General features: G+C 62.6%; 196 protein-coding genes, 7 tRNA genes, 3 rRNA genes, 2 pseudogenes and 1 riboswitch (2 of these 209 cut by a window edge). Of the genes and pseudogenes, 100 read left to right on the top strand and 108 right to left on the bottom strand.

All coding sequences use genetic code 11. The annotated features are described in order from the left end of the window. From purB to LOY54_RS09600, 20 genes are all read left to right on the top strand, one after another. Window positions 1-200, top strand: the 3' end of a protein-coding gene (gene purB, locus LOY54_RS09695) for an adenylosuccinate lyase (protein ID WP_010226761.1). Its footprint begins 1,171 nt before the window's first position; 200 of the gene's 1,371 nt are visible here — the last part of the coding sequence; the start codon falls outside the window, past its left edge; the stop codon is at window positions 198-200. A gap of 82 nt (window positions 201-282) precedes the next feature. Continuing rightward, the gene (locus LOY54_RS09690) at window positions 283-1,449 is read left to right on the top strand and encodes a cupin domain-containing protein (RefSeq protein WP_123567418.1); all 1,167 of its coding nucleotides are present in this window, start codon (window positions 283-285) and stop codon (window positions 1,447-1,449) included. Further along, window positions 1,442-1,876 carry a GNAT family N-acetyltransferase gene (locus LOY54_RS09685; RefSeq protein ID WP_038996039.1) on the top strand — a complete coding sequence of 145 codons (435 nt, stop codon included), beginning with the start codon at window positions 1,442-1,444 and terminating at the stop codon, window positions 1,874-1,876. The genes LOY54_RS09690 and LOY54_RS09685 overlap by 8 nt, the downstream gene beginning before the upstream one ends. A 115-nt stretch (window positions 1,877-1,991) precedes the next feature. Then, complete coding sequence (locus LOY54_RS09680; RefSeq protein ID WP_258610248.1) at window positions 1,992-2,726, top strand: secretin N-terminal domain-containing protein; 735 nt, start codon at window positions 1,992-1,994, stop codon at window positions 2,724-2,726. A 488-nt stretch (window positions 2,727-3,214) separates the two neighbouring features. After that, a complete protein-coding gene (gene aceA, locus LOY54_RS09675) occupies window positions 3,215-4,540 on the top strand; it encodes an isocitrate lyase (RefSeq protein WP_038996041.1) in 1,326 nt (441 codons plus the stop codon). Between the two features lie 184 nt (window positions 4,541-4,724). Beyond that, complete coding sequence (locus LOY54_RS09670) at window positions 4,725-5,387, top strand: lysoplasmalogenase (RefSeq protein ID WP_258610247.1); 663 nt, start codon at window positions 4,725-4,727, stop codon at window positions 5,385-5,387. Between the two features lie 358 nt (window positions 5,388-5,745). Then, window positions 5,746-6,159, top strand: a complete 414-nt coding sequence (locus LOY54_RS09665; RefSeq protein WP_010220397.1) for an NADH-quinone oxidoreductase subunit A — start codon at window positions 5,746-5,748, stop codon at window positions 6,157-6,159. Window positions 6,160-6,169: 10 nt separating this feature from the next. Next, entirely contained in the window at window positions 6,170-6,847 is a 678-nt protein-coding gene (locus LOY54_RS09660) for an NADH-quinone oxidoreductase subunit B (RefSeq protein WP_010220398.1), read from the top strand. A gap of 78 nt (window positions 6,848-6,925) precedes the next feature. After that, window positions 6,926-8,707, top strand: a complete 1,782-nt coding sequence (gene nuoC / locus LOY54_RS09655) for an NADH-quinone oxidoreductase subunit C/D (RefSeq protein WP_258610246.1) — start codon at window positions 6,926-6,928, stop codon at window positions 8,705-8,707. Between the two features lie 2 nt (window positions 8,708-8,709). Continuing rightward, entirely contained in the window at window positions 8,710-9,207 is a 498-nt protein-coding gene (gene nuoE / locus LOY54_RS09650) for an NADH-quinone oxidoreductase subunit NuoE (RefSeq protein WP_012313767.1), read from the top strand. After that, the gene (gene nuoF / locus LOY54_RS09645; RefSeq protein WP_258610245.1) at window positions 9,204-10,577 is read left to right on the top strand and encodes an NADH-quinone oxidoreductase subunit NuoF; all 1,374 of its coding nucleotides are present in this window, start codon (window positions 9,204-9,206) and stop codon (window positions 10,575-10,577) included. The genes nuoE and nuoF overlap by 4 nt, the downstream gene beginning before the upstream one ends. Before the next feature lie 134 nt (window positions 10,578-10,711). After that, complete coding sequence (gene nuoG, locus LOY54_RS09640) at window positions 10,712-13,426, top strand: NADH-quinone oxidoreductase subunit NuoG (RefSeq protein WP_258610244.1); 2,715 nt, start codon at window positions 10,712-10,714, stop codon at window positions 13,424-13,426. Beyond that, window positions 13,423-14,430 (top strand): NADH-quinone oxidoreductase subunit NuoH, encoded by a 1,008-nt coding sequence (gene nuoH, locus LOY54_RS09635; protein ID WP_038996049.1) that lies wholly within the window; start codon window positions 13,423-13,425, stop codon window positions 14,428-14,430. The genes nuoG and nuoH overlap by 4 nt, the downstream gene beginning before the upstream one ends. A gap of 11 nt (window positions 14,431-14,441) precedes the next feature. Then, window positions 14,442-14,990 carry an NADH-quinone oxidoreductase subunit NuoI gene (nuoI, locus tag LOY54_RS09630; RefSeq protein WP_009400993.1) on the top strand — a complete coding sequence of 183 codons (549 nt, stop codon included), beginning with the start codon at window positions 14,442-14,444 and terminating at the stop codon, window positions 14,988-14,990. Window positions 14,991-14,999: 9 nt separating this feature from the next. Next, window positions 15,000-15,500 carry an NADH-quinone oxidoreductase subunit J gene (gene nuoJ, locus LOY54_RS09625; RefSeq protein ID WP_038996050.1) on the top strand — a complete coding sequence of 167 codons (501 nt, stop codon included), beginning with the start codon at window positions 15,000-15,002 and terminating at the stop codon, window positions 15,498-15,500. Window positions 15,501-15,504: 4 nt separating this feature from the next. Further along, window positions 15,505-15,813, top strand: coding sequence for an NADH-quinone oxidoreductase subunit NuoK (gene nuoK / locus LOY54_RS09620; protein ID WP_028944232.1), 309 nt, complete (start codon window positions 15,505-15,507; stop codon window positions 15,811-15,813). After that, on the top strand, window positions 15,810-17,663 hold the full coding sequence (gene nuoL / locus LOY54_RS09615) for an NADH-quinone oxidoreductase subunit L (protein ID WP_038996051.1): 1,854 nt from the start codon (window positions 15,810-15,812) through the stop codon (window positions 17,661-17,663). Before nuoK ends, nuoL begins: the two co-directional genes overlap by 4 nt. 39 nt (window positions 17,664-17,702) lie before the next feature. Further along, a complete protein-coding gene (nuoM, locus tag LOY54_RS09610; protein ID WP_258610243.1) occupies window positions 17,703-19,235 on the top strand; it encodes an NADH-quinone oxidoreductase subunit M in 1,533 nt (510 codons plus the stop codon). 7 nt (window positions 19,236-19,242) lie between these two features. Next, on the top strand, window positions 19,243-20,712 hold the full coding sequence (gene nuoN, locus LOY54_RS09605; protein WP_045201388.1) for an NADH-quinone oxidoreductase subunit NuoN: 1,470 nt from the start codon (window positions 19,243-19,245) through the stop codon (window positions 20,710-20,712). 191 nt (window positions 20,713-20,903) lie between these two features. Continuing rightward, window positions 20,904-22,958 carry a TonB-dependent receptor domain-containing protein gene (locus LOY54_RS09600; protein WP_258610242.1) on the top strand — a complete coding sequence of 685 codons (2,055 nt, stop codon included), beginning with the start codon at window positions 20,904-20,906 and terminating at the stop codon, window positions 22,956-22,958. Here the strand turns inward: LOY54_RS09600 and LOY54_RS09595 are convergent. After that, window positions 22,955-24,019, bottom strand: a complete 1,065-nt coding sequence (locus tag LOY54_RS09595) for an AI-2E family transporter (protein WP_258610241.1) — start codon at window positions 24,017-24,019, stop codon at window positions 22,955-22,957. The genes LOY54_RS09600 and LOY54_RS09595 overlap by 4 nt on opposite strands. Before the next feature lie 122 nt (window positions 24,020-24,141). On the opposite strand from LOY54_RS09595, the gene yegQ reads away from it, so the two are divergent. Further along, on the top strand, window positions 24,142-25,461 hold the full coding sequence (gene yegQ, locus LOY54_RS09590; protein WP_258610240.1) for a tRNA 5-hydroxyuridine modification protein YegQ: 1,320 nt from the start codon (window positions 24,142-24,144) through the stop codon (window positions 25,459-25,461). A gap of 1 nt (window position 25,462) precedes the next feature. Here the strand turns inward: yegQ and LOY54_RS09585 are convergent, their stop codons facing one another. Beyond that, window positions 25,463-27,754, bottom strand: coding sequence for an acylase (locus LOY54_RS09585; RefSeq protein WP_258610239.1), 2,292 nt, complete (start codon window positions 27,752-27,754; stop codon window positions 25,463-25,465). 243 nt (window positions 27,755-27,997) lie between these two features. Here LOY54_RS09585 and LOY54_RS09580 point away from each other — a divergent pair, with 243 nt between their 5' ends. After that, window positions 27,998-28,384, top strand: a complete 387-nt coding sequence (locus LOY54_RS09580; RefSeq protein ID WP_258610238.1) for a fe2+ zn2+ uptake regulation protein — start codon at window positions 27,998-28,000, stop codon at window positions 28,382-28,384. A gap of 37 nt (window positions 28,385-28,421) precedes the next feature. On the opposite strand, the gene LOY54_RS09575 is transcribed toward LOY54_RS09580, so the two are convergent. Then, window positions 28,422-28,610, bottom strand: a complete 189-nt coding sequence (locus LOY54_RS09575; RefSeq protein WP_093384931.1) for a hypothetical protein — start codon at window positions 28,608-28,610, stop codon at window positions 28,422-28,424. A gap of 158 nt (window positions 28,611-28,768) precedes the next feature. Between LOY54_RS09575 and LOY54_RS09570 the strand changes: the two genes are divergently transcribed. From LOY54_RS09570 to LOY54_RS09555, 4 genes are all read left to right on the top strand, one after another. Further along, window positions 28,769-29,230 carry a hypothetical protein gene (locus LOY54_RS09570; RefSeq protein WP_230090834.1) on the top strand — a complete coding sequence of 154 codons (462 nt, stop codon included), beginning with the start codon at window positions 28,769-28,771 and terminating at the stop codon, window positions 29,228-29,230. Between the two features lie 299 nt (window positions 29,231-29,529). Then, window positions 29,530-29,910 carry a Mor transcription activator family protein gene (locus LOY54_RS09565; RefSeq protein ID WP_258610237.1) on the top strand — a complete coding sequence of 127 codons (381 nt, stop codon included), beginning with the start codon at window positions 29,530-29,532 and terminating at the stop codon, window positions 29,908-29,910. 81 nt (window positions 29,911-29,991) lie between these two features. After that, window positions 29,992-30,645, top strand: coding sequence for a DUF2589 domain-containing protein (locus LOY54_RS09560; protein WP_258610236.1), 654 nt, complete (start codon window positions 29,992-29,994; stop codon window positions 30,643-30,645). Window positions 30,646-30,749: 104 nt separating this feature from the next. Further along, on the top strand, window positions 30,750-31,283 hold the full coding sequence (locus LOY54_RS09555) for a DUF2589 domain-containing protein (protein WP_258610706.1): 534 nt from the start codon (window positions 30,750-30,752) through the stop codon (window positions 31,281-31,283). 12 nt (window positions 31,284-31,295) lie between these two features. On the opposite strand, the gene LOY54_RS09550 is transcribed toward LOY54_RS09555, so the two are convergent. The 3 genes from LOY54_RS09550 to LOY54_RS09540 all read right to left on the bottom strand — a co-directional run bounded on the left by LOY54_RS09550 (window position 31,296) and on the right by LOY54_RS09540 (window position 37,426). Then, window positions 31,296-34,970 carry a translocation/assembly module TamB domain-containing protein gene (locus LOY54_RS09550; RefSeq protein WP_258610235.1) on the bottom strand — a complete coding sequence of 1,225 codons (3,675 nt, stop codon included), beginning with the start codon at window positions 34,968-34,970 and terminating at the stop codon, window positions 31,296-31,298. Then, the gene (locus LOY54_RS09545) at window positions 34,967-36,709 is read right to left on the bottom strand and encodes an autotransporter assembly complex family protein (RefSeq protein WP_045201379.1); all 1,743 of its coding nucleotides are present in this window, start codon (window positions 36,707-36,709) and stop codon (window positions 34,967-34,969) included. The genes LOY54_RS09550 and LOY54_RS09545 overlap by 4 nt, the downstream gene beginning before the upstream one ends. Window positions 36,710-36,775: 66 nt before the next feature. Then, window positions 36,776-37,426: an N-acetyltransferase gene (locus LOY54_RS09540; RefSeq protein ID WP_258610234.1), complete on the bottom strand. Its 651-nt coding sequence runs from the start codon at window positions 37,424-37,426 to the stop codon at window positions 36,776-36,778. Between the two features lie 162 nt (window positions 37,427-37,588). On the opposite strand from LOY54_RS09540, the gene xthA reads away from it, so the two are divergent. The 3 genes from xthA (at window position 37,589) to LOY54_RS09525 (ending at window position 41,074) form a co-directional block, all read left to right on the top strand. Continuing rightward, complete coding sequence (xthA, locus tag LOY54_RS09535) at window positions 37,589-38,401, top strand: exodeoxyribonuclease III (protein ID WP_123567403.1); 813 nt, start codon at window positions 37,589-37,591, stop codon at window positions 38,399-38,401. Window positions 38,402-38,569: 168 nt separating this feature from the next. Then, window positions 38,570-39,886, top strand: coding sequence for a substrate-binding domain-containing protein (locus LOY54_RS09530; protein WP_093384943.1), 1,317 nt, complete (start codon window positions 38,570-38,572; stop codon window positions 39,884-39,886). Window positions 39,887-40,051: 165 nt separating this feature from the next. Continuing rightward, entirely contained in the window at window positions 40,052-41,074 is a 1,023-nt protein-coding gene (locus LOY54_RS09525; protein ID WP_045201375.1) for a TerC family protein, read from the top strand. Here the strand turns inward: LOY54_RS09525 and LOY54_RS09520 are convergent. After that, window positions 41,068-42,297 carry an acyl-CoA dehydrogenase gene (locus LOY54_RS09520; protein ID WP_258610233.1) on the bottom strand — a complete coding sequence of 410 codons (1,230 nt, stop codon included), beginning with the start codon at window positions 42,295-42,297 and terminating at the stop codon, window positions 41,068-41,070. The two genes, LOY54_RS09525 and LOY54_RS09520, sit on opposite strands and share 7 nt — an antisense overlap. Window positions 42,298-42,435: 138 nt before the next feature. On the opposite strand from LOY54_RS09520, the gene LOY54_RS09515 reads away from it, so the two are divergent. The 3 genes from LOY54_RS09515 (at window position 42,436) to LOY54_RS09505 (ending at window position 44,780) form a co-directional block, all read left to right on the top strand. Next, a complete protein-coding gene (locus tag LOY54_RS09515) occupies window positions 42,436-43,365 on the top strand; it encodes a LysR family transcriptional regulator (protein ID WP_045201373.1) in 930 nt (309 codons plus the stop codon). Between the two features lie 94 nt (window positions 43,366-43,459). Next, complete coding sequence (locus tag LOY54_RS09510) at window positions 43,460-43,861, top strand: MerR family DNA-binding transcriptional regulator (protein ID WP_010226535.1); 402 nt, start codon at window positions 43,460-43,462, stop codon at window positions 43,859-43,861. Between the two features lie 19 nt (window positions 43,862-43,880). Further along, complete coding sequence (locus LOY54_RS09505) at window positions 43,881-44,780, top strand: hydroxymethylglutaryl-CoA lyase (protein WP_258610232.1); 900 nt, start codon at window positions 43,881-43,883, stop codon at window positions 44,778-44,780. 537 nt (window positions 44,781-45,317) lie between these two features. On the opposite strand, the gene LOY54_RS09500 is transcribed toward LOY54_RS09505, so the two are convergent. After that, window positions 45,318-45,842 (bottom strand): MgtC/SapB family protein, encoded by a 525-nt coding sequence (locus tag LOY54_RS09500; RefSeq protein WP_045201371.1) that lies wholly within the window; start codon window positions 45,840-45,842, stop codon window positions 45,318-45,320. A 142-nt stretch (window positions 45,843-45,984) separates the two neighbouring features. Between LOY54_RS09500 and LOY54_RS09495 the strand changes: the two genes are divergently transcribed. From LOY54_RS09495 to LOY54_RS09475, 5 genes are all read left to right on the top strand, one after another. Beyond that, window positions 45,985-46,224 (top strand): DUF3203 family protein, encoded by a 240-nt coding sequence (locus LOY54_RS09495; RefSeq protein ID WP_045201370.1) that lies wholly within the window; start codon window positions 45,985-45,987, stop codon window positions 46,222-46,224. Between the two features lie 121 nt (window positions 46,225-46,345). After that, window positions 46,346-47,758 (top strand): cytochrome c oxidase accessory protein CcoG, encoded by a 1,413-nt coding sequence (gene ccoG / locus LOY54_RS09490; RefSeq protein ID WP_045201369.1) that lies wholly within the window; start codon window positions 46,346-46,348, stop codon window positions 47,756-47,758. Window positions 47,759-47,799: 41 nt separating this feature from the next. Further along, window positions 47,800-49,209: a GntR family transcriptional regulator MpaR gene (gene mapR, locus LOY54_RS09485; RefSeq protein ID WP_258610705.1), complete on the top strand. Its 1,410-nt coding sequence runs from the start codon at window positions 47,800-47,802 to the stop codon at window positions 49,207-49,209. Window positions 49,210-49,275: 66 nt separating this feature from the next. Beyond that, window positions 49,276-51,216 carry a PoNe immunity protein domain-containing protein gene (locus LOY54_RS09480; protein WP_258610231.1) on the top strand — a complete coding sequence of 647 codons (1,941 nt, stop codon included), beginning with the start codon at window positions 49,276-49,278 and terminating at the stop codon, window positions 51,214-51,216. 82 nt (window positions 51,217-51,298) lie between these two features. Beyond that, complete coding sequence (locus LOY54_RS09475; protein WP_258610230.1) at window positions 51,299-53,392, top strand: PAS domain-containing sensor histidine kinase; 2,094 nt, start codon at window positions 51,299-51,301, stop codon at window positions 53,390-53,392. Here LOY54_RS09475 and LOY54_RS09470 read toward each other — a convergent pair whose 3' ends face one another. Both LOY54_RS09470 and LOY54_RS09465 read right to left on the bottom strand, forming a co-directional pair. Then, the gene (locus LOY54_RS09470) at window positions 53,393-54,139 is read right to left on the bottom strand and encodes an SDR family oxidoreductase (RefSeq protein ID WP_258610229.1); all 747 of its coding nucleotides are present in this window, start codon (window positions 54,137-54,139) and stop codon (window positions 53,393-53,395) included. A 71-nt stretch (window positions 54,140-54,210) separates the two neighbouring features. Next, window positions 54,211-55,386, bottom strand: coding sequence for a sterol desaturase family protein (locus LOY54_RS09465; protein ID WP_256326750.1), 1,176 nt, complete (start codon window positions 55,384-55,386; stop codon window positions 54,211-54,213). Window positions 55,387-55,542: 156 nt separating this feature from the next. Here LOY54_RS09465 and LOY54_RS09460 point away from each other — a divergent pair, with 156 nt between their 5' ends. From LOY54_RS09460 to LOY54_RS09445, 4 genes are read left to right on the top strand one after another with little or no spacing between them, the layout of a single operon-like run. Continuing rightward, window positions 55,543-57,252, top strand: a complete 1,710-nt coding sequence (locus LOY54_RS09460; protein ID WP_258610228.1) for a copper resistance system multicopper oxidase — start codon at window positions 55,543-55,545, stop codon at window positions 57,250-57,252. Continuing rightward, entirely contained in the window at window positions 57,245-58,111 is an 867-nt protein-coding gene (locus LOY54_RS09455) for a copper resistance protein B (protein WP_258610227.1), read from the top strand. Before LOY54_RS09460 ends, LOY54_RS09455 begins: the two co-directional genes overlap by 8 nt. 14 nt (window positions 58,112-58,125) lie before the next feature. Then, on the top strand, window positions 58,126-58,554 hold the full coding sequence (locus tag LOY54_RS09450) for a DUF411 domain-containing protein (protein WP_258610226.1): 429 nt from the start codon (window positions 58,126-58,128) through the stop codon (window positions 58,552-58,554). Between the two features lie 10 nt (window positions 58,555-58,564). Continuing rightward, entirely contained in the window at window positions 58,565-58,999 is a 435-nt protein-coding gene (locus LOY54_RS09445) for a YqaA family protein (RefSeq protein ID WP_258610225.1), read from the top strand. Here the strand turns inward: LOY54_RS09445 and LOY54_RS09440 are convergent. From LOY54_RS09440 to LOY54_RS09415, 6 genes are all read right to left on the bottom strand, one after another. Then, window positions 58,996-59,580 carry a DinB family protein gene (locus LOY54_RS09440; protein ID WP_213601912.1) on the bottom strand — a complete coding sequence of 195 codons (585 nt, stop codon included), beginning with the start codon at window positions 59,578-59,580 and terminating at the stop codon, window positions 58,996-58,998. The genes LOY54_RS09445 and LOY54_RS09440 overlap by 4 nt on opposite strands. A gap of 10 nt (window positions 59,581-59,590) precedes the next feature. Beyond that, window positions 59,591-60,709, bottom strand: a complete 1,119-nt coding sequence (gene zapE / locus LOY54_RS09435) for a cell division protein ZapE (protein WP_258610224.1) — start codon at window positions 60,707-60,709, stop codon at window positions 59,591-59,593. A gap of 183 nt (window positions 60,710-60,892) precedes the next feature. Continuing rightward, the gene (locus LOY54_RS09430; protein ID WP_045201359.1) at window positions 60,893-62,041 is read right to left on the bottom strand and encodes a PQQ-dependent sugar dehydrogenase; all 1,149 of its coding nucleotides are present in this window, start codon (window positions 62,039-62,041) and stop codon (window positions 60,893-60,895) included. 30 nt (window positions 62,042-62,071) lie between these two features. Further along, on the bottom strand, window positions 62,072-62,359 hold the full coding sequence (locus LOY54_RS09425) for a hypothetical protein (RefSeq protein WP_408980584.1): 288 nt from the start codon (window positions 62,357-62,359) through the stop codon (window positions 62,072-62,074). A gap of 152 nt (window positions 62,360-62,511) precedes the next feature. Continuing rightward, window positions 62,512-63,471, bottom strand: coding sequence for an agmatinase (gene speB / locus LOY54_RS09420; protein WP_195883489.1), 960 nt, complete (start codon window positions 63,469-63,471; stop codon window positions 62,512-62,514). Window positions 63,472-63,492: 21 nt separating this feature from the next. Next, window positions 63,493-64,578, bottom strand: a complete 1,086-nt coding sequence (locus LOY54_RS09415; protein ID WP_258610222.1) for a polyamine ABC transporter substrate-binding protein — start codon at window positions 64,576-64,578, stop codon at window positions 63,493-63,495. Between the two features lie 100 nt (window positions 64,579-64,678). Between LOY54_RS09415 and LOY54_RS09410 the strand changes: the two genes are divergently transcribed. After that, window positions 64,679-65,569, top strand: coding sequence for a LysR family transcriptional regulator (locus LOY54_RS09410; protein WP_258610221.1), 891 nt, complete (start codon window positions 64,679-64,681; stop codon window positions 65,567-65,569). 1 nt (window position 65,570) lies between these two features. On the opposite strand, the gene LOY54_RS09405 is transcribed toward LOY54_RS09410, so the two are convergent. From LOY54_RS09405 to LOY54_RS09395, 3 genes and pseudogenes are all read right to left on the bottom strand, one after another. Further along, a complete protein-coding gene (locus tag LOY54_RS09405; RefSeq protein ID WP_258610220.1) occupies window positions 65,571-68,006 on the bottom strand; it encodes a TonB-dependent receptor in 2,436 nt (811 codons plus the stop codon). A 119-nt stretch (window positions 68,007-68,125) separates the two neighbouring features. Beyond that, a complete protein-coding gene (locus LOY54_RS09400; RefSeq protein ID WP_258610219.1) occupies window positions 68,126-69,004 on the bottom strand; it encodes a FecR domain-containing protein in 879 nt (292 codons plus the stop codon). Window positions 69,005-69,011: 7 nt separating this feature from the next. Further along, window positions 69,012-69,515, bottom strand: a pseudogene (locus LOY54_RS09395) (RNA polymerase sigma factor); the annotation flags it as partial. 133 nt (window positions 69,516-69,648) lie between these two features. Here LOY54_RS09395 and LOY54_RS09390 point away from each other — a divergent pair. Further along, window positions 69,649-70,125 (top strand): LEA type 2 family protein, encoded by a 477-nt coding sequence (locus LOY54_RS09390; protein WP_258610218.1) that lies wholly within the window; start codon window positions 69,649-69,651, stop codon window positions 70,123-70,125. A 20-nt stretch (window positions 70,126-70,145) separates the two neighbouring features. Here the strand turns inward: LOY54_RS09390 and LOY54_RS09385 are convergent, their stop codons facing one another. Further along, a complete protein-coding gene (locus LOY54_RS09385) occupies window positions 70,146-70,400 on the bottom strand; it encodes a hypothetical protein (RefSeq protein WP_045201352.1) in 255 nt (84 codons plus the stop codon). A gap of 131 nt (window positions 70,401-70,531) precedes the next feature. On the opposite strand from LOY54_RS09385, the gene LOY54_RS09380 reads away from it, so the two are divergent. Next, on the top strand, window positions 70,532-70,852 hold the full coding sequence (locus tag LOY54_RS09380) for a YqjD family protein (RefSeq protein WP_045201351.1): 321 nt from the start codon (window positions 70,532-70,534) through the stop codon (window positions 70,850-70,852). 54 nt (window positions 70,853-70,906) lie between these two features. Here LOY54_RS09380 and LOY54_RS09375 read toward each other — a convergent pair whose 3' ends face one another. Further along, on the bottom strand, window positions 70,907-71,521 hold the full coding sequence (locus LOY54_RS09375) for a response regulator transcription factor (protein WP_258610217.1): 615 nt from the start codon (window positions 71,519-71,521) through the stop codon (window positions 70,907-70,909). 1 nt (window position 71,522) lies between these two features. After that, the gene (locus LOY54_RS09370; protein ID WP_309475664.1) at window positions 71,523-73,322 is read right to left on the bottom strand and encodes a PAS domain S-box protein; all 1,800 of its coding nucleotides are present in this window, start codon (window positions 73,320-73,322) and stop codon (window positions 71,523-71,525) included. Window positions 73,323-73,515: 193 nt separating this feature from the next. Between LOY54_RS09370 and LOY54_RS09365 the strand changes: the two genes are divergently transcribed. The 3 genes from LOY54_RS09365 to LOY54_RS09355 all read left to right on the top strand — a co-directional run bounded on the left by LOY54_RS09365 (window position 73,516) and on the right by LOY54_RS09355 (window position 78,128). Next, a complete protein-coding gene (locus LOY54_RS09365) occupies window positions 73,516-75,138 on the top strand; it encodes an acyl-CoA synthetase (protein WP_045201348.1) in 1,623 nt (540 codons plus the stop codon). Window positions 75,139-75,162: 24 nt separating this feature from the next. Further along, on the top strand, window positions 75,163-76,932 hold the full coding sequence (locus LOY54_RS09360) for an acyl-CoA dehydrogenase C-terminal domain-containing protein (RefSeq protein WP_258610216.1): 1,770 nt from the start codon (window positions 75,163-75,165) through the stop codon (window positions 76,930-76,932). A 191-nt stretch (window positions 76,933-77,123) separates the two neighbouring features. After that, window positions 77,124-78,128, top strand: coding sequence for a FecR family protein (locus LOY54_RS09355; RefSeq protein ID WP_258610215.1), 1,005 nt, complete (start codon window positions 77,124-77,126; stop codon window positions 78,126-78,128). 26 nt (window positions 78,129-78,154) lie between these two features. Here LOY54_RS09355 and LOY54_RS09350 read toward each other — a convergent pair whose 3' ends face one another. Further along, a complete protein-coding gene (locus tag LOY54_RS09350; protein ID WP_258610214.1) occupies window positions 78,155-79,474 on the bottom strand; it encodes a Na+/H+ antiporter family protein in 1,320 nt (439 codons plus the stop codon). Window positions 79,475-79,743: 269 nt separating this feature from the next. On the opposite strand from LOY54_RS09350, the pseudogene LOY54_RS27605 reads away from it, so the two are divergent. The 4 genes and pseudogenes from LOY54_RS27605 to LOY54_RS09335 form a co-directional block, all read left to right on the top strand. Further along, window positions 79,744-81,033 (top strand): annotated as a pseudogene (locus LOY54_RS27605) (HAMP domain-containing protein); the annotation flags it as partial. Between the two features lie 102 nt (window positions 81,034-81,135). Next, window positions 81,136-81,891, top strand: coding sequence for a methyl-accepting chemotaxis protein (locus tag LOY54_RS27600; RefSeq protein WP_371128684.1), 756 nt, complete (start codon window positions 81,136-81,138; stop codon window positions 81,889-81,891). 104 nt (window positions 81,892-81,995) lie between these two features. Continuing rightward, complete coding sequence (locus LOY54_RS09340; protein WP_258610212.1) at window positions 81,996-82,982, top strand: ABC transporter substrate-binding protein; 987 nt, start codon at window positions 81,996-81,998, stop codon at window positions 82,980-82,982. Next, a complete protein-coding gene (locus LOY54_RS09335) occupies window positions 82,979-83,830 on the top strand; it encodes a proline/glycine betaine ABC transporter permease (protein ID WP_045201342.1) in 852 nt (283 codons plus the stop codon). The genes LOY54_RS09340 and LOY54_RS09335 overlap by 4 nt, the downstream gene beginning before the upstream one ends. A 5-nt stretch (window positions 83,831-83,835) precedes the next feature. Here the strand turns inward: LOY54_RS09335 and LOY54_RS09330 are convergent, their stop codons facing one another. The 4 genes from LOY54_RS09330 to LOY54_RS09315 are packed head-to-tail and all read right to left on the bottom strand — an operon-like array spanning window position 83,836 to window position 86,442. Next, window positions 83,836-85,155, bottom strand: coding sequence for a sensor histidine kinase (locus tag LOY54_RS09330; RefSeq protein WP_258610211.1), 1,320 nt, complete (start codon window positions 85,153-85,155; stop codon window positions 83,836-83,838). Then, a complete protein-coding gene (locus LOY54_RS09325; RefSeq protein ID WP_045201340.1) occupies window positions 85,152-85,820 on the bottom strand; it encodes a response regulator transcription factor in 669 nt (222 codons plus the stop codon). The genes LOY54_RS09330 and LOY54_RS09325 overlap by 4 nt, the downstream gene beginning before the upstream one ends. Continuing rightward, window positions 85,820-86,122, bottom strand: a complete 303-nt coding sequence (locus LOY54_RS09320) for a PepSY domain-containing protein (RefSeq protein WP_408980569.1) — start codon at window positions 86,120-86,122, stop codon at window positions 85,820-85,822. The genes LOY54_RS09325 and LOY54_RS09320 overlap by 1 nt, the downstream gene beginning before the upstream one ends. Window positions 86,123-86,133: 11 nt before the next feature. Further along, complete coding sequence (locus LOY54_RS09315; protein ID WP_045201338.1) at window positions 86,134-86,442, bottom strand: PepSY domain-containing protein; 309 nt, start codon at window positions 86,440-86,442, stop codon at window positions 86,134-86,136. A 159-nt stretch (window positions 86,443-86,601) separates the two neighbouring features. On the opposite strand from LOY54_RS09315, the gene LOY54_RS09310 reads away from it, so the two are divergent. Further along, window positions 86,602-87,684: a patatin-like phospholipase family protein gene (locus tag LOY54_RS09310; protein WP_258610209.1), complete on the top strand. Its 1,083-nt coding sequence runs from the start codon at window positions 86,602-86,604 to the stop codon at window positions 87,682-87,684. Window positions 87,685-87,733: 49 nt separating this feature from the next. Continuing rightward, the gene (gene queD / locus LOY54_RS09305; RefSeq protein ID WP_010226613.1) at window positions 87,734-88,090 is read left to right on the top strand and encodes a 6-carboxytetrahydropterin synthase QueD; all 357 of its coding nucleotides are present in this window, start codon (window positions 87,734-87,736) and stop codon (window positions 88,088-88,090) included. Between the two features lie 122 nt (window positions 88,091-88,212). Here the strand turns inward: queD and rrf are convergent. The 5 genes from rrf to LOY54_RS09280 form a co-directional block, all read right to left on the bottom strand. Then, window positions 88,213-88,328 (bottom strand): 5S ribosomal RNA (gene rrf, locus LOY54_RS09300). A 135-nt stretch (window positions 88,329-88,463) separates the two neighbouring features. Further along, window positions 88,464-91,353, bottom strand: a 23S ribosomal RNA gene (locus LOY54_RS09295). 221 nt (window positions 91,354-91,574) lie between these two features. Then, a tRNA-Ala gene (locus tag LOY54_RS09290) sits at window positions 91,575-91,650 on the bottom strand. A gap of 10 nt (window positions 91,651-91,660) precedes the next feature. Further along, window positions 91,661-91,737 (bottom strand) — tRNA-Ile (locus tag LOY54_RS09285). An 85-nt stretch (window positions 91,738-91,822) separates the two neighbouring features. After that, window positions 91,823-93,359, bottom strand: a 16S ribosomal RNA gene (locus LOY54_RS09280). The 16S, 23S and 5S rRNA genes sit together here with 2 tRNA genes alongside, the layout of an rRNA operon. A gap of 597 nt (window positions 93,360-93,956) precedes the next feature. Here LOY54_RS09280 and rhtA point away from each other — a divergent pair. Together rhtA and LOY54_RS09270 are read left to right on the top strand one after the other, a co-directional pair. Next, entirely contained in the window at window positions 93,957-94,844 is an 888-nt protein-coding gene (gene rhtA / locus LOY54_RS09275) for a threonine/homoserine exporter RhtA (protein WP_045202035.1), read from the top strand. 184 nt (window positions 94,845-95,028) lie between these two features. Further along, a complete protein-coding gene (locus LOY54_RS09270) occupies window positions 95,029-95,310 on the top strand; it encodes a hypothetical protein (RefSeq protein ID WP_045202036.1) in 282 nt (93 codons plus the stop codon). A gap of 59 nt (window positions 95,311-95,369) precedes the next feature. On the opposite strand, the gene LOY54_RS09265 is transcribed toward LOY54_RS09270, so the two are convergent. Both LOY54_RS09265 and LOY54_RS09260 read right to left on the bottom strand, forming a co-directional pair. After that, window positions 95,370-97,181 (bottom strand): aminopeptidase P family protein, encoded by a 1,812-nt coding sequence (locus LOY54_RS09265; protein WP_258610208.1) that lies wholly within the window; start codon window positions 97,179-97,181, stop codon window positions 95,370-95,372. A 56-nt stretch (window positions 97,182-97,237) separates the two neighbouring features. Further along, window positions 97,238-98,398, bottom strand: a complete 1,161-nt coding sequence (locus LOY54_RS09260; RefSeq protein ID WP_258610207.1) for a cysteine desulfurase family protein — start codon at window positions 98,396-98,398, stop codon at window positions 97,238-97,240. 219 nt (window positions 98,399-98,617) lie between these two features. On the opposite strand from LOY54_RS09260, the gene LOY54_RS09255 reads away from it, so the two are divergent. Together LOY54_RS09255 and LOY54_RS09250 are read left to right on the top strand one after the other, a co-directional pair. Then, the gene (locus LOY54_RS09255; RefSeq protein WP_258610206.1) at window positions 98,618-99,727 is read left to right on the top strand and encodes a DUF3182 family protein; all 1,110 of its coding nucleotides are present in this window, start codon (window positions 98,618-98,620) and stop codon (window positions 99,725-99,727) included. Beyond that, a complete protein-coding gene (locus LOY54_RS09250; protein ID WP_045202044.1) occupies window positions 99,714-100,484 on the top strand; it encodes a S9 family peptidase in 771 nt (256 codons plus the stop codon). Before LOY54_RS09255 ends, LOY54_RS09250 begins: the two co-directional genes overlap by 14 nt. On the opposite strand, the gene LOY54_RS09245 is transcribed toward LOY54_RS09250, so the two are convergent. Then, window positions 100,467-100,844: an antibiotic biosynthesis monooxygenase gene (locus tag LOY54_RS09245; protein ID WP_093385094.1), complete on the bottom strand. Its 378-nt coding sequence runs from the start codon at window positions 100,842-100,844 to the stop codon at window positions 100,467-100,469. The two genes, LOY54_RS09250 and LOY54_RS09245, sit on opposite strands and share 18 nt — an antisense overlap. 88 nt (window positions 100,845-100,932) lie before the next feature. Between LOY54_RS09245 and soxR the strand changes: the two genes are divergently transcribed. Beyond that, complete coding sequence (gene soxR, locus LOY54_RS09240) at window positions 100,933-101,397, top strand: redox-sensitive transcriptional activator SoxR (protein ID WP_093385099.1); 465 nt, start codon at window positions 100,933-100,935, stop codon at window positions 101,395-101,397. On the opposite strand, the gene LOY54_RS09235 is transcribed toward soxR, so the two are convergent. Together LOY54_RS09235 and LOY54_RS09230 are read right to left on the bottom strand one after the other, a co-directional pair. Continuing rightward, window positions 101,394-102,818 (bottom strand): FAD/NAD(P)-binding protein, encoded by a 1,425-nt coding sequence (locus LOY54_RS09235; RefSeq protein WP_258610205.1) that lies wholly within the window; start codon window positions 102,816-102,818, stop codon window positions 101,394-101,396. The two genes, soxR and LOY54_RS09235, sit on opposite strands and share 4 nt — an antisense overlap. A gap of 78 nt (window positions 102,819-102,896) precedes the next feature. Beyond that, window positions 102,897-103,877, bottom strand: a complete 981-nt coding sequence (locus LOY54_RS09230) for a GlxA family transcriptional regulator (protein ID WP_258610204.1) — start codon at window positions 103,875-103,877, stop codon at window positions 102,897-102,899. A gap of 107 nt (window positions 103,878-103,984) precedes the next feature. Between LOY54_RS09230 and LOY54_RS09225 the strand changes: the two genes are divergently transcribed. Beyond that, the gene (locus LOY54_RS09225; RefSeq protein WP_258610203.1) at window positions 103,985-104,542 is read left to right on the top strand and encodes a cysteine hydrolase family protein; all 558 of its coding nucleotides are present in this window, start codon (window positions 103,985-103,987) and stop codon (window positions 104,540-104,542) included. A 21-nt stretch (window positions 104,543-104,563) separates the two neighbouring features. Here LOY54_RS09225 and LOY54_RS09220 read toward each other — a convergent pair whose 3' ends face one another. Next, window positions 104,564-105,127, bottom strand: a complete 564-nt coding sequence (locus tag LOY54_RS09220; protein WP_093385117.1) for a helix-turn-helix domain-containing protein — start codon at window positions 105,125-105,127, stop codon at window positions 104,564-104,566. Window positions 105,128-105,211: 84 nt separating this feature from the next. On the opposite strand from LOY54_RS09220, the gene LOY54_RS09215 reads away from it, so the two are divergent. From LOY54_RS09215 to LOY54_RS09185, 7 genes are all read left to right on the top strand, one after another. Then, complete coding sequence (locus tag LOY54_RS09215) at window positions 105,212-106,159, top strand: DMT family transporter (protein ID WP_045202057.1); 948 nt, start codon at window positions 105,212-105,214, stop codon at window positions 106,157-106,159. A gap of 149 nt (window positions 106,160-106,308) precedes the next feature. Beyond that, window positions 106,309-109,224, top strand: a complete 2,916-nt coding sequence (locus tag LOY54_RS09210; RefSeq protein ID WP_213601946.1) for a monovalent cation/H+ antiporter subunit A — start codon at window positions 106,309-106,311, stop codon at window positions 109,222-109,224. After that, window positions 109,224-109,568 (top strand): Na+/H+ antiporter subunit C, encoded by a 345-nt coding sequence (locus LOY54_RS09205; protein WP_010224297.1) that lies wholly within the window; start codon window positions 109,224-109,226, stop codon window positions 109,566-109,568. The genes LOY54_RS09210 and LOY54_RS09205 overlap by 1 nt, the downstream gene beginning before the upstream one ends. Then, complete coding sequence (locus LOY54_RS09200) at window positions 109,565-111,250, top strand: monovalent cation/H+ antiporter subunit D (protein WP_258610202.1); 1,686 nt, start codon at window positions 109,565-109,567, stop codon at window positions 111,248-111,250. Before LOY54_RS09205 ends, LOY54_RS09200 begins: the two co-directional genes overlap by 4 nt. Next, window positions 111,247-111,735, top strand: coding sequence for a Na+/H+ antiporter subunit E (locus tag LOY54_RS09195; RefSeq protein WP_045202063.1), 489 nt, complete (start codon window positions 111,247-111,249; stop codon window positions 111,733-111,735). Before LOY54_RS09200 ends, LOY54_RS09195 begins: the two co-directional genes overlap by 4 nt. Further along, window positions 111,732-112,010, top strand: coding sequence for a K+/H+ antiporter subunit F (locus tag LOY54_RS09190; protein WP_038996132.1), 279 nt, complete (start codon window positions 111,732-111,734; stop codon window positions 112,008-112,010). Before LOY54_RS09195 ends, LOY54_RS09190 begins: the two co-directional genes overlap by 4 nt. Continuing rightward, entirely contained in the window at window positions 112,007-112,372 is a 366-nt protein-coding gene (locus LOY54_RS09185) for a Na+/H+ antiporter subunit G (protein WP_045202065.1), read from the top strand. The genes LOY54_RS09190 and LOY54_RS09185 overlap by 4 nt, the downstream gene beginning before the upstream one ends. 2 nt (window positions 112,373-112,374) lie before the next feature. Here LOY54_RS09185 and LOY54_RS09180 read toward each other — a convergent pair whose 3' ends face one another. Both LOY54_RS09180 and LOY54_RS09175 read right to left on the bottom strand, forming a co-directional pair. Further along, the gene (locus tag LOY54_RS09180; RefSeq protein ID WP_045202068.1) at window positions 112,375-112,581 is read right to left on the bottom strand and encodes a hypothetical protein; all 207 of its coding nucleotides are present in this window, start codon (window positions 112,579-112,581) and stop codon (window positions 112,375-112,377) included. Further along, window positions 112,578-113,048: a hypothetical protein gene (locus tag LOY54_RS09175; RefSeq protein ID WP_045202070.1), complete on the bottom strand. Its 471-nt coding sequence runs from the start codon at window positions 113,046-113,048 to the stop codon at window positions 112,578-112,580. Before LOY54_RS09175 ends, LOY54_RS09180 begins: the two co-directional genes overlap by 4 nt. Window positions 113,049-113,367: 319 nt before the next feature. Here LOY54_RS09175 and LOY54_RS09170 point away from each other — a divergent pair, with 319 nt between their 5' ends. After that, entirely contained in the window at window positions 113,368-113,577 is a 210-nt protein-coding gene (locus tag LOY54_RS09170; protein WP_045202071.1) for a hypothetical protein, read from the top strand. 12 nt (window positions 113,578-113,589) lie between these two features. Here the strand turns inward: LOY54_RS09170 and LOY54_RS09165 are convergent, their stop codons facing one another. The 7 genes from LOY54_RS09165 to LOY54_RS09135 form a co-directional block, all read right to left on the bottom strand. Continuing rightward, on the bottom strand, window positions 113,590-113,805 hold the full coding sequence (locus tag LOY54_RS09165; RefSeq protein ID WP_045202073.1) for a hypothetical protein: 216 nt from the start codon (window positions 113,803-113,805) through the stop codon (window positions 113,590-113,592). Between the two features lie 114 nt (window positions 113,806-113,919). Continuing rightward, on the bottom strand, window positions 113,920-115,140 hold the full coding sequence (locus LOY54_RS09160; RefSeq protein ID WP_408980582.1) for a methyl-accepting chemotaxis protein: 1,221 nt from the start codon (window positions 115,138-115,140) through the stop codon (window positions 113,920-113,922). 543 nt (window positions 115,141-115,683) lie between these two features. Continuing rightward, complete coding sequence (locus tag LOY54_RS09155) at window positions 115,684-116,088, bottom strand: TraR/DksA C4-type zinc finger protein (RefSeq protein WP_045202077.1); 405 nt, start codon at window positions 116,086-116,088, stop codon at window positions 115,684-115,686. A gap of 283 nt (window positions 116,089-116,371) precedes the next feature. Then, window positions 116,372-118,039: a hybrid sensor histidine kinase/response regulator gene (locus LOY54_RS09150; RefSeq protein ID WP_258610201.1), complete on the bottom strand. Its 1,668-nt coding sequence runs from the start codon at window positions 118,037-118,039 to the stop codon at window positions 116,372-116,374. Beyond that, the gene (gene ercA, locus LOY54_RS09145; protein ID WP_045202081.1) at window positions 118,023-119,186 is read right to left on the bottom strand and encodes an alcohol dehydrogenase-like regulatory protein ErcA; all 1,164 of its coding nucleotides are present in this window, start codon (window positions 119,184-119,186) and stop codon (window positions 118,023-118,025) included. Before ercA ends, LOY54_RS09150 begins: the two co-directional genes overlap by 17 nt. 124 nt (window positions 119,187-119,310) lie before the next feature. Next, window positions 119,311-119,382: a pyrroloquinoline quinone precursor peptide PqqA gene (gene pqqA, locus LOY54_RS09140; protein WP_009394664.1), complete on the bottom strand. Its 72-nt coding sequence runs from the start codon at window positions 119,380-119,382 to the stop codon at window positions 119,311-119,313. A 110-nt stretch (window positions 119,383-119,492) separates the two neighbouring features. Then, window positions 119,493-121,013, bottom strand: coding sequence for an aldehyde dehydrogenase family protein (locus LOY54_RS09135; RefSeq protein ID WP_258610200.1), 1,521 nt, complete (start codon window positions 121,011-121,013; stop codon window positions 119,493-119,495). 202 nt (window positions 121,014-121,215) lie between these two features. Between LOY54_RS09135 and LOY54_RS09130 the strand changes: the two genes are divergently transcribed. Then, window positions 121,216-125,727, top strand: coding sequence for a hypothetical protein (locus LOY54_RS09130; RefSeq protein WP_258610199.1), 4,512 nt, complete (start codon window positions 121,216-121,218; stop codon window positions 125,725-125,727). Between the two features lie 41 nt (window positions 125,728-125,768). Here LOY54_RS09130 and LOY54_RS09125 read toward each other — a convergent pair whose 3' ends face one another. The 8 genes from LOY54_RS09125 to LOY54_RS09090 all read right to left on the bottom strand — a co-directional run bounded on the left by LOY54_RS09125 (window position 125,769) and on the right by LOY54_RS09090 (window position 137,866). Further along, window positions 125,769-126,542 carry an enoyl-CoA hydratase gene (locus LOY54_RS09125; protein WP_010224326.1) on the bottom strand — a complete coding sequence of 258 codons (774 nt, stop codon included), beginning with the start codon at window positions 126,540-126,542 and terminating at the stop codon, window positions 125,769-125,771. A 14-nt stretch (window positions 126,543-126,556) separates the two neighbouring features. Then, window positions 126,557-127,684: an acyl-CoA dehydrogenase gene (locus LOY54_RS09120; RefSeq protein ID WP_045202085.1), complete on the bottom strand. Its 1,128-nt coding sequence runs from the start codon at window positions 127,682-127,684 to the stop codon at window positions 126,557-126,559. Between the two features lie 8 nt (window positions 127,685-127,692). Next, the gene (locus LOY54_RS09115; RefSeq protein ID WP_093385163.1) at window positions 127,693-128,886 is read right to left on the bottom strand and encodes an acetyl-CoA C-acyltransferase; all 1,194 of its coding nucleotides are present in this window, start codon (window positions 128,884-128,886) and stop codon (window positions 127,693-127,695) included. 18 nt (window positions 128,887-128,904) lie between these two features. After that, the gene (locus tag LOY54_RS09110; RefSeq protein ID WP_258610198.1) at window positions 128,905-129,672 is read right to left on the bottom strand and encodes an SDR family NAD(P)-dependent oxidoreductase; all 768 of its coding nucleotides are present in this window, start codon (window positions 129,670-129,672) and stop codon (window positions 128,905-128,907) included. 12 nt (window positions 129,673-129,684) lie between these two features. Further along, window positions 129,685-131,337: an AMP-binding protein gene (locus LOY54_RS09105; protein ID WP_258610197.1), complete on the bottom strand. Its 1,653-nt coding sequence runs from the start codon at window positions 131,335-131,337 to the stop codon at window positions 129,685-129,687. Between the two features lie 133 nt (window positions 131,338-131,470). Continuing rightward, on the bottom strand, window positions 131,471-135,847 hold the full coding sequence (locus LOY54_RS09100) for an NEL-type E3 ubiquitin ligase domain-containing protein (RefSeq protein ID WP_258610196.1): 4,377 nt from the start codon (window positions 135,845-135,847) through the stop codon (window positions 131,471-131,473). Window positions 135,848-135,891: 44 nt separating this feature from the next. Then, complete coding sequence (locus tag LOY54_RS09095; protein WP_213601957.1) at window positions 135,892-136,929, bottom strand: AraC family transcriptional regulator; 1,038 nt, start codon at window positions 136,927-136,929, stop codon at window positions 135,892-135,894. 73 nt (window positions 136,930-137,002) lie between these two features. Next, window positions 137,003-137,866 carry a LysR substrate-binding domain-containing protein gene (locus LOY54_RS09090; RefSeq protein ID WP_258610195.1) on the bottom strand — a complete coding sequence of 288 codons (864 nt, stop codon included), beginning with the start codon at window positions 137,864-137,866 and terminating at the stop codon, window positions 137,003-137,005. A 112-nt stretch (window positions 137,867-137,978) separates the two neighbouring features. On the opposite strand from LOY54_RS09090, the gene LOY54_RS09085 reads away from it, so the two are divergent. The 3 genes from LOY54_RS09085 (at window position 137,979) to LOY54_RS09075 (ending at window position 146,069) form a co-directional block, all read left to right on the top strand. Then, window positions 137,979-139,085, top strand: coding sequence for a 2-aminoethylphosphonate--pyruvate transaminase (locus tag LOY54_RS09085; RefSeq protein ID WP_258610194.1), 1,107 nt, complete (start codon window positions 137,979-137,981; stop codon window positions 139,083-139,085). Window positions 139,086-139,140: 55 nt separating this feature from the next. Continuing rightward, window positions 139,141-139,968, top strand: a complete 828-nt coding sequence (gene phnX, locus LOY54_RS09080) for a phosphonoacetaldehyde hydrolase (RefSeq protein ID WP_258610193.1) — start codon at window positions 139,141-139,143, stop codon at window positions 139,966-139,968. 236 nt (window positions 139,969-140,204) lie between these two features. Then, a complete protein-coding gene (locus LOY54_RS09075) occupies window positions 140,205-146,069 on the top strand; it encodes an NEL-type E3 ubiquitin ligase domain-containing protein (protein WP_258610192.1) in 5,865 nt (1,954 codons plus the stop codon). 55 nt (window positions 146,070-146,124) lie between these two features. Here the strand turns inward: LOY54_RS09075 and LOY54_RS09070 are convergent, their stop codons facing one another. After that, window positions 146,125-146,679 carry an NADPH-dependent FMN reductase gene (locus LOY54_RS09070; protein ID WP_093385206.1) on the bottom strand — a complete coding sequence of 185 codons (555 nt, stop codon included), beginning with the start codon at window positions 146,677-146,679 and terminating at the stop codon, window positions 146,125-146,127. A gap of 150 nt (window positions 146,680-146,829) precedes the next feature. On the opposite strand from LOY54_RS09070, the gene LOY54_RS09065 reads away from it, so the two are divergent. Beyond that, window positions 146,830-147,048 (top strand): hypothetical protein, encoded by a 219-nt coding sequence (locus LOY54_RS09065; RefSeq protein ID WP_258610191.1) that lies wholly within the window; start codon window positions 146,830-146,832, stop codon window positions 147,046-147,048. A gap of 6 nt (window positions 147,049-147,054) precedes the next feature. On the opposite strand, the gene LOY54_RS09060 is transcribed toward LOY54_RS09065, so the two are convergent. The 4 genes from LOY54_RS09060 to LOY54_RS09045 form a co-directional block, all read right to left on the bottom strand. Continuing rightward, window positions 147,055-149,310: an Orn/Lys/Arg decarboxylase N-terminal domain-containing protein gene (locus tag LOY54_RS09060; RefSeq protein ID WP_258610190.1), complete on the bottom strand. Its 2,256-nt coding sequence runs from the start codon at window positions 149,308-149,310 to the stop codon at window positions 147,055-147,057. A 78-nt stretch (window positions 149,311-149,388) separates the two neighbouring features. Continuing rightward, window positions 149,389-150,186 carry a DNA polymerase III subunit epsilon gene (dnaQ, locus tag LOY54_RS09055; RefSeq protein ID WP_082075525.1) on the bottom strand — a complete coding sequence of 266 codons (798 nt, stop codon included), beginning with the start codon at window positions 150,184-150,186 and terminating at the stop codon, window positions 149,389-149,391. Window positions 150,187-150,223: 37 nt separating this feature from the next. Continuing rightward, window positions 150,224-150,670, bottom strand: coding sequence for a ribonuclease HI (gene rnhA / locus LOY54_RS09050; RefSeq protein WP_045202106.1), 447 nt, complete (start codon window positions 150,668-150,670; stop codon window positions 150,224-150,226). Window positions 150,671-150,720: 50 nt separating this feature from the next. Beyond that, complete coding sequence (locus LOY54_RS09045; RefSeq protein WP_045202108.1) at window positions 150,721-151,479, bottom strand: class I SAM-dependent methyltransferase; 759 nt, start codon at window positions 151,477-151,479, stop codon at window positions 150,721-150,723. A 79-nt stretch (window positions 151,480-151,558) separates the two neighbouring features. On the opposite strand from LOY54_RS09045, the gene gloB reads away from it, so the two are divergent. From gloB to LOY54_RS09010, 7 genes are all read left to right on the top strand, one after another. Further along, window positions 151,559-152,338: a hydroxyacylglutathione hydrolase gene (gloB, locus tag LOY54_RS09040; RefSeq protein ID WP_258610189.1), complete on the top strand. Its 780-nt coding sequence runs from the start codon at window positions 151,559-151,561 to the stop codon at window positions 152,336-152,338. 99 nt (window positions 152,339-152,437) lie between these two features. After that, complete coding sequence (locus LOY54_RS09035) at window positions 152,438-153,862, top strand: LysM peptidoglycan-binding domain-containing protein (RefSeq protein WP_195883455.1); 1,425 nt, start codon at window positions 152,438-152,440, stop codon at window positions 153,860-153,862. A 126-nt stretch (window positions 153,863-153,988) separates the two neighbouring features. Beyond that, a complete protein-coding gene (locus tag LOY54_RS09030; protein ID WP_195885971.1) occupies window positions 153,989-155,818 on the top strand; it encodes an extracellular solute-binding protein in 1,830 nt (609 codons plus the stop codon). Then, window positions 155,815-157,668: an extracellular solute-binding protein gene (locus LOY54_RS09025; protein WP_258610188.1), complete on the top strand. Its 1,854-nt coding sequence runs from the start codon at window positions 155,815-155,817 to the stop codon at window positions 157,666-157,668. Before LOY54_RS09030 ends, LOY54_RS09025 begins: the two co-directional genes overlap by 4 nt. Before the next feature lies 1 nt (window position 157,669). Next, window positions 157,670-158,743 (top strand): microcin C ABC transporter permease YejB, encoded by a 1,074-nt coding sequence (locus tag LOY54_RS09020; RefSeq protein WP_045202116.1) that lies wholly within the window; start codon window positions 157,670-157,672, stop codon window positions 158,741-158,743. Window position 158,744: 1 nt separating this feature from the next. Next, entirely contained in the window at window positions 158,745-159,764 is a 1,020-nt protein-coding gene (locus LOY54_RS09015) for an ABC transporter permease (RefSeq protein ID WP_045202118.1), read from the top strand. 1 nt (window position 159,765) lies between these two features. Next, complete coding sequence (locus tag LOY54_RS09010) at window positions 159,766-161,376, top strand: ABC transporter ATP-binding protein (protein WP_258610187.1); 1,611 nt, start codon at window positions 159,766-159,768, stop codon at window positions 161,374-161,376. A 125-nt stretch (window positions 161,377-161,501) separates the two neighbouring features. Here the strand turns inward: LOY54_RS09010 and LOY54_RS09005 are convergent, their stop codons facing one another. From LOY54_RS09005 to LOY54_RS08975, 7 genes are all read right to left on the bottom strand, one after another. Further along, window positions 161,502-163,373 (bottom strand): SurA N-terminal domain-containing protein, encoded by a 1,872-nt coding sequence (locus LOY54_RS09005; protein WP_045202122.1) that lies wholly within the window; start codon window positions 163,371-163,373, stop codon window positions 161,502-161,504. Between the two features lie 198 nt (window positions 163,374-163,571). Beyond that, window positions 163,572-163,844 (bottom strand): HU family DNA-binding protein, encoded by a 273-nt coding sequence (locus LOY54_RS09000; protein ID WP_045202124.1) that lies wholly within the window; start codon window positions 163,842-163,844, stop codon window positions 163,572-163,574. Between the two features lie 148 nt (window positions 163,845-163,992). Next, complete coding sequence (lon, locus tag LOY54_RS08995; protein ID WP_045202125.1) at window positions 163,993-166,389, bottom strand: endopeptidase La; 2,397 nt, start codon at window positions 166,387-166,389, stop codon at window positions 163,993-163,995. Window positions 166,390-166,540: 151 nt separating this feature from the next. Next, window positions 166,541-167,824, bottom strand: coding sequence for an ATP-dependent Clp protease ATP-binding subunit ClpX (gene clpX / locus LOY54_RS08990; protein ID WP_010224368.1), 1,284 nt, complete (start codon window positions 167,822-167,824; stop codon window positions 166,541-166,543). A gap of 108 nt (window positions 167,825-167,932) precedes the next feature. Continuing rightward, complete coding sequence (gene clpP, locus LOY54_RS08985; protein ID WP_010224369.1) at window positions 167,933-168,574, bottom strand: ATP-dependent Clp endopeptidase proteolytic subunit ClpP; 642 nt, start codon at window positions 168,572-168,574, stop codon at window positions 167,933-167,935. A gap of 91 nt (window positions 168,575-168,665) precedes the next feature. Next, window positions 168,666-169,979, bottom strand: a complete 1,314-nt coding sequence (gene tig / locus LOY54_RS08980; RefSeq protein WP_045202127.1) for a trigger factor — start codon at window positions 169,977-169,979, stop codon at window positions 168,666-168,668. Between the two features lie 271 nt (window positions 169,980-170,250). After that, window positions 170,251-170,550: a DUF6388 family protein gene (locus LOY54_RS08975; protein ID WP_258610186.1), complete on the bottom strand. Its 300-nt coding sequence runs from the start codon at window positions 170,548-170,550 to the stop codon at window positions 170,251-170,253. A gap of 263 nt (window positions 170,551-170,813) precedes the next feature. Here LOY54_RS08975 and LOY54_RS08970 point away from each other — a divergent pair, with 263 nt between their 5' ends. The 3 genes from LOY54_RS08970 (at window position 170,814) to LOY54_RS08960 (ending at window position 172,771) form a co-directional block, all read left to right on the top strand. Continuing rightward, window positions 170,814-171,227 carry a hypothetical protein gene (locus LOY54_RS08970; protein WP_052676584.1) on the top strand — a complete coding sequence of 138 codons (414 nt, stop codon included), beginning with the start codon at window positions 170,814-170,816 and terminating at the stop codon, window positions 171,225-171,227. A gap of 72 nt (window positions 171,228-171,299) precedes the next feature. Next, window positions 171,300-171,815, top strand: coding sequence for a sigma-70 family RNA polymerase sigma factor (locus LOY54_RS08965; protein WP_258610185.1), 516 nt, complete (start codon window positions 171,300-171,302; stop codon window positions 171,813-171,815). After that, on the top strand, window positions 171,812-172,771 hold the full coding sequence (locus LOY54_RS08960) for a FecR domain-containing protein (RefSeq protein ID WP_258610184.1): 960 nt from the start codon (window positions 171,812-171,814) through the stop codon (window positions 172,769-172,771). Before LOY54_RS08965 ends, LOY54_RS08960 begins: the two co-directional genes overlap by 4 nt. Window positions 172,772-172,778: 7 nt before the next feature. Here the strand turns inward: LOY54_RS08960 and LOY54_RS08955 are convergent, their stop codons facing one another. The 11 genes from LOY54_RS08955 to LOY54_RS08905 form a co-directional block, all read right to left on the bottom strand. Next, a complete protein-coding gene (locus LOY54_RS08955; RefSeq protein WP_258610183.1) occupies window positions 172,779-173,546 on the bottom strand; it encodes an ATP-binding cassette domain-containing protein in 768 nt (255 codons plus the stop codon). 1 nt (window position 173,547) lies between these two features. Further along, on the bottom strand, window positions 173,548-174,558 hold the full coding sequence (locus tag LOY54_RS08950) for an iron ABC transporter permease (protein WP_258610182.1): 1,011 nt from the start codon (window positions 174,556-174,558) through the stop codon (window positions 173,548-173,550). Further along, window positions 174,555-175,385 carry a hemin ABC transporter substrate-binding protein gene (locus LOY54_RS08945; protein ID WP_093385269.1) on the bottom strand — a complete coding sequence of 277 codons (831 nt, stop codon included), beginning with the start codon at window positions 175,383-175,385 and terminating at the stop codon, window positions 174,555-174,557. The genes LOY54_RS08950 and LOY54_RS08945 overlap by 4 nt, the downstream gene beginning before the upstream one ends. Further along, complete coding sequence (locus LOY54_RS08940; RefSeq protein WP_258610181.1) at window positions 175,382-176,302, bottom strand: ChuX/HutX family heme-like substrate-binding protein; 921 nt, start codon at window positions 176,300-176,302, stop codon at window positions 175,382-175,384. The genes LOY54_RS08945 and LOY54_RS08940 overlap by 4 nt, the downstream gene beginning before the upstream one ends. A gap of 2 nt (window positions 176,303-176,304) precedes the next feature. Then, a complete protein-coding gene (locus LOY54_RS08935) occupies window positions 176,305-177,246 on the bottom strand; it encodes a ChaN family lipoprotein (protein WP_258610180.1) in 942 nt (313 codons plus the stop codon). An 11-nt stretch (window positions 177,247-177,257) separates the two neighbouring features. Continuing rightward, window positions 177,258-179,669 carry a TonB-dependent receptor gene (locus LOY54_RS08930; RefSeq protein WP_258610179.1) on the bottom strand — a complete coding sequence of 804 codons (2,412 nt, stop codon included), beginning with the start codon at window positions 179,667-179,669 and terminating at the stop codon, window positions 177,258-177,260. Between the two features lie 210 nt (window positions 179,670-179,879). Continuing rightward, window positions 179,880-179,964 (bottom strand) — tRNA-Leu (locus tag LOY54_RS08925). A 53-nt stretch (window positions 179,965-180,017) separates the two neighbouring features. Continuing rightward, window positions 180,018-180,093 (bottom strand) — tRNA-His (locus LOY54_RS08920). A gap of 83 nt (window positions 180,094-180,176) precedes the next feature. Then, window positions 180,177-180,261: transfer RNA gene (locus LOY54_RS08915), tRNA-Leu, on the bottom strand. Between the two features lie 53 nt (window positions 180,262-180,314). After that, window positions 180,315-180,390, bottom strand: a tRNA-His gene (locus LOY54_RS08910). 41 nt (window positions 180,391-180,431) lie between these two features. Beyond that, window positions 180,432-180,508, bottom strand: a tRNA-Arg gene (locus tag LOY54_RS08905). A 285-nt stretch (window positions 180,509-180,793) separates the two neighbouring features. Here LOY54_RS08905 and folD point away from each other — a divergent pair. Further along, the gene (folD, locus tag LOY54_RS08900) at window positions 180,794-181,648 is read left to right on the top strand and encodes a bifunctional methylenetetrahydrofolate dehydrogenase/methenyltetrahydrofolate cyclohydrolase FolD (RefSeq protein ID WP_258610178.1); all 855 of its coding nucleotides are present in this window, start codon (window positions 180,794-180,796) and stop codon (window positions 181,646-181,648) included. Between the two features lie 61 nt (window positions 181,649-181,709). On the opposite strand, the gene LOY54_RS08895 is transcribed toward folD, so the two are convergent. Genes LOY54_RS08895 through LOY54_RS08870 form a run of 6 tightly spaced genes read right to left on the bottom strand, consistent with a single transcriptional unit; the run spans window position 181,710 to window position 187,644 of the window. Then, complete coding sequence (locus tag LOY54_RS08895; RefSeq protein WP_045202144.1) at window positions 181,710-183,449, bottom strand: ABC transporter substrate-binding protein; 1,740 nt, start codon at window positions 183,447-183,449, stop codon at window positions 181,710-181,712. Between the two features lie 50 nt (window positions 183,450-183,499). Beyond that, a complete protein-coding gene (locus LOY54_RS08890; protein ID WP_045202145.1) occupies window positions 183,500-183,772 on the bottom strand; it encodes a DUF2160 domain-containing protein in 273 nt (90 codons plus the stop codon). A gap of 10 nt (window positions 183,773-183,782) precedes the next feature. Beyond that, window positions 183,783-184,583 (bottom strand): carbohydrate ABC transporter permease, encoded by an 801-nt coding sequence (locus LOY54_RS08885; protein ID WP_045202146.1) that lies wholly within the window; start codon window positions 184,581-184,583, stop codon window positions 183,783-183,785. Window positions 184,584-184,592: 9 nt separating this feature from the next. Further along, window positions 184,593-185,456 (bottom strand): carbohydrate ABC transporter permease, encoded by an 864-nt coding sequence (locus LOY54_RS08880; protein ID WP_045202147.1) that lies wholly within the window; start codon window positions 185,454-185,456, stop codon window positions 184,593-184,595. After that, window positions 185,453-186,550: an ABC transporter ATP-binding protein gene (locus LOY54_RS08875; RefSeq protein WP_093385287.1), complete on the bottom strand. Its 1,098-nt coding sequence runs from the start codon at window positions 186,548-186,550 to the stop codon at window positions 185,453-185,455. The genes LOY54_RS08880 and LOY54_RS08875 overlap by 4 nt, the downstream gene beginning before the upstream one ends. Then, window positions 186,550-187,644, bottom strand: a complete 1,095-nt coding sequence (locus tag LOY54_RS08870) for an ABC transporter ATP-binding protein (RefSeq protein ID WP_213601983.1) — start codon at window positions 187,642-187,644, stop codon at window positions 186,550-186,552. Before LOY54_RS08870 ends, LOY54_RS08875 begins: the two co-directional genes overlap by 1 nt. Before the next feature lie 244 nt (window positions 187,645-187,888). On the opposite strand from LOY54_RS08870, the gene LOY54_RS08865 reads away from it, so the two are divergent. From LOY54_RS08865 to LOY54_RS08820, 10 genes are all read left to right on the top strand, one after another. Beyond that, window positions 187,889-189,697 (top strand): sigma-54-dependent Fis family transcriptional regulator, encoded by a 1,809-nt coding sequence (locus LOY54_RS08865; protein ID WP_258610177.1) that lies wholly within the window; start codon window positions 187,889-187,891, stop codon window positions 189,695-189,697. Window positions 189,698-189,702: 5 nt separating this feature from the next. Further along, window positions 189,703-189,907: riboswitch (cobalamin riboswitch) on the top strand. A gap of 105 nt (window positions 189,908-190,012) precedes the next feature. Continuing rightward, the gene (locus LOY54_RS08860; RefSeq protein ID WP_045202155.1) at window positions 190,013-190,399 is read left to right on the top strand and encodes a ferredoxin; all 387 of its coding nucleotides are present in this window, start codon (window positions 190,013-190,015) and stop codon (window positions 190,397-190,399) included. Further along, the gene (locus tag LOY54_RS08855; protein WP_258610176.1) at window positions 190,396-191,328 is read left to right on the top strand and encodes an ABC transporter substrate-binding protein; all 933 of its coding nucleotides are present in this window, start codon (window positions 190,396-190,398) and stop codon (window positions 191,326-191,328) included. Before LOY54_RS08860 ends, LOY54_RS08855 begins: the two co-directional genes overlap by 4 nt. Window positions 191,329-191,461: 133 nt before the next feature. Beyond that, window positions 191,462-192,379, top strand: a complete 918-nt coding sequence (gene ctlX, locus LOY54_RS08850; protein ID WP_093387627.1) for a citrulline utilization hydrolase CtlX — start codon at window positions 191,462-191,464, stop codon at window positions 192,377-192,379. A 20-nt stretch (window positions 192,380-192,399) separates the two neighbouring features. Next, entirely contained in the window at window positions 192,400-193,446 is a 1,047-nt protein-coding gene (locus tag LOY54_RS08845) for an ornithine cyclodeaminase (RefSeq protein ID WP_258610175.1), read from the top strand. Window positions 193,447-193,694: 248 nt separating this feature from the next. Next, window positions 193,695-194,474 (top strand): ABC transporter substrate-binding protein, encoded by a 780-nt coding sequence (locus LOY54_RS08840; protein WP_045202161.1) that lies wholly within the window; start codon window positions 193,695-193,697, stop codon window positions 194,472-194,474. A gap of 75 nt (window positions 194,475-194,549) precedes the next feature. After that, window positions 194,550-195,275 carry an ABC transporter permease gene (locus tag LOY54_RS08835; protein ID WP_038996184.1) on the top strand — a complete coding sequence of 242 codons (726 nt, stop codon included), beginning with the start codon at window positions 194,550-194,552 and terminating at the stop codon, window positions 195,273-195,275. Further along, window positions 195,272-195,985 carry an ABC transporter permease gene (locus LOY54_RS08830; protein ID WP_045202163.1) on the top strand — a complete coding sequence of 238 codons (714 nt, stop codon included), beginning with the start codon at window positions 195,272-195,274 and terminating at the stop codon, window positions 195,983-195,985. The genes LOY54_RS08835 and LOY54_RS08830 overlap by 4 nt, the downstream gene beginning before the upstream one ends. 3 nt (window positions 195,986-195,988) lie before the next feature. After that, window positions 195,989-196,840 (top strand): ABC transporter ATP-binding protein, encoded by an 852-nt coding sequence (locus LOY54_RS08825; protein WP_258610174.1) that lies wholly within the window; start codon window positions 195,989-195,991, stop codon window positions 196,838-196,840. Window positions 196,841-196,852: 12 nt separating this feature from the next. After that, window positions 196,853-197,347: an Lrp/AsnC family transcriptional regulator gene (locus LOY54_RS08820; RefSeq protein ID WP_010224632.1), complete on the top strand. Its 495-nt coding sequence runs from the start codon at window positions 196,853-196,855 to the stop codon at window positions 197,345-197,347. A gap of 9 nt (window positions 197,348-197,356) precedes the next feature. Here LOY54_RS08820 and LOY54_RS08815 read toward each other — a convergent pair whose 3' ends face one another. The 8 genes from LOY54_RS08815 to LOY54_RS08780 form a co-directional block, all read right to left on the bottom strand. Next, on the bottom strand, window positions 197,357-198,409 hold the full coding sequence (locus LOY54_RS08815) for an AI-2E family transporter (protein ID WP_045202231.1): 1,053 nt from the start codon (window positions 198,407-198,409) through the stop codon (window positions 197,357-197,359). Window positions 198,410-198,421: 12 nt separating this feature from the next. After that, entirely contained in the window at window positions 198,422-199,189 is a 768-nt protein-coding gene (locus LOY54_RS08810) for a DUF4892 domain-containing protein (protein WP_258610704.1), read from the bottom strand. Window positions 199,190-199,334: 145 nt separating this feature from the next. Continuing rightward, window positions 199,335-200,189: an alpha/beta hydrolase gene (locus tag LOY54_RS08805; RefSeq protein ID WP_258610173.1), complete on the bottom strand. Its 855-nt coding sequence runs from the start codon at window positions 200,187-200,189 to the stop codon at window positions 199,335-199,337. Next, window positions 200,186-200,980, bottom strand: a complete 795-nt coding sequence (locus LOY54_RS08800; protein ID WP_258610172.1) for an alpha/beta fold hydrolase — start codon at window positions 200,978-200,980, stop codon at window positions 200,186-200,188. The genes LOY54_RS08805 and LOY54_RS08800 overlap by 4 nt, the downstream gene beginning before the upstream one ends. 92 nt (window positions 200,981-201,072) lie before the next feature. Next, window positions 201,073-201,420, bottom strand: coding sequence for a hypothetical protein (locus LOY54_RS08795; protein WP_045202171.1), 348 nt, complete (start codon window positions 201,418-201,420; stop codon window positions 201,073-201,075). Between the two features lie 100 nt (window positions 201,421-201,520). After that, a complete protein-coding gene (sixA, locus tag LOY54_RS08790; protein ID WP_045202173.1) occupies window positions 201,521-201,976 on the bottom strand; it encodes a phosphohistidine phosphatase SixA in 456 nt (151 codons plus the stop codon). Beyond that, complete coding sequence (locus tag LOY54_RS08785) at window positions 201,973-202,320, bottom strand: DUF4389 domain-containing protein (protein WP_045202175.1); 348 nt, start codon at window positions 202,318-202,320, stop codon at window positions 201,973-201,975. Before LOY54_RS08785 ends, sixA begins: the two co-directional genes overlap by 4 nt. A 13-nt stretch (window positions 202,321-202,333) precedes the next feature. Next, on the bottom strand, window positions 202,334-203,359 hold the full coding sequence (locus LOY54_RS08780) for an NAD(P)H-dependent glycerol-3-phosphate dehydrogenase (protein WP_258610171.1): 1,026 nt from the start codon (window positions 203,357-203,359) through the stop codon (window positions 202,334-202,336). 171 nt (window positions 203,360-203,530) lie between these two features. Between LOY54_RS08780 and LOY54_RS08775 the strand changes: the two genes are divergently transcribed. From LOY54_RS08775 to fabB, 5 genes are all read left to right on the top strand, one after another. After that, entirely contained in the window at window positions 203,531-205,642 is a 2,112-nt protein-coding gene (locus LOY54_RS08775; RefSeq protein WP_258610170.1) for a TonB-dependent siderophore receptor, read from the top strand. Beyond that, window positions 205,642-206,535 (top strand): ABC transporter substrate-binding protein, encoded by an 894-nt coding sequence (locus LOY54_RS08770; RefSeq protein WP_258610169.1) that lies wholly within the window; start codon window positions 205,642-205,644, stop codon window positions 206,533-206,535. Before LOY54_RS08775 ends, LOY54_RS08770 begins: the two co-directional genes overlap by 1 nt. After that, window positions 206,532-208,460 carry an ATP-binding protein gene (locus LOY54_RS08765; protein WP_258610168.1) on the top strand — a complete coding sequence of 643 codons (1,929 nt, stop codon included), beginning with the start codon at window positions 206,532-206,534 and terminating at the stop codon, window positions 208,458-208,460. Before LOY54_RS08770 ends, LOY54_RS08765 begins: the two co-directional genes overlap by 4 nt. Before the next feature lie 205 nt (window positions 208,461-208,665). After that, window positions 208,666-209,181, top strand: coding sequence for a 3-hydroxyacyl-[acyl-carrier-protein] dehydratase FabA (gene fabA, locus LOY54_RS08760; RefSeq protein ID WP_045202185.1), 516 nt, complete (start codon window positions 208,666-208,668; stop codon window positions 209,179-209,181). An 11-nt stretch (window positions 209,182-209,192) separates the two neighbouring features. Further along, window positions 209,193-210,413: a beta-ketoacyl-ACP synthase I gene (gene fabB / locus LOY54_RS08755; protein WP_045202187.1), complete on the top strand. Its 1,221-nt coding sequence runs from the start codon at window positions 209,193-209,195 to the stop codon at window positions 210,411-210,413. A 57-nt stretch (window positions 210,414-210,470) separates the two neighbouring features. Here the strand turns inward: fabB and LOY54_RS08750 are convergent, their stop codons facing one another. The 3 genes from LOY54_RS08750 to LOY54_RS08740 form a co-directional block, all read right to left on the bottom strand. Further along, window positions 210,471-212,096, bottom strand: coding sequence for a methyl-accepting chemotaxis protein (locus tag LOY54_RS08750; protein WP_045202189.1), 1,626 nt, complete (start codon window positions 212,094-212,096; stop codon window positions 210,471-210,473). A 139-nt stretch (window positions 212,097-212,235) separates the two neighbouring features. Then, complete coding sequence (locus tag LOY54_RS08745) at window positions 212,236-212,700, bottom strand: DUF3859 domain-containing protein (protein ID WP_123568234.1); 465 nt, start codon at window positions 212,698-212,700, stop codon at window positions 212,236-212,238. Between the two features lie 66 nt (window positions 212,701-212,766). Next, complete coding sequence (locus LOY54_RS08740; RefSeq protein WP_258610167.1) at window positions 212,767-213,774, bottom strand: amidohydrolase family protein; 1,008 nt, start codon at window positions 213,772-213,774, stop codon at window positions 212,767-212,769. Window positions 213,775-213,878: 104 nt separating this feature from the next. Here LOY54_RS08740 and LOY54_RS08735 point away from each other — a divergent pair, with 104 nt between their 5' ends. Beyond that, window positions 213,879-214,739 carry a pirin family protein gene (locus LOY54_RS08735; protein ID WP_258610166.1) on the top strand — a complete coding sequence of 287 codons (861 nt, stop codon included), beginning with the start codon at window positions 213,879-213,881 and terminating at the stop codon, window positions 214,737-214,739. Between the two features lie 84 nt (window positions 214,740-214,823). Here LOY54_RS08735 and LOY54_RS08730 read toward each other — a convergent pair whose 3' ends face one another. From LOY54_RS08730 to LOY54_RS08715, 4 genes are all read right to left on the bottom strand, one after another. Beyond that, window positions 214,824-215,549 (bottom strand): dienelactone hydrolase family protein, encoded by a 726-nt coding sequence (locus tag LOY54_RS08730; RefSeq protein ID WP_258610165.1) that lies wholly within the window; start codon window positions 215,547-215,549, stop codon window positions 214,824-214,826. Between the two features lie 56 nt (window positions 215,550-215,605). Continuing rightward, entirely contained in the window at window positions 215,606-217,510 is a 1,905-nt protein-coding gene (gene htpG / locus LOY54_RS08725) for a molecular chaperone HtpG (RefSeq protein ID WP_123568226.1), read from the bottom strand. A gap of 94 nt (window positions 217,511-217,604) precedes the next feature. Next, complete coding sequence (locus LOY54_RS08720) at window positions 217,605-218,066, bottom strand: PaaI family thioesterase (protein ID WP_258610164.1); 462 nt, start codon at window positions 218,064-218,066, stop codon at window positions 217,605-217,607. Further along, window positions 218,063-218,539 carry a PaaI family thioesterase gene (locus LOY54_RS08715; protein WP_045202204.1) on the bottom strand — a complete coding sequence of 159 codons (477 nt, stop codon included), beginning with the start codon at window positions 218,537-218,539 and terminating at the stop codon, window positions 218,063-218,065. Before LOY54_RS08715 ends, LOY54_RS08720 begins: the two co-directional genes overlap by 4 nt. Before the next feature lie 152 nt (window positions 218,540-218,691). Here LOY54_RS08715 and LOY54_RS08710 point away from each other — a divergent pair, with 152 nt between their 5' ends. Next, on the top strand, window positions 218,692-218,967 hold the full coding sequence (locus tag LOY54_RS08710; protein WP_045202206.1) for a hypothetical protein: 276 nt from the start codon (window positions 218,692-218,694) through the stop codon (window positions 218,965-218,967). 86 nt (window positions 218,968-219,053) lie between these two features. Here the strand turns inward: LOY54_RS08710 and LOY54_RS08705 are convergent, their stop codons facing one another. The 9 genes from LOY54_RS08705 to sdhA form a co-directional block, all read right to left on the bottom strand. Beyond that, window positions 219,054-219,794 (bottom strand): DUF599 domain-containing protein, encoded by a 741-nt coding sequence (locus LOY54_RS08705; protein WP_045202208.1) that lies wholly within the window; start codon window positions 219,792-219,794, stop codon window positions 219,054-219,056. A 189-nt stretch (window positions 219,795-219,983) separates the two neighbouring features. Then, window positions 219,984-221,297 (bottom strand): branched-chain amino acid transport system II carrier protein, encoded by a 1,314-nt coding sequence (gene brnQ / locus LOY54_RS08700; RefSeq protein WP_045202210.1) that lies wholly within the window; start codon window positions 221,295-221,297, stop codon window positions 219,984-219,986. A 354-nt stretch (window positions 221,298-221,651) separates the two neighbouring features. Further along, window positions 221,652-222,536, bottom strand: a complete 885-nt coding sequence (gene sucD / locus LOY54_RS08695; RefSeq protein ID WP_045200545.1) for a succinate--CoA ligase subunit alpha — start codon at window positions 222,534-222,536, stop codon at window positions 221,652-221,654. Next, window positions 222,536-223,702 carry an ADP-forming succinate--CoA ligase subunit beta gene (gene sucC / locus LOY54_RS08690; protein ID WP_010224674.1) on the bottom strand — a complete coding sequence of 389 codons (1,167 nt, stop codon included), beginning with the start codon at window positions 223,700-223,702 and terminating at the stop codon, window positions 222,536-222,538. The genes sucD and sucC overlap by 1 nt, the downstream gene beginning before the upstream one ends. A gap of 175 nt (window positions 223,703-223,877) precedes the next feature. After that, on the bottom strand, window positions 223,878-225,314 hold the full coding sequence (gene lpdA, locus LOY54_RS08685) for a dihydrolipoyl dehydrogenase (protein ID WP_038996215.1): 1,437 nt from the start codon (window positions 225,312-225,314) through the stop codon (window positions 223,878-223,880). Window positions 225,315-225,419: 105 nt separating this feature from the next. Next, window positions 225,420-226,640: a 2-oxoglutarate dehydrogenase complex dihydrolipoyllysine-residue succinyltransferase gene (gene odhB / locus LOY54_RS08680; RefSeq protein ID WP_045200542.1), complete on the bottom strand. Its 1,221-nt coding sequence runs from the start codon at window positions 226,638-226,640 to the stop codon at window positions 225,420-225,422. Window positions 226,641-226,682: 42 nt separating this feature from the next. Beyond that, entirely contained in the window at window positions 226,683-229,514 is a 2,832-nt protein-coding gene (locus LOY54_RS08675) for a 2-oxoglutarate dehydrogenase E1 component (protein ID WP_045200540.1), read from the bottom strand. A 246-nt stretch (window positions 229,515-229,760) separates the two neighbouring features. Next, window positions 229,761-230,465, bottom strand: coding sequence for a succinate dehydrogenase iron-sulfur subunit (locus LOY54_RS08670; protein ID WP_010224678.1), 705 nt, complete (start codon window positions 230,463-230,465; stop codon window positions 229,761-229,763). An 11-nt stretch (window positions 230,466-230,476) separates the two neighbouring features. Beyond that, window positions 230,477-230,686: the 3' portion of a succinate dehydrogenase flavoprotein subunit gene (sdhA, locus tag LOY54_RS08665; RefSeq protein ID WP_045200538.1), read on the bottom strand. Its footprint extends 1,563 nt past the window's final position; only the last 210 of its 1,773 coding nucleotides appear in the window; its start codon lies beyond the right edge, outside the window — the gene reads right to left on this strand; the stop codon is at window positions 230,477-230,479.

Raw genomic sequence — 230,686 nt, 5'->3', positions numbered from 1 at the left:
AGACCGTCATGCGCCGCTACAACATCGAGAACCCCTACGAGAAGCTCAAGGAGCTGACCCGTGGCAAAGGCATCAGCCCCGAAGCGCTGCTGACCTTCATCGATGGCCTGGACATGCCTGCAGAGGCTCGCAGCGAGCTGAAGAAGCTGACGCCAGCCTCCTACATCGGTAATGCCGCGGCTCAAGCCAAACGCGTCTGATCTGCGCCCTGCGCGTAAACGCCCGGCTCAGCCGGGCGTTTTTATTACCGAAAGAAAATTACTTTTTTTCAATAGGTTACACATGAATCCTGATACTCCTCTGCAGCTTCTGGGCGGCCTCACTGCCCGCGAATTCATGCGCGACTACTGGCAGAAGAAACCCCTGCTGGTGCGCCAGGCCTTCCCGGACTTCGAAAGCCCGATCGATGCCGACGAACTGGCCGGCCTGGCCCTGGAAGAAGAAGTCGAATCGCGCCTGGTCATCGAACATGGCGAGCGCCCTTGGGAGCTGCGCCGCGGCCCGTTCGAAGAAGACGCCTTCAGCACCCTGCCCGAGCGCGACTGGACCCTGCTGGTGCAAGCGGTCGATCAGTTCGTGCCGGAAGTCGGCGAGCTGCTCGAGCACTTTCGCTTCCTGCCAAGCTGGCGCATCGACGATGTGATGATCAGCTACGCCGCGCCCGGCGGCAGCGTCGGCCCGCACTTCGACAACTACGACGTGTTCCTGCTGCAAGGCCAGGGCAAGCGCAACTGGAAGATCGGCCAGATGTGCGACAGCGACAGCCCGCTGCTGGAGCACGCCGACCTGCGCATCCTGGCTGAATTCGAGCAGAGCGAGGAGTGGACCCTGGAGCCCGGCGACATGCTCTACCTGCCGCCGCGCCTGGCCCACTACGGCATTGCCGAAGATGACTGCCTGACCTACTCGGTGGGCTTCCGCGCCCCGGGCGCCGCTGAAGTGCTGACCCACTTCACCGACTTCCTCAGCCAGTTCCTGCCTGACGAAGAGCGCTACACCGACGCCGATGCCGAGCCGGTCAGCGACCCGCACCAGATCCAGCACGATGCCCTCGACCGCCTGAAGAAGCTGCTCACCGAACACATGGGTGACGAGCGCCTGCTGCTGACCTGGTTCGGCCAGTTCATGACCGAGCCGCGTTATCCGGAGCTGGTCAGCGGCGAGCCGCTGGACGAAGCCGACCTGATCGAGAGCCTGGCCGAAGGCGCGATCCTGATCCGCAACCCGAGCGCGCGCCTGGCCTGGTCGGAAGTCGATGACAACCTGCTGCTGTTCGCCAGCGGCCAGAGCCGCCTGCTGCCGGGCGAGCTGCGCGAGCTGCTGAAGCTGATCTGCGCCGCCGACGCGTTGCACATTGAAAACCTTGAGCAGTGGCTTGAAAACGATCAAGGCATTACCTTGATCTGCGAACTGGTCAAACAAGGAAGCCTGGGGTTCGCCAATGAATAAGATTCGCGTCCGTCTCGCCGACTGGCAAAAAGACAACGCTGACATCCGCCGTATTCGTGAAGCCGTGTTCATCGCCGAACAGAACGTGCCGCCGGAGCTGGAGTGGGATGCCGACGACAACACCGCCGTGCATTTCCTCGCCATGGAAGGTGACTACGCCATCGGCACCGCGCGCCTGCTGCCTGACGGCCAGATCGGCCGGGTTTCGGTGCTCAAGGACTGGCGCGGGCTGAAGGTCGGTGACGCGCTGATGCAGGCGGTCATCGTCGAAGCACAGAACCGCGACCTCAAGCAGCAGATGCTCAGCGCCCAGGTGCATGCCACACCGTTCTACGAGCGCCTTGGCTTCAAGGTGGTCAGTGAAGAGTTCCTCGAGGCGGGCATTCCGCACGTGGACATGGTTCGCGAGTCGCGCGAACTGGCCTAAAAGCATCGCGGGTCAAGCCCGCTCCCACAGTGGGAGCGGGCTTGACCCGCGATGAGGGCGGCAAAACCCCTACAAATTTGCCATCATGTCCGTTCCACCCGCGGAGATCATGGACATGCCGCTACGCCCCCTTCTCGCCTCCCTACTTCTGTCGTTCAGCCTGAGTGCGCTGGCCGCCACCGAAGTCCTGCCGCTGAGTCACCGCACCAGCGCTGAAATCCTCCCCACCGCGCAAGCCTTCATCGGCAAGGACGGCAGCGTCAGCGCCTTTGAAAACAAACTGATCGTCAACGCCGAACCCGAACGCATCGACGACCTGCGCACCCTGCTGCAGCAACTGGACACCGCGCCGCGCAGGCTCTTGATCAGTGTCGACAACAACGACAGCAACTTCCAGGACAACCGCGGCAATGCCCGGGTCATCCGCTACGGCACCGCCAACCGCGAAGGCGGCCTGCAACAGGTGCAAGCCAGCGAAGGCAGCCCGGCGCTGATCCAGGTCGGCCAGAGCATCCCGATCACCAGCACCAGTACCGATGGCTACGGCCGGGTGCAGAGCGACACCGAATACCGCAACGTCACCCAGGGCTTCTACGTCACCGCCAGCGTTACTGGCGACACCGTGCACCTGAACATCAGTACCAACAATGACCGGATGAGCCAGGAACGTCCTGATGTAGTGAAGGTGCAAAGTACCGACACAAAAGTCAGCGGCAAGCTCGGTGAGTGGATCACCTTGGCCGGGGTCAACCAGCAGAGTCAGTCCGAACGCCGTGCTTCAGCGCTCAGTTACAGCACCCAGCGCGGTGAAAACATGACATTGCGGGTAAAAGTCGACGCTTTGGACTGAACCCAGACAAATCAAGGCCTCGACCAAAGGCCTCGAAACTGACTGAGGAGTCGCATTAGACGAAAGATGTAGTGGTGATAAAAAACCACTACAAAACATTTGACGACCCCGAACCGCCGAGGCATGATGGCCCCGCTCCCGCTAATCAGAGGCCCTGGCAAGGGCTTTCGAGCCGCGCTCTAACCTACCCACCTGAGCCGACTCGTGTCTGTACCGCCCACAAGGCAGTTTGACGAGATTGCGACTGGAACGAAGTTGTCCCGAGGGACGGAAGCGCATCAAAAGGTACCCGGCAGCACTGTTCACTGCAGTTCGGCAACCACGAGCCACCCTGCAGCGAAAACCTCGCCCACCTGCTCACTTCCCCCTTCGAGCCCCATCGTTCGACCGTCGCATATTTCGCCCATACTGACCTTTGCCAGGCTTCTGATCTGCGCAGTAGAGAGCGAGAATTTTTACCCAAGACCGATGCGACGAGGTTTATTTCCATGGCACTGACACGCGAACAGCAAATTGCAGCCCTCGAAAAAGACTGGGCCGAGAACCCGCGCTGGAAAGGCGTGACCCGTACCTACACCGCCGCTGATGTCGTTCGTCTGCGTGGCTCGATCCAGCCTGAGCACACCCTGGCCCGTCTGGGTGCTGAGAAGCTGTGGAAGCTGGTCACCCAGGGCGCACACCCGTCCTTCCGTCCAGAAAAAGATTTCGTCAACTGCATGGGCGCCCTGACCGGCGGCCAGGCTGTACAACAGGTCAAAGCCGGTATCCAGGCCATCTACCTGTCCGGCTGGCAAGTGGCTGCCGACAACAACTCGGCCGAATCCATGTACCCGGACCAGTCGCTGTACCCGGTGGACTCGGTGCCAACCGTGGTCAAGCGCATCAACAACTCGTTCCGTCGCGCTGACCAGATCCAGTGGAAAGCCGGCAAGAACCCGGGCGACGAAGGCTACATCGACTACTTCGCGCCGATCGTGGCTGACGCCGAAGCCGGTTTCGGCGGCGTACTGAACGCCTACGAGCTGATGAAGAACATGATCGAAGCAGGCGCCGCCGGCGTGCACTTCGAAGACCAGCTGGCCTCGGTGAAAAAATGCGGCCACATGGGCGGCAAGGTACTGGTTCCTACCCAGGAAGCCGTACAGAAGCTGAGCGCTGCCCGTCTGGCGGCCGACGTTGCCGGCGTACCGACCATCATCCTGGCCCGTACCGACGCCAACGCCGCTGACCTCTTGACCAGCGACTGCGACCCGTATGACCAGCCATTCGTGGTTGGCGAGCGCACCCAGGAAGGCTTCTACAAGGTTCGCGCCGGCCTCGATCAAGCCATCGCCCGCGGCCTGGCCTACGCGCCATACGCCGACCTGATCTGGTGTGAAACCGCCAAGCCGGACCTGGACGAAGCCCGCCGCTTCGCCGAAGCGATCAAGAAGGAATACCCGGACCAGATCCTGTCGTACAACTGCTCGCCTTCCTTCAACTGGAAGAAGAACCTGGACGACGCCACCATCGCCAAGTTCCAGCGCGAACTGTCGGCCATGGGCTACAAGCACCAGTTCATCACCCTGGCCGGTATCCACAACATGTGGCACGGCATGTTCAACCTGGCGCACGACTACGCCCGCAACGACATGACCGCCTACGTCAAGCTGCAAGAGCAAGAGTTCGCTGACGCCTCGAAAGGCTACACCTTCGTCGCCCACCAGCAGGAAGTCGGCACCGGCTACTTCGACGACATGACCACCGTGATCCAGGGTGGCAAGTCTTCGGTAACCGCACTGACCGGTTCGACTGAAGAAGAGCAGTTCCACTGATCGCTGATCGGTTGCTGACATTCGGGTAACACGCAAGACCCGGGGCCTGTGATGGGGCCCCGGGTTTTGTTTTTTGTGGGAGCGGGCTTGCCCCGCGATAGCGATGTTGCTGATTGACCGCTATCGCGGGTCAAGCCCGCTCCTACAGGCTATGCTAGGTGCACAACAACACCAAGGATCGGCCATGTCCCGCCCTGTCACCCTGCTCTGCCTGGCCCTGCTGGGCGCAGCCTTCTATATATATGCACTGGCCAGCGCCAATGCACTGCTGGGGCTGGCGGTCAAGCCGATCCCGGTGCTGGCGCTGATCTACTGGCTTAGCACCGCAGAGCCAACCCCCTACCGGCGCTGGATCATCATTGGCCTGGGCTTTTCCTTGCTCGGCGACATCCTCCTGGCCGTACCGGGCGACCTGTTTGTGTTTGGCCTAGCGGCCTTTCTCTGCGCGCACCTGGCCTACCTGCGCGGCTACCTGGGTGAGAACCGCCAGCTGGCGCCCGCGGCCCTGCTCGGCTCGGCGATTGTCGGCGCGCTACTGCTGGGGCTGCTGATCAGCTCCGGCCTGGGTGAACTGCTGATTCCGGTCACCGTGTACGCCCTGGCCATCAGCGCCATGCTCTGGCGCGCCCTGGCCTGTGGCGGCCTGGCAGCGCTGGGCGCGGTGTCCTTCGTGTTTTCCGACAGTCTGATCGGCATCGACCGCTTCGTCAGCCCGTTCGGCGCCGCCCAGTACCTGATCATCATTGCCTACTGGCTGGGGCAATGGGCGATTGCCGCCTCGGCCTACACCAGGCAATCGGCAAAAGCCTTGACCCAGAGCGCGGCAAGGCAAGAAAAAACAGGTTAAAACACAGGGTGTGGAAACTTGCGGGTGACGACCATGTTGCACAACTTTGTAGTTGACTCGAACAGTAGGACTAATCGCACTGCTTCAAATGATATTAATTATCATTACGAAGTTGCTGGTTCATTACGTTTTGCAAGAAACATAATTAACAGAACCCGGGGCAATGCCCGGCCTGAGTGGCCTGCAGCCTGTTACGAAAGATTTTTGTTCTTAATCTTACGAATAAATTTGCTGCAGAAATTTTACTTGCACCGGGTTTACCCATAAAATCAGCGCGATAGATTCCGCTGCGACATATCGTCACTGCTCTACTTCTTTTCAAGCCGCAGAGACTGGTCTCTGTATAAGGATTTTCAGCATGCCCGATTCGACAGGACTCATCGCCCACAACTGGGGCTTTGCCATTTTCCTTTTGGGTGTCGTAGGCCTTTGTGCCTTCATGCTCGGTCTGTCCGCCCTGCTCGGCAGCAAGGCCTGGGGCCGCAGCAAGAACGAACCCTTCGAGTCCGGCATGCTGCCCACTGGCGGCGCCCGCTTGCGCCTGTCAGCCAAATTCTATCTGGTCGCGATGCTGTTCGTGATCTTCGATATCGAAGCCCTCTTTCTCTTTGCATGGTCTGTGTCCGTCCGCGAAAGCGGCTGGACCGGATTCGTCGAAGCACTCGTTTTCATAGCAATTCTGTTGGCAGGTCTTGTCTACCTATGGCGCGTCGGGGCACTTGATTGGGCTCCCGAAGGTCGTCGCAAGCGGCAAGCGAAGCTGAAACAATGAGGCTTTGGCAATGCAATACAATCTCACCAGAATCGACCCGGATGCTCCCAACGAGCAATATCCAATCGGAGAGCGGGAAACCGTCTCCGATTCGCTGCTAGAGGACCAGGTCCACAAGAACATCTTCATGGGCAAACTTGAAGATGTGCTCAGTGGCGCGGTCAACTGGGGGCGTAAGAACTCCCTGTGGCCGTACAACTTCGGCCTCTCCTGCTGCTACGTGGAAATGACCACGGCCTTCACGGCGCCCCACGACATCGCCCGCTTCGGCGCCGAAGTCATCCGGGCATCGCCGCGTCAGGCCGACTTCATGGTCATCGCCGGCACCTGCTTCATCAAGATGGCGCCGATCATCCAGCGCCTGTACGAGCAGATGCTCGAACCCAAGTGGGTCATCTCCATGGGTTCGTGCGCCAACTCCGGTGGCATGTACGACATTTACTCGGTCGTTCAGGGGGTCGACAAGTTCCTCCCCGTGGATGTCTACGTGCCTGGCTGCCCGCCTCGCCCTGAAGCCTTCCTGCAAGGCCTGATGCTGTTGCAGGAGTCGATTGGCCAGGAGCGTCGTCCTCTTTCCTGGGTTGTCGGTGATCAAGGCATTTACCGTGCCGAGATGCCGTCGCAGAAAGAGCAACGCCGTGAACAGCGCATCCAGGTCACCAACCTGCGCAGCCCCGACGAAGTCTGATCCAGCGACCTGTTGCCTGCGCATGCGCGACAGGCAGCCTGGCTTCATTCTCTACGTTGACCGAAAGCGACCGAGACCATGACAGCGGACACCGCTATTTATATCCCGCCTTACAAGGCTGACGACCAGGATGTGGTCGTCGAACTGAACAACAAATTCGGCCCCGAAGCGTTCGTCGCCCAGGAAACCCGCACCGGCATGCCGGTGCTTTGGGTTACCCGCGAAAAACTCAAGGAAGTGCTGAGTTTCCTGCGCCACGTCGCCAAGCCGTACAGCATGCTCTACGACCTGCACGGCGTCGACGAGCGCCTGCGCACCCAGCGCCGCGGCCTGCCGGGCGCCGACTTCAGTGTGTTCTACCACCTGCTGTCGGTTGAGCGGAACAGCGACGTGATGATCAAGGTGGCCTTGCGCGAAGGCGACCTGAACCTGCCCACCGTCACCGGTATCTGGCCCAACGCCAACTGGTACGAGCGTGAAGTCTGGGACATGTTCGGCATCGACTTTGCCGGACACCCGCACCTGACCCGGATCATGATGCCGCCGACCTGGGAAGGTCACCCGCTGCGCAAGGACTACCCTGCGCGCGCCACCGAGTTCGATCCGTACAGCCTGACCCTGGCCAAGCAGCAGCTTGAGGAAGAAGCCGCGCGCTTCAACCCTGAGGCCTGGGGCATGAAGCGTTCCGGCGCCAACGAGGACTACATGTTCCTCAACCTCGGCCCGAACCACCCTTCGGCCCACGGTGCCTTCCGTATCGTCCTGCAGCTGGACGGCGAAGAGATCGTCGACTGCGTCCCGGACATCGGCTACCACCACCGTGGCGCCGAAAAGATGGCCGAGCGCCAGTCCTGGCACAGCTTCATCCCCTACACCGACCGTATCGACTACCTCGGCGGGGTGATGAACAACCTGCCGTACGTGCTGGCGGTAGAGAAGCTGGCCGGCATCCAGGTGCCGCAGAAGGTCGACGTGATCCGCATCATGCTCGCCGAGTTCTTCCGCATCACCAGCCACCTGCTGTTCCTGGGTACCTACATCCAGGACGTCGGCGCCATGACCCCGGTGTTCTTCACCTTCACCGACCGTCAGCGCGCCTACACCGTGATCGAAGCCATCACCGGCTTCCGTCTGCACCCGGCCTGGTACCGCATCGGCGGCGTTGCCCACGACCTGCCGCGCGGCTGGGAAAAATTGGTGAAAGACTTCGTCGACTGGCTGCCCAAGCGCCTCGACGAATACACCAAGGCCGCCCTGCAGAACAGCATCCTCAAGGGCCGGACCATCGGCGTTGCCCAGTACAACACCAAAGAGGCCCTGGAATGGGGCGTCACCGGTGCCGGCCTGCGTTCCACCGGTCTGGACTTCGACCTGCGCAAGGCCCGCCCTTACTCCGGCTATGAGAACTTCGAGTTCGAAGTGCCGCTGGCCCACAACGGCGATGCCTACGATCGCTGCATGGTCCGTGTCGAGGAGATGCGCCAGAGTATCCGCATCATCGACCAGTGCCTGCGCAACATGCCGGAAGGCCCGTACAAGGCGGATCACCCGCTGACCACGCCGCCGCCGAAAGAGCGCACCCTGCAGCACATCGAAACCCTGATCACTCACTTCCTGCAGGTTTCGTGGGGCCCGGTGATGCCGGCCAACGAGTCCTTCCAGATGATCGAGGCGACCAAGGGCATCAACAGTTACTACCTGACGAGCGACGGCGGCACCATGAGCTACCGCACCCGGATCCGTACCCCGAGCTACCCGCACCTGCAGCAGATCCCTTCGGTGATCCGCGGCAGCATGGTCGCGGACCTCATTGCGTACCTGGGCAGTATCGACTTCGTTATGGCTGACGTGGACCGCTAAGCATGAACAGCACGCTTATCCAAACCGACCGTTTCGCCCTGAGCGAAACCGAGCGCTCGGCCATCGAGCACGAGATGCATCACTACGAGGACCCGCGCGCGGCGTCCATCGAAGCCCTGAAGATCGTCCAGAAGGAACGCGGCTGGGTGCCGGACGGCGCCATCTACGCCATCGGCGAAGTGCTCGGCATTCCTGCCAGCGACGTCGAAGGCGTGGCCACTTTCTATAGCCAGATCTTCCGTCAACCGGTTGGCCGGCACATCATCCGCGTCTGCGACAGCATGGTCTGCTACATCGGCGGCCACGAGTCGGTGGTCAGCCAGATCCAGAGCGAGCTGGGCATTGGCCTCGGCCAGACCACTGCGGACGGGCGTTTCACCCTGCTGCCGGTATGCTGCCTGGGTAACTGCGACAAGGCCCCGGCGCTGATGATCGACGACGACACCTTTGGCGACGTGCAGCCTGCTGGCGTCTCCAAACTGCTGGAGGGTTACGTATGACCATCACTTCCTTCGGCCCGGCCAACCGCATTGCGCGTTCGGCTGAAACCCATCCGCTGACCTGGCGCCTGCGTGACGACGGCGAGCCGCTGTGGCTCGACGAGTACCAGGCCAAGGACGGCTACGCCGCCGCCCGCAAGGCCCTGGCGCAAATGTCCCAGGACGATATCGTCCAGACCGTAAAAGATTCCGGCCTCAAGGGCCGTGGCGGTGCGGGCTTCCCCACCGGCGTCAAATGGGGCCTGATGCCCAAAGACGAATCCATGAACATCCGCTACCTGCTGTGCAACGCGGACGAAATGGAGCCAAACACCTGGAAAGACCGCATGCTGATGGAGCAACAGCCCCATCTGCTGATCGAAGGCATGCTGATCAGCGCCCGCGCGCTGAAGGCCTACCGCGGCTACATCTTCCTGCGTGGCGAATACACCACCGCAGCGCGCAACCTCACCCGTGCGGTCGAGGAAGCCAAGGCTGCCGGCCTGTTGGGCAAGAACATCCTCGGCAGCGGCTTCGACTTCGAGCTGTTCGTCCACACCGGTGCCGGGCGCTACATCTGCGGTGAAGAAACCGCTCTGATCAACTCCCTCGAAGGCCGCCGCGCCAACCCGCGCTCCAAGCCGCCCTTCCCTGCCGCCGTTGGCGTGTGGGGCAAGCCGACCTGTGTGAACAACGTCGAGACCCTGTGCAACGTGCCGGCCATCGTCGGCAACGGCATCGACTGGTACAAGTCGCTGGCCCGTGAAGGCAGCGAAGACCACGGCACCAAGCTGATGGGCTTCTCCGGCAAGGTCAAGAACCCGGGCCTGTGGGAGCTGCCGTTCGGCGTCCCGGCCCGCGAGCTGTTCGAAGACTACGCCGGCGGCATGCGCGATGGCTTCAAGCTCAAGTGCTGGCAGCCAGGCGGCGCCGGTACCGGTTTCCTGCTGCCCGAGCACCTGGACGCGCAAATGTACGCCGGTGGTATCGCCAAGGTCGGCACCCGCATGGGTACTGGCCTGGCCATGGCCGTGGACGACAGCGTCAACATGGTCTCGCTGCTGCGCAACATGGAAGAGTTCTTCGCCCGTGAATCCTGTGGCTTCTGCACCCCGTGCCGCGACGGCCTGCCGTGGAGCGTCAAGCTCCTGCGCGCCCTCGAGAAAGGCCAGGGCCAGCAGGGCGACATCGAGACCCTGCTGGGTCTGGTTGGTTTCCTTGGGCCGGGCAAGACCTTCTGTGCCCACGCACCAGGCGCCGTTGAGCCGCTGGGTAGCGCGATCAAGTACTTCCGCCCTGAGTTCGAGGCTGGCATTGCCGCCCAGGCACCGGCTGCTGCCGTTGCCGGCCTGCGCCCGGACCTGGCGAAGCCGATCGTCGTCGGCGCATAACGAATAACAATGCGGGCGGTCCGTGCCGCCCGCTTGCCTGCCCAGCTCGCCCGGGGACACCTGTCGCGGGCTGCAGGCACACAGATTTCCATTAGCCACGCCCGCAGACGCGGGCCAACGAAGAACTTTGAACCATGGCCACTATCCACGTAGACGGCAAAGAGCTCGAAGTCAACGGCGCAGACAACCTGTTACAGGCGTGTCTGTCGCTCGGCCTCGACATCCCCTATTTCTGCTGGCACCCGGCGCTCGGTAGCGTCGGTGCCTGCCGCCAGTGTGCGGTCAAGCAGTACACCGACGAGAACGACACCCGTGGTCGCATCGTCATGTCCTGCATGACCCCTGCCACCGATGGCAGCTGGATTTCCATCGAAGACGAAGAAGCCAAGGTATTCCGTGCCAGCGTCGTCGAATGGCTGATGACCAACCACCCGCACGACTGCCCGGTCTGTGAGGAAGGCGGTCACTGCCACCTGCAAGACATGACGGTAATGACCGGCCACAACGAGCGCCGCTACCGTTTCACCAAGCGTACCCACCAGAACCAGGAGCTCGGCCCGTTCATCGCCCACGAGATGAACCGCTGCATCGCCTGCTACCGTTGCGTGCGTTACTACAAGGACTACGCCGGCGGTACCGACCTGGGCGTATTCGGTGCCCACGACAACGTCTACTTCGGTCGCGTTGAAGATGGCACCCTCGAGAGCGAGTTCTCCGGCAACCTCACCGAGGTCTGCCCGACCGGTGTGTTCACCGACAAGACCCACTCCGAGCGCTACAACCGCAAATGGGACATGCAGTTCGCCCCGAGCATCTGCCATGGCTGCTCCAGCGGTTGCAACATCAGCCCGGGTGAGCGCTACGGCGAACTGCGCCGGATCGAAAACCGCTTCAACGGTTCGGTCAACCAGTACTTCCTCTGCGACCGTGGCCGTTTCGGCTATGGCTACGTCAACCGTGAAGACCGTCCACGTCAGCCACTGCTGGCCGACGGCACCAAGCTGAGCCTGGATGCCGCCCTGGACAAGGCCGCGGACATGCTGCGCGGGCGCAATATCGTCGGTATCGGTTCGCCGCGTGCCAGCCTTGAAAGCAACTACGGCCTGCGTGAGCTGGTCGGCGCCGAGCACTTCTACTCGGGTATGGAAGCCGCTGAGCTGGCCCGCGTACGCCTGGCCCTGCAAGTGCTCAACGACAGCCCGCTGCCAGTGCCGACCCTGCGCGACATGGAAGACCATGACGCGGTGTTCGTCCTCGGCGAAGACCTGACCCAGACCGCTGCCCGCGTGGCCCTGGCCCTGCGCCAGTCGGTCAAGGGCAAGGCCGAAGCCATGGCCGATGCCATGCGCGTTCAGCCGTGGCTCGATGCCGCGGTGAAGAACATCGGCCAGCACGCCATGTACCCGCTGTTTATCGCAAGCCTGGCCGAAACCAAGCTTGATGACGTCGCCGAAGAGTGCGTACACGCAGCGCCGGACGACCTCGCCCGCATCGGTTTCGCCGTGGCTCACGCCATCGACCCGAGCGCGCCAGCCGTTGACGGCCTGGACGCCGAAGCCCTGGCCCTGGCCAAGCGCATCGCCGACGCCCTGGTGGCCGCCAACCGTCCGCTGGTGGTTGCCGGTACCTCGCTGGCCTCCAACGCCCTGATCGAAGCCGCGGCCAACATCGCCAAGGCCCTCAAGCTGCGCGAGAAGAACGGCTCGCTGAGCCTGGTGGTGCCCGAGGCCAACAGCCTGGGCCTGGCCATGCTCGGTGGCGAGTCGATCGATGCCGCGCTGGATGCGGTGATCGAAGGCAAGGCCGACGCCATTGTCGTGCTCGAAAACGACCTGTACAGCCGCGTTGCCGCGGCCAAGGTCAACGCTGCCCTGGCCGCTGCCAAGGTGGTCATCGTTGCCGATCACCAGAAGACCGCCACCACCGACCGCGCCCACCTGGTGCTGCCGGCGGCGACCTTCGCCGAAGGCGACGGCACCCTGGTCAGCCAGGAAGGCCGCGCCCAGCGCTTCTTCCAGGTGTTCGACCCAACCTACCTGGACAGCAGCATCCTGGTTCACGAAGGCTGGCGCTGGATGCACGCCCTGCGTGCCACCCTGCTCAACAAGCCGGTCGACTGGACCCAGCTGGACCACGTCACCAGCGCCTGCGCCGCGGTCGCGCCGCAACTGTCCGGCATCGTCAACGCCGCACCGTCCGCGTCGTTCCGCATCAAGGGCATGAAGCTTGCGCGTGAGCCGCTGCGCTACTCCGGCCGTACCGCCATGCGCGCCAACATCAGCGTGCACGAGCCGCGTACCCCGCAAGACAAGGACACCGCGTTCGCCTTCTCCATGGAAGGTTACTCGGGTTCGGCCGAACCGCGCTCGCAAGTGCCGTTCGCCTGGTCGCCGGGCTGGAACTCGCCGCAAGCCTGGAACAAGTTCCAGGACGAGGTCGGTGGTCACCTGCGCGCAGGCGACCCGGGCACCCGCCTGATCGAAACCCAGGGCGACAAGCTGAACTGGTTCGCCAGCGTTCCGGCAGCTTTCGCTCCGGCCCGTGGCACCTGGCAAGCGGTGCCGTTCTACCACCTGTTCGGCAGCGAAGAGAACTCCTCGCGCGCAGCCCCGGTGCAAGAGCGCATCCCAGAAGCCTACGTGTCCCTGGCCAAGTCCGAAGCCGACCGCCTGGGTGTCAACGACGGCGCCCTGCTCAGCCTCAACGTCGCCGGCGTTGCCCTGCGTCTGCCGCTGCGCATCAATGAAGAACTGGGCGCAGGCCTGGTTGCCCTGCCGAAAGGCCTGGCCGGCATTCCGCCAGCCATCTTCGGTGCATCCGTCGAAGGCCTGCAGGAGGCAGCACAATGACCTGGTTCACCCCTGAAGTGATCGATGTGATCATCACCGTCATCAAGGCCATCGTGGTCTTGCTGGCCGTGGTGGTCTGCGGTGCGCTGCTCAGCTTCGTCGAGCGGCGCCTGCTGGGCTGGTGGCAGGACCGCTACGGTCCGAACCGCGTCGGCCCGTTCGGCATGTTCCAGATCGCTGCCGACATGCTCAAGATGTTCTTCAAGGAAGACTGGAACCCGCCCTTCGTCGACAAGGTGATCTTCACCCTGGCGCCGGTGGTGGCCATGAGCGCCTTGCTGATTGCCTTCGCGATCATCCCGATCACCCCGACCTGGGGTGTTGCGGACCTGAACATCGGCCTGCTGTTCTTCTTCGCCATGGCCGGCCTTTCGGTCTACGCGGTACTGTTCGCCGGCTGGTCGTCGAACAACAAGTACGCCCTGCTCGGCAGCCTGCGGGCCTCGGCCCAGACCGTGTCGTACGAAGTGTTCATGGGCCTGGCGCTGATGGGCATCGTTGCCCAGGTCGGCTCGTTCAACATGCGCGATATCGTTGACTACCAGGCCCAGAACCTGTGGTTCATCATTCCGCAGTTCTTCGGCTTCTGCACCTTCTTCATCGCTGGCGTCGCCGTGACTCACCGTCACCCGTTCGACCAGCCGGAAGCGGAACAGGAACTGGCCGACGGTTACCACATTGAATATGCCGGCATGAAATGGGGCATGTTCTTCGTCGGTGAGTACATCGGCATCATCCTGATCTCGGCGCTGCTGGTAACCCTGTTCTTCGGCGGCTGGCACGGCCCGTTCGGCATCCTGCCGCAACTGTCGTTCGTCTGGTTCGCCCTGAAGACCGCGTTCTTCATCATGCTGTTCATCCTGCTGCGCGCCTCTATTCCGCGCCCGCGCTATGACCAGGTGATGGACTTCAGCTGGAAGTTCTGCCTGCCGCTGACCCTGATCAATTTGCTGGTGACCGCTGCGCTCGTGTTGCTCAACACGCCAGCTGTTGCGGCCCAGTGAGGATTTGACCCATGTTCAAATATATTGGCGACATCGTTAAGGGCACTGGCACCCAGCTGCGCAGCCTGGTGATGGTGTTCTCTCACGGTTTTCGCAAACGTGACACCCTGCAGTACCCCGAAGAGCCGGTCTACCTGCCGCCACGCTACCGTGGCCGCATCGTCCTGACCCGCGACCCGGATGGCGAAGAGCGCTGTGTAGCGTGCAACCTGTGTGCCGTGGCTTGCCCGGTCGGTTGCATCTCGCTGCAGAAAGCCGAAACAGAAGACGGTCGTTGGTACCCGGAGTTCTTCCGCATCAACTTCTCCCGTTGCATTTTCTGCGGCCTCTGCGAGGAAGCCTGCCCGACCACCGCGATCCAGCTCACCCCGGATTTCGAGATGGCCGAGTTCAAACGTCAGGACCTGGTGTACGAGAAAGAAGATCTGCTGATCTCCGGCCCCGGCAAGAACCCTGACTACAACTTCTACCGTGTTGCAGGTATGGCTGTTGCCGGCAAGCCGAAAGGCGCCGCGCAGAACGAAGCCGAGCCGATCAACGTGAAGAGCTTGCTCCCTTAAGGAAGAAAGATGGAATTCGCTTTCTATTTCGCATCCGGTGTCGCTGTGGTGTCCACCCTTCGGGTGATCACCAACACCAACCCCGTGCACGCCCTGCTCTACCTGATCATTTCGCTGATCTCCGTGGCGATGACCTTCTTCGCCCTCGGCGCTCCGTTCGCCGGTGTCCTGGAAGTGATCGCCTACGCTGGCGCCATCATGGTGCTGTTCGTCTTCGTGGTGATGATGCTCAACCTCGGGCCGGCTTCGGTCGCCCAGGAACGCGGCTGGCTCAAGCCGGGCATCTGGCTCGGCCCGGTGGTGCTTGGCGCACTGCTGCTGGTCGAACTGCTGTACGTGCTGTTCGCCAGCGAAAGCGGCGCCGGCATCGGCCACACCACGGTTGACGCCAAGGCCGTCGGCATCAGCCTGTTCGGCCCTTACCTGCTGGTGGTGGAACTGGCCTCGATGCTGCTGCTCGCCGCAGCGGTGACGGCTTTCCACCTCGGCCGCAATGAGGCGAAGGAGTAATCACATGCCAGCAATTCCTCTCGAACATGGCCTGGCCGTCGCCGGCATCCTGTTCTGCCTCGGCCTTGTCGGCCTGATGGTGCGCCGCAATATTCTTTTCGTGTTGATGAGCCTGGAAATCATGATGAACGCCTCGGCACTGGCTTTCATCGTCGCCGGCAGCCGCTGGGCGCAACCGGATGGACAGATCATGTTCATCCTGGTGATCAGCCTGGCAGCGGCCGAGGCCAGTATCGGCTTGGCGATCCTGTTGCAGCTGTATCGCCGCTTCCACACTCTCGATATCGATGCTGCCAGTGAGATGCGCGGATGAACCTTCTCTTTCTGACGTTCGTATTCCCCCTGATCGGCTTCCTGCTGCTGTCGTTCTCGCGCGGCCGCTGGTCCGAGAACCTGTCGGCGCTGGTTGGCGTCGGTTCGGTGGGCCTCTCGGCCATCGTCGCCGCCTACGTGATCTGGCAGTTCAATGTCGCCCCGCCTGCAGGCGGCGCGTACAGCCAGCTGCTCTGGCAGTGGATGTCGGTGGACGGCTTTGCGCCGAACTTCACCCTGTACCTGGACGGCCTGTCGGTGACCATGCTTGGCGTGGTGGTCGGCGTCGGCTTCCTGATCCACCTGTTCGCCTCCTGGTACATGCGCGGTGAAGCCGGTTACTCGCGCTTCTTCGCCTACACCAACCTGTTCATTGCCAGCATGCTGTTCCTGATCCTGGGCGACAACCTGCTGTTCATCTACTTCGGTTGGGAAGGCGTGGGCCTGTGTTCGTACCTGTTGATCGGTTTCTACTACAGCAACCGCAACAACGGTAACGCCGCACTCAAAGCCTTCATCGTCACCCGAATCGGCGACGTGTTCATGGCCATCGGCCTGTTCATCCTGTTCCAGCAACTGGGCACCCTGAACGTTCAGGAGCTGCTGGTGCTGGCCCCGCAGAAATTCCAGGCGGGTGATTTCTGGATGGTCCTGGCAACCCTGATGCTGCTCGGTGGCGCGGTCGGTAAATCGGCCCAGCTGCCGCTGCAGACCTGGCTTGCCGACGCGATGGCCGGCCCTACCCCGGTTTCGGCACTGATCCACGCGGCAACCATGGTGACCGCGGGCGTTTACCTGATTGCCCGTACCCACGGCCTGTTCGCCCTGGCCCCTGACGTGCTGCACCTGGTCGGTGTGGTCGGCGGCGTGACCCTGGTGCTGGCCGGCTTTGCCGCCCTGGTGCAGACCGACATCAAGCGCATCCTCGCCTACTCGACCATGAGCCAGATCGGCTACATGTTCCTGGCCCTGGGCGTTGGTGCCTGGGAAGGCGCGATCTTCCACCTGATGACCCACGCCTTCTTCAAGGCCCTGCTGTTCCTTGCTTCCGGTGCGGTGATCGTTGCCTGCCACCACGAGCAGAACATCTTCAAGATGGGCGGCCTGTGGAAGAAACTGCCACTGGCCTACGCCAGCTTCATCGTCGGTGGTGCCGCCCTGGCTGCCCTGCCGCTGCTGACCGCCGGCTTCTACTCGAAAGACGAGATCCTCTGGGAAGCCTTCGCCAGCGGCAACAACGGTCTGCTGTACGCCGGCCTGGTCGGTGCCTTCATGACCTCGCTGTACACCTTCCGCCTGATCTTCATCGCCTTCCACGGCGAAGCCAAGACCGAAGCTCACGCCGGCCACGGGATTTCCCACTGGCTGCCGCTGGGCGTGCTGATCGTGCTGTCGACCTTCGTCGGTGCCTGGATTCATCCACCGCTGGCGGGCGTGCTGCCGCAGAGCGTCGGCCATGCCGGCGGCGAAGCCAAGCACAGCCTGGAAATCGCCTCGGGCGCCATCGCCATCGCCGGTATCCTGCTGGCGGCGATGCTGTTCCTGGGCAAGCGTCGCCTGGTTACCGCGATTGCCAACAGCGGCATCGGTCGTGTGCTGTCGGCCTGGTGGTTCGCCGCCTGGGGCTTCGACTGGATCTACGACAAGCTGTTCGTCAAACCTTACCTGCTGATCAGCCACATCCTGCGCAAGGATCCGGTTGACCGCAGCATTGGCCTGATTCCGCGTATGGCGAAGGGCGGTCATGCCGCCATGAGCAAAACCGAAACCGGTCAGCTGCGCTGGTACACCGCTTCGATCGCCGTAGGTGCCGTGCTTGTGCTCGGTGCCGTTGTTATGGCTGCGGTCTGATATGAACCTTGCGACTTTGCGAAAGGAATTGAGCCCGTCATGATTTTGCCTTGGCTGATCCTGATCCCCTTCATCGGCGGCCTGCTGTGCTGGCTGGGTGAGCGCTTCGGCGCCACCCTGCCGCGCTGGATTGCGCTGCTGACCATGTCCCTGCTGCTTGGTATCGGCCTCTGGCTGTGGGCCAACGGGGACTACACCCTGGCCCCTGCACCGGGCGCCGCGCCCGAGTGGGCGTTCGAATTCAAAGTGCTGTGGATCGAACGCTTCGGCATCAGCCTGCACCTGGCCCTCGATGGCCTGTCGCTGCTGATGATCCTGCTCACCGGCCTGCTCGGTGTGCTCTCGGTACTGTGCTCGTGGAAAGAGATCACTCGCCACGTCGGCTTCTTCCACCTCAACCTGATGTGGATCCTGGGCGGCGTGGTCGGTGTGTTCCTGGCCCTGGACCTGTTCCTGTTCTTCTTCTTCTGGGAAATGATGCTGGTGCCGATGTATTTCCTCATCGCGCTCTGGGGTCACAGCTCCTCGGATGGCAAGAAGACCCGGATCTACGCCGCCACCAAGTTCTTCATCTTCACCCAGGCCAGCGGCCTGATCATGCTGGTGGCGATCCTTGGTCTGGTACTGGTCAACTACAGCAACACCGGTGTGATCACCTTCGATTACACCCAGTTGCTCAAGGCCGACCTGCCGGCGGGCACCGAGTACCTGCTGATGCTCGGCTTCTTCATCGCCTTCGCGGTCAAGCTGCCGGTTGTGCCGTTCCACTCCTGGCTGCCTGACGCTCACGCCCAGGCACCGACCGCAGGTTCCGTCGACCTCGCCGGTATCTTGCTGAAGACTGCGGCCTACGGCCTGCTGCGTTTCGCCCTGCCGCTGTTCCCGAACGCTTCGGCCGAGTTTGCGCCGATTGCCATGACCCTGGGTCTGATCGGGATTTTCTATGGTGCCTTCCTGGCTTTCGCCCAGACCGACATCAAGCGCCTGATCGCCTTCTCCAGCGTTTCGCACATGGGCTTCGTGCTGATCGGTATCTACTCCGGCAGCCAGCAGGCCCTGCAAGGCGCGGTGATCCAGATGCTGGCTCACGGCCTGTCGGCAGCGGCACTGTTTATTCTCAGTGGCCAGTTGTACGAGCGCCTGCATACCCGTGACATGCGTCAGATGGGTGGCCTGTGGCACCGCATCGCCTACCTGCCGGCCATCAGCCTGTTCTTCGCCGCCGCCTCCCTGGGCCTGCCAGGCACCGGTAACTTCGTTGGCGAATTCCTGATCCTGATCGGCAGCTTCGTCGCTTCGCCGTGGGTCACCGTGATCGCCACTTCCGGCCTGGTGTTCGGTTCGGTCTACTCGCTGATCATGATTCACCGCGCCTACTTCGGCCCGGCCAAATCCGATGAAGTCCTGGCTGGCATGGACACCCGCGAAATGATCATGGTGCTGGGCCTGGCTGGCCTGCTGATCCTGCTGGGCGTCTACCCGCAGCCGTTCCTGGACACTTCTGCCGCCACCATGAGTGGTGTACAGCAGTGGCTGGGTTCCGCTTTCACTCAACTCGCTTCGGCCCGGTAAGAGCGCTATGGACCTGACGATTCAACACTTTATCGCGCTTGCGCCGCTGCTGATCACCACCATCACCACGGTCGTGGTGATGCTGGCGATCGCCTGGCGGCGCAACCACTCGCAAACCTTCCTGCTGTCGACCGTGGGCCTGAACCTGGCCCTGCTGTCGATCATCCCGGCGCTGAAGGTTGCGCCCCTGGCAGTCACCCCGCTGCTGACCATCGACAACTTCGCCTGCCTGTACATGGCGCTGATCCTGGTTGCCACCCTGGCTTGCGTCACCCTCGCCCACGCCTACCTGGGTGATGGCGGCAAAGGCTACCCGGGCAACCGCGAAGAGCTGTACCTGCTGATCCTGATGTCCGCCCTCGGCGGTCTGGTACTGGTCAGCGCGCAGCACCTGGCTGGCCTGTTCATCGGCCTTGAGCTGCTCTCGGTACCGGTCTATGGCCTGGTCGCCTATGCCTTCTTCAACAAGCGTTCGCTGGAAGCCGGCATCAAGTACATGGTGCTCTCGGCTGCTGGTTCTGCCTTCCTGCTGTTCGGCATGGCGCTGTTGTATGCCGACGCTGGCAGCCTGAGCTTCGACGGCATTGGCAAGGCCCTGGCGGCCACCAGCATGCCAAGCATGATCGCCCAGCTGGGCCTGGGCATGATGCTGGTCGGCCTGGCGTTCAAACTGTCGCTGGTGCCGTTCCACCTGTGGACCCCGGACGTCTACGAAGGTGCTCCGGCACCGGTCGCCGCCTTCCTGGCCACCGCCAGCAAGGTCGCGGTGTTCGCCGTCGTCGTACGCCTGTTCATGATCTCCCCTGCGGCCAGCAGCGGCGTATTGACCACCGTGCTGTCGGTGATCGCCGTGGCCTCGATCCTGATCGGTAACCTGCTGGCGCTGACCCAGAGCAACCTCAAGCGCCTGCTCGGTTACTCCTCGATCGCCCACTTCGGTTACCTGCTGATCGCCCTGGTGGCGAGCAAGGGCCTGGCGGTCGAAGCCATCGGCGTGTACCTGGTCACCTACGTGATCACCAGCCTCGGTGCCTTCGGCGTCATCACCCTGATGTCCTCGCCATACAACGGCCGTGACGCCGACGCCCTGTACGAGTACCGCGGCCTGTTCTGGCGCCGTCCGTACCTGACCGCGGTGCTGACCGTGATGATGCTGTCGCTGGCCGGTATCCCGCTGACCGCAGGCTTCATCGGCAAGTTCTACATCATCGCGACCGGCGTCGAGTCGCAGCTGTGGTGGCTGGTCGGTGCCCTGGTGATCGGTAGCGCCATCGGCGTGTTCTACTACCTGCGCGTGATGGTCACCCTGTACCTGATCGAGCCAAACCTGCGTCGCCACGACGCCCCGCTGAACTGGGAACAGCGCACCGGCGGCGTCATGCTGCTGGCTATCGCCATCCTCGCCTTCGTCCTGGGCGTATACCCGCAGCCGTTGCTGGACATGGTCCAGCATGCAGGCCTGCAACTGATCGGTTGATCGATCAGGCACTGACAAACACCCCGCTTCGGCGGGGTGTTTTGTTTTCAGGCCGAAACCCTCATCGCGGGGCAAGTCGGGTCGCCGCACCGCCGCTCCCACTGGATGGGCTGCCCTGTAGATATCAGTGACTGTGCTTCGTCTGATAGTTGCGACGTCAGATACCCGCTCTCAGTCCTGGAACCCCATCGATGCACCCCACCCTACCCCGCTCCTCCCTCGCCTTGCTGATCTCCTGTGCCGCGTCGGTGCAGGCCAGCGATAGCATCGAACTCGGCCAGGTGCTGATCCAGGAACAGGAGCAGAGCGAGCTGCAAGATGCTCGCGAACGCCTGCAGCAGGTGCCCGGCGCCAGCAACCTGATCGACATGCAACGGGTGGAGCAAGGCCGGGTCGCCAGCAACCAGGATGTGCTCGCCTACCAGCCCGGGGTGTTCGCCCAGTCGGCTGGCAACGACGGCATCAAGCTGTCGATCCGGGGTTCGGGTATCAACCGCGCCCCCGGCGCTCACGGCTCGGGTGTGTACACGATGTTCGACGGCCTGCCGCTGACCGGCCCGGGTGGCACGCCCTATGAACTGTTCGAACCACTGTGGCTGAGCCGCGCCGAAGTGCTGCGCGGTGCCAACGGCTTCGACCGCGGCGCGTTGGCGCTGGGCGGCGCTATCGACTACATCACCCACACCGGCCGCGACGCCGCACCGCTGCAACTGCGCTACGAGCTCGGCAGTCGCGGCTATGCCAAACGCCAGATCAGCTCCGGCCAGGTCCTGGGCGACCTGGACTACTACGTGGCGCTGACCGACTCGGAATACGACGGCTACCAGCGGCACAGCAGCGGCAGCAGCAAGGGCATCGCCGCCAATGTCGGCTACCGCTTCAATCCGAACCTGGAGACCCGCTTCTACCTGCGTTATCGAGAGACCGAGAATGACCTGGCCGGGCGCTTGACCCAGGAGCAGATCAAGCATGATCCGCGCGGGGCCAACCCGGCCTACCTGAGCCGCGACAACAGCCGTCCGCAGCCGGGCAGCACCTGGCTGGGCAACAAGACCACCTTCTATCTCGATGACGATTCGCAGCTCGAAGCAGGCCTGGTCTATCACGATTATCCGATGGACCTGCGCGAAGGTCCGATGCGCCTGAAGGTCGCCTACACCGACGTCAGCGGCACCCTGAATTATCAGCGCCGCCACACCCTGTTCGGCCACGAAAGTAAAACCACCGTCGGCTGGCGTACCACCAAGCACTTGCCCAACAGCGGTGCTTCGCAATACTCGCGGGCCAATGGCGTATTCGGGGCAAAAACCCGGGACTTCACCTACCAGGGCTCGGACACTGTCCTGCATGTCGGCAACGAACTGGAACTGATCCCCGACCTGTGGCTGACCAGTGGCCTGGCGGCGATCTATACCCGCCGCGAGAGCGCGGTGACCTACCCCGACAATGGCGGCAAGGTCAGCCAGAGCGATTGGGACTACGCCCCGCGCCTGGGCCTGCGCTACGACATCACCCCGCAGTTGCAGGTCTATGGCAACCTCAGCCGTTCGGTGGAGCCGCCGCACCCGTGGTCGCTGATCTGGAGCTCGACCAGCAACACGCAACCGATTGAAATGCACAACCAGACCGCCACTACCCTGGAACTGGGTGCACGCGGCGAGTCGGCCATCGGCCGCTGGGACCTGGCCTGGTACTACTCGGACGTACGCCATGAGCTGCTGGCGGTGGAGATCGTGCCAGGCCAGCCTGCCAAGGAGTTCAACGCCAGCCCGACCGTGCACCAGGGCATCGAGGCCGGCCTTGACAGCCTGCTGTGGGAGCGCGCCGGGGTCGGCAAGCTGAGCCTGCGCCAGGCCTACACCTTCAGCGACTTCCACTACCGCGACGACGACAGCTTCGGCGACAACCGCCTGCCGGGCATCCCCATGCACTACTACCAGGCCGAACTGCGCTTCGACCTGCCCAGCGGCCTGTATGCAGGGGTCAACACGCAGATGGCCTCCAAGGTCCAGGTCGACTACGCCAACAGCTACCCGACCGACGCCTATGCCATTCTCGGCGCCACCCTGGGCTACAACTCGCCGAAACAGGACTGGCAAGCCTGGCTCGACCTGCGCAACCTGACCAACAAACGCTATGCCGCCACCGTCACCCCCGGCTACAACGACAACGGTACCGACATTGCCCGCTCGACCCCGGGCGAAGGCTTCGGGGTCTATACCGGGGTGTCCTACAGCTTCCGTTAACTGGGCAATTGCACCTGCGGTTTGGTCGAGACGAAGATCGCCCAGCTGGACATGAACAGCGCGGCGATCAGCGGGCCGATGACAAAACCGTTGAGGCCGAATACCGCCAGGCCGCCCAGAGTGGAAACCAGGATCAGGTAATCGGGCATCTTGGTGTCCTTGCCCACCAGGATCGGGCGCAGCACGTTGTCCACCAGGCCGATGACGAACACACCGAATGCGGCCAGCACCGTGCCTTGCCAGAAGGCGCCGGTGGCGACGAAGTACACCGCCACCGGCGCCCAGACGATCCCTGCGCCCACTGCCGGCAACAGTGACAAAAAAGCCATCAGCACGCCCCAGACCAAGGCGCTGGGGATGTCGAGAATCCAGAAGATGATCCCGCCCAGGGCGCCCTGGGTCACCGCCACCAGCAGGTTGCCCTTGACCGTGGCGCGTACCACGCGGTTGAACTTCAGTTGCAGACGGCGCTTTTGCTGTTCGGCCAGCGGCACCGCGGTGCGGATCTTGCGCACCAGCTCGGCGCCGTCACGCAGGAAGAAATACAGCAGGTAAAGCATGATGCCGAAGCTCACCAGAAAATCGAAAGTCCCCTGGCCGAAGCTGAAAGCCTGAGTGGCGAAGAACTGGCTGCCTTGCATGGCGCCCTTGGTGATTTTATCGCGCAGGCCGGCCAGGTCGCCCATGCCCATGCGCTCGAGGAAGTTCTGCACAAAGGCCGGGAGGATGTTCTTGAAGCGCTCGATGTAGCCGGCCAGGTCCAGCTCGCCGCTTTCGATGTTCTTGTACAGCGCCGCGCCCTCCTGCACCAGCAGGGTACTGATGATGATCACCGGTAAAATTGCAATCACCAGGCAGATGAACAAGGTCAGCCCGGCCGCCAGGTTGCGCCGCCAGCCCAGGCGCGCCAGCAGGCGGCGCTGCAGCGGGGCAAAGACGATACCGAGGATCACCGCCCAGAACACCGCGCCATAGAACGGCAGGAGAATCCAGATGAAGGCGATGGTTACCAACACCAGCAGTGCCAGTAACGCCTTGTGTTGCATGACGGTTTCGTTCATGTGCGCTCCTTGTGCGTTCTATTCATTAGTGCGCCGGGCATTGCCAAAAGTGCCGTTGATGCAGATCAATAAACACTAGCTGCAGCCGGCGTAGCATCCGCGCCTTTTGCCGCGACCCGATCATGACCCTTCTCGCCAAACCCGAACTGCTCGCCCCCGCCGGCTCACTGAAGAACATGCGCTATGCCTTCGCCTACGGCGCCGATGCCGTGTATGCCGGGCAGCCGCGCTACAGCCTGCGTGTGCGCAACAACGAATTCGACCACGCCAACCTTGCCTTGGGCATCAAGGAAGCCCAGGCCCAGGGCAAGCGCTTCTACGTGGTGGTCAACATTGCCCCGCACAACGCCAAGCTCAAGACCTTCCTCAAGGACCTGGCGCCAGTGATCGAAATGGCCCCGGATGCACTGATCATGTCCGACCCGGGGCTGATCATGCTGGTGCGCCAGCACTTCCCGCAGATGCCGATTCACCTCTCGGTGCAGGCCAACACGGTGAACTGGGCCAGCGTCGAGTTCTGGCGCAGCCAGGGTCTGACCCGGGTAATCCTGTCGCGCGAGCTGTCACTGGAAGAGATCGAGGAGATTCGCCAGCAGGTGCCGCAGATGGAACTGGAAGTGTTCGTCCACGGCGCGCTGTGCATGGCCTACTCCGGTCGCTGCCTGCTGTCGGGTTATCTGAACCGCCGCGATGCCAACCAGGGCAGTTGCACCAACGCCTGCCGCTGGCAATACACAGCCACCGCGGCCAGCGAGAATGTCACCGGTGAAATCGTTCGCGAAGTGCAGCCGACCCTGGGCCTCGGCGCGCCGACCGAGCAGGTGTTCGTGCTGCAGGAAAGCAACCGCCCGGGCGAAGACATGCCGGCGTTCGAAGACGAGCACGGCACCTACATCATGAACGCCAAGGACCTGCGCGCGGTGCAACATGTCGAGCGGCTGACGCGCATGGGCGTGCATTCGCTTAAGATCGAGGGCCGGACCAAGTCGCACTTCTACTGCGCACGCACCGCCCAGGTGTATCGCCAGGCCATCGATGACGCGGCAGCCGGGCGTGAGTTCGATCGCAACCTGATGCTCAACCTCGAATCACTGGCCCAGCGCGGCTATACCGAGGGCTTCCTGCGCCGGCACGTGCATGACGAATATCAGAACTACCAGCGCGGCAACTCAGTGTCCGAACGCCAGCAGTTTGTCGGCGAACTGAGCGGCGAGCGGGTCAATGGCCTGGCTGAAGTGCGGGTGAAGAACCGTTTTGCTGTGGGTGATCACCTGGAACTGATGACACCCAAGGGCAACTACCACTTCGACTTGCATCAGTTGCGCAAACGCCAGGGTGACGAAATCGAGGTAGCACCGGGGGATGGACACACAGTGTATTTACCGATCCCCGAGCAGGTAGACCTGGCCTTCGGTTTGCTGCTCAGGGATCTGGTTGACTGAATCAAGGCGCGGACGTGGCCACCGTCGCGCTTTCAACCTCGCGAATCACTTGCAAGCGGTACTGCGGATCGGCCTTGATCTGCGCCTCGGTGAACGGAATCACCTGCCACTGCTTGGCCGAGAACGCGCGGGTCTGGTCACTGGCATGGGCCGAACCCGCTTCGCTGGACTCGGAGAACGCCAGCATCCCCAGCGCATGCGGGCCCTGGTCATCGAAGGTCACCAGCTGCAGGTAGCTGGTACCGCTGACTACCAGGCGCTTGTCGGCGGCGACCGGTACGCTCTGGATTGCGTTGTACACGCCAAGGCTTGCCGGCCCACCGTGGATCGGCGTGCCGTCGGCAGCCTGCTGGATCTGGCCCCAGCGCGCGTCCTCGGCGAAACCGGCCTTGCTTACCTGCGCAACTGAAGCCAGCGCTGCCTCACGTAAGGCGCTGGCCACCTCGGCGCGACCAACGGCCAGCCCGCGCGGCGTGTGCTGCGGGTCGGCAGCGTCGAAACCAACACGCCAGATGTCCTTGCGCCCCTGCAAGGCCTGCAAGATATTCTGGAAATGCACCAGGCCAAGGCCACTGTCGAGGTTGGCGCGCAGGTCCCAGGCCTTGAGGCTGGTACACAGCGCGCCGAGCTTGGCATCTGCCGCTTGCGCGGCGCACCAGTTGAGCAGGTCGGGCATGACCAGCTCGGCGACATACACCTGGTTGTCCATGACCATCTGCTGCAGATCGGCCGGGCTGATCTTGCCCTTCTCGCTCAGGCTCGCCAGGCGCTGCAGGGCAAAGCGGCTGCGCGGGCCCAAGGGTTGGTCTTCGCGACTGACCAGCGGCGAATAGCCCTGCAACGGTGTGGCCGGGTTGACCATCCACGCCGAGTCGTTGGAATGCTGGACGAAGTCCTTGCGGCTCAGGCTCGGCAGCAGTTGCGCGGGGAAGATGCCTGCCTGGGCGGCCCGCGGGTCGACCTTCCAGTTGCAGGCACTGCGCGAACCGTCGAGCACGATCATCTCCTGTCCGGCGGCCGGGTCGCTGCAGCTGGCCAGCAGGTCGGCGTCGACATAGGGCACTACCGACTGATTCAAGTACAGCGCCTGACCCTTGGCGTCCACCGCCAGGGTATTGACCCAGGGAATGCCCTGCAGGCGCTGCACCGAAGCTTGCAGGCTTTTCAGGCTGTCGGCGCGGTTCATCGCATCCCACTGCGCCAGCACCCGGGTGTTTTCGAGGTTGGCATCACGCAGGCTGAAGGCGTACTGCTTGTTCCAGTCCAGGCGCCCCGGCCATTGCACGATCGGGCCGAATACCGAGCTGTAGACCTCACGGGTCACCGGCTTGAGCTGGCCGTCCGCGCCCTTGACCGTCACGTTCAGGCGCTGCTGGGTCAAGGCCTGCGACTTGCCGTCGAGCAGGTAGCGGGTCGGGTCCTTGGGGTCGAGCTCCAGCCGGTACAGGGTAAAGTGCTTGGAGGTGTCGACCGTGTGGGTCCAGGCCAGGTGCTGGTTGAAGCCGATGTTGATCAGCGGCAAGCCCGGCAGGGCCGCGCCCATGGCATCCAGTTTGCCCGGCAGGGTCAGCTGCATCTGATAAAAGCGCATGCCGCCGGCCCAGGGAAAGTGCGGGTTGCCCAGGAGCATGCCGCGACCGTTGAACGAGCGCTCGGCACCGATGGCCACGGCATTGCTGCCGCGCTCGACAGCAAACTGCTCCTGGCGCAACTGGGCGATGCGCAGGTCGGGGCGCAACTGGGCGACGACATTCGGCGGTGTGGCCCCGGCCAGTGCTTCGGCGAACTGGCCGACACCGCCTTCGACCAGCAAGCGGCGAGTCAGCTTGACCAGGTCGAGGGTGGTGATCGGCCGTAGCCATTCGGCCTGCAGGCACTGCACGCCCTGCCCCTGGGCCTTGAACTCGGCCAGCGCGCGGTTGTAGCCCTTGGCATAGCCTTCGAGCCGTGCACGCATGGCCGGCGGTTGTGCCTGCCAGAAGCCGAACACCGCCGTTGGCGTATTCAGCCAATTGAAGAACAGGTCGCTGGGCAGGTTTTCGCGCTGCTCGAAGGTGCGCTGTTCTGGCCCGAAGTAACGCGAACGCTCGCCATTGACGGTGACCACCTCGTTGGCCAGCAGGCACAGGTTGTCTTGTGCATAGGCATAGCCGATACCGTACCCCAAGCCCTGCTCGTCCCTGGCCAGGATGTGCGGCACGCCGTAACTGCTGCGGCGGATTTCAGCGCTGGCATCACCCGGCGCCACGCGCGCCTGGACGGACAGGCTCAGGCCGGCAAGCAGCCCGGCCATACAAAGGGTCGCTAAGGGAAAGGGCTTGATCACGCGCACTCCAGCTCAATCAGGGGAAAGGTCGTCCTGACTGAACGAAATACGCCAAATAAATTTACCGGTTTGCACCGCTCAATACGTCTTTAGAGGGTGAGGCTGAAGATTTTTTTCATCAGGTACTGCAGTTTTGCCGCGCTCATTCGTCTTATAGGTGTAGGCAAACACTTTTGCTTACCTGGACAGGCCAAGAAATGGAGCATTCACATGTACAACCAGCCACAGCCAGCGATAACCGCTGGCCCTGGACGCACAAAGAGCCAACCGGTGACTGCAAGAACCGAAGCCGGCGAGCACGAGCGCCCTGGCAATGAACACATCCGCGAGCTGCTCAAGGCCTTTGGCCTGCGTACCAGCCTGATCCGCCTGAAGGTCATCGATGCCCTGCACATGGCCGATCGCGATGGCCGCAGTATCGGCGTGCGCGGGGTCCACAGCCAGCTCGAACAGCTGGATATTCCGCTGTCGTTCCTCAGCGTTCGCGAAGTGCTCAAGCGTTTGTGCGCCGAAGGCGTGATCAGCCTGGGCAACGACAAGTGCTACAGCCTCAACCCCCAGGCCCGCGCGGTACTGGAGCAAGCCACCTGCCGTTGAGCGACCGGCCGGCGCGCAGCCGGCCGCGCTTACCGCCTCAGGGCTTGACCTTGCGGCGCATGATGCCGTTGACCACCACCACAACCACCGCCACGGCAATGGCGATGTACTGGAACACTTGCTCGCTGATGGTGCCCTGCTTTTGCAGGTAGGACAGTCCGAGCATGATCCCCAGCACCAGCAGGGAGATCAGGATGGAGTATTTCAGGCGTTGACCTTGAGTCATGGGTAGTTCCTTGCGACATCGGCGAAAAGCCCCGAAGCGGGCCGAGCGCATGATACAACGTCACCCACAGACAGCGGACTATTTCCCGCTTCTGCCCGCCCCGCAGCATTGCCAACATGGCTTCCCGGACGACTGCCCAGACCAACGCAAGGATTACCATGTCGATGCGAACCCTGCTGCTCAGCCTGGCGCTGCTCGGCCCCCTCAATGCCCATGCCCTGCCCACCGAATCCCAACCTCAGGCTTTGCTGCTGGAGCTGGCTGCACAATTGGCGCACAGCGCCGGCAGTAGCCAGTGGCAACAACTCTGGCAACGCAGCCGACAGGCCGGGCATCTGCACAGCAACCCGCACACCGAGCATTTCGATGTGCCCCAGGCACAAATTCCGGCACTGGTAGCCAGCACCCTGGCCAGCGCCGATCAGGCACGACCGTTGAAGCAGACGCAGGTGCGCTATCGCCGCGACTTTCACCCCAGGGTCATCGGCAAGGCTGGCACGCAGGCGTTGACCGCCCTGTGCGTGTGGGTCGACTGGCGCAGTTTCCCCGAACAGGGCGTCAGCCATCCAACCCCCTATCTGGGCCAGGTCAGCCTGTTGCTGGCGCGCCCTTGCGAGTAAGCATGGGTGGCTCAACCTGGGAAGGTCACCATCGCCCTGGCAACCGGTAATCAAGGCGTTGCGCTTACGTCACAATTCATTTCCCACCCATCGGCATGGTTCGTCCTACAGAAAGCGTACATAAAGCCCTCCCTTGCCGCCCTACTTGCTGCCTAGCCCGCCTTCCGCCCAGTAGCCGAGAATCCAGCTCAAGCCACGACAGACAGATGCGATTTGTCGCATTGACGCTGCCTGCAATGGCCCTAGCTGCCTGGCACGGATCATCAAGGTGCCGAACTATCGCCTACAAGGAAGTCACCATGGAACTGAGCGACCTGAACCGTATCGATATCGAACAACTGCCCCACTCGCTGCAGATGCTGATCGAATGCCTGGGCATCGAGAATGCCTACAACCTGACCTGCGCCTTTGGCGGGCGCCCCAAGTACATTCCCAAGCACCGCGAACGCACCGCACTGGCGGAAATTCTCCCGGCGCCGGCGCTGGATGCGCTGATCAAGCGCTTCGCCGGCATGGCCCTGGAGATCCCCAAGGTTGACCATTTTCTGCGCCAGCTGCGCAACCAGCAAATCCAGCAGGAAAGCGCCGACGGTCTGTCACGCAGCATGCTCGCCAACAAGTACGGATTGAGCCTGCGCCAGATCGGCAATATCCGTCGCCAGGAATCCTGCCCGCGCTAAGCGTCATCGACTTGAGCCGATAACTCCGGCATTCAAGGCAACCCCGCACAATGATGTGCAGTCAAGACAAGGAAATCTCTGATGGCAACAATCGACAATGGCCTGATCGGCTCGGTAATGAACGCCTTGCCACTGGACCGGATGATCTCGGGACCTCTGCAGGCGATGATCCAGGCACAGATTTCGGCAAGCAAGTCGTACGCCGACTTTCTTATGGGCGTGTGCATCCAGAATGGCAAAGCCGTCGCCATTCAATTCGACTACGACGAAACCGTCACCGATGAACAAGGGGTGTACAAGGGAACTGTCACGAAGAAGATGCAGATCCCGCTGCTGGCAGCGGTCACTCACCCCAACATCGTCATCGAAGAAGGCAACATCGAATTCGAACTGACCATCAGCCAGCAAGCCGAAAGCACCGAAGAGAGCGGCAAAGAGGCAAGTTTCGGCGCGTCGCTGGGCTGGGGCAAATTCAGGCTCAATGTCAAAGGCCAGGTCAGCCACAAATCCACTCAAACTCGCAAAACCGATACCCGTGCACGTTACGCCTTCAACACCAAGGTACGCCGCCAGGACCCACCCGAGGCGTTGATGCGGGTCATCGACTTTCTCACCGACGCTGCGACCAAGCCTGTGGTCATGGCCGATGCCACCGCGAAAAACCTCGATGCGATGCCGGTTTCGGCACTGCCGATGCCTGACGAACAGGAAAGCCGCAAAGAAACAGCCATCTGATCGTGCAGCATAAATAAAAACCCAGGCCTCTCATGCTCGAGAGGCCTGCTGACGAGCACAAGGAGTGGGAACGATTGGACCAAACCTCGGCAGTGAACGCCCCCATTACCGCCAGCGACCTCTGTGATATTACCCGCGGCCTGCAGGAAGCCGCTGCGGCCACCAACCACCTGATTGCCCAGCAGTACATCAAGCTGTTCGACCAGTTTTTCGACTACGACGCCGAGGCGCTGGGCGCGCCGATGAAAGCCAAGATGGTCGAAGTGGCAATGGATGACCAGCACACCATGCAGATCCCGCTGATCGCGCTGGTGTCGCCGCGCGGGCTGGCACTGGAGCGCATGCAGGTCGACCTGTCGGTACGGATTCAAAACACCGAGACCACCGATGCCAGTGAAAACCTGCAGCGCGAACGCTTCTATGTGACGGTCGGCAGCCAGGGCAAACGCAACGGCGATGCCGCACGCGACCCCGATGAAGTACAGATCCGCATGCAGTTCCAGGCCTGTGAGCCACCGGAAGCGTTGAACCGGCTGATCGAGGAGTACACCAGCCTGATCACTCCGCAGCGGGTGTCCACACCGGCCCAACCCACGATCGACAGCAACGAGTTCATCGCAGCGGCGACCGTGCGCTGATCATTGGCGCCTCTAGAAATCACGTTTGTAGAAGATATCCAGGGAGCTGGCCAGGCCACTGGCCGCCTCCAGGTAAACCTTCTTACTGAGCTTGTAGCGCAAGGCGATGGTGTTGGCCGGCTCGAACACACCCACCCCGTAACGCAGGCTCAAGCGCTCGGTCAGGTTACCGCTGGCGACCACCGCCGTGTTGTTGCCGCTGCCCTGGGTGTCGAGCTGGAAGTCATCGATGCCCAGGCTCGAGGCCAGGCTGCCGGTGATCCCGGCACTGCCCGCCAGGCCCAGGCCGAGCGCCGCTTCGGCGAGCATGTTGTTATCTTCGCCAGTGGTGCCCAGCGGCCGGCCGAGCACCAGGTAGGACAAGGCCTGCTCCTGGCTCATGGCCGGCTCCGAGAACACCTGGGTGGTGGGCTGCTCGGCGCTGCCGCTCAAGCGGATGCCGGCAATCACGTCATCGGTCCTGCGAATTGCCTCGATGTCCAGGTACGGCTGATCGATGGGCCCGGCAAACAGCAAGCGCGCACGGCGGATGGTCAGGCGCTGGCCATAGGCACGGTAGCGACCATCGGCCAGGCTCAGTTCGCCGCGGGTATCGAGGTTGTCGCCGATATGCACGTGCCCGAGCAGGTTGGCGGTAAGGCCAAAGCCGCTGAACGAGAGCTTGTCCTGGCCCACCTGCACGTCGATATCCATGGCCATGGCCATCGGCGCTTTGCCCTCCTCGGTCTGGTGACCGAGGATCACCGTGTCATCGGAGACCTTGACCGTCGACGGCGGCAGTTCACGCACGGTGATCTTGCCCTTGGGCACCAGCACCTTGCCAGTCACCGCAAGCTTGTCGTCAATCAGGCTGATTTTCAGGTCCGGGGCCACTTCGAGGGCCGCATAGGGTTCGACGTTGACCGGCAGGCGCTGGCCCTGCAGCGCCAGGTTTACAGCCAGGGCCTGGCCCCAGCCGATCTGCCCGTTCAGGCTGCCCTGGCCGCTTTCGCCGCTTTTCCAGCTGCCGTTGAGCTGGACCTGTTCGCCGGCGATCAACGCTTGCAGTTGCAGGTCCTGAAGGCTGATCGGCAGCTCGGCACCGCTGATTTCGCCATGTACAAGGTTCAGGCTGCCATTGACCTGAGGCGCCAGCAAAGTGCCAGACAGGCGCCCGCTGCCATTGAGCTGGCCATTCAAACGCTCGACCATCGGCGCAAACGGACGGCCGATGGCCAGGTCCAGGCCGCTGAGGCGGAAGTCACCGCTCAACGGTTTGTTCTTTGCCAACGGGTCAAGCCGGGTATTGACCGCCAGCTCGCCGAGCTTGTCACCGTGAAAGTCCAGGCGGGTATCGATGCGCCGCGGGCCCAGGGTGCTTTGCAGGCGCAGGGTCTGGTACGGGAAGTCCAGCCATTGGTCCTTTTCACGCACGCGCAAGGTGCCGCCGCTGGCATCGATGAGGATGGTGCCCTTGGGCCCGCTGGCCGGCACATCGAGGTTGATGTCGGCATTGAGCAGGCCCTGCCAGGCAAAATCCTTGGGCAGCCACTGCGCCAGGCTCTGCAGCGGGAACTGCTTGAGGTGATAGCGCAGGCGTGGCTCGGGCGCCAGGCGCTGGTCTTCGCCGCACAGGCTGGCCTGGCCGGAACGCCAGCAATGGGCGCCGAACTCCACCTGGCCGCTGGCCAGGCGCTGCAGTTTTGCCGGAGCCTGCAGGCGCCAGTCCTGGCCACCTGCCTGGATTTCGCCGCTTGCCAGGCGCCCGCGCCAGTTGCCCTTGTCCAGTTGCCCATCCAGGCCCAGGTCAAGCTTGAGCTGCGGCCCGTCCAGGGCCAGTTGCAGCTTTTGCTGACGAACATCACCGCTGCCCTTGGCCGTGAGCATCCCCAGGCTGGTATCGCCCAGGCGAATACTGCCGGCCTCAAGGTCGATGAGTGCACGTTGGGCGTTGTCCAGGCGTGCATCCAGGCTCAGGCGCTGCACGCGATTGTCAGCCTGGGCCAGTTGCTGGCCCTGCAGAACGAAGCTGCCTTGGGGGGCCTGCAAGGTACCGGCAACCTCCAGGCGGCCCTTGACCTGGCCTTGCAGCTGCGGCCAGAGCTGGCCCAGGCGTGGCAGGTTGATATCGATCTGACCGGCCAGACGCTGTTGCAGGCTGCCGCTGCCATTGATGTGGTTGTCGCCCAGGCGGATGTCCAGGGTGCCCAGGGTCCATTGCTGCCCTGCCCCTTGCGCCAGCGCTTTGAGCACAGCGGGCTGGCCACGCAGTCGACCCTTGAGGTCAAGCTCGGCATCCAGACGCAACTCGCCGTTTTTCATCTCGCCCTTGCTGCGCAAGGGGCCAGCCAGGGTGCCGGGCAACTCGGCCAGCCAGTACGCCGGGTTCAACGCCGACAGCTCCAGCGCGGCATCCCAGGCCAGGCCATCGGCAAACTGCACGCCGACACTGCCGGTGGCCTTGCCTTGGCCCGCGCTCAGCTGAAGCTGCGCCAGGCTGACTTGCTTGAGGTCGCCCTTGAACGGGCTACTGAGGCTGAAGGTGCCTGCCGGGCCGTCCAGGTCGCCGTTGAATTCGCCCTGGTAGTTGCCATCGCGGTATTGCACCTGGCCGGTGAAGCGGCGCAGGGAAACTTCCGGTGCCGGGTTCATGGGATACAGGCGCAGCCAGGGAAAATCCAGCCAGTCGATGCTGGCGTCTGCGCTCAGGCCTTGCTGCCAGTCGGCCTTGGCCTTGAGCTTGAGCGCCTGCTCGGCGCTGGCACTGAGGTCCAGGGCGCTGACTTCTGCACCCTTGGCATCAACCCGGCCTTGCAGCTTGAGCGCCACCGGGCCCTGTTCGGCAGGCAGGCTGGCTGAACCGAGCAGTTGATAGCCGTTTTGCAGGTTGCCCTTGGCGCTCAGTTGCAACTGGTTCAGTTGCAAGGTGTCGGGCAGCGCGGCCGAAGGTTTGAACGCCTCGCTGCTGATCTGCAGTTGCGCTGGCAGATTCTGCGCCAGTGCCTGCAGCTCGCCGCTCAGGCGCGCTTGCAGATAACCGCTGCTGTCAGCCGTGAGCTTGAGGGTTTTCTGCAGGTCGCCGTCGACCTGCAACGCCAGTTGCCAGGGTTGCCCGTCGACACTGGGCAACTGCAGTTGCCCCTGGGCCTGCAACGGCCAATCGGCCTCGGGCTTGAGCAGGCCCTGCAGGTTCAGCTTCAGATCATCGCGCTGCAGTTGCAGGCTGTCGATCTGTAGCCCGCCGGTGGTCCAGTGCGCGGCCAGTTGCAACTGGCTGAGCTGTTCGTTGCCATCCAGGCGTAGCTGGCCGATGCGCACACTGCCAAGCTCAATGGCCAGCGGCAGCTTGAGTTGCGGCAGTTGCAACGGCCCGCTGTCGGGCTTCGGCTCGCCAGGGGCGAAGGCCAGGTTGACCTGATCGGCTTGCAGCTGCTCGATGCACAGGGTCATACGCAGCAGGCAGGCCGGCGACCAGGCCAATGCCGGCGCGACCAGCTCGACGCGATCGCCGCCTTGTTCCCACAGCAAGCGCTCGGCCTGCCACTGCCCGGCCAGGCGGCCCTGAAAGTTATCCAGTTGCAGCCCCGGCACCAGCCCCAGTGCCCAGCGGCTGCCGGCCTGAGTACCGAGCACCAGGCCGACACCCAGCACCAGCAACAGCAGCAAGGCCAGCAGGCCAAGAACGATGAATTTGATAACCCGACTCACAGTTCCGGCCCCATGGAGAAGTGCAAACGCAAACCGCCGTCGTCGTCCAGCGCGCGGGCCAGATCCAGACGCAGCGGCCCGACCGGAGACACCCAGCGCACACCGATACCGACACCGGTCTTGAGGCTGGGAAGCTCCAGATTGTTGAATGAGTTGCCCTGGTCGACGAAGGTCGCCACCCGCCATTTCTCGGCAACCGAATACTGGTACTCGGCGCTGGCGGCCACCAGGTAACGGCCGCCGATGCGATCGCCATCGGAGTTCTTTGGCGACAGGGTCTGATAATCGTAGCCCCGCACGCTCTGGTCACCACCTGCGAAGAAGCGCAGCGACGGCGGAACGGAATTCTTGTAGCTGTTGGTGGCGCTACCGCCGAACTGCACACGGCCGAGGAAGCGATGGTTCTGGCCGAGGGTGGTCAGGCCCTTGAGCAACACATTGGCGTGCAGCAGGTTGGTGTCGGACACCAGCCCCTCCTTGGCTGCCTGTACATCGAACTGCAAGCGGTACCCGTTGTGCGGGTCGATACGGTTGTCACTGCGCAGGTAGGAATAGCTGATGCCGGGCATCAGCAGGTTGCTCAGGCCCGAGTCGTCACCGAGCTTGTACTCTTCGCGCTGGTACTTGAGCGAAATGACCCGCTGCCAGCCGCTGGGCAGTTTGCTGTGCCATTCCGGGCCGACCGTGAGCAGCTTGCTCACGGTGTCGGTGCCGGCGATTTCTTCATTCTGGTAGCCGCCGGCAAAACGCAGTTTGTCGGTCAGCGGCGGGTCGAGCGGAATGTCGTACCACAGGCCGACGTTCTGCCGCGGCGCCGACAGCTCGGTCTCCCAGCCATAACTATGGCCTTGCGGGTTGACCCAGTGGCGGGTCCAGTTGGCCTTGCCGCGCGGCCCGACGTCGGTCGAAAAACCCAGGCCCAGGCCCATGGTCCGTGGCTTGCGGGTGTCGAGTTGGACAGCCACCGGGATGCTCTGCTCGACCGCGGCAGTGGGCGCGGCATCGACCCGTACGCCTTCGAAGTAGCCGCTCGATTGCAGGGCGTTGTTGAGCTCGGCGATCAGCTCGGAATCGTAGGGGGTGTCGGCCTTGAACGGCACCATGCGTTGCAGCAGGTCTTCATCGAGCGGTGTATCGCCGGCGAAGCTGACCTTGCCCAGGCGGTAGCGCGGACCGCTGGCGTAGATCAGCTCGATGTCGGCGACACCGGCCTGGGGATCGACCGCCAGGCGCTGGCGAACGAAATGGCCGCTGAAAAAGCCATAGCGCGAGGCCTGGTTCTGGATCAGGCGCTTGGCGTCTTCGTAATGGCCATGGTTGAGCACCGCGCCTGAGCGCAGCGCCTTGCTGTCGGGAATGCGAAAGGCTTTGAGCTCGCTGGCCGGGCCGTCGATACGGATGGTCACATCACGCAAGTGCACCGGCTCGCCGGGATCGATGCTCAATACCAGTTGCGGGCCCTTGTCGGCCTTGGCCGCTGGCTTGACCTCGCTATCGATCTGCGCCTGGTAATAGCCCAGGGCCTGGGAGGCCTTGCGCGCCTGCTCGACTGCGCCGCGGCTGAAGCGCAGCAGCGCCTCTTCATCGCGTTTACCAAGGCTGCCGATATAGCCTTCGACATTGGCCTTGAGTTCGTTATTGGCAGGTTTGACCCGGACCACCAGCTCGCTTTGCGCATACGCGCCGATGCTGGCAACCCATAGAATCAAACCGCAGGTGAATCGTCCTGAATACGTCATAGGCGCGGATGCTACCAGAGCTTGGCGGCAGCATGGAGCCCGAGGTTTTCCTCGCTGTTACGCAATTCAGGCCGAAGCCTGTTGCGACGACTGCGGATTGGGGTGAAAGAACACGTGTTCGTGGACCGGTCCTACAGCGATCTCGCCAATTTCCTGATAGCCCTGTCGATGATAGAACGCCAGGTAGTGCTCGTTGCCGGTGTCCAGCACCACCCCCTCGGAATGCTCATCCACGGCACACCAATCGTGCACAGCCTGTAACAATTGTTCGCCGTAGTGCTTGCCCTGAAACTGCGGATGGATCCCCAACAGTGGCAACACATGCACCGCATCACTGGGCAGACAGGCCATCAGTGCGGCCTGGTAGTCCAAATAGCGGCGGGTGCAGCGAAAGCCGGTGCTGAGCACCATGCGCATGCGCCAGGCCCAGCTTTCGGTGATGCCCAGGCGTCGCTGCGGCGGGGCGATCAGGGCAATGCCGACCAGCCGGTCTTCGACCAGCAGGCCGATGGCGGGCAGGTCCTGGAGAAAATGCTGGTTGACCAACTCGCGCACCGTGGCGCGTATGCGCTGGTCGAACCCCGGACGCTGGGCCTCGAACAGAAAGGCAAAGGTCGGTTCGTGGCGATAGGCGTGATACAGCAGGGAGCGCGCCTCGCGGCTGTAGCCGCCATCGAGCAGACGGACTTCAGCCGGTGCGGCAGTCGATTCGGGCATGCTGGCAAACCTCCGGAAATGGGCATTCATTGCCTTTGAGGTGTTCGCGGTGCCAACGTTCACCTCGTGGCACAGGTTAGCAACCTATCGAGTGGCTCGCCACGCTGGCCGGCGCCGCCGATGTCGGCTAGCATCCTGGGTTTTACCAGGATTGTGCTGCCCATGAAGATCGTCTCGTTCAACATCAATGGCCTGCGCGCCCGGCCCCACCAGTTGGCGGCGTTGATCGAAAAGCACCAGCCCGACGTCATCGGCCTGCAGGAAACCAAGGTCAGCGACGAGCAGTTCCCGCTCGCCGACGTCCAGGCCCTGGGTTATCACGTGCACTTTCATGGCCAGAAGGGCCACTACGGCGTCGCCCTGCTCTCGCGCCAGGCGCCACTGAGCCTGCACAAGGGCTTCAGCAGCGATGAAGAAGACGCCCAACGGCGCTTCATCTGGGGCACCTTCGCCGATACCGATGGCACGCCGATCACCATCATGAACGGCTACTTCCCACAGGGCGAAAGCCGCGACCACCCGACCAAGTTCCCGGCCAAGCAGCGTTTCTACAGCGATCTGCAGGCACTGCTGGAAACCCAGTTCCAGAACGACCAGCCGTTGCTGGTAATGGGTGATGTAAACATTTCGCCAGAAGACTGCGACATCGGCATCGGCGCCGACAACGCCAAGCGCTGGCTGAAGACCGGTAAATGCAGCTTCCTGCCGGAAGAGCGCGAGTGGATGGCGCGCCTGAAAAACTGGGGCCTGGTCGACAGCTTCCGCCACCTGCACCCGGAAGTCGCCGACCGTTTCAGCTGGTTCGACTACCGCAGCCGCGGCTTTGAAGACGAGCCCAAGCGCGGCCTGCGCATCGACCTGATCATGGCCTCCCAGGCGCTGCTGCCGCGGATCAAGGACGCCGGCGTCGACTATGACCTGCGCGGCATGGAAAAGCCTTCGGACCATGCGCCGATCTGGCTTGAATTGAACTGATAAACGCTCCCACAGGCTTTGTAGGAGCGGGCTTGCCCCGCGATGCGATCTGGCACACAGCATGATGCTATCGCGGGGCAAGCCCGCTCCTGCCACAGCCTGTCATCCCCCGGTCACATGGCTGTCTTAATCTCCCGGCATACCCTTTGCCCATGAGTGCCAGACGGCATGTTGCGCCACCTCTCCCTGCTTGTGCTTTGCCTGCTCCCGCTGATTGGCGCCGCTGACCCGCAGGCGCAATTGCGTATTCAGGGTTCCAACACCATCGGCGCCGCGCTGGCACCGGCGCTGGTCTCAGGTTTGCTCGCGCAGCAAGGCGCCAGCGCCATCAGCATCGTCAGCAGCGACGCCGCCAACGAGCTTCAGGTCCGTGCCCTGGACAGCAACGGCCAGGCCTTGCGCATCGACATCGCCGCCCACGGTTCCAGTACTGGCTTCACTGCACTCAAATCCGGCCAAGCGGAGCTGGCGGCGTCCTCACGTCCGATCAAGCCAGCCGAACTGAACGAGCTGCAAGCGCTGGGCGACCTTAACAGTGCCGCCGCCGAGCAGATCATTGCCCTGGACGGCGTCGCGGTGATCGTCCACCCCGACAACCCGCTGCCGCAATTGACCACCACCCAGCTGGCGCAAATCTTCTGCGGGCAGATCGACCGCTGGGAGCAACTGGGCATCGGCAGCGGCCCGATCAACCTGTACGCCCGCGATGACCGCTCCGGCACCTTCGAGACCTTCAAAGCGCTGGTCCTCGACCCGGCACGGCAAGCCCTGGCCGACCACACCAAACGTTTCGAATCGGCGGAGCAACTGGCCAGCCAGGTGCTCGGCGATCGCCAGGCCATCGGCTTCAGCAGCCTGGCCACGGTGCACGGCGCCAAGGTCGTGGCGATTGCCGACGGTGAGTCCCGGGCCATGTTGCCGACAGCGGCGCTGGTGGCCAGCGAAGACTATCCGCTGTCGCGCCGGTTGTTCTTTTACTTGCCCCCCGGCCAGGCCAACCCCCTGGCCCGCGCCTTGGTCGAGTTCGCCCAAAGCCCCCAGGGCCAGGCCATCGTCACCGGCAGCGGCTTCGTCGGCCAGCAGGTGCAGAGCATCAAGGTTCAGCCCCGTACCGACATGCCGCGCCGCTACCTGGGCCTTGCCAATGATGCCCGGCGCCTGTCGGTCAACTTTCGCTTCCAGGAGGGTAACGCCAGCCTCGACAACAAGGCCCTGCGCGATGTGCAGCGGGTAGTCCAGTACCTGCAGGCGCAGCACAAGCTGAGCAACAGGGTGGTGCTGGTGGGCTTTGGTGATGCCAAGGATGACCCGCAGCGCGCCGCCCTGCTCTCGCGGCTGCGGGCCATGGCAGTGCGCCGGGAACTGGCTCGTAGTGGTGTCGAGTTGCGCGAAATAATCGGCCTGGGTGACGAACTGCCAGTGGCGGCGAACACCGCCGAACAAGGGCGGATCCGCAATCGGCGGGTCGAGGTGTGGGTCTACTGAGCCACTGCCTGCCAGGCGGGGCAATCAATTGTTACAGCCTCGATTGGGCGCCCTGGTTCTGCGGGTCTAGGCTTGTCCCTAGTGACGCCGGGCCCCTCTGACGGCTGCCAAGCCGCCATGTCGGAGTCACTGTTGCTCAGCAACGTCGACATTAAGGAGGGGCTCATGGCAGCTCTACAGGTATTTCTCGACAACGACTTCCTCGGCACCAGCCTGTGGTTCTGGCTGGCCTTTCTCGGCATCGTTCTGACCCTGCTGGTACTGGACCTGGGCGTGCTGCACCGCAAGCTGCACGAAATCGAAATGCGCGAGAGCCTGCTGCTGTATGGCGGCTATTTCAGCGTCGGGGTGCTGTTCGGCGTGTGGGTGTGGTTCGAGCTGGGCGCGCAGAAGGCCCTGGAGTTCTACACCGGCTTTCTCATCGAGCAGTCGTTGTCGATGGACAACGTGTTCGTCATGGCGATGATCTTCAGCTTCTTCGCCATCCCTCGCCGCTATCAGCACCGGGTGCTGTTCTGGGGGATTCTCGGCGTGGTGGTGCTGCGGGCGATCATGATCGGCCTGGGCAGTGCGCTGGTGCAGGAGTTCGAGTGGATCCTTTACGTGTTCGGCGCCTTCCTGCTGTTCACCGGGGTAAAGATGCTGTTCTCCAGCGAAGATTCCCACCCGGACCTGGCCAACAACCCGGTGCTGAAGTTCGTCCGGCGTCATATGCGGGTAACCGACGAGATCCACGGCCCGCGCTTTTTCGTGCACATCACCCCGCCCGGGCAGAGCAAGGCACTGCGCTATGCCACGCCGTTGTTCCTGGCCCTGGTGCTGATCGAGCTGGCCGACCTGGTGTTCGCCGTCGACAGCGTGCCGGCGATCTTTGCCATCACCCAGGACCCGTTCATTGTCTACACCTCGAACATCTTCGCGATTCTCGGGTTAAGGGCGCTGTACTTTGCCCTGGCGGCGCTGATGCACCGCTTCATCTACCTCAAGTACGCGCTGGCGCTGGTGCTGGTGTTCATTGGCGGCAAGATCTTCTACCACGGCCTGATCGGTGCAGTGCCGCCGATGCTGTCACTGGCGGTGACCATTGCCCTGCTCAGCGGTGGCGTGCTGGTTTCACTGTTCTCGACCCGTGCACAGGGCAAGCCCGCCGCCGACAAGGAGGCGGACTTGCACGGCAAGCATCAATGACTGCTACGGAGCATTTCCTTGGGCACGTACTTGCCGATCTCGTACTTGCCGATCGCCGCGCGGTGCACTTCGTCCGGGCCGTCGGCCAGGCGCAGGGTGCGCTGCATGGCGTACATGTAGGCCAACGGGAAGTCGCCCGAGACACCGGCGCCGCCGTGGATCTGGATCGCCCGGTCGATAACCTTCAGCGCCACGTTCGGCGCCACCACCTTGATCTGGGCGATTTCGCTGCGGGCGACCTTGTTACCGACGGTGTCCATCATGTAGGCAGCCTTGAGGGTCAGCAGCCGGGCCATGTCGATTTCCATCCGCGAATCGGCAATCTTGTCGACGTTGCCCCCCAGGCGCGCCAGAGGCCGGCCGAAGGCGGTACGCTCCACCGAGCGCTTGCACATCAGCTCAAGGGCCCGCTCGGCCATGCCGATCGAACGCATGCAGTGGTGGATGCGCCCCGGGCCCAGGCGCCCCTGGGCGATCTCGAAACCGCGGCCCTCGCCGAGCAGCACGTTCTCGTAAGGCACGCGCACGTTCTCGAACAGCACTTCGGCGTGGCCATGGGGCGCGTCGTCGTAGCCGAACACCGGCAGCGGCCGGACGATCTTTACCCCGGGGGTATCGGTAGGCACGAGGATCATCGAGTGCTGCTGGTGCCGCGGGCCTTGCGGGTTGCTCAGGCCCATGAAGATCATGATCTTGCAGCGCGGGTCGCAGGCGCCGGAGGTCCACCACTTGCGGCCGTTGATCACCCACTCGTCACCGTCACGCACGGCGCGGGCGGCCATGTTGGTGGCGTCGGACGAGGCCACGTCCGGCTCGGTCATGGCGAATGCCGAGCGGATGTCACCGCGCAGCAACGGTTCGAGCCACTGGCGCTTCTGCTCTTCGTTGGCGTAGCGCACCAGCACTTCCATGTTGCCGGTGTCCGGCGCCGAGCAGTTGAACGGCTCGGGGCCGAGCAACGAGCGGCCCATGATCTCGGCCAGGGGGGCATATTCGAGGTTGGTCAGGCCCGCGCCCAGCTCCGACTCCGGCAGAAACAGGTTCCACAAACCCTCGGCCTTGGCCTTGGCCTTGAGCGCTTCCATGATCGCGGTCGGCTGCCAGCGATCGCCTTCGGCAACCTGGCGCTCGAACACCGCTTCGGCGGGATAGACATAGGCATCCATGAACGCCGTGACACGTTCACGCAGCGCCTGGACCTTGGGTGAATAGGCGAAATCCATGGGCAGTACCTTCAGTGGAAAAGGGATCTGTTATCGATCCTAGATCAGCCGGTAAAATCCACCTAGTCTATTCTCGGCGTGTATAAACATTCATAACCGATATATGATCCACGGATAACACCAACAAGAGCAGCGCCCATGAACCTGAGCAAGGTCGACCTGAATCTGTTCATCGTCTTCGATGCCATCTACACCGAAGCCAACCTGACCCGGGCCGGGCAGATCGTCGGCATTACCCAGCCGGCGGTGTCCAACGCCCTGGCGCGCCTGCGCGAAACCTTCAACGACCCGCTGTTCGTGCGCACCGCCCAGGGCATGGTGCCCACGCCCATGGCGCAGAACATCATCGGCCCGGTGCGCAATGCCCTGTCGCTGCTGCGCGTGTCGGTGCAAGAGAGCCGCATCTTCAACCCGCTGCAGGCCAGCAAGACCTTTCGTATCAGCATGACCGACCTCACCGAGGCGGTGATCCTGCCGCTGCTGTTCCAGCGCCTGCGACGCCTGGCGCCGGCGGTGGTGATCGAAAGCTTCTTGTGCAAGCGCCGGGAAACCACCAAGGAACTGGCCGCCGGGCGCCTGGACTTTGCCGTCGATGCGCCGCTCAACACCGACCCGCAAGTGCGCCACGTCAAGCTGATGCAAGACCGCTATGTGTGCGCCATGCGCCAGGGCCACCCGCTGTTCAAGGACAAGCTCAGCCTCGATGACTACCTGGGCATGACCCACATCCATATCTCCAGCCGCCGCAATGGCCTGGGCTATGTCGACCTGGCCCTGGGCAAGATGGGCGTGCAGCGCAAGATCGCCCTGCGCTCCCAGCATTACCTGATGGCCTCGCAAGTACTGCAGCAGACCGACATGGTCATGACCGTGCCGGAGCGCTTCGCCCGCCGCCACCAGCTCAACCATGTCAACCTGCCGGTGGACGTGCCGCCGCTGGAAACCCACCTGTACTGGCACGAAAGCACCGACCAGGACCCGGCCAACCGCTGGATGCGCGAACAGATCATCGAGCTGTGTCAGGGTGTGGTGGCGCAGGATGAGCGGGCGGCCATGGCTGAGGTGTAGGGAGCTATGGCGGGGCAAGCCCCACCAATCCTTGCTTGACGTATACGTCAACCTGCAATTAGCTTAGCTCCATGCCCTTTTCCCGAGCCAAGCAATGAGCAGCCAGACCTACAGCATCTCCGACCTGTCCCGCGAGCTGGACATCACCACCCGGGCCATTCGCTTCTATGAAGAACAGGGCCTGCTCAGCCCGGAGCGTCGCGGCCTGGAGCGGGTCTATTCGGCTCGCGACAAGGTCAGCCTGAAGCTGATCCTGCGCGGCAAGCGCATTGGTTTTTCCCTGGCCGAGTGCCGTGAACTGATCGAGCTGTATGACCCGTCCAGCGGCAACCTCAAGCAACTGCACAGCATGCTGGCGAAGATCGCCGAACGCCGCGCCCAGCTTGAACAGCAACTGCTCGACATCCAGCAGATGCAACTGGAGCTGGACACTGCCGAAGAGCGCTGCGAGCAAGCCCTGGCCGCGACCTTGAACAACCAGAAAAACAGCCATTGAGCCCTGAGGAATCCTGCCCATGTCATTGCCTGAAAAAGTCCGCCTGGTCGAAGTCGGCCCGCGCGACGGCCTGCAAAACGAAGCCCAGCCCATCAGCGTGGCCGACAAGGTTCGCCTGGTCGATGACCTGAGTGCGGCAGGCCTTTCTTATATAGAAGTGGGCAGCTTCGTTTCCCCCAAGTGGGTACCACAGATGGCCGGCTCCGCCGAAGTGTTTGCCAATATCCAGCAGCGCAACGGGGTGACCTACGCCGCGCTGGCGCCGAACCTGCGCGGTTTTGAAGATGCCCTGGCGGCCGGGGTCAAGGAAGTGGCCGTCTTTGCCGCCGCCTCCGAGGCGTTCTCCCAGCGCAACATCAACTGCTCGATCAGCGACAGCCTGCAGCGCTTCGTGCCGATCATCGAAGCGGCGCGTCAGCACGGGGTGCGGGTGCGCGGTTATGTCTCGTGCGTGCTGGGTTGCCCCTATGAAGGCACGGTCAGCGCCGAGCAGGTGGCCCCGGTGGCCCGCGAGCTGTTCGACATGGGCTGCTATGAAGTGTCGCTGGGCGACACCATCGGCACCGGCACCCCCGGGGCAACCCGGCGCCTGTTCGAAGTGGTCGGCGCCCAGGTGCCACGCGCCCAGCTGGCCGGACACTTTCATGACACCTACGGCCAGGCCCTGGCCAACGTCTATGCCAGCCTGCTTGAAGGCATCAGTGTGTTCGACAGCTCTGTTGCGGGCCTCGGCGGCTGCCCCTATGCCAAAGGCGCCAGCGGTAACGTTGCCAGCGAAGACGTGCTGTACATGCTCCAGGGCCTCGGTATCGACACCGGTATCGACCTGCAGCGCTTGATTGCCGCGGGCTTGCGTATCAGTGAAGTGCTGGGCCGCGCCAGCGGCTCGCGGGTGGCTCGCGCCCGTCAGGCACAGTAATCACAAGCGGTAACAGGCTGATCTGCGTGCGGGTGTTACCGCCCCCGCACTTTTCAGGGAAATTCCGGGTAACACGGAAACAAATCGACAGAATTTCCCGAGGAGATTTTTCCGCAAAATCTTCAAGCCATTGATTTTATTGGGTTTTAAAAAGTTGGCACGGCACCTGCTAGATCTCAGGTACAAGAACAATAAAAAGTGCGACACACCCAATAAAAATAAGACGAAACGACTCTGACATAACAAGAACAACACGACAGAGGCGCAGCTAACAGATTTTTTTGGAGAGGATGTGCTTTCCAGGGGCTTGCCCCGCAACCGGACACAGAACAATAAAACTACCCCAAGGTAGCGCAGGTCACGGTTGGATCAGCAATGATGAAGGTAGATCAGCGCTCAAAAAAATACGTTTGCTCTTGATCCCGGATGGGGATCGCCAAAGATACAGAGGCAACGGTCGCCAAAAACAACAACAGGCCGCCCTCCAATAACAAAAAAAGAGCACGCAACAATCTTTGAGGGGAGCCTAGGCTCCCCTCAGTGCTTCCTGCCCTCCTCGTTTTCGTCCTCGTCGTCCTTCTCGAAGCGATTGACCACCAGCGGCATCACCCCCAATACCAGCAACGCCAGCACCGTGCTGACCACCGCCGTGGCCTCCCGGCCCATGCCCGCCGCCACACCGATCGCCGCGGTCATCCACAAGCCCGCAGCCGTGGTCAGGCCCTTGACGTGCCCGGCATCCTGGTCGTGGCCCTTGAGAATGGTGCCGGCACCCAAAAAGCCGATACCGGCGACGATGCCCTGCACCACCCGGCTCAGCGCCGCATCGTCGGCCCCGGCCATGCGCGGCACCAGCACGAACAGCGCCGCGCCGAGGGCCACCAGCATATGGGTGCGCACCCCGGCGGCCTTGCCCTTGAGTTCGCGCTCAAAACCGAGAATGGCGCCCAGCAGCGCCGCCATGACCAGGCGCACGGTCACCTGGGTAAGCTGCTTGGCATCGGTGATGTCGGCAAATTCCGCCACCAGGGTGATCCAGACTTGATGCCACCAGGCGTCCATGGGCTGTGTCCATGCAGTAGGGATTAATCGATGGACAACGCCACTGGCGGCAAGTGCGCTGCCGACCGCTGATCGGTTGCTGCCAGCATCCCCTGCACCCGTGCGGTCCCACACATAGGACCCGAGTAAAGAGGACACAGCCATGCCTATTGAAATCGACACCACTAACCAGCGCTGCACCCTGATCAGCGATGACATGCACATCCAGGGCGAGGCCACGCAGGTGCGAATCGTCACCGACGAGGCCTTGCGCATGTCGGTTGCCGAGCTCGAAGGCAAGCGCGTGCCAATCACCGAACAGGAAGCCGATGCCCTCACTGTAGCGGGTGCGGTGGATGGTCGCAGGCACCTCAAGGAGACCGAGCAAGGCTCGATAATCTGAGGCCTGCGGAGTCTCCAAGGTAAATCTGATACGGTTTTTATCCAGATACCTGAGCCTGTTATGCAAACAGATGGGGCGCCATAGTGCTCTGGCCTGATCGAGGCCTGATGAGCGACGAACCATGAGCGATAGAATCCCCGTCCAGATCGTTGAAATTGCTGAGCCTTCCACCTTCAAGAAGAAGCCTGCCAGCAGTGACCGACAGATCCACACCCGTAGTTTCACCGGCTTGTTTCGTAACCTGCGCCTGGCTGGCGCGGGTTTTCTGTTTTTGCTGTTCTTTGGCACCGTCTGGCTGAACTGGGGCGGTCGTCAGGCCGTGCTTTGGGACCTGGCCGACAGCAAGTTCCATATCTTCGGCGCCACCTTCTGGCCGCAGGACTTCATCCTGCTCTCGGCGTTGTTGATCATCTGCGCCTTCGGCCTGTTTGCCATCACCGTGCTCGCCGGCCGGGTCTGGTGCGGTTACACCTGCCCGCAAAGTTCCTGGACCTGGATTTTCATGTGGTGCGAGAAGGTCACCGAAGGTGAGCGCAACCAGCGCATCAAGCTCGATGCCGCGCCCTGGAGCCTGAACAAACTGGCCCGGCGTTCGGCCAAGCACACCCTGTGGCTGGCCATCAGCCTGCTGACCGGGCTGACCTTCGTCGGCTACTTCACGCCGATCCGGCCGCTGGCCGAAGAACTGTTCACCCTGCAACTGGGCGGTGTCAGTCTGTTCTGGATTCTGTTCTTCACCGGCGCCACCTACATCAACGCCGGCTGGCTGCGTGAAGCGGTGTGCATGCACATGTGCCCGTACGCCCGGTTCCAGAGCGTGATGTTCGACAAGGACACCCTGACCGTCGCCTACGACCCGGCCCGTGGTGAATCCCGCGGCCCGCGCAAGAAGGAAGTCGACCACAAGGCCAAGGGCCTGGGCGACTGCATCGACTGCCATATGTGCGTGCAGGTGTGCCCGACCGGCATCGACATCCGCGACGGCCTGCAGATGGAGTGCATCGGCTGCGCCGCCTGTATCGACGCCTGTGACTCGATCATGGACAAAATGGGCTACGCCCGCGGCCTGGTCGGCTACAAGTCCGAACACACCCTGCAAGGCGGCACCACCAACTGGCTGCGCCCGCGCCTGCTCGGCTACGTCACCGCCCTGGTGGTGATGATCGGCGCCCTGGTGATCGCCCTGCAGCAGCGGCCGATGGTGTCGATGGACGTGATCAAGGACCGTGGCCTGTTCCGTGAGAACAACGCCGGGCAGATCGAGAACATCTACACCCTCAAGGTCATCAACAAGACCCAGCAATCCCAGCACTACCGCCTGCGCCTGCTCGATGCCGAAGGCTTCGAACTGCACGGCAGGACCGAATTCAGCCTGGCGGCCGGGGAAATGAGCGACTTGCCGGTGTCGGTAGCGATGTTGGCCGATCGCCCGCAAAGCAGCTCCCAGGACATCAGCTTCGAACTGATCGATACGGACGAACCCGGTGTGCGCAGCGTCGCCCACAGCCGTTTTGTTGCGCCTTTGAACCGCTGATCCCATACACTGCCCGAGCATCCGAAACCTTTCGAGCCATGATGAAACGCTACGAGAAATTCGCCGACGACATTGCCGAACTGATCCGCTCCGGGGTCCTCGGCCCCGGCCAGCGCGTGCCGTCGGTGCGTTATGCCAGCCAGACCCACGGCGTCAGCCCGTCCACGGTGTTCCAGGCCTACTACCTGCTGGAGCGCCGCGGGCTGATCCGCGCCCGGCCGCGCTCGGGGTACTTCGTCAACGCCCACGCGCCGCGCCAGTTCAGCGAGCCGCAGATCATCGAGCAAGCCAGCGAGTCCACCGAGGTGGATGTCAGCGAGCTGGTGTTCTCGATCCTCGACTCGATCAAGGACCCGCAAACCGTGGCCTTCGGCTCGGCTTTTCCCAGCCCTCATCTGTTCCCGCTGCCGCGCCTGGCCCGCTCCATGGCCAGCGCCAGCCGCGAGATGGACCCGCGCATGGTGGTCACCGACCTGTCGCCGGGCAACCCGCAGCTACGCCGGCAAATTGCCCTGCGCTACATGGTCGGCGGCCTGATGCTGCCCATGGAGGAGCTGCTGATCACCAACGGCGCGCTGGAGGCCCTGAACCTGTGCCTGCAGGCGGTGACCGAGCCCGGCGACCTGGTGGCGATCGAGGCGCCGGCGTTCTATGCCTGCCTGCAGATCCTCGAGCGGCTCAAGCTCAAGGCGGTGGAAATCCCCGTGCACCCGCGCGAAGGCATCGACCTTGGGGTGCTGGCGCAAACCCTGGCCAAGCACCCGGTCAAGGCCGTGTGGTGCATGACCAACTTCCAGAACCCGGTGGGCGCGAGCATGCCGGAAGAGAAGAAGCAGCAGCTTGTGGAGCTCTTGCGCAAACATCAAGTGCCGCTGATCGAGGACGACGTCTATGCCGAGCTGTATTACGCCCAGCAGGCGCCGAAACCGGCCAAGGCCTTCGACACCGACGGCCTGGTGATGCACTGCGGCTCGTTCGCCAAGAGCCTGGCCCCCGGCTACCGCATCGGCTGGGTGGCGGCCGGGCGTTACGCGCAGAAGATCGAACGGCTGAAACTGATGACCTCGCTGTGCGCCTCGATGCCGGCCCAGGCGGCGATTGCCGACTACCTGCAGCACGGCGGCTACGACCGGCACCTGCGCCGGCTGCGCTATGCCCTGGAAGAGCAACAGGCGGCGATGCTCGCGGCCATTGCCCGGTATTTTCCGGCGCAGACCCGGGTCAGCCATCCGGCCGGTGGCTACTTCCTGTGGCTGGAGCTGCCTGAACAGATGGACTCGCTCAAGCTGTTCCAGATGGCGTTGGCGCAAGGCATCAGCATCGCCCCCGGGCCGATCTTTTCGCCGACCCGGCGCTTTCGCAACTGCATCCGCCTCAACTACGGCAGCCCCTGGACCGAGCAGTCGGAAAAGGCCATGGAAACCCTGGGCAAGATCGTCCGCTCGTTCTGATCGGCGGTTGTACTTCGAGCGCGCTTGCGGCACCCTGCGCGCTCGAATTTCCCAGGGATGGATGGCATGCACAAGCGACAGCACTTTCTTACGCCGCAGCGTTACGAGCGCTTCCTCGAACACGACGAAGAGAGCCGTGCATTCCTGCGCGACAATCGCCTGCAAGCCGACTCCGACGAGCAAGAGGCAGTGTTCAGCGGCAAGAGCCTCAAGGGCCTGGCGCTGGACAAACTGCTGATCAGCTATACCGCCGGCGTTGACATCGACGCCCTGCCCGCCTTGCTCGAAGCGCTGGTCGCTGAGTACGAGCAACTGCAACGCAAGATGGCCGTGTACACCGAGCAAGCCAACGTCGCTCCGCTGAATCTGGGCGATAGTGAAGAACACCACGAATGCATGCAGGTCATCAGCCTGTGCATTCTGCTCGGTCGCCAGGACCTGCTCGAACGCTTCGTCACGCTGATGGACAACGGCGGCTATGCCGAAGAAGACACCCTCTATGAAGACCTGCTGAGCCGGGTCCTGCCCGACCGCTACGACGTCGATGCGTGGTACCAGGACTACGCCACGCCGTTGGTGCAAACCATCTATGCCACCAGCCCCGAGCAAGCGGCCAGCCGCCTGCAGGGCTACTGCGAGCAGTGGTACGAGCACTTTGAGCACGCCAGCTGGTACGACACCCATGGCGACGATATCAGCGGCTACGTCGGCTACTGGTCATTCGAGGCAGCGGCAGTGGCCCTGCTCTACGGCATCGATACCCGCGAACTGCTGCACGTGATCTTCCCCCATGAGCTGCTCGCGCACGCGCGCAGCCTGCCCGCCTACCAGGGCATCCGCTGGGAGTGCCTGGGCGACGCTGAAGACGAACAGGAGGAGGACGAAGAAGAGCTGACCGACGAAGACGACGAAGACGACAACGACGAAGACTTCGCCTACGACATCAAGGCCGCCGGCGTCACCTTGTCCGACGCCATCGATGCCGGCAGCATCCCGCACCTGGCCCAGGCCCTGAGTGCCTACGACACCGTCGAAGCGATCCTGGCCCTGAACCTGGCGGCCGACCAGCAGGAGGAAGACGAGGCCTTCTTCGACCTCGCCCTGGCCCTGCTCGGCTGGGTCCCAGGCCCTGGCCACGGGCTCAAACGGGTATTACGCCTGGTCAATCGCGACCCGCAAAAGCATGCCGAGCAGCTTTATGACCTGCTGCGCCACGTACTGCTCAACTGCAAACTGAAGACCAGCCCGGATGCCCTGCTCGAAGAGAGCCTGGACGCCGAGTTGCTACGCAGCGAGCTTGCGCAAATCATCGCTGCGGTCAGCGCCAGTGCGACCTTCCTGGCCCTCGACGCGCAGCGCCAGGCCCTGGTGCTGAGCGACCTGGAACAGGCTGGCGAACACCTTGACGACCTGATCGAACGCATCGACGAACGCCTGATGCCCTGGCTTGCCGTGCAGCGCAACAGCTCGGCCCAAGCCTCGGGCAGCAGCACCCGCGTTCCGGCGCAAACCAGCAAACCGCAGTCGCGGCGCGTCGACAACCTGCGTGAGCACGGAACGCTCAATACCCACCCAGCGGCCAGTGATGGCGGCAAACTCAGCCGCGAGCAGATCAACCCGCAAGCCACCAGCAACTGGCTGGAGCTGAGCCTGGACGACGGCAAGCTCGGCGGTGTACCCGGCGCGGCCTACAAGGTGATCTTCGCCGACGGCAGCATTGCCGAAGGCTTTTTGAACAACCTCGGCCATACTCGCCTGGAGGGCGTACCTTTCGGCCCGGCCAAGGTGTATTACGGTGAAGACCCGCGCCCCTACCCCCGCCAGCCGATCAAGGCCCTGGCCAGCAGCGCGGCGCTGATCGACCGCGACCTGCGCAGCCTGGGCTTCATCCCGGCGAAACTCGACCGCGACGACCTGTACGCCGAAACCACTGGGCGCATTGCCCCCTACTGCGAACTCAACGCCCTCTGGTGGGAATGGGCCAGCGCGCGCTATCACGGCCACTGAAGCGCTTGCCCTGGGGCCGCGCAGTTGTTGAGTGCTGCGCGGGACGCTACATTTGCCACTATCCCCAGGCCGGAACACGCGCATGCCGTCGAGCGAACTGCAGTCCCTGCGCCAGCAACTTGAGCAGTTGCAGCAGCAGAACAACCTGCTCACAGCCCAGCTCGCCGAGCGCAGCCGCGCCGGGCCTGCACCTGACCAGCAGGCCCTGGCCGATACCCAGCAGCGTTATCGCTTTCTGTTCGAGGCCATGGACGAAGGCTTTTGCATCATCGAATTCTTCGACGGCCCCCACGGCCCGCTCAGCGACTACGTTCATGTCGAAGCCAACGCTGCCTACGCCAAGCATGCCGGTATCGACAATGTGGTCGGGCAAACTCTGCGCCAACTGGTCCCCGATGAGGCGAATGGCTGGCTTGCCCGCTACGGTGTGGTGCTGCGCAGCGGCACGCCGATCCGCTTCGAGCAGGAACTGGTAGCCACCGGCCGCCACCTGGACATCTGCGCCTTTCGCCTGGAGCCGGCCAGCCGCAAGCAGGTCGCCGTACTGTTCCAGGATGTCACTGCGCGCAAACGTGCCGAATCCGGGCTCAAGCGCCTCAACCAGGAGCTTGAACAGCGGGTGGCCCAGGCGCTGGCAGAGCGCAAGATTCTCACCGATGTGGTCGAGGCGACCCTGGCGCAAATCCAGGTGGTCGATCTGGACATGCGCTGGCTGGCTATCAACCGCGCCGCGCGTGACGAATTCCGGCGAATTTTCGAGCAAGTACCCAGCGTCGGCGACAGCCTGCCGACGCTTATGGCCAGCCGTGCCGAAGACTGCGCCCAGGGCCTGCAACTATGGAATCGGGCACTCAAGGGTGAGGCATTCGTCGAGGTTGCCGAGTTTGGCGAGGGCGAGCAGCATCGCCACTACGAACTGCGGTTCAGCCCGTTGCATGACAGCAACGGGCAACTGATCGGCGCTTACCTGTTCGCCTACGACATCAGCGAGCGGATCCGCGAGCAAAAACGCCTGCGCAAGACTGAAGAAGCCCTGCGCCAGGCGCAGAAAATGGAAGCGGTCGGCCAGCTCACCGGCGGCATCGCCCATGACTTCAACAACCTGCTGACCGGCATCAGCGGCTCGCTCGAACTGTCGCGCAACCTGCTCGGGCGCGGGCGCCATGAACAGATCGCCCCCTACCTGCGCACCGCCCAGGATGTGTGCAACCGCGCCGCATCCCTGGTTCACCGGCTGCTGGCCTTTTCCCGGCGCCAGACTCTGGAACCGCGCACCATCGACGTCAATCGCCTGGTCAGCGGCATGCTTGAGCTGATCCGCCGCAGCGTCGGCCCGCACATCGACATCGAGGTGTTTACCTCCAGCGCATCCTGCCGAGCCACCATCGACGCCTCGCAACTGGAAAACGCCCTGCTCAACCTGTGCATCAACGCCCGCGACGCCATGCCGGGCGGGGGCAGGATCAGCATCGAAACCCGTCATCTGCCAGCCGATGAGCAAGTCGCCGCGCACCTGGACCTCAAGCCCGGTGACTACCTGGCCTTAAGCGTCAGCGATAACGGCAGCGGCATGTCACCGCAGGTGCTGGCGCGCGCCTTCGACCCGTTCTTCACCACCAAGCCGGTGGGCCAGGGGACGGGCCTGGGGCTGTCGATGGTCTATGGTTTCGTCCGTCAGTCCGGTGGCCAGGTGCGGGTGTATTCGGAACCTGGCCAAGGCACCAGCGTGCACGTGTACCTGCCGCGCCTGGACAGCGCCAGCCTGCCGCTTAGCGAAGTGAAACCAACGGCCCGCCCGCAACGTGAACTGCGCGACATGACGGTGATGCTGGTCGATGACGAAGCAACCATTCGCATGCTGGTCGGCGAAGTGCTCGAGGAACTGGGCTGCGCCAGAATAGAATTCGCCGACGGCCACAGCGCCCTGGCGGCATTGCAAAATGGCGCCGGCGTCGACTTGTTGATCAGCGATGTCGGCCTGCCCGGCGGCATGAACGGCCAGCAACTGGTGGCCGCCGCCCGCCAATTGCGGCCCGGATTGAAAGTGTTGTACATCACCGGCTACGCCGAGCAGGCGGTGCTCGGCAGCGGCGTGTTCGAGCCCACTACCCGGGTGCTGACCAAGCCGTTCAGCCTCGACACCCTGGCCCAGCGTATCGAGGAAATGATCGGCTGATCAGCGCCCGCCGCCCAGGTCCAGAAAGCTGCCGGTGGAATACGAGGCCTGGTCTGACAGCAGCCAGAGGATCGCCTCGGCGACTTCCTCGGCCTGCCCGCCGCGGCCCATGGGGATGCCTGGTTCCAGCTTGCTGACCCGCTGCGGGTCGCCGCTGAGGGCGTGGAAGTCGGTGAAGATGTAGCCCGGGCGCACGGCATTGACCCGCACCCCTTCGCCGGCCACTTCCTTGGCCAGGCCGACGGTGAAGGTATCCAGCGCGCCCTTGGAGGCGGCATAGTCGACGTATTCGTTAGGCGAGCCCAGCCGCGCGGCTACCGACGAGACGTTGACGATGCTGCCGCCCTGCCCGCCATGGCGGGTCGACATGCGCTGCAGCGCGTGCTTGGCGCACAGCATCGGCCCGACCACGTTGGTCTTCATCAGCTTGAGCAGGCGAAACTCCGACACCTCTTCGACCCGGCTCTGGTGGCCGATGGTGCCGGCGTTGTTGACCAGCGCAGTGACCGGGCCCAGCTCGGCATCGACGCGCTGGAACAGCTGGACGATCTCGTCCTCGACACTGACGTCGGCCTTCACCGCAATGGCGTCGGCACCCAGTTCACGCACCTCGGCCAGCACCCGCTGGGCGGCTTCGTCGTCACGCAGGTAATTGATGCAGATACGGTAACCGGCGCGCGCGGCCAGGCGTGCGGTGGCAGCGCCAATGCCGCGGCTGGCGCCGGTGATCACGATAACCTTGTCCATGGATACTCCTTGCCCCCAATGGCGTTGACCCCTCAAGGCTAACGCAGTCAGGGGCCGGGCACAAAGCCGCTTCAGGCAGCCGGTGGCGGTACCGGTGCCTTGGGTTCGGCCTTGCGCAGCGGGTACAGGTGCTGGCGCACGATACCTTCAGGCAGGTCCTTGCCGAACACGCCGTATCGCGCCGGCCATTCCTTGGGCGGCAGCTTGAAGGTGCCGAACAGCATGTCCACCAGCGGCGTATGGATCGCGTAGTTCTTGTAGATGTAATCCTTGTGCCGGGCGTGGTGCCAGTGGTGATAGCGCGGCAGCACCAGCAGGTAGTTGAGCCAGCCGCCGTCGATACGCACGTTGGCATGGGCCAGCACCGCCTGCACACCGACCAGGATCACGTAAGCGTTCATCGCCTGGGGCGAAAAGCCCAGCAGGATCAGCGGCGCCAACACCCCGGTGCGGGTCAGAAGGATCTCGCAGAAATGAATGCGCGAACCGGCCAGCCAGTCCATGTGCGTGCTCGAATGATGCACGGCATGAAAGCGCCACATCCACGGCACCACGTGATACAAGCGGTGCAGCCAGTACTGGCCGAGGTCGGCGACGAACACCGCGAGCAAGAACTGCACCACGATCGGCAGGCTTTGCACCTTGGCCTGCAAGGTATCGGACAGCACCCAGCCGGCCAGCCAGCTGGACGAGGCGGTGACAAAGATGAGGATGAACTGCACCAGCATATGGCTGACGAAGAAGTAGCTGAGGTCGGTGCGCCAGTGCGGGCGCAGGATGTTTTGCTGCGGGTCCTTGGCGTAGAGTTTTTCCAGCGGGATGAAGATCACCGCCGATACCAGCAGAGCGAGTACAAACCAGTCCAGGCCCAGCGAGTACGGGGTCTGGCCGATGGTTTCGGTCTGGATGTTGGTGCCGCCGAGAAACATCGCCAGGCCTGCCGCACTGATGCCGGTAAAGCCCAGGCGCTTGCGCTTGTTGAGGAGGATGTTCAGGGTGCCCAGGGCGAAGGCCAGGATCAGCCCGATCAGCAGCGCGGTACGGGCAAAGTGCACGCTGTAGACCTTGCGAAACTCGGCAAAGGTCAGCCACTGCGGAAACAGGAAGCACAACACCGCCAACAGGCTAAGCAGCCCCAGGGCGGCCGAGAGGTAACCGCTGATACGCCCCTGGCCGAGCTTGAACGGGTCGTGGCCGTGGCGTTTGAAATAGGCCTTGATTGCCTGCATGAATCGCTGATCCTTCATAGTGGTGGGCTCCGTGCGGCGCGGAGTATACCGACCTGCGGCCACAAGTGAGCGCGTACCTGCCTGGCCAGCTGACAAATCTGTAATGCACTGCTCAGTTTGCTGACAGTCAGCACTGGCTAAGGTCGTGCCATCCCCGCCCCTGGAATGGCAGCCATGCTTCGACACCCGACCCGCCGCACCTTCGTCAAGGGCTTCGCCGCCGGCAGCGCCCTGGCCGGCCTCGGCCTCTGGCGCCTGCCAGCGTTTGCCGCGCCCGGCGTGTTTGCCAACGAGCTGAGCGGCGAGCACTTCGAGCTGTTCATCGGCCAGACCCCGGTCAACGTTACCGGCCGCCCGCGCACGGCGCTGACCATCAACAACAGCCTGCCCGGCCCGACCCTGCGCTGGCGGGAGGGCGACAGTGTGACCCTGCGGGTGCGCAACCGCCTGAACGAGCCGACCTCGCTGCACTGGCACGGGATCATCCTCCCGGCCAACATGGATGGTGTGCCGGGCCTGAGCTTTGCCGGCATCGAGCCCGGTGGCGAGTACCTTTACCGCTTCACCCTGCAACAGAGCGGCACCTACTGGTACCACAGCCATTCCGGCCTGCAGGAACAAGCCGGGGTCTACGGCGCGATCGTCATCGAACCCAGGCAGCCCGAAGGCCATCGCTACCAGCGCGACTACGTGCTGCTGCTCAGCGACTGGAGCGACCAGGCCCCCGAGGCGCTGATGGCGACCCTGAAAAAGCAGTCCGATGCCTTCAACTACCACAAGCGCACCGTTGGCGACTTCATCGACGATGTCGCCAGCAATGGCTGGCAGCAAACCGTGGCCGAACGCAAGGCCTGGGCGGCCATGCGCATGAGCCCCACCGACCTTGCCGACATCAGCGCCGCTACCTACACCTACCTGCTCAACGGCCAGCCGCCGAATGGCAACTTCACCTGCCTGTTCCAGCCCGGCGACACTGTGCGCCTGCGCCTGATCAACGGCTCGGCGATGAGCTATTTCGACTTTCGCATTCCGGGCCTTAAGCTGACGGTGATCGCCGCCGATGGCCAGCCGGTGGAGCCAGTCGAAGTCGATGAACTGCGCATCGCCGTGGCCGAAACCTATGACGTGCTGGTGCGGGTCGGCGACCTGCCCGCCTATACCCTGTACGCGCAGAGCATGGACCGCAGCGGCTACGCCCGCGGTACCCTGGCGCGCAGCAACGGGCTGAGCGTCGAGGTGCCAGAGCCGGACCCACGTCCCATCCTGACCATGGCCGATATGGGCCACGGCGCCATGGCCGGGATGGGCGCCATGGACCACAGCCAGATGGCCGGCATGGACCATTCGAAAATGACCGGCATGCAGCAACACCCAGCCAGCGAAAGCGGCAACCCGCTGGTGGACATGCAGACCATGAACCCCAGGCCCAACCTCGCCGACCCAGGGATTGGCCTGCGCAACAACGGCCGCCGGGTGCTGACCTACGCCGACCTGAAAAGCACCTTCGCCGACCCCGATGGCCGCGAGCCGTCCCGGGAAATCGAACTGCACCTGACCGGACACATGGAGCGCTTCGCCTGGTCGTTCAACGGCATCAAGTTCTCCGATGCCGAGCCGCTGCGCCTGACCTACGGCGAGCGCCTGCGCATCACCCTGGTCAACGACACGATGATGGCCCACCCGATCCACCTGCATGGCCTGTGGAGTGACCTGGAAGACGAACACGGGCGCTTCCAGGTGCGCAAGCACACCGTCGACATCCCGCCGGGCAGCCGCCGTAGCTACCGGGTCAGCGCCGACGCCCTGGGCCGCTGGGCCTATCACTGCCACCTGCTCTACCACATGGAGATGGGCATGTTCCGCGAGGTACGCGTCGATGAATAAGCCCATTGTTCGGCCGCTGTTCGGCGGCTTCGCCCTGCTCGCCCTGCTGGCCAGTGAAGAGGCCCGTGCCGAGGCCATGGATCACGCCGCCATGGGCCACGGTGCCATGCCCCAGCAAGGCATGAACCACAGCATGGCATCCGATTCGCCGCGCACGCCGTTACGGCCGATCACCGACGCCGAGCGCCAGGCGGCCTTCCCGCCCCTGCCCGGTCATCAGGTCCACGACCAGCAGACCAACTGGGCCGTGACGGTCGAGCAACTGGAGTACCAGAACTTCGACAACAGCAGCGCCCTGAAGTGGGACGCCAACGCCTGGATCGGCGGCGATGTCGACCGCCTGTGGCTGCGCAGCGAAGGCGAACGCGAACAGGGCGTGACCCACAAGGCCGAACTGCAGGCGCTCTGGGGCCATGCCATCAGCCCCTGGTGGGAACTGGTCGGTGGCCTGCGCCAGGACTTCAAGCCGGCCACTGGCCAGACCTGGGCCGCCTTCGGCATCCAGGGCACGCCGCTGTACGGGCTGGAGCTGCAAGCCACCCTGTATGCCGGCGAACATCAGCAAACCGCGCTGCGCCTAGAGAGCAGTTACGCTATCCTGCTGAGCAATCGCTGGATCCTCGAACCGTCGCTGGAGGCCAATTTCTATGGCCGCAACGACGCCACCCGGGACCAGGGCAGTGGCCTTGCCGACAGCGAGATTGGCCTGCGCCTGCGCTACGAAATCACCCGTGGCGTTGCCCCGTACCTGGGCATCAGCGTCAACCGGGCCTACGGCAACAACGCCGAGCAAATCCGTGATGAGCACGGCGACATCGGCCAGACCCGCCTGGTCGCTGGAGTTCGCCTGCGTTTCTAGAAGTGGAGAAGTACATGCTGAGCAAGAAAATCGTCGCCTTCGGCCTGCTGGCCCTGAGCACCCTGGCCCAGGCCGGGCCGACCATCGATGTCTACCGTGACCCCAACTGCGGCTGCTGCAAGGACTGGATCAAGCACCTGCACGACAACGGCTACACGGTCAACGACCATGTCGAGCCGAACATGAGCGCGCTCAAGCAGCGCCTGGGCGTCGAGCCGCGCCTGGCCTCGTGCCATACCGGGGTGATCGACGGCAAGTTCGTCGAAGGCCATGTGCCGGCCGAGCAGATCAAGCTGCTGAGCAAGCGTCACGACCTCAAGGGCCTGGCCGTACCGGGCATGCCCATGGGCTCGCCGGGCATGGAAATGGGCGACCACAAGGACGCCTACCAGGTCATCGGCCTGACCCTTGAGGGCAAGGACGAAGTGGTCGCCAACTACTGATCCGGCCTTGATGCTCAGCTATTGGGCGCTGTTTCTCAGCGCCTTCGGCGCAGCCACCTTGCTGCCGCTGCAATCGGAAGCGGTGCTGGTCGGCCTGCTGCTGCGCGAACCTGAGGCGCTGGTCAGCCTGTTGCTGATCGCCACCGCCGGCAACGTGCTCGGTTCGATCGTCAACTGGCTGCTGGGCCGCGGCATCGAGCACCTGCGCGACAAGCGCTGGTTCCCGTTCAAGCCCGAGCAACTGGCAAAGGCCCAGCAACGCTACCAGCGCTATGGCCAGTGGTCGCTGCTGCTGAGCTGGATGCCGGTGATCGGCGACCCGTTGACGCTGATTGCCGGGATCATGCGCGAGCCGTTCTGGCGCTTTTTAGTGCTGGTCACCCTCGCCAAAGCCGGGCGTTACCTGGTGCTGGCGCTGCTGACGCTGGGCTGGATGCAGCACTAACGCCCCCAGATCTGCGCCTCGGTCCAGCCCAGTTCGGCAAAGTCCTGGGCGCGCAGGTGCGCTTCATCCTCACAAAAGAATTCATCCAGTTGCGGCGGGCGCACCGCGGTGTCGCTGAGCATCGCGTGCACCTGGCCACGGTGGTGGATCTGGTGCTCGAACAGGTGCGAGAGCAGGCGCAGGCGTTGTTCGCGCTGCACCCAGTCGGGGCGCACGATGTTCACATAGCGCTGCAACTGGTCGTCACGTAACTGGCTGCAGTAAGCGATCAGGCGGTGATCGGCCTGCAACTGTTCGGCGTGCAGTTCCAGGCAGGTGGCAAAAGGCTCCTCGGGCTGAAAAAAACGCTCGCTGTCCGGGTCGGGCGCTTCGCCGCGCTGCTCACACTCAAGGGCCTGCAGGTAGAACCAGTCGACGGTGAGGATGTGGTTGAGGGTCGCCTTGATCGACGGGAAAAAGCTCGCCCGCGGGGCGACGAACTCATCCTGGCTCAGTTGCCTGCAGGCCTTGTACACCCGGTGGTTGGCCCAGCCGTTCTGGTAGGCCATGGTCAGCAGGTGGTGCGAAAGAGGCTCGGCCATGATCGATTCCTCAGCAGAAGCGTTGCAGTTGCATCTCCCGCAAGCGGCTGAGCGTACGCCGGAACGGGAACTCCAGATACCCTTCAGTGTAGAGCGCTTCCAGGGCGACCTCGGCTTCCAGGTACAGGGCGATCCGCCGGTCGTAGCATTCATCGACCAGGGCGATGAAGCGTCGCACGCTGTCGTCATGCACCGACAGTTGCGGCAGCTCGCGGTCGCCGGCGACCACCCGCCGGGCGCCGTCCTCGGTGCCGCGGGCAATCTTCGCCGGGCGCTGGCGGGCGCCGAGGGCCGGTACCTCGCCGAGCAGGATGGCCTGAAAGCGGTCGCACAGGGCCATGAAATCCATGGCGGCGAAGGGTTGCTCACACAGGTCAGCATAGCGGCACCAGAGCACCGTCTCGCAGCGTTGCACCACGCTGAGCTGGCGTGAGCCGATCGGCAAGGGTTGTTCAGTCGCCGCTTGCTCACCGCGCAGTTGCTCGAAGACCTGCGCCAGGGCTGCGGGCTGGCCTTTCTCGGTAATCCAGTAACGCTGTATCGCCGCGCCCGGATGCAGGCGATGGTCTTGCTCACCCGCCACCGCCACCACCTGCATATGCTGCTCGATGGCGGCAATCGCCGGCAGGAAGCGCTCGCGGTTGAAACCGTCGCTGTAGAGCTGCCCGGGCGGCTGGTTGGAGGTGGCCACGATCACCACCCCGGCCTCGAACAGCACCTGGAACAACCCGCCGAGAATGATCGCATCGCCGATGTCGTTGACGAACAACTCGTCAAAGCACAGCACGCGGATTTCTTCGGCCAGGGACAAGGCCAGGGCCTGCAAGGGCTCGGCGGTGCCATTGAGCTGGAACAGGCGCTGATGCACCCAACGCATGAAGTGATGAAAATGCTGGCGCCGGGCCGGAACCTGCAGGCAAGCGTGGAACTGGTCCATGAGCCAGGTCTTGCCGCGCCCAACCGGCCCCCAGAGGTACACGCCCTGCGGGGTTTCGCCGCGTTGCAGGGCCTCGAAGCAGGTTTGCAGGGCGGTGGCGGCCTGCAACTGGGCCGGATCGCTGACAAACCCCTGGCTGGCAATGGCCTGCTGGTAGCGGGTCAGCGGGGACTGTTCGGTGAAGCAGGACATGCGCGGCGTCCGTCGCAAAAGGGGGCATTCTGCGGCGGGGGGCATCGCGGGGCAAGTGCTACCACCATTGGTAGGAGCGGGCTTGCCCCGCGATGAGGCCAGTACAGTCAGCACATCGGATGTTGTCTGAGATACCACCGCTGCGCGCTTGATCGCGGGGCAAGGCCCGCTCCCACAAGGTTTCTACAGATCCAGCCCGACTTTGAGCAGCGCCCCATCCGTCTCATCGGTAAGCAGGTACAGATACCCGTCCGGCCCTACCCGCACGTCGCGAATCCGCGCCTTGAGCTCGCCGAGCAGGCGCTCTTCATGCACCACCTTGTCGCCCTTGAGCTCCAGGCGAATCAGTTCCTGCGCCGCCAGGGCGCCGATGAACAGGCTGTGATCCCAGGGTTTGAAGCGCGGGTTGTCGTAGAACGCCATGCCGCTGATGGCCGGGGACTTCTCCCAGACATGGTGCGGGTCGAGCATGCCCTCGACATGCTCGCCCTTGGCCTCCGGGATCGGCATCAGCGAATAGTTGATGCCGTGGGTAGCGATCGGCCAGCCATAGTTCTTGCCGGGTTTGGGGATGTTGATCTCATCGCCACCACGGGGCCCATGCTCGTTGGTCCACAACTCGCCGGTCCAGGGGTTGAGCGCCGCGCCCTGCTGGTTGCGGTGGCCAAACGACCAGATTTCCGGGCGCACGTTGGCCTGGCCGACGAACGGGTTGTCCTTGGGCACCGTGCCATCCGGGAGGATGCGCACCACCTTGCCCTGCAGCTTGTCGAGGTCCTGGGCGGTCGGGCGCTGGTTGTTCTCGCCCAGGGCGATGAACAGGTAGCCGTCGCGGTCGAACACCAGGCGCGAGCCAAAATGGTTGCCGCTGGAGAGCTTGGGCTGCTGGCGGAAGATCACATTGAAGTCTTCAAGCTTGGCACTGTCGGCCGACAAGCGCCCGCGGCCCACCGCGGTACCGGCCGTGCCGCCCTCCCCACCGCCTTCGGCATACGACAGGTAGACCATCCGGTCCTGCTTGAAGGTCGGTGACAACACCACGTCGAGTAAACCGCCCTGGCCCTTGGCCCAGACTTCGGGGACGCCGCCCAGCGGCGGCCCGACCTTGCCTTCGGGGCTGACAATGCGCAGGTTGCCGGCGCGCTCGGTCACCAGGATGCCCTGGCCGTCCGGCAAGAACGCCAGGGCCCAGGGATTGCGCAGGCCTTCGGCGAGGGTGCTGACCTTGACGCTGCCCTCCTCGCTCTTGAAGTCACGCTCGGGCGCGGCATGGGCCAGCAGCGGCAGCAGCGCCGCGGTCATCAGGGTGGGTAGCCAGGTGCGTGGGGACATCAGCGATTCCTTCCAGGGAGGGCCTGTGATTCAGGGTGCGGGCGCGCGCGGCGGCCGGCTGGGTTCCAGGCGCGGGGTGGTCTGTTCGCGGCGGATGTTTTCGCCATTGCCGATACCACGGTTCTCGAGGGTCGGCGGGCGCGGGTTGGGCTGGGTCGACGGGCCGCGCAGCGGCAACGTGGCCGGCACGCTGCCCTGGCGGCTGTTGGGGTTGGCGCGCATGATCGGGCTGTTGTAGGGGTTATTGTTGCTGGCCGCCAGCTGCAACGGCGCGGCAACAGGCGCCGCCTGCAGCGGCGAGCTCAAGAGCAGGGCCATGGCCAGGCCCGTCAGTGATCGGTTCACGGTATTCACCTCCGGCAACACACGGCGCCGAAAACCAGCGCGCCCAAGCGTTGGATAGCCTAAGGCGCGACAGGTTCGCCGGGAAACCTCGATTTGCCCCGCAGGTGATTCATTTTGTTACCGGATCAGCCATCGACCTTATGCTTCGCGGCGTACAGGCAAAGCATTTCCATGGCCAGGGTGGCCCCGGCCAGGGCGGTGATATCGGCATGGTCATAGGCCGGCGCGACTTCCACCAGGTCCATGCCCACCAGGTTGATGCCGCGCAGCCCACCGAGGATTTCCAGCGCCTGCACCGTGGTCAGGCCGCCACACACCGGGGTGCCGGTGCCGGGCGCGTAGGCCGGGTCCAGGCAGTCGATGTCGAAAGTCAGGTACACCGGTTGCTCGCCAACCCGCTGGCGAATCGCTTCGATGATTGCCTGGGTACCACGTTGATGCACCTGGCGGGCATCGAGCACGGCAAAGCCCTGGGTATCGTCATTGGTGGTGCGCAGGCCGATCTGCACCGAGCGCGCCGGGTCTACCAGGCCTTCGCGGGCCGCGTGCCAGAACATGGTGCCGTGATCGACACGCTGGCCCTCCTCGTCCGGCCAGGTGTCGCTGTGGGCATCAAAATGAATCAGCGCCAGCGGACCGTGTTTGCGTGCATGGGCCTTGAGCAGCGGGTAGCTGATGAAGTGGTCGCCGCCCAGGGTGAGCATGGCGCAGCCGGCTTCGAGAATCTGCTCGGCATGGGCCTGGATGCTCTCGGGCACGGTGTGCGGGCTGCCGTAGTCGAAGTTGCAGTCGCCGTAGTCGATTACCGCCAGGTGCTCGAAGGGGTCGAACTCCCACGGCCAGTGCCGGGCCCAGGCCTGCTGCACCGAGGCGGCACGAATCGCCCGCGGGCCGAAGCGCGCACCCGGGCGGTTACTGGTGGCGGTGTCGAACGGCACGCCGCTGACCACCACATCGACGCCGCGCAAATCGCGGCTGTAGCGCCGGCGCGAGAAGCTGGTGATACCGGCAAAGGTGTTTTCGGCGATGGTGCCGTAGAGGCTTTCGCGGGTAATGGCCTGGTCGTTGTCGGGGGCGAGGTCCATGGTCGGGCTCCTGGTTTGTTGTTATTGGCGGCTACGGAAGGTGGTCCACAGGCGGGTGCGCTGGCGCATGTCGGCGAGGCTCATGCTGCGGTCGGCAAACAGCCGCGCGCGTATTTCGGCCGAGGGGTAGATGTCCGGGTCGCCGCGCACCGCTTCATCCACCAGAGGCGTGGCGGCCTGGTTGGCATTGGCGAAGAACAGCGTGTTGGTCAGTGGCGCCACCGAATCGGGGCGCAACATGAAGGCGATGAAGGCGCGGGCCGCTTCTGGGTGCGGCGCGTCCTTGGGCATGACCAGGTTGTCCTGCCAGATCAGCGTGCCTTCGCGGGGGATGCGGTAGATCACCTGGTACGGCTTGCCGGCCTTGTGCGCCTGGTCGGCGGCCATGGCTGCATCACCGTTGTAGGTCAGCGCCAGGCACACACTGCCGTTGGCCAGGTCGTTGATCTGCCGGCCGTTGGCGACATAGCTGATTGACGGCTGCAGTTGCTTGAGCAGCGCCTGGGCGGCCGCCAGGTCGTCCTTGTCACGGCTGTAGGGATCCTTGCCAAGGTAATGCAGGGCGACGCCGATCACCTCCTGGGGCGAGTCGGACATGGCAATCCCGCAATCCTTGAGCTTGCTGGCGTACTCGGGCTTGAACAACAGGTCGAGGCTGTCCAGCGGCACATCACCCAGGCGTTGGCGCACCGCCTCAAGGTTCATGCCCAGGCCGAGGGTGCCCCAGGTGTAGGGCACGGCGTACTGGTTGCCAGGGTCGACCTCGGCCAGCTTGGCCAGCAGGTCTGGATCGAGGTTGGCGTAGCCGGGCATGGCCTGGGCCTGCAGCGGCTGCAAGGCACCTGCGGTCAGGGCGCGGGCCAAAAGGCTGGAAGATGGCACCACCACGTCATAGCCACTGCCGCCGGTGAGCAACTTGGTCTCCAGCACTTCGGTGGTGTCGAAGGTGTCGTAGCGCACCTTGTAGCCGGTTTCTTGCTCGAAGCGCTGCAAGGTCTCGGGCGCGACGTAGTCGGCCCAACTGTACAGGTTGAGGACTTTTTCCTCGGCCTGCACCGGCAAGGCCAGGGCCAGGGCCAGGGACAACAACCACAGGGATGTACGCATGTCGGGCACCTTTGTCAGTGGATGCCGCCAGCATGCCTGCCGGGTTACATTACTAAAATGGCAAGTCAGTTAACCTGACATTCATCAGGAGCAATGTTTGATGCTGGGACAACTGCACGACCTCGACCTGCACCTGCTGCGGCTGTTCGTCACTGTAGTCGAGGCCGGAGGCTTCAGCGCCGCTCAGGGCGTGCTGGGTTTGAGCCAGCCGAGCATCAGCCAGCAGATGGCGCGCCTGGAAACCCGCCTGGGCTATCGCCTGTGCCGCCGCGGCAAGGGCGGCTTTGGCCTGACCGCAAAGGGTGAAGTGCTGCTCAAGGCCACCCGCGAACTGCTGGTGCAGATCGAGGCGTTTCGGCATCAGGCCAACGGCGTCGCCGGGCGCTTGCTCGGCGAGGTGCGCATCGGCATTTCCGAAGCCCAGGACAGCAGCGTGACCTTGCGCCTGGCGCGGGCCATCGAGCGTTTTCGCCAGCGTGACGAGGCGGTGCGCCTGGAGTTGGTCAGCGCCATGCCAGCCGACCTTGAGCGCCAGCTGTTGCAGCAGCGTCTGGACCTGGCCATCGGCTATTTTTCCGGCAAGCAGGCAGCGTTCGATTACACGCCGTTGTTCGAAGAAAACCAGCGCCTGTACTGCGCCAGCCATCATCCGCTGGCCGGGCAAACCGAGGTCAGCCTGGCGGCCTTGCAACAGGCCGACCAGGTCGAACACCCCTACCGCTTCCAGAGCCGCCAGGAACCCTTTGACGGCACCAGCGGCGCGGCCCGTTCCGAGCAGGTCGAAGGCGCGCTGGCCTTCATCCTCTCCGGCCGGCACATCGGTTATCTGCCCTGTCACTACGCCGAGCCCTGGGTCGCGCGCGGCCTGTTGCAGGCTCTGGACCCGGCGCTGGATTTCGCCGTGCCGTTCGTATTGGTGCGCCACCGCGCCCAGGTGGCCAGTGATGCCGAGCAGGCCTTCGCAGCCGACCTGCTGGCCGCCTTCGCCTGACTCAGTAGGCCAGCGACCAGCTCAGGGTGTAGGTGCGGCCACGGCCCTGGTAGTCATAGAGATAGGCCGGGCCATAGGTCGGCGAATAGAACAGCGTCGCGCGCTGGCCCCAGACGGTGCTGTACTGCTTGTCGAGCAGGTTCTGGATACCGGCGCTGAAGGTGCCGAAACCGGTGTCCTGACTACCCAGCAGGTCGAAGGTGGTGTAGCCGCTGATCGTGTGATCGGCATCATCCTTGAGGGTGAAGGCGTGGTTGGCCTGCAGACGGGCGCTGCGGCCATCGCCCTTCCAGCCGACGAAGGCGGTGGACTTGGACAGCGACGCATAGCGGGCATCGCGCTTGATCCAGTCGCCGTCCTTGTCTTGCTCTTGCGAGCGCACCAGGTGCAGGGTGCTACCGGCTTCCCAGCCGCTTTCGAAGTGACGGGTCAACGCGCCTTCAAAGCCGAAGTCGCGGCTTTTCTGCTCTTCGACGTTGATGGTCAAAGTGGCCATGTCGGTGGTGATGATCTTGTCCGACCAGATGTAGTACACCGCGGCCTGGGCGTCCCAGTCGAGGTCGGCGTAGCGCCAGCCCAGCTCCACCTGACGGCTCTTGATCCCGGCCAGCGGGTTGTCTTCGACGCTCAGGCCCGGCTTGCCGTAGTACTTGGCCGGGTCCGGAAGGTCGAAGCCTTCGCCGTAGTTGCTCCAGACCTGGTGACCGTTCTTGAAGTCGTAGATGGCGCCGAAGTTGAACAGGTTGACCTGGTAGTCGTTGTTGCCGCCGGGCACGTTCTTGAAGTCGCCGACATCGACGTCCATCTGCTGGCGCCGGGCGCCGCCGGAAAAGGTCAGGTTATCGGTGGCCTTCCAGTCCAACTGGGCGTAGGCCGAGATGCCGTCGACCCGGTAGCTGGGGTAGCGTGCTGACTTGCTGGCTTCATCCAGGTCCAGGCCGCCACTTTCGGACGACGTCAGGGCATTGAAGGTGGTCTGGTCGGCGTTGAAACGCTCGCGGTCCAGGTCCACACCGTAGGTCAGCTTGAGGCTGTCCCACTGCTTGGCGAACAGCGCCTTGAGGCTGCTGACTTCGAAGTTCTGCTGCGAGGCGGCAAAGTACACGCCTTTGGAGCCCGCCGGTTTGCCGGTGTTGTAGTACGGGAACGGGTAGAAGTTGTCGTCTTCCTTGCGGTACGAGGCCTGCAGGTAGAAGTCCTGGCCGAGCACATCGCTGTGGTGGTAGTTGGCGTTGAGCAGCAGGCGCTTGGTGCGCGGCTCAAGATCGGTGGAGTAGCCGCCGCGCAGTTCGGCGTCTTCCAGATCCGACGGGCCGTTGTAGTTCAGGTTGGGAAAGTAGATACCGGTGCTGCCGTGGTTGCCCGAGTCGTAGTACTGGGCCAGCAGGTCGAGGCTCTGCTCGTCGTTGAACTGCAGGCCCAGGCTGCCAAGCACGTCGATGGTGCGGTTGTACTGCAGGTCGGTCTGGGTGTTGTCGATGAAGATCTGCTCGCCGGCGCCGTCGTAGAAGGCTTCGTTCTGCTCGGCAGACACACCCAGGCGCGCATTGATGCGCTCGTTGCCGCCGCTGATCGACTGGGCGATGCGGGTCGACAGGTCGTCGCTGTTGTTGAAGCCGCTGCTGGCACCCAGCTGGGTTTCAAAGCGCGCCGGGCCTGCTTCGCCCTTCTTGGTGACGATGTTGATGATGCCGCCGGTGGCGCCGCCGCCGTAGATGGCACTGGCGCCGGAGAGCACTTCGACGCGCTCGACGTTGAACGGCGAGATGCTGTCAAACTGGCGCGACAAACCCCTCGAGCTGTTCTGGCTGACGCCGTCGATCATCACCAGGACATTGCGCCCGCGCATGTTCTGCCCGTAGTTGGTACGCCCTTCCGGCGCCAGGTCCAGACCCGGGACCAGCTTGCCGATAGCTTCCTTGAGGCTGACGCCGCTGTCGATCTGCTCACGCAGTTGCTGCTGGTCGACCACCCAGACAGTACCGGGGATTTCGCTGATCGAAGTGCTGGTACGCGAGGCGACGCTGACTTCGATGGGCTTGAGGCTGACGCTTTGCGCCGCCGCGCTCTTGCGCAGGATCACCGTATTCTGCGCGCTGAACTGCCAGCTCATGCCGCTGCCGGCCAGCAGGCTCTGCAAGGCCTGGGCAATGCTGTAGCGGCCCTGGAGCGCCGGGCTTTGCCGGCCCGCCACATCCTGGCTGGTGAACAACAGGTGCAGGCCGGCCTGGTCGGCGAAGGCGGTCAGTGCCTGGTCGAGGTTCTGCGCAGGCACGTCCAGGGATACTTCACGCTCCTGCTGGGTGCTGGCGGCTTTTACCGGGTCGGCGGCGTGCACCTGCAGAGTGCCGAGCAACGCGGCGACGGCGGTCGAGGCCAGCAGGACGTGTTTGAAATAACCGGTGGAACGGGCGATTGGCTTGAGCGGACCCTTCACTGTTTTCTTCCAGGCAAATGGTTGTAAATGAGAATGGATTGCTGATCAGTCTCACTACGACGATTGGGCGAAGAAGAACTTGCAATGGGAATTCGAAAATATTTTTTCAGTACTGCGGGTCAGTACACCACAGCCAGCCACGGCAAGTAGGTAACCTTCAGCGCATAGCGCTGTTCAAGGGTGCGCAACAAGCCTTCAGGGTCGTTCAGGTCAAACACCCCGCTGACCTGCAGCGCCGCCAGTTGCTGATCCGACAGCACGATGCGCCCGTGCTGATAGCGCTCAAGTTCGGCCAGCACTTCGCGCAGCGGCTTGCCGTTGAAGATCAGCTTGCCGCGCTGCCAGGCGGTTTGCGCGCGGGCGTCGGGCGAGGTTTCCAGCACCTGCCCGCCTACCTGCGCCTGGCCCTGGGCTACCACCACGCGATTGCGCATGCCATCACGGCGCACGCTGAACACCGCAGCGCTGCCCTGCACCGGCTCGGCGCCGGCATCGACCACGAACGGCCGCGGGTCGGCAGCAGGCTCGAACAAGGCCTCGCCGGCCTTGAGCAGCACGCGGCGCTCACCACTGCTGAATTCCACCGACAGCGCACTGCCACTGTTGAGGGTGACCTGTGAGCCATCGGCAAGGGTGATGCGCTGCTGCTGGCCCACCCCGGTGTGGTAGTCGGCAAGCAGGGCCGGCGCCTGCTGCACGCCGCCGTAGCCGACCACTGCCAACACCAGCGAGGCGGCCACGGCCGAGCCCCAGCGCCGCCAACGTGGCGCCGGCGCGGCTACTTCTGCCGCCGCCCGGGTCTGCCCCAGGTCAGCCCACAGTGCCTCGGCTTCACCCGCAGCCTCGGCATGCGCCGGGCTCAGCGCACACCAGCGCTGGTAGCGTTGGCGGTCAGCGGCGCTGGCGTTGCCCGAATGCAGCAGCACCTGCCAGTCGAGGGCATCATCGGACAAATCGCTGATCGGTTGCGGCGCAGGCATGGCGTAGGCGTCAGTCATGGTTGTGTTTGAGCCAGTCGCGGCAATGGCGCAGGGCCTGGCCGATGTATTTTGCCACCATGCTCTCGGAAACGCCCAGCCGTTGTGCAATCTGCGCCTGGGTCAGGCCTTCGACGCGGTTGAGCAGCAAGGCCTGACGGGCGTTGGCCGACAGTTGCAGCAAGGCTTCATCGAGCAGCTCCAGGCGCTCACTGGCGAGCAACGCCGCTTCCGGTGCCGGCGCCGGGCATGGCACCTGACGCGCCGCTTCGCTGTCGTCGAGGCTACTGCTCATGCGTTGTTCGCGGCGCAAGGTATCGATGGCCAGGTTGCCGGCCACGCGAAAGATGAAGCTGCGTGCATGCAGCACCGGCAGGTCCTGCTGCTCGATCTTCACCAGTTTCAGGTAGGTTTCCTGGGCGACGTCGGCGGCCCGCTGGCGGTCGCTCATGCGCCGGGTCAGGAACTGCAGCAGGTCATCGTAATGTTCCTGGAAGCTTGCAAGCAGCCCGGACACGGGAGACGTCAACATGAAGGATTCGATGGCCAGTGGGAAGAATTAGCGGACGTTAATGAGAACAAGTATCTTTCATAACGTACAGCACTTTCAACGCCGCTGTGCATTTGCCACACTCGGGGCTGTTTTCCTGCGCTGGAGCTATGCCGTGACCCGATACTTACGCCTGTGCTTGGCCCTGCTGTTGATCGGCGGTTTGAACGCCTGCGCCCTGTTGCAGCCCCGCGACCCGGTGAACATCAGCGTGATCGGCATCGAGCCCCTGCCCGGCCAGGAGCTGGAACTGCGCATGGCGGTGAAGATCCGTGTGCAGAACCCCAACGAAACCGCAATCGACTACAACGGCATCGCCCTCAACCTTGAGGTCAACGGCCAGCCGCTGGCGGCCGGTGTCAGCGATCGCAGTGGCAGCATCGGGCGTTTCAGCGAGCAGGTACTGGTAGTGCCAGTGAGCATCACCGCGTTCTCGGTGCTGCGCCAGGCCGTGGGCCTGAGCCAGGTGCGCAGCCTCGATGGCCTGCCGTACACGGTGCGCGGCAAACTGGCTGGAGGCGCCTTCGGGACCCGGCGCTTCAGTGACAGCGGCCGGCTCAACCTGCCACAGCCAGCCAAAGCCACCTGGTGATGGCGTGATGGGCCCGGGGCTTACTTGGCTGCGGCCATCAACTTGTTGACTTCACTGCGGACCATGTTGGCGTACTCGGGCGGCGACATGCCGTCCAGCTCTGCCCGCACCCATTCGGCCCACTTGCCCTTGCGCCGCGGCTTTTCGGCGATGATTCGCGCCGCATCGGCCTTGGCCTTGCCCAGGTTGGTCTGCCAGAGCTCGAACAGGCGTGCTTTCTCGTCCTCGATCTGCGCCCGTTCGGCGAAGCTCTTGTTGGCCAGATTGAAACTCATGAGGGGTGTCCTGCCGCTAGAAAATAGGCGCTATCTTACACTGTAGCCGCCGATGCCCGGCAAACCGCTGCAACTTTCAGCGCCCGCCGGCATCCACTGTTCAATGCCCATCAACTGACGAGGAAGCACCCATGGCCAGGAAAACCACCGTGCAAAGCGATGCCGAGCAAATCAAGGACCAGGCGTTCAGTGAGCTGCAGGCGTTGATCGAGGAGTCGGAAAAACTGCTCAGCGAAAGCGCCGCGCTGGTTGGCGAAGAAGCCGAAACCCTGCGCGCCCAGGTCGGACTGAAACTGAAACAGGCCCGCGACGCGGTCACTGGCGTGCGCAGCAAAGCGCAGCCGGTGGTCGAGGCCACCCAGGACTACATCGGCGGCCATCCGTGGCAGACGGTAGCGATTTCGGCAGGCTTTGGCCTGGTGGTCGGTTTGCTGCTGGGGCGCAGGCCATAAACGCATCGCAGGTCCTGCTCGCTCCTGTAAGAGCAGGCAGGACCTGCGATGAACTCAACGCAAACTCAACGGCTGCACCAGCCCACAGGCAATCGCCATGCCCACCAGCGCCGGCAAATGCTCGGCCTGCATGCGCTTCATGACCCGCGAGCGATAGAGGTCGACGGTCTTCACGCTGACCTGCAACTGCTCGGCAATTTCCCGATTGGTAAAACCCTGCACCAACGGCAGGAACACATCGCGCTCACGGGGCGTGAGGCTGTCGATGCGCGCCTGCACCGCTTCCAGCGGCCCGGCATGACGCGCCTGGCCAAGGGCGGCCTGAACGCTGTCGAGCAGTAGCTGGTCGTTGTAGGGTTTCTCGATGAAATCACAGGCCCCGGCCTTGAAGGCGCGCACCACGATCGGCACATCGGCGTGGCCGCTGACGAAGATTACCGGCAAATCGATGCCGCGGGCGCGCAGCGCTTCCTGCACGCTCAAACCGCCCATACCCGGCATGCGCACATCCAGTAGCACGCACGCCGGTCGATGGCTGTCGCAAGCGTCAAGAAAGGCCTGGCCACTGGTGAACGGCAGCGCCTGCAAGCCCACCGACTCGAGCAACCACAGGGTCGAATCGAGCATGCCCTGGTCATCGTCGACCACATACACCCGCGGTTCCTGCATATCACTCCCCACTGTTGGCCACCGGCGCCAGCCGGCAGCACAAGATCAATCCGCCCGCCTCACCAGGCTGGGCCTGCAAGGTACCACCAAAGCCTTCGATGATACTGCGGCTCATGCTCAAGCCCAGCCCCAGGCCGTCCGCCTTGCTGGTGTTGAACGGGGTGAAGATGCCGTCCAGGCGCTCGGCCGCCACCCCCGGGCCCTGGTCGCTGACGCGGATCGCCAGCCAACCGGCCTCAAGCTTGGCGCTGAGCAGGATACCCGAGGCCCGGCCGTTGTGCTGTTCGCGATTGGCATCAATGGCGTTGCGCAACAGGTTGAGCAGCACCTGCTCGAGCAGCACCCGGTCGGCGTACACCGCGGGCAGCCCGGCGACCACGCGCTGCTCGATGCTCACCTGGTCGCGGCTGGCTTCCCAGTCGCACAGGCGCACCGCTTCGGCCACGACATCGGCAATCGCCAGGGCCTGCAAGCGCCGCGGTTCCTTGCGCAGGAAGGCGCGCAAGCGCTTGATCACCTCGGCGGCATGGGTCGCCTGTTCGTTGATGCGCTGCAAGCCCTGGGCGACCCGTTGCGCCGCCTGTGGGTCGCGCTCAACAGCTTGCAGGTAGCGCAGGCTGGCGCTGGCGTAATTGACCACCGCCGCCAGCGGCTGGTTGATTTCATGGGCGATCCCCGAAGCCAGTTCACCGAGGGTGACCAACCGGGCGCTGTGGGCCAGTTCGTCCTGATGGCGGCGCTGCTGGCTTTCGCGCAGTTCCCGCTCGGTCATGTCGCGGGCCACCAGCGAGTAGTAGCGCTCGCCACCGGCAGCGCGATGGGCCAGCAGCACCAGCGATACCGGAAACGCCGCGCCGCCCTGATGCGGCACCAGCCGCGCCTCGGCCTGCCACACGCCCTGCTGCTCGGCGCGCTGCCAGCCTTCGCTGTGCAGGCGTTGCTGCAGCGCTGGGTCGAGCAAGGCCTGCAAGCCGGGCAGCGGCTCGACCTCCTGCAGCCCCAGGGCCCGGCGCGCCGAACGGTTGAGGTAGCTGAGGCGGCCGTCGCGGTCGCTGAACAGCACCAGGTCAGTGTTGGCTTCGACCACCTCGGCCAGGCGCCGGCGGTTTTCCTGGGCCTCGATGCGCACGCTGATGTCGCGCGAAACGCTGACAATTTCTACCACCGCGCCAGTGTAGGTTTCGCGGATGGCGCGGCTGGCGATCTCGAACCACAGGTAACGGCCATCACGGTGGCGCACCCGCCAGGTCATGGTCTGGTAGCCGTCCTGCTCCAGCGCCTGGGACGCCTGCAACAGCGCTTGCCGGCGATCCTGCGGGTGAAACAGCGACTGCACCGGCACCCCGCGCAGCTCCTCTGGCCAGTAGCCCAACAGGCGGAAGGCGGCAGGCGAAGCATCGATAAAGCGGCCATCGGGCGTGTGCCGGGAAATCAGGTCGGTGGTGTTCTCAGTGATCAACCGGTACAGGCGCCGGGCCTGGCTGGCGTCGCGCTCGCCCTGGCGCTCCGGGGTGGCGTCGCGGCAACGCGCCAGCACTTGCTGGCCGGCGTCATCGGGGATGAAGGTCCAGAGCAGAATCTGCCCGGCCACCTGCGCCTCGACCTCGCTGATCGCCCGCCCCTGCTCCAGGCAGGCGCGTACCAGGGCCCGGTAGTTGCTCGGTAGCCACTGCTCGACGTCACGCTCGGGGCCCATCAAGGCCTGCAAGGCTGGATTGCTGGTCAGCAGACGAGCCTCGGCATCCAGCACCAGGCTCGGTTGCGGGTCCTTGGCCAGCAGCAGGGAAAACGAAGTATCCAAAAACGGTGCCTCTGGGCTTTTATAGTATTTATACCATATTGCTATAGTCTATCTTCCAGTTACCATAGCCATTCGCGTAAAACTTGCGACAGCGGAAGGGCCTGCCCTTCACAACACCTGAACAGAGCTAACAATCAGCCATCGGGGGTTTCAGTTCGCCAATGGGCGGCTGCCTCCTGCACAGGACGACCTCATGTCGATTTTCTCCCAGGGCCTGGCGCCCGCCCCTGTCAATCATGTTGCCTTGAGCCCCTTGAGTTTCATCGAGCGTACCGCCGCCGTCTATGGCCAGTACCCGGCAGTGATTCATGGCGCGATCCGCCGTAACTGGCAACAGACCTATGAACGCTCGCGCCGCCTGGCCAGCGCCCTGGCCGGGCGCGGTATCGGCCAGGGCGATACGGTGGCGGTGATGCTGCCGAACATTCCGGCCATGCTTGAAGCGCACTTTGGCGTGCCGATGATCGGCGCCGTGCTCAACGCCCTCAACGTGCGCCTGGATGCCGAAGCGATTGCCTTCATGCTCGAGCACGGCGAAGCCAAGGTGCTGATCACTGACCGCGAATTTCACAAGGTCATCGAAGCGGCCCTGGCGCTGATGAAATACCCGCCGCTGGTGATCGATGTCGATGACCCGGAATACGGCGAAGGCCAGGCGGTCAGCGACCTCGACTACGAGGCGTTTCTGGCTGAAGGCGACCCCGAGTTCGCCTGGCACTGGCCCGAGGACGAATGGCAGGCGATCTCGCTGAACTACACCTCCGGTACCACCGGCAATCCCAAGGGCGTGGTCTACCACCACCGCGGCGCCTACCTCAATGCCCTGGGCAACCAGATGACCTGGGCCATGGGCAACCATCCGGTGTACCTGTGGACGTTGCCGATGTTCCACTGCAACGGCTGGTGCTACCCCTGGACCGTCACCGCCCTGGCCGGCACCCATGTGTTCCTGCGCCGGGTCGACCCGCAGAAGATTCTTACCCTGATCCGCGAGCACCAGGTCAGCCACCTGTGCGGCGCGCCGATCGTGCTCAATGCGCTGATCAACATGCCCGAGTCGGCCAAGGCAGCGATCGATCACCCGGTCAATGCCATGGTTGCCGGTGCGGCGCCACCGGCCAAGGTCATTGGTGCGGTGGAAGAAATGGGCATCAAAGTCACCCACGTCTATGGCCTGACCGAAGTCTATGGCCCGGTGACCGTCTGCGCCTGGCACGCCGAGTGGGATGAGCAACCGCTGGCTGAACGGGCGCGGATCAAATCGCGCCAGGGCGTGCGTTACCCGACCCTCGAAGGCCTGATGGTCGCCGACCCGCAAACCCTGGAGCCGGTGCAACGCGACGGCAACACCCTGGGCGAGATCTTCATGCGCGGCAACACGGTAATGAAGGGCTACCTGAAAAACCCCGAAGCCACCAGCGAGGCCTTCCGGGGTGGCTGGTTCCACACCGGCGACCTGGCCGTTTGGCATGCCGACGGTTACGTCGAGATCAAGGACCGGCTCAAGGACATCATCATTTCCGGTGGCGAGAACATCTCTACCATTGAAGTCGAAGACACCCTGTACAAACACCCGGCAGTCCTCGAAGCCGCCGTGGTCGCCCGCCCGGATGAAAAGTGGGGTGAAACCCCTTGCGCCTACATCACCCTCAAGGCCGGCTGCGAGGCCACCCGCGAAGCCGAGATCATCGCCTTTTGCCGCGAGCACCTGGCCGGCTTCAAGCTACCGAAGACCGTGGTATTCAGCGAGTTGCCGAAGACCTCCACCGGCAAGATCCAGAAGTACCTGTTGCGCGACTGGGCCAAGGCGCTCTGACCCCCTTTGACAGCGAGAACTGCCATGCCTGAATTCAATGCTCCGCTGCGCGACATGCGCTTTGTCCTTCATGAAGTGTTCCATGGCCCGGCGCTGTGGGCGCGCCTGCCGACCCTGGCCGAGCGGGTCGATGCCGACACCGCCGATGCCATCCTCGAAGAGGCGGCAAAAATCACCAGCCAGCTGATTGCCCCGCTCAACCGCAGCGGCGATGAACAGGGCGTGGCCTTCGAGGCCGGTGGCGTGCGCACCCCGGACGGCTTTCGCCAGGCCTGGCAAACCTACCGCGACGGTGGCTGGGTGGGCCTGGCCGGTAATCCTGAGTTTGGCGGCCTGGGCATGCCGAAGATGCTCGCGGTGCAGTTCGAAGAAATGCTCTATGCCGCCAACTGCAGCTTCAGCTTGTACTCGGCCCTGAGCGCTGGCTGCTGCCTGGCGATCGACGCCCACGCCAGTGAAGCACTCAAGGCCAGTTACCTGCCGGCGCTGTACAGCGGCCAATGGGCCGGCACCATGTGCCTGACCGAGCCGCATGCCGGCACTGACCTGGGGATCATTCGCAGCAAGGCCGAGCCCCAGGCCGATGGCAGCTACAAGGTCAGCGGCACCAAAATTTTCATCACCGGCGGCGACCAGGACCTGACCGAGAACATCATCCACCTGGTGCTGGCCAAGCTGCCGGATGCGCCGGCCGGGCCCAAGGGCATCTCGCTGTTCCTGGTGCCCAAGCGCCTGGTCAATGCCGACGGCAGCCTGGGCGCCAGCAACGCGGTGAGCTGCGGTTCGCTCGAGCACAAAATGGGCATCAAGGCCTCGGCCACCTGCGTGATGAACTTCGACGGCGCCAGCGGCTACCTGATCGGTGAACCCAATCGCGGCCTGGCGGCGATGTTCACGATGATGAATTACGAGCGCCTGTCGATTGGCATCCAGGGCATTGGCTGCGCCGAGGCCTCGTACCAGAACGCCGCCCGCTATGCCTGTGAGCGCCTGCAAAGCCGCGCGGCCAGCGGCGCCCAGAACAAGCAGCAGATTGCCGACCCGATCATCGTCCACCCGGATGTGCGACGCATGTTGCTGACCATGCGCGCCCTCACCGAAGGCGGGCGCGCCTTCGCCACCTATGTCGGCCAGCAACTGGATATCGCCAAGTACGCCGAAGACGCCGATGAACGCAACGCGGCGCAACGCCAGGTGGCCTTGCTGACGCCGGTGGCCAAGGCCTTTTTCACCGACAACGGCCTGGAAAGCTGCGTGCTCGGCCAGCAGGTGTTCGGTGGCCACGGCTACATTCGCGAATGGGGCCAGGAGCAGCTGGTGCGGGATGTGCGCATCGCGCAGATCTACGAAGGCACCAACGGTATCCAGGCCCTGGACCTGCTCGGGCGCAAGGTGGTGGCCGATGGCGGCCAGGCGCTGGCGGCCTTTGCCGCGCAGATTCGCCAGTTCAGCGAAACTGAGCCGCCGTTCCGCCAGCCGCTGCTCAAGGCCCTGGGCGAGCTCGAAGACCTCAGTCAGTGGCTGTGCGAGCAAGCGCGCCATGACCCGAATGCCATCGGCGCGGCCTCTGTGGAGTACCTGCAGCTGTTCGGCTACGTTGCCTACGCCTACATGTGGTCACGCATGGCTGCGGTCGCCCGCGATGCGCTGGTGCAGGACCCGGCGTTCTACGGTGCCAAGCTGGCCAGCGCCGGGTTCTACTTCGAACGACTGCTGCCACGCACCCTGTCACTGCACGCCAGCATTCGCGCCGGCAGTGCTTCATTGTTCGAGCTGGACGCTGCACAGTTCTGAACAATCGCCTGCGCTGCCCGCCAGCGGCGCAGGTCGACCTTTCGTCCGCGATTTTGTAAGCAATCATTGTCAGATCCGCGGTTTTACCGGGTTTTAGCGGTAAAAAATCTTACAACTGATAGTCATTCGCCATTATCTCGGTTCTCGCCCGCCTACCCTGCAAGGTAGAATGGACAAAACCGGGAGTTTCAATGAACCACACCAGTCTCAGCGACGCCGAACACGATGCCATCACCGATGCCGCCGCACAGTGGTGCCTGCGCCTGCAAGCTGAAGACTGTACCGCCGCCGAGCGACGCGCGTTCGAGCAATGGCTGAAAGCCCACCCGCTGCACCTGCAGGAATATCAGGCGATGGTCGAGATCTGGCAAACCGCCGATCACTTGCCACGCAGTTACCCGGACAACGTCGTAGCGCTGCCTCGACCGCAGCGCAGCCAATGGCAACGGTTGGCCAGCGCCGCAGCCATCGCCCTGGTCGCCCTGCCAGCCGGCGCCTGGATCGGATGGGAACAAGGCTGGCTGCCCAATAGCTACCAGTCCCTGGAGACCGGCGAGCGGGTCAATCGCGTAGTGCTCAGTGATGGCAGTGAAGTCGAACTCAACCTCAATACCGAACTGCGCTTCACCAACTACAAGGATGAGCGCCGGGTAACCCTGGTCAGGGGCGAGGCGTTCTTCAAGGTCCGTCACGACAGCCAGCACCCGTTCGTGGTGCACGCGGCCAATGGCTGGACGCGGGTCACCGGCACCCTGTTCAACGTGTGGAAGTATGATGACCAGGTCAAAGTCACCCTGGTCGAAGGCTCGGTGCTGGTCAGCAGTGACGGCAACGCCAGCGACAGCAGCTATCGCCTTGGCCCGGGCATGCAGGCCAGCTACAAGGCCGGCGACTATGAGCCACGTCTGGACCAGACCGCCAACCAGGACAACAGCCTGGCCTGGCGTACGGGCAAGCTGATCCTCGACAACCAGAGCCTGGCCCAGGCCCTGCCGATGATCAACCGCTACCTGGAAAAACCGCTGCTGCTGGCCGATACCGGTACCGGCAGCATCCGCATCAGCGGCATCTACAACACCAGCGAGATCAAGCGCCTGGTCAGCACCCTGCCCAAGGTGCTGCCGGTGTACCTGACCCAGAACAAGAACGGCAACATGGTGCTCAACCGCATCTCGCCGCCGCCCGCCAAAGGCTGAGCCTTGCGCTCAGCCCTCGCCCTGCCCTAGAGCATCATCGCCGCCAGCCAACCGAATGCCAGCAACGGCAGGTTGTAGTGGATGAAAGTCGGTACAACCGTGTCCCAGATATGATGATGCTGGCCGTCGACGTTCAGGCCCGAGGTCGGCCCCAGGGTCGAGTCCGAGGCAGGTGATCCGGCATCGCCCAGGGCACCGGCGGTACCGACGATGCACACGGTGGCCACAGGATCAAAGCCCAGCTGCACACACAGCGGCACGAAGATCGCTGCCAGGATCGGCACGGTGGAGAACGACGAGCCGATGCCCATGGTCACCAGCAGGCCCACGAGCAGCATCAGCAGTGCGCCGACGCCCTTGCTGTGGTTGATCCAGGACGCCGAGGTCTCGACCAGGGTCTTGACCTCGCCGGTGGCCTTCATCACCTCGGCAAAGCCCGAAGCGGCGATCATGATGAAGCCGATCATGGCCATCATCTTCATGCCTTCGGTAAACAGGTCGTCGGTGTCTTTCCAGCGCACGATGCCCGACACCGAGAAAATCAGAAAACCGGCCATGGCGCCGATGATCATCGAATCCAGCCACAGCTGAATAACGAACGCTGCAGCAATGGCAACGCCCGCTACCAGCAGGGTCAGCGGGTTGTAGCTGACCGCCACCTGCTCGACCTGCTCGATTTTCTCCAGGTTGTACACGCGCTTTTTGCGGTAGCTGATGAACACCGCCACCAGCAAGCCGAAGAGCATGCCCGCCGCCGGGATGGCCATGGCATGGGTAACGTTGACGCCGCTGACATCCACACCGCTGCGGCTGACGTTGGCCAGAAGGATTTCATTGAGGAAGATATTGCCGAAACCCACTGGCAGGAACATGTACGGGGTGATCAGGCCGAAGGTCATCACACAGGCCACCAGGCGCCGGTCGATCTGCAGCTTGGTCAGCACGTACAGCAGGGGCGGCACCAGCAACGGAATGAAGGCAATGTGGATGGGCAGGATGTTCTGTGAGGAAATCGCCACCACCAGCAGCAGGCCGATCAGTAACCACTTGACCTTGCCGCCTTCGCCATGGCCTTGGCGATCGACCATGGCCAGGGCGCGGTCGGCCAGGGCGTGGGCCATGCCCGACTTGGCGATGGCCACGGCGAAGGCGCCGAGCAAGGCGTACGACAACGCCACCGTAGCACCGCCACCCAGCCCGCCATTGAACGCCTTGAGCGTGCCTTCGATGCCCAGGCCGCCCACCAGGCCACCGGCCAGGGCGCCGATGATCAGGGCAATCACCACATGCACACGGGACAGGCTCAATATCAGCATGATGCCGACCGCGGCAATTACTGCATTCATTCTGTAACCTCTAGAAACCAGACAAAAAGCGACCGATCCGGCGACAGACTGCCCGTGAGCAGTGGCCGAACGACAGGTATTTTTATGGGAGGGCGCACACTTTGAAGCAGCCCCCCGCACTTGTCAAAAAAAGGCCTTGGCGACCTGCGACAACGTGTCGCTTGAATAGACGAAAACGACGCATTTCAATTGAACGTTTGAATAAAGAAAACGGCATCGCGGCCGACATAGTCGGCAGCCTCAATCTTTCAGGATCAAAGGACTTCGCCATGTCGTTCAGACAACTTTCCATTCAGTGGAAGATCACCCTGCTGGCCGGCCTGTGCCTGGCCGGCATCGTCACCCTGCTGGTGGGACTCTCGCTGTATCGCATGGAGCACAGCACGCAACTGGTCAAGGCCAGCAGCATGCAGATGCTCACCGAAGCGGCCCAGGGGCGCATTGAATCCCAGGGTGAAGTCCAGGCACTGAACATCCGTCGCCAGTTCATGGACGCCTACCAGTACGGCGCCGGCTTCTCGCGCCAGGTGCTGTTTTTGCGCGAGCAGGCCGAAAAACGCTTCCTCGATGCTTTCGACCTGCGCGAAGACATGACCCGCCAGGTGCGCGCGGCCCTGCAGGCCAACCCCGAGCTGCTCGGCCTGTCGCTGGTGTTCGAGCCCAACGCGCTGGACAACAAGGACGCGTTGTTCGTCGACCAGAAAGACCTGGGCAGCAACGAGAAAGGCCGCTTCGCCCTGTACTGGTCGCAACCGACCCCGGGCCAGCTGACCTCGATGGCGCTGCCCGAACGCGACATGAATGACACCAGCATCGGCCCCAGCGGCGAGCCGGCCAACACCTGGTCGGTATGCCCGCGCACCACCGGCAAGGTCTGTGTGATCGAGCCCTACTTCTATGAGATCAACGGCCAGCAGGTGCTGATGACCAGCATCGTGTTCCCGCTGAAGGCGGCCGACAAAGTCATCGCCACCCTGTCCATCGACATCAATCTCAACAGCCTGCAGGCCATGAGCCAACAGGCCAGCCGCAACCTGTACCAGGGCCAGACCCAGGTCGGCATCCTCAGCCCCGTGGGCCTGCTGGCCGGCTACAGCCCGGACGCCAGCAAGCTGGCCCAGCGCCTTGACCAGGTCGACAGCGAAAAAGGCGCCGAACTGATCCGCCTGCTCGGCGACAGCACGCCGCTGCACAGCATCCACCACAATCAGCGCCTGAAAGTGCTGGCCTCGTTTGCGCCAATACCTGGCGGCAAGCCCTGGGGCGTGCTGCTCGACGTGCCGGAAAGCGCCCTGACCGGCCCGGCCGAAGCCCTCAAGCAAGAGCTCGACCAGCGCAACACCAGCGGCACCCTGATGGAATTGGGCCTGGGCCTGCTGGCGGCCATCGTCGGCTTGTTGCTGATCTGGTTGATGGCGCGCACCGTGACCCGGCCGATCCTCGGCGTGGCGGCGATGCTCAAGGACATCGCCAGCGGCGAAGGCGACCTGACCCGGCGCCTGACTTACGACAAGCGCGACGAACTGGGCGAACTGGCCGGCTGGTTCAACCGTTTTCTCGACAAGCTGCAACCGACCATTGCCGAGGTCAAGCGCTCGGTCCAGGCCGCCCGCGATACCGCCGACCAGTCTTCGGCCATCGCCACCCAGACCAGCGCCGGCATGGAGCAGCAGTATCGCCAGGTCGACCAGGTGGCCACCGCTTCCCATGAGATGAGCGCCACCGCCCAGGACGTCGCCCGCAGCGCTGCGCAAGCCGCCCAGGCCGCCCGCGACGCCGACCAGGCGACCCGCCAGGGCCTGGCGGTGATCGACCGTACCACCAGCAGCATCGACACCCTGGCTGCCGACATGAGCACCGCCATGAGCCAGGTCGAAGGCCTGGCCGAGAACAGCGAGAAGATCGGTTCGGTGCTGGAAGTGATCCGCTCGATTGCCGAGCAGACCAACCTGCTGGCCCTCAACGCTGCCATCGAGGCCGCGCGTGCCGGTGAAGCCGGCCGTGGTTTTGCCGTGGTTGCCGACGAGGTGCGCAACCTGGCGCGCCGGACCCAGGAGTCGGTAGAAGAAACCCGCCAGGTCATCGAACAGCTGCAAGCCGGTACTCGCGACGTGGTCGGCGCCATGGACAGCAGCCATCGCCAGGCCCAGGGCAGCGTCGAGCAGGTCGGCCAGGCAGTCACCGCCCTGCAGCAGATCGGCAATGCGGTCACGGTGATCAGCGACATGAACCTGCAGATCGCCAGCGCCGCCGAAGAACAGAGCGCGGTGGCCGAAGAAATCAACAGCAACGTGGCGACCATTCGTGATGTCACCGAATCGCTGTCGGAACAGGCCAACGAATCGGCGCGGGTCAGCCAGTCACTCAACAGCCTGGCCAACCAGCAGCAGGGGCTGATGGATCAGTTCCGGGTGTAGAAACTTCACGGGGCAAGCCTGCTCCTATTCATCTGTAGGAGCAGGCTTGCCCCGCGATCGGTCTACTACACTTGCCGGACTCCCTACCCTGCGAGCGAGGCACAATGAAGCCGATCCCCACCTTGCTGGCCAGCGCCTTCCTGGCGCTGGGCTTGGTCACCTCAAGCTACACCGCCGATAAATCCACGCCCATTCGCTTTGGCGACATCACCTGGGAAAGCGGCAGCCTCACCACCGAAATCCTGCGGCTGATCGTCGAGAAAGGCTACGGCTACCCCACCGACACCCTGCCCGGCAGCACCGTGAGCATGGAAGTGGCGCTGGCGCGCAACGACATCCAGGTCATCGGTGAAGAATGGGCCGGCCGCAGCCCGGCCTGGATCAAGGCCGAGCAGGCCGGCCAGGTGTTCAGCATCGGCGATACGGTGAAGAACGCCGATGAGGGCTGGTATGTGCCGGCCTACGTGATCAAGAACCGGGCACCACAGCTGCGCTCGGTGACCGACCTCAAGCAGTACAAGGCAGTGTTCAAGGACCCTGAGTCCGCGGACAAGGGCCGCTTCCTCAACAGCCCCAGCGGCTGGACCTCCGAGACCGTCAACAGCCAGAAGCTCAAGGCCTACGGGCTGGACCTGGACTACGTGAACTTTCGCAGTGGCTCGGGCGCGGCGCTCGATGCTGAAATCACCTCGGCGATCCGCCGCGGCAAGCCTGTGTTGTTCTACTACTGGAGCCCTACCCCGCTGATGGGCCGCTACGATCTGGTGCGCCTGGAAGAACCCGCTTTCGATGCCCAGGCCTGGAAGACCCTGACCGATGCCAGCAACCCCAACCCGCAAGGCACGCGCTCACTGCCGGCAAAATTGTCGATTGGTGTTTCGGCGCCATTCAAAAAGGACTATCCCGAACTGGTCGAGTTCTTCGCCAAGGTCGACCTGCCCATCGATACCCTGAACAAGACCCTGGCGCAGATGAGCAAAAAGCGCGAGTCACCCAAGGATGCCGCGCTCAGGTTCATGCGCAACAACCCGCAGATCTGGAAAGCCTGGCTACCCGCCGAAGTGGCGCGCAAGGTCGAGGCCAGCCTGTGAGTGGAGGTTTTCCCGAAGCGCTGCACTACTCCTTTGCCGATGCCGTTAACCGTTTTGTCGATTGGTTGGTGCTGGCTTACGGCGACCAGCTGCGCAACGTTTCCGATGGCTTGCTGCAGGTGCTGGTCGGCTTCGAGAACCTGCTGCGCCTGGCGCCCTGGTGGCTGTTGCTGGTGATTGTCGCGCTGATGACCTGGCACGCCAGCCGCAGCATCACCCGCGCCCTGGTGCTCAGCGGCCTGTTGTTTCTGATCGGCGTGGTCGGCCTGTGGGACAAGCTCCTGCAGACCTGCGCACTGGTGCTGGTGAGCACCGGCCTGTGCGTATTGATCGGCGTCCCGCTCGGCATCCTCCTGGCCAGCCGACCGTTGGCGCGCAAGCTGCTGATGCCGGTGCTCGATGTCATGCAAACGCTGCCCAGCTTCGTCTACCTGATCCCGGTGCTGATGCTGTTCGGCCTGGGCAAGGTACCGGCGATCTTCGCCACCTTGATCTACGCCCTGCCGCCGTTGATCCGCCTGACCGAACTGGGCCTGAGCCAGATCGACCCGAGCCTGACCCAGGCGGCCCACGGCCTGGGCGCCAGTCGCTGGCAGCGGCTGCGGCGGGTGCAACTGCCGCTGGCGCTGCCGAGCATCATGGCCGGGCTCAACCAGTCGGTGATGATGGCGCTGTCGATGGTGGTGGTCGCCTCGATGATTGGCGCGCGCGGTTTGGGCGAGGATGTGCTGGCAGGAATTCAGACGCTCAATGTCGGCAAGGGTGTGGAGGCCGGGTTGGCGATTGTGGCGCTGGCGATGGTGATTGACCGGATCAGTCAGGCGTATGGGCAACCGCGGCGGGGCTAGCGATGCTATCTGACCTTACGCGGCAGCTCGATGCTGACCCGCAAGCCACCCAGCGGGCTCTCAAGCAGACGCATCTGCCCGCCCCAGGCTTCGACGATATCGCGCACGATGCCCAGGCCCAGGCCATGGCCGTCAACCTGCTCGTCAAGCCGGGTACCGCGCTCAAGCACTTGTTCACGAGCCGCCTGCGGAATGCCGGGGCCGTCATCATCGATCCACAGGCAATAGCGTTGCGGCTGTTCTTCGATGCTCAACTGCACCTCGCTGTCGGCCCATTTGCAGGCGTTGTCCAGCAGGTTACCCAGCAGTTCGAGCAGGTCTTCGCGGTCCCAGGGCAGGAGCAAACCGGGCGGCACCTGCTTGCTCAACTCCAGGCCTTCGCCATGGATCATGCCCAGGGTCGACAGCAGCCCGGGCAGCTCGGCATCGCAATCAAACTGCGCGCCCGGCAACGCATCGCCGGCCAGCCGCGCGCGATTGAGCTCACGGCTCAGGCGCTGCTGGATCTGCTCGAGCTGGTCGCGCAACTGGGCACGGACTTGAGGCAGGTCCTTGAGGCGTTCGCTGGAGGCCAGGCTGAGCAGCACCGCCAACGGCGTCTTCAGCGCATGCCCAAGGTTGCCCAGGGCATTGCGTGAACGACGCAGGCTGTCTTCGGTGTGGGCCAGCAAGTGGTTGATCTGTGCGACCAGGGGCTCAAGCTCGGTAGGCACCTGGGTATCGAGCTGAGAACGCTGACCTTGCTGCAGCTGGGCGATCTGTTCGCGGGCGCGCTCCAGCGGCCGCAATGAGCGGGTCACGGTGATGCGTTGCAGTACCAGGATCAACAACAGTGCGACCAGGCCCAGCCCCAGGCCGATCTGCTGCATGCGCCTGAAGCCATCGCGCACCGGGGTATAGTCCTGGGCCACGCTGATGGAAATCGCCTGGCCCAGGCGCCGGTAATCGGCACGCAGCACCAGCAGTTGCTGGCCTTCCGGCCCCAGCTCCAGGCCAGCGTGCAGCCCCGGGGTTTGCGGCGCCGGCATGTCCATGTCCCACAACGAACGCGAGCGCCAGTTGCCGCCGTCAAAATCGATGCGAAAGTAATAGCCGGAAAACGGCCGCTTATAGGCCGAGGAAATCCGCCGTTCATCCAGTTCAAGGCCGGTCTGGCCGCGTACCAGGGCCACCAGCAGGTTTTCGCTCTCCTTGCGCAGACCGGTCTCCAGGTAGCGCTGCAGGCCAGCCTCGAACAGCCACAGGCTGATCTGCGCCAGGGCCAGCCCGACCAGCACCAGTACCGCAATCAGGCCAAGGCTCAGGCGTGCCTGAATCGACTTCACTCGCAGCTCCCGGCATAGCGATAACCCTGGCCACGGCGGGTTTCGATCACGCTACGGCCGAGCTTGCGGCGCAGGTGATTGACGTGCACTTCGAGAACGTTGGAATCGCGCTCGGTCTCACCGTCGTAGAGGTGTTCGGCGAGGTGGCTTTTCGACAGGATCTGTTGCGGGTGCAACATGAAGTAGCGCAACAGGCGAAACTCGGCAGCGGTGAGCTGGATGTCGACGCCGGCGCGGGTGACGCACTGGCGGCCTTCGTCCAGCTGCAGGCCGGCGGCTTCAAGGGTCGGCTGGTTGGCCAGGCCGCGGGCACGGCGTAGCAGCGACTGGATGCGCAGCTGCAGCTCTTCTGGATGAAACGGCTTGCTCAGGTAATCATCGGCACCGGCCTTGAGCCCCTCGATACGCTCGGCCCACGAACCGCGCGCGGTGAGGATCAGCACCGGTGTCACCAGCCCCGATGCCCGCCACTGGGCCAGTACCTCAAGCCCCGGCAAGCCAGGCAAGCCAAGGTCGAGAATAATCAGGTCATAGGGTTCGCTGCTGCCCTGGTAGACCGCATCCCTGCCGTCGGCCAACCAGTCGAGCGCATAGCCCTGGCGTTGCAGGCTCTGGGTCAGTTCATCCGCCAGCGGCACGTTGTCCTCGACCAGTAACAGGCGCATCAGTCATCTTCCTCGTCTTTGAGCAGCGCTCCATTGGTAGCGTCGAGCTTGATCTCGCGTACCACGCCTTCAGGGGTCAGCAATTCGACCTCGTACTCATACCTGTCGTGTTTCTCTTCCAGCTCCGCTTCCAGCAGTTTCGCCCCGGGGTAACGCCCCAGGGCGGACTGCAGCAGTTGCTCAAGCGGCAGGATCACGCCCTGCTTTCGCAATAGCAGGGCTTCATCCTGATCGAGGTCGCGGGCCGAAGCCAGCGAGCAGAGGGCCAACAGCGCAATGAGAAATGTCTGTGCTGTTCGCATGCAAGGGCTCATCAGGTGTCCTGGGCGTCCTTGAGGACTTCACCGGTCTTGGCATCAAGATCAACGTCCCATTCGACGTTCTGGGCGTCACGCAGCTCGACTTTGTAGACATAGCGGCCGTAGACGTCCTCCAGTTCGGAATCCTTGATGGTAGCGCCTGGGTGCTTGGCCAGCGCCTTGGCGTTCAAGTCGTCCAGGGACATGATGGTCTTGGCCTGAACCAGCTTGACCACTTCATTGGTCGGAATGTCTTTAGCCAGTGCAACGTTGGCGCTCAGGGCAAGGGCAGCAGTGGCGAACAGGGCAGTCAAAGTTTTCATGGTGTCTCTCCGTTGAGATCAAAAATGTTTCTACGGGGCCTAGAGTACCCAACCGAACTTAATTGAAGCTGAAAACAACTGGCGACATGATAGCGCAGCCCTGCCCCACTTCCGGAGCGCTGTTCTTTATAATTACCGGCTCAAGACAGCGAGGCCCGTATGAGTGCAATCCATATCAAGTACCCGGCGCTGACGCTCAAGGCCGGCAATCGCGCCTTGCAGCGCATCCGCGAGCGTGGATTACAGGCTGCCGATGTGGGTGTGCTGCCGGGTGCAGCTGGGGGGCCCAAGGCCCTCGGCATACAAGGCCTGGACCTGGCGTTGTTCGGCCATTGGTTGCCCAGCGCACCTCGTGAGCGGGCGTTGATCGGCGCATCCATCGGCTCCTGGCGCTTTGCCAGCGCCTGCTTGCCCAACCCCGCCCAGGCCCTGCAGCGCCTGGGCCAGCTGTACACCGAACAGGACTTTGCCAAGGGCGTGACCCAGGCCGAAGTCAGCCGCAGCTGCGAGCGCATGCTCGATGAACTGCTCGAAAACCGCGACGCACAGGTACTCGCAAGCCCGGGCTACCGCCTGAACATCATGGTGGTCAAAAGCCATGGCCTGCTTGCTGACGATCATCGCGGGCGCCTGGGCATGGGCCTGTCATCGGTCATCGCTGACAACCTGATTGGCCGTGCACGCCTGTCGCGGCACTTCGAGCGAATCATCTTGCACGACGCCCGCAGCGCTCCGCCATTGCAGCCACTGACGGACTTCCCCTCGCGCTGCCTGCCACTGGATGTTGCCAATTTGCGCCACGGCCTGCTGGCCTCGGGGTCGATCCCGATGGTCATGCAAGGCGTACGCGATATTCCGGGTGTCGGTCAGGGGACCTATCGAGATGGTGGCTTGCTGGACTATCACCTTGACCTGCCTTTTGCCGGCGATGACCTGGTGCTCTATCCGCACTTCACCGACAAGGTCATCCCCGGCTGGTTCGACAAGGCCCTGCCGTGGCGCCGTGGGGATACCCAGCGCTTGCGCAATGTGCTGCTGCTTGCGCCTTCGCCGCAGTACCTGGCCAGCCTGCCCTACGGCAAGCTGCCGGATCGTAGCGACTTCAAGCGCTTCATGGGCGATGCGGGCAGCCGTCAGCGTTATTGGCACAAGGCAATGGCTGAAAGCCAGCGACTGGGCGACGAGCTGCTTGAACTGATAGAAACCGGCAAGCTGCACGCGCATCTGCAACCACTGAAGTGACCATGCTGGTAAACTGGCAGCCAGCATTGGTTTACAGAGTCAAGATATCGTGGAAATTTTCAAAGAGTTTACGTTCGAATCGGCCCACCGCCTGCCCCACGTGCCTGAAGGGCACAAGTGCGGTCGCCTGCATGGCCATTCGTTCAAGGTTGCCCTGCACCTGACCGGCCCGCTCGATCCACATACCGGCTGGATCCGCGACTTCTCCGAGATCAAGGCGATCTTCAAGCCGCTGTACGAACAACTGGACCATAACTACCTGAACGACATTCCAGGCCTGGAGAATCCGACCAGCGAAGTGATCGCCAAGTGGATCTGGGACCAGGTCAAGCCGCTGCTGCCAGAGCTGTCCAAGGTGCGCATTCACGAGACCTGCACCAGTGGTTGCGAGTACTACGGCGACTGAGTCGGCGAAGGAAGCGAACAAACCACCCTGCGGGGTGGTTTTTTTTGGCCGGCATTTTATCCAGCTGGGCGCTGAAGACAAAACCCCTACCTGCATGCGCAGATAGGGGTTTCGGAATTTAATCTTGACGATGACCTACTCTCACATGGGGAAACCCCACACTACCATCGGCGATGCATCGTTTCACTGCTGAGTTCGGGATGGGATCAGGTGGTTCCAATGCTCTATGGTCGTCAAGAAATTCTGTTGCCAGAAGGCCTTGTTAGACACTCCAGCGAATCGGGTATGTGATGTTTTGTGAGTTACAAATTCTCGGCTTTGCAGTCTTCACAACACCGCAATCTGGCTTTCGCTCAAATTGCTTGGGTGTTATATGGTCAAGCCTCACGGGCAATTAGTATTGGTTAGCTCAACGCCTCACAGCGCTTACACACCCAACCTATCAACGTCGTAGTCTTCGACGGCCCTTCAGGGAGCTCAAGGCTCCAGTGAGATCTCATCTTGAGGCAAGTTTCCCGCTTAGATGCTTTCAGCGGTTATCTCTTCCGAACATAGCTACCCGGCAATGCCACTGGCGTGACAACCGGAACACCAGAGGTTCGTCCACTCCGGTCCTCTCGTACTAGGAGCAGCCCCTCTCAAATCTCAAACGTCCACGGCAGATAGGGACCGAACTGTCTCACGACGTTCTAAACCCAGCTCGCGTACCACTTTAAATGGCGAACAGCCATACCCTTGGGACCGGCTTCAGCCCCAGGATGTGATGAGCCGACATCGAGGTGCCAAACACCGCCGTCGATATGAACTCTTGGGCGGTATCAGCCTGTTATCCCCGGAGTACCTTTTATCCGTTGAGCGATGGCCCTTCCATACAGAACCACCGGATCACTAAGACCTACTTTCGTACCTGCTCGACGTGTCTGTCTCGCAGTCAAGCGCGCTTTTGCCTTTATACTCTACGACCGATTTCCGACCGGTCTGAGCGCACCTTCGTACTCCTCCGTTACTCTTTAGGAGGAGACCGCCCCAGTCAAACTACCCACCATACACTGTCCTCGATCCGGATAACGGACCTGAGTTAGAACCTCAAAGTTGCCAGGGTGGTATTTCAAGGATGGCTCCACGCGAACTGGCGTCCACGCTTCAAAGCCTCCCACCTATCCTACACAAGCAAATTCAAAGTCCAGTGCAAAGCTATAGTAAAGGTTCACGGGGTCTTTCCGTCTAGCCGCGGATACACTGCATCTTCACAGCGATTTCAATTTCACTGAGTCTCGGGTGGAGACAGCGCCGCCATCGTTACGCCATTCGTGCAGGTCGGAACTTACCCGACAAGGAATTTCGCTACCTTAGGACCGTTATAGTTACGGCCGCCGTTTACCGGGGCTTCGATCAAGAGCTTCGCGTTAGCTAACCCCATCAATTAACCTTCCGGCACCGGGCAGGCGTCACACCCTATACGTCCACTTTCGTGTTTGCAGAGTGCTGTGTTTTTAATAAACAGTCGCAGCGGCCTGGTATCTTCGACCGGCATGGGCTTACGGAGCAAGTCCTTCACCCTCACCGGCGCACCTTCTCCCGAAGTTACGGTGCCATTTTGCCTAGTTCCTTCACCCGAGTTCTCTCAAGCGCCTTGGTATTCTCTACCCAACCACCTGTGTCGGTTTGGGGTACGGTTCCTGGTTATCTGAAGCTTAGAAGCTTTTCTTGGAAGCATGGCATCAACCACTTCGTCGCCTAAAGGCAACTCGTCATCAGCTCTCGGCCTTAAGATCCCGGATTTACCTAAGATCTCAGCCTACCACCTTAAACTTGGACAACCAACGCCAAGCTGGCCTAGCCTTCTCCGTCCCTCCATCGCAATAACCAGAAGTACAGGAATATTAACCTGTTTTCCATCGACTACGCTTTTCAGCCTCGCCTTAGGGACCGACTAACCCTGCGTCGATTAACGTTGCGCAGGAAACCTTGGTCTTTCGGCGTGGGAGTTTTTCACTCCCATTGTCGTTACTCATGTCAGCATTCGCACTTCTGATACCTCCAGCAAGCTTCTCAACTCACCTTCACAGGCTTACAGAACGCTCCTCTACCGCATCACCTAAGTGATACCCGTAGCTTCGGTGTATGGTTTGAGCCCCGTTACATCTTCCGCGCAGGCCGACTCGACTAGTGAGCTATTACGCTTTCTTTAAAGGGTGGCTGCTTCTAAGCCAACCTCCTAGCTGTCTAAGCCTTCCCACATCGTTTCCCACTTAACCATAACTTTGGGACCTTAGCTGACGGTCTGGGTTGTTTCCCTTTTCACGACGGACGTTAGCACCCGCCGTGTGTCTCCCATGCTCGGCACTTGTAGGTATTCGGAGTTTGCATCGGTTTGGTAAGTCGGGATGACCCCCTAGCCGAAACAGTGCTCTACCCCCTACAGTGATACATGAGGCGCTACCTAAATAGCTTTCGAGGAGAACCAGCTATCTCCGAGCTTGATTAGCCTTTCACTCCGATCCACAGGTCATCCGCTAACTTTTCAACGGTAGTCGGTTCGGTCCTCCAGTCAGTGTTACCTAACCTTCAACCTGCCCATGGATAGATCGCCCGGTTTCGGGTCTATACCCAGCGACTAAACGCCCTATTAAGACTCGCTTTCGCTACGCCTCCCCTATTCGGTTAAGCTCGCCACTGAATATAAGTCGCTGACCCATTATACAAAAGGTACGCAGTCACCTAACAAGTAGGCTCCCACTGCTTGTACGCATACGGTTTCAGGATCTATTTCACTCCCCTCTCCGGGGTTCTTTTCGCCTTTCCCTCACGGTACTGGTTCACTATCGGTCAGTCAGTAGTATTTAGCCTTGGAGGATGGTCCCCCCATATTCAGACAAAGTTTCTCGTGCTCCGTCCTACTCGATTTCATGACTAAGAGATTTTCGCGTACAGGGCTATCACCCACTATGGCCGCACTTTCCAGAGCGTTCCGCTAATCTCAAAGCCACTTAAGGGCTAGTCCCCGTTCGCTCGCCACTACTAAGGGAATCTCGGTTGATTTCTTTTCCTCAGGGTACTTAGATGTTTCAGTTCCCCTGGTTCGCCTCTTGCACCTATGTATTCAGTACAAGATACTCAGCTTATGCTGAGTGGGTTCCCCCATTCAGAGATCTCCGGATCAAAGTCTGTTTGCCGACTCCCCGAAGCTTATCGCAGGCTACCACGTCTTTCATCGCCTCTGACTGCCAAGGCATCCACCGTATGCGCTTCTTCACTTGACCATATAACCCCAAGCAATCTGGTTATACTGTGAAGACAACATTCGCCGAAAACTTGTAATTACTCACAAATTTTACCTTAGCCTGAACACACACCAGTGAAAGTGCTGTCCAGTCTATCTTTCTATCACATACCCAAATTTTTAAAGAACGATTCTGAAAAGTTCAGAAATCAATATTCGATACGAATATTCATTTCTAAGCTTTGACACGGTAGCAAGGGGTGGTGGAGCCAAGCGGGATCGAACCGCTGACCTCCTGCGTGCAAGGCAGGCGCTCTCCCAGCTGAGCTATGGCCCCAACAAGAAACTGGTGGGTCTGGGCAGATTCGAACTGCCGACCTCACCCTTATCAGGGGTGCGCTCTAACCAACTGAGCTACAGACCCAGTTAAGAGCTGTTACCGATATCGTCTTCTTCAATGAATCAAGCAATTCGTGTGGGAGCTCATAAGACAGCTGATGTCTGTCGATTAAGGAGGTGATCCAGCCGCAGGTTCCCCTACGGCTACCTTGTTACGACTTCACCCCAGTCATGAATCACACCGTGGTAACCGTCCTCCCGAAGGTTAGACTAGCTACTTCTGGTGCAACCCACTCCCATGGTGTGACGGGCGGTGTGTACAAGGCCCGGGAACGTATTCACCGCGACATTCTGATTCGCGATTACTAGCGATTCCGACTTCACGCAGTCGAGTTGCAGACTGCGATCCGGACTACGATCGGTTTTGTGAGATTAGCTCCACCTCGCGGCTTGGCAACCCTCTGTACCGACCATTGTAGCACGTGTGTAGCCCAGGCCGTAAGGGCCATGATGACTTGACGTCATCCCCACCTTCCTCCGGTTTGTCACCGGCAGTCTCCTTAGAGTGCCCACCATAACGTGCTGGTAACTAAGGACAAGGGTTGCGCTCGTTACGGGACTTAACCCAACATCTCACGACACGAGCTGACGACAGCCATGCAGCACCTGTGTCAGAGTTCCCGAAGGCACCAATCCATCTCTGGAAAGTTCTCTGCATGTCAAGGCCTGGTAAGGTTCTTCGCGTTGCTTCGAATTAAACCACATGCTCCACCGCTTGTGCGGGCCCCCGTCAATTCATTTGAGTTTTAACCTTGCGGCCGTACTCCCCAGGCGGTCAACTTAATGCGTTAGCTGCGCCACTAAAATCTCAAGGATTCCAACGGCTAGTTGACATCGTTTACGGCGTGGACTACCAGGGTATCTAATCCTGTTTGCTCCCCACGCTTTCGCACCTCAGTGTCAGTATGAGCCCAGGTGGTCGCCTTCGCCACTGGTGTTCCTTCCTATATCTACGCATTTCACCGCTACACAGGAAATTCCACCACCCTCTGCCCTACTCTAGCTTGCCAGTTTTGGATGCAGTTCCCAGGTTGAGCCCGGGGATTTCACATCCAACTTAACAAACCACCTACGCGCGCTTTACGCCCAGTAATTCCGATTAACGCTTGCACCCTCTGTATTACCGCGGCTGCTGGCACAGAGTTAGCCGGTGCTTATTCTGTCGGTAACGTCAAAATACTCACGTATTAGGTAAGTACCCTTCCTCCCAACTTAAAGTGCTTTACAATCCGAAGACCTTCTTCACACACGCGGCATGGCTGGATCAGGCTTTCGCCCATTGTCCAATATTCCCCACTGCTGCCTCCCGTAGGAGTCTGGACCGTGTCTCAGTTCCAGTGTGACTGATCATCCTCTCAGACCAGTTACGGATCGTCGCCTTGGTGAGCCATTACCTCACCAACTAGCTAATCCGACCTAGGCTCATCTGATAGCGCAAGGCCCGAAGGTCCCCTGCTTTCTCCCGTAGGACGTATGCGGTATTAGCGTTCCTTTCGAAACGTTGTCCCCCACTACCAGGCAGATTCCTAGGTATTACTCACCCGTCCGCCGCTGAATCGAAGAGCAAGCTCTTCTCATCCGCTCGACTTGCATGTGTTAGGCCTGCCGCCAGCGTTCAATCTGAGCCATGATCAAACTCTTCAGTTCAATACTGCTTGGGTTTTGAGAAAACCCTAAACTTGGCTCAGCAATCTCAAATGACTTACTTTCAAATCTTTCGATTTTCGTGTAGCCACTTGTGATGCTGATAATCTTTTTGACTATCAGTCTGAGCTCACAAGCACCCACACGAATTGCTTGATTCAGTTGTTAAAGAGCGGTTGGCTAAGAGCTTTTCGTCTCAACCGAGGCGCGCATTCTACGCTTTCCTCAGAGCCTGTCAAGCGTTTATTTTGAAGTTTTTCGTTTCACTTCAACCACTTGACTCGCTGCGATCTCTCGTCAGCGGGAGGCGAATTCTACAGCGTTTCAAACCGCTGTCAACTGCCTTTTTCACCGCTGCCGATCTTTCGATCGAAGCCCTTCCGGATGACCCTGGAACCGCTAACTCATTGAAACTCAAGGAGTTTTCAGTTCCGACTGCGCCGGAAGTGGGGCGAATTATAGAGAGATTAAATCGGACGTCAAGGGTTAATTCAGAAAACCCCGAACAAAAGAATAATGAGCAGTATATTGCTCATTTTTGGGCCTTTGCGCATCATAGTCTGCCCGCGCTAGTACCTATATAAGGAATGCCCTCCCGCAATGAATAGCCAACCCCGCAGCCTGGCCGCCACCCTCTTCCCTATTGGCTTGCTGCTGATCGCCATGGCCTCGATCCAGTCCGGGGCCTCGCTGGCCAAGAGCATGTTCCCGGTAGTGGGCGCACAAGGCACCACCACCCTGCGCCTGATCTTTGCCAGCATCATCATGTTGTTGCTGCTGCGCCCCTGGCGCGCCAGGCTCAGTGCCAGCACCCTGCGCACCGTGATCATCTACGGTATGGCCCTGGGCGGGATGAATTTCCTCTTCTATATGTCGCTTCGCACCGTGCCACTGGGCATTGCCGTCGCCTTGGAGTTTACCGGCCCGCTAGCCGTCGCCCTGTACGCGTCGCGACGGGTCGTGGATTTTCTCTGGATCGGCCTGGCGGTAATTGGTTTGCTGCTGTTGATTCCGATCGGCCAGACCAGCGCCGGCATCGACCTGGTTGGCGCAGGCTACGCACTGGGCGCCGGCGTGTGCTGGGCGCTGTACATTCTATATGGGCAAAAGGCCGGTGCCGAGAACGGCATCCAGACCGCCGCTCTGGGCGTGATGATTGCCGCGCTGTTCGTCGCCCCCATCGGCATCGCTCACGCCGGCAGTGCGCTGTTGACCCCCTCGCTGCTACCTATCGCCCTGGGCGTGGCGATACTCTCCACGGCCCTGCCCTACAGCCTGGAAATGGTCGCCCTGACACGCATGCCCGCCCGGACCTTCGGCACCTTGATGAGTATCGAACCCGCGTTCGGCGCACTATCAGGCTTGCTGTTCCTGGGCGAAGTGCTGACCGTAGCGCAATGGCTGGCTATTGCTGCAATCATTACTGCCTCAGTCGGCGCCACTCTGTCACTGCGCAAGGAACGCCCGGCGCTGGTTGCCGCTGACTGATTTGAGAAATATTTGCATTTAAATAGACGCTGGTCATTGTGCCGGACTTCCACCATCTTTAAGCTGTCATATAACGTCAACCTTAAAGATATCTAATTGACAAGACAGGGACGCGAAGAGGCATCAGGGACGAAGCACGGAAATTAGACACGGGCGGTAGACCCGGTACGCATTAAGGACAGGAATGAAACGAATTTTGCTCATCCTAGCCATTTTGGCCATCGCGGGGTGTGCGGCGACGGCGAGCACCGAAGTCAAACGAGGCAAGAAAGGCCTGCACATCAACTGCTCTGGCCTGTCTTCATCTTGGGACAAATGCTACGCCAAGGCCGAAGCCTCCTGCGGCAGCAAAGGCTATAAAGTCATTGCCCGTTCAGGTGACGGCGATGCCGAGCCCGGTGACTATCCTTTTGGCCTCAACCCTGCTGGCTACACCAGCCGCAGCATGATCGTCATCTGCAAGTAAGCTGATCAAAAAACAAGGGCAGCCCACAGGCTGCCCTTGCTGTCACTGCCGTCTAGATATCAGATCGATTCCGTACGAACCTGCAACCAACGCAACGCAGGCCCCTCCAACAATGGCGAAAGGCGCTTGCGTACCTCTGCGTGATAGCCATTGAGCCAGTCACGCTCCTCACTACTCAATCGCTCCGTCAGCAGGCAGCGGGTATCGATCGGGCACAGCGTCAGGGTTTCAAACTCGAGAAAGTCGCCAAACGCGCTTTTGCCCACCTCACGGTTGAACACCAGGTTCTCGATACGCACGCCCCACTCGCCGGGACGATAGGTACCGGGCTCGATCGAGGTGATCATTCCCGCCTGCATGGCGGTCTGTGGCGCGGCGGCTGCCTGATAGGCAATCACCTGCGGCCCTTCATGCACATTCATGAAGTAGCCGACACCATGCCCTGTGCCATGACCGTAGTCGACCTGCTCAGCCCAGATGGGCGCACGGGCTATGGCATCGAGCAGTGGCGACAGGATGCCGCGAGGGAAACGCGAACGGGACAATGCAATGACACCTTTGAGTACCCGGGTGCAGTCCTGTTTTTGTTCAACAGAGGGGTTGCCTATCGGCACCATCCGGGTGATGTCGGTAGTCCCGCCCAGGTACTGTCCGCCGGAATCGATCAGCAACAGGCCATCGCCTTCAATGCGCGCGTGGGATTCGTCGGTCGCCCGGTAATGCGGCATGGCGCCATTGGCATTGAAGGCGGCGATGGTCGAGAAGCTCAGCGAAACGAACCCTGGGCGACGTGCGCGCGAAGCACTGAGCCGTTCATCCACGGTCAGCTCGGTGATCGGCTCGCCGCGCCCCTGGGCCGCCTCGAACCAGGCGAAGAATTCGCACAGCGCCGCGCCATCTTGCTCCATGGCCTTGCGGATATGTGCAAGGTCGGCTGCGCTTTTCTGCGACTTGGCCAGCGTGGTCGGGTTCAACCCTTCTACCAGGCGAACACCATTGGCGGCATTGGCCAACAGGCCACTGGTAACTCGCGCCGGGTCGATCAGCAGGCTGGCGCCAGCGGGAATCGCGGCCAGTGCCGAGGCAACCTCGGCATAGTCGCGCAAACTGATGCCGTCGACTTCCAGCACATGACGCAAATGTTCATCGACCTTGTTCAGGGCGACGAACAGGGTGGCCTGACCTTTGCTGATCAGGGCAAAGGAGACGAACACTGGATTGTAGGAAACGTCACTGCCGCGCAGGTTGAACAGCCAGGCGATGTCGTCCAGAGTGGCGATGAAGTGCCAGTCGGCGCCACGCTCGCCCATGGCCTGACGCAGGTTGGCGAGTTTTTCGGCACGACTGACCGTGGCTTCGGGCGGCAGGTGCTGGTACACCGGGTTTTCCGGCAGCGCCGGGCGGTCAGCCCAGATTTGCCCGAGCAGATCCCTATCACTTAACAAACGCACGTTGCGCGCCTTGAGCCGCTCGCCCAGCTGGCGTGCAGATGCCAGGGCCATGACCGCGCCGTCGACCGCAACCACGCCGCCTTCAGGGGCCTGCTCGGCCAGCCAGTCCAGCGGACCGGGCTTGCCTGGCAGCAACTTCACCAGTTCGATGGTAGTGCCCGCCAGTTCCTTTTCTGCCTGTTCCCAATAGCGGCTGTCCGCCCACAGGCCGGCGAAGTCGGCGCTGACGATCAAGGTGCCGACCGAGCCATGGAACCCGGACAACCATTGCCTGGCCTGCCAATAACCGGGCAGGTATTCGGAAAGGTGCGGGTCGGCCGAAGGCACCAACAGGGCATCGACGCCTTCGCGCTGCATCACTTCACGAATACGTTCCAGGCGCGTATTCACCGCTTCCTGCGTTGAAGACTGAGTGTTCATGCTGACTCCTGCTACCACGGCATCCATTGTTATAGGCGCTGATAATGGAACAGGCTTCAGCCCTGGGCAACCGCCCAGAAGGGTTGTGATTGTAACGAGGCCTTGATCGCGCGGATTGCCTGGTCGATGTCTTCTGCCCGGGTGTAGCGGCCCAGGCTCAGGCGAAGGGTCTGGCGCGCGGCCTGCGGCTCGAGCCCCAGCGCAAGAAGCACGTGGGACGCTGCATTGCTCGCCGAATTGCAGGCTGAGGTCGAAGAAAATGCCAAGGTCTGGGCCAACGTCGAAAAATCGGGAACGTCACCGCCGAAGGTAAGACTCAGGGTATGCGCGATGCGTTGCCCGGCACTGCCGTTGAGCTTCACCCCGGGCACGCTCAGCAACTGATCGAGCAAGCGCTGCTGCAGATGAGCGATGCGCCGGGTTTCGTCTTCAAGCAGCGCCTGGGCCACGGCAAACGCCTCGCCCATGCCGACGATCTGGTGCGTTGCCAGCGTCCCGGAGCGTAGCCCGCCTTCGTGCCCGCCGCCGTGGATCTGCGCTTGCAGCAAGGGCCTGGCGCGCTCTCCTACATACAAGGCACCAATGCCTTTGGGCCCATAGACCTTGTGCGCGGAAAAGGACATCAAGTCGACCGGCCAGCGGGCCAGGTCGATCGACAGCTTGCCCGCCCCTTGCGCCGCGTCCACATGCAGCAAGGCGCCATGCTGGCGTACAACCTCGGCCAGCGCCGGGATATCGTTGACGGTCCCCAGCTCGTTATTCACCAGCATCAGTGAAACCAGGAAGGTATCTTCGCGCAGGGCTGCGCGCAGCGCTTCGGTTGTGATCAGGCCCTGGGCGTCGGGCGCGAGCAAGGTCAGCTCGAATCCGTTTTGCTCAAGCTGGCGAACGGTATCGAGCACCGCCTTGTGTTCGATCTGGCTGGTAATGATGTGACCACCCTGGCGCCCCTGGGCGAGGCCCTTGAGCGCCAGGTTGTTCGATTCGGTCGCCCCCGAGGTCCAGACGATCTGCCCGGCCTGCGCACCCACCAGCCCGGCAACCTGGGCACGGGCATTCTCCACGGCCGTGCGCGCGTTCTGCCCGTAGCAATGGGAGCTGGAAGCCGGATTGCCAAAATTGCCCGAGGCGCCCAGACAGCTGACCATGGCCTGGATGACTCGCTCGTCGACCGGTGTCGTGGCGGCGTAGTCGAAATACAGCGGAAGATCGTTCATGACAGCAGGCTCTCTGGTTGTCGTCGCCATGCAAAGCAGACGTTGCCTAAATCCGTGTAGGGAAAGTGCAACGCCATAGTGCACCAGCCACCAATAGAACTATAAATTATCAATTTTCATATTTATATAACCTAAAAACCATCCTTCAGTCACTCACCCTGAACTTCTGCCACTCATGGACTTCACATTCAGTACAGCCCGGCAAGGGAGGATCTGCCCATGCTCCGATCGACAGACCGCAAGCAAGGCGTGGTGCTGCTGGATACCCGTCAAAGTACACCCGAACACGAACATAGCGTGCACCTCAAGCTCGCCGAACGGCTCGCGCAGTTGTTCCACACCGAGGTGGTCAGCCCTGCCCAGCCGCCGACGGCAAAACAGAACTTCTACTACCTGCCCACTGAAACCCTGATCGGTGCCGAACGCTATCGGGCAATGGGCATTGGCGCACCGACCGATCTGTTTGGCGGCCTGGTCAGCCAGCCGTTTATGGCCACCAAGGCGATTTCCCACCCAATTGCGGCCGATGCGCGTTTTCCGCTGGGCTGGAGCAATGATTTCGCCCGGCTGGCCCAGGATGCGCTGCTTCGTGGCTACAGCGTCTTTAGCCTCGACGATGCCCTGCGCGCCGCACAATTGCTGTTGCGCGAGGGGCCCCTGCGCCTGAAGCCGGTACGCGCCACCGCAGGCCGCGGGCAATGCGTGATCGACAACATGAAAGGCCTGGAGCAGGCACTGGGCGCCATGGATGAACAGGAAATAGCCCTCTGGGGCCTGACCCTGGAGGAGAACCTCAGCCAGGTGCAGACCTTCAGCGTCGGCCAGGCCCTGGTCGCCGGCATCCTCTGCAGCTACTACGGCACCCAACAGTTGACCCGCGACCATCAGGGCGAGGAGATCTACGGCGGGTCGGACCTGGTGCTGGTGCGCGGTGACTACGACGACCTGCTGCAACTGCAACTGGAAGATCACCTGCGCCTGGCCATTACCCAGGCCAGGACCTACGAACAGGCCGCGCTGCAGAGCTTCCCTGGGTTTATTGCCTCACGGCGCAACTATGACGTGGCACGCGGCCTTAACAGCCAGGGCAAGCTGCGCAGCGGCGTGCTCGAACAATCCTGGCGCATCGGGGGTGCCAGCAGTGCCGAGGTACTGGCGCTGCAGGCGTTTGCCGCTGACCCGGCGCTGATGCGCGTGCGCGCCTCCACCCATGAAGCCTTCGACGCGCCTGAGCTGCCCGCCGATGCGACGATTTTCTATCAGGGGGACGACAGTGAACTCGGACGAGTCTGCAAATACGCACGGATCCGCGACTATGACCATCCATAGCGAAGCGATCGAGATTCCGGTCGATGGCGAGAGCATCGCCGGAACCATCGTCAGCCCCAGTGCCAAGGTGCCCGCCATCCTCTTTGTGCACGGCTGGGGTGGCAGCCAGCAACGCGACCTGGCCAGGGCCAAGCAGATCACCGGCCTTGGCTGCGTGTGCATGACCTTCGACCTGCGTGGCCACGAGAAGACCGAAAGCCAGCGCCTGAGCGTTACCCGCGAGCAGAACCTCGCTGACCTGGTTGGCGCCTACGATCGGCTGGTCAGTCATCCGGCAGTCGACAGCAGCGCCATCGCCCTGATCGGCAGCAGCTACGGCGGCTACCTGGCGACCTTGCTTACAGCCTTGCGCCCGGTCAAATGGCTGGCATTACGGGTGCCGGCGCTGTACTGGGATGAGGAATGGAAGCTGCCCAAACAAGCCCTCGACCGCCAGCGTCTGAGCGACTACCGTCAGCGCCCGCTCGCGCCGGCAGACAACCGTGCACTGGGCGCCTGCGCCGAGTTTGCCGGCGATGTGCTGCTGGTGGAGTCGGAACAGGACGACTTCGTGCCACACAGCACCTTGATGAGTTACCGCTCAGCCTTCGTCAGTGCCCATTCGCTGACCCACCGGATCGTCGACGGCGCCGACCACGCGCTGTCCAGCGACCGCAGCCAGAAGGCCTACAGCTCTATTCTCAGTGCCTGGATCAGCGAAATGGTCATTGGCGCGCGACTTGACCGCTACCCGCATCATTCACCCTGGTACTCCTGAGTCCATAGGCAGTTGGCAGTGCAGCCCGTGCTCGGCTGTACGCGCCAGGCTGCTGAGGGTCTGGAAGGCATTGAAGTTCACGCTTCTGGCCTGGTGCTGGCGAATCAGTTGCAGGAACGGCTCCTGCTCGAAACTGCTGACAGCAGCCTCCCAGGCAGTACGTGACCGCCACTGCAGGTATTGCAATACCCGGCTGCCATCATCGCTGGCCTGGATACTGGCAGCGACCAGGCCGTTGTGCTGCACGGCAAGGTACTCGCTGCGCAGCACCAGCGCCTGGGCCAGCGCGTGTTGACGATCCGGCGCCACCTCGAACTCGATCATCTGGGTAAAACACAGGCTGTTGTCTGAAACCAGCATGAAGCTACTCCCTCTGCCTTTGCACTTGCGGTGCGATGGCAGGCAGAGTAAAACCTCGAGTTAACTAGAGGTCAAGAGAAATCCTGTCATGCCCGATACCGCCCAGAGCGCCCTCAGCGTCGGCCAACTGTCGGCGCGCAGCGGCGTGGCCGTGACCGCCCTGCATTTCTACGAAAGCAAAGGCCTGATCTACAGCACCCGCAGCGCCGGCAACCAGCGCCGCTACCCGCGCGAAACCCTGCGTCGGGTGGCGGTGATCAAGATGGCGCAACGCCTGGGTATTCCCTTGGCCACCATTCATGCCGCGTTGCAAACGCTGCCGGTGGGTCGTGCACCGAGCGTGAAGGACTGGCAACGGCTATCGGAGCAATGGCGCCAGGACCTGACCCGGCGCATCGACAAGCTGATGGTGCTGCGCGACCAGCTCGACGGCTGCATCGGCTGCGGCTGCATGTCGCTGCAAAGCTGCCCGCTGCGCAACTGTGACGACCAGCTCGGCGAACAGGGCCCCGGGCCGCAACTGCTGGAGCCTGGCGCCGAACACGACGACTAACGGCCCGTGCCGGCCAGAAGCTGCGCCAGCGCCTTGGCCTGCAAGGCCACGTCGGTCACCGATGTGCTCTCCCACCACAACCCGCGCAGCGGCGGGCCCATGGCAAACAGCTGCGAACTGTAGCGGCCCTCGCCATCCTGCACCGCGCCCTGGGCGTTTGCGGCGATGCCCAGGGCCAGCGGCCCCGGCTGGATCAGCCGGCGTTGCAGCAAATTCTGCGGCAAGGGCCGGGCCACCCTGCGCCAGTCGTACTCAATACCGGTGGAATTGATCAGGGCGTCGGCGCTGATCCGCTCGACCTGCGTTTGCCCGCGAAAGCGCAGCTTGACCACCGGCAGGCGGTCGGCGCCGGTTTCGACCCCTTGCAACGACGCCGCATGAATCCGCAATCGCCCTGCTTCGATCAACTGCGCCAGCAATGCCGCTCCCGGCGGTGGCGATCGATGATGATGGCTCTCCCACCAGGGCCGCACATGGCGCACGAACTGGCGCTTGTGACGCTCGCTGGCCTGGCTCCAGAGCCTGCCGATATGCACGCGCACGGTGTCCAGGGGCGCCTGCCAGTCGATGCCCTGCTGCTGGGCCAAGCGGCACTGATTGCGCAAGGCCCGCAGCAGTTGCAATGGACTGCGCAGTGACAGGTCCGCAGCGAGAAAATCTTCCCATGCCGGCGGTTGACGACGTACATGAGGTAGCAGGCCGTGGCGCGAAAACACCTCGATCGGGCCGCGATGGCCGGCTGCCTGCAGCGACACCACGGCGTCGACCATGGTCAACCCGGAACCGATAATGACCACCCGGCCGTCCGGGTTGATCGACCGCATGGCCTGGATATCCCAGGGGTCCACACAGGCGCTGTTGAAAGCATTGTCGCCGCGCTGGGGAGTACGCGCGGCGGCAAACATGCCGGTGGCCAGGACGGCCCGGCTGGCGCGCAAGGTCCGACCGTCGGCCAGGCTTACGCTGAGCCCCAGTTCATCAACCGCCAGGTCCAGCGCCTCGGCCTGAACATGCTCAAGCCACGAGCCCTGCTGCGCACCCACCGCCTGCGCCTCGGCCAGGCGCTGACGGACATACACGCCAAACAGCCCGCGAGGCGCAAACAGCTCCGTCACCGGTACCCCTTGCGCGGCCGACTCTGGCCAGCCTCCGGCAGCAATGTGCTGGTCCAGCCACTGGCTCAGGTCATCGGCGTTGTCCGGGTCGACACTCATGCGCGCGGCATTGCCGTTGAGGGTGTGCCCCAGGTGCGTGGCGCTGTAGGCTTCGCCGCGCCCCAGTTCATCGCGTGGCTCGACGACCAGTACACGGCGCTGGCCAGCTTGGCGCAGCAACTGCGCCGCGAGCAGCGCTGCGCTCAAGCCACCGCCAATGATCAGCACATCAGCCGCAGGGTTGTTGGGGTGTTCAGGGGCGCTCATGGCGTTCTCCGTCTTGTTTGCAACGGATAATAGGCAACAAAACGCCAGGTGCGCAGCCCGGCCTGTACCAAAGTAGGATCAAGCCACCACAGCGGTGAGTCGGCGCCGGTAGTCGCTGGGGGCAAGGCCGGTGACCTTGAAGAACACTTTGCGAAACGCGCCCGGGTCCTGATAGCCGACACCCCAGGCAATCTGGTCGATTGAGCGGTTGGTGAACTCAAGCATGCGGCAAGCCCGCCCGACCCTGACCTGCTGGCAGTACTCGGTGGGTTTAAGGCCCGTGGCGTTGCGAAAGCGGCGCAGGAAAGTGCGCTGCTCAAGGCCGGCACACGCGGCCATGGCCGCCAGCGACACCTCACGCGCACCACTGCCCTGCAACCAGTGCTGGACCTTGAGCACCGCCTCATCGCCGTGGTCCAGCCGAGGGCTGAAGACGCTGCCGGGGGGCTGCCCGCCGCTGACCCGTTCGACCGCCAGGAACCGCGCAGTCTCCGCCGCCAGGGTTTCGCCCAGGAAACGCTCGACCAGTTTCAGGCCCAGATCGGTCCAGGCCATCAACCCGGCCGAGGTGATGATGTCGCCGTCATCGAGCAGCGGCAGGTTGGCTTCGACCTGCACCTGCGCAAAGCGCTCGGCCAGTGATTGCGCGAAATTCCAGTGGGTGGTCGCCGGGCGCCCGTCCAGCAGGCCGCTGGCGGCGATGAAGAACACCCCGACGCAAACCGACACCAGCAACGCGCCGTCCGCATGCCATTGACGCAGGCTGGCACAGTAGCGATCGAGCAGTTCGGGCGAGGGCGCCTGGTTCAGGCTCGGCGGGATGATCATGGCCCGCAGCGGGTGCAGGCTGCCTGGGTGCGTGTCGAAGGTTACCTGCAGTTGCTGATCAGGCCCCTCGCTCCAATGGCTGACGCGCAATGCGGGCCGCTCCAGCGCCCCCAACTCCAGGCGCAGGCGGTTGGCCACGGCAAACAGATCGGTCAGGCCATGCACGGCGGCCAGTTGCGCGCCGGGATAAACCAGCACGCCAATTTCCAGAGTGTCCTGCGCCGCTGCCATTGTCAGTTTTTCCCGCCAATTTGTCGTTCGCGCCAATCCGCAAGCGCATCGTCCAAGCCTATAACTATCAACACGCCACAACCACTCCCCAACACGAGGCTTTTGACATGAGCAAGCAGGCACTGATCGTCATCGATATCCAGAACGATTACTTCCCCGGCGGCAAATGGACTCTGGATGGTGCCGATGCGGCAGCCGACAACGCCGCCAGCATCCTTGAGGCCGCCCGCGCCCGCGGCGACCTGGTGGTGCATGTACGCCACGAGTTCGAGTCCGAAGACGCGCCGTTCTTCACCCCGGGCTCGCAAGGTGCGCAGATTCACCCCAAGGCCGCCAACCGCGCAGGCGAGCCGGTGCTGCTCAAGCACAAGGTCAATTCGTTCCTGGGTACCGGGCTCAAGCAGTTGCTGGATGAGCAGAACGTCAGCAAGGTCACGGTGATCGGCAGCATGAGCCACATGTGCATCGATGCCGTCAGCCGCGCGGCGGCCGACTACGGCTATGGCGTCACCGTGGTTCACGATGCCTGCGCGACCCGCGCCCTGGAGTTCAACGGTATCACCGTGCCGGCGGCGCAGGTGCATGCAGCCTTTATGGCATCGCTGGCCTTCGCCTACGCCCAGGTGATTTCCACCGAGCACTACCTGACCGACACCAAGCGCTGAGTGCCGTGACCCGCCGCGGGCTCAGATCACCACATTGCGCACGAAGCGGGTCGCCACCTCGCCGTCATTGCGATAGGCATAGCGGCGATTGCTGGCAAAGGTGAAGAACTCGCCAGCATTGAGCCGCTGTTGCTGCCCTTCGACCTCCAGGGTCAGGCAGCCTTCGAACACAAACAACTGCTCGCTCCAGCCATCGGCATCGGGCTCGCAGGGGTAGACCTCACCGGGTTCCAGGCGCCACTCCCAGAGTTCGACCTCCCGGGTGGCGGCGGAGCTTGCCAGCAGCACGGCCTTGCTGCCGGGATGCACACCGGCCCAGGCCAGTTCGTTGATGCGGCTCGGGTCGCGGTTATCCGGCGCCTTGATCAAGTCACTGAAGGCAACTTGCAGGGCTTCGGCGATCAGATCCAGAGTAGTCAGACTGACATTCTTTTCGCCGGCCTCGATGGCCACCAGCATGCGCCGGCTGACCCCGGACTTTTGCGCCAGGGCACTCTGGCTCAACTGGGCAGCATGGCGCAGGCGACGAATGTTCTGGCTGACATGCTGAAGCACCGAGGCGCGTTGAGGGGAATCTTTGTGCACTATATTGCTCATCAATAGGGGTTGCGCAGTATACTGCCCACTTTCGCCGCAATTGTGCGTCGACCCTCTTCCGTGTGCAAGGCCATGACCCCAACGAACCCCGCTGAACGCCCTTCCGTTTCCTTCCGGCTGAGCAAGGCCGAACTGGTGCTGGTGTTTATCACTATGCTCTGGGGCGGCACCTTTTTGCTGGTGCATAACGTGATGACGGTCAGCGGGCCGATGTTCTTCGTCGGTTTGCGCTTTGCCGCCGCGGCCTTGTTCGTCGGTCTGGTAACGGCCCGCTCGCTGCCGGGCCTGACCGCTACCGAACTCAAGGCCGGGGTGTTGATCGGTGTATCGATCATGCTTGGCTACGGCCTGCAGACCGTTGGCCTGCAAACCATCAGCAGCAGCCAGTCGGCATTCATCACCGCCCTTTACGTACCCTTCGTGCCCTTGCTGCAATGGCTGGTGCTGGGCCGCCGCCCGGGCCTGATGCCAAGCCTGGGTATCTGCCTGGCGTTTGCCGGCCTGATGCTGCTGGCAGGCCCCGGTGGTGGTTCGCTGCAGTTCAGTCCGGGGGAAATCGCCACCCTGGTCAGCGCCGTAGCCATTGCCGCAGAAATCATCCTGATCAGTCGCTACGCCGGCCAGGTGGATGTACGCCGGGTAACCGTCGTGCAACTGGCCACCGCCTCGGCGCTGTCGTTCATGATGGTGGTACCGACCCAGGAGCGCCTGCCGGACTTCTCCTGGCTGTTGCTGCTCAGCGCCGTGGGCCTGGGGGCGATGAGCGCGGTGATCCAGGTGGCGATGAACTGGGCACAGAAATCGGTCTCGCCAACCCGTGCCACGCTGATTTATGCCGGTGAACCGGTGTGGGCCGGCATCGTCGGGCGCATTGCCGGCGAGCGCCTGCCAGGCGTGGCCCTGCTTGGCGGTTTGCTGATCGTCGTCGCCGTGGTGGTCAGCGAGCTGAAGTTTCGCCGCCGTAACCAAGAGCAGACGACTCTCGAGGCCCACGCCGAAGAACGCGAACCGGGTCTGTGATCGACAAATGCAGACTATCCTTTGAAAAAAACTGTTATAAAAAAAAGGATTGATACAGCGCTCTTGTAGGATTCTGCGACAGCTTGCGGGTTGGTGATCGACCAGTCGCCACGTATGATCCCTTACAAACTCCTGCAGATTAGAAATCTATGTCCTTGATAGTGCTACTGCTTCTGCCGTTCGTCGGCAGCTGCCTGGCGGCTGTCTTGCCGCACAACGCACGCAACAGCGAATCGCTGCTGGCCGGACTGGTCGCCCTGGTGGGCACTGTCCAGGTCGCTTTGATGTACCCGCAGATCGCCCATGGCGGCGTGATCCGTGAAGAATTCCTGTGGCTGCCGAGCCTGGGCCTGAACCTGGTCCTGCGCATGGACGGCTTCGCCTGGCTGTTCTCCTTGCTGGTGCTGGGCATCGGTACCCTGGTGTCGCTGTACGCGCGCTACTACATGTCGCCGCAAGACCCGGTACCGCGCTTCTTTGCCTTTTTCCTGGCGTTCATGGGTGCCATGCTCGGCCTGGTGATTTCCGGCAACCTGATCCAGATTGTATTCTTCTGGGAACTGACCAGCCTGTTCTCGTTCCTGTTGATCGGCTACTGGCACCATCGCGCCGACGCCCGCCGCGGTGCCTACATGGCCCTGATGGTCACCGGCGCGGGTGGCCTATGCCTGCTGGCGGGGGTACTGCTGCTCGGCCATGTGGTCGGCAGCTACGACCTGGACAAGGTCCTCGCTGCCGGTGAGCAGATTCGCAACCATGCCCTGTATCCCGTCCTGTTACCCCTGATCCTGCTCGGCGCGTTGAGCAAAAGCGCGCAATTCCCCTTCCACTTCTGGCTGCCCCATGCCATGGCGGCGCCCACCCCGGTCTCGGCCTACCTGCACTCGGCGACCATGGTCAAGGCCGGGGTATTCCTGCTGGCGCGGCTGTGGCCTGCGCTCTCCGGCACCGAGGAATGGTTCTGGATCGTCAGCGGCGCCGGCGCCGCCACCCTGGTGCTCGGCGCCTTTGCGGCGATGTTCCAGAACGACCTCAAGGGCCTGCTGGCCTATTCGACCATCAGCCACCTGGGCCTGATCACCCTGCTGCTGGGCCTGAACAGCCCGCTGGCAGCGGTCGCCGCGGTGTTTCACATCCTCAACCATGCCACCTTCAAGGCCTCGCTGTTCATGGCCGCAGGGATCATCGACCACGAAAGCGGCACCCGCGACATCCGCCGCCTCAGCGGTCTGTTCCGGCTCATTCCGTTCACCGCGACCCTGGCCATGGTCGCCAGCGCCGCGATGGCCGGGGTGCCGTTGATGAACGGCTTCCTGTCCAAAGAGATGTTCTTCGCCGAAACCGTATTCATCAGCTCCACCGCCTGGGTCGAAGCGGCCTTGCCGGTCATCGCCACCCTCGCCGGTACCTTCAGCGTTGCCTATGCCTTGCGCTTTACCGTCGACGTGTTCTTCGGACCGCCGGCCACCGACCTGCCGCACACGCCCCACGAGCCGCCGCGCTGGATGCGCGCGCCGGTCGAATTGCTGGTGATGACCTGCCTGGTGGTCGGCATCTTCCCGGCGCAATCGGTCGGCCCGCTGCTGGCCGCTGCCGCTTTGCCGGTGGTGGGCGGCACCCTGCCCGAGTACAGCCTGGCGATCTGGCACGGCTGGAACGCGCCGCTGATCATGAGCCTGATCGCCATGAGCGGCGGCATCATCCTTTACCTGCTGCTGCGCAACCAGCTCAAGCTCGGGCGTTTCCCGTCGCCGCCGCTGATCGAGCGCTTCAACGGCAAGCGCCTGTTCGAACACGGCCAGGTGCTGATCATGCGCACCGCCCGGCGTTTCGAACGGGTGTTCACCACCCGGCGCCTGCAAAAGCAGCTGTTCATGCTGGTGCTGATCGCCCTGCTGGCCGGCCTGCTGCCGATGCTGCACAGCGGCCTGAGCTGGGGTGACCGGCCGAAGATCCCGGGCTCGGGTGTGTTCGTCATGCTCTGGCTGATCGCCATTGCCTGCGCCCTGGGCGCTGCCTGGCAGGCCAAGTACCACCGTCTGGCGGCGCTGACCATGGTCAGTGTCTGCGGCCTGATGACCTGCATTACCTTCGTCTGGTTCTCGGCCCCGGACCTGGCCCTGACCCAACTGGTGGTCGAGGTGGTCACCACGGTGCTGATCCTGCTCGGCCTGCGCTGGCTGCCACGGCGGATAGAAGGCGTCTCGCCGCTGCCGGGCACCCAGGAGCGCGCACGCCTGCGCCGCCTGCGCGACCTGCTGCTGGCGGTCGGCGTCGGTGGCGGCATGGCGCTGCTGTCCTATGCCATGCTGACCCGCCCGACCCCCAACGACATCTCCTCGTTCTACCTGAGCCGGGCCTTGCCCGAAGGTGGCGGCAGCAACGTGGTCAACGTCATGCTGGTGGACTTCCGCGGCTTCGATACCCTCGGCGAGATCACCGTGCTGGTGGCCGTGGCCCTGGCGGTGTTCGCCCTGCTGCGACGCTTCCGCCCGCCCAAGGAGAGCATGCAGTTGCCGGCGCAGCAGCGCCTGCTGGCCCCGGACGTGGTCACCGACCTGGTCAACCCGCGCCACGCGGCCGACACCGCGCTGGGTTTCATGATGGTGCCGGCGGCGCTGGTGCGCCTGCTGCTGCCGATCGCCCTGGTGGTGTCGATGTACCTGTTCATGCGCGGCCACAACCAGCCAGGCGGCGGTTTCGTCGCCGGCCTGGTAATGTCGGTGGCGTTCATCCTCCAGTACATGGTGGCCGGCACCCAGTGGGTCGAGGCGCAGATGAGCCTGCGACCGCTGCGCTGGATGGGCACCGGGCTGCTCTGCGCGACCCTTACCGGGGTTGGCGCGATGCTGCTCGGCTACCCGTTCCTGACCACCCACACCGCGCACCTGCATTTGCCATTGCTGGGTGACACCCACCTGGCCAGTGCGCTGTTCTTCGATATCGGCGTGTTCACCGTGGTGGTCGGTTCGACCCTGCTGATCCTCACCGCGCTGGCTCACCAGTCGGTGCGTGGTCATCGCCCGGGCAGCCAACAGAAACCCACTCAAGCAGGAGCCGCCTGATGGAAGAAGTCATTGCAATCGCCATTGGCGTGCTCGCCGCCTCCGGGGTCTGGCTGATCCTGCGGCCACGGACCTTCCAGGTGGTAATGGGCCTGTGCCTGCTGTCGTACGGGGTCAACCTGTTCATCTTCAGCATGGGCAGCCTGTTCATCGGCAAGGAGCCGATCATCAAGGACGGCGTGCCCCAGGATCTGCTCAACTACACCGACCCGCTGCCCCAGGCCCTGGTGCTCACCGCGATCGTCATCAGCTTCGCCATGACCGCACTGTTCCTGGTGGTGCTGCTGGCTTCGCGCGGCCTGACCGGGACCGACCATGTCGATGGCCGGGAGCCTAACGAATGAGTGCGATGAACCAACTGATCGTCGCACCCATCCTGCTGCCGTTGCTGACCGCAGCGCTGATGCTGCTGCTCGGGGAAAAACGCCGACCGCTCAAGGCGCGCATCAACCTGATCTCCAGCCTGCTCGGCCTGGGTATCGCCATCACCCTGTTGCTATGGGTGCAAGGTCAGGGCCAGGCCAGCTCGATTGGCGTCTACCTGCCCGGCAACTGGCCGGGGCCGTTCGGCATCGTGCTGGTGGTCGACCGTCTATCGGCCCTGATGCTGGTACTCACCGGCATCGTCGGGGTCAGCGCCCTGGTGTTCGCCATGGCCCGCTGGGACCGCGCCGGCGCCAGCTTCCACGCGCTGTTCCAGATCCAGCTGATGGGCCTGTATGGCGCCTTCCTGACCGCCGACCTGTTCAACCTGTTCGTGTTCTTTGAAGTGTTGCTGGCGGCCTCCTACGGCCTGATGCTGCATGGTTCGGGGCGCGCGCGGGTCAAGGCCGGCCTGCACTACATCGCCATCAACCTGCTGGCCTCGTCACTGTTTTTGATCGGTGCGGCGATGCTCTACGGCGTCACCGGCACCCTGAACATGGCCGACCTGGCCCTGAAAATCCCGCTGGTACCAGAGGCCGATCGCGGCCTGCTACACGCCGGCGCGGCGATTCTGGCCACGGCGTTCCTGGCCAAGGCCGGGATCTGGCCACTGAACTTCTGGCTGGTGCCGGCCTATTCGTCGGCCAGCGCACCGGTGGCCGCGCTGTTCGCGATCATGACCAAGGTCGGCTTCTATACCGTACTGCGCCTGTGGACCTTGCTGTTTTCCGGACAGGCCGGTGCTTCGGCGTTCTTTGGTGGCGACTGGCTGATCTACGGCGGCCTGGCCACCCTGGGCTGCGCGGCGGTATCGATACTGGCCGCGCAGCGCCTGGAGCGCATGGCCAGCCTGAGCATCCTGGTCTCGGCCGGCACCTTGCTGGCGGCCATCGGCTTCGGCCAGGCAACCCTGACCGCCGCCGCGCTGTTCTACCTGGTCAGCTCGACCCTGGCGCTGTGCGCGCTGTTTTTGCTGGCTGAGCTGATCGAGCGCTCGCGCTCGGCCAACGAGATTCCCCTGGATGATGAAGGCGACGGCCTGCCCTCGCCCGTCGAGTCGCTGCACCCACCCAAAGGCATCAACCTCGATGACGAACAGAAGGCGGTGATCGGCCAGGTGATCCCCTGGACCATGGCCTTCCTCGGCTTGAGCTTTATCGCCTGCGCCCTGCTGATCATCGGCATGCCGCCGCTGTCGGGCTTTATCGGCAAGCTCAGCCTGATCAGCGCACTGTTCAACCCGCAAGGGCTGGGTGTGGCACCGGAGCAGCCGTTGAGTGTCGCCGGCTGGATGTTGGTGGCGTTGCTGGTACTGTCCGGCATGGCTTCGCTGATCGCCATGACCCGCGTTGGCATCCAGCGCTTCTGGACCCCGCAAGAGCGCCCTTCGCCGCTGCTGCGCCGCTTTGAGTGCATCCCCATCGTGGTGCTGCTGGGCTTGTGCGTGCTGCTCAGCCTGCGCGCCGAGCCGTTGCTGCGTTATACCCAGGACACCGCCGCCAGCCTGCAGGACCCCGAGCAATACGTCAGCGCCGTGCTCGGCACCCGACCGATTCCGGGGCCGACCAGCCTGGCCGCCAGCACCGAGGTGCAGCCATGAAGCGCCTGTTCCCTGCCCCGCTGCTGTCGCTGTCGCTGTGCCTGCTGTGGCTGCTGCTGAACCTCTCGGTAAGCCCGGGCAACTTGCTGCTGGGCGCCCTGCTCGGCGTTGTTGCGCCGCTACTGATGGCGCCGCTGCGCCCGCTGCAGGTACGCATTCGCCGCCCGGGCACCATCGTGCGCCTGATACTGCGGGTCGGCGTCGATGTGCTGGTGTCCAACCTGCAGGTCGCCCGCGGCGTGTGGTCGGCCAAGCGCCGTCCGCCGCGCTCGCGCTTCGTGCACATTCCCCTGGAACTGCGTGACGCCCACGGCCTGGCCGCTTTGTCGATGATCACCACGGTGGTCCCAGGGACCATCTGGTCGGAGCTGGCACTGGATCGCAGCGTGCTTTTGCTGCATGTGTTCGATCTGGATGACGAGGCGCAGTTCATCGAGCACTTCAAGCACACCTATGAACGCCCGCTGATGGAGATCTTCGAATGACTGGCCTGCTTGCCAATGCCATTCTCGCCAGCCTGTTCATCTTTGCCCTGGCCATGGCCCTGACCTTGTGGCGGCTGTTTCGCGGCCCTTCGGCGCAGGACCGGGTCCTGGCACTGGACTACCTGTATATCCTGGCCATGCTGATGATGCTGGTGCTGGGTATCCGCTACGCCAGCGACACCTATTTCGAAGGGGCACTGCTGATCGCGCTGTTCGGCTTTGTCGGCTCCTTCGCCCTGGCTAAATTCCTTCTGCGTGGCGAGGTGATCGAATGATCAATGCCAATGAACTGCCGTTGTGGGTCGAGGTGCTGGTGGCCGTGTTGCTGCTGCTCAGCAGCCTGTTCGCCCTGAGCGGTGCGGTCGGCCTGATTCGCCTGAAGGACTTCTTCCAGCGCATGCACCCGCCAGCACTGGCCTCGACCCTGGGCGCCTGGTGCGTGGCCCTGGCCTCGATCCTGTACTTCTCGATGCTCAAGGAGTCACCGGTGCTGCATGCCTGGCTGATTCCGGTCCTGCTGTCGATCACCGTGCCGGTCACCACCCTGCTGCTGGCGCGCGCTGCATTGTTTCGCAAGCGCATGGCCGGGCATGATGTACCTGAAGAAGTCAGCAGTGGCCGCGACCGCGGCAACTGAACTCAGCCGCTGAGCTGCTGCAGCTCGCGGCGGACCATGGCGGCGTACTCGGGCGGGCTCAACTGGTAGAGCTGAGTGGCGACCCAGGCAAACCAGGCGCCTTGCAACTGCGGGCGCTGCGACAGCCACTGTTCGGCCAGGGCACGGGCCTGGGCCTGGTGCCGGGCATGAAAGTCGGCGCGGCTGGTGCGCTCGGCGGATGCGCTCACTCGCTGGCCTTGAAAGTGGTCAGCTCACCCTTCTGCCATTTGGCAACCTTGCGGGTCACGGCCTTGAGGGTCTTGCTCAAGCCTTCCTGCAACTGCTCGTGGGCGGCGAACACCAACACCACGCCCTGGCCTTCCTTGAAGACAATACCTTCGCCTTCAGGCACCGAGACAAAGGCATAGTCACCCAGGCCATACACCGTCAGTTTGATTTCGCGAAAACGGATTTCCAGCTTGCCACCTTCGCGGCTGGGCAACACTGCGGCGCGAAAATGATCGCCAACCTTGAGCTCCAGACGCTGCTTGTCATCCACCACCAATGCGGTTTCAGTATCGATCTCGGCCATGTACAGACCTTCCGCGTTTTGTTCGGTGACGTAAACAAAACGCGATTGAAACTGTTTGACCAGTTTCGCCCTGAGGTCGCCCAAAACGAACAGGGCATGTGTATCAAGATTGCTGACTGCCAAAGAAGAATTCCTCAAAAACCGATTACACGCCGCTCCCCCCGCAGGCCGTGAGGCAGCCGCAAGGCAACGGTACTTCAATTCGAAGTCTGAAAGACTAGTGGATTTGTGCATGAAAAGTCTGTGCAGACTGGCAAAGCAACCCGCAGGAATGTTTACCCATTACTGCAAGCTTTAGTCAGTTTGCAGATTTTCAGCAGATTTCCTTAAACGGAGACGCTTTTTCTGACAGCACTACCGCAACAAAAGTGCGATAGATGAGAGCAAGCCCTTTAGCAGGACGGGCTCCTGGAAATCATCCACAGAACACAGGGAAGCGAATATGCACGAAAACACCGAATTCCGTCGAGAGCCTAAAGGCGTTTCCTACAGAGAATATGCTGTTCACTCACACAACAGCACCCCGCGCTTCGTGGTAGTACCGGCCGGCATCGGCTTCTTTCACATCACCGAACAGGCCACCGGACGCGTCAGGGGCTTTCGCCGCGAGCATACCGAAGCCTGTGCCCTGGCCCGTCACCTGGAAAACTGACCGGCGCCTGGCTCAACCGGCCTGACGCGCAACGGCGGGCCGGTCATCCCCGTGCAACTGCTGCAGCCAGGCCGCCTGGCATTCCTGGGCTTCATTGCGGCTGGCGAAAGCCGTGCCTCGTCGTTCACCGTTGACCAGCACCACCCAGCACACGCGCTTGCCCAGCGCCTGTAGCGACGCAGGTACGCCGCTGCCAATCATCACTGCAACATCGACTTGGCTATTCATCATTCCCTCCGGAATTTATTAGCAACCTAACGATATGCGTATGATAAGACCTGGGCGCTCAGGGAAAAAGCTATCCCCGGCATAGCTGTTTTACATTGCAGGTAACAAAACCGCTCAACCCTGCTGCGGCCGGTAGCCCAGACGCAAGCCTCCCCAATGCCTGCCCTGCACCAGGATCGGTACCGACAGGTCGTGCATCAGTTCACCGGTATCGCGGGTATAGGTTTGCAACAACACCGGCTGTTGATGGCTGCCGCAGCGAATGCCGGTACGGTCGTCGAACTTGCGCTTGCTGCGATTGTGCGCGGTATCCAGGGCCGGGTCGCCGGTCAACGGCTGATTGAAGGCAGTGTTGTGGGTGGGCACGTAGCCCTGCTGGGTACAGGCGATAGCAAACACCAGGCCCTCATGCAGCTTGAGCAACGGCTCCTGGATTGCCGGCAACACCTGGTCGGTATAGTGATCAAAGCGGGTGCGAAAACGGGCCGGCGACGTGCCGGGGATTTGCTGGTAGTGGCGGTCGAACAAGTCCTCGAGACTGATGCGCCCTTGGGCAATATCGTTCTCGAACTGTTCGCCAATTCGCTGCGCGCCTTGGCGGGCGAGGTCGTAAACACGCTGGTGATAGTCATCCAGCCCCACTTCGGCAAGACGCTCGCTGATGCTTTCAGCCTGCCCTTCCAGCTGCACTGCAGCCTGGGCCAGGCGCTGGGTTTGCTGGTCGCTGACCTGCAGGTCGCTGCGCATGCGCTCCACGGCCTCGAACAGGCTGTCCAGTTGCAGGCGGTTGGTCTCGGTGCCCTCGGCGATCTCGCCGATCTGCTGCTCGACCCCGGCAGCCAGCCCGGCAATGCTGTCCAGTTGCTCGCCGGTGTGTTCGACCTGGTCGACCCCGCTGTGCAGGTCATCGGACAGTTCGCGAATCTGCTCGACCACCTGCGCCGTACGCTGCTGGATATCGGCGACCATCTGCCCGACCTCTTCGGTAGCGCTGGCGGTGCGCCCGGCCAGGCCGCGGACCTCGTCGGCGACCACGGCAAAGCCACGCCCATGGTCACCCGCCCGGGCGGCTTCGATGGCAGCGTTGAGGGCCAGCAGATTGGTCTGGCTGGCGATGGTCTGGATGACCAGGGTAACCCGGGCAATGTCCTCGCTGCGCTGGTGCAGCGCCTCGATCAGTTCACGGCTGGCGGTAGCCCGCTCGCTCAGGTGATGCATGCGCTGGATCGACTCGGCCAGCACCGTGCGCCCGGCGGCGCTGCTTTCATGAGCACTGCGGGCAGCGACCAGGGCCTGTTGGCTCAACTGCGAGGTGGCCTTCTCGGTGCCGATCATCACTTCGGCGCTGCTGACAATCTGCGCAGCGGCATCCAGTTGCGATTGCAGCTTGCCGGCCAACTGTTGCACCGAGAACGCCACTCCGGCCGCCGACAGTGCATTGTCGCTGGTGGTACGGGCCAGGTCGCGGGTCAGCTCGGCCAGGGGTTCGCGGGTTTGCTGCACGACAATCGTCGCCTTGCGCAAGCGCGGTAGCCACAGCGCCAGCAAGGCCAGCGGCAGGCCGATATAGAACGAAAGCCCGGCAAACGCCATAGCTGCCAGCAGCCCTGCCAGCACCAGGCTTTGCAAAACCGTATCTGACCACGGCGCAACGGCGAACGGCGCAGCTTGCCCTTCAACCACGGCGCCAGGCAGAGATCCTTCTCGCATCATGTTTTGGCTCCATCGCAGCACGTCTTGTTGTGCGGCCATTAAACGCCACTATTAGGCCATTAGCCATGCTTCCTTGGGTGTAAGACCGGTGCCCTTGATACAGGGCAAGAAAAGCAAAACCCCCGAAGATCGCTCTGCGGGGGTTTGCGGTGACACCTGCGCAGGTCAGGCCTGGCGCTGGTGCTTGTCGATCTGCTCGTGACGCTCTTGAGCTTCGATGCAGTACTTGGTGGTCGGGCTGATCAGCAGGCGCTTGAGGCCGATCGGCTCGCCGCTGTCGTCGCACCAGCCGAAGCTCTCGTCAGCAATACGGCCCAGGGCCATTTCCAGCTGCGGCAGCAGGCGCTGGTCACGGTCGATGGTATTGACCAACCAATGGCGCTCTTCTTCGACCGAGGCGGCATCGGCAGGATCGGCAGGCGTGTCCAGGCTTTCGATGGTTACACGGCTTTGCTCGATGCGCTCATGGATTTCGACCTTCATCTGCTGCAGCAGCGAGGTGAAGAAAGCCAGTTGCTCAGCGTTCATGTAGTCATCGGCCGGCATGGCCAGCAACTTTTCCTTTGTCATTGATTTCTCTATAAAAAATACGTGCATTAAGGCGAATCGGGTGCTCCTGGCGAACAGCTCGCCAGCAGCGGAATTCTTCAAGCACCATCCGGCACTCAATTTACAGGGGGCGGCAGTCTAAGGCCGAGATTCACACTGGGCAACAGAAATGACGGTGCAAATGACCGAAAAGGCCCTGCAGGCCCTCCCCCGGCGCTGGTTTATAACAAAAAAACCGCAGCACAGGCGCTTTCCCGGGGACAAACGGTCATTCTCCGACAAAAACCTTGTAACAAAGATCCCCTCAACCGAGCAACTGGCTCAACACCGCGCGCAACTTGCCAGGCTTCACCGGCTTGTTCAGCAAGGGTGCGCCCAGGCGCTGCATGGCTCGGCGGCTCTGGTCGCTGCGGTCAGCGGTGATCATCACGGCAAAGATGCTGCAGGCGAAATGGCGACGCAAATCGCGCACCACCTCGCAACCGGTTACGCCGTGGTCCAGATGGAAATCTGCCAGGATCAGCTCCGGCGCCCGGCCGTCGAGCACCACCAGGGCGCTGGCATAGTCGCTGGCGGTAAGCACCTCGCAGCCCCATTGCTGCAGCAGCGCGGCCATGCTTTGCTGGATGCTCAGTTCATTGTCCAGAACCAAAAGCCGGCGCCCTGGCAATGGATCGCCAACACTGGGCAGCACCAGCGTCGATGGCGGCAACTCACTGGGCTGCTCACTCGACAATGGCACATCGATGCTGAACACCGAGCCGCGTCCCGGCCATGAGCGGACCTGCACCGGGTAATCAAGAATGCGCGCGATCCGCTCGACAATCGCCAGCCCCAGCCCGACGCCTTTGCGATCAGCGGCGCGGCCAACATCCAGCTGGTTGAATTCAAGAAAGATCGACTGCAATCGATCGGCGGCAATGCCACGGCCGCTGTCCCAGACTTCCAGACGCAGGTACTCGCCCCGGCGCCGCGCGCCGAGCAGGATGCTTCCGTGCTCGGTGTAGCGGCAGGCATTGCTGAGGAAGTTGCGCAGGATCCGTGTGAGCAGGCGCAGGTCGGTGCGTACCGCCAGGCGCGCGCTGCGCAGGCGCAGGCTGAGCCCGGCGGCCTCGGCCACGGGCTGGAACTCCGAGGCCAGCGGCGCCAGCACTTCATCCAGGCGGTACAGGTCGAGGTCGGGCTTGATCGCCGCCTGGTCCAGCCGCGAGATATCCAATAGGTCGGTGAGCAGGTCCTCGGCGCCTTCCAGGGCCTGGTGGGCACGCTCGACCAGTTGCTGTTCACTGGCCGCTAGCGATCGCTCGCGCAAGGTCGAGATCAGCAGCCGGGCGGCATTGAGCGGTTGCAGTAGGTCGTGGCTGGCCGCCGCCAGGTATTTGTCCTTGCTGCGATTGGCCGCCTGAGCGGCGTCGCGCGCCTCGATCAGCTCATTGGTGCGCTCGGCGACCCGCTGCTCGAGCTGGTCGTTAAGTTGCTGCAGGCGCGCCTGGGCCTGCTTGCGTTCGGTGATGTCGGCGACAAAGCCTTCGACCACGCCCTCTTCGTCGGGGCGCAGCAGCAGGTTCATCAGCACGTCGATATGGCTGCCATCTCGCCGGCGTAGCTGGGTCTCATAGCCGATCAGCGCCTGCTCGCGCTGCAGTACCTGGGCGATGGCCAGCAGTTCATCCTGGCCGCCGGCGAACAGATGGCTGGCCAGGTCGTTGCGCGACAGCACCAGGGCCTGGGCATCGACATACCCGAGCATGCGCGCCAGCGCCGGGTTGGCGGCGCGCATGCCATCTTCGAGGCTGGCCTGGAAGATACCGTGCACGGCGTGCTCGAACAGCCACTTGTAGCGATTGCGCTCGGCTTCCAGCTCTTCCAGGCGCACCGCCAGTTCCGGGTAATGACTTTTGCGTACGGTGTGGTTGCTCAGCCCCAGCAGCCCGGCCAGGGCATCGCCCACCGGTTCAGAGGGCCTCGCCATACACCACCTCGACGTCGCGCTGGCTGGAGCTGCGCGGGTTGGTGAGGATGCACGGGTCATCCATGGCGTGCTGGGACAGGAATGGAATATCACTGAGGCCAACGCCATGCAGGCCGAGGGTTTCGTGAAAGCCCACAGCCCGTTTTAGGGCAATCAGGTGCTCGACCAGACGCTGGCTGATCTGCTTGTGGCTCAGGCCCCGGCAATCGATGCCCAGGGTTTGCGCAATCACCTTGAACCGCTCTGGCGCGGCGCTGTAGTTGAACGCCACCACATGCTCGACCAGCACCGCATTGCACAGCCCATGGGGCAAGTCGAGAAAGCCACCCAGGCTGTGGGACATGGCATGCACAGCGCCGAGAATCGCGTTAGAGAACGCCAGCCCCGCCTGCATGCTGCCGAGCATGATCTTCTCGCGCAGGGCGATGTCGTCGGGGTTGGCGATCATCTGCACCAGGTTGCCGTCGATCAGGCGCATGGCCTCCAGCGCATGGGGGTCGGTCAGCGGCCCGTGGCCGGTCGAGACGAACGCCTCGATGGCATGCACCAGGGCATCGATGCCGGTACAGGCGGAGAGGAACGGGTCCATGCTCAGGGTGGTCTCAGGATCGATCAACGACACATCCGGCACCACCGCTTTGCTGACGATGGAAAACTTCATGCGTTCCTGCTGGTTGGAGATGATCACGAACTGGGAAACGTCGGCGGAGGTACCGGCGGTGGTCGGGATCAGGATCAGCGGCGGGCTTGGCACGCGAATGGTGTCAACCCCTTCGAACTCGAGAATGTGCCGGCCATGGGCAACCACGATGCCGATGCCCTTGGCGCAATCCATCGGGCTGCCGCCACCGACGGCGACGATCACGTCGCACTGTTCGCTGCGGTAGCGCTCGGCGCCGGCCATTACCTCTTCAACCCGCGGGTTGGGGGATACCTCGGTGTACAGGCAGTAATCGATGCCCAGGCCCTGCAGGCTGGCTTCGATATCGCCGACCCAGCCGGCGGCGATCACGCCGGGGTCACTGACCAGCAGGACCTTGCGCGCGCCGAAGGTCTTGGCGTAGTTGGCGACATGATGCCGGCAACCGGCGCCGAAGATGATTTCCGGGGAGACGAACTTGCGCAACTGGCTCAGCTTCGGGCTCATGGGACGCCTCTGTTCTTGTTGTAATAGCGCCAGCCTAAAGCATCCCGCATCGATTGCAATCAGACCATCGGCGGGCAGAAACAGGAGCGCCGACCGCTGCAAGCAGCGACCGGCGCAAGAGGGATCAGCGATTGGCGAAGTACATGGTCACTTCAAAACCGATACGCAGATCAGTGAACGCAGGCTTTTTCCACATAGGTCCATCCTCTTCTGGCACCACAGGATTGCGGTGCACCTATTAATAAACCGTTGCCGGTGCGGGTCGAATGCTACTTTGGAAGCGTTTCTTTCAGCCTATCCGGGCCCTCAGAAGAACCCCAGCGGGTTGACGTCGTAACTGACCAGCAGGTTTTTGGTCTGCTGGTAGTGATCGAGCATCATCTTGTGGGTCTCGCGACCGACCCCGGATTTCTTGTAGCCACCGAACGCGGCATGGGCCGGGTACAGGTGATAGCAGTTGGTCCACACACGCCCGGCCTTGATGCCGCGGCCCATGCGGTAGGCGCGGTTGATGTCGCGGGTCCAGACCCCGGCGCCCAGGCCGAACTCGGTGTCGTTGGCAATTGCCAATGCCTCGGCTTCGTCCTTGAAGGTGGTCACGCCGACCACCGGGCCGAAAATCTCTTCCTGGAACACGCGCATCTGGTTGTGGCCTTTAAGCAAGGTCGGCTGGATGTAATAGCCGCTGGCAAGGTCGCCACCCAGGCGCTCACAGTCACCGCCGGTCAGCACCTGGGCGCCCTCTTCGCGGGCGATCTGCAGGTAGGAGAGAATCTTGTCGTATTGCTGCTCGGATGCCTGGGCGCCGATCATGGTCTCGGTGTCCAGCGGGTTGCCGCGCTTGATCTGGCTGATCTTTTTCAGGACCTGGGCCATGAACGGCTCGTAGATCGACTCCTGGATCAACGCCCGCGACGGGCAGGTGCACACTTCGCCCTGGTTGAAGAACGCCAGCACCAGGCCTTCGGCGGCTTTCTCGATGAAGGCCGGCTCGGCCTGCATGATGTCTTCGAAGAAGATGTTCGGCGACTTGCCACCCAGCTCGACGGTCGACGGAATGATGTTCTCGGCAGCGCACTTCATGATGTGCGAACCGACCGGGGTGGAGCCGGTGAAGGCGATCTTGGCGATGCGTTTGCTGGTGGCCAGGGCTTCACCGGCTTCGCGGCCAAAGCCATGGACAATGTTGAGCACGCCCGCCGGCAGCAGGTCACCGACCAGTTCGGCGAACACGGTAATCGACAGCGGCGTTTGCTCGGCCGGCTTGAGCACCACGCAGTTACCGGCAGCCAGGGCCGGGGCGAGTTTCCAGGCGGCCATCAGCAGCGGGAAGTTCCATGGAATGATCTGCCCGACGACCCCGAGCGGCTCATGAAAATGGTAGGCCGCGGTGTGCTCGTTGATCTCGGCGGCACTGCCTTCCTGGGCGCGGATGCAGCCGGCGAAGTAACGGAAGTGGTCGGCGGCCAGCGGCACGTCGGCATTCAGGGTTTCGCGGATGGCCTTGCCGTTGTCCCAGGTTTCACTCAGGGCCAGCACTTCGAGGTGCTGCTCGATGCGATCGGCGATTTTCAACAGGATGCGCGAACGTTCCTGCACCGAGGTGCGGCCCCAGGCAGCGGCGGCGCCATGGGCGGCGTCCAGCGCCAGGTCGATGTCGGCCGCGCCCGAGCGCGGGAACTCTGCAATCGTCTGGCCATTGACCGGCGAACCGTTGCTGAAGTACTGGCCGGTCAGCGGCGCGACGAATTCGCCGCCGATGTAGTTACCGTAAACGGCCTTGAAGCTGATCAGGGCATCAGCGGTGCCAGGGGCTGCGTAGATCATCGGGACCTCATGTGCGGTGCGGGCCTGTCGGCATGACAGGCAGCTGGCTCGATGGTAAGCAGGCGCACGGCAGGCGCGAATCGGCCCTTGGCAGGTACCGTCTCGTCAATTGGTAGTAACGCCTGGGTGCTACCCGGATACCGCCCGCTCATGCGTGTGCGCACGTCATATGGAGCCTCCCTTTTTTTGGAAGCCTCGCCAGATGACCGCCTCGTCCCCCCATCAGTCCATCGCCGAACAGGCCACCTTGAGCTGCGCGGTAGCCAAGCGTTTCGTCAAGCGCCCCGCCCTGCTCGAAGTCGCCGGGCAGCTCCTGCTTGAGCATTGGGACCAGCGGGGGCTGTCACTGCAGCACAACCCGCTGACGCTTTATCTGATCAGCCAGCACGGCGCGCAGGTGCATATCCGCCAGTTGCCGCAAGTGCTGATCGAGCGCTATTGCCTGGGCGGTACCTTGAACCTGGACAGCAACGAAGATTGTCTGAGCCGGTATCCTCAACAAGGCCACGACGCACTGCTCGATGTCGACCTGCACGCCCTTGAGCTGCTGATCAACGAGTGTGGCCCGTTGATCCTTGAAGCCTTCCTGCAGGCGCTGGTCGAGTTCTGGAGCCAGAGTGACGAGCGCGGTGAAACACCCTGGGGCTGGTATGCCGGCTACCTGCAAAGGCTGATGAAAGACGCTATCGAGATAGCCCTGAGCAGCGGCACGCTGAGCGCCGACCAAGCGGCGACAGCCGGTATCGTTACCGCGTTTCCAACTGCGCAACAACGCAGCAGCTACGCCAACCTGCAGGGCTACAGCGTCCAGCAAGTGACAGTGGACCTGACCTCGGCCCAGGTCATTGATGCCGACCTGTCCAGCGCTTTACTGATCGAGGATTTCCCCGACCCGCCAAAGCCTCAAGTGACGGTCCTGTTTACCCTGGTAGGTGCGCTGGCGCCCTTCGAGTCAACCCAGGGCTTGCTCGACATGCTCGCCAGAAGCTGGCCACGTTCGCTGCTTGGCGCAGCGCCACCCACGCAATTCACCCCGACAAGCACCTCGGCGTTCGAAGTTCAGGCAGGCGGATTTCTCAAGCAACAATTGCGTTTGATTGAAATCATCGCCCTGGCTTCAAGAGCCCATGAGCAAGCGCAGGCACTCAATGCCACCCTTGATCGCTCAACCTCGATGCTGGACCTGTGTACGGCCGAGGAACTGGAACGCCAGAGCAAGATCGCGCTCCTGTTGCCGGCCTGGCTGCTCGACAGTGAACTGGCTATTCGCTACAGCACCTTGTTGATCAATCAGGCCCAAGCCAACAAAGAGGCCGGCGGCAAAACCTGGCGTGATGAAATCGATACCGCCGAAATATTCGCCTGCAAGGCACTGGACGCGAGGATCGCGCAGGATCACCCCGGCGCAGGCTTTAACGCCGAGGACGTGTTGATCAGCAATCGCCAGGTCATCGCCAGCGCCATCCCCGGGCAGGGCAGCCTGATCACCGATGGCGCCATCAAGGTCGTCAGCTTCTCCCTTGCACAGCTGGCCATCGACAACCTCGGCGTGCTGGCAGCAGGCACCGTGCGCGTGCACCTGGTCAACGGTGCCCAACTGCCGGAGTGGATGAACGAGCACTATGTTCGATCCCTGGTACGTGAACTGGATATGGGTGCGATGTATCCGCAGACCTTGCAACACCAGCTTCTGGATGAACCTGCGCAGTTTCAAACCAGGCAAACGCTGTTCTGCACACAGCTAAAAACCCAGCTACCGCTGCTGGCGCTGGAGCTGCATCTGCGTGACAAGCGTCTGAGCCTGGCCGCGTGCCAGGCGGTGGATGCGCTGTTTGGCCTGGCAGAGCCGGGCATTTGGGTGCTGCGCCCCATGGCCCTGTTGCGCTCAACCGGTGCCACGGGCGATACATTGCTCAATGCCTGGCTGATCGAAACGAGTGACGTCAGGCAGGGCCCCTGCGTGCTTTATCGGCCATTGCATAGCGAACCGTTGCTGGAGTTTCACGACCGGATTGCTCTGTTCGATGCCTTCGCCAGCAGCGGCCCATTGCAGGATGACCTGCTCGAGCGCCTGCCCGAACATACGCGCCCGATCTATGCCAATGGCGGCCTGCGTGAACCGCATATCCAGCGCTTTGTTCCCGGCGCCGAGTTCGAACGGCTGCAGACACCGGCACCTGCCCGTCTGGATATGGCCCTGGCCAAAGGCGCAGTACACCAGCTGATCTACCAGGCCAGCGCCCGGGAGCTGGTCGAACGGGCCAGGCGCCACTCGACCAGCAGCGCACAGTCGCGCTGGGACGCCTGGAAGCAACTGGGATGGTTGATGTTCAACACCTTACTGCCCTTGTTCGAGGGTGGCGTCGCCAAGGTTGCCTGGATGATCCAGGTCATCGACAGTGCCAAGCGCCTGCTCGAGAGCGATGAAAAGGCCAGCCCCGGCAAGCATCGCCAAGCGTTCGCCGACTTGCTGGTCAACATCGCCATGGTCCTTTTCGTGCACGCCACCCGCCGCCTGGGCATCAAACCCGAGACGCCGGCGCACCCTGGCGATGGGCCAAAGCCGGTCAGAGTTCCCAGCACCCAGGTACTGCCAGCGCCACAGGCCGAACTGAACTTCAGTTGGGCACGTCCCGACCACCAGCTGACGACGCAACAAAAACTCCAGCTTGAGCGCCTGGCCAGCCCGCTGGCACCCTCCATGCTCGGTAGCCCCATTGCCAACGGCGCACTGCAGGGCCTTTACCTGCACAACGAGCAACTGTACTTCGCCCAAGGTACTCACGCCTACCCCGTGCAATACGATGCCGGCGTCAAGCAGCCTCGCATCGTTAGCGGACCATGGCTGAGAAGAGACGAAGCCCGGCGCTGGACGCTCGATCTGCGTTTGCGCCTGCGCGGTGGCCAGCCGCTGCGCAATCGCCTCACGTCTACCGACCTGCAGCAGGCGATCGACAACCTGGATGAGACATTACGCACCCAGCAAAGCGCCGCCCTGGCCAGCCAACAGCGGCTGCACAATTTTGCCCGGCAGATCAGCGACGACACTGACCCGCGCATCCTGCAAGGCTACCTGGACAAGATGGAAGCGCTGTCACAGGACTTTGAACAACACCTGCGGACACTGCACGAGCGCAATGAAAAGCGCCCGCTCAATCAATACAAAACCCTGCGGGCAAAAGCCCTGTTTGAACGGGCGCGTTGCGAACTGTCCGTGATTGCGACCCTGGGCAAACTGTACAAACCGTTGCGCCAGCGCTTTGTCCAGACGGTGAAAGACGCCGAAGGCGCCTTGCCTGATGCAGGTACGCACGAACATTCATTGCAAACCAGCCTGCTCGACCAGGTTGATCCCTTGATCGGCAAATTGATCGACCATCACCAAACCCTTACCGCCACCCGCGAGCATCTGCACAAGCTGTCCAGCATTCGCCAACCCACAATCCAGATGATGGAGCTGAGCCTCGACGAACCGGCCATCCGCCCCGCATCGCGGCTGTATTGGTACACCCTGCGCAGCGAAGTGCTGAGTAATCGCTTGCGGCTGGTGGAGACAGACGAAGACTCCAGCGAAAGCGATTACTGGCTCGAGCACAGTTGGCGCAATATCGAGCAGGGCATGCTGCAACGCATGAACTTGCTGGCACTGAGCCGCGAGGAGATAGAAGTTCATGCCCGGGTGCTGGACAACATCCAGCGCCACTTCGATACCGCGCTGCGCCAGCTGGGTAACCTGAAGAGTTTGCTGCCCGGGCAGCAAGCCGCCAATAGCCTGGTGTCCAGGCTCGAAACCGACATGGCACTGATGCTCAAGGAAACCCGCGCCGACCTTGCCGAATACCCGCAGCCACTGCTTGAGCGCAGCAGCCTGCGTCAATTGCACCGGCAAGTGCCGGGGCTGATCGAAACCCGCGATGAAGGCGTGCTGCTGGGGCAACAGCGGCGCAACAGTGAAGGTATCGTCGACATTCACAACCCGCAGGATGACAGCGTCCGCGCGTCCTACCGAGAAGACCCGCAGACAGGTAGCTGGGAGCCCTTGGCTGTCGAACAAGCGCTACTGCCACAGGTCGCAGACGCCGAGCTGAGCGCTCTGCTGAGGGAAGGCATGCGCCTTGCGGCACTCGCCAGGCAAGACATCCAGCGCCTCAAGCGCCAGGGCAAAAGCACCTACCTGCCGGTCGAGATTGAGGAGATCGCCGAACGCCGACAACGGTCACTGCTCGCTCAGCGTCAAGCCATCGAACGTGCCCTGACCCAAAGCAACCAGACCGATCAGGCCGCCGACAACACCGATGCTGCCTTGCAGATCAAGTTGCTGGATGACGTCGCCAATGAACTGTTGCAGACCGGCGCGCAACTGAGGACAGAGGCGGCCCTGGCGCAAGCGCCGAGCATGCGCGAACTGGAGTACCTGCTGGGCAAGGGCCAGGTGAAACTCAAGCGCCTGGTCAGGCGCAAGCCGCTGGCCAGCACCCGGGACTGGGCTCAGGATTACCTGGATGAATACGTGGTGCTGCACGCCAACAAACCCTTGTGGTATGCGCACTTTCACTACGCGGCCGAAAACACCGCAATCGACGACTTCAAGGCCGCACACCTGAAGCTTGCCAGTCAGCGCTATGACCGCGGGCAGTTCGTCGAAAGCAACAAGCTGGTGCACCGCGGGCCGATAAGCCTGGCGGCGGCCCGGCAATGGTTCTTCAAGGAGTGATGCAGTAAAAAACGGGCGCTGGCAACAGCGCCCGATCAATCTCAGCGATCCTTGAACTGCGCCTCACGCTTGGCGATGAACGCCGCCATGCCTTCCTTCTGGTCTTCGGTGGCGAAGGCTGCATGGAATACCCGGCGCTCGAAGCGCACGCCCTCGGCCAGGTTGACCTCGAACGCGCGGTTAACGCTTTCCTTGACCATCATGGTCATCGGGATCGACTTGCTGGCGATAGTCGCCGCCACCTTCAGCGCTTCTTCCAGCAGCTCGGCTTGCGGCACCACACGCGCCACCAGTCCGGCACGCTCGGCTTCCTCGGCGCCCATCAGACGCCCGCTCAGGCACAGCTCCATGGCCTTGGCCTTGCCCACGGCGCGGGTCAGGCGCTGGGTACCGCCCATGCCCGGCAGCACACCGAGATTGATTTCCGGCTGGCCGAACTTGGCGTTGTCGGCGGCGAGGATGAAGTCGCACATCATCGCCAGCTCGCAGCCGCCGCCCAGGGCAAAACCCGACACCGCGGCAATGATCGGCTTGCGCCGGTTGGCAATGCGGTCTGCGTCGCTGAACAGGTCATCGACGTAGATCTGCGGGTAGCGCAGGTCGGCCATTTCCTTGATGTCGGCGCCAGCGGCGAAGGCCTTGGCGGAGCCTGTCAGCACCACGCAACCGATGTTCGGGTCGGCTTCGAGCTGATCCAGGGCCTGGTTGATCTCGCCGACGATCTGCGCGTTCAGGGCATTGAGCGCCTGTGGGCGGTTGAGGGTGATCAGGCCGACCTTACCGTGGATGTCCAACAGAATGGTTTCAAATGACATGCAAGCTGCTCCCTTCAAAGATTGCGCGCAATGACCATGCGCTGAATATCGCTGGTGCCTTCGTAGATCTGGCAGACCCGCACATCGCGGTAGATGCGCTCCAGCGGAAAGTCGCTCAGATAGCCATAACCGCCAAGGGTCTGCAAGGCATCCGAACAGACCTTTTCGGCCATTTCCGAGGCGAAAAGCTTGGCCATCGACGCTTCGACCAGCGCCGGACGCCCGGCATCGCGCAGCGCCGCGGCATGCAGCACCATCTGCCGGGCCACGGCAACGCGGGTGGCCATGTCGGCCAGGCGAAAAGCCACGGCCTGGTGTTCGATCAATGGCTTGCCGAAGCTTTCGCGCTCGCGCGCATAGTCACGTGCTACCTCGAAGGCGGCGCGGGCCATGCCCACCGACTGCGAGGCAATGCCGATACGCCCGCCTTCAAGGTTGGCCAGGGCGATCTTGTAGCCTTCGCCCTCCTCGCCGAGGCGGTTGGCCACCGGCACGCGCAGATTTTCAAAGACGATCTGGCAGGTGTCGGAGGCGTGCTGGCCGAGTTTGTCCTCGACCCGTGCCACCTGGTAACCCGGCGAGTCGGTGGGCACGATGAAGGCACTGATGCCGCGCTTGCCGGCCTCGGGGTCGGTTACTGCAAACACTATCACCACCCCGGCGTTCTGCCCGGAGGTGATGAACTGCTTGCAGCCGTTGAGCACGTAGTGATCGCCATCGCGGCGGGCGCGGGTCTTCAGGCTGCTGGCATCGGAGCCGGCTTGCGGCTCGGTCAGGGCGAAGGCGCCAAGCATGGCGCCGCTGGCCAGCGGGGTGAGGAACTGCTGCTTCTGCTGCTCGCTGCCGAACTTGAGAATCGGCACGCAACCCACCGAGTTGTGCACACTCATGATCGTCGAGCAGGCGCCGTCGCCCGCGGCAATTTCTTCCAGGGCCATGGCGTAGGCGACATAGCCGGTATCGCTGCCGCCCCACTGCTCCGGCACCAGCATGCCGAACAGGCCCAGTTCGGCCATCTCCTGGATGGCTTCTTTGGGGAAGCGGTGTTCGCGGTCCCACTGCTCGGCAAACGGGCGCAAGCGCTCCTGGGCGAACTGACGCACCGCGTCGCTGATTTGCTGTTGTTCGTCATTGATTAGCATGGTGCACCTCAGTACAGACACTCGACGGCCATGGCCGTGGCTTCACCGCCGCCGATGCAGATGGCGGCAATGCCGCGATGCAGGCCTTTCTGACGCAGGGCTGCGAGCAAGGTGACCAGGATGCGCGCGCCGGAAGCGCCGATCGGGTGGCCCAGGGCGCAGGCGCCGCCATGCACGTTGACCTTGTCGTGGGGCAGGTCCAGGTGCTTCATCGCCGCCAGGGTGACCACGGCAAAGGCTTCGTTGATTTCGAACAGATCGACCTCGGCCAGGTTCCAGCCGGTGCGTTTGATCAGTTTGTCGATAGCGCCGATCGGGGCGCTGGGGAACAGCGCCGGGGTGTCGGCGAACGCCGCGTGGCCATGGATCACCGCCAGCGGTTTCAAGCCTTGCTTCTCGGCCTGGGAGCGGCGCATCAGCACCAGCGCCGCCGCGCCATCGGAGATGGAGCTTGAGTTGGCCGCGGTCACCGTGCCGCCCTCGCGAAAGGCCGGCTTGAGCTGCGGGATCTTGTCCAGACGGGCCTTGGGCGGCTGCTCGTCGTCGCTGATCAGGCGCTGGGTCTTGCCCTCGGTGACTTCGACCGGGACGATTTCGCTGGCAAAGCTGCCGTCCTTGATCGCCTGCTGGGCACGGGTCAACGAGGCGATGGCGAAATCGTCCTGCTGCTGGCGGGTAAAGCCATTGCTTTCGGCGCAGTCCTCGGCAAAGGTGCCCATCAGCCGGCCCTTGTCGTAGGCGTCTTCCAGACCGTCGAAGAACATGTGGTCGATGATCTTGCCATGGCCCATGCGATAACCGCTGCGGGCTTTGTCCAGCAGGTAAGGGGCGTTGGACATGCTCTCCATGCCGCCGGCCACCACCACCTCGGCGCTGCCGGCCAGCAGCAGGTCGTGGGCCATGATTGCCGCCTGCATGCCCGAGCCGCACATCTTGTTGAGGGTGGTGCAGGTGGTGCCCTTGTTCAGGCCGGCGCCCAACGCCGCCTGGCGCGCCGGGGCCTGGCCCAGGCCTGCCGGCAGCACGCAGCCGAACAGCACTTGTTCGACGCTGTCGGGGGCAACACCTGCGCGCTCGACGGCGGCGCGAATGGCGGCAGCGCCCAGTTGCGGTGCGGTGAGGCTTTTCAGCTCGCCCTGCAGGCCGCCCATGGGCGTGCGCACGGCGCTGACGATTACGATCGGATCATTGGCGAGGGTCATGTTTGAGTGCTCCTGAAATTACTTGGCGGCCATGCGCAAGGCGCCGTCGAGACGGATCACCTCACCGTTGAGCATGCTGTTTTCAATGATGTGGCGGGCCAGCGCGGCGTACTCCTGTGGCCGGCCCAGGCGTGGCGGGAACGGCACGCCAGCGGCCAGCGAGTCGCGCACTTCCTGGGTCATGCCGGCCATCATCGGGGTTTCGAAAATGCCCGGGGCGATGGTCATCACGCGGATGCCGAAGCGCGCCAGCTCACGGGCCGCCGGCAAGGTCAGGCTGGCAATCGCGCCCTTGGAGGCGGCATAGGCGGCCTGGCCGATCTGGCCGTCATAGGCGGCAATCGAGGCGGTGTTGATGATCACCCCGCGTTCACCGTCAGCCCCCGCCTCGCCTTCGGCCATGGCCGCAGCGGCCAGGCGCAGCAGGTTGAAGCTGCCGATCAGGTTGACGTTGATCACCCGGCTGAAGCTTTCCAGGCCATGCGGGCCGTTCTTGCCCAGGACCTTTTCGGCGCCGACGATACCGGCGCAGTTGATCAGCCCGTGGATATTGCCGAAGGCGGCAACCGCCGCATCGATCGCGGCCTGGGCGGCGGCTTCCTGGCTGATGTCTGCCACCGCGAAGTGCGCCCTGGCGCCCAGCTCGCGGGCTTTGGCGGCGACCGCTTCGGCATTGAGGTCGACCAGCATGACCTGGGCCCCGGCCTCGATGAGCATCTGCGCGGTGGCAGCGCCTAGCCCGGAAGCGGCGCCGCTGACGATGAAGTTGTTATTGGCAATCTGCATGATGTTGGTTCCTCAGGCGCTGGCGGTCGACGCCAGCGCGGCCTGTTGTTTGGCTATTTCCTGGTTGCGCAGGATGAAACGCTGCAACTTGCCGCTCGGGGTCTTGGGCAGCTCGCTGACAAATTCGATTTCCCGTGGGTAAGCGTGGGCGTAAAGGCGCTGGCGGACATGCTGCTTTAGTGCCTCGGCCAGTTCTTCGCTGGGTTGCTGAGCGCTTGCCAGCACCACGAACGCCTTGATCAGTTCGGTACGCTCCGGGTCCGGTTTGCCCACCACTGCGGCTTCGATCACCGCCGGGTGTTCGATCAGCGCGCTCTCGACATCGAACGGGCCGACCCGGTAGCCGGAGGTGGTGATCACGTCATCGCTGCGGCCGACAAAGCTGATGCTGCCGTCGTCGTTGAGCTCGACGGTGTCGCCGCTCAAGTAGTACTTGCCGACGAACGCCTTGGTCGGCAAACCCTGGTAGCCGGCAAACCAGCACAGCGGCGACTGCTCGCGGTCGACAGCGAGAATGCCCGGCTGCCCGGCCGGCAGTTCGTTGTGTTGTTCATCGAGTACGACGATGCGGTGACCGGGGATGGCGAAGCCGGCAGAGCCCAGGTGCACCGGGTGCTGCAGGCCGTGGTGGTTGCACAGGACCATGCCCAGTTCGGTCTGCCCGTAATGGTCGTGAATGGTCACGCCCAGCTCGTCGGCAAACCAGCGGATCACCTGCGGGTTAAGTGGCTCGCCGGCGCTGCTGAGCACCCGCAGGCGGCCCTTGATCGGCGCGCTGAACTCGCTACCAGCGGCGATCAGCAGGCGGTAGGCCGTCGGCGAGCCGGCCAGGTTGCTGATGGCGTACTTGTTGATGACCCGGCAGGTGCTCTCGACGCTGAACGGCCCATCGAAAAACGTGGTGGCATGGCCCAGGGCAAGCGGACCGGTCACCGCGTAATAAAGCCCGTAGGCCCAGCCCGGATCGGCGAGGTTCCAGAAGCTGTCTTCAGGGCGCAGGTCGATGGCATCGCGCATGTAGCCCTGGAAGGCGACGATGGCCCGCAGCGGCACTTCCAGCGGCTTGGCCGGGCCGGTGGTGCCGGAGGTGAACATCAGCAGGAACGGTGCCTCGCCCCCCAGCAGCACCGGTTCGCAGTGATCACTGGCCAGCGCCAGTGCGCTGTGAAAGTCGATATCGCCGGAGCCTGGCGCAGCGCCCACGCAGATGACCGTCGGGCAGCCATGCACTTCGTCAAGCTTGCTGCGATTATGCGGTTCAGTGACGACTACCTTGGCTGCGGACTGCTCCAGCCGGTGCTCGATGGCCTTGGGCCCGAATGCGGTAAACAGCGGCTGGTACACCGCCCCCAGGCGCCAGGTGGCCAGTACCGTGATCAGCAGCTCGGCCGTACGCGGCATCAACCCGGCAACCCGGTCGCCGACGCCCACACCCTGGGCCCTGAGCACATTGGCCAGGCGCGCGGCAGAATGTTGCAGTTGCTCGAAGCTGTAGCGCGCGCTGCTGCCGTCGCGGCCCTCCCAGTTCAGGGCAATACGATTGCCGCCGACATGCCGGTCGCAGCACTCGACGCAGGCATTGAGTGCCTCAAGGTTGCCTTGCAGGGCTGCCGCAGCGGTGTGCAGATAGTCGAACCCTTGCGCCGCGGCGCGGTAATCACGCATCGCCAGACTCCTCGTTTGTTATTGTTGGAATAAAACGATTGGTCTGAAGATAGTCGCGCCAGAGCTGGCGCGGGACAATGGCCAAAGCTGTCAAAGTGGATGACTGGTTTGGCCGCTGGCCCTGACGCGACCACTAACTCTCGGCTTTTGTGACAAGCAAGGGCTTGGTCAGCGCCACAATCAAGGCCTGTACCTTCTCGGCGCGCTCGACCGCCAGCACATCCACTGCAGCGTCGTCGTCCCCCGCCATGTCGGTCAGTTCCTGCAGCCGATCGACGAAGGGCTCTTCAACCTCCGCGAACGATTGCGGATAAGTGTCACGCAGGTAATTGACCCAGAAATCCCGGGAAGCGATGAAGTCCAGCAGTTCATCTCCGGCTTCAGCTGTGCGTACTGTCCTGGCCGCGTCGTCGAGCTGACGCGAGGTTACCCCTGCCACCCCGCCAAACTGCATATAACGTGGCTGGCCGGGCAGGTCCAGGGTCTCGGCCAGACCAACCCGATAGGCCAGGCTGACCTCCACCTCGTCGACGCCCAGGCCGCTGGCCCGACGCGCATGGATATCCTCCCGGGCAACCTGCTCGACACGCTCAAGGCGAAACAAGCGCCTGGCCACCCCAAGCAAGCGGCTGGCCTGGTTTTCCGAGCCAGGCTGCTGCTCGGCTTGCCACAAGAAGTAACCCACTTCGAGGTTACTGAAGCAATCCGAAACGCTGTCGACGCAGGTCCTTGCTGCCGAGGCCAGTTTGAACAGGGTCGAACGCAGCGTCTGGCTGTCTACCGCCTCTTCGACAAGGGCCCAGACCCGCCGGCTCAGGTCCTCGCGGTTCATCCGGTAGTCCGCAGTGCCGGTCAGCTCGCCGAGCAGACGCAGAAAACCTGCGCTGCCCTCTGCCCGTGCGAGATCATCCCATTGCCCCGCACGCACTTCGTACACCCGCTCATCCAGGGTGGCCAGCCAAAGCGCACGAGCATCGACCGGCAGCTCGTGCTCATCCTCTTCTGGCAACTGCATGCCATCGAGCTCGGCCAGGCGTTGCCAGGTCGCCTGTGCCAGGGGATTGCCCTGCAAGTAAATGGCGTCACGGATTACCCCAGGGGTATGGAAAAAGCGCTCGGGCAAGGTGGCGATCAGATTGTTGCGCAAGTCGGCCTGCTCCAGGAACGGTCGGCTGAGCAACCCACGCGGCAAGGCTTGCAGGCCGGTGTTGCGCAAGCTCAGTTCGCGCAAACGGTGCAAGGGCCGCAGGTTGAGGTTGCGCCGCAGCGGGTTGTTGTCCAGCACCAACATGCGCAGTTGGTTCAACCGGGCCAGTGCATCGACATCCATGGCCTGCAGGGCGATGTGGTTATGTTCCAGCCTGAGGGTGCGCAACGCCGACATGTGCTCAAGACCGGACGGCAACTGGTCAAAAAAGTTGTTGCTCAGGTTCAGCCAGCGAGTGTTCGAAAACGCCCGGAAAAACGACGCAGGCAGCCTGCGCATACGCATGCCGACCATGACCACATCGACCACATGAGCAAAGCTGATCTCGCCCGGCAGATTGGGAAAGGTCGGGATATGCCGGCCAACAATGCTCAGGCGATAACCCTGGAGAATCCCGTTCGCGTCAATGATCGGCTCGCTTTGACGACGCCAGCAGTGGCGCAGCGCTTCGGCCACGCGATTACGTGGCGACAACAGCACCGTAGCGCTACCACTGGCTTGCGCAGGCGCTGCGGCCTCCCAGGTACTCAGCGTCTGATCGAGCACCTGATACTCCTGCTCGAGCCGCTGCAACTCCAGCAGCACTGAAGAGCCACTTTCGCGCAGACGGGCGATAAAAGCTTCGCGCTGCTCGGCATCAAGGCCGGGAAACAAGGCACACAAGCGGTTGCTGATACTTTGCGCCACCGCCTGCGCAGCCCCTCGGCCACTCAGCAGATACCCTACGCGGCCATCTGCCAGGCGATGTCCCGGGTTGAACCAGCGCCGGATCGGCGCCAGGCCCAGAACCCCTTCCAGTTCGCTGGCAGCGACCGGCAGCTGGGCAATCAGGTCCGCGCGCATTTGCCCAAGCGCATGCGGCCCCTGCCATCCCAGGCCTTCACGCTGGGCATCATTCAACGAAGCGGCAATCACCTGTAGCAACTCCCCGCTCAGCTCGACGTCCTCAGCGCCATCTGGCTGATCGCCGTAGAGCTGGTAAACGCCTTGCTGGTGGACGATGACCCTGAGCAGCCCAGGGCTGTCTTCGGGCTTCAGCCGGTCGAGCAAACGGCTGTAGGGAAAGCGGTCATGCAACGCCAGGTTCACCTCTTGCGGCCACCCCGGCAAACGCCGGAGTGCATAGAACACCAGGTGAGCGCTGTCCAGCGAACCGCCGTAGCCAAGGTACAGACCTTCACGGGCGCGAGTCAGCTGCGCCACCCGAACCAGCATCCGCGCTTGTTCCGCCAGCCCCAGGGGTACGCGCGCCTCGGCTGCCAGCAGTGCGCGCGCTTCATCGCTGACCTGTGCAAGCAAGGCCAGGCCATAGGCATCGGGTAAGGTGGGGAAGTCCCGCTGGAGCGTTGCCAGCAGCGGGTCGTCAGGCAAGTACCGTGTAGAAAGCGACACACCGTGCTGGTGCTGGGCGAAGCGCTCAAGGGTGTCGCGCAGGCCTATCGGCATCCGGCGGTTTTCCACCAGCAACCCGCGCAGTTCATCTTCATCGATAGCCGTCACCTGCAACAGCGCACTCACCTCGCTCACGCTCATCAGCCCGGCAGCGGGCCACAGGCGTTCGAGCAGATGCGACTGGCCCTGCCAGGCCAGCGGCCACTCATCACGCAAGCGCCAGGCGCGTTCGCCATTGAACTCGACGACCGGCCCATACGCGTCGGCACGTTGCTGATGAACCAGGCGCCACGGACCTTGCTGCGGGACCTGACGAACTTCGTAGACTTCGCCGCGTAGCGGCAGGTAACTGCGCCCGTCGGCCAGGTGCAGGCCGCTATCGGTCAAGCGCGAGCCGGCGGGAATGCGCCCCAGCTGGTAAGGGCGCAGATCCCGGCGCCATAAGCGCGGCTGATTGCTTTCGAGGGTGACCGGCAACAGTGACTGGACAAAATCGCTGCGCTTGAACGCTCTGCCGACACTATGGATACCCGCCCCCAGCGCTACCGTCACCGCCACAGTCTGGGCAACACCGAGCAGATGCTCGAGTGCTTCACCGCGATGCCCGCGCAGCCAGTCTTCGGCCCCTTCGAACACCTCGCTCAAGGTCTGCAGTGCAAGATGCCCGAGCAACAACCCACCCACAGCGGGAACGAACAGGCCGACCAGGTTGAGTGCCGTCCAACCGGCCGCAGCCAGATCAGAACGCCACGCTCGGGTCGCCGCACTGTCGACATCGGCGGTCGGCACCGCCAGTACCCGGGCATCGGCTTTGATCCGTGCCAGCTGCAATTGACAGAGACCGGTGAACAGATCACCACGCAGGGGCGTGCCCGCCAGGTCCAGGTCAACGCTTGAATCGGTGAGTCTGGTTGCCAGCAACAGGGCAAAACCGGCACGTTGCTGCAAACCGATCAGCGCACTGAAGTAGGCGCGATACGACTCGGACCCCTTGAGCGACTCCGCCAGTGCCACGTTGAAGGCAAACCAGGAGCGGTAACTGCGCAAAGGCTGCTGCCGGTCGGTCGGAAAATACACCAACAACCCGCGAATCAGGCTGGCCTCGGTCCAGCGCAGCGCCCCTTGCGGCGGGTCGCCGCGCACTTCGAAAACCACCGCACCGCTGACCTGGCAGTTCAGCGCAATCAGTTGATAAATACGTACTTCCAACCCGCCATGGCTGACCTGGGATGCGCCCGAGACGACTTGCTCGAGCATCTGGTAGGCCAGCGCATCGATCTGCCCGCGCAAATGAGCGAGGCGTGCAGCCACTTGCAGGGCCAGGCGCTTTTCCTCGGCCAGGTCCTGCTCAGCCGGCGCGAAGACATCCTCCAGATGCTGCTGGAAACGCCTGCCCACATCCAGCTCACGGCAGACGCTGGCCACTTTCTCGGGCGTATCGACCAGCACTGTCTCGAGCTCGCCCGCAGTGACGATCGCTGTCCCGGCATAGTAGCTGCTGGCGGCTGTCTGGCGAGCGCCAAAGCCTTGCAGCAGGCGCTGCATCAATGGCTGGGTGAGCAGAATCGTATCATCACTAGGCAGCCCGATACCCTGGCTAGGCTTGAAGTCGCGCAGTACTTCACGCCACTGGTCGCTATCGAGCTTGCCCTGGTAGTTGAGCTTGTCGTGCAGTGCGTCTGCCAGCAACGGCTTGGCAAAAGCATCAATGGCCTGGAGTTCATCCAGGGTTGCGTGGACGGCTTGCTGGCTGTGCCGAAGCCTTGCGAAATCATCGCGCAAATCATTGATCTGCTCGACGGAGGCGGTTCTGAGCCAGTCAGGCAGGATTTGACCGATGAATTCATCGGTCACCCCGGGCTGGGTGATCGCAGCCGGTGTGGCTGGGGATCGGGCGGCAGGATTAGGCACGTTCAAGGTCCTGGGGGAATGGCAGTCCTCCAGCCTAGAAACGCTTAACCATCACTGGCAGCGTGAGGCGTTTCACCCTGGCCGATCAATGCTCGATAGTGGCCCGGATTGCAGCCATACCACTTGCGAAAGGCCTTGTAGAACGAGCTGCTGTCAGCAAACCCCAGGCGCTCGGCGATTTCGGCGAAGCTTATCTGTTCCTGGGCCAGCCAGGCGATTGCCAGCTCCTTGCGCACGCTGTCCTTGAGGCCCTGGTAGGTGGCGCCCTCCTCGGCCAGGCGGCGACGCAGGGTCGAGGCCGATATGCACAGTTGCTGGGCCTGGGCCTCGGTTTCCGGCCAATCACCGGCGGGAAGCTGGCGCAGCGATTCCTTGATCCGCCGCGCCAGGCTCGCCGGGTCGCGGTACTTGACCAGAATATTGGCCGGCGCCTCGGCCAGAAAGCGCTGCAACTCTTCAGGCGTGCGCTTGAGCGGCAGGTCCAGGCAATCGGCGGCAAAGATCATCCGCGTGCGTGGCCGGTCAAACTGCAGGTTCTCCGAGAACATCACCCGGTAATCGTCGCAAAACGGCGGCTCGGCACAACGCAGCTCAATGGCCAGGATCGGGATGCGCCGCCCGGCCAGCCAGCAGGCGACGCCATGCACAATCATCCAGAAGGTAAAGTAGGTGAAGGCCCGGCGCGGCTCATCCCGGGGCTCGCCGATGACGATCTCCGCCAGGCTTTGCTGGCGCACCAGCGCCGGCTGCAGGTGCTCGAGCATCAGCCCGAGAAACGCCAGGGCGCTTTCAAGCCCGGCGCCCAACGTCGGCTGGGCCATGGACGAACGGCACACAAAGGCCAGGCTGCCCGTGCGCAGGCCACGCGGGTCCATGCAGAAGAACTCATCGTGGCAACGACGAGCCAGCAGCCGCCAGAGCTGCGCGTAGGCCCCGGCGGGCACCCGCGCATCGGCCTGCTGCAACTGTTCGGGGTCGATCCCCACACGACTGAGCAGGGCCTGGCTCGCAGCGCCGGGGGCGCAGCTCTGCAGCAGCGCCTCGCGCACCAGTTGCATGGAGATGGTGTCTTTCTCCGCCATCAGCAGTCGTTCGCCTTGCCTGTAGTGTTTGCCCGCCATCTTAGGGGCCCGCCGGGAAAAAACCAGCCCCGCCTCATACCGCCGACGCCAGGCTGAGAAACGCCTGGATCAGGCGCAGTTCGCGGCGTCGCTCCAGGCAGCCGATCATGTGCTGGTTGATCAGCCCCGCTGCGCCGATGGGCCGCGCCACCACCCGCGGGTCATGGCTGATCTCCACCGACGAAACGATACCGATGCCAAGCTCGGCCGCTACCGCTTCAGTCACCGCCTCGCGGCTGTCGAGCTCCAGCAGCACGCGCGGCTGCACCTGGGCATCGCGGCAGGCCTGATCGAAGGTGCGGCGGGTAATGGAGGTCGGTTCGCGCAGTACCATGATCTGCCGGTCCAGCTCGCCAAGGGGCAATTCCTCAGCGCTGGCCGCCCAGGCATGCCCGGCCGGCAGCAAGGCGCAGATCCGTGAATCGCCCAGGCTTTGCAGGTGCAGGCCCTTGCGCGACTCGACCTCGGTCATCACCGCGACATCGGCATGCTCGCTGAGCAGCGCCGCCAGGGTTTCCTGGGCGTTGCCCAGACGCAGGTTGACAGTGATCCCCGGATACCGCGCGCGCAGTTGCGCGAGCATCGGCATGACCCGGTGCGGGCCGTCGGCGGCCACTTCCAGGCGCCCGGTGAGCAACTGGCGGTTGGCCTCGAGCATCGCCTGGGCTTCTTCGGCAAGGCCAAACATCGCGCGGGTGATCGCCGCCAGGCGAATGCCCTCCTCGGTCAGCTCGACACGTCGCGCCGTGCGGCGCAACAAGGTGATCTGGTAGTGCTCCTCAAGCGCCTTGACATGCCCGGTCACCGCCGGCTGGCTGATGAACAGACGGGCGGCGGCGCGGGTAAAACTGCCCTCACGGGCCACGGCATCGAAGGCGCGGAGCTGGAACAGGTTCATATCTATCGGCCTGACTTATGACTGGCATAACAACAAACAATTTGATTGATATCGCACGGAATTGCAACGTAGGCCCCGTAGATTCAGCCCACCGCTTGCGAGGACTACCGGAATGAGTAACGCCCCTATCCTGCTGACCCCTGGCCCCCTGACCACCTCGGCCCGTACCCGCCAAGCGATGATGGTCGACTGGGGTTCATGGGACCGCGACTTCAACCAGCTCACCGCCAGCCTCTGCGAGCAACTGCTGGCCATCGTCAACGGTGCCGACAGCCACCATTGCGTGCCCCTGCAAGGCAGCGGCACCTTTGCCGTGGAAGCGGCCATCGGCACCCTGGTGCCCCGCGACGGCAAAGTCCTGGTACTGATCAACGGCGCCTACGGCCAGCGCCTGGCAAAAATCTGCAAGGTGCTGGGCCGCGCCTGCAGCACCTTCGAAACCGCCGAAGACCAGCCGACCACTGCCGCTGACGTCGACCGTCTGCTGAGCGCCGACAGCAGCATTACCCACGTGGCACTGATTCACTGCGAAACCAGCACCGGCATTCTCAACCCGCTGGCAGAGATTGCCGCGGTTATCGCCGGCCACGGCAAACGCCTGATCATCGATGCCATGAGCTCGTTCGGCGCCTTGCCGATCGATGCCCGCCAGGTGCCATTCGATGCCCTCATCGCCGCCTCCGGTAAATGCCTGGAAGGCGTGCCTGGCATGGGCTTCGTCTTTGCCAACAAACAGTCGCTGGCCGCCGCCCAAGGCAACTCGCCGTCGCTGGCCATGGACCTGCATGACCAGCACGTCTACATGGCCAAGACCGGCCAGTGGCGCTTCACCCCGCCAACTCATGTGGTAGCGGCGCTGCACGAGGCCTTGCTGCAGTACAACGAACAAGGCGGCCTGCCCGCCCGCCACCAGCGCTATGCCAGCAACTGCAAGACCCTGCTCGACGGCATGGCCGCCATTGGCTTGCGCAGCTTCCTGCCCGCCGAGATTCAGGCGCCGATCATCGTCACCTTCCATGCCCCGAACGATCCGCGCTACCAGTTCAAGGACTTCTACGAGCGGGTCAAGGCCAAGGGTTTCATCCTCTACCCGGGCAAGTTGACCCAGGTCGAAACCTTCCGCGTCGGCTGCATCGGCTGCGTCGGCCCGGACGGCATGCAGGCCGCGGTCGATGCCGTGGCTCAGGTGCTGCGGGAAATGGAAGTGCTGGACATCTGATACCCCGAAGCCTTTTTACCCGATCAGCGCAACCACCCGCTCAAGGAACCTGAACATGAACTACAACAACCCGACGCAACTGCAAGCCGCGATCCTCGACTGGGCCGGCACCGTGGTCGATTTTGGCTCCTTTGCCCCAACCCAGATCTTTGTCGAGGCGTTCGCCGAGTTCGACGTCGAAGTGTCTATCGAGGAAGCCCGCGGGCCGATGGGCATGGGCAAGTGGGACCATATCCGCACCCTGTGTGACCAGCCGCTGATCGCCGAGCGCTACCGCAAGGTGTTCGGCCGCACGCCGACCGACGCGGACGTCACCGCCATCTATGAGCGCTTCATGCCACTGCAGATCGAGAAGATCGCCGTGCACTCGGCGCTGATCCCCGGCGCCCTCGACACCCTCACCGGGCTGCGCCAAGACGGTCTGAAGATCGGCTCGTGCTCGGGCTATCCGAAAGTGGTAATGGACAAGGTGGTGGCACTGGCCGCGCAGAACGGCTACATCGCCGATCATGTGGTGGCCACCGACGAAACCCCGAATGGCCGCCCCTGGCCGGCCCAGGCCCTGGCCAACGTGATTGCCCTGGGCATCGATGATGTCGCTGCCTGCGTCAAGGTCGACGACACCGTGCCAGGCATCCTCGAAGGCCGGCGCGCCGGCATGTGGACGGTAGCGCTGGTGTGCTCGGGCAACGCCCTGGGCCTGACCTACGAAGGCTACCGCGCCCTGGCCTCGGACACCCTCGACAGCGAGCGCAAGCGCATTCATGCGTTGTTCGCAGGCTCGCGCCCGCACTACCTGATCGACACCATCAACGAACTGCCAGAGGTGATTGCTGATATCAACAAGCGCCTGGCTCGTGGGGAAATGCCGCAGGCCGTGTAAGCACGTTGCACAGCTGATTGACCCAGCAATCTAAACAGGCAGGACAAGTTACCCAACTTGACCTGCCTGTTTGCTCATGCCGCCCCGGGCAAGTGACAAAAGGTGTTAGATATAGTCATTATTGCCGCAAAATCACGATCTTTTCACCGACTTTCCCAACCAACATTCAAACTTTTTCCCTTGAGCTTTCCACCGTACGCTCAGTGCCTACACCTCAAGGAAGAAGGTTTTAATTCATGTCTGTTGACCTCAGTTTTCCCACGCAACCAACCGATCTCGAGCCAATCAAGAACAAGTTACCAACTTGGCTGATCAACGCGCCTGCCAACACGCATGCGGCTCTACGCAATGTCGACGTACAGTCATTGCCCTGGCTCAGCAGCGCGCGGGAAACCGATGCACAAACCCTGGAACAACTGCAAAAGGTCTATGTCCGCCATCGGCGCAATGAGCAACGAATCCAGCAGGTTCTTGCCGCGCTCCCGGCCATCGAGACCTACGCCGAACCCTTGTTGAAAGCCAAGCTGCAGGAGCGATTCGGCCTGGATGTGGATGTGCACAACAGCTATCTGTTCCATGCCCGGCGCGTGGTCATCGACGGCTCTTTCCTGACGTTGTCGCAGGATCCAGCGGTCAAGGCTGGTGTCGCGATCAAAGCCGCCACCCAGTCGCTGCTGGCCTGTGCCCTGCAGAACTTCGAAGCCTGGGAAGCCTCGCCGGGCGCCATGACTGACGATCGCGGGCGGACATCGATCGCCTCGCGCATTTATTACTCCGACCCGGCACTCAACCGGCCCGGGCGTTACCCCGACGAGTCGCCGCTGAATATCGTTCCCGAGCAGTTTGCTGCCCTGTGCCGCGAACTTGACCTGGGCGGTACCTACCAACAGTTGATACACCGCGTACTCAACCCGGAGTCCGCTGCAGGTGACGCTGCCGACGCCGCCAGCGCCAATGTGCGCGCCGACTTCAAACAGCTCGAGCAATCGACGTTCCTCCTGCATACGCACATTGCGCGGTTGAAAAAAACCATCAGCCCGCAGATGCATGGCGTATTGCTGGATATCGCTCGAAACAAACCGGCAACACTGGACGGTGTAACGATAACCCGTAACTTTCTCAAACTCTGGGATGTCGAACTCAGCGCCATCGTTGTCTTCGGTAAAGACCGCAGTGCCAGCCAGCACAGCGAAAAGGTCGTGGTCTACATTCCCGATGACCCCTACGACCCGCTCAGGGAGTACCCCTCGCTTGCGCACTTTTTCGCGCCCCTGCGTGACAGCTTTCTGAAGCCGGACTACCAGCAGTTCTTTGCCCGATTTGTACCTGCACGCCAGCGCGCGCGGTTGTTTGCTCGCCTGCACCAGGCTTTCTATCCCAAGGTCTGGAACAGTGCCGCGGGCTACTACGAAGAAAAACTCGACCGTAATGCCTCACTGCACCTGCGCGAAGGTACCTTTTTCGGCAACCTGCTCAACGCGCTGTACCAGCAAAAAATCACCCAGCTCAAGGACGATGCCCTGTTTCACGGCGTGCCCACGGCCGCCGAGGACCACAAGTCGCTGCAAGACAAGCTGCTGTACTTTGTCCAGACCACGCTCAACGTACTCAATATCGCTGCGTTCGTGGTGCCGGTGCTCGGCGAGGTGATGCTGGCCGTCACCGCCGTACAACTGTGCAACGAAGTCTATGAAGGCATCGAGAGCCTGGCCAGGGGCGAGAGCCAGCAAGCCTGGGGCTACCTGATGGATGTGGTCGAAAACCTGGCGATGATCGCCGCCCTGGGAGGCCTCTCGGCGGCAGGGGGTGGCGCTGCGGTACAAGCCCCTGAGCTGGTCAGGCAGATGCAGAGCGTGGAACTGCCCGATGGCAGTACGCGCCTGTGGAAACCCGACCTGCAGCCATTCGCCCATAACCTCAGGCTCCCCGCTGACCTAAAGCCCAATGCCTCCGGGCTCTACGACTACCAGGGCCGACAATGGCTGGTACTCGAAGGCCGCACCTACGCGGTCAAGCCGCCCGCTGCCAGCGCGCCCTACCGGCTGGAACATCCGTGGCGCAGGGGCGCCTACGAGCCGCCTTTGCGCCACAACCAGGCAGGCGCCTGGCTGCAGGTTACCGACCAGCCGCTTGAGTGGGAAGGCATCCGTCTGTTCCGACGGCTTGGACATGCCGGCGCCGAGTTCTCCGACGAAGTCGCCAGCACCATCATGCGCGTCAGCGAAACCCATCAGGCACACCTGCGTCACGCATTGAGCGAAGGCCTGCACCCGCCCGCCCTGTTCAGCGACACGCTACACCGCTTCCGTCTGGAACATGAGCTTGACCGCTTCACCCAGCTACTGGAGGCAGGAGATCCGCACGCCGAACCGGCCCTGCAACTGCAACTACTGGCCGAGGCGCCCGGCTGGCCGAACGGCCAAGCGCTGACCGTGCTCGATGAGCAGGGTAAGGTGCTTGCGCAGTACCACAGCCAAAGTGGCAATGCGCTGCCCCGCCCCCTGCAGGTGCGGCTCGGTGGTGATGACGTTCTCGAAGCACTGATGCGGAAAATGACCAAAGCAGAGCTCGAAGGACTGCTGCAACACCCGCTGGGCTCAGGCGAGCCCAACTTCACCACAGCGAAACGCCAATTACAGCAACAATTGGCGACCCAGGCAAAAACCCACAAAACCCGACTGTTCAATGAACGCTACCAGGCACTGCAAAAAACCGACGCTGGCCCGGTGCTGCAGGTCCAGCAAGCCTTCAGCGGCCTGCCCACGGTGGTAGTCGAGGAACTGCTGCGCCACGCCAGCCCGGCAGAACTTGAACAATTGCGTGTCAATGCGCGCATTCCCGTACGAATTGGCGAAGAAGCCCGTGCCTACCTGCATAAGCTGCGTCTGAATCGTGCGTATGAAGGGCTGTATCTGGACGCTGGCAGCAGTTCCGACAGCGAGCGGCTGGCGCTGCATACCCTGGGCACTCTACACGGCTGGTCCACCGACATACGCCTGGAGGTCCGCGAGGGTTCAATCCAGGGGGCGCTACTCGACAGCATCGGCAGCAGCGAAGCGCCGATTCGCAAGGTCCTGGTCAGCGATGGCACCACCTACCGCACTTACGATGCCGACGGGCGTCAGCTGCATGGCCGTGACACCCTTTATGCCGCAGTCCTGCACGCGCTGCCGGACGCCCAACGCAGCGCCCTGGGCTTTGCCGACATCAGCCAGCACGCAGCGCTCAAACAGGCCGTACAGTCGCAACCGCTACTGGCCCGGCACAGCTTGAGAGCCGTGCTGAAGATGCAAGCGCTCAAGCCCGGCGCCCGCTCCCCGATGCGCCTGGCCGATGGCAGGCTTGGTTTCCCGTTGAGCGGACGCGGCAGGCTGGCGGGCTTCATCCTTGAAGAGACGCTGCTGGACAAGATCCGTCTGCTTGAATTCGAGCACGCCTTTCCCGAGCAGATCCTGCAGATGTTCTACGACGCGCAGTGGACCCGTGCGGACATCGACCAGCGCCTGGATCAGTTACTTGTCGAGCAGCAAGCCCTGCGCACTCACCTGACCGGATGGACCGAGGCGACCGTTTCACTGCCGCCATTGAGCACGGCGCGCATGAACAGCCGCACACGCATCGCCGAAGCGTTATGGAGCCACTGGCGTAACAACAGTCTGCCGGAACTGGGACAAGCCTATACCCCGCTACAACTGGCGGACGTCTACCTGGTCGACTTCCCGACGCAGTTGCCCGATTTCATCCAGCAGCGCGTGCAGGGCCTGGAATTGTGGAACGTGAACCATGACGAAACGCCGGTCAATCCGTTCATCAACCTGGACAACGAGCGTATCGGCCTGGGCCGGTTCTTCGAGCGCTTTCCCCAGGTGAGGTCTTTGGTCTATGGCCAGAGTATTGGCCAACCCAGCTATCCCTTCATCGGCCAGACGGTGCTGGAACATTACCCACAACTGCGCGAACTGAGCCTGATCGATACCCGGCTGTACATCGGCCAGGCCGAAATCAACCTCTACCGGGGTTTCAGCCAGCTTCAACGCCTGGACCTGAGCGGAAACACCCTCAACATTCTCGGCAACATCGACCTCAGCGGCTTGAACCTGCAGTATCTGGGCCTGAGACGGACCCAGCTTGACCGCTGGCCACAGTGGCTCGACAGCGCGGCGCTCACTGGAATTGCCGAAGTCTCCCTGGCCGACAACCAGATCACCACGGTACCCGCCGCCGTGCTGGAAAACCCCATCGGTAGCGGGCATCACACCCGGGTTTCGTTACGGAACAACGAGCTTTCGCGGGACACCCTGATCCGTATGCGCCTGAGTGAAGGTGAAGGCAGGCGTTTTAGCTTTGAACTGACCATTGCAGAGAATCTTCGCGCCATCCTGGATGTCATGACCCAGGAACGTGCGCAGCTGGATGAAGCCTTTGTGCAGTGGGCCGAAGCGTCCCACTCAGGCGCACCGCTACGCGATGAACAGATTGCCTCCAGGCGCCGCCTGGGCCGCCTGGTGCACGACTTGTGGAGCCACGAACCAACCCATGGCCACGTTGGTACCTTGCGTCTCGATGCAATTGCCTTGAACGACTTCCCCAGGCGATTGCCGGCGTTTTTCTATCATCGCCTGCGCAGGTTGCAGCTTCTGCGCGTGGGCACCAACGCCCGTGAATTGCATCGGTTTCTCAGTGACTTTCCCTACCTGGACAGTTTGCACATCGAGGGGCATGTCACCCCGCTGGGTAGCTTGAACACGGCTTTGCCGCAATTGCGGATGCTGGAACACCTGAGCCTGATCGATCAGGGCCTGAACATCGATCAGTCGGCGCTGGCAACGCTGCAACTCATGCCAGGGCTGACTGAACTGCAACTTGACGCAAATATTATCGGCGAGATTACCGATGCCTCTGCCTTGCGCAACATCGAGCAGTTGAGCCTCAACAATGTCGGCCTGCAAACCTGGCCGCAATGGCTGGACACGCTGCTGCCAGGACCGATGCAACGCTTGTCGCTGGTTGACAACCAGTTAAGCGAATTGCCCGAGCGCATTCTCGCCAACCCACGCACTGAAGAACATCACACTGAAATTTCCCTGACCGGCAACCCGTTGAGCCACGAGAGCATGCGTCGCGCGCACTTGTCCGAAGGTTTCAATCGCGCCTACGACTTCTATATGGACACCCCGCCCGACATCCGTGCCCTGGAGCGTGAGCGGCACTATTCAAGCGACTCTTCCCCCTCTTCCCCTGAAGAAGCCGAATCCGGTGCGGATGTCTGGCTAAGCGGTGCCGAGGACCGCAGTGCGATACGCAGAGGTATCTGGCAACAGATCGAAGACGGCGCAGACGCCAGCGACCTGCTGGGGATCATCAACCATCTGGAGCACAGCGCCGACTATCGCGATGCTGGTAGCCGCAATGGCCTTACCGAACGGGTTTGGGGCGTACTCGAGGTAGCCGCCAATGACACAGAACTGCGCCTGGTCCTCAACGGCATGGGTGCCGAACCCTTGCAGCAGATCAGGCAGCGCGACACCTGCCCTGACGGCATACGCCTGGCCTTCAACCAGATGGAAATCCAGGTGTTCATTCGTCAATCGCTGCACGGCGTTGCCGCCGAACAGCGGGGCAGTTCCCTGTACGCCCTCACCCGCCGTCTGTACCGGCTGGAGGCGCTGGACAACGCTGCCCGCGAACAGGCCGGTAGCCGCGACGAAGCCGAAGTGCGCCTGGCCTATCGCCTGCAATGGGCCCGTGAGCTGGACCTGCCGGTGCCGCCGAGCAACATGTTGTACCGAACGGCCGCCAACATTCGCCCCGGGGAACTGGATGCTGCGTTGAACCAGGTACGCCAGGGCGAAAGCGGCCAGGCCTTTCTCGACTTCGCCAGGGGGCGGGACTTCTGGGTGGATTACCTGCGCGAGAGCCACGCCGATCGTTTCATGGCGCTCAAGTCTGCCTACGAGGCCGAGGTACTGGAGCTGTACGACCTGTATCCGGATGACAACCCCGACCAGATTGCCGCACGCATCACCGCGCTGGAGCAACAGTTCAAGCGCAGCGAAAGCAACCTGATCGAGGCGCTGACCAACCGGGCAGGGCAACAGTAACGTTGAACCTGCCTTTGCACCGGCCAGCCTTGAGTAAGGTGGCCGGTGCAATGCCTCAGTTCTGGTGGCGCGCGACCCACACGGCGAACTTGTCGATAAAGGTCTGCAGGAACGGCCGGGTCTTCTCCGACAGCTTGCCGTTGTCGTCAAACAGCGTTCCCGCCCCACCGATATACGCTTCAGGCTGCTGCATGCACGGCACATCAAGGAACACCAGCGACTGGCGCAGGTGATGGTTGGCACCAAAGCCGCCCACCGCCCCCGGCGACACACTGATCACCGCCCCGGGCTTGCCACTCCAGGCGCTCTGGCCATAGGGCCGCGAGCCCACATCGATGGCATTTTTCAACACTCCCGGCACCGAGCGGTTGTACTCGGGGGTGACAAACAGCAGCGCATCACTGCCGCGAATCTGCTCGCGAAACGTTTTGTAGGCCTGCGGCGGATTGACGTCGATATCCTCGTTGTACAAGGCCAGCTCGCCAATTTCGACGATGTGCAGCTTGAGGCTGGATGGCGCAAGCTCGGCCAGCGCGCGGGCGACTTTGCGGTTGAGGGATTCCTTGCGCAAGCTGCCGACGACGACGGCGACTGAATACACCTGGCTCATGGCAAATTCCTGATGTGATGAACAAAGGGAGTTGTAGGTATAGATGATCCGGCACGGCCCTGAAGTTTTTTTCCATACAGGCAAAACTTACCAGGCAAAACAGTGGTCTATGCCTGACAGATACTTATTTCTTCAGAGGTTGTACGGTAAATGACAGCAGTACTGGTCGGACAGTTTCATGCACGGGACGCCGAGGGCCGCATCTATCCCGTTCATGAGTTCCAGGAAGCCACCCTGCAGGCCGACGGAAGCGCCGCATCCCTGCCCATTACCACCTACAGGCTGGCAATCGGTGACCGGGTCAACCACCTGGGTGAAGACCGTTTTGAGCTGGTCCAGAGTGGCGTGGAAATCATCCGCATTCCTTGAGCCTGCTCAGGCCTTGATGCAATCGACGGTATAGACCCGTCCCTGCGCTGTGGTTTCATGCTGCAACCCATGGACATCGGCGACAAAACCGGGAAAGCCGCAGTCGAAGGCAGCAGCAAAGGCCAGGTAGTCGATGATCGAACGCGTAGACTCGGTAAAACGCTCCCCCGGCATGATCAACGCAATGCCCGGTGGATAGGGCACCAGCATCACCGCAGCGATACGCCCGAGCAACTGCTCGATCGGTACCGCCTCGACCTCCCCGCGCACCATCCGGTCATAGGCATCGGCAGGTTTCATCACCACTTCCGGCAAACGCGTGAACAGGCGTTTGAGTTGCTTGGCCGTGGCATTGCTGCGGTAGCAGGCGTGCAACTGGTCACACAGGTCGCGCAGGCCCAGGCCCTGGTAACGCACTGGATCGAGCTGGGCAACGCAGGGCAGGCATTCGAGCAGGCGGGTGTTGGCATCGTAGTTGCGCTTGAACTCGAGCAACTCGGTCAGCAGCGTGCTCCATTTACCCTTGGTGATGCCCATCGAGAACAACACCAGGAAGGTGTAGAGCCCGGTCTTTTCCACCACCAAGCCGCGCTCCCAGAGAAACTTGCTGACCACCGCCGCCGGAATGCCATGCTCGCTCAAGGCGCCGCCGGCACTGAGCCCGGGCATCACCAGGGTGACCTTGATCGGGTCGAGCAGCACGTAATCGTCACTGACATCAGCGAAACCGTGCCAGTCGGCCTGGGGCTGCAGCAGCCAGTCTTCGGTGGCGAGCCGCCGTGCACCGTCCGCCAGCGGCGGTTGCCAGATACTGAACCACCAGTCATCGGCGGCCATGTGCTCACGCAGGTTGGCCATGGCCCGGCGAAAACTCAGCGCCTCATCGAACATTTCCTGCAGCAAGGAGCGCCCGGCCGGGCCTTCCATCATCGCCGAAGAGACATCCAGCGAGGCGAGGATGCTGTACTGCGGCGAGGTAGAAATATGCATCATGAAGGCTTCGTTGAAGCGGTCGCGGTCCAACTGGCGGGCGCCGCCGTCCTGCACATGGATCATCGACGCCTGGCTGAAGGCGGCCAGCAGCTTGTGGGTCGAGTGAGTGCTGAACACCAGCGGGCTGTCGGCACTGCGCGAAGTGCCCATGGCGTAACGCCCGCGGAAGAACTCGTGAAACGCCGCGTAGGCATACCAGGCCTCATCAAAATGCAACACCTCGACACTGTTGCCCAGCACCTGCTTGATCAGCTCGGCGTTGTAGCACAAGCCGTCATAGGTGGAGTTGGTCACCACCGCCAGCTTGACCCTGGGCGGAAGGCCACGGGCCAGGGGGTTGGCGTGGATCTTGGCGGCAATCGAGGCCTGGCTGAATTCGCTCAGCGGGATCGGCCCGATGATCCCCAGCTCGTTGCGCTCCGGGCACAGGTACAAAGGGATGGCCCCGGTCATGATGATCGCGTGGACCACCGACTTGTGGCAGTTGCGGTCGACCAGCACCAGGTCATCTCGACCGACCATCGAGTGCCAGACAATCTTGTTGGCGGTGGAAGTGCCATTGATCACGAAGAAGGTATGGTCGGCACCGAAATTCTTTGCCGCCCGCGCCTCGGCGGCCGCCAGCGGCCCGGTGTGATCGAGCAGCGAGCCCAGCTCAGGGACCGACACCGACAGGTCCGAACGCAGGGTGTTCTCGCCGAAGAACTGGTGAAAGGCCTGGCCGACCGGGCTTTTGCGATAGGCCACGCCACCGCCATGGCCGGGGGTGTGCCATGAGTAGTTCGATTGCGCGGTGTGCTGCACCAGCGCCTTGAAAAAGGGCGGCAGCAAGCCATCCAGATAACTGTGCGCGGCCCGCGCCACCTGGCGGGCGAGAAACGGTACGGTGTCTTCGAACAGGTAGAGAATGCCGCGCAGCTGGTTCAGCTCGCTCATGACATCGGCAGGGGCATTCTCCTGGGTCACCTGCTCGCCCAGGGCGAAGATCGGCAGGTGCGGTGCACGCACCCGGGCCAGGCGAATCAGTTCGACCATGTTCTGTAAAAGGTGAGTGTTTTCCCCAGCGCCTTCGGCGGCAATCAGCATGCACGCCAGGCCGTGATGGGTGGCGGCGACCAGGCGGCCTTCGGCGTAATCGACGGCCGGCAGGATAGTGAAGCCGTCCTGGGCCAGCTCTTGGGCAATTGCGCGAACACGCTCGCCAGCGACCGTATCGGCCTTGATGTCGCGATGCACGATGAGGACGGGGAACTTGAGGTCCTTGTACATGGGCGGGCGCTTCCTCCGGGTGACAGCTCTGTCACCTCAGGGTAGAAGGTCGCCAGCGCCCCTGCGCGGCAAATTGCCTCAGTTTGCTTCGGACAACTGCTGCCACAGCGCCGGGCCACCGGCGGACTTGGCGATGGCTTCCAGACGCGCCATGTGCAGCTCGAGCTCCTGCTCGCTGGCGCGAATGATCCGCCCCGGCTGGCGACTGGCAGGCAGGCGGCGAATTTCGCTGCCGCGGTTGTCGTCGCCCTCCTCTTCGCCATCGGCACCGTGGCCGGCCAGCGACAGGCTGGTCTGGCCACCGGTCATGCTCAGGTAGACGTCGGCCAGCAGCTCGGAGTCGAGCAGTGCGCCGTGCAGCTCACGGCCGGAGTTGTCGACACCATAGCGTTTGCACAACGCATCGAGGCTGTTGCGCTGCCCCGGATGACGCGAGCGGGCCATCATCAGGGTGTCGAGGATGGTGCAATGCTGGGAGATGTCGGCGCGATCGTGCTGGCCGAGCAAGGCGAATTCGTTGTTGATGAAGCCAACGTCGAACGCCGCGTTGTGGATGATCAGCTGGGCGCCCTGAATGAACTCGAAAAATTCATCGGCGACTTCAGCAAAGCGCGGCTTATCGAGCAGGAAGGAGTCGGTGATGCCGTGGACGCCAATGGCGCCCTCATCACTTTCGCGGTCCGGCTGCAGGTAGACGTGGAAATGGCGCCCGGTCAGGCGCCGGCCCATCAGCTCGACACAACCGATCTCGATGACCCGGTGGCCATCAGTCACCGGCATACCGGTGGTTTCGGTGTCGAGGACGACCGACCTGTTGTTCTGAATCTCCACGCCGATGGTCTCCTGCCGCGTACAGTCTGGTGAAAAGCCGGCCATTCTACCTCAGCTCAAGGGCGAGTGGCGGCCGGTGTAGTCAACGCAGACCACGGACCTCGTCAACACCGCGGTTAGCCAGTTGATCGGCACGCTCGTTGCCATGATGGCCAATATGCCCGCGGACCCATTTCCAGGTCACTTTGTGCCGGCCTACCTGTTCATCGAGCAACTGCCAGAGGTCGGCGTTCTTTACCGGCTCTTTGGCGGCGGTTTTCCAGCCGCGCTTTTTCCAGTTGACCATCCACTCGGTGATGCCTTTCATCACGTACTGGGAGTCGGTGACCAGCAGCACTTCGCACTCGCGCTTGAGCGCTTCCAGGCCCTTGATCGCCGCCATCAGTTCCATGCGGTTGTTGGTGGTCTCGCGTTCGCCGCCCCACAGCTCCTTTTCGACGCCCTTGCACACCATCAGCACGCCCCAGCCACCCGGGCCGGGGTTGCCCTTGCAGGCACCATCGGTGAAGATTTCGACGCTATCGCTCATTTACAGCCTTTTCATCAATGATTTGGCCCCGCGCCCAGGGGGCCCGGAACTCAGGGTTCGGAATGGCGCCGGTTGACCTTGGCCATCGGCAGCGGCAGCAGCTTGCCCATCGGCTCGCGGCGCTCCAGGCGCAGGGGCCGCAGGCCGACCACCATCTTGCGCGCCACCAGCAGGTAGACACCGCCACCGGCACTCTGCCAGCCTCCGGCGATCCGCTCCCAGCCGGCCAGGCGCTGTTGCCAGGCGGGGGATGCGAGCGGCGGACGATAGCACCCGAAGCGGCGTTTCTCCAGCGCGAAACCCAGCAGGTTGAGCCAGTCGCCCACCCGCGACGGGGAAATGCAGCGCGCCTTGCGCAAGGCATCATGGGCGAACACCCGGCGTACGCCCCAACTGCTCCAGGGGTTGATGCCGACGATCAGCAAATGACCACCCGGGCGCACACTGCTGGCAGCCTCGCGCAGCAGGCCATGGGGCGACAGGCTGAAGTCCAGGCCATGCTGCAGCACCACGACGTCGGCGGCATGTTCGCTCAGCGGCCAGGCCTGTTCTTCACAGACGATCTCGACCCCGGGCAGCGGCGCGCCGAGGCGCACGTTGCGTTGTACCTGCGGGGCCTTGGGCGGTGCTTCGGCGCAGGGGCCGTAATGCACCAGGTAACCGCCGAAGTAACGCCCCAGTTCCTCTTCGAGCAGGCGTTGCTCTTCTTTGAGCATCATTTGCCCCAACGGGCCGGCGAACCAGTCGCGGGCCAGGCTGATCAGCTCCAGCCACTGCGGATCGGCCTGGGCGAAGGCTTGATCGGTCATTGCAGTCTCCCTTGAAGGTTCTCGACAGCGCGCATAGCTACTAAGATGCACCCATGTCCACCGTTTGGCGAATCGCACCATGATACAGATCGATGCCCTGCCCGCTTTCAACGATAACTACATCTGGTTGTTGCAAGATGCTGCCAACCAGCGTTGCGCGGTGGTCGATCCAGGCGATGCCGCGCCGGTCCTGGCCTGGCTTGAGCGCCATCCCGGCTGGCGACTGAGCGACATCCTCATTACCCATCACCACCACGATCATGTCGGTGGCGTCGAGCAGCTCAAGTCGCACACCGGCGCGACCGTCTACGGCCCGGCCCTCGAGCGCATCCCGGGCCGTGACCAGGCCCTGGAGGACAACGCCAGCGTGCGCGTTCTGGGTCTGGATTTCCAGGTTATCGCGGTGCCTGGACACACCCTGGGACACATTGCCTATTATTGCCCGCAAACAACCACCCCGGTGCTGTTCTGCGGCGACACCCTGTTCGCCGCCGGTTGCGGGCGCCTGTTCGAGGGCACGCCGGAGCAGATGCACCACTCCCTGCAGCGCCTGGCCGCGCTGCCCGCCGCCACCCTGGTGTATTGCACCCACGAATACACCCTGAGCAACCTGCGCTTCGCCCAGGCGGTGGAGCCTGAAAACCCGCACATTGCCCAACGCTTCGCCGACGTTACCCAGCTTAGGGCACAAGATCGCATCACGTTGCCATCAACCCTGGCCCTGGAAAAGCTCACCAACCCTTTCCTGCGGACCACCGAAACATCCGTTAAAGAAAAACTAGACGAACGGATTGACCACTTAAACCCTACGCCAAGTGCTGTTTTTGCTGGGTTGCGTGCTTGGAAAGATACGTTCTAAACAGCCGCTGCTGGTGACGGAAAGTTCTGAAAGGTTGACCGTTGGGGGGCCGCTTTCTAGAATCCCCCGACATTTTTGCCCGGAACTTCGTCCCAGCCAATGTCGTCCACTAGCCGCAGAACCTTCAATTCCGTCGCCCTGACGCGCCTGGCCCAAGCCAGTGCGCTGGCCCTGGCCGCCACCCTCGTGGGCTGCCAGAGCACCCGTCAAGTCGACGAATCCGACAGCGTTCGCGCGCACAACTACCAGGCCCGGGCCAAGCAGAAGCCGTTGGTCGTACCGGTCAAGCCGGTCGTCGAGCAGGCCCCCCAGGACGTCTGGGAGCGCATGCGCCAGGGCTTCGTGCTGCAGGACGGGGTTGCGGTCAACCCGCGCATCGAACAGCAACGCCTGTGGTTCGCCAGTAATCCTTCGTTCCTCGAAACCGCCGGCGACCGTGGCAGCCTGTACATCCACTACATCGTCGAACGCCTCGAAGAGCGCAACATGCCGCTGGAGCTGGCGCTGCTGCCGGCGATCGAGAGCGCCTACAACCCCATGGCCTACTCCCGGGCCCATGCGGTGGGGCTGTGGCAGTTCATCCCGTCCACCGGGCGTTACTTCAACCTGCGCCAGACCCGCTTCTACGATGGCCGTCGCGATATCACCGCCTCGACCAACGCCGCGCTGGACTACCTGACCCGCCTGCACGACATGTTCAACGGTGACTGGCTGCTGGCCCTGGCCGCTTACAACGCCGGTGAAGGCACGGTCAGCCGCGCCATCGAGCGCAACGAGAAGCTCGGCCTGCCGACCGACTACTGGAACCTGCCGCTGCCGCAGGAAACCCGCGACTACGTGCCCAAGCTGCTGGCCCTGTCGCAGGTGGTGATGACGCCGCAAGCCTATGGCGTCAACCTCAACCCGATTGCCAACGAGCCCTACTTCGAAGCCGTGGCGATCAAGGACCGCCTCGACCTGTCACGGGTCGCAGCCCTGGCCGAGATCGACGAAGACGAACTGTTCCAGCTCAACCCGGCCTTCAAGAAGCGCATGACCGTCGACGGCCCGCAGCAACTGCTGGTGCCGACCGCCAAGGCGCAACTGCTGACCGCTTCGCTGTCGAACATGAAGCCTGAAGAACTGCTGACCCTGCAGCCGAAAAAGGCCGTGTTCGAAGCGGCCATGGCCGAAGCGGCGCCGCGCACCACCACAACCCGTAACAGCCGTTACCGGGTCAAGCGTGGCGACAACCTGGCCAGCATCGCCAAGGCCAACAAGGTCAGCGTCAAGGACTTGCAGCGCTGGAACAAGCTTTCCGGCAAGAACCTCAAGGCCGGCCAGACCCTGGTGATGCAGAACGCCCAGCCGGTTGGCGCCAAGAACCAGAAGAAATCCACCCAGTACAAGGTGCGCAAAGGCGACTCGCTGTACCTGGTGGCCAAGCGCTTCAACGTCGAGATGCAGCACCTCAAACGCTGGAACCCACGCAGCGGCCACGCCCTCAAGCCAGGCCAGACCCTGACCGTCTACCTCAACCATTGAGGTTCGTGCTCCGGTCACTGACCGGAGCCACCTGCCCCGCCCCACGCGGCACTCTTTTTCCAGTCGATACAAGCTGTTACTGTAGCTGGAATAAAGCCCAAGCCGCCTGGATCGGATCTCGACTTGATACGTCCCCTCCTGTTGCTGTCACTCAGCCTGGCCTTGAGCTTTCCCGCGGGCGCAACAATCAGCGAAAGCCACGGTTACGCCCAGTTCGGCACGCTCAAGTATCCAGCCAAATTCACCCACTTCGACTGGGTCAATCCGCAAGCGCCCAAGGGCGGCACCTTGCGCGCCATGGCATTTGGCACCTTCGACACCCTCAACCCCTACACCTTCAAGGGCTCAAGCCCGGTCACCACGCCGAACTTCTTGCAGTACGGGGTGAGCGAGCTGAACGAAACCCTGATGGTCGGCACCGGCCAGTACGACCCCTCCGGTGATGAGCCCACTTCAAGCTATGGCCTGATCGCAGGCTCGGTCGAGTACAGCGAAGACCGCAGTTGGGTGGTGTTCAACCTGCGCCCCGAAGCGCGCTTTCACGATGGCAAGCCGATTACCGCCAGCGACGTGGCGTTCTCCTATCGCACCCTGCTCAAGGAAGGCCATCCGATCTACCGGACCAACCTGCAGGAAGTCAAACGCGTCGATATCCTCAACCCGCGACGCATCCGCTTTGTCTTCAAGCGCGCCGGCAACCCGCTGCTGATCCTGCGCCTGGGCGAGATGCCGGTGCTGCCGGCACACTACTGGAAAGGCCGCGACTTCAAGGCCACCACCTTCGAGCCGCCTTTGGGCAGTGGCCCCTACCGCATCACCCAGGTGCAGCCCGGGCGACGCCTGGTGTTCGAGCGGGTGAAGAACTACTGGGGCAAGGACCTGGCGGTGAACCGCGGCAAGTACAACGTCGACCGCGTCGAGTACGAGTTCTATCGCGACAGCGCAGTGGCCTTCGAAGCCTTCAAGGCTGGTGAGTTCGACATCTACATCGAGCACCAGGCGAAGAACTGGGCCAACGGCTACAACTTCCCGGCGGTGCGCCGCGGCGATGTGATCAAGGCACAGATCCCGCACAAGATCCCGACCCAGACCCAGGGCCTGTTCATGAACAGTCGCCGGGCGACCTTCAGCGATGCGCGGGTTCGCCAGGCACTGGGGCTGATGCTCGACTTCGAGTGGACCAACCGCGCCCTGTTCAGCAGCGCCTACCAGCGCGCCACCAGTTACTACCCCAACAGCGAATTCGCCGCCAGCGGCCTGCCGGTGGGCAAGGAGTGGCTGCTGCTCGCGCCCTACCGCAAACAACTGCCTGCGGCGCTGTTCACCGAGCCCTACTCGGTGAGCCACACCGACGGCCGAGGGATCAACCGCCAGACCTTGCGCCAGGCCCTCGAGCTGCTCGGCCAGGCCGGCTGGAAGCTCAATGGCCAACGCCTGCTCAACAGCGCCGGGCAACCCTTGAAGCTGGAACTGTTGCTGGTCAATCCGAACCTTGAACGGATCCTGCAACCTTATGTCGAAAATCTCGCCAGCATTGGCATCGAAGCACGCTTGCGTACGGTAGACCGGGCCCAGTACAAACAACGCCTGGACCAGTTCGACTTCGACATGATTCTGATGACCCTGAACCAGACCCTGAGCCCGGGCCTTGAACAATGGCTGTACTTTCACTCAAGCCAGGCCTCGACCAAGGGCAGCAAGAACTATGCTGGCGTGAAAGACCCGGTGGTCGATCACCTGCTCGACACCCTGCTGGCCGCCCAGAGCCGTGAAGACCAAGTGGCCGCCGCCCGCGCCCTGGACCGGGTGCTGCTGTGGCAGTACTACATGATTCCCAACTGGTATCTCGACAACCACCGCCTGGCCTACCGCAATCGCTTTGCCTTTGTGGCCACGCCGCCCTATACCCTGGGGCTCAACAGCTGGTGGATCAAGCCTTCGGAGAAAGCCCAATGATGCCAATGTCCCGCCTGCGCCTGAAGGCCTGCGCACTGCTGCTGGCCTGCCTCGGTGGTCAGGCACTGGCTGCACCGCAACACGCCCTGACCCTTTACGATGAAGCGCCGAAATACCCGGCAGGCTTCAAGCACTTCGACTACGTCAACCCCGACGCGCCCAAGGGCGGCACCTTCCGCCAGGCCGGCTTCGGCGGCTTCGACAGCCTCAACCCGTTCATCAACAAGGGTGTTTCCGCCGATGACATCGGCCTGATCTACGACACTCTGATGACCCAAAGCCTGGATGAGCCCTTCACCGAGTACGGCCTGGTCGCCGGCAAGATCGAGAAAGCTCCGGACAACAGCTGGGTACGCTTCTACCTGCGCCCCGAAGCACGTTTTCATGACGGCCAGCCGATGCAGGCTGAAGACGTGGTGTTCACCTTCAACACCCTGATCAAGCACGGCGCACCGCTGTACCGCGGTTACTACGCCGACGTCGCCGAAGTGATCGCCGAAGATCCGCAGCGGGTATTGTTCAAGTTCAAGCACAGCAACAACCGCGAGCTGCCGCTGATCCTCGGCCAGTTGCCGGTGTTGCCCAAGCACTTCTGGGAAAACCGTGAGTTCACCAAGGGCAACCTCGAAGTTCCCCTGGGCAGCGGCCCGTACAAGGTCGCCGAGGTCAAGCCGGGGCGTTCGATTCGCTACGAGCGGGTCAAGGACTACTGGGGCAAGGACCTGGCGGTCAATCGCGGCTTTTACAACTTCGACGAGATGACCACCGACTATTACCGCGACAGCGCCGTCACCCTCGAAGCGCTCAAGGCCGGCCAGTTCGACTACCGCCTGGAAACCGCCGCCAAGAGCTGGGCCACCGCCTACGACGTGCCAGCCGTACGGCAGAAACGCCTGATCCTCGAAGAGCTGCCCAACGGTAACCCGACCGGCATGCAGGGCTTCGTCTACAACCTCCGCCGCCCGCTGTTCCAGGATGTGCGGGTACGTGAAGCGCTGAGCCTGCTGCTGGACTTCGAATGGACCAACAAGCAGCTGTTCAACGGCGCCTACACCCGCACCCGCAGCTACTTCGAGAACTCCGACATGGCCGCCACCGGCCTGCCCGACGCCGCCGAACTGAAAATTCTCGAACCGCTGCGCGGCAAGATCCCCGACCAGGTGTTCACCCAGCCCTTCGCCAACCCGGTCACCGATGGCAGCGGCATGATCCGCGAACAGCAGCGCAAAGCCTACAAGCTGCTGCAGGACGCCGGCTGGCGCATCGTCGACGACAAGATGGTCGACGCCCAGGGCAAGCCAGTGTCGATCGAGTTTCTCCTGGCCCAGACCGAGTTCGAACGCATCCTGCTGCCGTTCAAGCGCAACCTCGCCGACCTAGGCATCGACCTGGTGATTCGCCGGGTCGATGTTTCGCAGTACATCAACCGCCTACGCTCGCGGGACTTCGACATGATCGTCGGCGGCTACCCGCAGTCCAACTCGCCGGGCAACGAGCAACGCGAGTTCTGGCAGAGCGCCGCCGCCGACAACCCCGGCAGCCGCAATTTCATCGGCCTGAAGGACCCGGCCATCGACACCCTGGTCGAGCAGTTGATCAACGCCGATTCGCGACAAAGCCTGATCGAGCATTCGCGCGCCCTCGACCGGGTGCTGCAATGGGGCTTCTACGTGATCCCCAACTGGCACATCAAGACCTGGCGCGTGGCCTACTGGAACCACATCGGCCACCCCAAGGTGTCGCCCAAATACGACATCGGCATCAACACCTGGTGGATCAAGCCGGATGTCGAGCCGGTGGTACCGCTGAACCCGGCGCCCGAGGCGCAAGCGGCCGAAGGGGCGAAATAGCATGCTGGCCTATATCTTTCGCCGTTTGCTGCTGATCATCCCGACCCTGCTGGGCATCCTGATCATCAACTTCATCATCATCCAGGCCGCCCCAGGCGGCCCGGTCGAGCAGATGATCGCCAAGCTTGAAGGCTTCGAGGGCGCCACCAGCCGGATTGCCGGAGGGGGTGCCGAAGTCTCGGTGGCCGGCTCCAACTACCGCGGCGCCCAGGGCCTGGACCCTGCCCTGATCAAGGAAATCGAGCAGATGTACGGCTTCGACAAATCGGCGCCGGAACGCTTGTGGATCATGATAAAGAACTACGCCCACCTGGATTTTGGCGACAGCTTCTTCCGTGATGCCAAGGTCATCGACCTGATCGTCGAGAAGATGCCGGTGTCGATCTCCCTGGGGCTGTGGAGCACGCTGATCATGTACCTGGTGTCGATCCCCCTGGGCATCGCCAAGGCCACCCGTCACGGCAGCCACTTCGACGTCTGGACCAGCTCGGCGATCATCATCGGCTACGCCATTCCGGCGTTCCTGTTCGCCATCCTGCTGATCGTACTTTTTGCTGGCGGCAGCTACCTGGACTGGTTCCCGCTGCGCGGCCTGACTTCGAACAATTTCGACGAGCTGAGCACCGCCGGCAAGCTGCTCGATTACTTCTGGCACCTGGTGCTGCCGGTCACCGCCCTGGTGATCGGCAACTTCGCGACCATGACCCTGCTGACCAAGAACAGCTTCCTCGACGAGATCAACAAGCAGTACGTGGTCACCGCCAAGGCCAAGGGCTTGAGCCCTAACCGCGTGCTCTACGGCCATGTGTTTCGCAACGCCATGCTGCTGGTGATCGCCGGTTTCCCGTCGGCGTTCATCGGTATCTTCTTCACCGGCTCCCTGCTGATCGAGGTGATCTTCTCCCTCGATGGCCTGGGCCTGATGAGTTTCGAGGCGGCGATCAACCGCGACTACCCGGTGGTCTTCGGCACCCTGTTCATCTTCACCCTGCTCGGGCTGGTGGTGAAGCTGATCGGCGACCTGACCTACACCCTGGTCGACCCACGTATCGACTTCGACAGCCGGGAGCACTGAGATGAACCTGTCACCTCTGAATCGCCGGCGCTTCGAGCGCTTCAAGGCCAACCGCCGCGGCTGGTGGTCGCTGTGGCTGTTCCTGATTCTGTTCGGCCTGAGCCTGGGCGCCGAGCTGATCGCCAATGACAAGCCACTGGCCGTGCGCTACGACGGCCAATGGTATTTCCCGGCGCTCAAGCGCTACCCGGAAACCACCTTCGGCGGCGAGTTCCCGCTGGAAGCCAACTACAAGAGCCCGTACATCCGCGAACTGCTCGCCGCCAAGGACAGCTTCGTGCTGTGGGCGCCGATCCCGTTCAGCTACCAGAGCATCAACTACGACCTCAAGGTCCCGGCCCCCGCCCCGCCGTCGGCGCAGAACTGGCTGGGCACCGACGACCAGGGCCGCGACGTGCTGGCGCGGGTCATCTATGGTTTCCGTATCTCGGTGCTGTTTGCCCTGACCCTGACCATCCTCAGCTCGATCATCGGCGTGATCGCCGGTGCCCTGCAGGGTTTTTACGGCGGCTGGGTGGACCTGGCCGGGCAACGCTTCCTGGAAATCTGGTCGGGGCTGCCGGTGCTGTACCTGCTGATCATCCTCGCAAGCTTCGTGCAACCGAATTTCTGGTGGCTGCTGGGGATCATGCTGCTGTTCTCGTGGATGAGCCTGGTGGATGTGGTGCGCGCCGAGTTCCTGCGCGGGCGCAACCTTGAGTACGTGCGCGCGGCACGGGCGCTGGGCATGCAGAACGGCGCGATCATGTACCGGCATATCCTGCCCAACGCGATGATTTCGACCATGACCTTCATGCCGTTCATTCTCACCGGCGCCATCGGCACCCTGACCGCCCTGGACTTCCTCGGCTTCGGCCTGCCGCCCGGCGCGCCGTCGCTGGGCGAACTGGTGGCCCAGGGCAAGTCCAACCTGCAAGCGCCCTGGCTGGGCATGAGCGCCTTCGCGGTGCTGGCCTTGATGCTCAGCCTGCTGGTGTTCATCGGCGAGTCCGCCCGCGATGCCTTCGACCCGAGGAAATGAGATGAGCAAGCAAACCTTGATCGAAGTCCGTGACCTGGCCGTCGAGTTCGTCACCGGCGATCAATCCCAGCGGGTGGTCGAAGGTGTCAACTTCGACATCCGCCGCGGCGAAACCCTGGCCCTGGTCGGTGAAAGCGGTTCGGGCAAGTCGGTGACGGCGCACTCGATCCTGCGCCTGCTGCCCTACCCGCTGGCCCGCCACCCGAGCGGCAGCATCCTGTTCGAAGGGCAAGACCTGCTGACCCTCGACGAGAAAAAGATGCGGCGCATACGCGGCAACCGCGTGGCGATGATCTTCCAGGAGCCGATGACCTCGCTCAACCCGCTGCACAACATCGAAAAGCAGATCAACGAGATCCTCCTGCTGCACAAGGGCCTGCGCGGCAAGGCGGCCACCGAGCGCACCCTGGAGCTGTTGGCGATGGTCGGCATACCCGAGCCGCACAAACGCCTCAAAGCGCTGCCACACGAGCTCTCAGGCGGCCAGAGGCAGCGTGTGATGATTGCCATGGCCCTGGCCAACGAGCCTGACCTGCTGATCGCCGACGAACCGACCACGGCGCTGGACGTCACCGTGCAGTTGAAGATCCTCGAGTTGCTCAAGTCCCTGCAGGCACGCCTGGGCATGGCGCTGCTGCTGATCAGCCACGACCTCAACCTGGTCAAGCGCATTGCCCACCGGGTCTGCGTGATGCAAAAGGGCCAGATCGTCGAGCAAGCCGACTGTGATGCACTGTTCCGCCACCCCAAGCATCCCTACACGCAGATGCTCCTCGGTGCCGAGCCCAGCGGCGGCCCGGCCGGCAACCCGCCCGGCGCGCCGATGCTGCAGGTCGAGAACCTGCGCGTGTGGTTCCCGATCAAGAAGGGTCTGTTGCGACGCACCGTCGATTACGTCAAGGCGGTGGACGGCATCAACTTCGACCTGCCCCAGGGCCAGACCCTGGGCATTGTCGGCGAAAGCGGTTCGGGCAAGTCGACCCTGGGGCTGGCGATCCTGCGCCTGCTGGGCAGCCAGGGCAGCATCCGCTTTCAGGGCACGAGCCTTGAGCACCTGACCCAGCAGCAGGTACGCCCGCTGCGCCGGCAGATGCAGGTGGTTTTCCAGGACCCGTTCGGCAGCCTCAGCCCGCGCATGTGCGTCAGCGACATCGTCGGTGAAGGCCTGCGCATCCACCGCATGGGCAACGCCGCCGAGCAGGAGCAGGCAATCATTGCCGCCCTGCAAGAGGTCGGCCTTGATCCGCAGGCGCGGCACCGTTACCCGCACGAGTTCTCTGGCGGCCAACGCCAGCGCATCGCCATTGCCCGGGCACTGGTGCTCAAACCGGCACTTATCCTGCTCGATGAGCCGACCTCGGCCCTGGACCGCACCGTGCAGCGCCAGGTGGTCGAGCTGTTGCGCTCATTGCAGAGCAAGTACAACCTCACCTACCTGTTCATCAGCCACGACCTGGCGGTGGTCAAGGCGCTCAGCCACCAGTTGATGGTGGTCAAGCAAGGCCAGGTGGTGGAGCAAGGGGTGGCGGCGGACATCTTTGCCGACCCGCAGCATGCGTATACCCGGCAGTTGCTGGAGGCGGCGTTTCTGGTGCCAGCTGCCGTTCAGTAGCCTCTTCGCGGGGCAAGCCCGCTCCTACAAACCGGCGGGAGCGGCGGTGCGGCGACCCGACTTGCCCCGCGATGAAAACAGAAAAGGCCGCATAAGCGGCCTTTTCTGTTTCAAGCATCCAGCACTCAGTAGCGAGTGATATCCGCTTTGGCTTCCAGCTGCTTGCGGTATGCCGCGAAGTCCTGCTGGCCGGCGCGCGAAGCGAGGAAGCGGCGGTAGCTCGCTTTCTCTTCTTCAGTGGCCGCTGTGCCTTCGTTGACGCCGTTCAGACGCAGTACCACCAGGCTACCATCGTTAAGGGTGACGCTGGCGTACACCGGCTTGTCCTTGGCTTCAGGCTTGCTCATACGGAACAGTGCCTGCAGCTCGACCGGGTCGATACCGTCCTGGCTACGCGATACCGCCTCCTGAACCTTCCAGGCCTGACCGTCCTGGCTGGCCGCCAAGGCAATCTTGCCATCGCGCAGACCGGCGATCAGGGCATCGGCCTTGGTCTTCAGGGCAGCAGTCGCCTGCTCTTTGGCCAGGTGCTTGCGGATGCTCTCGGAGACCACTTCAAGGCCCAGTTGCTCAGGCTTGCGGTGTTCCTTGACGCGCAGCACCACGATGGTTTCCGGATCCAGCTCGATCGCCGTGCTGTTGGAGCCTTCTTCCAGCACTTCAGTGCTGAATGCCGCCTGGATCACCGCGCGGTTGGCAGTGATGCCTTCGCCGCCTTCACGACCGAACGCTGGCGAGGTATGCACCTTCAGGCCCAGTTCCTGCGCCGGCTGGGCCAGGTCGGAGGCTTCGAAGGCCGAGTCTTCCAGCTGCTTGGTCACTTCGACAAAGCGCTGTTCGACCTGCTGGGTTTTCAGCTCACGGGTCAGCTTGTCTTTCAGGCTGTCGAAGCTTGGCACTTCAGGCGCCTGCACATCGAGCAGCTTGATCAGGTGGAAACCGTATTCGGTACGCACGGGGCCCGAGACCTGGTCCTTGTTCAGTGCATACAGCGCGTCTTCGAAGGCCGGATCATAAACGCCCTGGCCGGCATAACCGAGGTCACCGCCATTGCTGGCCGAGCCCGGGTCCTGGGAGAACTCCTTGGCCAGGGTGGCAAAGTCTTCGCCCTTGGCCAGGCGCGCCTGGATTTCTTCGATCTTGGCCTTGGCCTGCCCCTCATTCACCTTGTCATTGATTTCAACAAGAATGTGCGCGGCATGCCGCTGCTCGGCCAGGTTGGCGATTTCTTTCTCGTACAGCGCCTTGAGCTCGTCCTGGTTGACTTCAACCTGGTCGAAGAACGCGGATTTCTTCAGCTCGATGTAGTCGATGACGACCTGGTCGGGGCTCATGAACTCCTTGGCGTGTTCGTCGTAGTGCGCCTTGATCTGCTCGTCGGTAACCTTGACCGCGGCCGGATCGGCCTTGAAGGTCAGCGAAGCGAAATCACGGGTCTGTTTTTCCAGACGGGCAAAAGCGTCGACCTGGTCGTCGGTAACAAAACCGCTGCCGGCAAGGCCGGTGCGCAGTTGGCCGATGAGCATTTCCTGAGCCAGCATTTCGCGGAACTGCAGACGGCCGTAGCCCATCTGGCGAATGACCTGATCGAAGCGCTCGGGGCTGAACTTGCCGTCCACCTGGAACTCAGGGGTTTGCAGGATCAGTTGGTCGAGGGCAGCTTCGGAGAAAGCGAACTTGGCGTCTTCGGCGCCTTGAAGCAGCAACTTGCGATCGATCAAGCCCTTGAGCGCGGCTTCACGCAGCATTTGCTCGTTGAGCATGGCCGGATCGAAATCCTTGCCCAGCTGTTGCATCAGCTGTCGACGTTGCATGTCGACGGCCTGGCTCAGCTCGTTCTGGCTGATCTTGTCGCCATTGACCTTGGCAGCGTCCTGGCTGTGGGTGGTGGCCTGGAAGATGGCATCGAAGCCGGTCAGTGCCATCAAGGCTACGATGACACCGATGATGGTCTTGGCAATCCAACCTTGTGAATTGTCCCTGATATTCTGCAGCATGCGTCCCCCAGAAACGGTTGTACTGAATGAACCAACCGTGGAGCGTGGGTAGAGTCCTGATAGAAGAAAGGCGCATCCGAGGATGCGCCTTCTCGTAACTGGCCGAGCGCCGGGAACCTGGTATCAGGCCTCCCGGCGCTCGGCAGCCGGACCAGGCGTGAGCCCGGCTCGGTTAGGCGTGAGCCTGAAGGAAGCGACTTAGTTGACGGCTTCTTTCAGAGCCTTGCCAGCCTTGAAGCCAGGCTTCTTGGCGGCAGGGATTTCCAGAGTCTTGCCGGTTTGCGGGTTGCGGCCGGTGCGAGCTGGACGGTCGGTGACCGAGAAGGTACCGAAACCTACCAGTACCACGGAGTCACCTGCCTTCAGGGCGCCGGTGACGGATTCGATTACTGCGTCCAGCGCTTTGCCAGCGGCAGCTTTCGAAATATCAGCAGATGCGGCGATAGCGTCAATCAGTTCCGACTTGTTCACTCTAAGTCCCCTTATATCTCTATTGAGTTTGTTTCTAAGTATGTAATGAAAAGCTAAACGAGCGCTGGGTGGCCTGTTGACACTTAAGTGCCGCTTTATAACAAGGGCCTGAAAATACTGTCAAGAAAGCCCCCCAGCCAAATACGTACTAATGTGTGCTGATTCTTTCCTTGGAATCGCTGTCGCGCTTTTCATCCTTGGCGACAATCTCCGGAGCCACATCGGGCAAGGGCTCCGGGGCGTATTGCAGCGCAATTTGGAGGACTTCGTCAATCCATTTGACCGGTTTAATCTGCAGATCCTGCTTAATATTCTCAGGAATTTCCTTCAGATCACGCACATTCTCTTCCGGAATGATCACCGTCTTGATTCCACCCCGGTGAGCGGCCAGCAGTTTTTCCTTCAAACCACCGATTGCCAGCACCTGACCACGCAAGGTGATCTCGCCGGTCATGGCCACATCGGCACGCACCGGGATCTGGGTCAGGGCCGAAACCAGGGCGGTGCACATACCGATACCGGCACTTGGACCATCCTTGGGCGTGGCGCCTTCGGGCATGTGGATGTGGGTATCGCGCTTCTCGTGGAAGTCGGCAGGAATCCCCAGGCTGCGGGCGCGGCTGCGCACCACGGTTTGCGCGGCAGTGATGGACTCGACCATGACATCACCGAGCGAGCCGGTCTTGATCAGCTGACCCTTGCCCGGAATCACTGCAGCTTCGATGGTCAGCAGTTCGCCGCCCACCTGGGTCCAGGCAAGGCCGGTGACCTGGCCAACCTGATCCTGCTGCTCGGCCAGGCCGTAGCGGTACTTGCGCACGCCCAGGTAGTGCTCGAGCTGCTCGCCAGTAACCTTCACCGCCACCTGCTTGAGGCCGGCGTGCTCCTTGACCACCTTGCGGCAGATTTTCGCGATCTGGCGCTCCAGGCCCCGCACGCCGGCTTCGCGGGTGTAGTAGCGGATGATGTCGCGGATCGCCGAGACGTCGATCTCCAGCTCGCCCTTTTTCAGGCCGTTGGCCTTGATCTGCTTGGGCGACAGGTACTTGACCGCGATGTTGATCTTCTCGTCCTCGGTGTAACCCGGCAGGCGGATGACTTCCATCCGGTCCAGCAAGGCTGGCGGGATGTTCATCGAGTTCGAGGTGCAGAGGAACATCACGTCCGAGAGGTCGTAGTCGACTTCCAGGTAGTGATCGTTGAAGTTGTGGTTCTGCTCGGGGTCGAGCACTTCCAGCAACGCCGAGGCCGGATCGCCGCGCATGTCGCTGCCCATCTTGTCGATTTCGTCGAGCAGGAACAGCGGGTTGCGTACGCCAACCTTGGTCATTTTCTGAATCAGACGACCGGGCATCGAACCGATATAGGTACGGCGGTGACCGCGAATCTCGGCCTCGTCGCGCACGCCACCGAGGGCCATGCGTACGAACTTGCGGTTGGTGGCACTGGCGATCGACTCGGCCAGCGAGGTTTTACCCACGCCAGGCGGCCCGACCAGGCACAGTACCGGACCACGGATCTTTTTTACCCGTTTTTGCACTGCGAGGTACTCAAGGATACGCTCCTTGACCTCCTCCAGGCCGTAATGGTCGGCGTCGAGAATTTCCTCGGCCTTGGCCAAGTCCAGACGCACCTTGCTCTGCGCCTTCCACGGCACCTGCACCAGCCAGTCGAGGTACGAGCGCACCACGGTGGCTTCGGCCGACATCGGCGACATCTGCTTGAGCTTGTTCAGCTCGGCCTGGGCCTTGGCGTAGGCGTCCTTCGGCAGGCCGGCAGCGTCGAGACGCTTTTTCAGCTCCTCGACTTCGTTGTGACCTTCTTCGCTGTCGCCGAGCTCTTTCTGAATGGCCTTCATCTGCTCATTCAGGTAGTACTCGCGCTGGCTGCGCTCCATCTGTTTCTTGACCCGGCCACGGATACGCTTCTCGACCTGCAGCAGGTCGATTTCGGCATCCAGCAGCGCCAGCACGTGTTCGACACGAGCCGACAGGTCGAGGATCTCGAGGATTTCCTGCTTCTGCTCGATCTTCAGCGCCATGTGCGCTGCCATGGTGTCGACCAGGCGCCCGGGCTCGTCGATGCTGTTGAGCGACGACAGGACTTCAGCCGGGACTTTCTTGCCCAGCTGAACATATTGTTCAAATTGTGACAGCAAGCTGCGGACGAAGACTTCAGACTCGCGCTCGGCAGCCTGGGATTCGTCGATCAGCGAAACTTCGGCACGAATGTGGCCGTCGACTTCGTTGAAACGCTCGACCGCACCGCGCTGTTCGCCTTCGACCAGCACCTTGACGGTGCCATCGGGCAGTTTCAGCAGTTGCAGGACGGTGGCAATGGTACCGACGCGGTACAGGGCGTCTTCGCCTGGATCGTCGTCAGCGGGGTTCTTCTGGGCCAGCAGGAGAATCTGCTTCTCGCCCGTCATCGCGGCCTCAAGGGCCTCGATGGACTTCTCGCGCCCCACGAACAGTGGGATGACCATGTGCGGATAGACGACGACATCGCGCAATGGCAAGAGAGGCAAGTCGAGGGTGGTCTTCATGATTTCGCCTCTACAGCGGCCTTATGGCCGGAAACCGATGGATTTTGAGCGTGGAGTTAATGTGGGGGCAGGCCCGCAAAAAAACAAGCTCTGCGACAGGAAAAGCAAAGGGGCCCGAAGGCCCCTTGCTTGAATCGAGCCGCGTGGCGACTCAGACGTCGGGTGCAGCCTTGGCTTGCGGCTCGCTGTTCTCGTAGATCAACAGCGGCTGCGAAGAGCCATCGATGACGCTCTCGTCGATCACCACCTTGCTGACATCCTTCTGCGAAGGAATCTCGTACATGGTGTCGAGCAGGATGCCTTCGAGGATCGAACGCAGGCCACGGGCCCCGGTCTTGCGCTCCAGGGCCTTGCGGGCCACGGATTTGAGCGCATCACTGCGGAACTCCAGGTCCACGCCTTCCATTTCGAACAGCTTGGCATACTGCTTGGTCAGGGCGTTCTTCGGCTCGGTCAGAATCTGCATCAAGGCAGCTTCGTCGAGCTCGTCGAGGGTCGCCAGAACCGGCAGACGACCGACGAACTCCGGGATCAGACCGAACTTGACCAGATCGTCAGGCTCGACTTCACGCAGCGACTCGCCAACCTTCTTGCCTTCCTGCTTGCTGCGTACTTCGGCACCAAAGCCGATGCCGCCGCGGGTGGAACGCGCCTGGATGACCTTTTCGAGGCCCGAGAACGCACCGCCACAGATAAACAGGATGTTACGCGTATCGACCTGCAGGAATTCCTGCTGCGGGTGCTTGCGGCCACCTTGCGGCGGTACCGAAGCGACCGTGCCTTCGATCAGCTTGAGCAGCGCCTGCTGCACGCCCTCGCCCGAAACGTCGCGGGTGATGGACGGGTTGTCCGACTTGCGCGAGATCTTGTCGATTTCGTCGATGTAGACAATGCCCATCTGGGCCTTTTCCACGTCGTAGTCGCACTTCTGCAGCAGTTTTTGAATGATGTTCTCGACGTCCTCACCCACGTAACCGGCTTCGGTCAGGGTGGTGGCATCGGCGATGGTGAACGGTACATTCAACAGACGCGCGAGGGTTTCGGCGAGCAGGGTCTTACCCGAGCCCGTCGGACCGATCAGCAGGATGTTACTCTTGCCGAGCTCGACGTCGTCGTTCTTCTTGTCGCGTTGATTCAGGCGTTTGTAGTGGTTGTACACCGCTACCGCCAGTACCTTTTTCGCACGCTCCTGACCAATGACGTACTGGTCCAGGATGGTGCTGATTTCTTTCGGCGAAGGCAGTTTATGCGCGCTGCTCTCGGCCTGGGCTTCCTGCACCTCCTCACGGATGATGTCGTTGCACAGGTCGACGCACTCGTCGCAGATAAATACCGAGGGGCCGGCAATCAACTTGCGCACTTCGTGCTGGCTTTTGCCGCAGAAGGAGCAATAGAGCAATTTGCCGTTGTCCTCGCCGTTACGGGTGTCAGTCATTCGATCGATCCAATCCGGTAGGCTTGCAACACAAGATGAAGGCAATTGCGGGCTTTTTCAAGTCCGCAGGTAGGCGCAATGCGCGCCCGCCTGCTCTGGCACCCGGATTCAGGAGGCCAGTTGCCGCTTGTCGTAGACCGAGTCGATCAGGCCGTATTCGGCTGCGCGCTCGGCGCTCATGAAATTGTCGCGCTCAGTATCGCGCTTGATGGTCTCCAGGTCCTGACCTGTGTGGTAGGCCAGCAGCTCGTTCAGACGCGACTTGATGGAGAGGATTTCCTTGGCGTGGATCTCGATATCCGTGGCCTGGCCCTGGAAACCGCCCAGTGGCTGGTGAATCATCACCCGCGAGTTCGGCAGGCAGTGACGCTTGCCCTTGGCACCGGCGGCCAGCAGGAAGGCGCCCATGCTGCAGGCCTGGCCGATGCAGATGGTCGAGACGTCCGGCTTGATGAACTGCATGGTGTCGTAGATCGACATGCCGGCAGTCACCGAACCGCCCGGCGAGTTGATGTAGAGATGGATATCCTTGTCCGGGTTTTCCGCTTCAAGGAACAGCATCTGCGCCGCTACCAGGTTGGCCATGTAGTCCTCTACCGGGCCGACCAGGAAGATCACCCGCTCCTTGAGAAGGCGCGAGTAGATGTCATAGGCGCGTTCGCCACGAGCGGATTGCTCGATAACCATCGGGACCAAGCCGCCTGCGGCCTGGATGTCAGAGCTCTGCTGATAATAAGAATTGCGGGACATGTCCTGCACTCACTCCCAAATAGTCATGTCTTGAATACGCACAAGCCAGCTCGAAGGCTGGCTTGTGGTGTTTTCCTACGAAGCTGGCGTATTACTCAGCGGCGGCAGGTGCCTGGGCTGGTTTTACGGCTTCTTCGTACGAGACCGATTTGTCGGTCACAGTCGCTTTCTGCAGAACAGTATCCACAACTTGTTCTTCCAGCACAACCGAACGGACTTCGTTCAGTTGCTGGTCGTTCTTGTAGTACCAAGCGACGACCTGCTCAGGCTCCTGGTAAGCCGAAGCCATTTCCTGGATCATTTCGCGAACGCGGTCTTCGTCCGGCTTCAGTTCGTTCTGCTTGACCACTTCGGCGACGATCAGGCCCAGCACGACGCGGCGCTTGGCTTGCTCTTCGAACAGCTCGGCCGGCAGTTGCTCAGGCTTGATGTTGCCACCGAACTGCTGAACGGCTTGAACGCGCAGGCGGTTCACTTCGTTTTCCAGCAGGGCTTTCGGGACTTCGATCGGGTTGGCAGCCAGCAGGCCGTCCATTACTTGGTTCTTGACCTTGGTCTTGATCGCCTGACGCAGTTCACGCTCCATGTTCTTGCGAACTTCGGTGCGGAAACCTTCCAGGGTTGCTTCCTTGATACCGAACTGGGCGAAGAACTCTTCGGTCAGCTCAGGCAGCTTTGGCTCGGCAACACTGTTGACGGTAACGGTGAACTCGGCGGCTTTGCCAGCCAGGTCGAGGTTCTGATAGTCCTCGGGGAAGGTCAGGTTCAGAACGCGCTCTTCACCGGCCTTGGCGCCGACCAGGCCTTCTTCGAAGCCCGGGATCATGCGACCGGAACCCAGTACCAGCTGGGTGCCCTTGGCCGAACCGCCAGCGAACACTTCACCGTCGACCTTGCCGACGAAATCGATGTTCAGCTGGTCTTCGTTCTGGGCAGCGCGGTCAGCGGCTTCGAAGCGCACGTTTTGCTTGCGCAGCACTTCGAGCATGTTGTCCAGGTCGGCGTCAGCCACTTCGGCGCTCAGGCGCTCGACGGCGATCGAGTCGAAACCGGCAACGGTGAACTCAGGGAATACTTCGAAAATGGCGACGTATTCGAGATCTTTGCCCTTTTCGAACGATTTTGGCTCGACGGCAGGGGCGCCAGCCGGGTTCAGCTTCTGCTCGACCACGGCTTCGTAGAAGGAAGCCTGGACCAGGTCGCCGAAGGCTTCCTGACGGGCGGCGTCTTCGTAGCGCTGACGGATCACGCTCATCGGCACTTTGCCAGGACGGAAGCCTGGGACCTTGGCGCGACGGGCAGTCTGTTGCAGACGCTTGTTGACTTCGGTCTCGACGCGCTCGGCCGGAACGGCGATGGTCATGCGGCGCTCGAGAGCAGAAGTATTTTCAACAGAAACTTGCATGGATATTCCTCGTTGCACAGACGTTAGCCGGCGATACCCGACTCCAGAATCAAGGGCAAGCATTCTAGTGGCTCAAAGACCAGAAGTCACCCCGTTCAGGACGACGGGAAAGTACGCCGGTCCAATTAATTCAAAGACCCCGGCAAAAACCTTGCCCAAGGCCGCTCAACACACGCAGCCCCTGGCCTGGACGCCACAGCTGAAGCCATGATGATCCAGCCCCTGGGCTGCATAAAATCTTGTCAAAACACTACAAATCCGAGTTGCAGCGTTACGAATCCTGTTCGATTTCGTTGAACTCGCAATACTCTTCCCACGCCATCCCCAGCGCCTCGGCAACCTCGCGATGCACCTCAAGGCGCAGGGCCGCAAGCTCCTCGTCGGACTCGGCAATCAGTTGCAAGGTCAGCTCCCAGGGTTCGACCCCCTGCTCCTGCGCGGCATCCTCGAAGGCCCAGAGGACCTGCTGAGCCTGCTCGTGCTCGCTGAGCACGGCAATTTCCTCACGCATCTGCGGGTTGGCGTCCAGATAGCGCTGCAAGGCTACAGCCTGACGTTCCGGTGAAATCATGGTGTTTTTCCTTTTCGCAACCGGACCCCCGACTGCTGTTTCAACCGGCTGAAATTTATCAGCTTTTCGTCGATTGTCACCAGGCCGTCAAAACATGCATGAATAATCCACCCCGATTGTCGGAAATTTCATGAACAATGGGGGGTGGGCCGTTGTCTAGGAATAGCTTGCCCACTAAGCTAGCAACGTGCCACATCGTTAATACGATTCATTATCGCTTGGCACCTCCTGCAAAATCACAGCGCCAATGCAAGGAAGTACCCGTGCTGATCAAACTCATCTCTGGCTGTTGCCTGGCACTTTGCTGTTCCCTCGTCAGCGCTACAGTGCTGCAAACCTCCTTCGATCAAGACGCCCGCTACTCGATCGTGAGCGTGTCGGGTGATCCTTCCCAGCGCACTGTAATCACCCAGCGTGTCGGCATCAGCGGGACCAGCTACAGTGCCCGCCAGTTCGATTGCAGCGCACGCACAGTACGCTTCATGGGCTCGGGAGCTTCGCTGGAGGACCTTCAGGACGCCGAGGCCGACAACGAGCTCACTCCGATCTTCAAAGGCTCACTGTCCAGAGCCATCAGCCAGGTAGTCTGCGACGAAAGCGTGCAAGCAGGCACTGCGGCAGCTGGGCCGCCCGGCAAATCCGCTCACGGCCAGCCGGTGACCAGCATTTCTCAATAACAATAATTATCAATTGATAATCATTCTCTCTATAATGGGCGTCCGTTCCGCTTTACGCCGGCCACGCACCCGATGGACACCCGCCCCGCTACACCTGGACTGAATACGTGCCTGAGCACCCTGTACAACGACCATCACAATTGGCTGCACCGATGGCTACGCAATCGTATCGGCTGCCCGGAACATGCCGCCGACATTGCCCACGATACCTTCCTGAGCATCCTCGGCTCCAAAGACCTGTTCAGGATCCGCGAACCCCGCTCGTTTCTCTCGACCGTGGCGCGGCGACTGATGGCCAATGTCTATCGCCGCCGCCTGGTCGAGCAGGCGTACCTGGAAACACTGGCCAGCCTGCCTGAAGCAGTTGAACCGTCACCCGAAGTCCGCGTGCTGGCACTTGAAGCCCTGACCCTGCTCGATCGCATGCTCGACGCCCTGCCGGCCAAGGTCCGCGAAGCCTTCTTACTGTCGCACCTGCAGGGCCTGAAGATCGCCGAAATCGCCGAACGCCTGCAGGTCAGCAGCCGCTCGGTAAAGCTGTACCTGGTGCGGGCCAACCAGCATTGCTTTTTTGCTGACCTGCCATGACCCCCTCCCCCTTTAACCCGCGTACTACTCGCGAAGCCGCACAGTGGCTCACCGAAACCATGGAAGGCGCACTCAGCCCCGAGCAGCAGCGGGCGCTTGAGCAGTGGCGCGCCGCCCATCCGGACAACGAACGTGCCTGGCTGCACATCGAGGCCCTGCGTCGACGCATGGCCGGGCTGGAGCCACATGCCGGCTACCAGAGCCTTTCCCGGGGCAGCCAGGGCCGCAGTCGCCGGCAAGCGCTCAAGGCACTGGCGGTGCTCGGCCTGTTCGGCTGCGCCGGGCAACTGGCCTATCGCAACGTCTGGCAGCCGGGCCCGGAACTGACCTACCGCAATGGTGCCAGCGCCCCACAGCACATCGAGCTGGAAGACGGCAGCCAATTGACCCTCGACGCAAGTACCGAAATCGCCGTGCTGTTCGACAGCCGCCAGCGGCGGGTGCAACTGCTCGCCGGGCGCCTGTTGATCCGCAGTGGCCACCCCTCGAACGCCAATCAACGCCCGTTAAGCGTTTACACCGTACATGGCCAGGTACGGGCATTAGGGACGCGTTTTAGTGTCGAGCTGCAAGAGCCAGCCACGCAGGTCGAGCTGTTCGACGGTGCAGTCGAGGTGCAGGCGCGGCAATCACCCGCCAACCCCCTGCGCCTGACTCCCGGGCAGCGCGCGCGCTTCACCCCGACCCGCATCGAACCGGCCACCGGCACCTCGGCCGAGCCGGCCTGGAGCAAGGGCTTGCTGGTGGCCGACAACATGCGCCTGGATGCCTTTGTCGAGCAACTCAGCCGCTACCGGCCTGGCCTGTTGCGCTGCAGCGACGAGATCGCTGCGTTGCGTATCTCCGGCGTTTATCCGCTGGCCGACACCGATGCGGTGCTCGACGCCCTGCCCCTGTCATTGTCCGTGCAGGTGCTGCGGCGCTCACGCTACTGGGTTACGTTGAGTCAGCGCTAGACGCCACTTACGGCGCCAGCTCAATGCTCACCTGGTGGTGTTTACCCGCCGTTACCCGTACCTGCGCACCAAATACCTGGGCAATGCGCTGCTCGCTGAGCACCTGGGCCGGCGCGCCGCTGGCGCAAAGCCGGCCGCCTTCGAGCAGCCAAAGGCGGTCGCAGTAGCGCGCAGCCAGGTTCAGGTCGTGTAACACACAGACCACGGCAATACGCGGCGAACGGGTCAGCGTGCGCAACACCCGCATGAGGTTCTGCTGCTGGCCGATATCCAGGGCGCTGGTGGGTTCGTCCAGCAACAGCAGGCAGCCGCGACCATCGTCCCAGGCGTCAGTCAGCGGGCTGATTGCCAATTGGTTCATGGCCCGGGCAATGGTTACCCGCTGCAGCTCGCCGCCAGACAGCGACAACACTCCCCGGCCAAGCAAGTGACGGACATCCAGCGCATCGATAATGCCCGGGCACGGCTCGCCAGGGTGCTGCTGACCGAGACGAATGAATTCTTCGACCCGCCAATCGAAAGCGCTGTCCATCTGCTGCGTCACCAGCGCGCGCCGGCGCGCCAGTTGCCCGGGCAAATAAGCGGGCAACGCTCGACCGAGCAACTCGACCTGCCCGCCCGCCGGTTGCAGGTAACCGGATATCAACGACAACAGCGTGCTTTTGCCCGCGCCATTGGGGCCGATCAACCCCAGCAGCTCCCCCGCCCTTATCTGTTCGCTGAACGGCGCCAGGGCAAAAGGGCGCTCCAGGCTGACATTGATCAGTTCAAGCATGTCAAAACTCCCGCACCTTGCGACCGAGTAACAACCAGAGAAAATACGGCCCACCAATAATGCTGGTGACCAGGCCGACGGGAATTTCCGCCGGGCTGGTAAGACTGCGTGCCAGAGTATCGGCGACCAGCAACAGGATCGCTCCGCAGAGCATTGAAGCCGGAATCAGCAAACGGTGGCCCGGGCCGAAATACAGGCGCAAGCAATGCGGCACCAGCAGGCCGATAAACCCGATGATGCCGCTCAGCGCCACGCACAGGCCCACGCCCAGCGACGAAGCCAGCACCACACGGTTTTTCAACCGGTCGCCATCCAGCCCGGCGGCGTGCGCAGACACCTCGCCCAGCTGAAACAAGTCCAGATCGCCCGCGCAGCGCGCCAGCACCCACAAGCTCAGGGGCAAGACCAGGGCGGCCACCGATACGGTCGACCACTCGGCGCTGCTCAGGCTGCCCATGCCCCACAAGCTCAGCTGGCGCAACTGCTCTTCGCTGGCGACAAAGGTGAGGATGCCGCCCAGGGCACCGGTCAGGGTGTTGATGACCAAGCCGGCCAGCAACAAGGTGATGGTCGACTCGTGCCCTTTGTAGCCGCGGCCAATACGAAAAATCACCAGGGTCACCAGCAACGCGCCAATAAAGCCTGCGAAAAACTGCCCATAAAGCTCCAACCCGGCAAAGCGGCCATTGAACAGTACGACCCAGACCGACACCGCCAGCCCGGCGCCGCTGGCCTGGCCGAGCAGGGTCGGGTCGGCCAGGGGGTTGCGAAACAGGCCTTGCATCGCCGTGCCGCCCACCGCCAGGGTCGAGCCCACCAGCACTGCCAGCAGCAGACGCGGCAGGCGCACTTCGCTCCAGACCTGCCACTCCAGGGCGGTGGGCAGATCACCGAACACAATCCGTGGCGACAAGCCGATACTACCGACCAGCGAACACACCACCAGCAGGGCGCACAGCCCTGCCAGCATCAGCATCAGTATCGGCAGCGAGACGCTGCTTGCGCGCCTCATGGAAACAGCGCTCCTGCGTCCTGGCGTAGCTGCAGCATGGCCTGCACCGTGCGCGGCCCGAGGTTGAGCAGTGCCTGGTCATCGACCTGCACCAAGCGCCGATGCTGTCCGGCCGGGGTATGGGCCAGGCCGCCCAGTTTCCACAGGTTGTCTTCACCCCCAAGTGCCGCCAGCCCGGCGCGGCTGACGATGACGAAATCCGGCGCCAGCGACACCATGGCTTCAGCCGCCACTTGCTTGTAGGCATTGAAGGTCGCGCAGTTTTCGATCCCCGCCTGCGCCAGTGCCGCCTGAGCTTCGGTGCCTTGCCCCATGATCAGCGGCGTCATGCCGGCATGATTGAAAATGAACAGCGCCTTCGGTCCTTTGAGCGCCGGCGTCTTGGCCAACTGCCCAGCCAACTGGCGCTGCTCATCAAGCAACGGTTGCGCCTGCGCCTGTAGGTTCATGGCCGCCGCCACCTGCTCGATCTTTGCCGGGATATCGCCGACACCCTTGCCGCGGGCAATGCTCAGCACTTCAAGCCCCAGGCCGCTCAACTGGCGCAGCACGATAGCCGGACGGGCAGCATCGCTGATCAGCAGCCGTTGCGGCTTGAGCGCCAGCACCCCTTCTGCCGAGAGCTGGCGCATGTAGCCCACCGACGGCAGGTTGGCGATAGCCTGCGGGAAGCGACTGGAATCATCGCGCCCGACCAGGCGCGAAGTACCGCCCAGGCGCTCGACAATTTCCGCCAGATCATTGCCAATCACCAAGGTGTCAGCGGTTTCGGCCTGCACGGTCATGACCGCACAGGCCGCCAGCACGCCAAGCAGCAAAGCCTTCATCGCGCCGCCTCCAGGGCATCCAGCCACTCACGCCAGGCCGGTTGTTCAGGCTGCCCCGCCGGACGACGAGCAAAGACCTGGACAATCAGACGCTGCTCGGCATCAAAAAACTCGAGGCTGGTGACGCCGCCGACCTGGTTCGGTTTGTAAACCCGCCAGATCTGCGCATCCGGCGCATCGGCGATCCTGAAGCAGGTAGCCGCCGCCTGGTCACTGGCGGGCATGTCAAACAGCAGCTCGGCGCCCGACTCGCTCACACCCGTCAGCCGGCCGGAAAAGATCTGAACGCTACCGGCGCTGTAGACGAACAGCATCAGCTCCAGCGCGCTGGCGGCCAGCTCACGGAACATCGCCACCGGGCTGGTCTGCGAAAGTTGCCGGGCAAAATCCGGGGCCACCAGGGCGTTACCTTCGTAACGGGTCAGGCCGTGGCGCTTGAGCAGGGCAAAGTGCTCATGGACGTTGGCCATCGCCGCCCATTCCTCAACAAGGCCGGGCACCTGCAGATCACGCTTGCTGAACGAAGGCGGCTCGCTGAAAACTGCCGGCTTGTCGATGCACTGCTCATACAGTCCTGCCCAGCCGGCCATCGACGACTGCTTGGTCGAGGCCAGGCGCAGCAGCACTTTGCCGTGGCGATCGAAGACACTCAGGCGGTAGCCACCGGCATCATGAGCCATGCCGATCCAGTACCAGGCACGCAGATTCAAGCGCAGGTCCAGGCCGTCCTCGCCAATCACCAGCCCCGCTTCGCTGATATCGTCGGATTGCGGATAACGCCCCAGTTGTTCGATCACGGCATGGTTAGCCGGCGTACACGTGCGCACCAGGCCCAGGCTATGCAGCTGTGCGGCTACCTCCACGGCGGGCAGGTCCAGGCACAGCGGGTTTAATCCGCTTTCAGTCAGTTGAGTCATGGCTAATTCCTTGTAATGAAGGCTTCAATGGCGGGCTGGTCGCAACCACCCGCGTCGGTAACCAGGGCGGCGCCCTCGGCATCCGCGCTCGGCAGCATCCAGACGTAGTCGGCGTCGCTGGCGCTCAGGCGATGATCCTGCTCAGCGATCACCAGTACTTTCAGCCCCGGGTCGCTCGCCCCTTGCCCCAGGTATTGCGGGGCGCCCAGGCTTTTGAGCGTGTGCAGCACACCCGCCAATAGCAGTCGCGGCGCCTGGGCGTTATCGAGCACCTGCGCCATGCGCTGATCGCGGGCGTGCTGGATCGCCAGCATTGCATTCATGCGCGCGGCATCAATCTGCCCGCAGTGCATCTGCTTGATCTGCTGGCGTTGGCGGGCGGCGATGGCGGGCGACGGGAACAGACCGTCGGGGTTGGCTGGCGCTGTTGCCATCAGACGCTTGCGCTCGGCGCCCGACAGGTTGCCGGCCAGCAGTGCCGCTGGCGCCGGCATCAGCGCTGCCATCAGCGTGCCGTATTGCTCCCAGCTCCAGCGCGGGTCCCAATGGATGATCTGTTGCAGGCGCTGGCTACGCACCTGGTTGCCCTGGCCCAGCCAGGCCTGGACTTCGGCGACCGGGCGCTGCTGGTCGCTGTCGAGCATTTCCAGGACCACCGCCCCCTGGGGCCGGCGCTTGGCCAGGTGGGTCGCCAGCCATTGCTCGATCAGATGATGGGCGAAGTTGTCGTGCACTTCGCCGACCATCACCGTGTGCGCTGGCGCCAGCTCATCAAGCAGTTGCGTCGGCGAAACCTGCTTGCCACTGCCCAACTCGATGATCGCGCCCCATTCGGGAATATGGCTTTCGACCCGGGTGTAGGCGCTGTCGGCCACCGGCGCATTGACGCTGGCGCAACCGACGAGCAGCGCCAGCCCTGCCCCTATAAAAGAAGACTTGAACATGAAGGGTCCTGTCAGTATTCGAGGGTGAAGCCGAACGAGGTGGTGCGGCCACGGCCGTTGCCCTGGTCCATCACCGCCGACATCAGATAGTCCACCGATGCGCTGTTGTTGTAGACCTTGTTGCCGACGTTCTCGACGTTGAAGAACAGGCTCAGGTTGTCCTGCACCCGATAGCTGCCGTACAGGTCCCAGATCACCCCGGTGGAGTTGGATTTTTTCGTCTCGTACCAGTCCCAACTGGTTTCCGACGGGCCGGCGTACTCGCCACGGGCGCCGAGCACCAGGCGTTCGTCAAACCAGCGGGTGCCAAGGTCGAGGGTCCAGAAACGGTCCGGCTGACTGTTGATGTCTTCCAGCTCGATGCCGGAGGTGGTCGGCGACTTGGTCGTGGCCTTGGTCCACGACAGATTGGCGTAGAAGAAGCCGGCGTCGTAGCGCCCTTCCAGCTCATAGCCGCTCATGCGCACTTCTTCCGGCCAGTTGACCCAGTTCATCTTCGCCGACTCTTCGCCGTCGTCATCAAGGATGTCGAACGACTGCGGGGTGATGTAGCCATCGATCTTGCTGATAAAGCGGTTGATCTTCAGTTGCCCATAGTCGTCGTTGCTGAACAGCCCGGCGCGGCTGAAATTGACCCCGAACTCGTAGTTGGTCGAACGTTCCTGACGCAGGAACGGGTTGGCGCCAACACCATCGGCGTCGCTGGCATCGGCCTCGAGCGGCACTTTTTCGAAGAACATTTCCTGCACCCGCGGCGCCCGCGAGGTGCGCGACCAGCTGCTGTAGAGCTGCATCCAGTCATAAGGCTTGACTGCAAAGCCCACCCGCGGGTTGAAGCTGTGTTCACGCCGGGTGATATCCACGTCACCGCCATCGATGCCGCGGCACTGGCCAATGATCGAGCACTTGGGCACATGGCCGCTGACCTTGTAGCCGTCATAGTGGCCGGCCAGGGTCAGGGCATAGATGTCGTAGTTGAATTCCAGGGTGCTGAACAGGCTATGGGTAGCCTGCTTGCCTTCGGGGTTGGCGCCGCGTTTCTCCGGGGTCTGGGCAACGAAGTCGTCGGTGTAGTAACGCGCGCCATTGCTCCAGCTCGCCTCCACCGGCCCAAGATTGAAACGACTGACGTTGGTCAGGTCAAAGCCGTGGGCGTCGTCGCGGGTTTTGCGGCCAATGTAGTGGGACTCTTCTACCGGCGGGTACTCAAGCTCAGTCTTGTTCTGGTAGGCATTGACCGTGAGGTTCACCCATTCGCTGTAGGGCGTGTAGGCGTACTTGGCGCGATAGGTCTCGTTGTCCAGTTGCCAGGGGTAGTTGTGATAGAACTCGTTGCGGTACTTCACCCCGCTCAGGTCAAGGCGGTGCATGTCGTTGGGCTGCAGGCGCAGCTTGAGCAAACCGGAGCGTGGGTTCTGCTTGGTGGTGTCATATTCGTTGGACTGGCCGTTGGTGGTCTTGTACTCGCCGGTCTGGGTGCTGCTCACCGCGGCGACCAGACCGTAGACACCCTCGACATCTTCCGGACGGGTGCGGGCACCGGCGGCAAACATGCGGGTGTTGCCGTAGCCGTTGTTACCGGTGCGATAAGTCGTGCGCAGGCCTACACGGTGGTCTGGTTTGACGATGTCATCGATATCGAAGGTACGAAAGTTCGCCGAGCCGCCCAGGGTGTTGGCACCTTCGGCGCCGTCCACCGAACCACGCTGTACATCGACCCCGGCCAGCAGGTTGGCGTCGACAAAGGCCATCGGCCCACCCGAGCCGTGGCCGGCATTATTGCGAAAGGTCTGGGTGACGCCATCGATCATGGTGTTGACCCGGCCCAGGCCGGCCAGGCCACGAATGTTTACCGACACCCCCGGCTGGCTGCGCGAGTGCAAGGTGTAAGTACCGGGTATCGAGCGCACCACACTGTTGAGGTCCTGGCGCTCGGCATGCACTTCCCGGCTGCTCTGGATTGCCCCGGGCCGCTCGGCCAGGGCGCCGACCATGGTCGGCCCGACTTCAAGCGCGCTGTCGCTGCGTTCGTGCATGCGCAGCACGTAGGTATGATCCTTGAGCCGCTCAACCCACAGGCCAGTGCCCATCAGCAGCAGGTCGAAAGCCTCCTTGAGGGTGTACTCGCCGCTCAGGCCCTGGGTGCTGCGGTTCTCGCTGAGTTGCGGATCGAAGGTGAGGATCACCCCGGTAGCGGTGGCCAACTGGTTCAAGGCCGGCGCCAGTTGCCCTGGCGCAATTTCATAATGCTTGCGCAGCGGCGCCTGCTGGGTCGCGCCTCTTTCAGCGGCATTGGCCAACGACCAGGCGTTGCAGCCGCCCGCCAAAGCCAGTGCGGTCAGCGCACTGCAGGCAATCTTGCGTGCAGCGTTTTTGTTGTTTGGCTGCAGCCGCTGAACGGCGGCCGGCTGTGTGCTCTTCACGAGGCGCTCCCTTGCAGATTGAAATGATCTTGTAGGAGAGGTCACGCGAGGGAAGCAAAAAGGTAAATGAAAATCAGTTCCATCTGAAACTATTTTCTATTTGTCCGGAAAACAGCAGGCAGGAATCAAACCCTGGAAACGAAAAAAGCCGCACAAGGCGGCTTTTTCGAGGCTTTCTCGCGCTTCAGTGAAGGGCGGTGAAAGCTTGGATGGTGCGGACGAAGAGACTCGAACTCTTACAGCTTGCGCCGCTGGAACCTAAATCCAGTGTGTCTACCAATTTCACCACGTCCGCATGAAGCGTTTAAAACAAAGGCGCCGGATTTTCATCGGGCGCCTTTGGGAATATGGGGTGGACGATGGGAATCGAACCCACGACCACAGGAATCACAATCCTGCGCTCTACCAACTGAGCTACGTCCACCATATTGCATGTGCCGCTTTGCATGTGTCAAAGCTGCTTTTGAAACTTTCACGCGCTTCAGCGAAGGGCGGTGAAACGTTGGATGGTGCGGACGAAGAGACTCGAACTCTTACAGCTTGCGCCGCTGGAACCTAAATCCAGTGTGTCTACCAATTTCACCACGTCCGCATGACGCTTTTAAAGCAAAGGCGCCAGACTTTCATCAGGCGCCTTTTGGAATATGGGGTGGACGATGGGAATCGAACCCACGACCACAGGAATCACAATCCTGCGCTCTACCAACTGAGCTACGTCCACCATATTGCAGTTACCGCTTTACTTGTGCCAAAGCTGCCGATTGGCGCACCCGGCAGGACTCGAACCTGCGACCATCCGCTTAGAAGGCGGATGCTCTATCCAGCTGAGCTACGGGCGCATATTTAATCTGCTTTCTGTGACGATTACAAATTAACTTTTAGCCGTACCGAACAAGCTAAAAAATCTGCTCATTCTGCCTGACCTTGCTAACCAGTGCTAGGCTCTGCCCGACAAGTGCGACGAATCTTATAGACGAGTGGAAAGGTCGTCAACAGTTTTCTAAAAAAAATTCATTTTATTTAAGGGCTTAGGGCAATTGCCGGACCAAGCGCCTTTGCCCTCGGGCCCCTTCATGCGAGAATGCGCGCTCTTTTTATTCCCTCTCGATGGTTAATCACGCGTCATGACTGCACACCTTATCGACGGCAAGGCGATCGCCGCCAGCCTGCGCCAGCAGATCGCCCAACGTGTCGTGGAGCGTCGCCAGCAAGGCCTGCGTACGCCTGGCCTGGCGGTGATCCTGGTCGGCACCGACCCCGCTTCTCAAGTCTATGTCTCGCACAAGCGCAAGGATTGCGAAGAGGTCGGCTTCAACTCCCAGGCCTTCGACCTGCCCAGCGATACCACGCAGCAAGCCCTGACCGAGCTGATCGATCGCCTCAATGACGACCCGAACATCGACGGCATCCTCCTGCAACTGCCATTGCCGGCGCACCTGGATGCCTCGCTGCTGCTCGAGCGCATTCGCCCCGACAAGGACGTCGATGGTTTCCATCCGTATAACGTCGGCCGCCTGGCCCAGCGTATCCCGCTGCTGCGCCCGTGCACGCCAAAAGGCATCATGGCCCTGCTCCAAAGCACCGGCCAGGACCTGTACGGCATGAACGCGGTGGTCGTTGGCGCCTCCAACATCGTTGGCCGGCCGATGGCCATGGAACTGCTGCTGGCCGGTTGCACCGTGACCGTCACCCACCGCTTCACCAAGGATCTGGCCGGCCACGTCGGCCGCGCCGACCTGGTGGTAGTGGCTGCCGGCAAGCCGGGCCTGGTCAAGGGTGAGTGGATCAAGGAAGGCGCGATCGTCATCGACGTCGGCATCAACCGCCAGGAAGATGGCAAGCTGGTGGGCGATGTGGTGTACGAGACCGCCCTGCCCCGCGCCGGCTGGATCACCCCGGTACCGGGTGGCGTCGGGCCGATGACCCGCGCCTGCCTGCTGGAAAACACCCTGTATGCGGCCGAAGAGCTGCATAAGTAAGTGCTGATGGCGGGATGAAAAACGGCACCTGTGAAGGTGCCGTTTTTTTGTGCCTGTGTGGTTACTTGCGCGCAGCCTCCCAGGATTTGAGCAGCTCGCTGTAGCTCACGGTCTCGCCCTGGGGCTTCTCGTTGGCCAGTTTCGGCTTCGGCGCACCGGGCTGATCAAACCAGTACTGGGCATCTTTCTCGGGATTGAGCTTCGGCGCACAGGTGGCCTGGGCCTTGGAACGCTCCAGACGAGCAAGGATCGCGTCCTGATCCTTGGCCAGGCCGTCGAGCGCCTGTTGCGGGGTTTTCTCGCCACTGGCCGCCTCGGCAATATGGCTCCACCACAGCTGAGCCAGGCGCGGGTAATCCGGCACGTTGGTGCCGGTCGGGGTCCATTGCACCCGCGCCGGGCTGCGGTAGAACTCCACCAGGCCGCCGAGCTTGGGCGCAAGGTCAGTCATGGCCTGGGAGTTGATATCAGACTCGCGGATCGGCGTCAGGCCGACGATGGTCTTTTTCAGCGAGACGGTCTTGGAGGTGACGAACTGGGCGTACAGCCAGGCCGCCAGGCGTTGCTTCTCCGGGGTCGACTTGAGGAAGGTCCAGGAGCCGGCGTCCTGATAACCCAGCTTCATGCCCTCCTCCCAATATGGCCCCTTGGGCGACGGCGCCATGCGCCACTTCGGCGTGCCGTCGGCGTTCATCACCGGCAGGCCCGGCTTGGTCATGTCGGCGGTAAAGGCGGTGTACCAGAAGATCTGCTGGGCGATATTGCCCTGGGACGGTACCGGCCCGGACTCGGAGAAGGTCATGCCCTGGGCCTCGGGCGGTGCATAGGCGCGCATCCAGTCGACATATTTTTGCGTGGCATACACCGCCGCCGGGCCATTGGTATCGCCGCCACGGGTGACACTGGAACCGACCGGGTGGCAGTCCTCGACGCGAATCCCCCATTCGTCCACCGGCAGGCCATTGGGCAAGCCCTTGTCGCCGCCGCCGGCCATGGAGAACCAGGCGTCGGTGAAGCGCCAGCCCAGTGACGGGTCTTTCTTGCCGTAGTCCATGTGCCCGTAGACACGCTTGCCGTCGATTTCCTTGACGTCCTCGCTGAAAAACTTGGCGATGTCTTCATAGGCCGACCAGTTCACCGGCACGCCCAGTTCGTAGCCGTACTTTTCCTTGAACTTGGCCTTGAGGTCGGGGCGGTCGAACCAGTCGGCGCGGAACCAGTAGAGGTTGGCGAACTGCTGGTCGGGCAGTTGGTAGACCTTGCCGTCCGGCGCGGTGGTGAAGGAGATGCCGATAAAGTCCTTGAGGTCCAGGGTTGGCGAGGTGTAGTCCTTGCCTTCATTGGCCATCAGGTCGGTGATCGACTCAGTCTTGCCGTAGCGAAAGTGCGTACCGATCAGGTCGGAATCATTGACCCAGCCGTCGTAGATGTTCTTGTCCGACTGCATCTGCGTCTGCAGTTTTTCTACCACGTCACCTTCTTGCAGCAGGTCGTGGGTCAGCTTGATCCCGGTGATCTCGCTGAAGGCCTTGGCCAGCACCTTGGACTCGTATTCATGGGTGGCGATGGTTTCCGACACCACGTTGATCTTCATCCCGCGAAACGGCTCGGAAGCCTTGATGAACCACTTCAACTCTTCGAGCTGCTGCTCGGGAGTCAGGGTCGAAGGCTTGAACTCGCTGCCGATCCATTTTTTCGCGGCATCTTCGTAGGCATCGGCCCAGGCGCTGGCGTGAAAGCTGCCCAGCACCAGCAGGGCTGCCAGGGTCAAATGTCGCCGGTTCTTGTTGTTGTCGAACATTGTGATCTCCCGATTGAGTATTTTCACCCAGGCGTGCCGATTGCCCTCGGCTACCCCCAGCGCATCACCACCAACAGCCAGGCCAGGGACAGCAGCGAGGCCACCCACAGGTTCCAGTCGCTGAGCCCGATTACCAGCAAATGCAGGTAAGCGCTGCCCAGCAAAGCAATGAACAGCCGGTCGCCACGGGTGGTGGCAATCGGCAGAAAGCCGCGACGCTCGACGCATGGCCGGCGCAGCTCGTACACCGTCATGCCCAGCAGCAACAAGCCGATCGCGGCGAAGAAGATCGCCGTCGGCAGGGTCCAGGCCATCCAGTCCATAGCGCGCTCCTCAGACCCGGCCCAGGGCAAAGCCCTTGGCCACATGGTTGCGGACAAACCAGATCACCAGCATGCCCGGCAGAATGGTCAATACCCCGGCGGCGGCCAGCACGCCCCAGTCGATCCCCGAGGCCGACACCGTGCGGGTCATTACCGCGGCAATCGGCTTGGCGTTCACCGAGGTCAGGGTGCGCGCCAGCAGCAATTCGACCCAGGAAAACATGAAGCAGAAAAACGCCGTGACGCCGATGCCGGAGCCAATCAGCGGGACGAAGATCTTCACGAAGAACCGCGGGAAGCTATAGCCATCGATGTAGGCGGTTTCGTCAATCTCCTTGGGCACCCCGGACATGAAGCCCTCAAGGATCCACACCGCCAACGGCACGTTGAACAGACAGTGGGCCAGGGCCACGGCAATGTGCGTATCGAACAGGCCAATGGAGGAATACAACTGGAAGAATGGCAGCAGGAACACCGCCGGCGGCGCCATGCGGTTGGTCAGCAGCCAGAAGAACAGGTGCTTGTCGCCCAGAAACCGGTAGCGCGAAAAGGCATAGGCGGCCGGCAAGGCCACGCTCAGCGAGATCACTGTGTTCAGGCACACGTAGTACAGCGAGTTGATGTAGCCGCTGTACCAACTGGGGTCGGTGAAGATCACCCGGTAGTTGTCGAAGGTGAAGTTCTGCGGCCACAGGGTCAGGCCGCCGAGGATCTCGGTGTTGCTCTTGAACGACATGTTCAGCAGCCAGTAGATCGGCACCAGCAGGAACAGAATGTACAGCAGCAGCGCCAGCGTCTTGCGCAGGTTCATGGGCGGCCCCTACTGTTTGTCGGCGTGGGTCATGGCGGTATAGAACAGCCACGACACCAGCAGGATGATCAGGAAGTACACCAGCGAGAACGCCGCCGCCGGACCCAGGTCGAACTGCCCCACGGCCATCTGCGTCAGGGTCTGGCTGAGGAAGGTGGTGGCATTGCCAGGCCCGCCACCGGTGAGCACGAACGGCTCGGTGTAGATCATGAAGCTGTCCATGAAGCGCAGCATCACCGCGATCAACAGCACGTTCTTCATCTTCGGCAACTGGATATGCCGGAACACTGCCCAGGCCGAAGCGCGGTCGATGCGCGCCGCCTGGTAATAGACATCGGGGATCGCCCGCAAGCCGGAGTAACACAGCAGCGCCACCAGCGAGGTCCAGTGCCAGACGTCCATCACCAGCACCGTGACCCAGGCGTCCATGGTGTTGGCGGCGTAGTTGTAGCTAATGCCCAGCTGGTTGAGCGAAGCGCCCAGCAGGCCGATGTCGGCGCGGCCGAAAATCTGCCAGATGGTGCCGACCACGTTCCACGGGATCAGCAGCGGAATGGCCATGACGATCAGGCACAGCGACGACCAACGGCCCTTGGTCGGCATGGTCAGGGCGATGGCGATGCCCAGGGGGATTTCGATCAGCAGCACGCAGGCCGAATAGATGAACTGGCGCAACAGCGAGTCGTGCAGGCGCGGATCCTGCAGCACCTGGCGGTACCAGTCGGCGCCGACGAAGTACCGACTGGACTGGTCGAAAATGTCCTGCACCGAGTAGTTGACCACGGTCATCATCGGCACCACAGCGCTGAACGCCACCAGCAGGAACACCGGTAGCACCAGCCACCAGGCCTTGTTGTTGGGCACTTTGTTCATGGCCGGGCCTCCAGCAGTACGTCATCGGCATAGAGCATCAGCCACTGCGCCGGAAAACTGATCCAGGCCTGGCCCTCGGGCAGCGTGCGGTCCTCGCCCAGGCGCACTTTGAGCGGTACGCCTTGCAGGTCGAGGCTGAGAATCTTGTAGGTACCCAGGTCTTCGACATCCACCACCCGGGCGCTGAAGCCTTCGTCGAACGGGGTGTCCCAGACCTGGACGAATTCCGGGCGGATGCCCACTTGCAGGCGCACGGCACTGGTCGCAGCCAGGCGCGCCTGCAACTCCAGCGGCAACGCCAGGTGAATGCCGGCGAAGCCGACGCCACCAGGCTGCACCTGCACCGGGATCAGGTTCATCCCCGGGCTGCCGATGAAATAGCCGACGAAGGTATGGCGCGGACGCTCGAACAACTCGCGCGGGGTGCCGAACTGGACGATCTGGCCGCCATACATCACCGCGATCTTGTCGGCGAAGGTCGAGGCTTCGAGCTGATCGTGGGTGACGTAGATCATGGTGATATTGAACTGCTCGTGGATCTGCTTGAGCTTGCGCCGCAGCTTCCACTTAAGGTGCGGATCGATCACCGTCAGCGGCTCGTCAAAGAGGATCGCCGAGACGTCGTCGCGCACCAGCCCACGGCCCATGGAGACCTTCTGCTTTTCATCGGCGCTAAGGTTGCGGGCTTTTTTCTTCAGCAGGTTGCCGAGATCGAGCACCTCGGCGATCTCGGCCACCTTGCTGGCAATGCGCGCTTCATCCAGGCCCTGGTTGCGCAGCGGGAAGGCCAGATTGTCGAACACCGTCATGGTGTCGTAGACCACCGGAAACTGAAACACCTGGGCGATGTTGCGCGCCTGTGGCGACAGTTCGTTGACCACCTTGCCATCGAACAGTACCTGGCCGTGGGACGGGCTGAGCAACCCGGAAATGATATTGAGCAAGGTCGACTTGCCGCACCCCGACGGGCCGAGCAAGGCGTAGGCGCCGCCCTGCTCCCAGACATGTTCAAGCTCACGCAAGGCATAGTCGTCCGCACCCTGGGGGGCACGGCTGTAACTATGGGCCAGCTGCTGCAGACGAATCTCGGCCATCAGGCGACCCTCGTTTCACGCAAGCCCGGGGCCTGCACCAGTTGCCCGGCGGGGTCGAAGACAAACAGCTTGTGGGTGGGGATGAACACCCGGATCGGCGCATCGACGTGGTACTCGTGCACCCCTGGCAAGTGCAGGACCAGGCGAAAGTGCTCGTTGCGCACATGCAGGAAGGTTTCCGAGCCGCTGATTTCCGCCAGCTCCACCAGCACCGCCAGCTCCAGGTCATCGTCGTTGGACGGCACCAGGCTGATATGGCTCGGGCGCACGCCAAAGCGGTAGTCGCCATCGCCGATGCGGCGCAGGTCGGCGTTCATGGCGAAATGCACAGCACCGGCAAAACTCACTTCGTTGCCGTTGATACGCCCGGGCATCAGGTTGATCGGCGGTTCGGAAAACAGCTCGGCGGCCAGCACCGTGCGCGGCTGGTGGTAAACCTGAGCAGTGGGCCCGCTCTGGACGATGCGCCCTTCATGGAGGATGGTGGTGGTGCCGCCCAGGGCCAGGGCCTCGTTGGGTTCGGTGGTGGCGTACACGGCAATGCAGTGGCGCGCGGCGAACAGCTCGCGCATCTCCTGGCGCAGCTCTTCGCGCAGCTTGTAGTCAAGGTTCACCAGCGGCTCGTCGAAGAGGATCAGTTCGGCATCCTTGACCAGTGCCCGGGCCATGGCCGTGCGTTGCTGCTGGCCACCGGAAAGCTCCAGCGGCAAGCGCTGCAGATACGGTTCGATACGCAGCATCTGCGCGGTCTGCTGGACCTTCTCGCGGATCAGCGCTTCGCCCATGCGCGCCTGGCGCAAGGGCGAGGCGATGTTCTCGAACACACTCAAGGTCGGATAATTGATGAACTGCTGATAGACCATCGACACGTTGCGCTGGCGCACCGGCCGGCCGGTGACATCCTCGCCATTCATCAGCACCCGGCCGCGGTCTGGCCGATCAAGCCCGGCCATCAGGCGCATAAGGCTGGTCTTGCCGGCCAGGGTGCGGCCGAGCAGCACATTGAACGAGCCGGGTTCGAAGCGCAGGCAGGCATCGTCGATGCACAGCTGGTTATCCACGGTACGGCTGACATGCTCAAGGGTGAGCGACATGGCGCGGCCTTCTTGTTGTTAGCGGACAGGCGCCTGCTATAGAGCGAGATTCATGCCAGCGCTGGCCAAGCCGTTGTCGGCAAAGGACTTTCAGCAGATTGTGGCTTTGCCCAGGTTCACTCCTGAACACAAATGAACAACCTTCACTGCACGGTTGAACAGCCGCGGCATTGACAATGAACAGGACTGAACAACACTGGATCACACAAAAACAACAACACTGCCGCCGGCAGAGGACGGGCCCATGGCCGCATCCACCAGCGCCCATGCGCAACTGATCCAGGCGTCCTGGCAGCGCTGCCGCGCCTACGGCCTGGACCACCAGTCGCAACCGCAGTTCGGCGACGCATCTACTGTGCAGGTCAGCGAGCTGCTCGAACGCCAGCACTCGCTGCTGGGCACCACTCGCGACGAGGTGCTGCCGCAGTACGCGCACCTGCTGGGTAACTCCAGCTACCTGATCATGCTCAGCGACGATCACGGCCAGTTGCTCGATGCCTGGGGCACCCGGCGCTTTATCGACCCGCGCCAGCGCCACGGCTTTGTCGCCGGTGCCTGCTGGCGCGAGCAAGGGGTGGGCACCAACGCCATCGGCACAGCCCTGGCCACCGGCGAGGCGGTGCATGTCAGCCAGGACGAACACTTCCTCAAGCTCAACCGCTTCATGGCCAGCGCCGCCGCGCCGCTGTTCGATGCCGAGCGCCAGCTGATCGGCGTGCTCGATGTGTCCAGCGACAGCTACCTGCCGACGGCGCAAACTCAGGGCCTGGTACGGATGATGAGCCAGAGCCTGGAGAACCGCCTGATCCTGGCGCGTTTTGCCGGGCACTACCAACAGCTGAGCTTCAACACCGGGGCCAACAACCTCGACAGCCAATGGGCCGGGCTGCTGGTGATCGATGACCAGGGCCGGGTGCTGGCGGCCAACCGTCGGGCCGACAGTCTGCTTGGGCAGAACCCACTGCAACTGAACCTGGAGCAGTTGTTCCGCACGCCGCTGGCGCAACTGTTGGCCCACCGGGCTGACCAGCCATTTGCGCTGCAGGTGGCCGGGCGCAACCGCTTCCATTGCCTGCTGCATGCCCCCACAGCATCACCCGCAGCAGCGCTCAACCGCCCGCAACCCAGCTGCGATCCGCGTATCGACAAGGCCCTGCGCCAGGCCGGGTTGCTGCTGGAAAAAGACATCCCGCTGTTGATCGAGGGCGAAACCGGCGCCGGCAAGGAGGTCTTTGTCACCGCCCTGCACCGCGCCAGTAGCCGCGCCACGCAGCCATTGATTGCGGTGAACTGCGCGGCGATTCCGGCCGAGCTGGTCGAGTCGGAGCTGTTCGGCTACGAGAAAGGCGCGTTCACCGGCGCCCACCACAAGGGCAACATCGGCCTGATCCGCAAGGCCGACCGCGGCATTCTGTTTCTCGATGAAATCGGCGACATGCCGCTGCCCACCCAGGCACGCCTGCTGCGCTTTCTGCAAACCCGCAGCATCCAGCCATTGGGCAGCGGCGAACCGACGCCGGTGGATATCCGCGTGGTCTCGGCGACCAACCACAACCTCGCCGAACAGGTGCGCCTGGGTCATTTTCGCCAGGACCTGTACTACCGCATCGCCGGCCTGAGCCTGATGCTGCCACCGCTGCGCGAACGCAGCGACCGCCTGGCCCTGATCGAACAGCTCCACCAGCAGTACCGCGAACCGGGGGCACCGACGCAATTGCCCGGCAAAGTGCTGGAACTGCTGCTTCAGCATCCCTGGCCGGGCAACCTGCGACAACTGGCCAGCGTGCTGCAGGTGGCCCTGGCGTTGGCCGGCGAACGGCCGATTGCCGTGGAGCACCTGCCCGACAGTTTCTTTGCCGACCTGCCTGAGGCCAAGCCCGCCGCGCCAGTGCTGGCCACGCCGGCAAACACTGACGATCTCGGCCAGCGCCTGCGTGCCCTCAATGGCAATATCTCGGCCCTGGCCCGGGCCCTCGGCATCAGCCGCACCACCCTGTACAAGCGCCTGCACACCCAGGGCCATGCCGGCGCAGTTGACGAACGCCTGGGCTGATGGTCAGATGCCTGCCAGTTTCAGGTGCCTGCCGCCGCCGTGCGTCAGGTGAAACGGGAAGCCGGTGCGTCGTTATCGACCAGTCCGGCGCTGCCCCCGCAACGGTAAGCGAGTGAAGCATTCAACACGCCACTGTGCCCACAGGCACGGGAAGGCGAATGACTTTACGCCTCGCAAGCCCGGAGACCGGCCTGAAGCCCCACGACTGCATGCAGTCACTTAGGCAAACCTGCGGAGGGCGGGCACGAGCCGGCTACCTGGCGCGTGTTGGCCGGGGCCCTCCTGTGCGCTTCGCGAATATTTTTCGAGAAGTCCATGACAGCAACAACCCCCAAACGTCGCCGCGGCCGCCTCGCCGAAGAGCAAATCCAGAGCAAGCCGGAGTGGTCGCAGATCCCCGAGCATACCCGCCATGTGATGCTCTGCACCGGCCCGCGCTGCGTACAACGCGGTGCCCTGCCACTGTGGAAAGTCCTGCGCCGCGAGCTGCTGGTGGCCAACCGCATCGAAACCACTGACGGCGTGCTGCTGACCCGCAGCCATTGCCAGTTCCCGTGCAACCTCGGCCCGGTGCTGACGGTATATCCGGACCGCTGCTGGTACCGGGTAGCCAACGCCGAAGACGCTCAGCGCCTGGTGCGTGTGCACCTGATCGACGGCCAACCGGTGCCCGAGTTGCTGCTCAACGGCCAGGGCTCATGAGGGGGTTGGGCGCCAGCGTGCTGGCCCTGTTGAGCAGCAGCGCCATGGCCCTGGACTATCAGAACTGCGGACACACCTGGCAACTGCCACAGGAGCGCCCGCAACGCATCCTGGCCCTCAACCAGCACGCCGCCGACCTGCTGCTGGCCCTGGACGCCGGCCCGGCGCTGGCCGCCGTCAGCTATATAGATGATGACGCCCGGGCGCTGACCAGCGGACGCTATCGCGGCGTCCCCCTGCTGTCGCGTCGCTACCCGGCAACCGAAGTGGTCTATGCCCAAGGTTACGACCTGCTGGTCGGCGGCTTTGCCAGCGCCTTTCGTGACCGCGACGGGGTCGCCCCGCGCACCACCCTGCAGGCCAACGGCATCGCCAGCTACCTGCTGGAAAACGCCTGCGCGCCAGCGCCGGAAAACGGCTTTGCCGCCATTGAACAAGACCTGCGCAGCCTTGGCCACCTGTTGCAGCGCCAGGACCTGGCCAGCCAGTTGATCACCCGCCAGCGTCAGGACCTGGCCGCCGCCAAAACCATCGCCGGGCACAGCCCGCCGCTGTTGGTGTTCTACCTCGACAGCGAGGTCAACGGCCTGCAAAGCGAAGGCAAGCGCGGTTTCATCACCCAGTTGATCGACGCAGCAGGCGGGCGCAACCTGTACGCCGAGGTGGAGCTAAACCGGGTTACGGTCGATGCCGAGCGCCTGCTGCGCGCCGATCCTGACGTGATCATCCTTGCCGATGCGGTGTGGTCGCCGGCCGCCGGCAAGCGCGCCTACCTGCGCCAGCACCCGGCGCTTTCGCACCTGCGCGCGGTGCGCGACGACCGCCTGATCGACCTGCCCTTCAGCCATATCGTGCCCGGCGAACACAGCGCCCGTACCGCCCTGACTCTGGCGCGCCAACTGCGCGCCTTGAAGCAACAGCGGCCTTGACCCGTCGCAGCAGAATCCGCTGCCAAACCCACTATTTCAGCTTTACCGGCTGAGCACCCAATGCGCTTCAGCCGGGATTTATCCTTGATCACGTCGACAATAAGCACACAGCCAACCCCGGATGCGTGCCTCGATGCAAACAACAAATACAGTCTTGATGATCCGCCCGGCGCGGTTCGCCTTCAACCCGGACACCGCCCTCAACAACCGTTTCCAGCAAGCCCTGCTCGACCCGCAGCAGGCACAGCAGAAAGCGCTGGAAGAGTTCGATGGCTACGTCGATACCCTGCGCCAGCACGGTGTCGAAGTGCTGGTGGTGCAGGACACCCCGGCGCCGCACACCCCTGATTCGATCTTCCCCAACAACTGGTGGAGCAGCCACGCCGACGGCAGCCTGGTGCTCTACCCGATGGAGGGCCAGAACCGCCGCCTGGAGCGCAGCAAGGGCGTGCTCAAGGTGCTTGAAGAGCGCTTCGCCGTCCGTCAGACCATCGATCTGAGCCCCTTGGAACAGCAGAGTATGTATCTGGAAGGGACCGGCAGCATGGTCCTCGATCGCGAACACCGGATCAGCTACGCCTGCCACTCAGGGCGCACCCACACCCAGGCCCTGCGCCTGTTCGCCGAACAGCTCGATTATCGCCTGTGCCTGTTCCACGCCGTCGACCGCCACCAGGCACCGATCTATCACAGCAACGTGATGATGAGCGTCGGCCGCGGGCTCTCGGTGGTCTGCCTGCAGGCGCTGCCCGAGGCCGATGAGCGTCGCGCCCTGGAGCATTCGCTGCGCGACACCGGCAAGGACATCCTGGCCCTGGACTTCGACCAGCTCGAAGGTTTTGCCGGCAACATGCTCGAAGTCCACGACAAGCAAGGCCAGCCACTGCTGGTGATGTCGCGCAGCGCCTGGCGCTCGCTCACCCCAGAACAACGCCGGCAGGTCGAGCAGCACAGCCACCCGGTGGTGGTGAACATCGACCATATCGAGCGCATCGGCGGCGGCAGCGCGCGCTGCATGCTCGCCGAAGTGCACCTGCCTGTCCGTCACTGATTACAACAAAGGAGTTCACCATGACCCGCTATATCGACGTTACCGACCTCAGCCGCCTGGTGGCACGCAAAGGGCTGAGCACCTGCATCAGCGAGATGGCCGAGTACATCCGTGAGGACTACCTGCGCTGGCACGACTTCGAAAAATGCGCGCGCCTGGCCAACCACTCGGCCGACGGGGTGATCGAGCTGATGCCGGTGTCCGATGCCAACCTGTACGCCTTCAAGTACGTCAACGGCCACCCGAAAAACACCCAGCGCGGCATGCTCACAGTGATGGCCTTCGGCGCCCTGGGCGACGTTGATAGCGGCGCGCCGGTGCTGCTCAGCGAGATGACCCTGACCACCGCCATCCGCACCGCCGCCACCTCGGCCCTGGCCGCGCGCTACCTGGCGCGCAAAAACAGCCGCAGCATGGCGCTGATCGGCAACGGCTCGCAGAGCGAGTTCCAGGCCCTGGCCTTCCATGCCCTGCTCGGCATCGACGACATCCGCCTGTATGACCTGGACCCTGCGGCCAGCGCCAAGCTGGTGGCCAACCTCGCCGCCTTCCCGGCCATCAAGGTCAGCGTTGCCGGCTCTGTCGCCGACGCGGTGCGCGGCGCCGATATTGTCACCACGGTGACTGCCGACAAGGCCTACGCGACCATCCTCACTCCGGACATGATCGAACCTGGCATGCACCTGAATGCCGTCGGCGGCGACTGCCCGGGCAAGACTGAACTGCACCGCGAGATCGTCGAGCGTGCGCGGGTGATCGTCGAGTACGAACCGCAAAGCCGCATCGAAGGCGAAATCCAGCAAATGCCTGCCGACTCGCCCACCACCGAATTCTGGCAAGTGGTCAACGGCCAGGCCGCCGGGCGCGAAAGCGCCGAGCAAGTGACCCTGTTCGATTCGGTCGGCTTTGCCCTCGAGGACTACTCGGCCCTGCGCTATGTGCTGGACGTCGCCAAGGCCCTGGACATCGGCAGCGAGATTGCCCTGGTGCCGGAGCTCAAGGACCCGAAAGACTTGTTCGCGCTGCTGCGCGCCCCGGTTGCAGACCTGCAGAAAAAACGCGCCTGAGGCCGACCGATTCTGCCGCGCCGCGGTGCGGCAGATCGGAAACCGCTGCACACGAAGCTCAAACAGGAGGTGCTCCAGCCGATTCGGCTGCCATTCACGCGTTAACAGCAAAATCCGGCAGCCGACGCCGGCGCAAACGACACAAAAAAAACGTCGTCATCGCGCATTCTGAGCCCGACCAGAGAGTCACTAAAAGACCAGAAGCGCACCACTGCCCTACATCAACTATAAAACTCAGGGATACTCATATGACTTCGCTGCGAAAGCTCCTCAGCGTGCTGCTCCTGCCACTGTGCGCAAGTGCGGTGCAGGCCAAGGAATGGACCGAGATCCGTTTCGGCGTCTACCCCGAATACCCCCCTTTTGAATCGGTTGCCGCCGATGGCAGCCTGCAAGGCTTCGACATCGAATTGGGCAACGCCATCTGCGCCAAGCTGCAGGTCAAATGCACCTGGGTGCACAACGAATTCGATGGCATGATCCCGGCCCTGCGAGCACGCAAGTTCGACGCGATCATGTCGTCGATGGCGGTGACCCCGGCGCGACAGAAACAGATCGACTTCAGCGCCAAACTGTTCCTCAGCCCGACCTCGGTTATCGTGCGCAAGAGCGCCGACTTCGGTGATACCCCGGAATCGCTCAAAGGCAAGCAGGTCGGCGTGCTGCAAGGCTCGCTGCAGGAAGCCTACGCCCGCGCCAAACTGGCGCCGCTGGGGGCCCAGGTCAAGGCTTATCAGGCTCAGGACCAGAACTACGCCGACCTGCTCAACGGCCGTCTCGACGCCACCTTGACCGACAAGCTCGAAGCCCAGCTCAACTTCCTTTCCAAACCCGAAGGCGCCGACTTCAAGAGCGGCCCGGCGATCAAGGACCCGACCCTGCCCCTGGACATCGCCATGGGCCTGCGCAAGAACGACAGCGAGCTCAAGGCCCTGCTCGACAAAGGCATTGCCGCGGTGCACGCCGACGGTACCTTCGCCGAAATCCAGAAAAAATACGTCGGCGACCTGGATATCTACAACGAGTAAGCCGTGCCGGCGTGATCAGTTCGCCCTGAGTTGATCACGCCCGCATTTGCCCTGCGTCCTACCGAGATTTTTCCCGTGAACGACTTCCTTCACTCCCATGGCTGGCAGGCCCTGAGCCTGCAGGGCTTCGGCCCGCTGTTGCTGCAAGGGACCTGGATGACCCTGAAACTGGCGCTGTTGTCGCTGGCCCTGAGCCTGGCGCTGGGCCTGTTCGGTGCCAGCGCAAAGCTCTCGCGGCTGAAACTGCTGCGGGTACCGGCCACCCTGTACACCACGCTGATTCGCAGCGTGCCGGACCTGGTGCTGATCCTGCTGATCTTCTACACCCTGCAACTGTGGCTCAACGACCTGACCGAACTTCTCGGCTGGGACTACTTCGAGATCGACCCGTTCACCGCCGGGGTCATCACCCTGGGCTTTATCTACGGCGCTTACTTCACCGAGAACTTTCGCGGGGCGATCCTCAGCGTCCCGGCCGGGCAACTGGAAGCCGCCACGGCCTACGGCCTGAGCCGCGCGCAACGCTTTCGCCTGGTGCTGTTCCCGCAACTGATGCGCTTCGCCCTGCCCGGTCTTGGCAACAACTGGCTGGTGCTGCTCAAGTCCACTGCGCTGGTGTCGATCATCGGCCTGGCCGACCTGGTCAAGGCCGCACAGAACGCCGGCAAGACCACCAACAACACCCTGTACTTCCTGATCATCGCCGGGCTTGTGTACCTGCTGATCACCACCCTCTCCAACCGTCTGTTCAAGCACCTGGAGCGGCGTTACAACACCGGTATCAAGGGGCTGGCACGATGATCGAACTCTTTGAGCAATACGGCCAGGCCTACCTCTACAGTGACGGCGCCGGGCTTTCCGGGCTGGCCATGACCCTGTGGCTGTTCGTCATCACCATGGTCCTGGGCTTTTTCCTGTCGCTGCCGCTGGCCCTGGCGCGGGTCTCGCGCAGCCTGTGGCTGCGCTGGCCGGTGGAGTTCTACACCTTCGTGTTCCGCGGCACGCCGCTGTATATCCAGCTGTTGATCTGCTACACCGGCCTGTACGGGCTGGAGGTGGTGCGCGATCACGCCCTGCTCGACCAGTTCTTTCGCAATGCGCTGAACTGCACCCTGCTGGCTTTCGTGCTCAACACCTGCGCCTACACCGTGGAGATTTTCGCCGGGGCGATTCGCAATATCCCCCACGGCGAGATCGAAGCGGCCCAGGCCTACGGCCTGCACGGCTGCAAGCTGAACCTGTTCGTGGTGCTGCCGGCGGCTCTGCGCCGCTCATTACCGGCTTACAGCAACGAGCTGATCCTGATGCTGCACGCTACCTCGCTGGCTTTTACCGCCACCATCGCCGACATCCTCAAAGTCGCCCGCGATGCCAATGCCGCCACCTTCCTGACCTTCCAGGCCTTCGGAACCGCGGCACTGCTGTACATGTTGCTGTCCTTCGCGCTGGTCGGGCTGTTTCGCCTGGCCGAGCGGCGCTGGATGGGTTTTCTTGTTCCTGCCCGAGGCTAACTCATGACCACTACCGCACACGCCTTGTCGACCGGCGAACACACTCACAGCGCACGTCCAAGCCCGCGCATTGCCAACGTCGCCGCCGATGCCACGGTAAAACTGAGCGTTGCCGACCTGCACAAACGCTACGGCGATCATGAAGTGCTCAAGGGTGTCTCGCTGCAGGCGCGCAAAGGCGACGTGATCAGCCTGATCGGCGCCAGCGGCTCAGGCAAGAGCACCATGCTGCGCTGTATCAACTTCCTCGAACAACCCGATGCCGGGGTCATCACCCTCGATCAGCAGTCCATCGAAATGCGCCAGGGCCGCGCCGGCAGCCGGGCGCCGCACCCGGCGCAGCTGCAGAACCTGCGCACGCGCCTGGCCATGGTGTTCCAGCACTTCAACCTGTGGAGCCACATGACGGTGCTTGAGAACATCTGCATGGCGCCGCGGCGGGTGCTCGGGGTCAGCAGCCAGGAAGCCGAAGCGCGGGCACGCAAGTACCTGGACAAGGTCGGCCTGCCGGCCCGCGCCGCTGACCAGTACCCGGCGTTTCTTTCCGGTGGCCAGCAACAGCGGGTGGCGATTGCCCGGGCCCTGGCCATGGAGCCGGAAATCATCCTCTTCGATGAACCGACCTCGGCCCTCGACCCGGAACTGGTCGGTGAAGTGCTGAAAGTCATACAGACGCTGGCCGAGGAAGGCCGTACCATGCTCATGGTCACCCACGAGATGGGCTTTGCCCGCCAAGTGTCGAGCCAGGTGCTGTTTCTGCATCAGGGCCGGGTCGAGGAACAAGGAAGCGCCGAGATACTTGACCGGCCGCAGAGCGAACGCCTGCAGCAATTTCTTTCCAACCGTTTGAAGTGAAGCCGAACCTGCATGGATACCAAGGTCAACAGCCCACAGACCACGCCGCCCCTGGACCGGATCGACGAAGCGATCATCGATGTGTTGCGCCACAACGGGCGCATCACCTATGAAAAGCTCTCATCGCTGGTGCACCTCACCCCTCGCCCATGCCTGGAACGGGTGCGCAAGCTGGAACGGCGCGGAGTGATTCGCGGCTATGGCGCGATCATCGATGTGCAGATGGTTTCGCCGGGGCTGTCGCTGCTGGTGCTGGTGGCCCTCTCCAACCAGAGCGGGCGCGCCGCGCAAAAGGCCTTCGAGGCCTGCGTGCGCGCCTGCCCGCAGGTGTTCGACTGCCAGCTGATCAGTGGCCACTTCGACTACAGCTTGCGCATGCGCTGCCGTGACATGGAGCACTACCGGGTGCTGACCGAAACCTGGATGAACAACGACGAGCTGCACATCGACAAGCTGGTCGCCCACCCGGAGCTGGCGGTGGTGAAGAACACCGCCCCCCAGCTCTAGGCCATCAACTCAGGTACGCGGCGGCGCCACCGGCCCGCTGCGCGACCAATCGAGCAACAGGCTGTAGGCCACCGCCAGCAAGGTCGGGCCGATGAACAGGCCGATAAAGCCGAAGGCCAGCAAGCCGCCAAACACCCCGAGCAAGACGATCACCAGCGGCAGGTTACCGCCACGGCTGATCAGGTAGGGTTTGAGCACGTTGTCGACGCCGCTAATGATGAAGGTACCCCAGAGGCCGAGGAACACCGCCATGCCGTACTCGCCCTGCCAGGCCAGCCAGGCGGTAGCCGGCACCCAGGCCAGCGGTGGGCCCATGGGAATCAGGCTGAGCATGAAGGTGACAATCCCCAGCACCAGCGCCCCTGGCACACCGGCAATCAGGAAGCCGATCAGCGCCAGTACCGCTTGCGCCGCAGCGGTGCCGATCACGCCGTTGACCACCCGTTGCACGGTACCTGCCACCAGTTCGAGGTAGTACTCGGCGCGCTCGCCGATCAGGCGGTCCAGCAAGCGCAGGACAAACGCCGCCAGGCGCGGCCCGTCACGGTAGAAGAAGAACACGAAGACCAGGCTCAGGGTCAGCTCGAGAATGCCGCTGCCGATCTGCGCGCTGCGCGCCAGCAGCCAGTTGCCGACCTGGCCCAGGTACGGCTTGATGGTGACCAGCAACGCCGCGCCTTGCTGGTCAATGGTGTTCCACATGCCCACCAGGCGCTCGCCGACAAAAGGCACGCTGCCCAGCCAGCCCGGCGCATCGGGCAGGCCATCGACCTGCACGTCGCGCACGAAGGCGGTGGCATCGCGAATATGGTCGGCCAGGTTGAAGCCCAGCCACACCAGCGGCAACGCCACCAGCAATATCCACAAGGTGGTCAACAACCCTGCGGCGAGGGTTTCGCGACCGCCGAGCAGGCGCGTCAACAGGCGCATCAGCGGCCAGCTGGCGTAGGCCAGGATGGCCCCCCAGAGCAGCGCCGAAATGAACGGTGCCATCACCCAGAGGCCTGCGCCAAGCAGCGCCAGCAGGATGATCTGCACCAGCAGGCGGTCATTATTGGGCATCATGTTTCTCGATCAACGAATCAGTTCGACGTGGAAACCATCAGTCTCGGCGCTACCCACTTCCAGTCGCGCCGAACGTACCCCGGCCCTTACCAGTTGCTCACGCCAGTCTTGCGCCTTGGCCCCGCTCAGGCTCACACGCAAGGTGGTGTTGTTGTTCAGGCTGCGTCCGATCAGCTTGACCCAGGCCGCGGGCGGCTTGCCGTTCAAATCAGGGTAGTCGAGCTTGCCGGTGTCGAGCAGTTCGCGCATCAAGGTGGCGGGCGTGGGCAGCAACTCGCCCAGGGGCGCATCGGCGACGAACTCTTCGACGTGCAGGTAAGCACGCTTGTTGCCACGGGTGATGCTGTACAGGGCGACCAGGGTGTTGCTCTGCTCGGCGGAGCGGCGCAGCAGAATGAACGCCTGTTGCTCGTCGGCACCCGACAACGTGCGGTTCTTGAACACCTCGTTGGCCCACAGGCTGTTCTCGCCACAATCACGCGCCTGGCACCAGAACAACGGATAACCGCCATCGTTCTGCAGGGCTTCGCGGGCGGCGGTGAAGGCTTCGTTGGCACTGCGCTCGCGGGGCAGCTCATAGGTGGTGGAGCTGACCTGGCCGCGGCTTTCGATCTTGCCCTCGACCCGCAGCTGATTGCTGATCTTGCGCAGGCCGCCCAAGGGGTAGATGCGCTCCTGCTGTACAGCCGCGCGCTGATCGACCACCTTGGCGTCCAGCGGAACCGGCAGGCCGTCGGCCAGCAACGGCAGGCTGGCGAGAACGCCGAGCCCGGCCATGGCCGCCCGGGTAAGCAATTTGAGCCTCATAGGCTCGTCACCGAGCGCGGGGCGTCAAGGTGGTCAAATGATGTGGCGTTGTCTTGCTCGTTCATGGTTGTCTCCCTGTTCAACCCGCCAAGCCTCGACAGTTGCCGGTCACAAGTCAAGAAATGCCAAAGAAGCGATTGAAACAGTCTGCAACAAGGGTTGCGCCGGCCTCGTCATTCAGGTGCAGATGATGACCGCCCGGCAGTTGTTCTCGCTCAAAGGGTAGCTGCTCGAGCAACTCGCTGTGGCGCGCCAGCATGCCGTCGGCGGCCACCACCAGTTTCGCCGGGCAGGCGATGCGCTGCACGAAGCTCATGGCCTGGGCCTGGTTCAGTCGCGTGGGCGATGGCAGGGTCAGGCGGCTGTCGCTGCGCCAAGTGTAGCCACCGGGTACCGGCATCAGCCCACGCTGGGCAAGTAGCTCGGCCGCCTCGCGGCTGACCGCCACCAGGCCCTTCATGCGTGCCTCGATGGCCTGCTCGAGGGTCGGGTGCACGGCCTTGCGCTTGCTGTCCAGGCGCAGTTGCGCCTGCAGGGCCATGCCCATGCGTTCGGCGGCATCCTGCGGGCCGCTGGTGGGCGGGATGACCCCGTCGATCAAGGCCAGGCGGGTGATGCGTTCGGGCAAGGCGCCGGCCAGCAGCACCGAAATGATCGCCCCCAGCGAGTGCCCGAGCAGGGCAAAACGCTCCCAGCCCATCTGCTCGGCCACCCGCAGTACATCGTGGGCGTAGTCGGCCAGGGCGTAGCCGGCGCCGGCCGGGCGATGCTCGGAATGGCCATGGCCGGCCAGGTCCAGGGCGAGGATGCGCAGGCCCTTGAGCCGGGGCGCCAGGCGGGCAAAGCTGTTGGCGTTGTCCAGCCAGCCGTGCAGGGCAATCACCGGCAAGCCGTCGGCCGGGCCGAACAGGTGCGCGGCCAGCTCGATATGGCCCAGGTTCAGGCGTACTTCTTCCATTTCAGTGCTCATGTCGGGGTGTCCTGCCAGCGCTCGAACAGGCCCTTGATCAGGCTGGCGGTATCGCTCGGGTGCTCCAGCGGAAACATATGACCGCCCGGCAGGCTGTGGTATTCGCCCCTGGGCATGCCACGCACGGCCAGGGCGTGATGGCGCTTGACCACCCGGCTGTGGCTGCCACGGACCATGGCCAGGGGCAGCTGCAGCTGTTTGGCCGGGCTCGGGCTGGTGTGCGGCAGGCTGCGGTAGATGCTGATCTCGGTAGCCGGGTCAAAGCGCAGGCGCAAGCCGTCTGCGCCGGGCTGCAGGCCATGCTCAAGGTAGGCGTCCAGGCATTCGGAATCGAAATGGCGGAACAGCGTTTTGCCAGCGAAATAGGCCCGTGCGCTGTCACGGTCGGCAAAGGCTTCGCGGCGGCCCAGGGTGCGCCCGGCCGGGGTGATGCGATCGATGAAGCCCATGCGCTTGGCGGCCTGGATCAGCCACTGGTCGACCCGGGTCAACACCGGCGAATCGAGCATCACCACGCCGCGGTAGTACTGCGGGCAGCGCAGCGCCGCATGCAGATGCAACACACCCCCCAAAGAATGCCCGACGCCCCAGACCGGGCCCGGCTGTTGCTCCAGGTGATGGATCAGCTCGTCGACCAGGTTCTGCCAGTTGTCGTTGACCGGAAAGCGCGGATCGTGGGCATGCTGGGCCAGGTGGCTGACCTGATAGTCCGGCGCCAGCGCCGCAAAGAGCTTGCCGTAGGTGGCCGAGGGAAAGCCATTGGCATGGGCGAAGAAGATCTGCTGCGACATGGCCGCCAATCCAGAAGGAAGTGATGGCTCATTGTCGGCAACCGTGCCCGTGGCGGCAATGTCCGGAAAAGCCATCGGCGACGGCAATCAGGTCAATACTCGCCGAAACTGGCCATCGAGCGGCGCAGGCAGGCCTGCATATAGGCCAGTTGCTGCTCGAGGGCTTCGCGGGCGCGACGCTTGTCTTCGACATCGAGCTCAAGCCGGCGCAGGGCCAGGCAACTGGTCTGCAGCAGGTGTGACATGCGAATGCTGGCCTGGCGCAGTTGCTCCAGCTCGTACTGGCCTTCGAACTTGCGCAGCAGGTAGTCGAGCTTGGCGTCGGCGCTGTCCTGCAACATGCGGTACTCGGCAAAGTCCAGCGCCTGGTGCTTTTGCACCTTGTCGAGCGCCGGCTGCACGTCGGCCGAGTACACCAGATCCAGATGTCTACTGCTCATAGTCCAATTCCCTGGGACACCCTGCCCCGCAACTTGATTGCACGCTAACAAGGTGTACCGGGCACGACAACTGGTAAAAATGCTAGGTCGATCAGCGGATTTATGGATGATTCAGGCCACGCAAGGTCATCAGCCCCGCCAGCGGCCACTCACCCTCGAGTTCGGCCAGGCTGGCGGTGCTCATCGGCGCCGGAGGTTGGCGGCTGCCATGCGCCAGCAGGCTGACCAGGTTGCCCACCAGCGGCTGGTGACTGACCAGCAACACTTCGTTCACGCCCAGGTTCTCCAGCTCACTGATTACCGCGTGCGGGTCACTATCGGGGGTCAGCCACGGCACGGTCTGCACCGGTTTGCCGAAGCCGAGGGCTTCGTGGACCAGCGCCGCAGTCTGCTGGGCGCGCACATAGGGGCTGGCGAGAATCACCTGCAGCGGCTGCCCGAGCAACTGCGCCGCGCTGCGCAGCACCTGCTCGCGGCCATGGGCGGTCAGACGGCGCTCGGCATCGGTGTTGGCCCGCTGCTCGGCTTCGCCGTGACGCAGCACCCACAACTTCACAGCTTCGGCTCTTCGTCGCGCACCGGGTGCGCTGCCGGCGGCACGCTGTGGGCAGCCTCGCCTTCAGGCGCACGCGGGGTTGGCCAGTCGGCGAATGGCCAGGGCTTCTGGTCACTGTGGAAGCTGCCGAAGCGGCCGATCTGGGCCAGGAACTGGCTGAGGCTGTCGCCGAAATTCATCAGGCTGGCACTCGGTGCGCCGTAGATAAGCCGGTAGATCAGTTGCACCAGCACCAGGCCACCGAGCAGCAGCTCGGCCAGTTGCCAGACCACCAGGAACACCAGCATCCACAGCACGCGCAAGATGATCGACTCGCGCTGGGTCTGGTTTGAAGAATCGTTCATGTCCTGCTCCTGCTTAGTTGAAACCGCTGGTGGAGATAAAGTCGACATCGGTTTTCGGCTCGCCACGCATCAACAGCTCGATCACCTGGGTCAGGGTCCGGCCTTCGAACAGGATCGCATGCAAGCCGGCGACCAGGGGCATGTACACCTGGACCTCCTGGGCTTTGACCTTGAGCACCTTGAGGGTGTTCACCCCTTCGGCCACTTCGCCCAGGCGGCTGACCGCCTCATCCAGGCTCAGGCCCTGGCCCAGGGCATGACCGACCTGGTAGTTGCGGCTCTTGGGCGAGGAGCAGGTGACGATCAGGTCACCGACCCCGGCCAGGCCCAGGAAGGTCATCGGGTTGGCGCCCTGGCTGACGGCAAAGCGGGTCATCTCGGCCAGGGCGCGGGTAATCAGCATGCTCTTGGTGTTCTCGCCCATACCCAAGGCCACGGCCATCCCGGCAATGATTGCGTAGACGTTCTTCAACGCCCCGCCCAGCTCGACACCAAAGCGGTCGCCGCTGGCATAAACACGGAAGGTGCGCCCGTGCAGCACAGCCTGGACCTGCTGGCAGAGGGCCTCGTCTTCACTGGCGACCACGGTGGCGGTCAGCGCGTGCTCGGCCACTTCGCGGGCCAGGTTCGGCCCGGACAGCACGCCGATGCGCGCCTGGGGGGCGATTTCTTCGAGGATCTGGCTCATCAGCTTGAAGCTTTGCGCCTCGATGCCCTTGGTCAGGCTGACCAGCATTTTGCCGACCAGCAGCTGGGCATGGGGCGCCAGCACGCTGCGCAGGGCGCTGGAAGGCAAGGCGACGAAGATCAGCTCGCAGGCCTGCAGGGTCGCCAGCAGATCATTGACCGGCTCGACCCCGGCATGCAACTTGATGCCCTTGAGGTAGCGCGGGTTCTCGCGGTTGCTGCGCATGGCCTCGGCCTGCTCGGGGTCGCGCATCCATTGGCGCACCCGAACACCGTTTTCTGCCAGCAGATTCGCCACGGCGGTGCCAAAACTCCCGCCTCCCAGAACTGCAACAGGCTGCTGTTCAGTCATATCCAATCCGTTAAAACCAATTTAAGTGGCGACCTGCGCATTATACGGAGCGCCGGTGCCAGAGCCAGTGGCAGATGACCGAATCGCCGCTGGGTAGCGTCGCGCCATGACTGGAAAATGCCCACCACTCGGTTAACATGCCCGACTTGAACCTGTTACCAAGGCCGCACTGTGTCTTTTGGCCCGACCTGCAAACGCCCTTTATTACTGCTGACTGCCCTGCTCAGCGGCCCCAGTGTGGCTGACGACCTGTTCGTCGACAGCCAGGCTTTGCCGCAAGTGCTCACCGCCACCCGCCTCAAGCAATCGCCAGCGGCGGTGCCGGGCAGCATGACCGTGCTCGACAACGAGCTGATCCGCGCCAGCGGCGCCCGCGACATACCCGAACTGCTGCGCCTGGTGCCGGGGATGATGATCGGCTACGGCGCCGGCAACCAGCCGACGGTCAACTACCACGGCAGCAACGTCAACGATGCCCGGCGCATGCAGGTGCTGATCGACGGCCGCTCGGTGTACCGCGCAGGCCTGGCCACGGTGGACTGGAGCGATATCCCGCTGGCCATGGAAGACATCGAGCGCATTGAGGTGTTCCGCGGCCCCAACACCGTCAGTTACGGCGCCAATGCGCTGATGGCGGTGGTCAATATCCTTACCCGCAGCCCGGCCGACAGCCACGGCACGCGCTTGAAAGTCACCCGTGGCCAGCGCGGCATCAATGACTGGTACGCAAGCCAGGGCCTGGGCTGGGACGGTGGCGACCTGCGTCTGTCATTGTCGGGCATGCAGGACGACGGCTTCGACGAGAACCACCTGGGCCAGGACTACCGCGACAGCCGCCGCCTGAACCGCTTGAGCCTCAGCGCCAGCCACACCCTGGCCAGCAACCAGAGCCTGGAGTGGCAGTTCGCGGCCAAAGAAGGCAGTGACCAGCGTCCTTATACCTATAAACCGGTGTTTCCCTATGTTACTGCCGCCGGCAACAACGCCGACCTCAACGCCAAGGATTACGCCGGCTCGCTGCGCTGGAACATCGACTTCAACCCGAACCATAGCCTGTACATCCACGGCTCGGCCCAGCACTGGGAACGTGAACAGGTGTGGCGCGCCTGCGATGCGGCGCTGTCGTTCAGCCCGCAACTGACCCAGCTCTGGCGCCTGAACCCGAACTACGCCGAGCAGGTGGCGCGCAACATCGCCTCACCCCTGCCCGCCGGCAGCAGCGAGGAGACCGCGCTGGCCACGCAAGTCCAGCAGCAATGGCGCAACGGCGGCGCGCAGCAGGTGTGCGGCGACATCGACCAGAGCACCCGGGAAACCCGCTACGACCTTGAAGTGCAGGACACCCTGAGCCTGTCCGACAGCCTGCGCCTGGTCAGTGGCGCCAATTACCGCTACGACCGCGCCGACTCGCAGACTTACTTCAATGGCAGCCTCGACGACAGCACCTGGCGCCTGTTCGGCCACCTGGAATGGCGCGCCGACGAGCACTGGATCCTCCAGGGCGGGGCCATGTACGAAGATGCCCGGCTGTCCGGCAGCTCGCTGACCCCGCGGGTGGCGGTCAACTACCTGATCACCCCGCGCCATGGCCTGCGCGCGGTGTACTCGGAGGCGGTGCGCTCGCCGGACATGTTCGAGAACAACGTCAACTGGAGCTACCGGGTCAATAACCTGGAACCTGGCGCCTTCGGCCAGCGCGACGCCGATTACTTCGTCAAGACCCGCGGCCCGGGCGATCTCGAGCAAGAGCGCATGCGCTCGCGGGAACTGGGCTATAACGGTTACTTCGCCGATGCCGACCTGAGCGTCGACCTCAAGCTGTTCTACGACGAAATCACCGGCATGATCAGCGAACCGCTGCGCAACAACCAGTACATTGCCAGCAACAGCAACAAGGCCCGCTTCAGCGGCAGCGAAGCGCAGCTGGACTGGCGCCTGAGCCCGGCCGATCGCCTGCGCCTGACCTACGCCTACGTCGATGCCTGGGCCAGCAACCCGGCCGACCGGCGCCTGAGCGCCCACAACAGCGGTTCGGCCGGCTGGCTGCGGGACTGGGGCGGCGGCTGGTCCAGTGCGCTGTTCTACTACGGCGACGATGCCCTCAACCAGTACCGCTTCGAACGCGTCGATTTACGCGTGGCCAAGCACCTTCGCTGGAATCGTACCAGCCTGGAGCTGGCCGGCATGCTCCAGCAGCGCCTGGATGACGAGCCGACGACCATCTACGACAACCGCTACGACAGCCGTCACGTGCTGTCTTTCAGTGCGGAGCTGGCGTTCTGATGCGCCGCCTGCGGCGCTGGCTGCTGCTGGTCTGCCTGTGGCCCCTGGGCAGCCTGTCGGCCAGTGAGATCCTGCTCACTGCCAGCCAGGACAACCCCGGCGTACGCAGCTTCGTCGAGGCCTTGCGCGAGCGCCGCCCGGCCGACCAGGTGCGCTTCGTGCCGGTGGCCGAGCTGCCACGACCGAGCCAGATTAAAGCCGCCACCCGCTTGATCCTGCTCGATGGCGCCAGCCTCGAATGGCGCCTGAGCGAAAGCGCCGGTCCACCGGCGCTGGCCTTGCGCGTCAGCCGCGTCCAGGCCCAACAGCGTCTGGGCAGCCTGCGCCCGCCTTACCTGAGCCTGCTATGGAGCGACCCGCCGCTGGCCCGCCAGCTGCGCCTGACCCGCTACCTGTTGCCGCAGGCCAAGCGCGTGGGCGTGCTGTATGCCGAGCACAGCCAGTTTCTGCTCGACGAGTTGCGCAAGGCGGCCAGCCCGTTGGGCCTGGAGATCATCGCCGAAGCCTGGCCAGACCTGCGCGACAGCCGCCCACTGCAAAGTCTTCTGCAAAACAGCGATGTACTGCTGGGCATCGACGATCCACAGTTGTACAACTCGAAAACGGCGAAAAACGTTCTACTCAGCAGCTATGGCCGGCAAATGGCGCTGATCGGGCCTAATGCCGGCTTCGTCAAGGCCGGCGCCCTGGCCAGTACCCTGAGCGATCAGGACGACTGGCTGGCGGTGCTCGAGCAGCTGCTCAACCAGGCCCCCAATCGCTGGCCACGCACGCTCTATCCGGATCACTTCAACGTGCTCGGCAACCAGCAGGTGGCCCGCGCCCTGGGCATCGAAGCGATTGACCCGTCCGCCGCCGCCCTGGCCCTGGCCGAAGGAGAAAGCACACCATGAGACGGCGCCTGAGCTGGGACATCCACACCCGCACGCAGATCATCAGCCTCGGCCCGGCCCTGTTGCTGACCCTGCTGCTGATCAGCTTCTTTACCTTCGTGCGTATCCAGGATTTGCGCCAGGAGCTCAACCACACCGGTCAGTTGATCGCCAACCAGTTGGCCCCGGCCTCCGAATACGGGGTAATCGCCGGTAATAACGAAGTGCTCGAAAGCCTCATGCGCGCGACCTTGAGCATCCCCCACGTGCGCTTTCTCGAGGTCCAGGACAGCAGCAACCATATCCTCGTGTATGTCGAGCAGCCGGACGAAAGCAACAACCGCGCACAGCAAGTCGAAGTGTTCCAGGCCCCCATTCGCCTGCAGCAGATCCGCCTGGACAACGACTTTTTGCACAGCAACGCACCGGCCAGGAGCATCGGTGACGACTATCTGGGCCGGGTAATCGTCGGCATGTCGGACGACGCCTTCAGCGAGCGCCAGCAGGAAATCGTGGTCAAGGCCGGGATCCTCGCGCTGTTTGCCCTGCTGTTCACCTTTATCCTCGCCCGGCGCCTGGCCCTGAGCCTGGCCAAGCCGATCAGCGACATGGGCCATGCGGTCAAGGCCATCCAGCAAGGGCAGTTCAATGCGCCGCTGCCGGTGGTCGACGACAGCGAACTGGGCCATCTGGCGCGGCACATCAACAACCTTGCCAGCGCCCTGGGCACGGCCAGCCATGAACAACAGCAAGCCATGTCGCAGCTGATCCAGGCCCGCGAAGAAGCCGAACAGGCGAACAAGGCCAAATCCGACTTCCTGGCGATGATGAGCCACGAACTGCGCACGCCCATGAACGGCGTCATGGGCATGCTGCAACTTCTGGAAACAACCCCGCTCAACGAGGAGCAGGCCGAATACACCGCGGTGGCCAGCGAGTCGACCGGGCACCTGCTCAAGGTCATCAACGATATCCTCGATTTCTCGCGCATCGAGCGCACCAACCTCGAGCTTGAGCATATCGACTTCAACCTCGGCGAGCTGATCGGCAGCAGCGTGCAGTCGTTCCAGCACCTGGCCCAGCAGCGCCAGCTGGAGCTGGAGCTGCGCCTGCCGCCGGGCATGGAACAACTGCAAGTGGTGGGCGACCCGACGCGCATTCGCCAGGTGCTGCTCAACCTGATCGGCAACGCCCTGAAGTTCACCGAGCGCGGCAGCGTGCACATCGAACCGCGCTGGCAGGTGCTCGACCGCCAGCTGGTCTGGTTCACCTGCGCGGTGCGCGACACCGGCATCGGCATCGACAGCACCCGCCTGGAGATGATGTTCGTTGCCTTCCAGCAAGCCGACAGCTCGATCTCACGCCGTTATGGCGGCACCGGCCTGGGCCTGTCGATCGCCCGCACCCTGGCCGAGCGGATGGGCGGAACCCTGCGCGGCGAAAGCCGTGAAGGCCTGGGCTCGACCTTTACCCTGGAAATGCCCCTGGCCCTGTCGACCGCGCAAACGCCGCGCCTGCCCAGTGGCCTGACCCGCCCCGAAGACGACGGCCAGGGCCGACGGATCCTGCTGGTCGAGGACAATCCGGTGAACCAGACGGTGATCGAAGCGATGCTGCGCAGCCTGGGCTTTGAAGTCTGCGTTGCAGTTGATGGCGCCCAAGCCGTGGCCCAGGCCGGACGTCAGCGCTTTGCCGCCGCACTGATGGATTGCCGCCTGCCGATCATCGATGGCTACGAGGCCACCCGGCGCATTCGCCTGCTGCCACAGGCGGCGGCCATGCCGATCATCGCCCTGACCGCCAATGCCTTGCAGGGCGATCGCGAGCGTTGCCTGAACGCCGGCATGAACGACTACCTGGCCAAGCCGTTCAAACGCACTGATCTGCAGCAAATTCTGCAACGCTGGCTGCCCGGTCAGACAGCTGTGACTGGCGATAAATGCTAAATTGCGGCAGTCTAAGAGACTGGACAAGCGCCGCGAAGGGCTTGAAAATAAAATTTCAGTGCACAAGTGTACTTCTTTGCCCCGTGCGCTGTGACTTTCACTACAACGCAATAGTCTATGTGTAGGCTGCCGGCTCAAACGCTAGCGTTTTGGGACGGCCGGGAAGATTTGCCCCCTGCCGCACGGGGACTATTGAGGAGCTCGCATGACCAAACAAAACGCCTTTACTCGGGAAGACCTGCTGCGCTGCAGTCGCGGTGAGCTGTTCGGCCCAGGTAACGCGCAACTGCCCGCCCCGAACATGCTGATGGTTGATCGCATCACCCATATCAGCGCCGAGGGTGGCAAGTACGGCAAAGGTGAATTGGTCGCCGAGCTGGATATCACCCCGGACCTGTGGTTCTTCGCCTGCCACTTCGAAGGTGATCCGGTGATGCCGGGCTGCCTGGGCCTGGATGCCATGTGGCAGCTGGTCGGTTTCTACCTCGGCTGGCAAGGCTTGCCGGGCCGTGGCCGCGCCCTGGGTTCGGGCGAAGTGAAATTCTTTGGCCAGGTCCTGCCGACCGCCAAGAAAGTCACCTACAACATTCATATCAAGCGCGTCCTCAAAGGCAAGCTGAACATGGCCATCGCCGATGGTTCGGTCAGCGTCGACGGTCGCGAGATCTACACCGCCGAAGGCCTCCGGGTCGGCGTCTTCACCTCCACTGACAACTTCTAAGGGTTATCCGCATGCGCCGCGTCGTTATCACTGGTCTGGGCATCGTTTCGTGCCTGGGCAATGACAAAGAGACCGTCTCCGCCAACCTGCGTGCAAGCCGCCCTGGCATCCGATTCAACCCGGAATATGCCGAAATGGGTCTGCGTAGCCAGGTTTCCGGCTCCATCGACCTCAACCTCGAAGAACTGATCGACCGTAAAATCTACCGCTTCGTTGGTCACGCCGCTGCCTATGCCTACCTGGCAATGGCCGACGCGATCAAGGACTCGGGCCTGACCGAAGAGCAGGTTTCCAACCCGCGTACCGGCCTGATCGCAGGCTCCGGCGGCGCCTCGACCCTGAACCAGATGGAAGCGCTGGACATCCTGCGCGAGAAAGGCGTCAAGCGCGTTGGCCCGTACCGCGTCACCCGGACCATGAGCAGCACCGTCTCGGCGTGCCTGGCCACCCCGTTCAAGATCAAGGGCCTGAACTACTCCATCGCCTCGGCCTGCGCCACCAGTGCTCACTGCATCGGTACCGCGATGGAACAGATCCAGATGGGCAAGCAGGACATCGTCTTCGCCGGTGGCGGTGAAGAAGAGCACTGGAGCCAGTCGTTCCTGTTCGACGCCATGGGCGCCCTGTCCAGCAAGCGCAACGACACCCCGGAAAAAGCCTCCCGCGCCTACGACGCTGACCGTGACGGTTTCGTCATCGCCGGCGGTGGCGGCATGGTCGTGGTTGAAGAGCTGGAACACGCCCTGGCCCGTGGCGCCAAGATCTACGCCGAAATCGTCGGCTACGGCGCGACGTCCGATGGCTACGACATGGTCGCGCCAAGCGGCGAAGGCGCAATCCGCTGCATGCAGATGGCCATGTCCACCGTCGACACCCCGATCGACTACCTGAACACCCACGGCACCTCGACCCCGGTGGGCGACGTTGCCGAGATGAAGGGCGTTCGCGAAGTGTTCGGCGACAAGGCTCCGGCCATCAGCTCGACCAAGAGCCTGTCCGGTCACTCCCTGGGCGCCGCCGGCGTTCACGAAGCGATCTACTGCATGCTGATGATGGAGGGCAACTTCATTGCCGGTTCCGCCAACATCGACGAGCTGGACCCGGAAGTGGCCGACCTGCCGGTGCTGACCAAGACCCAGGAAAACGCCAAGATCGATACCGTGATGAGCAACAGCTTCGGTTTCGGCGGCACCAACGCTACCCTGGTACTCAAGCGCTGGGCTGGCAAGTAAGGGCTGGCCCCTTGCACTCAAAACGCCCCGACTCGTCGGGGCGTTTTTGTTTGTGCCTTACACCGAAAAGCGCCCCACCAGCCCATTGAGCTCAATCGCCAGCTGTGACAACGCCTGGCTCGCCGCATTGGTCTGATTCGCCCCCGCCGACGTCTGCATCGCCAGGTCGCGAATATTGGTCAGGTTGCGATCCACCTCCCGCGCCACCTGCGCCTGCTGCTCCGAGGCACTGGCGATCACCAGGTTGCGCTCGTTGATCAGGCTGATGGCCGCGGCAATCTCCTCCAGCGCCGCCCCGGCGGCATGTGCGCCTTCCAGGGTGCCGCGCGCCCGCTCGTTGGTCTGCTGCATGCCCTCGACCGCACGATTGGTGCCCTGCTGGATGCCGTCGATCATCTGCTCGATTTCCCGGGTCGACTGCTGGGTGCGATGGGCCAGTGCCCGCACCTCGTCAGCCACCACGGCAAAACCGCGCCCGGCATCACCGGCGCGCGCCGCCTCAATCGCCGCGTTCAGGGCCAGCAGGTTGGTTTGCTCGGCAATCGCGCCGATCACATCCAGCACCTTGGTAATGCCATGCACCTGTTGCGCCAGTTGCCCGACCTCTTCGGCGTTGGCGGTGACGCCAGCGGCCAGGTCTTCGATTGAGGTCACGGTCAGGCGCACCTGCTCGCGCCCTTGACGGGCGATGCGGTCGGACTCGCGCGAGGCTTCGGAGGTGGCCACGGCATTGCTCGCCACCTCCTCCACTGCCGTGGTCATCTGGTTGACCGCGGTGGCCGCCTGTTCGATTTCCTGGCTTTGCTGCATCAGCCCGCGGGTGGCATCTTCGGTTACCGCGCTGAGCTCTTCGGAGGCCGAGGCCAGCTGGCTGGAAGAATCGGAGATGCGCCCGATGGTATCGCGCAGGCTTTGCTGCATCTGTTTCAAGGCCGCCAGTAAGCGCGCCGGCTCATCCTTGCCCTGCACCGAGATCTGCGGGGTCAGGTCACCGGTGGCGACCACTTCGGCGACCTGCAGCGACTGCGCCAGTGGCCGGACGATGCTGCGGGTCAGAGTCAGGGCCAACACCACGGTGAGCACTACGGCGGCGATCAGCAAGCCGATCACCCAGATCCGCGCCTGCGTGTAGACGACTTCGGCAAGGTCGGTGGCGCTGTTGGCATGCTGATTATTGAGCGCGATCAGCTCGTTGAGGCTGGCGGTCATCTGGTCGGCGAGCTGGTTCATCTCGCCATTGACCATGGCCACCGCCTCTTCCACCCGGTGCTCGGTGGACAACTGCACCACCTGGGCCTGCAGCTTGAGGTAGCGCCGCTCCAGGTCCAGGTAGCGGTCGAACAGCGTCTGCTCTTCAGGCAGGACGATCAGCGCCTGGTACTTCTGCTGGGCCTTGTCCAAGCCGGACTTGATCTCTTCGATGCGCGACTTGTTCTGCTCCAGCGCCGCAGCATCGCGATTGACCAAAAGGCGCAGGGTCAAGGCGCGGATGCGCAACATGTCCTGGGTCATCTGCCCGACCGAGATCACGCTGGGCAACCAGTTGCTGTCGACCTGCTCGGACTGCTGGCGCATGCTGGTCATCTGCATCAAGGCAAACGCACCCAAGGCAAACACCAGCGCCGCCACCAGGCCGAAGCCCAGGCCGGCCCTGGGCGCGATATTCATGCTTCTCAAGCTCATCTTCTGGCTCCCTCCAAAAGCGCTGCTCAATAGGGCAGCAGTCCTTGCTTCTAGACGGTATCGGCCTGTGGAAAATTTGCGTAAGACGAAAACGTGATATCAAAAGGCCTTATGATCGCGACGCCAGGGTCGCCCTGCCTCAGCGCACGGTAAAGCGCTGCTCGGCCAGCAGGCGATCGCCCTGAAAGACCATGAAATGCCATTGCCCCGGCACCACTTCGTGGTTCTCGGTGAACTCGTAGGCCATGACATCCTGGACCGCACCGGGCACCAGCTTTTGTACCACTTCGAACTTGTCGTGGCGCTTGCCGTCCGGCGTGCGCACGCCAGGGGTGAGGTACAGCAGGGTCAGCGGCGTGTCCTCGGCGACCTTGCCTTCCAGGCGGTAGCGCATACCGAATTTGCTACCCAGGCGCGCCGGGATTTCATCGGTTTGCTGGATGGTCTGGTTGCTCTGGCTCAGCACCCGTTCACCGGGCTGGAAGTTCTGGTGGCGGGTTTCGAACAGGCCGTACTCGACCGGGCCTTCGACGCGAACCTCGGCAGCGGCCAGGCCACTGACCAGCAACAGCCCGCACAGGGCGCTGAAACGACGTGGAAACATAGTGCACTCCATCAGGTTGATGGCGGCAGGCTATGACGCGGGCATGACAAGCTGATGACAGTCCTGTCACTTGCGTGCCTTGGGCAGCACCGCGAGGAAGTTGTCGCGGGCGACCTTTTGCGCCACCTCGGCAGGCAAGGCATCGAGAAACGGATCAAAGCCATGCAGTTGCTCGCCCAGGCTGTTGAAGCGCCCGACCACGTCGGAGCCAAGCATGAAGCGCTCAGGGAAGCGCTTGACCAGCGCCAGCCACTCAGCCCTGGGCTTGCCCTTCTCATCCAGCAGATAAGGCTGCAGCACGCTCCAGGACAGGTCTATGTACAGGTTCGGGTAATCCTCGAGCATCCGTGTCAGGGTCGGCAGCAGAAAATCCAGCTGCGTCTGGTGCCGATGAATCTCCATACTGGTGCCGGCATGGGCCCAGATGAAGCGGGTGTGCGGGTGATTGCGCAACGGTTCTTCGATTTCAGCCAGGTACAGCGGGTTGCGTTCGCGCTTGGAGGTGATGTTGGAATGGATCAGCACCGGCAGGTCCTGCTCGGCGGCCAGGTGATAGATGCGGGTCATGGCCTCGTTGTTGGCCCTGGGCGTGTCGCCGCTGGTCAACGCGGTCAGGTCGTCGTGGCGGGTGAACACCTCGCCGATCCCCTGCCACAGGCCCGGGTGCAGCGCTAGCATGCGTTCGATGTGGGCCACGGCGTTCTTGTCTACCGGGTTGAAGCCGGTGAGAAACGGATGAAAGCGCTGGCGCTGCTCAGGCGTGAGCTTTTCCAGCGCCGCAGCAACGTAGATGTCGGTGGCGCTGTACCAATAGGCATCGGCATCGTCGCCCGCGTAGTAACGCGGGCGCTTGGGCTCGTCTTCGTGCCACTTCTTGGCCACCGGGATGCCGGAAATCATCGACTGGTCGATGCGCGCCTCATCCATGGCCTTGAGCAAGGCGTCCATGCCGGCGGTTTCCTGGAAAAAATCGACGTAATGCAGGTGCGCATCACTGTAGTGATACTCGCGCGCCTGCGCCGCCTGCAGCGACAGCCCCAGCAACAGCGCCCAGCCCAGACACCTGGCAATCATTTCGCATTCCTTCTGGCCGATTCAGACAGGGTAGACCGGAGCGAACACACGCCAGTTCAGCAGGTTATGCTACAAGAACTTTCCCTGCTGGCCTGGAGCACACCGTGAGCCTTCCCCTGGTCATCCGCCCTCGCGCCGAATCGGTCGAAGGCCAACCTATCCTGCGCCCCCTGCCCTCGGCCCAGTGCCGCAGCGTCGGGCCGTTCGTGTTCTTCGACCACATGCTCGAAACCGACTACCCGGCCGGGCGCGGCATGAACATCCGCCAGCACCCGCATATCGGCCTGTCGACCCTCACCTACCTGTTCGAGGGCGAAATCCAGCACAAGGACAGCCTGGGCTCGGATCAACGGGTCAAGGCCGGTGAAGTCAGCTGGATGACCGCCGGCAGCGCCATTGCCCATGTCGAGCGCACGCCGGTCGAACTGCTGCCTGGCAGCTCGCGATTGCACGGTTTGCAGGTGTGGCTGGCATCGCCCAAAGCGCATGAGCAAGGCCCGGGGCACTACAGCCATCATCCGGCGGCGAGCCTGCCGGTCAGTGACAGCCTGGGGGTGCGCATTCGCATGATTGCCGGCAGCGGCTTTTGCCTGCAATCGCCGGTGCCGGTGTTGTCACCGACCCTGTATGCGCTGGTGCAGATGCAGGCGGCCACTACCCTGACGGTGCCCACCGAGCATGCCGAGCGTGCGCTGTATGTACTGGATGGCGAAGTCAGCCTCAACGATGTGGCGATCGAGCCGTGCAGCCTGGTGATCTTGCCGCACGGTGAAGAGATGAGCCTGTATGCCGACAGCGAAAGCCAGTTGGTGCTGTTTGGCGGGGCGCCGCTGGACGGGCCGCGGCGGATGAACTGGAATTTTGTTGCCAGCGATCCGGCGCTGATCGAGCAGGCGCGGGCACGCTGGGCGGCCGGGGATTGGCCGACGGTGCCGGGGGAAACTGAAAGGATCGAGCTGCCTTGAGGTTATCGCGACCGCTACGCGGTCGATCGCCGGAAAGGCTGGCGCCCACAAGGTCAAGTGTGGGAGCCAGCCTTGCCCCTTCACTCAGCGCTGGAACACGTCATCGAGCAAATTGTACATCGCCCGGAACGCGCGCTTGGACGTGCGGGCGTCGTACTTCATCTTGCCGGGAATGTTCGCCGCGGTATCGGTGAACGAATGCACCGCGCCGCCATAGCTGATCAGTTGCCAATCGACCTTGGCCGCATCCATCTCGACTTCGAAGGCCGGCAACTGCTCTTTGGGCACGAACGGGTCGGCGGCGCCATGCAGCACCAGCATCGAAGCCTTGACCTTGCCCTCTACCGCCGGCAGCGGCGTATCGAGGGTGCCGTGGAACGACACCGCAGCCAGCAGGCGGGCATCTTCGCGGGCCAGCTCCAGGGCGCAGCAACCGCCGAAGCAGAAGCCGAAGGTGGCCAGCTTGCCAGGCTCCAGTACCGCCTTCGATTGCCCCAGCAACTGGTCCAGCGCCGCCTTCAGGCGCTTGCGCAGCTCGACGCGGTCGTTCTTCAGCGGCATCATCGCCGCCCCTGCTTCATCCATGTTCGACGGTCGCAGGGTCTGGCCGTAGATGTCGGCCAGCAACACCACATAGCCCTGGGCGGCGACTTCGCGGGCGATACGCTCGGCGCCCTCGCCCACCCCCATCCAGTTTGGTGCCATCAAAAGCCCAGGCTGCTCGCGGGCGCCCTGGGTAAAGAACAAGCGGCTCTCATAGGCTTTGCCGGCAACATGATAGACCAGCGATTCGACGGTAACCTTGCTCATGCACTCCTCCTTGCACAATGAAAAAAGCCCACCGAAGCGGGCTTTCCTGCAACTACTTAAGCCGACAATTCGACCAGCAGCTTGTTCAGGCGACGAACGTACGCCGCCGGGTCCTTGAGGCTATCGCCCGCCGCCAGCGCGGCCTGATCGAAGAGGATGTGCGAGAAGTCGGCGAAACGGTCTTCGCTCTGCTCGTTGTCCAGCTTCTCGATCAGCGGGTGGCCCGGGTTGAATTCGAAGATCGGCTTGGAGTCCGGCACCTTCTGCCCGCTGGCTTCGAGGATCTGGCGCATCTGCAGGCCCAGGTCCTGTTCACCGATGGCCAGGATCGCCGGCGAATCGGTCAGGCGGTGCGATACGCGCACTTCGCTGACGCTCTCGCCCAGCGCCGCCTTGAGGCGCTCGACCAGGCCTTCTTTCTCCTTGGCGACTTCTTCCTGGGCTTTCTTGTCCTCTTCAGAGTCCAGCTTGCCCAGGTCCAGGTCACCGCGGGCGACGTCGACGAAGCTCTTGCCGTCGAATTCGCTCAGGTAGCTCATCAGCCACTCGTCGATACGGTCGGTCAGCAGCAGCACTTCGATGCCTTTCTTGCGGAAGACTTCCAGGTGCGGGCTGTTCTTGACCTGCGCGTAGGATTCGCCGGTGAGGAAGTAGATCTTGTCCTGACCTTCCTTGGCGCGGGCCAGGTAGTCGGCCAGGGCAACGCTCTGCTCGCCGCTTTCGTCATGGGTGGAGGCGAAACGCAGCAGGCCGGCGATCTTTTCCTTGTTGGCGAAGTCTTCAGCCGGGCCTTCTTTCATCACCTGGCCAAAGTTTTTCCAGAAACCCTTGTACTGCTCAGGCTCGTTCTTGGCCAGCTTCTCGAGCATGTCCAGCACGCGCTTGGTCAGCGCCGACTTCATCGAATCGATGATCGGGTCTTTCTGCAGGATTTCGCGCGAAACGTTCAGCGACAGGTCGTTGGAATCGACCACGCCCTTGATGAAACGCAGGTACAGCGGCAGGAAGGATTCTGCCTGGTCCATGATGAACACACGCTGCACATACAGCTTCAGGCCGCGTGGCGCTTCACGCTGGTACAGGTCGAACGGCGCGCGGGCCGGTACGTAGAGCAGCGAGTTGTACTCAAGCTTGCCTTCGACCTTGTTGTGGCTCCAGGCCAGCGGGTTCTCGAAATCGTGACCGATGTGCTTGTAGAACTCCTGGTATTCCTCGTCCTTGATCTCGGTACGCGGACGGGTCCACAGGGCGCTGGCGCGGTTGACGGTTTCCCATTCTTCGGCCGGCTTTTCTTCACCTTCGCCAGCTTCGACCTGTTTTGGCAGCTCGATCGGCAAGGCGATGTGATCGGAGTACTTCTTGACGATGTTGCGCAGGCGCCAGCCGTCGGCGAACTCTTCTTCACCTTTTTTCAGGTGCAGGACGATGCGCGTACCGCGCTCGGCCTTGTCGACAGTGGCAACTTCAAAGTCACCCTCGCCCTTGGACGACCAGTGCACGCCCTCGGCAGCTGGCAGGCCGGCGCGGCGGCTGAATACGTCGACCTTGTCGGCGACGATAAAGGCCGAATAGAAGCCCACGCCGAACTGACCGATCAGGTGCGAGTCCTTCTTCTGGTCGCCGGTGAGGTTTTTCATGAAGTCGGCGGTGCCGGACTTGGCGATGGTGCCCAGGTGCGCGATGACCTCTTCGCGGCTCATGCCGATGCCGTTGTCTTCGAGGGTGACGGTGTTGGCGTCCTTGTCGAAGCTCAGGCGGATTTTAAGCTCGGCGCCGCCTTCGAGCAGCTCTGGCTTGGCCAGGGCTTCGAAGCGCAGTTTATCGACGGCGTCGGAGGCGTTGGAAATCAGTTCGCGAAGGAAGATTTCCTTGTTCGAATACAGGGAATGGATCATGAGGTGCAGCAGTTGCTTCACCTCGGTCTGGAAGCCCAGGGTTTCTTTTTGAGTTTCCACACTCATGGTCTTCAACACTCCGATCTGATGGCAGTTGTCGTTGGGCAGGCCGGCGGCCTGCTTTCACGGCGGGATGCACAACAGATGGGGGTGGCTGGGGCTATTTCAAGGGCGAAGTCATTTCTTCGATCTTGAAATGCGCGCGCGCCGTGGCAATCGGTTCGTCCGCGTCGCCCTGCCAGGCGGTTATGGCCACGTTGGTTACCCGCCGGCCCTGGCGCCATAGCTGGCAGCGGGCGTAGGTGTCGCGGTAGTGGCCGGCGCGCAGGTAGTCGATGGAAAAGTCGATGATCTTCGGGATCGCCGCGCTTTCGCTGAAAATCAGCAGGTACAGCGCCGCCGACAGCTCCATGAAGCCTGCGATCACCCCGCCGTGGATCGCCGGCAGCAACGGATTGCCAATGTTGTCCTGGCTGGCCGGCAGGCAAAACAACAGGTCATCGCCCTGGCGGCTGCACTGGACACCAATCAATCCGGCATAAGGGATCAACTGCAGCAGCGGCTCATAATTACCTTCGGCATGGGCCTGGCGCAGTTGCTGGTGTACCTCTGGCGCAATCATTGGCCGCTCCCCTTGAGCTTGCTGGCGAAATTCAGGCCGCCCTTGATGCCCTTGCCCAGGCGCATGAAAGTGCCAACCACCTGGGCGATCGGCTGCTGCGGGTCGTCCTGGTAGGCCAGCCCACGGGTGAAGATCACATCGCGAGAAACGCGGTAGCAGTAGGCATGGCCGAAGATGTCCTTGCCGGCCTCGGCCGGCTGCATGTAGTCGATGCGCAGGTCTAGCGTCGGGCATACCTCGAACTCAGGCAGCGCACAAAGGGTAGCCATCCCGCAGGTGGTGTCCATCAGGGTGGTCACCGCCCCGCCATGCACGGCGCCGGTCTGTGGGTTGCCGACGATCTTCGTCGAGTACGGCAACACCAGGGTCATGCCTTGGGCATCAGCGTGATGCACGCGCATCTGCAGCACCTGGCAATGTCGCAATGCCGAGAGAAAACGTTCGGCCATTGCCAGCAAAGAAGTGTCGGTCATTTGAAAAACTCCCGGGCCATTGAGAACATGCACACAGTCTGGCAAATGTCCATATAGAACCATTTGTTATATATCTGTATTGTGCGCGGAACTTCTACCGGTTACTTGAGCTCGAAGGAACAAGTAACTTATTCCACAAGGAGAAACACCCCATGCGTAAACCTTTTGCTTTTGCCGTTATGCTCGCCGCTGCTCTGGGCCTGGCCGCTTGCGATAAAGCCAGCGAGAACAAAGCCCAAGATGCTCAACAACACGCCGAGCAAGCCCAAGAGAAGATGGGTGAAGCTCAGGATAAAGTGAACGAGGCCGCGAAAGAAAACGCCGAAGCCGCCAAAGATCAGGCCGAAGCGCAACAGAAAGCCGCTGAAGAAGCTGCAAAAGAAGCTGCACCTGCTGCTCCAGCTACTCCTGCCGAGCCTGCCAAGTAAGCAAGCCCGCCGGAATAAAAAAACCCGACGCTGTCGGGTTTTTTTATGCCTGTTGCAATAGGGTTAAACGATTCAGTCAATAACCTTCAGGCGAGGTTTTCTTTGCCGGGTTCCGCCACCGGCGCTTCGGTCGGGGTATAGACCATCACATCGAGCACATCGGAGTGGAATTCACGGCGATACAGCACCAGTACTACCCCGGTACTCATCAACATAAACAACCAGGGGCTGATAAACCAGCAGAGCATGGCCATGCCGAAGTAATAGGAACGCAGGCCAAAGTTGAACTGGTTGGCGGCCAGGGAAATAACCTTGGCCGCTCTAAGGGCAAAGGCCTTGCGCTCAAGTTCGCTGACCTGACGCTCGCCGATCATCGGCGCCGAACCCACCAATACGGCGGCGAAGTTGTATTGACGCATGCACCAGCTGAAAGTGAAGAAGGCGTACACAAATACCATCGCCAGGCACAGCAACTTGATTTCCGACATGCCCTGGGACGCCTGCTGCACCAGCGGCAGGTCTGCCAGCAACGATACCGCACGGTCTGATGCGCCGAGCACGGTGAGAATACCGGCCAGGATGATCAAGGTGCTGGAGGCAAAGAACGAGGCGTTGCGCTCCAGGTTACCGATCACGCTGGCATCGGCGATGCGGTTGTCACGCAGCAGCATGCGGCGCATCCAGTCTTCGCGGTACAGGTGCAGCACGCTGGCCAGGCAAGCGGTATCGCGGCCCTTCCAGGTGGCATAACGGGTGTATCCGCCCCAGCAGACAACGAACCAGCAGGCGGCCAGCAAGTGGATCAGATTGCTTTGAATGAAGCTCATGCAAGGTCCTGATTGAAGTTTCGAGCACAATAAAGCCCATTGACCGGCTTTCGACGCTTTAGCGCAGAAAAAGACACGTCTGCGGTGCAGAAACGAAAAAGCCCCGTGTCCTTGCGGGCACGGGGCTCGTAATTTGCCGTGACGGTCACCCTGTTGGCTTGTGGCCGGTGTCCGTCATAGGGCCAATTCTCAGGCCAGCACTTCGCGTGGCTTGCCAAGCATGCGGTCGCACACCACCGCAACGCCCAAGGCCACTACCGACGGTACCAGCCAGGCCAGGCCCTGCTCGCTCAGCGGCAGGTGGGCGAGGATTTCCGGCAGTTCGCTGGCCAGGGCGGTGCCCTTGATGGCATCGATCATGCCGAACAGCAGCGACACCAGCATCACCGGCGCGAGGATGCGTACCTCGGAATTCCACAGTTCTTTGCAGAAGCTCAGGCCTACGACCACGATGCACGGCGGGTAGATAGCCGTCAGCACCGGAATCGAGAACATGATCAGCTTGGTCAGGCCGAGGTTGGAGATCAGCAGCGAGAAGCCGGCAAGGATCACCACCAGGGTGCGGTACGACAGCGGCAGTACCTGGCTGAAATACTCGGCACAGGCGCAGGTCAGGCCAACTGCGGTCACCAGACAGGCCAGGGCGATCAGCACGGCCAGGAAGCCGCTGCCCAGCGAGCCGAAGGTGTGCTGTACATAGGCATGCAGTACCGCTGCGCCGTTGCTGGCACCGGCGGCGATTTCATGGCTGCCGGCACCCAGGCGGAACAGGCTGATGTACACCAGGGCCAGGCCGACCCCGGCGATCAGGCCGGCAATGATCGCGTAGCGGGTGATCAGCCGCGGCGATTCGACACCACGCGAACGGATGGCGTTGACGATGACGATACCGAACACCAGGGCGCCGAGGGTATCCATGGTCAGGTAACCATTGATGAAGCCCTGGGAGAACGGTGCGGCAACGTAGGCCGGCTGCGCTTCACCGATACCACCGGCGGGCAGCATGAACGCGGCGATGCCGAGTGCGGCCAGGGCGATGATCTTCAGCGGCGCGAGGAAGCGACCGACGGTGTCGAGCAACTTGCCCGGGTACATGGACACCGCCAGCACCACCAGGAAGTACACCAGGCTGTAGATAAACAGGGCCAGCGGGCTTTCACCGGTCAGCGGCGCAACACCCACCTCGAAGGATACGGTGGCGGTACGCGGAGTGGCGAACAGCGGGCCTACCGACAGGTAGCACACCGCCGCCAGCAGGCCGCCGGCGACCTTGCCGATCGGGCTGCTCAGGGCATCCATGCCGCCGCCGACCTTGGCCAGGGCGACAACAGTGATAACCGGCAGGCCCACAGCAGTGATCAGGAAACCCAGCGCCGCCATCCACACGTGTGGACCGGATTGCAGACCGACGATAGGTGGGAAAATGATATTGCCCGCGCCGACGAACAAAGCGAACGTCATAAAACCAAGTGCCAGGATGTCCTGGCCTTTTAAAACTTTCATTAAGGAAATACCACACTGCTGAAATCGGGATTTAGAGAGGGATTTCCCCTTGGGTGAGGGAAATGCTGCCTGGCTGGATGAGCCAGACCCGTTTAGCGTGTCGTTCCCTTTTGGGGAGCGGGCACAAAATGAGTGCATAGGTTAACGAATTTGTCACAGAAACGCACTGCTGCAGGGCTGCTTGTCCGATGTGTGAATATGCGTGTCGCTTGCGCGACAGCCTCAAGCGGCAAGTTACAAGCCGCAAGCTTGCCGCAATACCCTCTTGCAGCTTGAAGCTTGCCCCTTGCCGCTGCTGCCCGGTAAACAAAAAAGGCCACCCGAAGGTGGCCTTTCTTGTTTACCGGGCAGTGCTTACTTCTTCACTTCCCAGCCAGTCAGCTCGGCCAGGGCCTTGCCGATGTCTGCCAGCGAACGCACGGTTTTCACACCAGCATCCTGCAGCGCAGCGAATTTCTCGTCTGCAGTGCCTTTGCCGCCGGAGATGATGGCGCCAGCGTGGCCCATACGCTTGCCCGCAGGAGCGGTAACACCAGCGATGTAGGAAACCACAGGCTTGGTGACGTTGGCCTTGATGTAGGCAGCTGCTTCTTCTTCAGCCGAACCGCCGATCTCGCCGATCATGACGATCGCTTCGGTCTTCGGGTCTTCCTGGAACAGCTTCAGGATGTCGATGAAGTTGGAGCCCGGGATCGGGTCGCCACCGATACCGACGCAGGTGGACTGACCGAAACCGGCGTCAGTGGTCTGCTTGACCGCTTCGTAGGTCAGGGTGCCGGAACGCGAAACGATACCGACCTTGCCTGGCAAGTGGATGTGACCTGGCATGATGCCGATCTTGCACTCGCCCGGAGTGATGACGCCTGGGCAGTTAGGGCCGATCAGGGTAACACCCAGCTCGTCGCACTTGACCTTGGCATCAAGCATGTCCAGGGTAGGAATGCCTTCGGTGATGCAGACGATCAGCTTGATGCCGCCGAAGGCAGCTTCCAGGATCGAGTCCTTGCAGAAAGGAGCTGGAACGTAGATGACCGACGCATCAGCGCCGGTAGCTTCTACTGCTTCTTTCACAGTGTTGAACACTGGCAGGCCCAGGTGGGTGGAGCCACCCTTGCCTGGCGTCACGCCGCCGACCATCTTGGTGCCGTAGGCGATGGCTTGCTCGGAGTGGAAAGTACCTTGCGAGCCGGTGAAGCCCTGGCAGATGACTTTGGTGTCTTTATTGATCAGGACGCTCATTACTTGCCCTCCGCAGCTTTGACAACTTGTTGAGCAGCGTCGGTCAGGCTGGTTGCCGCAATGATGTTCAAACCGCTTTCTGCCAGTACTTTAGCACCCAGTTCAGCGTTGTTGCCTTCCAGGCGAACAACAACCGGTACCTTGACGCCGACTTCTTTCACAGCGCCGATGATGCCTTCGGCAATCATGTCGCAACGAACGATGCCGCCGAAGATGTTGACCAGAACGGCCGCGACATTGCTGTCGGACAGAATGATCTTGAAGGCTTCGGTAACGCGCTCTTTGGTAGCACCACCACCTACGTCGAGGAAGTTGGCTGGCTTGCCGCCGTGCAGGTTGACGATGTCCATGGTACCCATGGCCAGGCCGGCACCGTTGACCATGCAGCCGATGTTGCCTTCCAGGGCCACGTAGTTCAGCTCGAAGCTGGCAGCGTGGGCTTCACGAGGATCGTCTTGCGACGGGTCGTGGAAGGTTTTCAGCTTAGGCTGACGGTACATGGCGTTAGCGTCGATGTTGATCTTGGCATCGAGGCAGTGCAGGTCGCCGTCGGCCTTGATGACCAGCGGGTTTACTTCCAGCAGGGCCAGGTCGTGTTCTTTGAACAGCTTGGCCAGGCCTACGAAAATCTTGGCGAACTGAGCAACTTGCTTGCCTTCCAGACCCAGCTGGAACGCCAGTTCACGACCCTGGAATGGCTGAGCGCCAACCAGTGGATCGATAGTAGCCTTGATGATCTTCTCAGGAGTCTCGTGAGCGACTTTCTCGATGTCCACGCCACCTTCGGTGGAAGCCATGAACACGATACGGCGGCTCGAACGGTCGACTACAGCGCCCAGGTACAGCTCTTTGGCGATGTCAGTGCAGGATTCGACCAGGATCTTGGTCACTGGCTGACCGTTGGCGTCGGTCTGGTAGGTTACCAGACGCTTGCCCAACCATTGCGCAGCGAACGCCTTGGCGTCTTCCTTGCTGCGAACCAGCTTGACGCCGCCCGCTTTACCGCGACCACCGGCGTGGACCTGGGCTTTGACAACCCACTCGGTGCCACCGATCTTGTCGCAGGCTTCTGCGGCAGCTTCAGGGGTGTCGACTGCGAAACCCTTGGAAACTGGCAGGCCGTATTCAGCGAACAGCTGCTTACCCTGATACTCGTGAAGATTCATGCTTTTTACCGTCTTCGTTAGGTACTGCGCTTCGGCGCTGCGCTCCATGGGAGTGCCGCGCCACCTGTGACCACTTGCCCCCGGTATGCTCCGGGAGTTCGAGTCCGGCGGACTTTCCGCGGTGAGTCATGCACGCAAGACTCACGACGGGCCACCCGCCGTGGTTTCTTATTGTTTAACGCTTCTTACGGTTGGCAACGTGAATGGCACCGCCATTCACAGCCAGCGCGGCTTCATGCAGCGCTTCGGACAGGGTCGGATGGGAGAAAACCATCATGCCCAGGTCTTCGGCGCTGGTGCCGAATTCCATTGCGATTGCACCCTGCTGCACCAGTTCGGCAGCCGATGGGCCAATCACGTGTACACCCAGGACGCGGTCGGTCTTGGCATCGGCGATGACCTTGACGAAACCACCGGTGTCGTTGGCAGCCATCGCACGGCCGCTGGCCGCGAACGGGAAGGTGCCCACGTTAACCTCAACGCCTTCGGCCTTCAAGGTCTGTTCGGTTTTACCGACCCATGCGATTTCCGGGTGGGTGTAGATAACCGACGGGATCAGGTCGTAGTTCATCTGGGCTTTGTGGCCCTTGATGCGCTCGACGACCATGATGCCCTCTTCCGAGGCCTTGTGCGCCAGCATCATGCCACGAACCACGTCACCGATGGCGTAAACGCCCGGTACGCTGGTCGCGCAGTGATCGTCGACGAAGATGAAACCACGCTCGTCGATGGTCACGCCGCTGTCGGCAGCCAGCAGATCGGTGGTCACCGGACGACGGCCGACCGCAACGATCAGCTTGTCGAAGGTGATCTTCTGCTCGCCGTTGGCGTCGGTGTAGGTCACTTCGACTTCAGCGCCGTTGACCTTCGAGCCGGTCACGCGAGCGCCCAGCTTGATGTCCAGGCCTTGCTTGGTCAGGGTTTTCAGCGCTTCCTTGGAGACAGCGGCGTCAGCGGCCATCAGGAAGGTGTCCAGGGCTTCGAGGACGGTGACTTCTGCGCCCAGGCGAGCCCAGACCGAACCCAGCTCCAGGCCGATCACGCCAGCACCGATCACGCCCAGGCGCTTAGGTACGGTTTGGAATTCCAGGGCGCCGGTGGAATCGACGATGACGTTCTGGTCGACCGGAGCCGGTGGAATGTCGATCGGACGCGAACCGGAAGCCAGGATGACGTTCTCGGCTTCGATGATTTCGGTGGTGCCGTCAGCCTTGGTGACTTCGACTTTCTTGCCAGCCAGCAGTTTACCGTGGCCCTGGATCGAGGTGACGCCGTTGGCCTTGAACAGGGTGGCAACACCGCCGGTCAGGTTTTTGACGATGCCAGCCTTGCGGCCAACCATCGCGGCGACGTCCATCTTCACTTCGCCAGTGGAGATACCGTGGACGTTGAAGCTCTCTTTGGCTTCCTTGTATTTCCAGGAGCTGTCCAGCAGCGCCTTGGAAGGAATGCAACCCACGTTCAGGCAGGTACCGCCGAGGGCCAGCTTGCCTTCGCCGTCAGTGTACTTCTCGATACAGGCAGTGCTCAGACCGAGTTGCGCAGCCTTGATGGCAGCTACGTAGCCGCCAGGACCTGCGCCAATCACTACCACATCAAATTTTTGCGACATTCAGAAAATCCTCTTTAAAGCTGCAAGCGATAAGCTGCAAGCCACAAGCTCAAGCGCAAACCGTTCAGGCTTGCCGCTCGAAGCTTGCAGCTTGCAGCTGCTCAATCAGATATCCAGCAGCAGACGAGCCGGGTCTTCCAGCAGGTTCTTGATGGTCACCAGGAAGGTCACGGCTTCTTTACCGTCGATCAGACGGTGGTCGTAGGACAGTGCCAGGTACATCATCGGGCGGATCACGACCTGACCGTTAACGGCCATAGGACGCTGGATGATGTTGTGCATGCCCAGGATCGCAGCCTGCGGCGGGTTGACGATCGGGGTCGACATCATCGAACCAAAGGTACCACCGTTGGTGATGGTGAAGGTACCGCCGGTCATTTCGTCGATCGACAGTTTGCCGTCACGGGCTTTCTTGCCGAAGGTGGCGATGCCGTTCTCGATTTCAGCCAGGCTCATCTGCTCGGCGTTACGCAGTACCGGTACCACCAGGCCGCGGTCGCTGGAAACGGCAACGCCGATGTCCGCATAACCGTGGTAGACGATGTCGGAACCGTCGATCGAGGCGTTGACGGCCGGGAAGCGTTTCAGCGCTTCGGTGGCAGCCTTGACGAAGAACGACATGAAGCCCAGACGGACGCCGTTGTGGGTCTTCTCGAACAGGTCCTTGTACTTCGAACGCAGGGCCATGACTTCGGTCATGTCGACTTCGTTGAAGGTGGTCAGCATGGCCATGTTCGACTGAGCTTCGACCAGGCGCTTGGCAACGGTGGCACGTACGCGAGTCATCGGTACACGCTTCTCGGTGCGATCGCCAGTGGCGACGACCGGGGCAGCGGCAGCAGCGGCTGGCTTGGCAGCAGGTGCGGCAGCCGGAGCGGATTTCTTCGCTTCGATGGCAGCAACCACGTCTTCCTTGGTGATGCGACCGTCTTTGCCGGTGCCCTTGATGCTGTTCAGGGCGATGCCGTTTTCTTCGGCCAGCTTGCGGGCAGCCGGAGCGCCGATGGCGTCTTCGTCGCCAGCAGCAGCGGCAGCAGGAGCAGCGGCGGCAGGCGCGGCAGCAGCGGCAGGCGCAGCGGCAGCAACACCACCTGCCTCGATCGAACCCAGGACTTCGTCGGACAGGACGGTTTCGCCCTCGCCCTTGACGATAGCGCCCAGCACGCCGTCAGCGGTAGCCAGTACTTCCAGGACAACCTTGTCGGTTTCGATGTCGACGATCAGCTCGTCACGCTTGACCGCTTCGCCCGGTTGCTTGTGCCAGGTGGCAACGGTGCCATCGGCAACCGATTCCGGGAAAGTAGGGGCTTTGATCTCGATAGCCATTATCAGTGGTTCCTTAAATTCGGTTTCTGGTGCGCGATGGCATTAAACGGTGAAGGCATCTTGCAGCAGTTTTTCCTGCTGCTCGGCGTGCATCGAAGCGTAACCACAAGCAGGTGCTGCCGAAGCATCGCGACCGGCGTACTCGAGGACCAGGTCCTTGTTGTGACGGGTCAGAATGCGACGCATGTGGTGTTGGCTGCTGTACCAGGCACCCTGGTTCATTGGCTCTTCCTGGCACCACACCACATCTTTGAGATTGGTGTACGGCGCGAGGATTTCGACCAGGTCGTCTTCAGGGAACGGATACAGCTGCTCGATACGCACGATGGCGATATCTTCGCGGCCTTCGGCACGGCGTTTTTCCAGCAGATCGTAGTAGACCTTGCCGCTGCACAGAACCAGGCGCGTGACGTTCTTCGGATCGAGGGTATCGATTTCCGGGATCACGGTCTGGAACGAGCCTTCGGCCAGTTCTTCCAGGGTCGAGATGGCCAGTTTGTGGCGCAGCAGCGACTTTGGCGTCAGCACGATCAGCGGCTTGCGCAGCGGACGGATGACCTGACGACGCAGCAGGTGGTAGATCTGAGCCGGCGTGGTCGGTACGCAAACCTGGACGTTGTGCTCGGCGCACAGCTGCAGGTAACGCTCCAGACGTGCCGAGGAGTGCTCAGGCCCCTGCCCTTCATAACCGTGTGGCAGCAGCATGGTCAGACCGCACAGACGACCCCACTTGTGCTCGCCGCTGGTGATGAACTGGTCGACAACCACCTGGGCACCGTTGGCGAAGTCGCCGAACTGGGCTTCCCAGATCACCAGCGCGTTCGGCGTGGTGGTGGAGTAGCCGTATTCGAAGGCCAGTACCGCTTCTTCCGAGAGGAAGGAGTCGTACAGGTCGAACTTAGGCTGACCGGCGTACAGGTTCTGCAGTGGCAGGTAGGTGCTGGCGTCTTTCTGGTTGTGCAGTACCGCGTGGCGGTGCGAGAAAGTGCCGCGACCGATATCCTGACCCGTCATGCGGATCGGATGACCTTCAAACAGCAGGGTCGCGTAGGCCATGGTTTCGGCGTAGCCCCAGTTGATCGGCAAGCCACCGGCCTGCATCTTCTGGCGATCTTCGTAGATCTTCGAAACCTGACGCTGAACCACGAAACCTTCCGGCAGCTCCAGCAGCTTGGCCGACAGTTCCTGCAGGGTCTTCAGATCGAAGCGGGTGTCGTGACGCGCGGTCCAGGTGTGACCCAGGTACGGACGCCAGTCGACGAACAGCTCTTTGTTCGGCTCTTTGACCAGGCTTTTTACTACGTGCAGGCCGTTATCCAGCGCGTTGCGGTACTCGTCGACCTTGGCCTGGACGCGCTCGGCGTCAAGACGGCCCGACTGGGTCAGGGCTTCGGCGTAGAGTTCGCGGGTGGTGCGCTGCTTGGCGATCTGCTGGTACATCAGCGGCTGGGTGCCGTTCGGCTCGTCGGCCTCGTTGTGGCCGCGACGACGGTAGCAGACCAGGTCGATGACCACGTCACGCTTGAACTGCATGCGGTAATCGACCGCCAGCTGGGTCACGAACAGCACCGCTTCCGGATCATCACCGTTGACGTGCAGGATCGGCGCCTGAATCATCTTGGCGACGTCGGTGGCGTACTCGGTGGAACGCGAGTCCAGCGGGTTGCTGATGGTGAAACCAACCTGGTTGTTGATCACGATGTGCACGGTACCGCCGGTCTTGAAACCGCGGGTCTGCGACATCTGGAAGGTTTCCATGACCACGCCTTGACCGGCGAATGCCGCGTCACCGTGGATGGAAATCGGCAGTACCTTGTCGCCAACGGTGTCGTTGCGACGGTCCTGACGGGCACGTACCGAACCTTCAACCACTGGCGAGACGATCTCCAGGTGCGAAGGGTTGAACGCCATGGCCAGGTGAACTTCGCCACCGGCGGTCATCACGTTGGACGAGAAGCCCTGGTGGTACTTGACGTCACCGGAGCCCAGCTCGACCTTCTTCTTGCCTTCGAACTCGTCGAACAGGTCGCGCGGGTTCTTGCCGAAGGTGTTGACCAGGACGTTCAGACGGCCACGGTGAGCCATGCCGATGACAACTTCCTTGGTGCCGTAGGAACCGGAGCGTTGAATCAGCTCGTCCAGCATCGGAATCAGGCTTTCGCCGCCTTCCAGGCCGAAACGCTTGGTGCCCGGGTATTTGGTACCCAGGTATTTTTCCAGACCCTCGGCGGCGGTGACGCGCTCGAGCAGGTGGCTCTGAATATCCGCGGAGAAGACTGGACGCCCACGCACGCTCTCCAGACGCTGCTGGAACCAGCTGCGCTGCTCGGAGTCGACGATGTGGGTGAATTCGGCGCCAATGGTGCGGCAATATGTCTGCTGCAAAGCGTCGAAGATTTCGCGTAGGCTCGCTTCCTCTTTGCCGATGAACAGGTCGCCGGCACGGAAGGTCGTATCAAGATCGGCATTGGTCAAGCCGTAATGATTGATCGACAGGTCTACTGGCGCAGGGCGCTGCCACAACCCCAGGGGGTCGAGCTTAGCGGCTTGGTGGCCGCGCATACGGTAGGCCTGGATCAGTCGCAGAACTTCAACCTGCTTCTTCTCGTGTTCACTGCTCACGCTCCCGGCGGAAACCGGTTGGGCGCGGCGCTGGTTCTTTGCCAGCAGTACGAAATGGTCGCGGATTGTAGAGTGCGATACATCGGTAGCGGTGCTGCCTTCGGCGGGCAACTTCTGGAAGTAAGTGCGCCACTCTTCTGGCACAGCGTTAGGGTCGTGCAGGTAAAGCTCGTAGAGCTCTTCCACATATGCAGCGTTACCACCTGAAAGGTGGGCGCTATCCCACATGCGCTGCATCACGCTTTCTTGCATGCTTGGTCACCCTCGGTTAGGGGACGGATCGGCAAGAGCCACAGCACGCCTGGAAAAGTCCTAATGCAGCGACCCAACCAAGCCACCAAGGATCCTACAGATTTTCCGGGTACCAGCCCGGAAGCCCCTGCTGGTCTCATATCTTCATAGGTAAAAGCTTGGGCTTTGTGGGCCCTAGCTCGGGTTTCACCTTGGTGCGGGCAAGGGCCCGCACCTTGGCGTACTACGGGTACAACACTTTTAAAATCAGGTACCGCTTTGCAGCAGCATGTTACGTACGTGACCGATGGCCTTGGTCGGGTTCAGACCTTTAGGGCAAACGTTTACGCAGTTCATGATGCCGCGGCAACGGAACACGCTGAACGGGTCATCCAGCGAAGCCAGACGCTCCTGGGTCTTGGTGTCACGGCTGTCGGCCAGGAAACGATAGGCCTGCAGCAGTGCAGCTGGACCGAGGAACTTGTCCGGGTTCCACCAGAACGACGGGCAGGAAGTCGAGCAGCAAGCGCACAGAATGCACTCGTACAGGCCGTCCAGCTTTTCGCGTTCTTCCGGCGACTGCAGACGCTCGATGGCCGGAGCCGGCGTATCGTTCTGCAGGAATGGCTTCACCTTCTCGTACTGTTTGTAGAAGATGCTCATATCGACGACCAGGTCACGAATGACCGGCAATCCAGGCAACGGGCGAACGATCAGCTTGTTGCGCTTGACCACGGCCGACAGCGGCGTGATGCAGGCCAGGCCGTTCTTGCCGTTGATGTTCATGCCATCGGAACCGCAAACACCTTCACGGCAGGAACGACGATACGAGAAACCTTCGTCCTGTTCCTTGATCAGTGCCAAGACATCGAGAACCATCAGGTCCTTGCCGCCGGTATCGACCTGGAACACCTGCATCTTGGGTGCCGAGTCGGTATCGGGGTTGTAACGATAAACTTCGACTTGCAACATTGTGGCCACCCTTAGTAAGTCCGGACTTTAGGCTCGAACGCCGGAACGGTTTTCGGCGCGAAGTTGACGGCGCGCTTGGCGACGCGCTTCTCACCCGGGAAGTACAGGGTGTGGCACAGCCAGTTTTCGTCGTCACGGTCTTCGAAGTCTTCACGGGCGTGAGCGCCGCGGGACTCTTTACGGACTTCTGCAGCGATGGCAGTGGCTTCAGCGACTTCCAG

This window comes from Pseudomonas sp. B21-032 (assembly GCF_024748965.1).
Lineage (GTDB): Bacteria > Pseudomonadota > Gammaproteobacteria > Pseudomonadales > Pseudomonadaceae > Aquipseudomonas.
Note: the sequence above shows the minus strand (reverse complement) of the source record. Positions and strands in the feature narration are given on the sequence as shown.

Coding starts and splice junctions, on each gene's coding strand:
- LOY54_RS09165 (WP_045202073.1), bottom strand. CDS start 113,805: ATGAATAGCCAAGTCGATGTTGCAGTGATGATTGGCAGCGGCGTACCT.
- odhB (WP_045200542.1), bottom strand. CDS start 226,640: ATGGCTATCGAGATCAAAGCCCCTACTTTCCCGGAATCGGTTGCCGAT.
- LOY54_RS09015 (WP_045202118.1), top strand. CDS start 158,745: ATGAACCTGTCACCTCTGAATCGCCGGCGCTTCGAGCGCTTCAAGGCC.
- LOY54_RS27600 (WP_371128684.1), top strand. CDS start 81,136: ATGGAGCAGCAGTATCGCCAGGTCGACCAGGTGGCCACCGCTTCCCAT.
- LOY54_RS09475 (WP_258610230.1), top strand. CDS start 51,299: ATGCCGTCGAGCGAACTGCAGTCCCTGCGCCAGCAACTTGAGCAGTTG.
- LOY54_RS09130 (WP_258610199.1), top strand. CDS start 121,216: ATGACCGCCTCGTCCCCCCATCAGTCCATCGCCGAACAGGCCACCTTG.
- LOY54_RS09470 (WP_258610229.1), bottom strand. CDS start 54,139: ATGGACAAGGTTATCGTGATCACCGGCGCCAGCCGCGGCATTGGCGCT.
- clpX (WP_010224368.1), bottom strand. CDS start 167,824: ATGACTGACACCCGTAACGGCGAGGACAACGGCAAATTGCTCTATTGC.
- LOY54_RS09170 (WP_045202071.1), top strand. CDS start 113,368: ATGCACGAAAACACCGAATTCCGTCGAGAGCCTAAAGGCGTTTCCTAC.
- nuoE (WP_012313767.1), top strand. CDS start 8,710: ATGAACAGCACGCTTATCCAAACCGACCGTTTCGCCCTGAGCGAAACC.
- LOY54_RS09525 (WP_045201375.1), top strand. CDS start 40,052: ATGGCAGCTCTACAGGTATTTCTCGACAACGACTTCCTCGGCACCAGC.
- LOY54_RS09670 (WP_258610247.1), top strand. CDS start 4,725: ATGTCCCGCCCTGTCACCCTGCTCTGCCTGGCCCTGCTGGGCGCAGCC.
- ctlX (WP_093387627.1), top strand. CDS start 191,462: ATGCAAACAACAAATACAGTCTTGATGATCCGCCCGGCGCGGTTCGCC.
- gloB (WP_258610189.1), top strand. CDS start 151,559: ATGATACAGATCGATGCCCTGCCCGCTTTCAACGATAACTACATCTGG.
- LOY54_RS08855 (WP_258610176.1), top strand. CDS start 190,396: ATGAGGGGGTTGGGCGCCAGCGTGCTGGCCCTGTTGAGCAGCAGCGCC.
- LOY54_RS09410 (WP_258610221.1), top strand. CDS start 64,679: ATGCTGGGACAACTGCACGACCTCGACCTGCACCTGCTGCGGCTGTTC.
- LOY54_RS09530 (WP_093384943.1), top strand. CDS start 38,570: ATGTTGCGCCACCTCTCCCTGCTTGTGCTTTGCCTGCTCCCGCTGATT.
- LOY54_RS08895 (WP_045202144.1), bottom strand. CDS start 183,449: ATGTTCGACAACAACAAGAACCGGCGACATTTGACCCTGGCAGCCCTG.
- LOY54_RS09380 (WP_045201351.1), top strand. CDS start 70,532: ATGGCCAGGAAAACCACCGTGCAAAGCGATGCCGAGCAAATCAAGGAC.
- LOY54_RS08720 (WP_258610164.1), bottom strand. CDS start 218,066: ATGATTGCGCCAGAGGTACACCAGCAACTGCGCCAGGCCCATGCCGAA.
- LOY54_RS09025 (WP_258610188.1), top strand. CDS start 155,815: ATGATGCCAATGTCCCGCCTGCGCCTGAAGGCCTGCGCACTGCTGCTG.
- clpP (WP_010224369.1), bottom strand. CDS start 168,574: ATGTCCCGCAATTCTTATTATCAGCAGAGCTCTGACATCCAGGCCGCA.
- nuoK (WP_028944232.1), top strand. CDS start 15,505: ATGCCAGCAATTCCTCTCGAACATGGCCTGGCCGTCGCCGGCATCCTG.
- nuoC (WP_258610246.1), top strand. CDS start 6,926: ATGACAGCGGACACCGCTATTTATATCCCGCCTTACAAGGCTGACGAC.
- LOY54_RS09375 (WP_258610217.1), bottom strand. CDS start 71,521: ATGCAGGAACCGCGGGTGTATGTGGTCGACGATGACCAGGGCATGCTC.
- LOY54_RS09210 (WP_213601946.1), top strand. CDS start 106,309: ATGTCCTTGATAGTGCTACTGCTTCTGCCGTTCGTCGGCAGCTGCCTG.
- LOY54_RS09200 (WP_258610202.1), top strand. CDS start 109,565: ATGAGTGCGATGAACCAACTGATCGTCGCACCCATCCTGCTGCCGTTG.
- LOY54_RS08740 (WP_258610167.1), bottom strand. CDS start 213,774: ATGATTGCCAGGTGTCTGGGCTGGGCGCTGTTGCTGGGGCTGTCGCTG.
- nuoN (WP_045201388.1), top strand. CDS start 19,243: ATGGACCTGACGATTCAACACTTTATCGCGCTTGCGCCGCTGCTGATC.
- LOY54_RS09660 (WP_010220398.1), top strand. CDS start 6,170: ATGCAATACAATCTCACCAGAATCGACCCGGATGCTCCCAACGAGCAA.
- LOY54_RS09415 (WP_258610222.1), bottom strand. CDS start 64,578: ATGCGTACATCCCTGTGGTTGTTGTCCCTGGCCCTGGCCCTGGCCTTG.
- LOY54_RS09460 (WP_258610228.1), top strand. CDS start 55,543: ATGCTTCGACACCCGACCCGCCGCACCTTCGTCAAGGGCTTCGCCGCC.
- LOY54_RS09005 (WP_045202122.1), bottom strand. CDS start 163,373: ATGCTGCAGAATATCAGGGACAATTCACAAGGTTGGATTGCCAAGACC.
- LOY54_RS09250 (WP_045202044.1), top strand. CDS start 99,714: ATGACCATCCATAGCGAAGCGATCGAGATTCCGGTCGATGGCGAGAGC.
- LOY54_RS09060 (WP_258610190.1), bottom strand. CDS start 149,310: ATGTACAAGGACCTCAAGTTCCCCGTCCTCATCGTGCATCGCGACATC.
- LOY54_RS09315 (WP_045201338.1), bottom strand. CDS start 86,442: ATGAAAACTTTGACTGCCCTGTTCGCCACTGCTGCCCTTGCCCTGAGC.
- LOY54_RS08770 (WP_258610169.1), top strand. CDS start 205,642: ATGCGCCGCCTGCGGCGCTGGCTGCTGCTGGTCTGCCTGTGGCCCCTG.
- LOY54_RS08885 (WP_045202146.1), bottom strand. CDS start 184,583: ATGAACCTGCGCAAGACGCTGGCGCTGCTGCTGTACATTCTGTTCCTG.
- LOY54_RS08715 (WP_045202204.1), bottom strand. CDS start 218,539: ATGACCGACACTTCTTTGCTGGCAATGGCCGAACGTTTTCTCTCGGCA.
- LOY54_RS08870 (WP_213601983.1), bottom strand. CDS start 187,644: ATGTCGCTCACCCTTGAGCATGTCAGCCGTACCGTGGATAACCAGCTG.
- LOY54_RS09065 (WP_258610191.1), top strand. CDS start 146,830: ATGACAGCAGTACTGGTCGGACAGTTTCATGCACGGGACGCCGAGGGC.
- LOY54_RS08880 (WP_045202147.1), bottom strand. CDS start 185,456: ATGAACAAAGTGCCCAACAACAAGGCCTGGTGGCTGGTGCTACCGGTG.
- LOY54_RS09500 (WP_045201371.1), bottom strand. CDS start 45,842: ATGGACGCCTGGTGGCATCAAGTCTGGATCACCCTGGTGGCGGAATTT.
- sucD (WP_045200545.1), bottom strand. CDS start 222,536: ATGAGCGTCCTGATCAATAAAGACACCAAAGTCATCTGCCAGGGCTTC.
- LOY54_RS09190 (WP_038996132.1), top strand. CDS start 111,732: ATGACTGGCCTGCTTGCCAATGCCATTCTCGCCAGCCTGTTCATCTTT.
- LOY54_RS09580 (WP_258610238.1), top strand. CDS start 27,998: ATGTACAACCAGCCACAGCCAGCGATAACCGCTGGCCCTGGACGCACA.
- LOY54_RS08705 (WP_045202208.1), bottom strand. CDS start 219,794: ATGAGCTTCATTCAAAGCAATCTGATCCACTTGCTGGCCGCCTGCTGG.
- LOY54_RS09070 (WP_093385206.1), bottom strand. CDS start 146,679: ATGAGCCAGGTGTATTCAGTCGCCGTCGTCGTCGGCAGCTTGCGCAAG.
- LOY54_RS09340 (WP_258610212.1), top strand. CDS start 81,996: ATGAAGCCGATCCCCACCTTGCTGGCCAGCGCCTTCCTGGCGCTGGGC.
- LOY54_RS08830 (WP_045202163.1), top strand. CDS start 195,272: ATGATCGAACTCTTTGAGCAATACGGCCAGGCCTACCTCTACAGTGAC.
- nuoH (WP_038996049.1), top strand. CDS start 13,423: ATGACCTGGTTCACCCCTGAAGTGATCGATGTGATCATCACCGTCATC.
- LOY54_RS09355 (WP_258610215.1), top strand. CDS start 77,124: ATGAACCACACCAGTCTCAGCGACGCCGAACACGATGCCATCACCGAT.
- LOY54_RS09010 (WP_258610187.1), top strand. CDS start 159,766: ATGAGCAAGCAAACCTTGATCGAAGTCCGTGACCTGGCCGTCGAGTTC.
- LOY54_RS09385 (WP_045201352.1), bottom strand. CDS start 70,400: ATGAGTTTCAATCTGGCCAACAAGAGCTTCGCCGAACGGGCGCAGATC.
- LOY54_RS09150 (WP_258610201.1), bottom strand. CDS start 118,039: ATGGCGAGGCCCTCTGAACCGGTGGGCGATGCCCTGGCCGGGCTGCTG.
- nuoJ (WP_038996050.1), top strand. CDS start 15,000: ATGGAATTCGCTTTCTATTTCGCATCCGGTGTCGCTGTGGTGTCCACC.
- htpG (WP_123568226.1), bottom strand. CDS start 217,510: ATGAGTGTGGAAACTCAAAAAGAAACCCTGGGCTTCCAGACCGAGGTG.
- LOY54_RS08965 (WP_258610185.1), top strand. CDS start 171,300: ATGGACACCCGCCCCGCTACACCTGGACTGAATACGTGCCTGAGCACC.
- LOY54_RS09360 (WP_258610216.1), top strand. CDS start 75,163: ATGCCTGAATTCAATGCTCCGCTGCGCGACATGCGCTTTGTCCTTCAT.
- LOY54_RS09230 (WP_258610204.1), bottom strand. CDS start 103,877: ATGGCAGCGGCGCAGGACACTCTGGAAATTGGCGTGCTGGTTTATCCC.
- LOY54_RS08840 (WP_045202161.1), top strand. CDS start 193,695: ATGACTTCGCTGCGAAAGCTCCTCAGCGTGCTGCTCCTGCCACTGTGC.
- aceA (WP_038996041.1), top strand. CDS start 3,215: ATGGCACTGACACGCGAACAGCAAATTGCAGCCCTCGAAAAAGACTGG.
- LOY54_RS09110 (WP_258610198.1), bottom strand. CDS start 129,672: ATGCAGATTGCCAATAACAACTTCATCGTCAGCGGCGCCGCTTCCGGG.
- lpdA (WP_038996215.1), bottom strand. CDS start 225,314: ATGTCGCAAAAATTTGATGTGGTAGTGATTGGCGCAGGTCCTGGCGGC.
- LOY54_RS09560 (WP_258610236.1), top strand. CDS start 29,992: ATGGCAACAATCGACAATGGCCTGATCGGCTCGGTAATGAACGCCTTG.
- LOY54_RS08935 (WP_258610180.1), bottom strand. CDS start 177,246: ATGTTCAAGTCTTCTTTTATAGGGGCAGGGCTGGCGCTGCTCGTCGGT.
- LOY54_RS09085 (WP_258610194.1), top strand. CDS start 137,979: ATGAGTAACGCCCCTATCCTGCTGACCCCTGGCCCCCTGACCACCTCG.
- lon (WP_045202125.1), bottom strand. CDS start 166,389: ATGAAGACCACCCTCGACTTGCCTCTCTTGCCATTGCGCGATGTCGTC.
- LOY54_RS08955 (WP_258610183.1), bottom strand. CDS start 173,546: ATGCTTGAACTGATCAATGTCAGCCTGGAGCGCCCTTTTGCCCTGGCG.
- LOY54_RS08940 (WP_258610181.1), bottom strand. CDS start 176,302: ATGACTCAACTGACTGAAAGCGGATTAAACCCGCTGTGCCTGGACCTG.
- LOY54_RS09115 (WP_093385163.1), bottom strand. CDS start 128,886: ATGACCCTCGCCAATGATCCGATCGTAATCGTCAGCGCCGTGCGCACG.
- LOY54_RS09685 (WP_038996039.1), top strand. CDS start 1,442: ATGAATAAGATTCGCGTCCGTCTCGCCGACTGGCAAAAAGACAACGCT.
- tig (WP_045202127.1), bottom strand. CDS start 169,979: ATGCAAGTTTCTGTTGAAAATACTTCTGCTCTCGAGCGCCGCATGACC.
- LOY54_RS09325 (WP_045201340.1), bottom strand. CDS start 85,820: ATGCGCCTGTTACTGGTCGAGGACAACGTGCCGCTGGCGGATGAACTG.
- yegQ (WP_258610240.1), top strand. CDS start 24,142: ATGACCCTTCTCGCCAAACCCGAACTGCTCGCCCCCGCCGGCTCACTG.
- LOY54_RS08960 (WP_258610184.1), top strand. CDS start 171,812: ATGACCCCCTCCCCCTTTAACCCGCGTACTACTCGCGAAGCCGCACAG.
- LOY54_RS09195 (WP_045202063.1), top strand. CDS start 111,247: ATGAAGCGCCTGTTCCCTGCCCCGCTGCTGTCGCTGTCGCTGTGCCTG.
- brnQ (WP_045202210.1), bottom strand. CDS start 221,297: ATGAAAGTTTTAAAAGGCCAGGACATCCTGGCACTTGGTTTTATGACG.
- LOY54_RS08825 (WP_258610174.1), top strand. CDS start 195,989: ATGACCACTACCGCACACGCCTTGTCGACCGGCGAACACACTCACAGC.
- LOY54_RS08860 (WP_045202155.1), top strand. CDS start 190,013: ATGACAGCAACAACCCCCAAACGTCGCCGCGGCCGCCTCGCCGAAGAG.
- LOY54_RS09680 (WP_258610248.1), top strand. CDS start 1,992: ATGCCGCTACGCCCCCTTCTCGCCTCCCTACTTCTGTCGTTCAGCCTG.
- LOY54_RS09320 (WP_408980569.1), bottom strand. CDS start 86,122: ATGCGAACAGCACAGACATTTCTCATTGCGCTGTTGGCCCTCTGCTCG.
- LOY54_RS09450 (WP_258610226.1), top strand. CDS start 58,126: ATGCTGAGCAAGAAAATCGTCGCCTTCGGCCTGCTGGCCCTGAGCACC.
- LOY54_RS09090 (WP_258610195.1), bottom strand. CDS start 137,866: ATGAACCTGTTCCAGCTCCGCGCCTTCGATGCCGTGGCCCGTGAGGGC.
- LOY54_RS08800 (WP_258610172.1), bottom strand. CDS start 200,980: ATGTCGCAGCAGATCTTCTTCGCCCATGCCAATGGCTTTCCCTCGGCC.
- LOY54_RS09350 (WP_258610214.1), bottom strand. CDS start 79,474: ATGAATGCAGTAATTGCCGCGGTCGGCATCATGCTGATATTGAGCCTG.
- sucC (WP_010224674.1), bottom strand. CDS start 223,702: ATGAATCTTCACGAGTATCAGGGTAAGCAGCTGTTCGCTGAATACGGC.
- LOY54_RS09270 (WP_045202036.1), top strand. CDS start 95,029: ATGAAACGAATTTTGCTCATCCTAGCCATTTTGGCCATCGCGGGGTGT.
- zapE (WP_258610224.1), bottom strand. CDS start 60,709: ATGTCCTGCTTCACCGAACAGTCCCCGCTGACCCGCTACCAGCAGGCC.
- nuoL (WP_038996051.1), top strand. CDS start 15,810: ATGAACCTTCTCTTTCTGACGTTCGTATTCCCCCTGATCGGCTTCCTG.
- LOY54_RS09440 (WP_213601912.1), bottom strand. CDS start 59,580: ATGGCCGAGCCTCTTTCGCACCACCTGCTGACCATGGCCTACCAGAAC.
- LOY54_RS09465 (WP_256326750.1), bottom strand. CDS start 55,386: ATGAAGGATCAGCGATTCATGCAGGCAATCAAGGCCTATTTCAAACGC.
- rnhA (WP_045202106.1), bottom strand. CDS start 150,670: ATGAGCGATAGCGTCGAAATCTTCACCGATGGTGCCTGCAAGGGCAAC.
- LOY54_RS09225 (WP_258610203.1), top strand. CDS start 103,985: ATGAGCAAGCAGGCACTGATCGTCATCGATATCCAGAACGATTACTTC.
- LOY54_RS09205 (WP_010224297.1), top strand. CDS start 109,224: ATGGAAGAAGTCATTGCAATCGCCATTGGCGTGCTCGCCGCCTCCGGG.
- LOY54_RS08975 (WP_258610186.1), bottom strand. CDS start 170,550: ATGATTTCACCGGAACGTCAGGCTGTAGCCTTGCAGCGCTATCTGGAC.
- LOY54_RS08795 (WP_045202171.1), bottom strand. CDS start 201,420: ATGAGCAGTAGACATCTGGATCTGGTGTACTCGGCCGACGTGCAGCCG.
- speB (WP_195883489.1), bottom strand. CDS start 63,471: ATGGACCTCGCCCCCGACAACGACCAGGCCATTACCCGCGAAAGCCTC.
- LOY54_RS09690 (WP_123567418.1), top strand. CDS start 283: ATGAATCCTGATACTCCTCTGCAGCTTCTGGGCGGCCTCACTGCCCGC.
- LOY54_RS08730 (WP_258610165.1), bottom strand. CDS start 215,549: ATGAGCAAGGTTACCGTCGAATCGCTGGTCTATCATGTTGCCGGCAAA.
- LOY54_RS08745 (WP_123568234.1), bottom strand. CDS start 212,700: ATGTTTCCACGTCGTTTCAGCGCCCTGTGCGGGCTGTTGCTGGTCAGT.
- LOY54_RS09310 (WP_258610209.1), top strand. CDS start 86,602: ATGAGTGCAATCCATATCAAGTACCCGGCGCTGACGCTCAAGGCCGGC.
- fabB (WP_045202187.1), top strand. CDS start 209,193: ATGCGCCGCGTCGTTATCACTGGTCTGGGCATCGTTTCGTGCCTGGGC.
- LOY54_RS09075 (WP_258610192.1), top strand. CDS start 140,205: ATGTCTGTTGACCTCAGTTTTCCCACGCAACCAACCGATCTCGAGCCA.
- LOY54_RS09260 (WP_258610207.1), bottom strand. CDS start 98,398: ATGAACGATCTTCCGCTGTATTTCGACTACGCCGCCACGACACCGGTC.
- LOY54_RS08710 (WP_045202206.1), top strand. CDS start 218,692: ATGCGTAAACCTTTTGCTTTTGCCGTTATGCTCGCCGCTGCTCTGGGC.
- phnX (WP_258610193.1), top strand. CDS start 139,141: ATGAACTACAACAACCCGACGCAACTGCAAGCCGCGATCCTCGACTGG.
- LOY54_RS09045 (WP_045202108.1), bottom strand. CDS start 151,479: ATGACCGATCAAGCCTTCGCCCAGGCCGATCCGCAGTGGCTGGAGCTG.
- LOY54_RS09245 (WP_093385094.1), bottom strand. CDS start 100,844: ATGCTGGTTTCAGACAACAGCCTGTGTTTTACCCAGATGATCGAGTTC.
- LOY54_RS09430 (WP_045201359.1), bottom strand. CDS start 62,041: ATGTCCCCACGCACCTGGCTACCCACCCTGATGACCGCGGCGCTGCTG.
- fabA (WP_045202185.1), top strand. CDS start 208,666: ATGACCAAACAAAACGCCTTTACTCGGGAAGACCTGCTGCGCTGCAGT.
- LOY54_RS09515 (WP_045201373.1), top strand. CDS start 42,436: ATGAACCTGAGCAAGGTCGACCTGAATCTGTTCATCGTCTTCGATGCC.
- nuoM (WP_258610243.1), top strand. CDS start 17,703: ATGATTTTGCCTTGGCTGATCCTGATCCCCTTCATCGGCGGCCTGCTG.
- LOY54_RS09095 (WP_213601957.1), bottom strand. CDS start 136,929: ATGGCGGAGAAAGACACCATCTCCATGCAACTGGTGCGCGAGGCGCTG.
- LOY54_RS09510 (WP_010226535.1), top strand. CDS start 43,460: ATGAGCAGCCAGACCTACAGCATCTCCGACCTGTCCCGCGAGCTGGAC.
- LOY54_RS09235 (WP_258610205.1), bottom strand. CDS start 102,818: ATGAGCGCCCCTGAACACCCCAACAACCCTGCGGCTGATGTGCTGATC.
- LOY54_RS09120 (WP_045202085.1), bottom strand. CDS start 127,684: ATGCTAATCAATGACGAACAACAGCAAATCAGCGACGCGGTGCGTCAG.
- LOY54_RS09595 (WP_258610241.1), bottom strand. CDS start 24,019: ATGAACGAAACCGTCATGCAACACAAGGCGTTACTGGCACTGCTGGTG.
- LOY54_RS08820 (WP_010224632.1), top strand. CDS start 196,853: ATGGATACCAAGGTCAACAGCCCACAGACCACGCCGCCCCTGGACCGG.
- LOY54_RS08945 (WP_093385269.1), bottom strand. CDS start 175,385: ATGAAGGCTTTGCTGCTTGGCGTGCTGGCGGCCTGTGCGGTCATGACC.
- dnaQ (WP_082075525.1), bottom strand. CDS start 150,186: ATGGCCGGCTTTTCACCAGACTGTACGCGGCAGGAGACCATCGGCGTG.
- LOY54_RS09665 (WP_010220397.1), top strand. CDS start 5,746: ATGCCCGATTCGACAGGACTCATCGCCCACAACTGGGGCTTTGCCATT.
- LOY54_RS08780 (WP_258610171.1), bottom strand. CDS start 203,359: ATGACTGAACAGCAGCCTGTTGCAGTTCTGGGAGGCGGGAGTTTTGGC.
- LOY54_RS09540 (WP_258610234.1), bottom strand. CDS start 37,426: ATGCCCGAATCGACTGCCGCACCGGCTGAAGTCCGTCTGCTCGATGGC.
- LOY54_RS09480 (WP_258610231.1), top strand. CDS start 49,276: ATGCACAAGCGACAGCACTTTCTTACGCCGCAGCGTTACGAGCGCTTC.
- LOY54_RS09495 (WP_045201370.1), top strand. CDS start 45,985: ATGCCTATTGAAATCGACACCACTAACCAGCGCTGCACCCTGATCAGC.
- LOY54_RS09135 (WP_258610200.1), bottom strand. CDS start 121,013: ATGATCTACGCAGCCCCTGGCACCGCTGATGCCCTGATCAGCTTCAAG.
- LOY54_RS09265 (WP_258610208.1), bottom strand. CDS start 97,181: ATGAACACTCAGTCTTCAACGCAGGAAGCGGTGAATACGCGCCTGGAA.
- LOY54_RS08805 (WP_258610173.1), bottom strand. CDS start 200,189: ATGAGCACTGAAATGGAAGAAGTACGCCTGAACCTGGGCCATATCGAG.
- ercA (WP_045202081.1), bottom strand. CDS start 119,186: ATGAGCCCGAAGCTGAGCCAGTTGCGCAAGTTCGTCTCCCCGGAAATC.
- LOY54_RS08670 (WP_010224678.1), bottom strand. CDS start 230,465: ATGTTGCAAGTCGAAGTTTATCGTTACAACCCCGATACCGACTCGGCA.
- LOY54_RS09585 (WP_258610239.1), bottom strand. CDS start 27,754: ATGGCCGGGCTGCTTGCCGGCCTGAGCCTGTCCGTCCAGGCGCGCGTG.
- nuoG (WP_258610244.1), top strand. CDS start 10,712: ATGGCCACTATCCACGTAGACGGCAAAGAGCTCGAAGTCAACGGCGCA.
- LOY54_RS09020 (WP_045202116.1), top strand. CDS start 157,670: ATGCTGGCCTATATCTTTCGCCGTTTGCTGCTGATCATCCCGACCCTG.
- LOY54_RS08865 (WP_258610177.1), top strand. CDS start 187,889: ATGGCCGCATCCACCAGCGCCCATGCGCAACTGATCCAGGCGTCCTGG.
- LOY54_RS09425 (WP_408980584.1), bottom strand. CDS start 62,359: ATGGCCCTGCTCTTGAGCTCGCCGCTGCAGGCGGCGCCTGTTGCCGCG.
- LOY54_RS09455 (WP_258610227.1), top strand. CDS start 57,245: ATGAATAAGCCCATTGTTCGGCCGCTGTTCGGCGGCTTCGCCCTGCTC.
- LOY54_RS09160 (WP_408980582.1), bottom strand. CDS start 115,140: ATGATCGGCACCGAGAAGGCCACCTCGCAGTTGAGCCAACAGGCCCTG.
- LOY54_RS09565 (WP_258610237.1), top strand. CDS start 29,530: ATGGAACTGAGCGACCTGAACCGTATCGATATCGAACAACTGCCCCAC.
- LOY54_RS09520 (WP_258610233.1), bottom strand. CDS start 42,297: ATGGATTTCGCCTATTCACCCAAGGTCCAGGCGCTGCGTGAACGTGTC.
- LOY54_RS09505 (WP_258610232.1), top strand. CDS start 43,881: ATGTCATTGCCTGAAAAAGTCCGCCTGGTCGAAGTCGGCCCGCGCGAC.
- LOY54_RS08750 (WP_045202189.1), bottom strand. CDS start 212,096: ATGAGCTTGAGAAGCATGAATATCGCGCCCAGGGCCGGCCTGGGCTTC.
- LOY54_RS09570 (WP_230090834.1), top strand. CDS start 28,769: ATGTCGATGCGAACCCTGCTGCTCAGCCTGGCGCTGCTCGGCCCCCTC.
- LOY54_RS09600 (WP_258610242.1), top strand. CDS start 20,904: ATGCACCCCACCCTACCCCGCTCCTCCCTCGCCTTGCTGATCTCCTGT.
- LOY54_RS09545 (WP_045201379.1), bottom strand. CDS start 36,709: ATGACGTATTCAGGACGATTCACCTGCGGTTTGATTCTATGGGTTGCC.
- LOY54_RS09125 (WP_010224326.1), bottom strand. CDS start 126,542: ATGTCATTTGAAACCATTCTGTTGGACATCCACGGTAAGGTCGGCCTG.
- LOY54_RS09155 (WP_045202077.1), bottom strand. CDS start 116,088: ATGACAAAGGAAAAGTTGCTGGCCATGCCGGCCGATGACTACATGAAC.
- LOY54_RS09445 (WP_258610225.1), top strand. CDS start 58,565: ATGCTCAGCTATTGGGCGCTGTTTCTCAGCGCCTTCGGCGCAGCCACC.
- LOY54_RS08675 (WP_045200540.1), bottom strand. CDS start 229,514: ATGCAAGAAAGCGTGATGCAGCGCATGTGGGATAGCGCCCACCTTTCA.
- nuoI (WP_009400993.1), top strand. CDS start 14,442: ATGTTCAAATATATTGGCGACATCGTTAAGGGCACTGGCACCCAGCTG.
- mapR (WP_258610705.1), top strand. CDS start 47,800: ATGAAACGCTACGAGAAATTCGCCGACGACATTGCCGAACTGATCCGC.
- LOY54_RS08875 (WP_093385287.1), bottom strand. CDS start 186,550: ATGGCCGAGATTCGTCTGCAGCAGCTGGCCCATAGTTACAGCCGTGCC.
- ccoG (WP_045201369.1), top strand. CDS start 46,346: ATGAGCGATAGAATCCCCGTCCAGATCGTTGAAATTGCTGAGCCTTCC.
- LOY54_RS08785 (WP_045202175.1), bottom strand. CDS start 202,320: ATGAACGATTCTTCAAACCAGACCCAGCGCGAGTCGATCATCTTGCGC.
- LOY54_RS08845 (WP_258610175.1), top strand. CDS start 192,400: ATGACCCGCTATATCGACGTTACCGACCTCAGCCGCCTGGTGGCACGC.
- nuoF (WP_258610245.1), top strand. CDS start 9,204: ATGACCATCACTTCCTTCGGCCCGGCCAACCGCATTGCGCGTTCGGCT.
- rhtA (WP_045202035.1), top strand. CDS start 93,957: ATGAATAGCCAACCCCGCAGCCTGGCCGCCACCCTCTTCCCTATTGGC.
- LOY54_RS08810 (WP_258610704.1), bottom strand. CDS start 199,189: ATGGCCGGGCTCGGCGTTCTCGCCAGCCTGCCGTTGCTGGCCGACGGC.
- LOY54_RS09215 (WP_045202057.1), top strand. CDS start 105,212: ATGACCCCAACGAACCCCGCTGAACGCCCTTCCGTTTCCTTCCGGCTG.
- LOY54_RS09105 (WP_258610197.1), bottom strand. CDS start 131,337: ATGCGTGATTACCGCGCCGCGGCGCAAGGGTTCGACTATCTGCACACC.
- LOY54_RS08890 (WP_045202145.1), bottom strand. CDS start 183,772: ATGGACTGGATGGCCTGGACCCTGCCGACGGCGATCTTCTTCGCCGCG.
- LOY54_RS09255 (WP_258610206.1), top strand. CDS start 98,618: ATGCTCCGATCGACAGACCGCAAGCAAGGCGTGGTGCTGCTGGATACC.
- LOY54_RS08950 (WP_258610182.1), bottom strand. CDS start 174,558: ATGAGGCGCGCAAGCAGCGTCTCGCTGCCGATACTGATGCTGATGCTG.
- xthA (WP_123567403.1), top strand. CDS start 37,589: ATGAAGATCGTCTCGTTCAACATCAATGGCCTGCGCGCCCGGCCCCAC.
- LOY54_RS08765 (WP_258610168.1), top strand. CDS start 206,532: ATGAGACGGCGCCTGAGCTGGGACATCCACACCCGCACGCAGATCATC.
- LOY54_RS09400 (WP_258610219.1), bottom strand. CDS start 69,004: ATGACTGACGCCTACGCCATGCCTGCGCCGCAACCGATCAGCGATTTG.
- soxR (WP_093385099.1), top strand. CDS start 100,933: ATGCCCGATACCGCCCAGAGCGCCCTCAGCGTCGGCCAACTGTCGGCG.
- LOY54_RS09365 (WP_045201348.1), top strand. CDS start 73,516: ATGTCGATTTTCTCCCAGGGCCTGGCGCCCGCCCCTGTCAATCATGTT.
- LOY54_RS09575 (WP_093384931.1), bottom strand. CDS start 28,610: ATGACTCAAGGTCAACGCCTGAAATACTCCATCCTGATCTCCCTGCTG.
- LOY54_RS09185 (WP_045202065.1), top strand. CDS start 112,007: ATGATCAATGCCAATGAACTGCCGTTGTGGGTCGAGGTGCTGGTGGCC.
- LOY54_RS09035 (WP_195883455.1), top strand. CDS start 152,438: ATGTCGTCCACTAGCCGCAGAACCTTCAATTCCGTCGCCCTGACGCGC.
- LOY54_RS08815 (WP_045202231.1), bottom strand. CDS start 198,409: ATGCCCAATAATGACCGCCTGCTGGTGCAGATCATCCTGCTGGCGCTG.
- folD (WP_258610178.1), top strand. CDS start 180,794: ATGACTGCACACCTTATCGACGGCAAGGCGATCGCCGCCAGCCTGCGC.